The sequence below is a fragment of the Paenibacillus sp. J22R56 genome, from assembly GCF_056269375.1.
Window position 1 is genome coordinate 1 of record NZ_JBWDNV010000001.1, and the last position, 230,686, is coordinate 230,686.

Below are 230,686 nucleotides of genomic sequence, written 5' to 3' on the forward strand. Positions count from 1 at the left end.
CCGATTCGGCCATGCGACCAATTCGCGTATCCGGTATTAGCATTCGTTTCCGAATGTTATCCCAGTCTTATGGGCAGGTTACCCACGTGTTACTCACCCGTCCGCCGCTAATCTTTCCCCGAAGGAAAAGATCCGCTCGACTTGCATGTATTAGGCACGCCGCCAGCGTTCGTCCTGAGCCAGGATCAAACTCTCCATGAAATGGTGTTTTCATTGATCGACCGAAACCGTTCGACGAAAACTCCTTGGTTCCGTTTGACTTGCTCAAACTTGTTTACCGCACTGGAAAACAAGTTTTCCAGTCGGCGTTTTAATCAACCTCTAATCGCGGTCGCTCATCGCTGAGTTACTTCGATAAAGATCGATACATCGCTTTTTCCGTTATTTCTAACGGGGCAGTTTTGCTCGTTGTTCAGTTTTCAAAGAACAATTTTTTCAACAACGCGGTGTATCTTATCACGTTATCGACTTCAGAGTCAAGCTTTATTTTTCAACGATTTCAATTTCTATCAATCAATGATCTTCTGCTTTTCGCTCCAACCGCTTGTCTCTCTCGGCCAGAAATAGAATATACCATAGAAATTAATATGATTGCAAGCTTTTTCTTAAATACTTTTTAAAAAAACTACAAATGGTACAAAATAACGCCGTCGACCACTTAACACATGAAGGAGGTGATAACATGGCTAAGCAACAAGGACATGCGCGTAAAAACACAACATCTAAAACCTCTGATAAAAAAGGCAACTCCTCCGGCAACAACCACTAATGTAAGAAGCGACTGAAAAACGACGGTCTTCTCGCGAAGACCGTCGTTTTATTTTTACATATTACCTTACTGCATTACAGTACATGCTTCAAAACATACCATATTTCATATACATGGAAATAATATCGGCCATTACTCAACGTTAGTGATGCTATATAACGGGAGGCTCAAGCCAAGAATGCCATTTCCAAGCAATTCGCAATTCGTCCCTTTGCAACAAAATAATAGTAATGTCGTAGATCCCGTCCGCGACGTTAACCCCGATGAGGTTGATATTGTCGGCAATGCTCAGTTTCCCGCCGCTTATTATGCTTACGATGGAACAAACGTTTATTTTCGTATGCGCCTCAACACCGATCCAAGATTTAAAAATAATTTCCGCAACTTCGCTTGGGGCGTATTGTTCGATACCGATAATAACCCCTCTACTTATGAATGGGAACTAGTCGTCAATGGCCTGGATAACGAAGTTCAGCTGATCGCCAACACGGTCAAGCTGCCGAATATCGTGACTGATCAAGCTGAAGGAACGGATGGCAAAGGAAACCCGAATTTTAGTGTTACCATCTGTAACTTCGATATCGCCCGGGCCCAGCCAACGGATGACGACTCTCAGCTTGGCAGCACAACCAATTATTTTATCGATTTCTTTGTTCCTGCGAAAACCTTGTTTTCCCTACTCGGGATTACTGATCAATCTTCCCTGCGATTCTTATTTTTCACGGCAACCAACAATAACAACTTTAATAAGGACTTTATAGGTACGGGACAAACGTTAAGTACTTTATTTTGTGATCCGGTCACGATCGCCGGCGGTGATGTTCGAGCCAAGCTGTCTGTTACGCAGACTGTAGCTTCCTCTACCTCTCCAGTCATAGCGGGTCAATCATCTACTTTTACAGGTACAATTACAGTTACAAATACCGGACGCAGTCAAGCCTCAACACTTTTCCTCCAAGCCCCATTTGTATTTGATAAAACGATATCCTTCACCGTTACCCAAAAAACGCAAGGCACAACGGCTTTTAACAGCACAACGAACAACTTAACATGGAACGTTGGCAACCTGGCCGTTGGTGCGTCGGCCACATTATCTTATCAGGCTTTTGCTCAATTCAATACTGCGGGTACAAGGACTGTCGATACCAAAACGGTAACTGGTGTGGACAGTTTTACGGGAGGAATGATCAGTGCTCCTGCGTCCTCATCTACTGTTTCCGTTATTGCCCTTGGCGGTGTAACGGGAACAATCATCGACAAAGCTACAGGTCTCCCGCTTTCGGGAGTAACCGTACAGGCAACCGCTTTACCAGGCAACACCAATGCTGGGCAAACCACCTCGAATGGGGGCGGTGTGTACGGATTCCCACAGCTACCAGTTGGAAGCTATACTCTTACTTTTAGTCTGACCAACTATCAATCGACGTCCGCAGCCGTAACGGTCGTGGCTGGTGTGGTCAAAACGGTTAATGTCACCCTTACCCCGATACCAGCTATTGTCCAAGGTACAATTATTGCATCAGTCAACGGAAGTCCAATTGCCGGCGCGGTTGTACATGTTACAGACTCTATTGGTGTATTGGTTGCACAAGCTGAAACAAATGCAGCTGGTGGGTATGTTGTGAATGGACTAATCCCAGGTTATTACCGGGTAAGTTTCTCAGCTGATCAATTTCAGGCTCGTGATTTCCCCGTTACTTTGACCATCGCAGAGACACGCACACTTAATGCAGCATTATCACCAAATCCAGGTACAGTAACTGGTACTATAACAAATGCACAAACAGGTGCACCATTAGCCAATGTTTTTGTAGAGGTCTTAGATAACCGGAATAGCGTCCTCGCTTCTGCCACAACAAATGGAGCAGGAAGTTATATCATCGCTTCGCTTTCTCCTGCTACTAATGACCGGATCCGTATATCTGCCGATACCTTTGTCGCGCAAGTCATTGGGTTCTCCATAGCCGCAGGACAAACAAAAGTAGTTAATGCCGCTTTATCACCTGTTGCTGGGATGCTAAGCGGAATTATATCTGACGCGACAACGGGTTTACCTCTTGTTGGAGCTAGCTTACGAGTATTTACTGCCGAAGGTATTACCTTGCAAACGACTTCAACAGCAGCCGATGGAAGCTATACCATCCCTTCTCTTGCACCCGGTTCCTATTCTATAGTCATTGCAGAAGAAGGATATGCCGGGCAAACCATTGGAGCTATGATTAATGCGGCCTCCACAACAATTCTAAATGCAGCCTTACAACAGCTTGCCGGAGCCGTAACCGGTGTTGTAACCGACAATTCTGGTGTGCCGGTTCATGATGCAATCATCCGGATATTCCTCAACAACATTATAGTTGTGAGGGTCGCGACACTAGAAGACGGGACTTACAATATTGGCAACTTAGCACCCGGAAACTATTTTGTGACCATACGAGCAGAAGGGTTTGGCGGCCAATCCTTTAGCGTTACCATAAATCCTGGTGAAACCACTACGGAAAACTTTATCCTATTCCCGAATGTAGGATCATTAACGGGGGTTGTTACAGACACAAGCGGCAATCCGATCGTAGGCACAATTATCTCATTAAATGTAAACGTTGCAGGAGGCGGGCTGCTGCTTACCCGATTTGTGACACAAACGGATGGCAGCTACCTCATCGAAAATCTTTTACCCTTACAATACCTTGTAACAGCTTCCGCTAACCCCTACCAAAGCACCTTCCAAAGCGTTGCCGTCCTTCCAGACACGCGTTCTATTCTTAATTTCGTACTAAGTCCAAATCCAGGAACTATTAGTGGAACTGTAGTTGATACGAATGGAGTACCCGTAGCAGGTGCAGGTGTTGTCATCAAAATGCAGTCAGCGAACGGGGTTTCTATCGCAACCATTTTCTCCGATACAACGGGCCAATTCCAGGTTAGTAGTCTTGCTCCTAGCAGTTATACCGTATTAGCCTCGGCGAACAATTTCCAGACCGCATCGGCTACTATTAACATTGCATCGGATGTAACAACACCAATAACCCTTGTCCTTCTCCCGGATCCAGGCAGCATTGCTGGACAAATTCTGGATGTGAATACGGGAGCGATTATTTTAGGGGTTGCCGTGACGGTCACAGACAGCAATAACTTTTTAATAGCATCCTTAATTGCCGATACCAAAAGCGGTTTCCAATTCGACGGCTTGCCGCCCGGCAGCTATACAGTAGCTGTGCATGCCTTGAATTATAAAGGTGAGGTATTAGGGGCGATTGTTCAATCCAACTCGATTACCCCCGTTAACTTCACCCTCGAGCCAAATCCCGGAACATTGGTAGGTGAAGTCTCACCTCCTGTTGGAGGAGCACTTATTCAATTATTTAACAACAACAATATTCTCATCTCATCTGTTTTCACCAGACCTGACGGAACCTTTACTTTCATTGGGGAAAAAGTTGGCTCTTATTATGTGACAGCCATTGCGATGGGTTTCTCGTCTCAAGTAGCAGGTGCAACGATCCTCGCCGGACAAACGACGAATGTGACAATAAGTTTGTCACCTAATCCCGGCCAAATAATCGGTTCCGTTGTAGATACGGCCGGGAATCCGATAACGACAGCTGTCGTAAAAGTATTAAACAGTAATGAATCTATTCGCGGCATCGGACCTACGCAAGGAGACGGCACTTATGTTATCGATGCTATCCCTGTCGGACCAAAAACCGTCATTGCATCAGCCCCTAACTTTAGCAATCAGGTTAAAGGCACTTTTGTTGATCCAGGAGAAATCGTTACAGGCGTAAACTTCGTGCTTACTCCAGATCCAGGTACAATTAGTGGTCAAATTACGGATCAATCAACAGGACTCATTATCCCAGGAGCCAGCGTAGAAATTCGTCTTAATGAAGCAACGGGCTTATCAATTGCTTCTGCAACGAGCACACCGTTTGGCAACTACCAGATTAACGGATTGCTGCCCGGAACGTACACAGTTCTCGCAAAAGCGAATAATTACGCAACCGGTACGATTGGGACATCGGTTGAAAGTAATGGGTTCTCCATTGCCAACCTTGCGCTGAATCCATTATTTGGTGTAATCAGCGGCATTGTAACGGATAACAACGGTAATCCAATTGGAGCAAACGACACCAGAATCAAGCTTTATACGAAAGATGGCACCTTGCTTGAGACCGTCTTCGTTGAAGGGGATGGTACCTTCCACATTACTGGCGTTCCTTCCGGCGAGTATGTGATCTCCGTTTCCTCTCCATTCTTTGAAACGGAGATCGTCGGCATTACAGTTCAGGCAGGCAGTACAACAAATGTAACCCTGCAATTATCACCACAAACGGCTACCATACTTGGTACGGTAAAAAACAGCATAACTTCAGCACCTATTAGCGGTTGTTTAATCATCATCACTGATGTTGAGGGCCAACCTCTCGACACGGTCTACACAGATGATACCGGCAGTTTTGTGATTATTGGTATACCGGCAGGCAACTTCGCGATCTCCGCCATCACATCCGGCTTCGGCACCGGGATTGCCGCTGTTGTTACCCGCAGCGGTCAGACTTCCGTGACAGAACTGCTCCTTACTCCTCTGCCTGGTCTTGTAGAAGGATTCGTCAGTGATATTACAAATGGAGTGAATATTGCAGGAGCAGAGATCCGATTAATTGACGCTTCATCAGGGATAACAATCGGTACGGTGCTCAGCAATAATGGCGGTCAATATTCCTTCCCGTCATTAGCACCGGGCAGCTATAATACCATCGTGACTGCAGCTGGTTATGCTGCTGAGTTTGGCGGATTTACAATAATCGCAGGAGAAACAACTCGCTTCAGCTTCGCACTTCTGCCACTGCCTGGTCGATTGATCGGCAGTGTAACAAATAAAGTAACCGGAGCTGCATTATCTGGTGTCACCATTCAATTGCTGCAATATAACAATTTCGGCCCGGCGCTCTCCACTTTATTAACAGATAACAAGGGACAATTTGACCTTGGTGAAGTAGCTGCAACCAACTACGCTCTAACCGCATCACTAACAGGTTTTATTACGCAGCAATCTTCAACACTCGTTAATCGTGGAGAAACGACGATCGTTACCTTTGCACTTACTCAGATTAAAACATCAGTAGGCGGAGTAGTTACTACAGGTCCTGGAAAACAGCCACTGCCTAATACTTCCGTAACTATTATTGATTCCAACGGCGTAATTGGTGGAAACGGAATAACAGATCGAAATGGCGAATATATCTTACCGAGTATTCCTGCAGGCGAACAAACCATCGTTGCAAGCAAATCTTCCACTGGCACCTCTACGACCTTTATACCCGAGCAGATTGGCCAGACTCAAACGGCAAATGTGACGATAACAACCGCACAATCCTTCCCCATCGTCGGCAACGTCATCAGCAGCGTTGATGCAGCACCAATCCCAGGCTCCGTCGTTCATGTTCTAGACTCGACAACCAAAGTGTCATTACTAACCGCCATCACCGATTTAAATGGTGCATTTACTACAGACCCTGTAGCTCCAGGATTGTATACCGTTACAGGTTCAGCGCCTTCCTATGGTTCAGCAGCCCGGTCATTAACAACAAGCGCGATTGCCGCTTCGCGCGCTGATCTAACGCTAAGTGCTCAATTCGGGACACTGCGTGGAACGATTCGCGACTCTTCGGGTAATCCGCTGGATATGGCTCTTGCTGAGATCGTAACGACTGATCGCAATCTTATCCGTCAAATCATTAGCAATACGAATGGTCAATATGCTTTTACAAACATTGCGGCAGGTCTCCCGACAGCGGAGTTCTCCTTCCCTGGCAAACAAACCGCCATTCGTATGCCAACGATCTTCGACGGTCAAACCACGATTCTAGATATCGTTCTCCTCGACGACGAAGAGGAATAAGGATTAACCGAGGGTGACATCGCATTTGAATATTCTTCCGATCGCTGTTGCCCCCGAATTTCTTCATTACAAACCGCTTTAGCGGTTGAAATTCAGGGGCAAAGGCGAACGGTTAAAAGCTTTCTGAAAGAAAGCTACTTCGTAAGCATAATCTACTTCTCCAGAATCATTCAAAATGCTCCGTCACTCGGTTAATTGAGAGGGGCAAAAAAGAAAAGAAGGACCACGCTTTTTCGTGGTCCTTCTTACTTTTTAAGGATGGAGTAAACGTGTGTATCATGTGGTTTGCCATTCTGATACATATAATCTCTGAGGATCCCTTCTCTTTGAAATCCCATCTTCGTTAGCAGATGATTAGATGCTTCATTTTCTATAAATACAACGGCACCAATACGAGTTAGGCCAAATTCATCAAATCCATATTCAATAACCTTCGTTAGTGCTTCGGAGGCATAACCCTTTCGCCATTGTTCCGGATGAATTTCATAACCTATTTCAGCCCGTTTATGTTTAGACGACCAGACATTAAAGCCAATCGTTCCAATTAAGCCTGGTGTTCCTTTTCGTTCCATCCCCCAGCGTATGCCTCTTCTTTCTGTGTAAATCTTTGCAAAAAAATCAATAATCGCTTTCGCTTGATCTATATTTCCCAATGTTTCTTGCCCATAGAAACGAGTAACATCCTCATTTGAAAAACAAGCAAAAATGTCCTGTACATCCTCATTTGTAATTTCTCTCAGCATTAATCTTTCTGTTTCTAATCCAGGAAACATGCCATTCCCTCCTCTTATAAAAAAAGAAGGACCAAATTAAATGGTCCTTCTAGTGCTGCTCACACCTATAATCGAAAGAGTAGGTATCTAATAAGGGGTAGTATCGATAGAGGTGATGTATCTCCTGGAGGAGCGAAGCGCTCGCCTTTGCCAATGTGAAATCTCGTTAAAAACGAGTAAATTCAAAATTTCACATTGGCAGCAGCGGCCGGAAGGAGATACATTCCTCATGAGATACATCTCCCTCTATTACATACTCTCCTCTTTAGATACCCTCCCCTAACGATTATCCACTTTTTCCGGGTACATATCATGATTAAACAACCGCTCTTCGGCCATCTGCTCGAATTTGGTGCCTGGCTTGCCGTAGTTGCAATACGGATCGATGGAGATCCCGCCGCGTGGCGTGAATTTGCCCCATACTTCGATATAACGAGGCTGCATCAGCTCGATTAAGTCATTCATAATAATGTTCATGCAGTCCTCATGGAAGTCACCATGGTTGCGGAAGCTGAACAGATACAGCTTAAGCGACTTGCTTTCCACCATTTTAATATCCGGAATGTACGAAATATAGATCGTTGCAAAATCTGGCTGGCCCGTCATTGGGCACAAGCTTGTGAATTCCGGGCAGTTAAACTTAACGAAATAATCCCGGTAGGGATGTTTATTATCAAAAGCCTCCAGTACGGCAGGCGAATATTCCATTGGGTAACGTGTACCTTGATTGCCAAGCAAGCTAATTCCTTGTAATTCTTCATCTTTTCTTCCAGACATAGATGAAACTCTCCCTTCCTTTTACACGCCCCGCTTATTACCCCATACAAGCGCATGGAGCTGCGGCAGCACTCTAACATTCGTCATATCTTCACGATCCATCACTTGATCAATCAGCCATTCATACTTCTCAATAAGCTTTGCTGCCATCTTCCCGTTATCAGCCTCAAGCAAATCATCATTACCTGCCTGAATGAAAAAGGGAACATCGGAATAACGAGCATGCACCTGCGCCGCATAAGCGAGATCCTGCTCATCAAAAACAACAACTTTCAAACTAAACGGATTACTGCCGCTTGTCAGCTTCACTACAATCTCATCCAGCACAGCCCAATCTGTGTTCATGCCTGAACTTGGCGGCTTCGGCGACAAGGTCAGCTCGTCAATAGCAAGAAGCCAATCCTGCCAGCGGCTGCCTTGCGTTTCTACCGCAACACGCATACCTTCACGATGGAGTGTATCAACAAGCTCATCTGCATTTTTCAGCAAAGCTGGATTACCGCCGGATAACGTTACATGAGAGAAGGTATTACCTCCTAATGCACGCAGCTCAGCCATAATCTCTTCAGCCGTCAGCATCCGGATATCCTCTTTCCCGGTACCGTCCCAAGTGAAAGCAGAATCGCACCACGAACAGGAATAGTCACAACCAGCTGTGCGGACAAACATCGTTTTTTGTCCAATGACCATCCCTTCGCCCTGTACCGTTGGTCCAAATACTTCCATGACCGGAATTCGTTTCTCAGCCATGATTCAGAACCTTCTTAGGTCTATAAATACAGTAGCTGGTTGGCGTCTCGCGCAAAAACACTTGTACACAAGTTGCCTTATTAGGTGTCTCGTCGAGGAAAGCTTGCACGATCTCGTAAATCGTACGGGCGACAACCTCTGTCGTTGGAAAACGATTCGGGTCGTTGTTATCAAACACATCATGATGATCATTCAAATACGTATGATCGAAGCGATTATGAACAAGCTTCTTAATCGCTGCAAAATTCACTAGAAATCCTGAAGAATCCAGTTCATCGCCGGCAATCGTCACATTAGCAAAGTACGTATGCCCATGCACACGTGCACAATGTCCCGCTTCCTCGGAAGGAATGGAATGTGCTGCCGCAAACTGCATATCTTTATTTAATTCATATTGGAAGGCATGCTGGACGCTTGGATAAATTTGCTGAATCATTCCGCTTTGCCCTCCTCCTTGGAAGCCAAATAACGGTTCAGCCCCTGACTCCGCAGCTTGCAGGCCGGACATTCTCCGCAGCCATCCGCAATAACGCCGTTATAACAGGTTAAGGTCTTGGTCCGCACATACTCGAAGGCACCAAGCTTGTCAGCAAGCTCCCAAGTCTCGGCTTTGTCCAGCCACATCAGAGGAGTCTCGATAACAAATGGATAATCCATCGATAGATTAAGCGTCACGTTTAGCGATTTGATAAAAATATCCCGGCAATCCGGGTAACCGCTGAAATCCGTCTCGCATACGCCGGTTACTATTGCTCTAGCTCCAATCTGCTTCGCAAGTACCCCCGCAAAGGACAGGAACAATAAGTTACGGCCGTCTACAAAAGTAGAAGGCAATCCGCCCTCCTGCTGCTCGATCGCAATATCCGATCTGGTGAGAGCATTTGGTGCCAACTGGTTTAACAGCGACATATCGAGCACATGATGCCTTACTCCTAGCTCGGTGGCAATCTGTGCGGCACATTCTAGCTCAAGCGAATGACGCTGCCCATAATTGAAGGTGACCGCTTCCACCTCTTCGTACCGTTCAAGCGCCCAGAATAGACATGTCGTGCTGTCTTGTCCGCCGCTGAATACAACAACTGCTTTACCTTTTTTCATGTTTCTTTCTCCTCCCTTAGATGAGGGAGAGACCCTTCGAACAACACCCTGTACATCTGTCTCAAAACGAAAAAAATGGAATCAGAATAGATTCCAGTTCTTAGTTTTTTATAGAGGGAGTTCGCGAACCTCTCCTGAAGCATCTGCTTCAGCATTTATTCGAATGTACCTACGTACTATACCATATCTCTAGTTATCCGGCTATATACCAATTAATCGAAATCCTTGTGATACCATTCATCTTCCGGCAGTCCCAAATCCTCACCAGAGAAGCGTTGTTCACGGAATGGATCGGCATAGTTATGGAAACCATTTCTTTCCCAAAAGCCCGGACGATCTTCCTTCATAAATTCAATGCCCCGAATCCACTTCGCACTCTTCCAGAAATAAAGATGCGGGACAAGCAGACGAAGCGGCCAGCCATGCTTGGCTGTCAAAGGCTCTCCATCAAAGCTATGAGCAAGAAGAATATTCTCATGCATCAGATCCTCAAGCGGCAGATTCGTCTCGTAATCCTGGTCGGCATGGATCATGACATATCTAGCATCAGCTTTCACACCAATCAGCGACAGCAAATCAATAAACCGCACACCTTCCCACTCCGTATCCAGCTTCGACCAACGGGTCACGCAGTGAATATCATTCCTCTGCTTAATCTGCGGGAGTGCCATAATCTGCTCGTATGTAAAAGTCTTTTCCTCTTCTACCTCGCCAAATACGCGCAATGTCCATTGTGACATATCGTACTCTGGAACATCTCCTTCATGCAGAATCGGAAAACGGTCTGTCGTGGTTTGACCAGGTGGTACCCGGTGTGCCAGCTCAGGAGCGACATTCGCCTTGAGCGCCGGAGCTTTCTTCAAACGTTCTGCTTTCTTACTTGTATTATTCATGTTGTTCCTGACCTCCTGAAAAGAATGATCACACAAACAGCTAAGATTAGACGGTTCGTGATGATTCTTACTTCGTAAGCATAAGCTAATGTTCTTCTATTCTACTATAGGTTATAAGATAAGACTTGCGGCGTTAAGCTATTGACACCATTTTGTAACAATGATAATATTTCCATACAATTCCGACAGGATTAATTGTATTAAACATTTATATTACACTATTGGAGGTTTTGAATCATGAAATTAAACAAAAAATGGCTCCTCTCAGGCTCACTGGCATTATCCCTTCTTTTCTCTTCTGCTCTACCCCTGTCAGCGGCAAACGCTGCTGCGGTAAAATCGACGGCCATTAAGCAATCCTCCCAATCATCCCCAGCAGAATATGAGCTGTTCCTGAAAGAAAAGTTCGGCATCACCTTCCAAGCTGGATCGACTATTACTAAAGGACAATTCATTCAGCAAATCGCCGATATTCTAGGCCTTGAAGCAAGTGAGGCAAAACCAGCATTCACCGACCTCAGCACTTCCAGTCCTTATTATTCATCCGCTGCAGCATTATATGAGCAAGGAATAATTACCTCATTAAAGGTTGAACCTGATCAGCCACTCCAAGCAACAAGTGCCATCTATATTGCCGTGAAGGCTGCCGGACTTCTAGAACTTGCCCATTCTTACCCACAAAATAAAACAACCGATGCTCTGAAACAAATTGGCTATTCGCCAGCTGGACTTAGTCTGTCAGCTTCACAAGAGCTTGCAGCTGCTGTACATAGCGGTTTACTACCTGCCTCCCTTTACAAAGAAGTAAAAGGAAAAGCAGCTTCTCCTCAACTAGCAGAAACGCTGCTCGTTCAAATTCTTTCTATTAAAGGAGACTATAAGCATTATATCGGTTATACAACCGATGCCGATATTTACGGGAAGCTTGCCGATGCTTATGATACTTCTGACCTCATCCAATCGCCTGAGCTGCAAACAGTCGTGGACACCGCACTGAAACAAAGTCTCGTTACCGGCTACAACCTAAAGGATGAACGGTATGATGCTAACTTCGTTGAAACTTTATCCCTTACCTACGGACACGATAATCTGAAGCACGCCGTTCAATTAATCGGACTGCTTAGGAGCGAAGGGATTAGTGCCAAAGTACAGTTGGAGCCTAAAACTTCCGCGTTCATCTATTTGAAAGAATGGGGCGAGCCCGTTCAATCGGACAATTATAAGGTCGTACAAATTGAGAATGGCAATTATATCGCCTATGCGAAGGAATATGATCTGAAATTCGAATTCAACAACACAGCCGACAAAGCCCGCTTCCAGCCGATTATTTTACAATATGCGAAAAAGAACAGCGAAGATCAAACCGGACTCATCGCTAGTTCCTGGTGGCAGCCTCTTTATTATTCCTTAACCAACTTGGATGGTTATGTACAAATTACGAATAACAAAATTACTGGCCAAGGCCACTATTATGCGCAATCCTTCTCGTTAAACGAGCAGTCCGCCGCAATTGTAGAAGGCTTCAAAAAACTTGGTAATGATTTAACCATACAATCCTATACGTTCTGGGTCGACAAGCCATTCTTCAACTACTTAAATGGTGAATCATTATAAAAAAATCCGAACTAATAAAGTGGCCGTGCAGTTTTGAACCTGCACAGCCACTTTTCTGTTCTATTCTTGTGTTACATCACTCTTCGGATCTAAATTATTCGACATCCGGACGAAAATATCGATAGCTTTCTCCATATCATTAAACTCAAAGCCGTCAAATAACTTAAACATAATGCGCTCACGCATTTCCATTACCTGATTTTCCAGCTTGCGGCCTTCATCAGTGACACTCAGCATAACAATACGGCGATCGAACTCACTCCGAGAACGTTCCACATATCCGAGCTCAATAAGCCGGTCGGATATCCCGGTAACCGCACCACTTGTAATCCGCAGCCATTCCGCCATCGCTGAAGCTTTCTGAGGACCATGCTGGGCTAGAATAATAACCATCTTGCCCTCTGTCATCCCTAGGCCGTGAACGTTAAAGCGGTTATATTCCGCATTAATCAGTCTACGCAGCTTACGGAATACATCATCCATCTCTCTTAGTTTCTCGAGTTTCACCTGATCCTGGTCCATCCATCCACCCTCGCTAATACGTTCATATCTATAAATATACCGTTTTTTAAACGCATAGCCAAGTACAGCCTATGAATAAAGCAGCGTCACGGGCTCTTTATGAAGTAAAATGCTTCTTGCGCCATCCCAAATGGATCGCATTGCTTCCTGAAGCGGCCACGCAGCAGTCGATGCGGCGGCTGCAACAAGGCCGTAACGCTGTGTCTCGGACACACCTATGACAACTTGATGTACTCCATACATCGATGGCTGTTCCTCCACAAGCTGCTTCATAGACTGAATATGCGATGGTGTTAGTCGATCGGTAAATAAACAAAACGTTGCAATATGGGTCATCTCATCCCAACTGCCAGGTGAGGCAAGCTTCTGGCTTTCTGGTACAATCCGTTGACGCTGTGCATAAATCAGTTCATGGCCATAATAGACAGATAACGCATTTCGGAACTCTGTATATTGAAACAGCTCTTTGCGTAAAGTACGGCCCGGGCATAATATATCTGCTTGCATCCAAACTGCACCTTGTCCAAGATAAACATTCGTATCATTATGAAACCTAGCCTCTTTATACAGCATCACAGGCTCCGGCATATGCTCTACAATAGCATGATCAGCAAGGTGGAAAGTCTGCTTGATAGAGGATCCGACCGTTAGGCTAGGGTGAACCTTCATATAGGATTGGGTAGTAATGAAGCTATGTGTGGAGCTGCCTGCCTTCCACTCAAGCTCGTAACAATCCCCTTCAAGTAGTCCCGGCGAAGCATCCATGATGATCACGCCAAGCTGCTCTTTAAGTGGAAAAGTCTTAGCAATTTTAATCGGCGAGGTATGGTACTTATCGGCGAGGGTAGTGACACCATCCGTATAGCGAAACGAAGCGCGCAGCACCGTTGCTGCGCGCCTTTCGTTTGATGTCTCCATCATCCTTAATGATTATGAGGCATTGCGCCAAGCTGAACGATATGCGTATGCGCTTCGCCACGTGCATGCGATATCTCATGCTCAAGCCAACCAACTATTTCAGCTACGCCATCGCCGCCAAACATATTGGAGAAAACAAACGGACGATCGCCGCGCATCCGCTTCGAATCGGTATCCATGACTTCGAGGCTTGCCCCTACATAAGGAGCCAAGTCGATCTTGTTAATAACAAGTAAGTCCGAGCGCATAATACCAGGTCCGCCTTTACGCGGAATTTTCTCACCTTGGGCCACGTCGATAATATAGATGAAAAGATCAACCAGCTCCGGACTAAAAGCAGCTGCCAGATTATCGCCGCCGCTTTCAATAAAGATCAGATCCAGCTTCTCGAACCTGCGCTGCAGCTCTTCAATTGCTTCGAAGTTCATCGACGCATCCTCTCGAATCGCCGTATGCGGACAGCCGCCAGTCTCTACCCCAAGAATTCGCTCTTCCGGCAGGACACCTGTATTGACCAGGATTCGTGCATCTTCCTTTGTATAGATATCATTCGTGATAACCGCAACACTGTATTTTTCATGCAGCTCTCGTGATAACCGCTCAACAAGCGCAGTTTTGCCTGAACCAACTGGACCTCCGATTCCAATCCTAATCGGACGCGACGCGTCGATAACTGGTTTTTCCCATTCCTTATGTGTATGACCTTGACCTTGGCACATAATGATACCTCCCCTAATTGGTTAAGACATAAATAAGCGGGAATACAGCTGTTCATGCCTGATCATGGCGAGCTCGGCCATCGGCATATTCGAATAAGCCTCTTCCGGCTCTAAAGACATTGCTATTCCTGACGCTTCGTCTGTTAACAACGACAGCTTTGCAATAAGCGATTGCCCTTCTGTCTGTCCGATGGACATCAGACGCAGGGCGCTGTTCACACAGGTTACAATACAGGTGTACAAATACCCCTGAATAGCCTGCTCCTCCTCTACGCCCAGCCGCCAGCACACAAACCCGTGAACGAGCGGATGTGTAGCCTGGCAGTCTCCACGCCGCAAAGCTTCATTTAATATCGACCAGTCAAGCTGAGGATGAATGGCAGTTGCAAGCTGCAGCAGCCGGCGGCCCATCTTTTCCATACCAACCCTTGTTTCTACGGCGATTCTCTGGACATGCACAAGCCGTTCGACAGCAAACAATCTGTCCCATTCTTCGAGCGGAGCATCACGGTAAACCGCGCGAATGATCATGGCATCTGCGGTAGCCCAGCTTTGCCGCATCATAACTGCCGCATAATCATACAGCTGCCCGCTGTGGCGGATACGTTCTTCCTGCACCATTGTCTCGAGACCAAATGAATGGGAAAAACCGCCGATCGGCAGGGCAGAATCTAATAACTGCTGCATCGCGAGCCAAGCTCCATAACTCCCCACCCTAGCAACCGCTCCTTCCTAGAACAAAAAGTAGCGCTGTGCCATCGGCAGCGATTTCGCCGGTTCGCAGGTCACATGCTCCCCGTCCACCGTTACCTTGTAGGTCTCTGGATCAACTTCAATAACCGGCGTGGCATCATTATGAATCATGTCCTTCTTCGTGACCGACCGACAGCCCCGTACGGGTTCGATTCGTTTCTGCAATCCCAGCTGTTGATCGATACCGCGGTCAAATGCAGCCTGAGAGACAAACGTAATCGCACTGTTATAGACCGCCTTACCGAAGGAGGCAAACATATGCCGCCCAAACACTGGCTGAGGAGTCGGTATGGATGCATTTGGATCACCCATTTGTGCGTAGGCGATGCTGCCGCCCTTAAGCACTATGTCCGGCTTCACTCCAAAAAACATCGGCTGCCACAATACGAGATCCGCATATTTTCCCGCTTCAATCGAGCCAACGATATGCGAAATCCCATGCGTAATGGCCGGATTAATCGTGTACTTCGCTATATAACGCTTGATGCGGAAATTATCACTCGTTGTATCAGGTGCTAATGGTCCGCGCTGCTGTTTCATTTTATCCGCCGTCTGCCAGGTTCGAATAATGACTTCGCCTACCCGCCCCATTGCCTGGGAATCCGAGCTGATCATACTGAAGACACCAATATCATGTAAAATATCTTCCGCTGCAATCGTCTCAGGACGTATACGAGAGTCGGCAAAAGCAACATCCTCAGGAATCCGGCTGTCGAGATGATGGCAGACCATCAGCATATCCAGATGCTCTTCTATTGTATTAATCGTAAAAGGACGTGTTGGATTAGTGGAGGAGGGAAGCACGTTAAGCTCACCTGCCGCAACAATAATATCCGGGGCATGACCACCGCCCGCCCCTTCGGTATGATAAGTATGTATGGTCCGTCCGCCGATGGCTCTTAACGTGTCCTCCACAAAACCCGCTTCATTAAGCGTATCCGTATGAATGGCAACCTGCACATCATATTGATCTGCAGCAGTTAAGCAGGCATCAATGGCAGCGGGAGTAGTCCCCCAATCTTCATGAAGCTTTAGCCCGATGGCACCTGCTTCGATCTGCTCGATGAGTGGTGCTGTGAACGATGCATTTCCTTTGCCCGTGAAACCGAGATTCATTGGAAAATGCTCCGCCGCCTCCAGCATTCGCCGCATATGCCAAGCCCCAGGAGTTACGGTCGTAGCGTTAGTTCCTGTAGCCGGACCGGTACCTCCACCAATCATCGTGGTCACTCCGGAAGAAAGCGCTGTCTCGATCTGCTGTGGACATATAAAATGAATATGGGCATCGATGCCGCCAGCCGTAATGATCTTCCCTTCACCAGCAATGATCTCCGTACTAACCCCAGCTATCATGCCAGGGGTGACCCCGTCCATAATATCCGGGTTGCCTGCCTTGCCAATCCCAACAATGTAGCCATCCTTGATACCGATATCTGCCTTCACTATACCCCAATGATCAATAATGACTGCATTCGTGATAAGTGTATCAAGCACACCTTCATCCCGTGTTGCCCCGCTGGACTGCCCCATACCGTCGCGGATCACTTTACCTCCGCCAAATTTGCATTCATCGCCATATACGGTATAGTCAATTTCAATCTCGGCCCAAAGCTCGGTATCTGCCAGCCTTATCGCATCTCCTGTTGTTGGTCCGAACATAGCCGCATAACGCTCTCTGTCGATGATACTCATCCGTCTTCCCCTTCCCATGAAATGAGACGTGAACGGACTTCTTCCGGCATCACACCAGCTTCCGCCTTTCCTTGCGACAGCCCGTTTAACCCATAGGACAGCTTGGCACCTCCAAGCTCAACAAGCGTTACCGGCTTTTCTTCCCCGGGCTCGAACCTTATAGCCGTACCTGCTGGTATATGAAGTCGCATGCCAAAGGCAGCTTCGCGATCAAAGGATAATGCCCGGTTTACTTCAAAAAAATGAAAATGAGAGCCAACCTGAATCGGACGGTCACCGGTATTGACGACAATCGTTTTCGCCGTCCGGCGTCCGGCATTCAGCACAATTGAACCAGGTGTAACCCTGTATTCCCCAGGTATCATGCAAGATCCCCTTTCGTAAGCATCAGGCTTAAAGAATTGCGAAGCAATTCTTACTTCGTAAGCATAGCCTAGCTGGAGATCGGATGATGAATCGTAATAAGCTTCGTTCCATCCGGGAATGTCGCTTCTACTTGAACTTCGCGGATCATTTCCGGTATTCCACCCATTACATCCTCACGCTTTAACACGGTTGTTCCAAATTGCATTAATTCCGCTACAGTCTTACCGTCACGAGCGCCTTCCATGATCTCGGAGGTAATAAGCGCTACACTCTCAGGATAGTTCAGCTTTACACCACGCTTCATCCGTTTTCTTGCCAAATCTGCAGCAATCGTAATCATGAGTTTTTCCTTCTCGCGTTCTGTTAATTGCATGCTTCCACCTCTCCCAAGTGTATTAGTTCTATTATAGACAGCTGCCAGTATGAAGTAAATGAATTTGTGTTAGGTAATATGACATATTGTTGGATAGATACCTTGGTTCATATGACAATCTGGTGAATCCCTCACTTATATATGACATTATTATGTCGCTTTTGATGGGATTTTGTCAAAACATGAAAAAACCCGCGAGTTTGACCTCGCGGGTTTCGTTTGTATGTTATTAGACTATTTCTTAGCTACATATTTACGGATATCGAAGGCTACTGCAACAACGATAATTGCACCTTTGATAATCAACTGCCAGTAAGGGCTGATACCGATGAAAGTCAGACCGTAGTTGATAACGGTAAAGATCAATACACCAGCGATAACGCCTTTCACTCGGCCTACGCCGCCTGTTGTCGATACGCCGCCAACTACGCAGGCTGCGATCGCATCAAGCTCATACATGTTACCATAGTTGTTTGTCGCACCGCCTGTACGAGCTGCTTCCAGAACACCAGCCAGACCATACAAAGCGCCAGCAATACCATAGATCCACATCAAGCATTTTGCTACATTAATACCGGATACGTGAGCAGCATGAATGTTGCCGCCAATCGCATACATGTTTTTACCAAGAGTTGTTTTGTTGAAAGCAACCCATACGATGAACGCAACGAAGATTGCAATTAGTACGATGTAAGGCAAAGACCAGTCGCCGTTACCGATTGCACCAGTACCTAAATCACTGAAGTCACTGCGAAGACCGCCGATAGGCTGCGATTGGTTAGGCTTCATATCGAAGTACAGCGAGTTCGCGCCGTACACGGCAACCATCGTACCAAGTGTCGCAATGAACGGAGGTACATTAAACTTCGCAACGATAACACCATTAATCAAACCAACAATCAGACCTACAACGATTGCAACCAGGATCGGAAGAAACATCGGCAGATACGGCAGATCAGGGAAAAACTTATTCGCATATTCCGGGTTTTGAAGCATCGATGCGGATACAACTGCAGTCAGACCCACAACGCGGCCGGCTGACAAGTCAGTCCCTGCAGTAATCAGGATGAACGCTGCCCCAAGTGCGATAATCAATCGTGTCGACGATTGGACGAGCATATCTCTAAATACGGTAACGGACAAGAAACTCGTGTCCATAATAGTAATGACAGCGATCAAAGCGATCAGCACGATCCAAATCGCGTTTTGTGAAAACATACTTTTAGCTCTTGAACCTCTTGTTGCTTCCATGAGTGTTAGTCCTCCTTCAAATCCTCATCATTAGCCTGTCTGTGCGGCCAATCTCATAATACTTTGTTCTGTCGCATCCTTGCTGTCGAGGATACCGGTTGCACGGCCCTCGGACATAACCATAATCCGGTCCGACATACCAATGAGCTCAGGCATTTCAGACGAAATCATAATGATGCTCTTACCTTGCTTCGCCAGATCAATAATGATCTGATAAATCTCATATTTGGCACCGATGTCGATACCACGAGTCGGTTCGTCCAACAGCAGAATGTCCGGATTCGTCAACAGCCAGCGTGCAAGAAGCACCTTCTGCTGGTTACCGCCCGACAGATTACGGATAAGTTGATTAACAGACGGCGTCTTCGTTCTGAACTTCTCAACGCCTTTCTTCGCTTCATCGCGCATCTTCGCTTCATTCAAGAAGCCCATCGGTCCTTTGTAAAGGCCGAGGTTGGCAATCGCTGTATTTTCCGTAATCGACAAGACTGGGAAAATACCGGTTACACGACGTTCTTCCGTCAGAAGGGCAATCTTATGCTTCTTAGCATCGATTGGATTTTTCACTTTAATTACCTTGCCGTCTTTGTGAATGGCACCGGATTTCACCGAACGAAGCCCAAACAGCGCTTCAATCAATTCTGTACGCTGCGCACCTACAAGACCGCCTACGCCAAGAATCTCACCTTTGCGAAGCTCGAAGGAAACGTCTTTGAACGATTTAGGATTCGTTGAAGTGAGGCCCTCTACTTTGAGCATTACTTCTCCTGGCACATTAGTACGCTCAGGGTAACGATCGGACAAATCACGGCCAACCATACGCTGAATGATCATGTCGATCGTCAGTTCAGGAGACGGCCAAGTCCCGATGTATTTACCATCACGCATGATCGTTACATCATCGGAAATACGCAAAATCTCTTCCATTTTGTGCGAAATATAAATGATGGCTACGCCGCGTGCACGCAGCTTGTTAATAATCGCAAACAAATGTTCAACCTCATTGCCTGTCAGCGATGAAGTAGGCTCATCCATGACGATTATATTCGAGTTGAACGATACCGCCTTTGCAATTTCAAGGGATTGAATTTTGGACACCGACAATTCGCCGACCAGTTGGTTCGGATCAATGTCCATGTTCAAATCTTCAAACAATGCGATGGTGTCTTTATACATCTTTTTATGGTCTATGAACCGAAACGGGGCTACGCCCATCATCGGAAATCTGCCAAGCCAAATGTTCTCCATCACGCTGCGCTGAGGCACTGGATGAAGCTCCTGATGAATCATTGATACGCCGCTGTTAAGAGCGTCTTTTGAGTTTTTTATGTCTGCCTTTTGTCCATTTAAGTAAATCTCGCCTGCATCCGGATGATAAATCCCGAACAAGCATTTCATCAGTGTTGATTTGCCGGCACCATTCTCACCCATCAAGGCGTGTACCGTACCCGGACGAACTTTAAGCGTTACATCATCAAGTGCTTTAACACCAGGGAAAGTCTTAGTAATATTGTTCATCTCAAGCAAATAAGGATGCTGCTCTGCCATTAATATAGCCTCCTTTAATCCGGCTCCCATCCAAGAAGCAAGGTACAAAAAAACAGGGGGACAACGGAAGTGCTGTCGTCGCTCCCTGTTCTTCGTTATTTTTTATTTTTAAGTTGCTTAATTAAGTTGCGCGAATTACTTCGCTTATTTTGCGCTTTCTTGCGTTACCTTTTGGTATGGAATCCAAACATATTTGCCGTCTGTGATGTCATAGCCAGTGTTTTCTTTTGTAGGAGTCTCGCCAGCTGCCAGAACTTTCATCAGCATAACGGTTGCTTTACCTTGGTTGTCAGCATCGTTCAGAACAGTACCAAGCATTGTGCCGTCTTTCAGAGCTTGCATAGCAGGGTCAGTTGCATCAACGCCTACAACCGGCATTTTCTTGTCGCCTTTGAAGTAGCCTTGTGCTTTCAGAGCTTCGATAGCGCCGAGTGCCATGTCATCATTGTTTGCGAGAACGGCTTCGATTTTATCACCATGGGAACCAAGGAAGGCAGCCATTTTCTCTTGGCCTTTTACGCGATCCCACATAGCTGTATCTTCAGCCAGTTTTTGAACTTTAATGCCAGCGTCTTCGATCGCTTGAACGGAGAACTTCGTGCGAAGCTCAGCATCTTGGTGACCTGGCTCGCCTTTCAACATTACGTATTGCAGTACGCCGTCGCCGTTTTTGTCAGCTTCAGGATGAGCTTTCCAGTAGTCAGCTACGATTTCGCCTTCCATTGTGCCGGATTCTTCTGCTTTCGCACCTACGAAGAATGCTTTATCCCATTTCGCAAGGTCATCAGCCAGAGGCTCACGGTTGATGAATACAACAGGAATGTCAGCTTTTTGGGCTTTATCGATAATAACGCCTGCTGCCGTACGGTCAACTGGGTTAATCGCCATCGCTTTAACTTTTTTCGTAATAAACAAGTCAACTTTATCGTTTTGTGTCGGTTGGGAGTTTTGGCTGTCCACGATATCAACCTTAACATTGCCTTCAGCCGCTTTGCTGATGGAGTTCCGTACGCCGCTCATAAACGTATCGTCGAATTTGTAAATTGCTACGCCAGTTTTAGGAAGGCTTCCACCTGTGGAACCGCCGTTATCCGAGTTCGAGCATCCTGCTGCTGTAAGTGCTACTGCTCCCGCAACGAGAGCTACTGTCCATTTTTTCATCTCTGTATTACCCCCCGAGTGAATTAAGTAATGCGAGCTTGCGTATGACTTGCTTGCTGCATCCTTATTATGTCGAAATTTGAAATGGATTCGAATCTAATATTCTCATCTTTTTTATTAATATTCTCATCAATTTCATATTACTGAACGACAGGGAATAGCAGCTTCTGGTTATCCTTCCAGAACATGTTTTTCTTATCGATCAGCTTCCGCTCAATTTCAACCCGGGTAGGGACTTTATGCCCAAGCGCTGCTTCCATTGCGTATTTGATACCTAGATAACCCATGCTGAAAGGGTTTTGAACAATTAGCTTTTGCAGTTGGTTGTCCTGCATCATCTCGAGCAGTTCCGGCGAGCTGTCAAAACCAATCAGCTTGATCCGTTCTCCAGCCTGCTCTTTCTTAAGCTCCATTGCCGCCCCAATCGAAGATACGATGTTAATGGCCACAATGCCGTCAAGCTTTTGCTCTTGAAGCTCCTTGCTGACTGAAGCACTGCAGCTGTCATGATCACCCGAGCACATCAACCGGTCTGCGAGATGGATATCCGGATGGTTAGCCGCAGCGTCCCGGATGCCTTGTTCCCGGAGCCTGCCATTAATACCCGCAGCCGTATGTGTCACAATGGCTATATCCCCTTGCCCATCAAGCTGATTGGCCAGCTCGTCGAGTGCCTCTTTTCCCGCCGTGTAGTTATCCATTCCGATATAAGACTTTGTTTTCCCTGATGTGAGTATGCTGTCGATCGCAATAACTGGAATATGCCGATCCGCAGCTGCTTTCAAAAACGGACCAAACGCCTCATCATCACTCGCCGCAAGTACAATTGCATCCGGTTTTGTCTCCAAGGACTGCATCGCAGCTTGAAGCTGACCTTCTATATCGCCCTGATCGTAAGAATTGGTTACATACATCGTAATACCAAATTCCTTCACAGCCGCTTGCGCCCCCATGGCCACGTTCTGCCAATAATCACCTTCGTTAGACCGCAAAATAACTTGAATGGTCATATCCGAAGTTCTCGATTTCCGCTCCAGAAAACCTGGATTAAAGGCGGATACAAGCAGAACAGCAGCCGTAACAACAATCAGGATGCTTATAATAATCCTTTGTCTCCGGTTCATTCTGCCTGATCCCTCCCTTCAGCCTGCTCCATTTCCATAATCGGGAATCGGATCGTTACCGTTGTTCCTTCCTCAAGTTCGCTGTCAAAATGCAAGCCATACGTCTGTCCATAAAATAATCGGATCCGCTCCTGCACGTTTGTCACGCCTACTCCTGAACCTTTTGAACTAGTGACTTGGCCGGTTATTACCTGCTTAAGCCGTTCCTCACTCATCCCTAGTCCATCATCACTTACTTCAATAACAATGTCTTGACCATCAAGCTTGACCTTCACCTTAATATGGCCTTTATCAACAGAAGGCTCGATACCATGTACAAGAGCATTCTCAATTAAAGGCTGGATGATCAGCTTGAGGGTTGCATAATTCAGGACAGCCTCATCCGCCTCAATCGAATAATCAAATTTATTCTTAAACCTCATTTGCTGAATAACGAGGTAATTTCGTGCATGCTCAAGTTCATCAGCTATCGTAATAACGCTTTTGCCTTTGCCAAGGCTGATTCTGAACAGCCTTGACAACGAAGTAATCATCGTTGTGACTTCTTCGTTCTTGTTCATCCCGACCATTCGAACGACCGAATTGAGTGTGTTGTACAGAAAATGTGGATTGATTTGGGCCTGAAGCGCTTCAAGCTCATACTTCCGTTTGCTTTCCTGCTCTGTAACGATCTGCCTCATGAGCTTCTTAATTGTGCCAATCATAATATTAAAACGGTCAGCCAGCTGCCATACTTCTAATGGACCTTCGCCAATCGCTGTTTGTTCGAAATTGCCATGCTCCACATTTTTCATCGACAGCTCCAATTGTTTAATTGGCTTCGAAATACGCCGTGAAACTATGCTGGACAACAGCACAACGATAAGGATTAAAGCAAGAAGAAGCTGAAACATAGACCGGTTCAGCTCCGAAATAGACGTCATGGCTTCATTTTTGTAAGACACCCCTACAACCTTCCAGCCTACATTGCCAATCGTCTGCACACTTATGATTTTCGTATCATCAGCGGTTCGGTCGATAAAGCTGCCGTATGTATGCTTCAGGGCAAGCTCAACATTCTCATCCTTTAATCCCGCATAGATGAGCTGTAGCTGCGGGTGATAAACAATATTGCCTGCCGATTCATCCAGGATATAGACATAACCCTTTTCACCCAGGCTGACCCGATCCGATAATTCATCAATTGTGTTAAAGTTCACATCAAGAAGCAGTACCCCTTGGATGGACTTGCCATTATGGTTAATGGTAATACTCTTGCTCAGTGAGACGACCCAGCGGAATTGCTCATTATATAAATTCTGCACATGCGGCAGCGAGATCGACAGATGACCTGGGGTATCCAGCGCACTTTGGAACCAACCTTCAGATCTTACATCCAGCGCCTGCTTCATCGTGACATTCGGCAAATCCATCACAAGCTGCCCTTTCTCATCAAATAAGGCAAGTGATACCGTATCTGCACGGGTAGACATCATCGTCTCTAATTGATGTCGAATAGTCTCCGAATCCACATCTCCACTCAGGCTGATCGTATGGTACATCATGTTGAACAAATCTGCGGTTGCCTGCACATTATTTTCAAGACTATAACTAACTTGATCAACAATCTGCTGAGAGTTGCGGAAGGCATTCTCCTCAGCAGTTGCTGCAAAACGGCCGTATAACACAGTACTTACAACGATAATGATGAAGACCGAGAACAAGATGATGGAGACAGACAAAATATATTGAATACTCTTGCCGCGCATCATTTGGATGACTCCGAAAGGGCATTACGATACTCTTTGGCAGATACACCTTCATATTTCTTGAAACAGAGGCTGAAATAATTCGGATCGGCAAAGCCAACCTTATCCGCAATCTCGAAGGTCTTCATTTCCGTTGTCCGCAAATATTCTTTCGCTGCTTCCATCCGCAGCTGCAGCAGATAAGCACCGTAGGTCAACTTCACTTCTTTCTTGAATAAACTGCTGAAGTATCCCGTGCTAATGTGCAGATGTGCGCATACAACAGCAATCGACAGCTCCTGGTCGCCAAAATGGCTCTTCGTGAATTGAATCGCTTCTTCCACGATATGTTTGTACGAGCTTTGCCTGCGGCTTACAATCCGGCTACGCACTTTCCCGCATAAGTCATTAAACCATGCTTTGGTCTCATTCAGCGTATTCAGCTTTTGATACTGATTGAGTATACCGGCTCCTCCTGCAAAGATAGGATCAGTACCGTCATCTATCATCTTGGATAACTTAATGATGGCCGTTACCATCTCCAGTAAATAATGCTGAAAGTCATGTACGGGAGCCTGGACCCGTGAGATGTTGTCAAACAACTCATCAATAACTTCCGACAATTCTTGCTCTGTCCCAAGCTTGATGGAACGGACAAGATTCTGCTCCTTCCACTCATCGAAGATCAGCTTTTCCTGTACACGCTCTTCCATATCATCAATGCAAATTATTTGGTTCATGCCAAGAATACGCCGATAATCAAGGGCTGACTCAGCCGCTTCATACGAATATTTCAAGCTGCGGATATCCTGCGTAATCGTACCAACTCCAATCATGATCGGGAGCTTCAGAAACTTCTCTATACTTTGCAAAATTTCTTTCAAAGCATTCTGAGTCGTTTCCATGACCACTTCGGCATTCGCATCAGGGCTTACGGTAAACAGGACAACTTGATCCTGATGAATAAATACTTTACCAAGCTTATCCCTCACCCATATTTCACTAGCGATATTCGTAATGGAAAACAGCTTCAGATCCAGGTCCTTTATCGAGGAAACAACATGATGCGGATCCTGCCCCTCTTCAGGCTTGTCCGAATGAAGCACCGAAATAATGGATACAAGATAACCTTCGCCTTCCAGCTCCATACCGTATTTATCTGCTTTCTCACGAATCGCTGCAATTGATTGATGGCGAGTTATCAAAGAGGACAGAAATTTCTCGCGGACGATTGGCAGCGTTGTACGGTAATGCTCCTGCAAGAGCTCGATGTTATTACGCATCTTCCTCTCTTCATCCATTCTGCGTTTCACTTCCAGGACCGTCTCCGTTAATTGCTGACCCGAGAACGGCTTAAGCACATAAGCCTCTACCTGAAGATTAATGGCTTGCTTTGCATATTCAAACTCATCATGTCCCGTTAAAATAACAACTCGGGTGATTGGATACATTTTTTTCACCCAATCCGACAGCTCGAGTCCATTCATATAGGGCATGCTAATATCGGTTATGAGCACATCGGGCTCCATTTTTTCAACAAGCTCCATCGCTTCTTTGCCATTACTGGCTGTCTTTACTTCAGAAAAGCCGCAGCTTTCCCAATCGATCTCCATCATGAGACCTTCTGTTACTTCCGGTTCATCATCGACGAGCAGCAATTTATACATGATGTGTTGATTCCTCCTTCATAAAACCGCAGTACTCATTTTGCCACAAATAGCTAGCCGGTAATAAAAAAATGTCGAAAAATGTAGGCAACATGGGCGTAAAGACCATAATAAGCGCAATTTACGCTGTTTTACAAGCATTTACGGCACCTCCCACCTCCTGCTCCGGTAGCCAACGTTTGTCCGATATGTTAAACTCAAAGGTATGACATTACATGGGAGGGACTAGCATGGCGCCTAAGAAAATGAGATCTGATATGATTAAAAAAGGATTTGACCGCGCACCTCACCGCAGTCTTTTGCGGGCTGCAGGCGTAAAGGAAGAAGATTTTGGCAAACCATTTATCGCGGTTTGTAACTCTTATATTGATATTATTCCAGGTCATGTTCATCTTCAGGAATTCGGTAAGCTGGTTAAAGAAGCTATTCGTGAAGCAGGCGGCGTGCCGTTTGAATTCAACACAATTGGCGTTGATGACGGTATCGCGATGGGTCACATCGGCATGCGTTACTCGCTGGCAAGCCGCGAGATCATTGCTGACTCCATAGAAACAGTAGTTAACGCACACTGGTTCGACGGCATGGTTTGTATTCCGAACTGTGACAAAATTACACCAGGTATGATGATGGGTGCCCTTCGTGTTAACATCCCAACCATGCTCGTTAGTGGCGGACCAATGAAAGCAGGCAGAACTTCCGACGGCCGTGCCATCTCCCTGACCAGCGTATTTGAAGGCGTAGGCCAATATATCGCAGGTACGATTGATGAAGTAGGTCTTACTGAATTGGAACAATTCGGTTGTCCGACTTGCGGCTCTTGCTCCGGCATGTTCACTGCAAACTCGATGAACTGTCTGGCAGAAGGCCTTGGCCTTGCAATGCCAGGCAACGGTACGATTCTTGCTGTATCGCCTGAGCGTAAAGAGTTCGTTAAAGAATCGGCTCGCCAGCTGATGAAACTGATCGAACTTGGCATCAAACCACGTGATATCGTTACAAAAGAAACAATCGACAACGCATTTGCTCTTGATATGGCTTTGGGCGGTTCAACAAACACTGTTCTTCACACGCTTGCTATTGCGCATGAAGCTGGTATCGAATACCCAATCGAACGTATCAATGAAATCGCAGAACGCGTTCCGCATCTTGCGAAAATCGCTCCAGCATCTGATTACCACATCGAAGATGTTCATGTTGCAGGCGGCGTAAGTGCCGTTATTAATGAGCTGCTCAAAAAAGAAGGCGCAATGGATGGTACACGTATAACTGTTACTGGTAAAACACTTCGCGAGAATGTTGAAGGCTGTGAAATACTAGATACAGATGTTCTCCGTACAATCGACAACCCGCATAGCGAACGAGGCGGTCTGGCTGTATTGTTCGGTAACCTGGCTCCAGGCGGCTCGATCGTTAAAGTCGGCGCTATCGACAAAGTGGTTGGCGGCTACCATAAAGGACCTGCTATTTGCTTCGATTCCCAAGATGATGCTCTTGCAGGCATCTCGAGCGGCAAAGTAAAAGAAGGCCATGTTGTCGTTATTCGCTACGAAGGACCTAAAGGCGGTCCTGGTATGCCAGAAATGCTGGCTCCAACATCGCAAATCGTTGGTATGGGACTTGGCACAAAAGTCGGCCTCATCACTGACGGACGTTTCTCGGGCGCATCCCGCGGGATCAGTATCGGTCACGTATCTCCGGAAGCGGCTGAAGGCGGCCCAATCGCCTTTGTTCAAGACGGCGACATCATTGAGCTGGATATGAACAATCGTGGAATTACTCTGATGATCAGCGACGAAGAAATGGAAAAACGCCGCGCCGCATGGCCTGGCTTCGAACCAAAAATCAAACGCGGCTACTTGGCTCGTTACTCCCACCTGGTTACAAATGCAAGTATGGGCGGCGTAATGAAAATGTAGTTTGCAGAGTGAAGCAGCTTCCTTGGGGAGCTGCTTTTTTGTTTGGGTTGGTATTGGTATTGCAGCACTCCGCAGACGTCTATCTCTTCCGATCGCTGTTGGTTCCAGATTCCACTGAATCAACTTATAACAAGTTGGAATCTGGGAACCAAAGGCGAACGCTCCGCTTCTCCAGAGATAGACGTCTGCTCCGTTGGAGCACACACCAGCCAAAACAAACAACAGCTCCCCTTCCTGCTGCTGACTTCGTCTGCAACAGGAAAGAGGGAAGAAGGAAACAAAAAGCCGACAACTCCAATGGAATTGTCGGCTTTTTATGGACAGAACAATTTATATAACGGATGGATTGCTTTCTAGATCAGATGCCTCATCAACGGAAGGTGAAGATTTAGCAGCTGCGACTTCCTGATGTGGTTTTACGTCTATTGCTGCAGGAGCATTTACGGAATACATCATCAGCCGTTCAATCGGCATTAATAGCATATGAGGGTGAATCGTATCTCGTCTTGCCTTGCCTCTTGAGTTGCGCTGTTTATTGGTAAGTACTCGCGTTAGAATCCGCAAGTAAATTCGTGTTGTACGAGCGAATAGACCATCTGGCAGCGGCAAAACCTGGAACCCTAATCGATCGGCACCACGATGGATCATCGTTACGCCATATAAGGAGCGTGCTCCTGCTGCTTCCGGATCATTCGCCAGTTCACTTGCCAGAACTGGCAGTGCCTGCTCGACTTCCCGAAGCATCCGGATTCCCGTTGCGAGAGGTGAACTGGATGTGGCTGCAATCGTCGACAGCATTTTATTATCGAAATGCAATTCCACGACTTTATCCCCTTTGTTCAAATAGCCGTCAGCAAGGTTAATCGGATCCCCGTTATACTTGATGATTCGGTAATGGAAACAATGGTTATCTTCCCCAACATGCTTAAGCCGGAAAACAAGATGGAACAATTGCTCATACAGGAGCCATGCTCCAACGATTGTTTTTTTCCATACAGAACGTTCGGACGTTTTCTCTGACAATTTGATCATCTCCGCTATACCAACAAACCGGTATCCTCGTTTTGTCGCTTCTTCCATGTAGGCTTCCAGTGCAATCAGCATGTTCGCTGGTGCAGTTGGGTCAGCCCCTGGTGTGCGTCCGCAGTCATGAAGGAGAAGCACTTCTCCAGGACCAAGCTTTTTCATCATTTTCTGCTTGAGTTGTTCAGCTCCAAGCTTTACATTCCAGTCGCCAAATAAAGCCGACCATAAGATGATTTGCATCTTATTCCGATTGGTGAAATCAAAAATATTTATGATCCCCCAAGGCGGCCGATAATAAACGGAACGAATTCCGGTTGCTTCCCGTATTACGTCTGAGGTACGCGCAATCTGATTGCGCACCGTCTTAGGTCTCATAAACCAATTGGTCTTATGAACATAATTATGAATACCGATAATATGACCTTCCTCATGCATTCTGCGCAGCAATTCCGGATGCTTCTCCGCATGCGAGCCAACGACAAAAAAGGTTGCCTTCGCATTATACCGTGCAAGCAGATCAAGCAGCTGCGGTGTATATTCAGGATCCGGTCCATCATCAAAGGTGAGTGCGATTTCGCTCGCGACGCGACCTTTCTTGAACACGCGGAATCCGAAAACACGGCTGATTAGTGCAGGAATAAAGGCGTATAAGGACAAGAAGTAAAATGCCCAAAGCAGCAATTGTAACATTTTGTTTTCCCCACCGTTTATGAATGTAATAATAAACACGATACCTTTAATTGTACCATATGAGGATTAATAATAGGCATCGTTTTAGAAATTATAGTACAATCACTACAAGGATATGATTCCTTATTCGAGAGGAGATTATTGCATGCTTCCGTTTTATAAAAAATATTGGCGTACCGCATTCGACATAGCGCTTATTGCACTTACCGTATTCTTAGTGATGGCCGCTTTTAGTTATTTGTACAAAATCGCAACTCCAATCTTTTTTGCCTTTGTTATTTATTTGTTTATCGAGCCGCTGGCCAGACGCCTGAACAAAATAGGCATTAAGAAGTCTATTGCATCAGGCATATCCGTCCTTGTGTTCTCACTTATTATTTTGGGCATTTTTTCTGGACTAGCCTATGTGATTACGAGCCAAGGCACTGATTTCATCAAAGTCAAATTACCGTATTATCAGGAGCTCTTCAAGGAGCAGGTGCAGGATGATTCAAGCGTATTCCAGCAAAAGCTTCAGGCACTGCCGCCGGAATGGGTCGATAAGCTTACGGAATACATAAACGGAGCAACTGAGTATTTGCCGAAGCTCGCCAACATTATTTTTACTGGCCTCGTCGGATATATTTCATCGTTCTCCACGTTTATTTTCAATTTTGTAATCGGTATTATCCTGGCGTATTTCCTCAGCATTGAGATTAAGATGTGGAAAAAAACAGCCAATGAAAAAACGCCAAACACATTCAAAAAAGCCTTCTTTTTCCTTCGTGAAAATGTATTCAAGGGAATTGGCACTTACGTGAAAGCTCAGGCGAAAATGATGAGTATTACATTCCTCGTTATTTTCGCTGCGCTTCTTGTTTTACAGGTAGACAATGCTTTCGCGATTTCCGTAACGGCCGGAATCTTTGACGTACTGCCGCTGCTTGGCGTAAGTACCTTGTTTATCCCATGGATCATTTATCTGTTCCTTGTTGGTCAAACTTCACTTGCCGTTTGGCTCTCCGTCTTGCTGATCGTTGTTGTTGTCACACGGCATATTGTTGAGCCAAAGATTACCGGCGACTCACTTGGTGTATCCGCATTTACCATGCTTTCCTGCATGTTTATCTCTCTTCATCTGTTTGGAGTTGCTGGTGTTATCCTGTCGCCAATCATTATTATCGTCATTAAGTCGCTGTTAGAACAAGGCTTCTTCCACCGCTGGATTCGTACTCCACATGGGGAATATGATGAGCCTGCAGCGACAGTAGAAGAAGTTACAGATGGTAAGCAGCCATCAACGGGTGTATAAGGCGAGAATATCCATCACACCGCGAAAAAGCTCTGTCGCCTGGTTACTGCTTCCAGGCGGACGATTCTCTGCCAGCACAGCAACCGCATAGCGCGGCTTCTCGGCCGGACCGTATCCCGTGAACCATTGGTTCACGCGGGGCGCTCCGGCCTTTGTTATTTCGGCGGTGCCGGACTTGCCGGCCACCGCCCACAGCCCTTGGCGGATCGATCGACCAGTTCCATGGTCGACGACCGCCTCCATGCCGCGAAGCAGCTTACGCGCAGTGGCCGGACGAATCCGGCCACTTTCCGCAGGAGCGCTCTTCGCGGGCAGCGATACCATCCGCTGGCCGTTGGCATAGCGGATCTCTTGGACGAGGCGCGGCTCCATCACGCGCCCGCTGTTCAGCAGCGTGACGACCAGATTCGCCGCCTGCAGCGGCGACATCAATACATCACGCTGCCCAATGGCGGATTGCGCCATAACGCCTCCATCCGCCTTAGCCTTTTCCGCCGCGGTGAATAACCTCCCGGCTTCCTCCTCCACAAGCAGCCGAAGAGGGTTATGGAACGGGCCAAATGCCCGATTCGAATGCCAGCCGGCTTGCTTCCCAACACCTAATGCAGCAGCTGTTCGTTCCAGCTGCTCTGCGGTTAATCGTTCCGCAATGGTCGCAAATACGATATTACAGGATTGGGCAAGTCCCTCTCTCAGCGTTAAAGTGCCATGACCTCCCTCTTTCCAGCACGACAATCCATATTTACCGTATTCCCCATTACATGTGAATCTTTCCTTTTCGCTCGTTACTCCCGCTTCCAAAGCTGCAGCTTCGGTAACCAGTTTGAAGATGGACCCGGGAACTGCAGCTTGAATCGCATGATTGGCCCATTTCTTCTCATCACCTAACTCAAGCGGCTTCATCTGCGGCCTGGAGATCATCGCTATTATGTCCCCATTACGGGCATCAAGAACAACTACTGCGCCTTCCTTCAGAGACTTCGCATCCACATAAGCTTCAATCTGATTTTGCAGCTCCAGATCAAGTGTAGTCTGAACCTGCAGCGGATAATAAGGATTCCCTGGTTCCGTAATCCGGTAATCCAGCCCTAATAACGGTCCATTATTGCCATCTGTAAAATACGACACAGATGTCGCTCCTGCACCGTGGAGTAAATCATCTAACGATCTTTCTAGACCAGATCCGCCGATCTGATCATTTTTGTTCCGTTTACCTGTCTCTAACTCCTTCGAATAGACAAGCTCCAAATGCTCCGGATGCTGGCTGATATAACCAATTGCTTGCTTCGCAGCAAACGTCGTGAAATACCGATTACGATAAGGGAGTGCTCTCACTCCATTCAAATGCAGCTGCGCTAGCTCATTAAGCTCCTGATCTGTTAATCGGTAAGGCAGCTTGTCCTTTCCTTTATGCCAGAAGGTTGGCTCACGCAGCTGCTTCCACCAGCTGACGAGCTCCTGTTCCGGTACATGGAGCATCGTCGATAGCTTCCTAACAGATTGCTGCCACTTCTTCTCGACAACAGCATCCATGTTCACTGGAAATAAAGCAAGCGTATAATAGGTCTCCCCTGTAATCGGCTTGTTATTCCGATCTAGAAAGTCTCCTCTGCCCGTATCCAGTACGAGGTTTCGCTCACGCTGCAGAACAGACAAACGCTTCCAATTGCTGCGGCTCATTGCAGAAGTTGTGCTTTTATGCCCATAGCCAGGTGTTAGCTGCAGCCAGGCAAGCCTTGCAATATATCCTGAGAATAATAATAGAAATAATAAACCGATAGCAGCTGTCCGTCTCTTCATGCAAAATCCTCCAGTAATGGTCCGATAGCTACATTATCGCCTTACGAGAGCACAAAAAAACCGTCCAAATGGATCTTCATCCATTCGAACGGCTTTACGTTCATTCCATTAATCAATTTTGAAACGGGACAATGATTCCTTAAGTCCGCGGGATACAGCATCCAGCTTATCGGACAAGTTAACAAGGCCGTTGCTGATACTAAGCTGCTCTGAGCTAAGCGATGCAACTTCCTCGGACGTTGCCGAAGATTGCTGTGCTACTGCACTTACATTCCCCATCGCTTCTGTCAATACAACTTGAGATTGATCAAGCATATTGATGGAATTCGTAACCGAATCCAGCTTCTCCACGAATTGTCCCATTTGGTTTTGAACCGTCAGGAAGATTTGATTCGCTTCTTTAACGGATCCAATCTGCTCTTGGAATAATGGATAAGCATCAGATAATACGGTTACTGTCTCATCGATCTGTGTCATGATCGTTCCTGTAATTTGACCTACTACATCAATGGATTGACGGGACTGGTCAGCAAGCTTGCGGATCTCATCGGCAACAACCATAAAGCCTTTGCCCGCTGCTCCAGCACGAGCTGCTTCAATCGTTGCATTAAGTGATAAAATGTTGGTTTGCTTAGTCAAATTGTTCAGTACGTCCAAGATTTTCACAATGGAGCCTGTGCTCATCTTCAAGCTGTCCACTTTCTCTACCATGGAGCGAGTCATCTCTTCGGTCATGCCGGTCTTCTGAATAAGAAGCCCCATGTATGCCGTACCCTGCTGGCTCGCCTTCTCCACTTCACCCGCGGATTCAACCATATGACCGGTCGCTTCCATAACGGATTTCATCTGTTCATTAATGTTGCTCGTCAGATCACTGCCTCTTTCCGCCTCAACTGCAAGGCTTGAAGCACCACTTGCGATCTCTTCAGTAGCTACAGAAATCTCTCTTGCGGAGATCGCTGTTTTCTTCGATACATCTGTCAGTTCACCAGCAGTAGAAAGAACATCGTCTGCCGACTTCGTCGTTTGCTGTGCAAGTGCTGTAATTTGAATCATCATTTTATTAAAGCTGTCGCCAAGCTGACCAATCTCATCCTGACGCTTCTTCATATTCGAACGAACCGTCAAGTTGCCGCGTTCGCCCTCATTCATCAGGTTACGCATCGCCATAAGCGGCATCGCAATTGTCCGGATGACTAATATACCAATGGCAATTGCAATAAACATCGCTACAAGTGCAATAATCCATGTCATCTTATTAATAATAGCTGCGTCCTTAACAAGCTCATCAACCGGGATTGTACCTACCAGCTTCCAATCTACCGTATCCAGTGTCTTAAACACGGAGAGTACTTCTTCACCGTCAGCCGCCTTCTCTTTGAGCGAGCCTTCCGGATCAATATTCAGCTTCACGATATTGCCTTTGCCAATCAAGCTGTCATCCTGGGCTGCAACATACTTATTGTCGCTGTCTACAAGAGAGATCTTGCTGCCATCACCAAGTGAAACATCTTCGTATTGCTCACGGATATCCGACAAGCTGAGCTCGAGCAGCAGCATATAAGAAGCGGCATTCGTTGTTGTATTATTCATCTGTCTGCTAAGTCCAATAGACGGAAGCTTGTCTGTAGTACCAAAACCTGTGGGCTGCGTCTCAATCCAGTTTACACCGCCTTTTGACGTCTTGGTCTTCTCGAACCAATCCGATTTCATCAGATCAGGCGCTACTGCAACAGAAGCCGTTCCGTAGGTAATAATCGGAAGCTTATCATTTAGTGGAAGCAAGTAAGCACCGATGATTGTCTTATTGGCCATTACTGCATTTTGCAAGCGGTCACCTAAATTCTTCTCCGCCTCAAATAAATCAAAAGCTTCTGTGCTGTCTTCTAGCTTAGACACAAGAGTATGGAATTCCTTATCAATCATCATCTGCATCGACAGGTCTTCGTATGTTTTGAGGACAATATCAAGGTTAGCGGAGGCCTGAACAATCGTTTGGAAGCTGGCGCTTGATACCTTGTCTTCCACTATCGATTTCGTCTTCGAATAAGCCATCTGACCTACAACTAGTACACATGCGATGATGCTGATAAAAATAATTAAGAACAGTTTTGTACCTACTGATTTGAATGGATTCGAGAAGATCGAAGTGAACGTTTGTGTCACTTGTTTCGTTGTCTGTGCTGCTACCGCCTGCGCTTTTGGTTGCGCTTTCATTTTTTGCGGTTTATCTTTTGCTTTTTTAGGTTTGTCCGTTTTCGTCATACAAGACACCCGCCTCTTTATCATTATGTGGTTTGTAATCATGATGGTCTAATTACCCAGAACTAGTGCTATTACCCTATTACGTATGTACAGTCCTATTATTTTATATCGGCTTCAAAATGTCAATTGATTAGTAGATTTGTCTAAATTTTTTTCCAAAAAACAACAAGGGAGGACATATGTCCTCCCTTGTTGCTATTATTCGCCTTGTTTTGCAGCAGTTTGGTTGCTTTTCTCAATATTGTTCAGATGTTCTTTGTAGGTTTTTGCAAATAAATGCGTCTGGGTACCATCTTTTTTCGTAACGTAATAGAAGAATTCATTTTTCTCCGGATATAACGCCGCCTTAATCGATGCGATACTTGGACTTGCAATTGGCCCCGGAGGCAGTCCGTTAATTTTGTACGTATTGTACGGACTATCGATCTGCAGATCCTTCTCCATTAAGCGTTCCTTTGGCTTGTCCAGCAAATATTGTACGGTTGCGTCGATTTGGAGCGGCATCCCATCAGCTAGACGATTGTAGATTACACCCGCTACAACTGGTCTCTCTTCGTCAACAACAACTTCCCGCTCCACAAGTGAAGCAATAGTGAGCAGCTGATGAAGGTTCAGCTTCCGCTCAGCGAGAACATCCTGCCAATCCTCAGGCAAAGAATCCAGCTTCGTGTCCAGCTCTGCCATCATTCGCTTCAGGATATCTTCCTCCGTGCTTCCCTTCGTCAGCTCATAGGTTTCAGGGAATAGATAACCTTCCAGCCGGTGATGAAGCTTATCATCTGTCGGTATTGATTTGACAGCTGCTGCATCGCCCCAATTTGTTGTCGAATCCGCTAGAGTCAGGAATTTAGTCCGGTCAATCAGCTTCTCTTCGGCCAGCTTATCCGCAATTTGCAGCAAGGTATAGCCTTCCGGAATGGTAAACCGGATCATTTCCTCCGCTACCGTATCGCCACTGTTCAGCTTAGCGATAATTTCTTCGTTCTTCATACCTGGGGCTAGGTCATAGATACCCGCCTGAAAATGTGAGCCTTCTTTTTTAACTTTCAAATAATATTTAAACAAAAAGGAATTCTTAATTATGCCTTGCTCTTCCAAAGTATCTGAAACCTCAAAGGCAGATGCGCCTTTTGCGATTTCGACCCTTTTGATTTCGCCTGAAGCCGTCGGCTTTAACCCGTTCCATACATACAAAAAGACACTACCTGCCCCAATAATAAGGAGCGCTAGAAGTGATAGAACAACCCACAATGCAATGCGGCCTGCTCGGGGTCCAGATTTTGAATGCTGCTGTCTAGATTGCGCCAACCTATGTTCCTCCTCAAAAGAATTGCAAAGCAATTCTTACTTCGTAAGCATAAACCTAAAGAATTGCAAAGCAATAAATCATCATAATCATCCATTTTTCGCCAATAATTTCCTTTGAACACCGAGAAAAAGAGCGGTGTGAGCCGCTCTTTTCTTATTGCTTATGCAATTAAGGCATTTCGTCGTTTGCAAACAGAAGATCATCATAAGCTTCTGATGCAAGCTCCCACTCATCGTCGTCCTCAATCGTTTCAAGCTGAGGCTCGCCGTTATCCGTCAAGATAACACGGAACAGCTCGACCTCCTGCTCTTTCTTCATGGTTGACGACTGCAAAGCGGCATAGACGTATGGACCGAGCTGGAACTCTGCCTTGATCTCGAACTTGTCGAGACTTCCATGTTCAGAGACCAGCTCGATCACATCGCCGAACACTTCCCGCAGCCGCTCTTGCGGCACAGGAACGATGCGCTCATCCGACATTAATTATCCTCCATCTCACCCAGAAGCGTGTTGAAGGTTTCTTCAACCATGTTCCACTCTTCTTCGTCTTCAATCGTGTACAATTTAAGGTCGTCGCCTTCTTCTTCATAACGGAAAGCGTATACTTCATCTTCCTCGTCATTTTCGCTTGCAAGAGGAACAACCATCATATATTTCGAATCAGAGCCATCCACTTCAAACTTCATGATGACTTCGAATTCTTCTTCGTTGCCGTCTTCATCCGGAATATAAATAATTTCCGGTTCTTCGAACTGCAGGTCATCCTTTGTCATCGTAACCCTCACCTTTTCGTTTTAGAATCGAGATAATTTTGCAAAATTAGCGTTGCCGCCATTTTGTCGATTACTAGCTTTCGCTTCTTCCGGCTAACATCTGCCTCAAGTAATGTTCGTTCGGCAGATACCGTTGTCAGCCGTTCATCCCAAAGGTGAACAGGCAAGTTTAGTGTTTGCTGAAGCTGCTCTGCGAATGCCATACTAATCTCGCCGCGGGGGCCAATTGTATTATTCATATTCTTCGGCAGTCCCACAACGATTTCGGTTACTTCATGTTCTTTCACGATCTCGGCGATGCGAGTTAATTCGCCACCATCCCGACGCTTCTGGACAGTCTCTAGCCCCTGCGCAGTCCAGCCGAACGCGTCGCTGACCGCAACGCCGATGTTGCGGTCACCGTAATCCAAACCCATTGTCCTCATGATCTGTCCGGCTCCCAATATATTATTTCTTGTTGTTCAGATAAAACCGGACAAGCTCTTCAATGAGTTCATCACGTTCTTTCTTGCGAATCAAACTTCTTGCGTTGTTATGCCGCGGAATGTAGGCGGGATCTCCGGACAGCAAGTACCCAACAATCTGATTGATCGGATTATACTCTTTCTCCAGAAGCGCCTCATGCACCGTAAGCAAAATGTCTTGTGAGGAAGATTCCAACCCTTCCGCTTTCACATCAAACTTCATCGTGTTGTCCATGGAATTCATCGCCAGCACCTCGCTTTCCAACCGCATTTATTATCTAGTTTATTACATTTACACTGATATCATATCACATTTGATTGGTTAAGAACCAGTTCTTCAGCAAGTTTCAAAGCTTCCTCAAGCTTCGAAGCGTCTTTACCGCCAGCTTGGGCCATATCAGGACGTCCGCCGCCGCTGCCGCCGCAATGTGCTGCTGCTTCTTTAATGATTTTCCCTGCATGGAAGCCTTTCTTCACCAGATCTGCGGATACAGCAGCAACAAGGTTTACTTTGTCCTCCTGTACAGCGCCAAGAATGATAACAGCCGAAGGCAGCTTCAGCTTAAGTTCGTCTGCAATACCACGAAGCGCGTCCATCGTAGGTGCATTTACTTTTGCACTTAATACCGTTACGTCGCCAACTGTCTTCGCGTTTTGCTCGAGCGAGCCTGCTTCAATGCGGCTCAGCTTCGCCTGCAGCGATTCATTCTCACGACCCTGCTCTTTCACTTGTGCGAACAGAGCTTCGATACGTTTAGGCACATCATTGTTATTCGATTTGAGAAGCGCAGAAGCTTGCTTCAAGAGGTCCAGTTGACCTTCCATAAAGCTGTATGCATGGCGGCCAGTTACCGCTTCAATTCGGCGTACACCAGAACCGATACCGCTCTCGCTAATCAATTTGAACAAGCCAATCTGGGAAGTGTTCGCTACATGGCAGCCACCACAAAGTTCAATACTGTAGGAACCTACTTGAACGACACGTACAATGTCGCCGTATTTTTCGCCGAACAGGGCCATAGCACCCATTGCTTTTGCATCAGCGATTGCTTTGCTTTCAATAACAACTGGTGTTGCAAGCCAGATTTGCTCATTTACTTTACGCTCGATTTCCGTTAATTCTTCCGGAGTAATGCTGCCGAAATGCGAGAAGTCGAAACGGAGACGATCAGCCTGTACGAGCGAGCCTGCTTGGTTAACATGGTCGCCAAGCACTTCCTTCAATGCTTTATGAAGCAAATGAGTTGCCGTATGGTTCTTGATTACATCCTCACGAACAGATCGAGTAACAACAGCTTCTACTTTCTCACCAGAGCGAACCGTGCCGGATGAAACAACTGCGTGATGAACGCTTTGGCCATGCGGTGCTTTCGTTACATCTTCAACCTGCAGCGTAAAGCCATTGCCGATGATTGTTCCTTTGTCACCAATCTGGCCGCCGCTCTCTGCATAGAATGGCGTCCGGTCGAGCAATACGAGTACACGGCTGCCTTTACCCGCGAGGTCAACTAACGAATCTTCATGGACAATAGCTGTGATTTGGGCTTCTGTTACCAGTTCATTATAGCCAACAAATTCACTTTTAACCGTAAAGTCAGCAAGCGGTCCGCCTTGTACATTCATACCGCCAGTATCTTGACGTGCAGCACGCGCGCGTTCACGCTGTGCTTCCATCGCTGCATCAAAGCCTGCACGGTCAACGGTCATTCCGTTTTCGGAAGCAAAGTCTTCTGTTAAGTCAAACGGGAAGCCAAAAGTATCATAGAGTCGGAATGCATCTTCGCCGCCGATTTCGGTTGTACCTGTTTTACGTGCAGCAGCAACCAGATCAGACAACATTACCAGGCCATCAGACAATGTTTCGTGGAAACGCTCTTCTTCTGTACGGATAACACGCTCGATGAATTCGCGCTTGTCGACAACCTCTGGATAGTACACGCCCATTACTTCGCCAACAACGGAAGTGAGCTCGAACAGGAATGGACGATCGATTCCGATTGTTTTCCCGTAACGTACAGCACGGCGAAGCAAACGGCGGATAATATAGCCGCGGCCTTCATTCGAAGGCATAACGCCGTCACCTACTGCGAAAGCAACAGTACGGATATGGTCAGCAATTACTTTCAATGCAACGTCATGCTCTTCGTTCACATGATATTTAACGCCTGCAATCCCGCAAGTACGTTCAATGATTGGCATGAACAGGTCCGTATCGAAGTTCGAATCTACATCCTGCAGAATCGAAGCGAAACGTTCGAGACCAGCGCCTGTATCAATGTTTTTGTTAGGAAGCGGTGTGTAGCTGCCGTCCTTGTTATGGTTGAACTGCGAGAATACAAGGTTCCATACTTCTAGGAAACGTTCGTTCTCGCCGCCTGGCCAGCATTCTGGATCACTAAGGTCACCGTATTTGTCGCCGCGGTCATAGAAGATCTCTGTACAAGGTCCGCAAGGGCCTTCGCCAATATCCCAGAAGTTTTCCTCCAGCTTGTAGATCCGCTCAGCAGGAAGGCCGATTTTCTCATTCCAGAATTGGAACGCCTCTTCATCCTCCGGAAATACCGTTACGGACAAGCGATCAGGATCGAAGCCAATCCACTCTTTGCTCGTCAGGAACTCCCATGCCCATGTAATAACTTCTTCTTTGAAGTAGTCACCGATGGAGAAGTTGCCAAGCATCTCGAAGAATGTATGGTGACGGCGAGTTTTGCCGACATTCTCGATATCATTTGTACGAATACATTTCTGCGAGTTCGTAATACGTGGATTGTCAGGAATGATACGTCCGTCAAAATAAGGCTTAAGCGGAGCCATGCCTGCATTGATCCAGAGCAGAGACGGATCGTTATGCGGTACGAGCGATGCGCTTGGTTCGATGTGGTGTCCCTTGCTTTCGAAGAAGGAAAGCCATTTGGACCGGATTTCACTTGCTTTCATTGATTAAAACCTCCATTAAAATTCGAGTTGGGATTAGAACCTGATGAGCACGTACTATGAAAAAGGTTGGGCTTTTAGCCGCTGTTATTTTTGAATTTCTTCAATCTAAATTTTCAGTTGGGGAAATTCAAAAACAAAGGTGGGCGCTGTCGCTCCAAAAGCTCCAACCTTATTCTCCGTGCTGCCCGGTTCAATCCATTTTTGACTTTTAAAAATTTGTTTTAGAACATAAAAAAGTCCCTGTCATTAGACAGGGACGAATTCATAATCGCGGTACCACCCTGGTTATTGCCCGGCGTCACAACGAGTAATCCTCGGCTGCGCTTAAAGCAATCTCCTCAATAGACGATAACGGGTCTTCCCGGTGAAGTTCATTCACACTCCGAAAGTAGCTTTCGGCCATTCTTCGTCCTAAGAGCCTTTACACCCAACGCCTGCTTAAGGCGAAGAAGCTCTCTCTCTGATTGACGGGCTATGGCTTACTTCCTTCCATCAACGCTTTACATGTAATAGTTGCTGCAACTGTCTAAAGTATATCGGTCAAAGGGTTGTCTGTCAAATGGTCTTTCGCCTGACGTAATATGCAAAAATATGCTGAACGATGACTTTTAGTGCAGCGAAGATCGGAACCGCCAGAATCATACCTACAATACCAGCTACTTCTCCGCCTACGAGCAGCGCAAATATAATGGCCAGAGGATGAATATGTAGCGTTCGGCCAACAACCTGCGGAGAGACGACATTACCTTCAAGGACTTGGCACGACATATTGACGATCGCCACAAGCAGCACCATTTTCAGTGAAATGGTTGAGGCTACTAGCAGAGCCGGTGCAGCGCCAAAGAAAGGACCAAGATACGGGATAATGTTGGTAATGGCAACAACACTGGCAAGCAGCAATGGATACGGAACACCAATGATGATGTAGCCGATATAAGCGAGAATACCAACAATAATACAGACGATAAATTGTCCTCGAATGTAACTTCCCAGCGCTGAGTCAATATCCTTGAGAAGCCTAACCGTATGCTTCCTGTGAGACTTTGGCACATAGGTAATGACCGTCCGTTCGAACAGATCAAAGTCCTTCAAGATATAGAATGCAAGGAATGGAATGATAAAGGCAATAAACACCGCATTCACAACAGATCCGATGTTGTTAATGAAATGCGTTACGGTCTCCGAGAGCTTCTTCTCCATCTGGAAGATAGACTTATTTAATCCTTCCCGGATACTGTCCGGCAGAAAAGAATTATTCAAATCGGTAACAAGACTCTCTGCTCGAATGGTCAGGTCAGGAACATGACGGTTCAACTGATCCATCTGTTCTTTGAACATCGGAATCAGATTGACCAGGATAACGGCAAGCGCCGCACAAAATACCGCATAGATAAGCAACACCGCAGCCGTTCGCGGCACTTTGCGTTCATGTAATAAAGTAACGATCGGATTGAGGACATAAGAAACAATCATAGCAATAATGAATGGTGCAAGTATCGCCTTAAGAAACGCATACAAATGCATGAAAATCGGCTTCACAAGCAGCAGTAAGTACAAAGCTAAGAGCCCCATAATGATATAGACCAGCCATACAAACAGACGGCTCTTCATTAACCGTTCCACCGTCTTCACCCCCGCTTGTTTCATTACCATAAGCCATTGTTAACCAGAACAATCTGCTTAAGTATATGTACAAGCGGTCCATTTCATCCATGAATGAAAGAAACACGGCAAAAAGGACGGCATACGCCGTCCTGAAGTAATAACGTTATGAAGCCGCTAATTAATTTGAATTTGCGGCATTTCTTCTTCGAAGAATAAATCGTCGAGCGAACTAAGTGTTCCGTCCTCTTCTACTTGATAGACCGACATCTTCTCACCGTTCACTGTCAGCTCTATAAAGCAGCCCCAGCAGTAAAACTGATGGGAACCGATCTTTCCTATATCCTTCGAATTGCAATTGGGACATCTCATCATCTTTCATTTCTCCCTATATGTCGAATTGGAAGCTGCGACAGGCTCCAATTCCGCTTCACTGACAGCAGGAACGATAATCGCGTCTTCCCCGAGCAGCACGGCATCCGGATCCTCCGGGGCTTTGAGCCATTTTCGCCCTTCCATCAGATCCGATATAAAACCATCCGTAAGCTCATAGCCTACTATTTGTGTACCCTGAAATGGGTAAAAATAAACATCCGATACTCGACCAAGCTGTATTCCTTGCACAGTAACGACCGGCAATTCCTTCAGTTTGACCACACCGGTGTCAAAAGATCTCCCAATCTGCACGGGTTTAACCGATTGAATAGCAGATTCTCTGGAGATAAATACGGCATCCTCGCCGCAGGTTAATACTTCTGCCCACTCCACGATTTTCACAGATGACGAAAACCATTTTGCGCTCTCTACGATCAGACCAATCAATCGCCAATGTTCATCGAACCAAGCGTCTTTTACGTTGCCGACATGTTTGCCGGAATGAATAACAAGCACTGGCAGTCCGATTAATTGCTGGAGTTTGATCATGGCGCTTCAAGGGCCCCCTATTGGTTGGTACGGATACGCTCCACGATTGTCGCGATTTTACGTGCAGCGTCTTCCAGTTCCTCCACAGTATTCCCCAAACCGAAGCTGAATCGTACAGCAGAATTCAAACGTTCTTCCGAGAGAGCCATTGCCTTCAGCACATGCGATCGTTCCAATGAACCCGACGTACAAGCAGAACCACTGGATGAAGCAATCCCTTCCATGTCGAGGTTCATTAGCATCGTTTCGGTATCGATCCCCATAAAACTGATATTCACAATTTGCGGCAAATGATGTTCGGCATTCCCGTTCACAACGATTTCTGTTCCTTTAAGCCTATTCTTAAGCTGTTCTACCCACTCTTTACGCAGCTTGTCCAACAAAAGTTGCTTGTTTTCACGATTGTTCACACAAATTTCAACAGCTTTAGCGAAACCGATGATGCCAGCGACGTTCTCTGTCCCTGCTCTCCGCTTTCGCTCTTGTGATCCTCCGTGTGCAATTGGCTCAAATGGCGTTCCATTAGCGATATATAAAGCCCCTACGCCTTGAGGACCGTTAATCTTATGTGCGGAAAAGCTCATCAAATCAACCGGCATCTCATATAACCGGTATTGAGCCGTACCAAAAGCCTGCACGGCATCTACATGAAACAACACGCCATGGTCATGAGCAATTGCACCAATTTCTTCGATTGGCTGCAGTGTGCCTACTTCATTGTTGCCATGCATGATACTGATTAGTGCTGTATGAGGTCTAATAGCTGCAGCCACTTCTTCAACAGAAACGCGACCGGTGTGGTCTACTGGAAGATACGTAACTTCATAACCCGCTTCGGCTAACGCTTCACAAGTATGAAGCACGGCATGATGCTCGGCTTTAGATGTGATGATATGATTTTTGCCCTTTTTCTTCATCGCCGCTGCTACACCGATAATAGCTGCATTATCACTTTCCGTACCGCCAGAGGTGAAGACAATCTCGGATGGCTTGCAGCCAAGTGCAGCTGCGATCCCATCACGAGCCCGATTCACCTTATGCTTAGCCTCACGCCCAAAGGCATGCATACTAGACGGGTTGCCGCCGGCACCCGTCATCACTTCTAGCATGGCTGCCGCCACATCTGGATGCATCGGCGTTGTAGCTGCATGGTCAAAATAATATTTTTGCATACGAATCCCTCATTAAATATAGAACATATAACTGTCGTCAACACTTGCAGCCTGATAAGTCACCAGATCAGCGAGCGTTGTTGAATCAAGCACACTTGCGATACTATCACGAATCCGGAGCCACAAATCACGTTTAGCCGGATCATCCTCTTCCGTGAAATCAACCGGAGAGATTGGACCTTCCAATATACGAATCACGTCGCCGGCAGTAATGGTTTCCGGCTCTTTGGATAAAATATAGCCGCCGTAAGCGCCGCGAATACTTTTAACAAGTCCAGCATTACGAAGCGGTGCAACCAATTGCTCCAAGTAGTGCTCGGACAGTTGATTGCGTTCGGCAATACTCTTGAGTGAAATCGGGCCTTCGCCAAATTTCCCGGCAAGCTCCATCATAATGGTTAGGCCATAACGGCCTTTCGTCGATATTTTCATATTCGGGCACCTCTCTATTGTTAGTTGTTCCATTCGATTGTACGTATGTGTAGTATATCGTTTGTTTAATTACGGGTATTCCCATATTATATCTATGTTAACACATCATATTGCGACTTGCGAGAAAAGGATTGACTTCTCATGAAAAAGTTTTATGTCTATGTTACAATAGTACGAAGTATTTACGAGGGCAATTGCCCTTTCATTTTAGAAGCGTGAAGAACAAGGCGGTGCATGCAAATGGTCAAATCAATTCAAGAAACTCGCGTTGTAGTCGGAATGTCCGGCGGAGTTGATTCCTCCGTTACGGCTCTGCTGCTGAAGCAGCAAGGCTATGATGTGGTTGGCATATTTATGAAAAACTGGGATGATACCGATGAATTCGGGCATTGTACAGCGGAAGAGGACGCTGAGGATGTACGCCGGGTTTGTGATCAGATCGGCATCCCTTATTATACGGTAAACTTCGAAAAACAATATTTCGATAAAGTGTTTACTTATTTCCTCGACGAATACAAGCGCGGCCGGACACCTAATCCGGATGTCATGTGCAACCGGGAAATTAAATTCGGCGATTTCCTCAAGAAAGCAAATGAGCTTGGCGCAGATTACCTTGCAACCGGCCATTATGCCCGTGTTGAACGTACACCAGACGGCGAGACTAAACTTCTGCGCGGTGTGGACAGCAATAAAGATCAAACCTATTTCTTAAGTGCTTTGAATCAAAAGCAGCTTGAGAAAGCAATGTTCCCGATTGGGCATCTTCCGAAGCCGGAAGTTCGCCGAATCGCCGAGGAAGCTGGTCTTTATACCGCTAAGAAGAAAGACAGTACTGGTGTCTGCTTTATCGGTGAGCGTAATTTCAAGGAATTCCTCAGCAACTATTTACCTGCACGTCCAGGTGATATGGTCGACATCCGGAGCGGTGAAGTAAAAGGCCGCCATGATGGCTTAATGTATTACACACTTGGCCAGCGTCAAGGACTTGGTATTGGCGGCTCCGGCAATGGTGAACCATGGTTCGTAACAGACAAGGATCTGGAGCGTAATATTCTGTATGTCGTGCAAGGCGAGTCGCATCCAAGCATGTACTCGACTGGACTTACAGCAAGCGGAATTAACTGGATTGCTCCTGGCAAGCCGGATGCAACCTTCCGCTGTACAGCGAAATTCCGTTATCGCCAGCCGGATCAAGGCGTAAGTGTTACCCTCCATGCTGATGGTACAGCTGATATCGTCTTCGACAAACCTCAAAAGGCGATTACACCTGGTCAAGCAGTTGTTTTGTATGACGGAGAGCTTTGTCTCGGTGGTGGTACGATCGATATCGTCCACAAGATTGATGAAGCAGCCTTTGAAGCTTTAGCGAAATAAAAACAATAAATCCCCTTGCGCCAAACGCAAGGGGATTTATTTATGTTTTATGCTGCCGACCAGCAGACATCGAGCCAGTACCTGCCGTCCGTGTTTCTTTTCCCTGTTCGGGCTGTACTTGCAAATTTATCTTTTGTACGATAACACGGGAAATTCGCAGATGATCCGTCTCCTCAATGATGAAGACGTACCCTTCCCCATACTCAATCCGCTGCTGATTCTTTGGAGGAATCTCAATCTGTGAATAAATCCATCCGCCTATCGTATCATAATTATCGCTTTCAATATCAAGCCCGAAGTAGCTGTTTACTTCCTCAATCAGCACCATGCCACTTATCGAATAAGTTGTCTCATCCCGCTTCTCGATCTCTGCACGTTCTTCATCAAACTCATCCTGGATCTCGCCTACAATCTCCTCCATAATATCCTCGAGTGTCACAAGACCGGATGTTCCTCCGTATTCGTCGATAAGGATAGCAATTTGTGCTTTTTTCTTCTGCATAAGAATAAGCAGATTACTGATCTGCATGGAATCCGGAACGGTTGTGATCGGGCGAGTAATTTGCCGGATATCCGTAAGACTATGCATCGTATCCTTGAGTAAATCTTTTATATGAACGAAACCGATAATATTATCCTTATCATTATCACAAACCGGATATCTCGTATGCATTTCATTAAGCGCAATATCTTTGTTCTCATCCAAGGTCAAATTCACATATAAACAGACCATCTCTGTACGCGGAATCATGATTTCTCGGGCATTGGTCTCGGCAAATTCGAAAATATTATCAACCAACGTCAGCTCTGTATTATTGATCAGTCCATTCTTGTGGCTCTCTTTCATCAATATACGGATCTCCTGTTCCGTATGAGCCAAATGCTGCTCGGATGCCGGTTCAATGCCGAACCGCTTCAACAGTTGATTGGCAAGACCGTTTAATACCCATATGAAGGGATACATGAGTTTGCGGAACATAACGAGAGGCGCTGCTGTCAGCAAGGTAACCGCCTCCGCTTTACGGATGGCGATTGTTTTAGGAGCGAGTTCACCGAGGACGATATGGAGAATCGTGATAAAAACGAAGGCAATAACGAAGGAAATAGAATGGATCCATACCGGGCTGCCAAAGCCAAGCGCAAGAAACCAAGGTTCAATTAACCTTTTGACCACAGGCTCGCCAATCCAGCCCAAACCAAGCGAGGCCAGAGTAATTCCCAGTTGGCATGCCGATAAATAAGCATCGAGATTGCCCGTCAGGTGTGAAGCAAGCTTCGCCCGCAGGTGGCCTTCTGCAGCCAGCGTTTCGATTCGAGTTCCTCGAACCTTCACCATGGCGAATTCCGCCGCAACAAACAGACCATTCATGAGCACCAAAAACAAAATAAGCGCCAGTTGCAGCATTAACGGAAGCGGATCACTCAATAATGTCCCCTGCCAGCCGTGCGGTCTTGCCTTGCACAACGACAGGCGCACCTCCTTCGAAAAGGAAATTAACTTCTACTACAGGTTAATCCAAGCCGCTGCTTTAAATATTGTAATCTTTAGGCTGCGGTAATTCAGTCTATTCGGATTGAATGTCTCATTATGCAGAATTAATCAGATTAGAGCTTCTCATATTGTTCAAAAAGGCAAAGCCGCAAGCTGCAGACGATCTGTTATAATGACATCAATTAATCCAATAAATGAGGGTGATCTACATAATGAAACGAATTCTACTAATCTGTTTAGCTGCCCTATTCCTTCTGCCAAGCGTCGCTATGGCTCACTCGAGAATCAGTGAATCAACGCCTGCAAAGGATGCGACCGTTACAGCTTCTCCAACTGAAATTTCCATGACTTTTAACACGAATATTGAAAACTTGAGTAAATTCAAACTCGTCAATGAGACTGGCGAGCAAGTGAAGACAGGGGATATTACAGTTAACGAGGCAACAATGAGCAGCAGCGTTGCCGAACCGTTAAAAAATGGCGCTTATACGGTTAAATGGACCATTATTGGTGCTGACGGCCATGCGGTTGATGGTGAATATGCTTTTACCGTTAATGCGCTTGAAGCAACACCTTCTCCTACACCAGAAGCGACACCGGCGGTGACAGAATCGCCATCACCTGCGGCCGATGAGACTACAGCACCTGACGAGAATGCATCAGCATCACCAACTGTATCGGAAGACCCCGCTCCTTCTGCAACGGCGGAAGATGATACAGCCAGCAAGAATAGCGATTCAAATCCTGCTATTTGGATTATTGCTGGAGTCGTTGTTGTTGCAGCCGTATTCATCTTGATCCGCAGGCGCCGCAAATGAGTTATGTTAGCGAGGCTCTTCTGTACGTCTGCTTCGCCATTCTGACTGGAACATTTATTTTACGAGTTATTCCTGAGCATAGACGTCCGCTTGTTCAAGTTCCGTCCGGATTGCTGCTTGCTTGTATAATTGCCATTCCGATTCTGGAATTCGTTCCGATCCATCAATCTGCCGTATTGTTTGCCAAAGATGTGGAGATCCCTTATGGAGAAATGGTAAAAAACATCCTGCTAGAGCTGAACAATGGCAAAGCGTGGATCTGGTCGACAGTCGCATCGATTGGCTTAGCCTTCCTGCTTGGCCTTCGTTCCTTCCGTGACGATAAACATATGCCGAAGGTCGGCTTGTTCATTATGTTCCTCCTCATCTTATGGCTTGGCTATGCCAGCCACGCTACATCGCTTTATGGCACAAAGGGCTGGCTAGTACACTCTGCCCATTTCCTTGCTGTTACAGCATGGATTGGCGTATTATTGGCCGTAAGCTGGTTCTCAAAGGACAGCCGCAATTGGGATGCTTTCCTAGGCTGGTTCTCTCCGCTCGCGATAGGCTGCATGCTTATTACGTTTATCGCAGGCATCACGTTGATGACTTTTACAACACCGCAGTATGTCAACTCTTGGATGCTGCCATACGGACAGATGCTGCTGCTTAAACATTTGCTAATCGCACCACTATTGTTATTTGCTTATACAAACGGCTTTGGTTACCGGAAAAAGCTTAATGAGGATAGCAGCTTTAATCCCAAGCCTTGGCTGAAAGCTGAAAGCATCATCGCCATGCTGCTGTTTATCGTTACGGGTGCATTAGGTCAGCAGACTCCTCCGCATAATGTGAAGGAAACGCTGCAATCGGTCTCTCCATCAAAGCTGTTTACGACCATCTACAATGGACACTTCAGCCCTGATTTGACGTTAAAGCTTTCGATCGGCCTCGATAGTATTCTTATGCTCGCCGCCGCTATCATCATGATGGTGGGCCTCATTCGGATGTACAGGGATAACAAAGTGTATCCCGCATTCGCAATGGGACTGCTAACTTCGATATTTGGCTACTTTGCTCTTATGTTCAGTATTCAAGGATGAGACTGAAGTGAAGTCATAAAAAAGAAGCTCCTATTCCACTATATTAGTGGTTTAGGAGCTTCTTTTTCTTATGTGTAGCTTACCTTTAAGTCTATTACTTCGTAAGCTTGATTCCGTAAATTTCAGCAAGCTGATCAAGCATCAGGTTAGCTGCTTTAATACCCCCAGCTGTATTCCAGATCGCATCGTCCACACGGTAGATATGGCCTTCTTTTACCGCGCTTAGACCTTTCCAGATCGGATCATTTGTCCACTCTTGCTCTTGTGCTGTGCCTTTGCCGTCACCAGTATCATAAGTGAAGTAGAAGATACGGTCTGCATCAGCTTCTGGCAGGCGTTCCTTCGTAATTTCATCAGCAAATTGTTCTTTCGCATTTAGTGTCATCTCGTTACGAGTAAGTCCGATTTGGCCTGCGATAACACCCGAGAATGTATCTGTGTGATAAACCCGTGTTTTACCGCCCATAAAGCGAACGAAGGATACCGTTTCCTTCAATTTATCTCCAGCTTGTGCTTTAAAATCTTCAATACGTGCATCAAAATCAGCGATCAGTTTGTTGCCTTCTTCTGTTTTACCAAGTGCTTCAGCATAAAGCTTGAAATTATCCTTCCATGCGCCGCGTAGTGTTTCCGCTTCGACCGTTGGTGCAATAGCTTTCAGCTGCTCATAAATTTCTTCATGTCTCATTTTATTTGCGATAATAAGATCCGGCTGGAGGCCTGCAATCAACTCCAGGTTCGGCTGTCCTTCTTCGCCAACAATCTCAACACCTTCCATATCCGCTGCGATATGGTCATACCATGGATTACCTGTAAAGGATTTAACTGCGCCAACTGGCTTCACGCCAAGGGCTAGTACCGCTTCAGTGCCTTCGTTTGTAAGGACAACTACACGCTGTGGTGTACCTTTAATTTCGGTCTCGCCCATTGCATGTTTAACAACACGAGTTTCATTCGAAGCTGGTTGTTCTGCATTAGCACCAGACTTATTATTTGAAGCTTCAGAACCGGCATTATTATTAGAATTAGAGCCACAGCCTGCGGCCAGTACTGCAATAATAATCGTACAGAGCGCCAGCCAGATTGTTTTCTTTCTAGTCTTAAACATAAGTGTAGTGCCTCCCGTTGATAATATTTCTCACTTACTCACTTGCAACACTATAAAAGAAAATGATGCTATAGTCAATGAAAATTTTGAGAACGATTCTCATATTCATTGACATGACCTAACCACTCTATTAAACTTCACTAGGTACATATTATTAGTTAGCCGTTATCCGTGAAAAAGGAGTTTGCATACAGCTATGAGACTAACAGGTTTATTCCTATCCCTTCTGCTGCTTGGTGCAGCCATTATTTGCAGTATCGCATTCGGCGTCACTGATATTCCGATTACAACTGTATTCGACTCCATCTTCCATTATCAATCTTCTATACAAGAACAATTGATCATTCATACGGCAAGAGTTCCACGCGCACTTATTGCAGCGGCTGCTGGGGCCAGTCTCGCCGTTGCTGGTGCTCTCATGCAGGTTGTTACCCGCAATCCGATCGCTTCTCCAAGTGTATTTGGCGTCAACTCAGGAGCATCGTTTATGGTTGTTGTTGCTTCCGGCTGGCTGGGGATAAACGCTATGCAGCCACTAACCCTTATAGCCTTGCTTGGCGCAGCCATCAGCGGAGCAATCGTATTTGTACTTGGCAGTATGGGACGGGACGGCATGACACCTATCAAAATTACGCTAGCCGGCGCTTCCATTGCTGCTTTTTTTGCTTCTTTAACGCAAGGCTTTATGCTCTCCAGCGGCAAAATGTTCGACCAGGTGCTTGTCTGGCTCGTTGGCTCTGTCGCAGGACGTGACATGCATATGCTTGTTAGTGTATTGCCTTACATGGCAGTAGGACTTGTCATCGCGCTGGCACTCTCCCGCCATCTGAATGTCCTTGGAATGGGAGATGATATCGCCCAAACATTAGGTCAACGTACGGCTTATGTCAAATGGATGGCTTCTATTGCCGTTATTCTGCTTGCAGGAGCTTCGGTTGCCGTTGCTGGTCCAATTGCTTTCGTGGGTATCATTATTCCTCATATCGTCCGTTATTTGGTTGGTGCGGATTATCGTTGGGTCATTCCATATAGCGCGGTGCTTGGAGGAGTATTGCTTGTAGCGGCAGATATCGGTTCCCGTTACATCGCCATGCCTAGAGAGGTTCCGGTCGGGGTTATGACAGCCGTCATCGGAGTACCTTTCTTCGTCTATATCGCGCGGAAAGGAAGACAGACAACATGAGCAAATATAAAACTTTCCGATGGGACAAGCCTAAGCTATCCTATCTTCTGGAACATAAAACCTTGTGGACCGCTCTTATTCTGCTCTTGCTTTGTATAGCAGGCGCTATTCTCAGCACGGGGGTCGGCAGCCAGTTCATCGCTCCATTAGATGTTATTAAATCAATCATTGGCAAAGGCAGTGCTATGCACGATGTCATCGTGTTAAAACTGCGTCTTCCGCGTATTGTCATTGCTTTGCTTGTTGGCGCTGCCTTAGCTTCTGCAGGTGCTGTCCTTCAAGGACTGATCCGTAATCCCCTGGCCTCGCCGGATGTAACGGGAATTACGGAAGGTGCTTCTCTTGGCACCGTGCTGTTTCTCTTTTTCCTAGGCGGTCAAGTCTCCGTCCATTGGATGCCTGTTGCTGCCATTCTTGGCGCGTATGCTGTTACGGCTATTCTTTATTTATTATCATGGAAGAACGGCGCATCGCCGCTCAGGATGGTTCTCATCGGTACCGGATTATCCGCTGCCTTTAAATCCATCTCCTATATGTTTATTATCGCAAGCCCTTATTTTCTGGCGAACCGGGCGATGACCTTTATGACGGGAAGCATCTACGGCTCCTCTTGGGAAAAGGATGTATACACCTTACTCCCTTGGCTGATCGTATTACTCCCTGCAACCTGGCTGATGGCCCGCCATGTTAATGTGCAAGCACTTGGGGACGATGTCGCTGGAAGCGCTGGGGCGAATGTTCAAAAGCACCGGCTTATTTTACTCCTGCTAAGCGTATCTCTTGCAGGAGCAGCTATCGCTATTGGCGGTGCGATTGCTTTCATAGGGCTTATGGCTCCGCATATGGCACGGAAGCTTGTTGGCTCTTCCTTTGGCGGGTTACTACCGGTTAGTGCCTTAATTGGCGCCGTTATCTTGCTCGTATCCGATTTGGTGGCGCGGACCGTATTTGCTCCACTCGATATTCCGGCTGGCGTATTCACTGCAGCCATCGGTGCACCATTCTTTTTATATATGTTATACCGCCATCGCAACCAATAAATAAGCTGGAGGAAGACAACCATGAGCATGCTTGAAGCGAAAGGCATCGCCCTTTCTTATGGTGGAACAAACATTTTCGAAAATTTAAATATAGCAATTCCCGATGGGAAAATTACCGTTCTGATTGGAAGTAATGGCTGCGGCAAATCGACACTGCTTCGTGCTTTATCCAAATTACTCAAACCAACCAATGGCGAAGTGACCCTAAACAGTAAAGACTTATCAACGATTCCAGCCAAAACGGCTGCTAAGCAGTTATCCCTGCTGCCGCAAGGTCCTATCGCACCGGAAGGCTTAACCGTACTCCAGCTCGTCAAGCAGGGACGTTATCCTTATCAAAGCTGGCTGCAGCAATGGTCGAAGGAGGATGAAGAAGCCGTGCAATCCGCCTTGCGTGCAACAGGGATTGAAGAGCTTGCAGAACGCTCTGTCTCCTCCCTGTCAGGCGGCCAGCGCCAGCGGGCGTGGATCGCGATGACACTCGCGCAGCAGACGGGCATTATTTTACTCGATGAGCCAACGACCTACTTGGATCTTACGCATCAGATCGAGGTTCTGGACCTCCTGCAGGAGATGAATGAGCAGGAAGGGCGGACGATCGTTATGGTACTGCATGATATCAACCTAGCCTGCCGTTATGCCGATCATATTGCAGCTGTAAAAAATGGTGCTATCTACGCGCAAGGAGCGCCTTCGGATATTGTAGATGCTTCGATGATTGAAGAGGTGTTCCATTTGAAATGTGATGTGATACAGGATCCTTTGTATGGGACGCCTATGATTGTGCCCCACGGGCGGAAGAAAGCGAAGTAACGGCTACGGAAAACCATGATGCGAGGCAGTGAAGCCTACGTCATGGACAGGTATATCTCCTTACATCTGGGCGCTGCGCTCTTCCAGGAGATATACCTTTACCCTGCCGCTATTCACTTTTGAAAAAAGAAAAAAAAGAATGAACAAGAAAAAGGACTTCCATTGCGGAGTCCTTTTTTCTCGTTCTATATTTTTTCTAGAAATTAAGGGTTGATGTATATACTTATTTCATGAATAATGAAGATTTAACTGTTCCATAAATGAAAAATATGTAAATTCATGAAGCGTAAACTATCTCTGAAAAGGACTATTGAAATGAATTCTCGAAGGCAAATTATATTTTTGATTACTTCCTTTATTATAATAGCCATATTAACAGGCGCGAAGCTCGCTTTATCTTATTATTCAACGGAAAAGGCAACTCAGACTACATTAGCTAAACAATATATCGCGATTGCTAATACGATTGCCAAGGGATTGGATACGGATACTTATGAGAAGTTTCTAGAGAAGAAACAAGAAGACTCTAATTTTGAAAATATAAATCAGTATCTCGAAAGAAACCGCAAACGGATCAACGCTTTATATGTCTATACATTGTTATTAGATAACAGTGATGTGGCCAAAGTAATGGCGGCAGCAACTCCCGAGGATACAGGTTCGTTTACTATTGGATTACCTTGTACTGTCCCTCCCAAACAAGTACAGCAGGCCAAAGAAGGACGTGTCTATTATACAGACATCATAAAAGACGCGTCTCATGGGGTATATCTATCGGTTGGTGTTCCGCTCTACTATGACTCAGGCAAACAGCTTGGAGTTCTGGCCATTGATATTGATGCCAGCCAGTTGGAATCCATCAGTGAAGAAGTTATAAACAGCAACAAGGTTATATTCACAATAGATATCTTATTTGCTGTCATACTGCTGCTCGTCTTTTTCACCTTAAGAAAATGGCATAAAAACAGCGTGAAACAGGAACTGCATGAATCAGAATTCGTGTATATGTCAGAGATGAGCAAGGTAATGAGCTCCATCAAGTCGAGTAGGCATGATCTGATGAATCATTTCCAAGTGCTTCACGGCTTGTTAACACTGAAGAAATACGACAGAGCAGCAGACTATCTCAAGGAATTGGCAGCAGAATCTAGAGCCCTGGAGTTATCCCTCAGGATTAATAATCCGGTAGTCCTGATTCTGTTCCAGAGTAAGTGGGAGCTGGCGCAATCCAAAGGTATCGAACTTCATTTCGATACTGAACCCGAAGAGTACAGCCGAATCGAGTCGATGGATCTGGTGAAAATTTTGTCCAACCTGTTGGATAACGCGATAGAAGCAACTGAAGCCTATTCAGGAGAACAGGCTAGGAAGATCCATGTTACGGCCAAGACGGAAGGCTCGCAATATGTATTTACCGTGTACAATCCCGCTGTGCTGACGTCGAAGCAGCAAAAATGTCTGTTCCACAAAGACGGATATACGTCCAAAGAAAATCCGGATGCACTCCGCGGACATGGCCTTATGATTATTAGAAGAACGGTAAATAAGTATCACGGGGAAATTCAGTTTAAATATGAGAATGAAATAGTAAGCATTCAAATTACGCTCTAAGTCAACAAAGAGGACCTCTCAATAAGCGGAGGTCCTCTTTGTTATTTTTTCTGGCGCTTCCGAAGCTCCTGATTCTGGCGGATCTTGCCCTCCATCCCCTGCTCGGTCGCTTTGTAAATGGTTATGCCCTCTACTGTGTCCGGCAAATACTGCTGCTTCACATAATGGTCCGGGTAATCATGCGGGTACTTGTACCCTTCATGACCAAGCTGCTGAGCACCTTTGTAATGCGTATCACGCAGATGAAGCGGTACCTCTGCATTGCCTGCTCCTTCTATGGCCGCCATTGCTTTGCCGATTGCTATTGCTGCCGCATTAGACTTCGGACTTTCGACGGCAAACAAGATGGCCTGTGAGATATTATATTTGGCCTCTGGCCAGCCAATCTTATGATAAGCATCCATCGCCGTCACCGCCTGCACCATTGCCTGCGGATTAGCAAGGCCGATATCTTCGCTGCAAGCCACAATAAGCCTGCGCAAGAAGGTCATCGGATCCATCCCTAGCTTCTCTACCGCATACATGAACCAGAACAAAGCAGCGTCGCTTGAGCCACGAATGCTCTTATGGAAAGCGGACAGAACATCATATTGCGTAGACATGTCCGCACGGACGGTTGGTTTCCTGATCGATTCCTGTGCAACTTCCATCGTTATCCGGACTGAACCATCCGGCTCAGAGGGTGTCGTGACAGCTGCAAGCTCAAGCGCATTTAGCGCACGACGAATGTCGCCGCCTGCCATAGAAGCGATATGTTCAAGCGCCTCTTCCTCCGCGTGCAGCGTCATAAAGCCTAGACCGCGGCTTTTGTCTGTAAGTGCCCGCTTCATGGCCTCTAAAGCATGCTTTTCGTTCAGAGGTTCCAATTGGAACAAGGTAGAACGAGACAGGAGTGCTCCATTCACATGATGGAACGGATTTTCCGTTGTTGCTCCGATAAAAATAATAATGCCCTGCTCTACCGCTGGCAGAAGAGCATCTTGCCTTGAAGTATTAAATCGATGAACTTCATCGAGAAATAGAATCGTTTTTTTCCCATACATCAACTTATTCGTCTTGGCTGACTCAATAACTTCACGTACATCTTTTACCGAGGCGTCAACCGCGTTCAGCTTTACGAACTCTCCTGCCGTACGCTTCGAGATGATATTCGCAAGCGTCGTCTTCCCGCAGCCTGGAGGGCCGTACAGCAAGATCGACGATACTTGGTCCCCCTCAATCGCTCTTCGCAGCAGCTTGCCCGCTCCTACAATATGTTCTTGCCCAATATAATCATCCAGCGTCTCTGGCCGCATCCGGTCGGCAAGCAATCTTGCCCGAGGCGTCTCCGCTTCTTGATAAGAAAATAAGTCCATTCGTCGTCACAACCTTTTTAACTACATTACTACGATGATAGCATACTCGCACATACGTTCGCCACCATACGCAAATGGGACTGTTGCCATATTAACATATAAAAAATATAGTTATTTCGTACGTATTACTATAATAATTTACCAATAAACTGCCGATATAAAGTGCTAGGAATATTTTTCCTTTGTAATACCGTATATAACGAATTACAAGCATGGAGAGGGAACTTATAAATATATAAAAAAACATTAGACAGAGAAAGGGATAAGGAGAGTTGTATTTTGTTCAAATCTGTGAAGAGCGAGTGGGAATTAGCGATGTTCAACAGCATTTGGGTATCTGTATGGGAAGAGAAAGGCTATGAACTCGAGTATACCAATCAGGTAGTCGAAAGGTTTCTTGCTGTGTCCGATGATGGAGAATATGTCGGAACTTCGGAGATCAAGCCATACCTGCTTGGACATAACGAGATCGAATCCATCGCTCCTTTCCGCCATCATCCTAAAATTATCGACGATCCTACCCGCGTAGCGGAAATCGATAAAATCGCTATTTTACAACATTTTCGGGGACAACAGCCAATCTCGGATTTATTATCATCAGCCGTTTATTGTGCCGAGAAGTATAATTTCCGTTATTTTATCTCACTCTTGGAGCCTGTCTTTTACCGTGCCCTTCGTATTACGTTCCATATTCCAATGGAGAAGGTAGGCGGCAAGCAATTTTACAAAGGGGATGATGTTATTCCTGTCCTATTCGATATGGAGCACATCTACCGAAATAAAAAGCAATACGATTGGCTGACCTATCAGAACAGCTCTGATAACAGAGCCATGCCTGCATTATAAAACCAATAAGTAAAGGTAGAGATCAAGCATATGACCAGAGATCAGATCGTGCTCGACAAAAGGAATCGATTATTTGTAAAAATATTATGGGGACTGCTTGCGCTTGGTCTACTCGCCGATTTAGGAGCAGGACTTGGAACAGACATGATATTGCTCCTTGCTATCGTTGGTTTAATCAGCTGCGGCCTCGCTACCTTCATGACCTACAAAAAGATTTTGGTTGAATACATTATGTATGTCGTACCTATCATTCTAACCGCATTAACCGTGCTGCTGATTGTATCCGATCCGCATCCGATTATAAGTACCTATTTCCTAGTCTACGTTAATATTGCTGTAATGACCTTATACGCCGACTATAAGCCTATCATCTTTACCGGTGTTCTAAGTATGGGTGTCAGCACTTATATTTTCCTGGACCCTGATCTCCAGAAGCAGCTTTTCCCGAATGATTCCTTGTTGTACTTGTTCTTATATCTGATCTTTGCTACCGTCGCTCTTTCTTTCTCCGCCAAATTCAGCCAAAGCCTGCAGGCAGATGTTACGGCCGAACGACGTGATGCTCTCGAATCTAAGGAGCTAACAGATAAGGTTGTTGAGAAGCTGAAGTCGATGATTCTCATTCTTGGTGAATTCAGCAGCGAGCAAAAAGGTACCGTTGAATCCACCGGCCAGATCTCGCGTGAAGTCACAACTACCTTTGCTGAAATGTCCGCTTCCATAGAGAAACAAACCAGTATGGTTCTAAACGTGAGCGACTCCGCTCATACAATTGAAACAGCCGTTTCCCAGCTTCGTGAAGGTTCCGCACAATTACAGCAATACTCTGCTGATACGGCTGTGCTGACCGTAGAAGGTAATGATTTGATCCAAACCTTAACGACAGATGTACATAGTGTTCAAGCGATTATTTCGCAAACCGTAGCTTTAATGGAGCAATTAATCGATCAGAATGAGAAAGTAAGCTCGATTGTTGGTTCGATTAGGGAAATATCCGAGCAGACAAATCTCCTATCCCTTAATGCAGCGATTGAGGCTGCAAGAGCCGGCGAGCATGGCCGTGGCTTCGCGGTTGTAGCCGGCGAAGTCCGTAAGCTCGCGGATAACGCAAGCCTTGCAGCAGGCGAGATTACAAGCATCCTTGGTACCATCCATACTTCTATCTCAGCTGTAAGCGAGCAGGTCCATCTAGGCCAGCAAGCCGTAGATACAAGCTATCAGGCATCACAGAAGGTTGAAAGTATCATTAAACGAATTAACGGCAATACCGAGCAAGTGAAGCAGCAATCCGATACGGTCGGCAACTCTTCCAAGCAGCTGTATGAGCAATACTCTTCTATCTCGGATGAGATGACTGGAATGGCTGCTATTACCGAGCAGAATATGGCCTCGGTCGAAGAGGTATGTGCCAGCATGGAAAATCAGGACGTCAAGATCAGCCATCTCGTCGAAGGTTACGCCCAGCTCGATGTACTCATCTCTGAGCTCAAAGATCTCGTCGAGCCTAAACAGACGGCCAAATAGTCATATAACCTTATACCAACTCGCAAGTGACATCCTATGTCCGCTTGCGGGTTTTTCCATTTAACAAGGCTAATATAGAAGTCCCCTCCATTAATGACTTCACATAGCAATCTAACAAAAAAATGCAAAATTTTGATATAATGATTCAACATCATAGTTGTGGGTAAGCGAGGTATTCACATGAGTTTATTTAAATTGGATTTCTTGAAGAAAAGTAAAAATCAAGCACCGGTCATTTCCGATTTGTTTAATACATCCTTATTTGATCATCAATCAGACATTTTCCTATTGTTCGATCGTAATGGACGACTGATTGAGGCTAATCAGGCATTCACGAATACATTAGGTTACTCCCTTGATGAGTTCAAGCTATTAACCTATGCTTCCCTTTTACCTGACAACCAAAGGCAAAGAGCTAGAGAACATTTTAATAAATTATTAAATGGTGAAATTCAAATCTTCGAAATCTGTGTTCTTCACAGATCAGGCCATTTCATTGAGTTAACCTTGACCGCTTTTCCAAGAAGGAATTTCGATACAAATGACGGTTTCTATGCCATTGCTAAGAACCTCTCGGACATCAAATTAATCGAGCAGCGTTATATATCGTTGTTAAAAAATATGTTCAGCGCAGCATTTATTATTGATTTGCAGGGTAACATCCTCGATGTGAATGATGCGGCTGTCACCCTGACTGGCTATGAGAAGCACGAACATACCCATTTTAGTCAATTTATTAAGCCCGAAGAGCTCGATCAAGCTGCTGCCTATAATCAAAGAGTCCTTGCAGGTGAAACTCTATCTTTCCCAATCTCTATTGTACATAAAAACGGTCAAAGCATTGATGTGATCACTACCTTATTCCCCATCTTCATGCATGAGAAAATTACAGGCATCATTGGAATAAGCCATGACATATCCGACGAGACAAGAAACAGGCGGTTACTTCATATTAACCAACAAAGATATAAGTCACTCTTTGAACAAAACCCTGATGTGATCTCCTACTTTGATTTGCATGGCAATATTATCGATTGCAATTCGGCACTGGAGAGAATATTAGGCTATACCCGGGATGAATTAGTGGACTCGCATTATGAGCAGCTCATTTCCAAACAGGATCTGGATAAAGCCCATTATCATTTCAATCAAACCGTACTTGGCGAAGTTCAAAACTATGAACTCATTTGTCAGCATAAGCTTGGTCATTTCGTCTATTTGAGTATCACAAAGCTCCCTATTATGATTGATAACCTTACGGTCGGTGTCTATTCCATTGCAAAAGATATAACCACAAAAAAACAGGCTGAGCATGCTCTGGTTGAAGCAGAATCAAAATACCGCAGTCTGGTGGAGAAATCAATTGTAGGCGTGTACATCGTTCAGAACCATCTCATCGCCTATGCTAATCCTCATCTTATTGATTTGCTCGGGTACAAAGAGGCTATTATCGGAATGGATGTTCTGAGTGTCATTCATCCTGACGACAAAGAAATCGTTGAACAAAATATTCAAAAAATAATAAACGAAAATGAAGCCATTCATCATTTTATGCGAATAGTGAAGATGGATGGAGAAGTTATCGATGTTGAGCTGTACTCCAATCCCATTTTCTATCAAGGCACGTCTGCCATAATAGGTACATTACTTGATGTAACCGAGCGAAAAAAAGCTGAAGAAATGAATGCTTTTCTAGCCTATCACGATGCCTTAACTCGGCTCCCTAATCGAAGAAAATTTGAAGAGATGCTTAAAGAAACGCTTCAAACAGCCAAGTCCGCACATACAAAATTCGCTGTCATGTATCTGGATATGGACCGATTTAAATACATAAATGATTCATTAGGTCATGTTGTCGGAGATCAGCTGTTAGTCGCTATCTCCCATCGTTTACAGCAGCATGTCAGAGACAAAGATATCGTCGCAAGAATGGGCGGTGACGAGTTCACCATCATCCTCCCTCATATTGAGGATAACAACAATGCGATAGAGGTTGCCAAACGAATCATTGAAGCCATGAAGGAACCACTCAAGATCGATGAGTATGAGCTTTACATTACAACTAGTATCGGTATCGGTGTATACCCTAACGATGGGGATGATAGCCTGACCCTGATGAAAAATGCGGATTCGGCGCTTTATCGCGCTAAAGATCTGGGCAAAAACAATGTTCAAATCTTTACGTCATCGATGAATATACAGACATACAAAATATTCACCTTAGAGAGAGATCTCCGTAAGGCGATTCAGCGTAATGAACTAGAGCTCTACTATCAGCCCAAGGTAAATGTGTATTCTGGGGAGATTGTTGGTGCTGAGGCCTTGGTCAGGTGGAATCATCCCGAATGGGGGCTCGTCTCTCCTAATGAATTTATTCCTTTATCAGAGGAAACAGGATTAAGTGCAGCACTTAGCAGTTGGGTGAAGCTGACGGCATGCCAGCAAAATAAAGAGTGGCAGCAAGCCGGACTACCGGCTATTCCGATCTCGATTAATGTAACAGTCAAACGCTTTTTATTTAAGGATATGGTCGATTCCATTCAACTTGTTCTTCGTGAAACTGGCTTGGATCCTCAATATTTAGAAGTAGAAATAACGGAAAGTTCCCTATTGGAGAACGAAGATGCGGTTATGACAACACTTGATGCTCTTAATAAACTTGGTGTTAAAATCTCTCTTGATGATTTTGGCACAGGTTATTCCTCCCTCTCTTATTTGAAAAGATTTAGACAAAAAATTAACACACTGAAAATCGATAAGTCCTTCATTCACGACATGCATCCAGGCAATGATGACAACGCGATTATCCATATGATCATTCAGTTAGCCCAGCATATGAATATGTCGGTTATTGCGGAAGGCGTTGAAACAGAGGAACAGCTATATCTTCTTAAACAATTACAATGTGATGTTGTACAAGGTTACTTATTCAGTAAGCCTGTCCAGGCGGCAGAGTTTGCTGAAATTTTAAAGCAAGGTCATATACCTATCGTAAATAACGATGTTGCTGCAGATTTTGAAAATAGACGACAATATTATAGAGTGAATTTTCATTACCCTCTAAGCGCATTAATGACCGTAATCATGATAAACGGAAAACGTATTGAGCTTGGAAAAACGGAAATCGTCATTGAGAATATAGGCGCTGGAGGATTAAGATTCTTATCTTCCATCCAGCTTGCCGTCCACCCTGGCATACTCCTAGAATTAGAGACACAGATCATGCATCGAACCATTCGATTGTACGGTAAAGTCGTTTGGTTAAAAGAATTAGAGTCCGGTATTTTTCAGTACGGCGTAGAGTTCCAGATGAGCGAGCACGAAAGATCATCCTTAACTCGGACCCTTCACGAATTATCCAGCCGACTAAAAAAAGACCATCTTGTTCCCGGCTGCAACTTCATAAAAGAAGATAGCGTTCATTATTTAAAAACTTTTTCCGTCCACCGCAATTCCCCATAAACAGCAAAACCGCAAGCGCCATATCAGCTTGCGGTTTTTTCTGCTGCTTCCCCACCAAGAAGGATCTTTGGGCTTTGCCTTGATTTGGGGTTATGTATGGGGCTAAGGATTGGAAGGAAAGTATCGTCTGGAGGAGCGACAGCTGCCTTTGGAATCGTGAATTCACATTAGAATATTATTCAAAAAATCACGATTCCAACAGCAGCCGTAAGAGGATACTTTCCTGTAATGACATCATCCAATACAAAACAAAAAAAGGCCGCCCCAAAGGACGGCCCTCCCTTACACTACAATATCATGCGACGCCAAAAGATCCTTCACCACAACGCTTACCATAATCAGTCCCGCCACAGGCGGAACAAATGCATTACTGGCTGGCGGTTGCTGCGCTTTACGGATCTCCGGAGCGTTCTCCGGTACGATGCGCTGTGTAACGTCCTCACGTGGCTTGTTAGGCAGTTCGGATGAGAAGACAACCTTCACACCCTTCTTGATGCCTTCCTTGCGCAGCTTCGTACGTACGACGCGTGCAATTGGATCCGTATGCGTCTTCGAGATGTCCACAACAGCGAACTTCGTTGGATCCATCTTATTCGCTGCACCCATGCTGGAGATAATCGGAATCTTCCGCTCCAGGCATTGCTTGATCAGATGGATTTTGTACGAAATCGTATCTGATGCATCCACAACATAATCAAGCGGATAAGCAAACAGCTGCTCATACGTCTCTTCTGTATAAAACATCCGCAGCGAGATGACATCGCAATCCGGATTAATCAGTTTAATCCGGTCGCGCATCAGATCTGCTTTAGGCTCGCCAACAGTAGTGATGAGCGCATGAATCTGGCGGTTCACATTCGTAATATCTACAACATCCTTATCAATGAGGATGATGCGTCCTACGCCGGTCCGGGCAAGCGCCTCAGCAGCGATGGAGCCTACGCCGCCAATGCCAAGCACGGCGACGGTACTCCCTTTCATCGCTTCGAGCCCTTCCGGGCCGATCGCAAGCTCTGTACGAGAAAATTGATGCAGCATAGTTTATCGCCGCCTCCCTAATTAAGCTTGCTTGTTACCAGCAGCAGCTGCTTCTGGTTTCGGCTTCAGCACAGTACGGATATGAAGCTGCTCAAGCTGCGACAGCTCGACTGTGGATGGTGCATCGCACAGCAGGTCGGTTGCACTTGCTGTTTTCGGGAATGCAATCGTTTCACGCAGGTTCGTACGGCCAGTCAGCAGCATTACGAGACGGTCAAAGCCAAATGCTACACCGCCATGTGGAGGCGTACCATAGTCAAATGCATCCAGCAGGAAGCCAAACTTCTCATGTGCTTCTTCCATCGAGAAGCCAAGAGCTTTGAACATTTTCTCTTGTACATCACGTTTGTAGATACGCATCGAACCGCCGCCTACTTCGTAGCCGTTCAGAACGATATCGTATGCTTGTGCACGGATTTGGCCTGGATCTGTATCGAACAGGTGCAGGTCTTCGTCTTTCGGACGTGTGAACGGATGATGCACTGCTACATAACGTTTCGCTTCTTCGTCCCACTCCAGCATAGGGAAGTCAACTACCCATACGAATTTGAACTTTGAATCATCAATCAGACCAAGCTCACGGCCAACTTTCAGACGAAGGTTGCCAAGCACGTCTGCAACCACTTTGCTCTTATCAGCAGAGAATGTGAGCAAGTCGCCTTCTTCAACGTTCAGGCGCTCAGTCAGAGCTGCAATTTCTTCAGGCTTCAAGAATTTAACGATTGGACCTTTCCACTCGCCTTCTTTAACCGTGATCCAAGCCAGGCCTTTACCGCCATAACGAGCAGCAAACGGCTGCAGATCGTCAAGCTCTTTACGGCTCCAATGGCCGCAGCCTTTTGCGTTGAACGCCTTCACTACGCCGCCGCCAGCTGCAACACTTGCGAATACTTTAACATCGCTAGATGCAACGATATCCGTAATATCTTCAATTTCCATACCGAAACGAAGATCTGGTTTGTCAGAGCCGTATTTGTTCATTGCGTCAGCATAAGTGATACGTTGGATTGGAAGCTCGATTTCTACATTGATTGTTTCACGGAACAAGCGAACAATAAGCTGCTCCAGCATGGCAAGCAGTTGATCTTGAGTCAAGAACGAAGTCTCGATGTCGACTTGCGTGAATTCCGGTTGACGGTCTGCACGAAGGTCTTCGTCACGGAAGCAGCGTGCGATTTGGTAGTAACGTTCGATCCCGCCGACCATCAGCAATTGCTTGAAGATTTGCGGCGATTGCGGCAATGCGAAGAACTCACCTTCGTGAACGCGGCTTGGTACCAGGTAATCACGAGCGCCTTCTGGTGTGCTTTTCGTCAAGATTGGTGTTTCAACATCGATAAAGCCTTCACCATCAAGGAAGTCACGGAATATTTTTGCTGCTTTCGAACGAAGCAAGAGCGTTTTTTGCATTTCTGGACGACGCAGGTCAAGGTAACGGTATTTCAGACGAAGTGATTCGTCTACTTCAACGCCGTCTTCGATTGGGAATGGAGGCGTCTTAGCTGCGTTCATGACTTCGATTTCCGTCACACGGATCTCGATCTCGCCTGTTGCCAGGTTTTTGTTAACTGTTTCAGCATCACGCTCTACAACTGTACCTTTAACAGCAAGAACGTACTCGTTACGAGCGCGGTCAGCGATCGCAAGTGCTTCGCCGGAGAAATCAGGGTTAAATACGGTTTGAACAATACCTGTGCGGTCGCGAAGGTCGATGAACAATACACCGCCAAGGTCACGACGACGTTGTACCCAGCCGTTCAGTGTTACTTCTTCGCCAATGTTGGCTTTTGTTAATGTACCGCATTGATGTGTTTTCAGCATCATAATGGATGTAACTCCCCTTTTATAATTAGATAGATTTCAATTCGGAGGCCAGGCTTGCAAGTGATACAAAGCGCTGCTCACCAGTTGCCATTTCTTTCAGCGCGATTTCACCGCGAGACAGCTCATCATCACCGAGAATAGCCGTGAAGCGTGCTTGCAAACGGTCAGCCGATTTCATCTGAGCTTTCATCTTACGGCCCAAATAATCACGTTCCGCACGAATGCCGGATGTACGAAGCTCGTAGACAAGTCTTGTCACTTCCCGCTCAGCGGCTTCACCCAAAGCCACAACATACACATCAACCTGATGTGCGTTAGCAAGCTCCGTTTGTTGATGTTCGAGCAGCATAATCGTCCGCTCCAGACCAAGACCTAGGCCAACGCCCGGCTGATCCGGTCCTCCGATTTCGGATACAAGGCCGTTATAGCGGCCGCCGCCACCGATTGTATCGATCGCGCCAATCCCTTCCGCTTTGTATTCGAAAGCGGTATGGGTGTAATAATCCAGACCACGAACAAGTCTTGGATTAATGGAGAATGGAATGCCCATATCAGACAAATACGTTTTTACTTTGTCAAAGTGGGTATTACATTCCTCATCCAGGCTGTCCAGAATCGAAGGCGCGCCTTCAAAGTGTGCTTGGTCTACCTTGCAATCGAGTACCCGAAGTGGATTACGCTCCATACGGGACTGACAGTCCTTACAGAGCAGCTCACGCTTAGGCGTAAGGAAAGCAAGCAGCTTCTCACGGAAGGCTGCACGCACTTCCGGCGTACCTACCGAGTTAATGTCGACGCGCACACCCTTCAGCCCAACCTCTGTGTAGAAGGTATAACCGAGTGCAATCACTTCAGCATCAATAGCGGGATCGACAGAACCAAGCGCTTCAATCCCGAATTGATGGAACTGACGATAACGGCCGGCTTGCTGGCGCTCATAGCGGAACATAGGTCCGATATAATAAAGCTTAGATACGTCCGGCTCACCGTACAACTTGTTCTCTACATAAGAGCGGACAACACCCGCTGTACCTTCAGGACGTAGTGTAATACTGCGATTACCGCGGTCTGTGAAGGTGTACATTTCTTTCTCTACGATATCCGTTGTCTCGCCAACTCCACGTTGAAACAGCTCTGTGGATTCAAAGATCGGCGTTCTAATTTCACGGAAATTAAAGCGTCGGCATATATCACGTGCTTTTTGCTCCGCATACTGCCAACGTTCGACTGCTCCAGGCAATATATCTTGTGTGCCCGGTGGTTTCTGGAAAGCCATTTTAACCCCTCCTCCAAAGAATTATCGTGTCTTTTTGCGATAATTCTTACTTCGTAAGCATAAAGCTTAAAGAATTAACGCGTTCTTGGCGGTAATTCTTACTTCGTAAGCATAAAGCATTATCGCGTTCTTGCCGGTAATTCTTACTTCGTAAGCATAAATCTTAACCGCACTAACCAACCTAGATAAAACAAAAAAACTCCCGCCCCTAACGACATGCCGTTAAAGGCTAATCGTTAGGGACGAGAGTTGTTGATCTCCCGTGGTGCCACCCATATTCCGGACATATTGTCCGCTCATTAACGGTTAACGCCCGTTACACGCAGGTCGGCTAGTGCGATGATTAATCATCCATTCACCGTCTGTTCTCCGGAAGGTCTGTTCATCCTGTCACCATAAAGACGCTTGCAGCCTTGGCGTCTATCTCTGGGTACGTGCACAGGATTACTGTGTTCCATCAACGAATCAAATTTTGTATATTGAATTTTAATTTTATATGTGACGACAAGGAAAGTCAATAGTCGATCTCATTTCTTTAGTATAGCTCTATTTGGACAAAAAAAAACCTGCAGCCATCGTTGCAGGTCCATAAATTATATTTTTAAAAAGGGGGTCGAGATTTATTATAGGATAGCGATGTTAAAAAACCGTTATAATCTGATTACAGTAATATTACAAAATAGAAAGCGGTTCATTTACGAACATTCGTCTTTGCATACAAAAAGCTGTTCCAAATGGAACAGCTTCTGCATAACCGCTTTCCTAACGTCCCCCAGGCTCACGCCGGTTCGAAGGGAAAGCGAGGAATTCCTCTGCCGTTTCCACCTGCTCTTCTAGCCTGGACATCAGGAGCGCTTCACGGCGATCCGTATGGAGAAGCCTTCTTGAGGATCGCTCCATACCTTGTTCTTTGCGGGATTGATGCATGACTTAGGCTCCTTCTACCAACAGATACTCGAGATCGCTCTTAAGCCAAGCGACCTGCTTATCTCTATTGTTGCCAGCCATCACCAATAAAACACACCGTTTATTGTTTACTGTCGAGAATAAGTGTTACAGGACCTGAGTTCACAAGAGCCACATCCATCATAGCTCCGAAACGGCCAGTCTCAACAACAAGGCCTGCGTTGCGAAGTAGTTCGTTAAACCGGTCATACAACGGCTCCGCATGCTCAGGACGTGCCGCAGCCATAAAGTTCGGACGTCTGCCCTTCCGGCTGTCACCATATAAAGTAAACTGCGAAATGGATAGAATCTGACCGCCTACATCAACGACGGAGAAATTCATTTTCTCATTCTCATCTTCGAAGATGCGGAGACCCGCTACCTTATCCGCCATCCAGCGGATGTCTTCTTCTGTATCTTCATGCGTTATGCCGACGAGAAGCACCAGGCCGTGATCAATCGCACCAGCCACTTCTCCGTCAATCGTTACGCTTGCCTGCTTGCTTCGCTGTACAACAACCTTCACTGCTTGTAAACCTCCGCTAGCTATTCATAATACGCTGTACCGAATAAACATCCTGCACGCGCTTGATTCTCTCCACAACGGAAGATAAATGATCAATATTACGGATCAAAACCGTCATATGAATCATCGCCATTTTATTTTTCACCGAACGTCCGGTTACAGCCGAAATATTCGTCTTGCTCTCTGACACTGCCTGCAAAACTTCATTCAACAGACCTGTACGGTCATGGCCGGTAATTTCAATATCCACGCTGTAATTCGATTCGATCGAATCTTCCCATTCCACTTCAATAACGCGGTCTGCCTCTTCACCTTCCGCATTAAACGGTATGTTCTGGCAGTCCATTCGATGGACGGATACACCTCTGCCGCGTGTAATATAGCCGATAATGGTATCGCCTGGCACCGGATTACAACATCTTGCAAACCGGACGAGCAAATTATCAATCCCTTTCACGGTAACCCCGTGAGTTGGACGATTCTTGCGATGGCCTGGCGACTTCATCTCCTTCGGCTCACTAGTCAACTCGATGAGATTCGATTTCTCTGCTTCTCTGCGCAGCTTCTCGGTCAGGCGCGTACAAATCTGTGCCGCCGTAATACCGCCGAAGCCAATAGCAGACATCATATCTTCGATATCATTAAAGTTAAATTTACTTGCTACTTCCTGCAGCTTATCATCGCTCATCCAGGCGGATGGTTCTACTCCTAATCGCTTCAGCTCGCGCTCCAGCAGATCACGGCCTTTGGCTACATTCTCTTCCCGCTTCTCGCGCTTGAACCATTGACGGATCTTGGTGCGGGCATGGGAGGATTGTGCGATCTTCACCCAATCCTGGCTTGGGCCATAAGAATGCTTCGAGGTTAGAATCTCAATAATATCGCCTGTCTTGAGCTTATGATCAAGTGGAACAATTCGTCCATTGACCTTCGCGCCAATTGTCCGATTGCCGACTTCCGTATGAATACGGTAAGCGAAATCAAGCGGCACGGAGCCAGCTGGCAGCTCAATAACTTCCCCGCTAGGTGTAAACACAAAGACCAGGTCAGAGAAGAAGTCCATCTTGAGCGTTTCCATAAATTCCGAGGCGTCGCGCGCTTCGTTCTGAAGCTCCATAATTTCACGAAGCCAGGACATTTTGTCCTCGAAATTCGTATTTGGCACAACGGTGCCTTCCTTATAGGCCCAGTGAGCTGCGATACCGTACTCGGAAGTACGGTGCATATCCCAGGTGCGGATTTGCACTTCTGTTGGTTCACCGTTTGGACCAATAACTGTCGTATGCAAAGACTGGTACATGTTCGCCTTCGGCATTGCGATATAGTCCTTGAACCGTCCAGGCATAGGCTTCCAGAGTGTATGAATAATACCAAGCGTCGCATAACAATCTTTAATATTCTCTACGATGATCCGAATCGCCATCAAATCATAGATTTCATTAAATTGCTTGTTCTTGAACGTCATTTTCTTATAAATGCTGTATATATGTTTCGGACGACCCGAAATGTCGCCGTCAATTCCCATTTCCTCAAGCTTCTCTTTAATCCGGCCAATAACGTCAGAGATAAACATCTCACGTTCCGCCCGCTTCTTCTTCATCAGATTAGCGATGCGATAGTATTGCTGTGGATTCAAATATCGCAGAGCGATATCTTCCATCTCCCACTTGATGGCGGAAATACCAAGCCGATGCGCTATCGGACAAAAGATTTCAAGCGTTTCGTACGCAATACGACGCTGAGCTTCTTCCGATTGGAACTTCAGCGTACGCATATTATGAAGCCGATCTGCCAGCTTAATCAGAATGACACGGATATCCTGCGCCATGGCAAGGAACATTTTCCGATAGTTCTCATTCTGCTGCTCTTCCTTCGAGCGGAAACGGATCTTCTCCAGCTTCGTCAGCCCGTCGACAAGCATCGCACAGGTTTCGCCAAATTTCGCGCGAACGAGCTCGAGATCCACTGTCGTATCTTCAACGACATCATGAAGCAGCGCCGCAATAATCGACAGCACGTCCATCTGCATATCCACGATAATTTCCGCAACGGCAACAGGATGAAGAATATACGGTTCTCCTGACTTGCGCACTTGTCCGTGGTGGGCTTGGTCCGCAAACTCATAGGCTTCCCTGATGCGCACTAAATCCTGTTCTTTTATATAGGCCGACGCCTTTTCGATCAACTGCTCTATGCCCATGAATTGTCCTTTCCGAACGCTTGACTCCGATTCGCGCATTTTCCGAGTTTTCTTAATATTATGCTGGAAGTAGGCATCCGCGTCAACCTGCAGGCTTCACCAAATTCCGCATTTGGATACTAAATCGACTCAGTTGGAATGCGAATATGAACGCGCGTCCCTTCTCCTGGCTCACTCTCAATGTCAACGCCAAAATCTTTACCGTAATAAAGCTTAATGCGTTCATGAACATTACGTATGCCATACCCAACACGTTGCAAGCCTTCGCCATTAAATAGATTGTGAAGCGTCTCTTGAGACATCCCGTTGCCATCATCCTCCACAATTAGATGAACAACATCGTCTTCCCGATACCCAATGATTTGAATAGCAATCTGGTCACCACGCCATGCATGCTCCAATACATTTTCAACAAATGGCTGTACAATCAGCTTAACCGTTGTTAACTCGACAATTTCCGAGGAAATATTATAATCGATCCGGACCCGGTCGCCGTATTTGATTTGCTGAATGTCCATGTAAGCCTTAACCTGCTCGATCTCCTTGCCAATCGGGATAATCGTCTGTCCTTCATTCAAGGATAAGCGGTAGAACTTCGCCAGATTCATCACCATTTGATGCTGCTTCTCGACTTGTCCGAATTTAGCCAGTCTGCTTATAGAGGATAATGTATTATATAAAAAGTGCGGATTAATTTGGGCTTGCAGTGTTTCAAGCTCCGCTTCTTTCTTTTTCAGATTAGTGGTGTAGACTTCTTCAATCAAATTTTGTGTCTTCTGGCCGAGTTCATTAAGCGATAAAGCGATTGTCGTAAACTCATCGTTACCGCTGTAATGGATTCTGCGCTGGAAGTCTCCTTGCCCAAAGGATTGCAGAACGGACATGACCTTTAGAACACGGCGAGAAAAGGTTCTCGAGACGAAATACGCGACCAGCATGATCAGCACACAGCTGACACTACAAATGATAAGGGAGAGCATCTTGACCTTTTTCGTATCCTTCTCCAGAACCGATGAAGGCACCATAGCCATCAAGCTCCAGTTCAAACCCGGCAGCGGCTGCCGAATGACAAGATAACTTTCACCATTGGCGCTGTCCCATAGCTGTTCATTCGTTTGTTCCGTTGCCCCAGAGGCGTACAAAACATTTCGGTTCCCATCGGTTATAAACAGCGTACTGCCTGCACCAATTTTGCGATGATCAACACTTTGGAACAAATCAGACAAATAGACGCTAATTCGCATAAAGCCAATTTCATGCAAGTTTGCCGGATCATTCAGATCCACTAGCCGACGAAGAAGAGATATCCGGTCATAATGGCTGTCATCCTCCACCTGCTCCCATTGCTCAGTCTCTCCATACTTTTCAACTGGAAAGGATTTGTACCATGGTTTATCAGTAATACGGTTCAAATGAAGCAAATCAAAAAATTTGCCCTTCACCACTAGCGGGTCTATGTTCTTGCTATCGTAATAAACCTCTGGCAAAGTCTCGTTACGCAAATAAACCGAAAGCCAAAGGCTCCGGTTCGTCGATTCAATCGTCTGACGAAACTTCGGAAGCAGCAGCTTCGTAGTCGCTTCATAGCTGACCCAGCCTTCCTCGTAATGAAGCAGCTGCTTTGACAAGGTTGTATCGTAATAAAGCAGGTCGGATAGTCGAATCGTATCTTCTAATTTATAGGCAACGTTATCTTCGATTTGTCTTAGCGTACCTTTTATCGTATTTGTCGTATTCGAGCGAATTGACTCTGTCATAATAGCGCTGGCGAAATAGCCCAGGATAAAGATCGGTATAATGATAAGGAGCATATAAGAAATAAGCAGCTTGATCCCAAAAGGAATAAACTTACGTTGAGCTTTCGCACTGGTGAATGGCGTGTGCATATTTAGTGATGTCTCCTGAACTCGATTGGTGTCATTCCGAAGGTCTCTTTGAACTGACGACTAAAATAAGGCATGTACCGATAACCAACCTGGTCAGCTACCTCATAAATTTTCACCTTAGGATCTTTCAGCAACTCTCCCGCCTTCTCCATCCGCATCGCAATGACAAACTCACTAAAGCCTGAGCCCATCTCCTCTTTAAACATGGAGCCCAAATAATTCGGAGAAAAAGCGAAGCGATCAGCCACTTCCTTAAGCGTCAATGAACAACCCAAATGTTCCTTCATATAAACAATCATCTCTTGAATAAGCTTGGTATGCTTCTTGGTCGATGGGACTGCTGTTTGAATTAATCGATGAGGTGTACGTTTTGCAGCTTCTTCCCGCCACTTTCTCTCTTCCTCCAGCTTTCGGCTCTCCGCATCCAATTCCTTCGTTACTTTCACTAATGCTTCTACAAGTTCAGAATCATCCATTGGCTTAAGTACGTAGCTGTAAGCACGAAGGGATAGAGCCTGCTTGACGTAATGGAAATCCTGATAGCCGCTCACGAAAATAACCCGAAGATCGCCGCAGCCTTCCGTTTCCTGCACTTTACGTGCAAGCTCAAGTCCTGACATGCTTGGCATATGTACATCCGTCACGAGTATATCTACTGTCCCGTCCTTAAGTACCTCATAAGCATCAAACCCATTGTTTACAGCAGCTACAACTTCAAGACCTAGCTCCGTCCAAGGAATAAACATTCGCATGCCTTCCAGATCAAGTACCTCATCATCTGCAATTAACACCTTATACATGATGGCATCTTCTCCCGTTCAGCAGATTGGATAAGCCGGCTGCTCTTCCTTCATAGAAACGGCAGAGCCGCCCCTATAGAAGGGACGGCGACCGCTTGACTAAATTATACTCCAGAATTAGCCTGGTTGTTAATTGCCTTTCATGCTTTTTACATTTTCCTGCCATTTGATTGTCTTGAATGCAAGAAGTTTATCATAGCCGATCGCTTCCGCATCCTTTTGCGCTTTATCGAGGATAGAGAGAACTTCCTCATCGCTTTTCGCATACAAAGCTTTTGCTCTTGCTTCTTTGTAAAGCTCTTCGAAGCTTTGGGCTATAATTCCTTCTTCAGAATCTGGAGCAGGTGCAAGGTTAATATACTCGGTCGCGTTCTTTTGCGTTTTCCATGTAATGGAGTTTTGCCAGCGCGCTTCCCAAGATTGCTGCTCCTCAGGCAAGGTGAGCTCGAATTTCATTTTGGATGTATCAATAAAGACGGTATTGCCGTTCCATTGGAAGTTAACGGTTGCGTCCATCATTTTCGTACGGCCTTCAACATCGGATGTGTATGCATCCGTGAAGATTGGCGATCCATCAGCATCGGTGCCTTTCCAGTAAATACCTTCAGGTCCCCAGAACAACGTGCGTGTACCTTCAGGTCCAGTCAAATAATCGAGGAATGCGAAAATTTTCTCTGGATCTTTCGCCGATTTCGTAATGACGCTGACGTTCCAGCCCAGCTGCGTGTACGTACCTGCCCAAATTTTGTTTTTATCCAGACCTGCCTTATGAACCGGCCAGATCATCATATAGCCAGAATCCGGATCCTTCTTCTTCAGCTCAGCATCGCCTACCGCACCGTATTCTGTTGGGCTTGCGCCTGCAAATACAGCAGTTGTACCGTTATAGGCCTGCTCTTTCACTTGATCCTTCGTTTGTGTGAGTGCATCAGGTGTCATCAGCTTCTCACGGAACAGCTTGCTTTCAAACTGCATCGACTCGCGGAAAACAGGATCAAGGAAGATTGAGGTCAGCTTATCACCGCTAGGAACAGCACGGTTGCCTACATTAGCTGGCGAGTAATCTTCGCCGAAGGCACCATAGAGTACGTCAAGACCTTGCCCATCAATCGCCAGATCCGGGTTAAATGGCGTTACATTCGGATACTTCTCTTTAACCATCTTTAAGTAATTATAGAAATCATCGGTCGTTTCGATTGCAGGGGATCCAAGCTCTTTATAAATCTTTTTGTTGACGAGATAACCACCATTGCCGTTTGGCTGGGACGTATACCAGTTCGGAAACTGATAGATTTTGCCGTCCTTTGAACGAAGCATGTTGATAGCCTCTTCGCCTATCCACTTTTTGAAGTTCGGGTATTTATCGAGGTAATCGTCGAAAGGTACCAGCATACCCGCTTCACGCAGCTTCTCTACGTCTGCACCACGGTCCATCCAGATCACATCCGGAAGTTTGCCTGAAGCAATCATCGTGTTCAGCTTCTGAGCAGCATTGCCGCCGGATTGAACAGGAGTAATATCAACTTTCATATTATCCTTAATCCATTTGGTTGCTTCATCCCCGCCCCAAGCAGGCATCGAATACCAATCATAATGTCCATAGAAAGAGAAGTTAAGAGGCTCACTGCCTAGCTTAAAGACAGATGGTTCACTGCTTGCTGGCGCTTCGCTTGCCGCAGTTGTCTCGCTGTTTGTTGCAGCTGGTTCATTGGTTGCCTTATTCCCATTGCCCCCATTGTTCGAGCACCCTGTCAGAGCCATAACGCTGACCAACATAATTGCAAGTCCTGAATAAGCTGATTTTCTCCATCTACTCATCCTTCGTAAACCCCTCTCTCCCATAGCTTTAATTATGTTCAGCGGAAGCGAATTTGTCGACCAGCCTCTTCGCTTCGCGTTGAATACCGTTTGACTCCCCGCTGTGAATCGGACTACTCTTTCAAAGAGCCCACCAGAACACCTTTTACAAAATACTTCTGAACAAACGGGTAGACGAGAATAATGGGTATCGTTGCGACCATCATCGTTGCCATCGAGAGAGATTTGCTCGTGATGCTCTTCATCGAAGACAGCCGGCTTTGAGAAGCGGAATCCAGCTGCGAGAACTGTTCGGACATGATGTTGGAATTCAATATTTGCTGAAGCATCGTCTGAATCGGAATGAGCTTTTCTTTTGTAATATAAAGACTTGGGAAGAACCAATCATTCCAGTGCCCTACCGCCGTGAACAGTGCAAGTGTAGCAATGACTGGTCCAGACAGAGGCAGAACAATTCGGAAGAAGGTCGCCCAATAACCGCAGCCGTCAATCTGTGCTGACTCTTCAAGACCTTGAGGCAGCCCCATAAAGAAAGTGCGGAAGATGATCATATTCCACACGCTGATCAAGCCGGGAATTATAAAGACTAGGAAATTATCCATTAAGCCCAGCCCGCGGATAACGAGGAAGGTGGGAATAATGCCCCCGCTGAAGTAGAGGGTAATAATGCAAGCGATCATATAAAACTTCCGGCCCATCAGCTCCTTCTTCGTCATACCGTAAGCAAATATCGCCGTAAGCAGGATGGAAGCCACTGTACCAATTACCGTCCGCATGACCGAGATATAGAAGCCGTTTATGATGCGTTTGTCTTGGAATACGATTTCATAATTATCGAGGGTAAAAGCTCTTGGCCAGAAGGTCACACCGCCAAGCGCTGTGTCCATTCCTTTGTTAAACGAGATAACGGCGGCATTCCAGAACGGGTAAAAGGAAAAAAATGCGATGAGCACAAGGCAGATATACACGGCTACTGATAGACTTTTATCGCTTAAACTGGCTTTAATTCTCATCGTTTAACGGCCTCCTTCCTGCATATGTCTTGACTACCATAAGCTGTTCCCTGTTCTGCGTGCCAGCAGGTTCGCAAATGTAAGCAGGCCGACACTTATAATTGCTTTAAACAGTCCGACCGCTGTCGCATAAGAGAATCGCTGCCCCGTTATACCCGTTCGATATACGTAGGTATCAAGCACATCTGATACATCCCTAAGAACCGGATTCACTCCTAATAAGAGCAGATCTTCGAAGCCTGCGCTGAGCAGGTTTCCAATAGCAAGGATCATAAAAATAATGACGACCGGCATAATGCTCGGAATCGTAATGACAAAGATTTGCTTGAACCGGCTTGCCCCGTCAATGGACGCCGCTTCGTACATGCTCGGGTCAATTCCGGCAATAGCGGCTAGATATACGATAGAACTGAATCCAATCTCCTTCCACACGCCGGTTGTTACGATAATTGTCCAGAAATAATGAGGAATGGAGAGAAAGCTGATTGGTTCTTTAATAAGATGAAGCGATTGCAGAAGCATATTCAGGCTGCCGTTCTCTACCGCAAGGATCGACATCGCAAAGCCCGATACGATAACCCAGGATAAGAAATGCGGCAAATAACTAACGGTTTGTACAATCCGCTTAAAATACATATTTTTCACTTCATTCAGCATGAGTGCCAATACGACTGGTGCAGGAAAGCCTATAACCAGCTTCAGCACACTGATAATGATCGTATTGCGCATGACACGCTCAAACTCTGGAGCATGAAAGAACATTTCGAAATGCTTCCATCCGACCCAAGGACTGTCTAGAAACCCCTTGAAGATGTTGTAATCTTGAAAAGCAGTAAGGACACCGTACATCGGCACGTAGCTGAATACAAAAATGAGCAGCAGTGCCGGAATGACCATAAGCTGCAAATCCCATTGCTTCAAGAACCGGCGAAGCTTGGATTTCGGCTTAATCACTTGCTGTTGTGGCTCGACTGCGGTTACGATCATTTCTGCCATTGGTGTTCCTTCCTTCCTAAAAGAATGGCTATACGTTTTTTGCAGCAGCTTCTTGTCTTTATTGTAGAAGCTTGCCGGGTGCGATACTATTTGCCAGACCAACGAAAAATGATACTTTTCAATTAAATGATGTTATTATTCATAACACCTTATTCCGATGTATACGGTTCCATTTTGAACAGGAATAAATGAATCCGTTTCCAGCTAACATGTCTTGAAAGCTGTATGGAAACAAAAAAGGCTTTCCCTGATGGTAGAACCACCAGGGAAAGCCTTTTGAAATATCGGTAAAATGTTAATACGTAACGAGAGAGAAGACCTCTACGCCTTCCAGCTTCTCACGGCCAGTCAGGTAAGACAGCTCAATCAGAAACGCTGCGCCAACAACTTCGCCGCCAAGCTGGCGAACAAGATTCATCGAAGTAGCGATCGTTCCGCCTGTAGCAAGCAGATCATCTGCAATGAGTACACGTTGACCTGGCGAGATCGCATCTTTATGCATGGCCAGGCTGTCATTGCCGTATTCCAGGTCATAACTTGCCTGAATTGTCTCTCCAGGCAGCTTGCCGCTTTTACGGATTGGTGCAAAACCTACGCCAAGTGCTGTAGCCAGTGGAGCGCCAATAACAAAGCCCCGTGCTTCCGGACCAGCAATAATGTCGATTTGCAGATGCTCAATCGCTTTACGCATCTCTTCGATTGCTGCGCGGTATACCGCACCATCTTTCAGAAGTGTCGTAATATCCTTGAAACGGATGCCTGGCTGCGGGAAGTCTGGAATCACCCGGATGTAATCTTTAAAGTTAATGTCGCTCATTATTATTTCAATCCTTTCTCTACTTACCATATCAATTATGCCAATTCTTCTTATCCAACATACGGCATGCGCAGCCGTTCAGCTTCAAGCTTTGCTGCCTGGTATTTCTCCGATGTAGCGAGATCACGCTTCTCAGGCGTCTCGACCACAACAAGATGGGTTCCATCAATCTCGATAAACCCAAGCTCACGGAAAACTTCAATCATTACTTTAACGGTTTGTTCGTGCCATCCGCTTTGCTGCGATAATTGGGACTCAAGACCATTCATCGGCATGCGTCGCATCCGACGGAGCATTTGGTATACCTGTCCAAAATGCTCACGCTCAGGGAACCTCATCAATTCCCCGCCAAAATGTATATCATGAATTTGCAGCTGTGCCTTACGCTGGCCGTTCCACTCATTAATAGATAACTCACCGACCAGATTAACTGGAAGACCACTTCGCAGCTGCTCCGACAGCTCACCCATACCGAAACCAACGGCATCCAGCGCAGCCCGGCCCTTACGAAGTGACAACTTCAGATGTCTGGATTCCTTACCCATGGTCCTGTAATCCGCCAGTTCAGCAGATTGAAGCAGAAGCCTTGGTGAAGGGTTCCCAGCACCAAATGGCTCAAGCTGGGCAAGCTGGCTGATCGTATGAACGCTGGCATCCTCTAACGAGCAAATAAGATCAATCGCGGTTTTAGGAATCCAATCCTGCTCTGTCAGCCATTCCATTGCAAGCTCTCCAAGTTTCTGCTCGAAAGCAGGCAGCTGATCCCGATGCAGACTCATGCCGGCAGCCGCTTGATGGCCGCCATAATGATCCAGCAACGAATCGCATTCGGTCAAGGCCACATGAAGATCATAACCTTCAATTGACCTTGCTGAACCTTTGCACATTCCGCTCTCTGCATCAATGCCAAGAACAATAACCGGCTTATAATACCGTTCTAACATTTTTGAAGCAACGATCCCGATAACACCAACATTCCAGCCTTCTCCTGCCAACACAATAACGGCGGGCTCCGGCACTGACGATGCTTGTGCTGCTTCTCGTTTTCCCTGCCACTGCTGCTCTGCTTCCTTCACGATGCCTTCCACAATCCGCTGCCGCTCCTTGTTCAATACATCAAGGGAAGACGCCGAACGAATCGCTTCATCATAATCACCGGTCGTAAGCAGCTCTACAGCACGTTTCGCATGATCTAGACGGCCCGCCGCATTAATACGTGGTGCCATACCAAATGCAACCGTAGTGGACGTGACTTGATCAAGCTCGATCCCACAAGCTTCGGACAACGCCCGAAACCCTGTATTACTCGTATCCTGCAATTGCTGCAGACCTGCCCGGACAAGCACTCGATTCTCATCTGTAAGTGGCATGATGTCCGCAATGGTACCTAGACAGACAATATCCGTCCATTCCATTGGCGGACGCTCCATAAGCGCATGTGCTAATTTGAAAGCCACGCCTACACCTGCGAGACCTTTGAATGGATACGGACAATCCTCTTGCTTCGGATTCACAACCGCGACAGCATCCGGAAGCTGTTCTGGCGGTTCATGATGGTCAGTTACAACTACATCAATGCCAAGCTCCTTCGCATACTCGATCTGTTCGTAAGCACTAATACCCGTATCCACCGTCACAATAAGACGGACACCGGCTGCTGCAGCCAAATCTATTGCACCACGGTTCATACCGTAGCCCTCTAAAGCACGATGCGGAATATAATAATCGAAATGATAGCCTAGCTCTCGAAAAACGTGAATCAGTAACGAGGTGCTGGACACCCCGTCGGCATCATAGTCGCCGTAGATTCGAATGAATTCCTTATTGTCCGCAGCTTGTTTAATGCGGGCAACAGCTTCCTTCATTCCTTTCAACAAATACGGATCATGGAGCTGATCGGCTCCTCCCCGCAGAAACGTCTCTGCCGCTTCCTTCTCTTTGTAGCCTCTCTGAACGAGCAGCTTGGCTACAAGAGGAGGAATATCCAGTTGATCCGACAGCAGCTTCGCCTGTTGATCATCGTCTTTCCCCCAAGGCGCCAAATTCCAGCGTGTTTTTGCTTGTATCACGCCGAGCTCAACCCCTTTCCCATTCTATTGCAGAAGCGTTGGCATATGCTCCTGATTCGGGTCATGATTCGACTTATATGGATAACCAGGATCATAAGGCTCTACATGAATCGTGACATCTGTTACATGGCCGAATCGAGTTAACAGCAGCTGCTTTACCCGCTTTGCAATGTCGTGGCCTTCCAAAACGGTGATTCTTGGATTTACGCTTATAACGATGTCTGCTACGACATAATGTCCTTGTTCCTTCGCCTGCAGAGACTCGACGGTAACTACACCTTCTACTCGCTGAACAAGCTGCATCAGCACTTCAGCATCTTCGCTTCGTGCATCTTCACTAGTATCTCTGCGCATAAAGCCTGTAATCGTCCGGTATCCATTAAGCATAACAATAACGGCTATGACAATAGCAGCGGCAGGATCCAAGTAATAAAGTGCTGGAAGAGAAACGGCTTTACCAAGTAACGCTCCGCCTGAGCCAACAAGTGCAGCCAGCGAACAGTATAAGCTGGCCCCTCTCTCCTTGTTGGAGAAGAATAACTCCCTCACAATTAAACAGCCCAGAACCGCGACAAGTGCACTCCAATGAGGCGGCTGATCTACACCTAACGAAATCGAACGAATTGCCGATATTCCGATTTCTAGACTTGTGATAAGAAAAAATACAGCTAGAAAAACATTTGTTAGTGTTTCCGTCCGAAGTGTATTTGTCTTCTTGTGCCCGCTGTGCTTAGTGGATGACAAAGCAAAAGCGGCGGCACATTCTGCCGCCGTACGGAAGGCATCAGCGAGCAGCGACTTGCTGCCCGCTAATCCGCCTACTATGCCTTTAAACAACGCCAGCGCCGCAGTTCCCCATAAGCCCGCCTTGTCGGCCGGCTTTGCCTCCGCAAATCGTTGTTCAGTTGACATTTATGCCTCCAGCGTGGAATGTCCGCTGGCAATGGAATAAGCTGCAACGTCCATTCCACTTTCATTAATAATGGTTATCTCTTTTCGAATCTACTTGTCTTAGACTGCTTTTTTTGCTGCTTGCTTAGTAGATGGCTTCTGCTTGCTCTTCATAACCATCCACAGCGGGCTCGCAATACAGATCGACGAGTAAGCACCACTTGCCAGACCGATCATTTTCGCTAGTGCGAACAGCTTGATCGACTCACTGCCGAAGATGAACAGACATACTGCGATAAGAAGTACAGCGAGTACCGTATAAACGTTACGCGCCATCGTCTGCCACAAGCTTTGGTTAACAAGATCGCCAATTTGATCTGGGCTTTTCGTTTTTGCGAAACGAAGATTTTCACGGATCCGGTCGAAGATAACGATCTTATCGTTAATCGAGTAACCAATCGTCGTCAGAACGGCTGCGATAAACGGCAGATCGACCTGTAGACGGAAGATCGAGAAGATGGTTACAACGACAAACGCGTCATACAAGATTGCAATGTTAGCAGCAACTGCCATTCGCCATTCGAAGCGGATCATCACATACAGCATAATCGCCACACTCGCGATAATAACCGCATAGATTGCTTTGACACCAAGCTCCTGCGCCATATCCGGGGATACAACGTTAACTTCCGAAGATACTTTATCGCCATATTTCGCTTTAAATGCGTCTTCAACGGCTTGTACCTTTGTCTGATCGAGAACTTCATCGAACCGAGCAGACACGCGGTCGCCATTAGAGCCGCCTACAGTTGTTTTAATATCAGTATAGCCTTGTCCTGCAAGAATCTCCTTCGCTTCCACTTGGGTAATCTTCTTGCCCACAAGAATATCCATATTCGTGCCGGCTTTAAAGTCTACCCCAAAGTTCATATGGAAGATGCTCACCGACAGAATCCCGATCAACGTCAAGATCATAGAGAACATGAAAAACTTCTTGCGGTGTTTAATGAAATCAAAACGAACCTTCGTATTATAGAGCACGGATTTCTGCCTCCTTCACGCCGTAGTAGCCAGGTTTAGTAAAGAGGTTACTGCGAATCAGCAAGTGAATCAGCAGACGTGCCAAGAAGATGTTGGTCACGATACTTACGAGAATACTGAAGATCATCGTCAAGGCGAAGCCGCGAATCGCGCCATTACCGATATAATAAAGCACGGCACATGAGATGATATTCGTTACGTTCGCATCCATAATAGTACGGAACGAGTTTTTCGAGCCGGCTTTAAGGGAAGACAGCAGACTCTTGCCGCTGCGAATCTCTTCTTTGATCCGCTCGTACATAATGATATTGGCGTCAACCGCCATACCTATTCCTAGTACAAATGCTGCGATACCCGGCAGTGTAAGTGTTGCGTCCATCAGCTCAAATACGAGTACGAGCAGCCACGTGTAAGAAATAACAGTAATACCTGCTACCACACCTGGAATTCGGAACAGGATGATCAGGAACAGCAGGACAATAACAGTACCAATAATACCTGCGCCTACTGTATCTTCAAGCGATTTCTGGCCAAGCGTTGCGCCAACACTTTGCGTATAGATCTCAGTGAGCTTCAAAGGAAGTGCACCAAGGTTAATGGTATCACGCAGGTTGTTCGCTTCATCAAGCGTATAATCGCCTGAGATTTGCGCTGAACCGCCGGTAATTGGATAGTTTACAGAAGGAGCAGACAGCAATTCGTCATCCAAATAAATAGATAAGGTTTTGCCAGTCAACTTCGTAGTTACATCTTCGAACTTTTTGGCATCTTTCAATTTGATGGTGATCATCGGTTTGCCCAGTTGGTCAAATTCCACTTTCGCGCCGTTTTGCACGAAATCATCACCTTGCAGCTCAATTGCGCCATCTGGTCCACGGAAGGTCAGATTGACCGGCTTCGAGAGCATCTCTCGAACCTCTTTGCTATCCGTTACTCCCGGAAGCTTTACGCGGATTCGGTTGCTGCCTTCACGAGTAATCTCAGGCTCGGTTGTACCTGTGGAGTCAATCCGCTGCTCCAAGCTATGAGCTGTTTCCTTGAGTGACTCTGGTGTTACCTGCTCGCCGCCTTCAAGCGGTGTAGCTTCGTATAATACCTCGAACCCACCCTTTAAATCAAGACCGAGCCGGATGCCTTTGACCAGGTCCGGGCTCGTCCAAGCGATTGCGCCAAACATAATGACAACGACCGCAAGGAAGGCGGTTAATCTCTTCCAGTTCATACGTACATAGTCCCCCTTATGATCTCAATATTCCTATTATACTTAGGTTGTAGTTGCGTGTAAAACTTAAGCGCAAAAAAAAGAAACCCCTTCCATTAGAAATGGTTTCCCCGAAAAGCGCTAAGCGTCATAAAATTCATAAATTTTGTCACTTTTAATGACAAGATATCGTTTACGATTTGATGAAGCTCCGGCTGACCGGTCTTATTATATTTCTCGCTTACGCACTGCCAAACTTCATTTGCTGTTACATGTTCATATCCGATGAGATGAAATTCTTCCGCTTTGCTGTTGCATAGCTGCTCGATCACGTCGTTCAGATCCTCATCTCTCACGGCTGTCTCCTCCTTTTGGAACAACAAATCCTGCTTCTAGTTGACTATCCTCTAACCCTATTCGATATGTCCTTTCACTTTTCCTGCTGAATCTTTAGAATTGATAAATTTGGATGAGTCATATTGACTCATTATTCGGACATGCCGCGCATAAAGATGTACGGAAAGCAGTAGAAGAGATGAGGGCGACTAATGACGAAGCAAACTTTTATAAAAGGTGCAATGATCCTGCTGGCCGCCGGCATTATTAACAGGCTGCTCGGGTTTGTACCGCGTATAGCGCTCCCGAGAATTATAGGCGCAGAAGGCGTCGGGTTATATCAGCTGAGCTATCCATTCCTGACGGTTATGCTGACGATTATTACGGGCGGCATCCCGCTTGCGGTAGCGAAATGGATTGCTGAAGCAGAATCACGCGGGGACTCTGCCCGGGTCAAACAAATTTTCCGTACAGCTATGGGCTTAACAGTTGTACTAGCTGTCGTTATGACCGTTGCCCTCCTCGTATTCGCACCATGGATTACTTCTCATCTGCTAACCGATGCCAGGGTCTATCAAACGTTTCTCATGATGACTCCGCTTCTGCTTATCATAAGCATCTCATCGGTATATCGGGGATATTTCCAAGGTAAGCAAAATATGATTCCGTCAGCCACATCGCAAACGATCGAAACGATCATCCGGATTATTGGCTCGCTTGCCTTCGCCTCCATGCTCCTGCCGAAAGGACTAGCATGGGCTGCAGCCGGCGCTATGCTTGGTGTCGTTGTGGGGGAGGTTGGCGCTCTTATTGTCCTGCAATGGACTTACTCACGGGAACGCAAAAGAGAAAGACAATCCGAAGCAAACACACCTGTTCATAATGAGAATAATACGCCTCAAAAGGTCAAAGAGAAAAATCCGCCTGTCTTGCGACGTCTTCTTGACTTATCCATCCCGGTCACAGCCAGTCGAATGGTTGGTTCCTTATCTTATTTGCTTGAATCGATATTAACTGCCCGAAGTCTTGCCTTAGCCGGAATAGCAACAGGGGCAGCTACATCCCAATATGGCGCGCTTCAAGGGATGATTATCCCCCTCCTGCTCCTGCCTACCGCATTAACTTACTCCTTGGCTTCTTCTCTTATCCCATCATTATCCGAGGCAGCCGCGAAAGGGGATAAAGCGGCGATTCACAAAAGAATGCATCAATCGATGCGAATGGCACTGGTTGCTGGTGCTCCATTTGTGGTTGTGATGTCGTTGTTCGCTGAACCCATCTGCCGTCTGCTCTATAACGATGCAGATATCGCTCCAATGCTGCAGCTAATGGCACCTGTTGGTTTGTTCATCTATTTGCAAGCCCCGCTTCAAGCGGCTCTTCAAGCGTTAAACAAGCCTGGAACAGCATTGATGAACACTTTTATCGGAGCTGTCTTCAAGCTGGTGCTCATTATTATGCTGGCAACAAAGCCTGAGCTTGGTATATATGGTGCGCTCATTGCGATTAATGTGAATATTGTGCTTGTAACCGTCCTTCATGGTTTCAGCGTCTTGCGCTTTATCGGCTTCCATATGCAATTCATGGATTTTGTCAAAGTGGGGGCGGCCATGGTCATCATGGGGGCAGTCGCCCGCTGGATGATGAACAGTCAGCCGTTAACGCTTGAATGGATTAACCTTATACTGGCTTGCATGATAAGCGTTGTCATCTATCTGCTTCTTATGATTTGGATGAAAATTATCGACCGTTACGACATTGCCCGTATTCCGCTCTTTGGTCAATGGTTCAAGTAATATAAAGTTTAAGTAAAAAAGCCGTGCTTCTGTTGCCGGAGCTAACCCCTGTCTTGGAGACAGGGGTTAGTGTCCAGTTAGTAGCGCGGCTTTTTATCGGAATCAACAAACAACTTACCTTTATGGTCAATGGTGCAAAGGAATACCTCTTTGAAATCATGTACGCCTTGCTCCTGCAATACATTTTTCAGCCAAAATCTTGTTTTATCAAGCTTCGTCAAATTCTCATCCTGTACCTTGCCATCCATAATAAGTGGGATTGGAAGCATCTCAAACCGGAAGCGTGCCGGCGGTGATTGTTCGGGAGGTTTCACCTTCTCATCGTTAGAACGATTAGTGAAGCCGTTCTGACTTGCATCCCCATCATCCCCGCGCTCCCCCATTCCTTCTTTTGGTACAACAGATAATTTCCCTGTCGTCTCCAAAATCGCAAACTCTACATCTGCTACCGTTGGGATTTTATTCTCTCTTAGCTGCAAAAGCAGATCATCCAGGTTATAACGCTGTTTCCGCATCACATCACGGTTAAGCTTGCCTTTTGCAATAATAACGCTTGGTTTGCCGTCGAACAGTAATCGCAGTTTGCGGTTCTTTAATGCAATAAATGCGATTCCAATCTGGATTAGGAGTAGCACAATCATCGGCAGCACGCCTTCCCACATCGATCGATCAACATCTTCAATGACAATTACCGCAATCTCTGCAATCATAACCGAGATAACCAAATCAAAGACAGATAACTTACCAATTTCCCTTTTCCCCATAAAACGCATGATCAGAAACACGACGAAGTAAATTAATACGGTTCGGAGCAGCATGCTCCCGTATTCCATCCTAACCGCCTCCTCGCTGATGTGATGATGGTCATGCCTGCCTGAACAGCCCGTACAGCTATTCTGACCGTTGACCTGACACATCATGCGATGGGAGAAGTAACGAATTATGGGTTAGGAGCCTATGGTAACACAATAAAATAAATGTATATGGTTGAAATGACCAAAGCGATTAACGTCAATGGCGCTCCAACTTTCAGATATTCCATATAGCTGAACCCTTTGCCTTCACGCATGGCAAGTCCAGCTACCACGACATTCGCAGACGCCCCAATAAGTGTGCCATTACCGCCAAGGCAAGCGCCAAGTGAAAGCGACCACCATAATGGGTTAAGGTCATCAGGATTCGTTATATTCATCTGCACACCTACATCTTGAATAAGTGGAATCATCGTAGCTACAAACGGGATATTATCAATGGTTGCTGAAGCAATGCCGGATACCCACAAGATAAGCATAGAGGTCTTGGTCATATCACCGGATGTCAGCTGCAGCGTTACGTTCGCGAGGTCCGATATGATATTAGTCTCAATTAAACCCCCAACGAGCATAAATAACCCAATAAAGAAGAAGATTGTTTCCCACTCCACCATATCAAATACAGCTTCTGCATCTTCGCGTTTCACCCCAATCAGCATGAGGAGTGTAGCCCCGCCTAGTGCAATAGCTGCCGCTTCAACATCGATAACAGAGTGTAGAATAAAGCCAAGAATGGTTAAAAGCAGAATCGATAATGATTTGATCATCAGTTTCTTGTCTTTAATGTTATCTTCTGCCTTCAGCTCCATCAGTTTCCGTTTTGATTCCTCTGTAACAATCAGCTTCTTGCGGTAAAACCAAACAAGCAGCGCAATCGTAACAATAAGAATAACGATGATAACCGGAGCGAGATTAATGAGAAAATCATTAAACGTCAAATTCTCGTTAGCCGAGCCGATCATGATATTAGGCGGATCGCCAATTAATGTCGCTGTCCCCCCGATATTGCATGCCAAAATCTCAGCAAAGAGGAAAGGAATTGGCGTTATCTTCAAAATTCGAGTGATCGAAAATGTAATCGGAACAATTAGAAGTACAGTGGTAACATTATCAAGGAAAGCCGATCCAACACCCGTAAGTACGGATAAAATAATAAAAATTCGGATCGGATCGCCTTTAGCCAATTGAGCAGCTTTAATTGCTGCATATTGAAATACTCCGGTTTTATTCGTAATACCAACCAGAATCATCATTCCAATTAATAAGAAAATGGTTTCCCATTCAATATGCTCTGCAAAAGCAAGCTTCATATCCAATACACCGAGTATGATCATCACGACAGCACCAAATAAAGCAATTACCGTGCGATTAATCTTTTCCGTGATAATAATGGCATAAGTGATTAAAAAAATAACTACCGCTGCAACCACTTGCCAGGATGCAGGATGATAGATGTGATCCAAATGAACAACTCCTTGGTCTATTCCGCCCTGCTTGACCATAAGGTGTACTAATAGTCTTGTACAAGGGGGGATAAGATGAATTCGGTTAAACAAATCGTAAGGCCGCCTCGTATCGCTTCTCCACTAATAGCAGGAGTTATATATTCGATCATTTGGCTGGCCCTTGGCGCGCTCCTGCTCTCATTTCTACTCTATTTCAGTGGAATGAAGGAAAATAACCTGCCTCAATCTGCGCTTGCCATACATGGCTTCTCCGCACTTGCAGGAGGATTTGTATCCGGCAAACGCTCAGGGATGAAAGGCTGGTATTATGGCGCTTTGCTTGGTTTAATTTATGGGATTACGGTGCTGACCATCGGCTTTCTTGCCGCAAACAGCGGGCTTTCGCTCAGCAGTGCTCTCATGCTGCTTGCCGCCATGCTAGCTGGTGCTTTTGGCGGTATGGTAGGCGTCAACCTGAAGAAATAAACTTCTATGTAACTGCACATACTACATACAAGAAAAAAGAAGCTGACCTTAAAGAAGTCAGCTTCTTTCTATTTTGCGATTATTCCGTAGGTGCAGGTGCACTGTTCAGTACAGAACTGATTGCGCTGCGATCGAATGTCATCTTCGTCGTATCGTTTACACGAAGGACTACTGTGTCATCAGACAATTCAACGATTGTGCCTTGAAGACCGCCAATCGTCTGAATTTTATCGCCCTTCTTCAGTTGGCTAAGGAGCGAGTTGCGCTGCTTCGATTTCTTTTGTTGCGGACGAATAAGCAAGAAATAAAAGACAGCGAACATCAGAATGAAAGGCCAGATCATTTGAAAAATATTCGTACTGCCTGCTTCACCAGCTGCTAATAATGTCGACATGGAAATTCCCCCCTTTCCCTAAAATCTAATCTTAAAAGCCCTTGTCATTATCAAACAGTCCATACTTGGTGAAAAAGTCGTCGCGGAAATCAAGAAGCCGGTCTTCCATAATTGCCTGACGTACATCACGCATGAGCTGTAATAGGAAATGTAGGTTGTGATAAGTCGTCAATCGGATGCCAAACGTTTCATCTGCCTTGAGCAAATGACGGATATAGGCACGCGAGTAATTCTGGCAGGTATAGCATGAGCATTCCGGATCAAGCGGACCAAAGTCTTCGGCGTACTTTGCATTACGCACTACAAGACGGCCTTGGCTTGTCATGGTTGTCCCGTTACGCGCGATACGAGTAGGCAATACGCAGTCGAACATATCCACTCCGCGAATTGACCCCTCAATCAGTGCGTCAGGGGAACCTACGCCCATCAAATATCTAGGCTTGCCTGCCGGCAGTTCAGGAACCGTATAATCGAGCACATCATACATTAGATGCTTAGGCTCGCCTACACTTAATCCACCAATAGCATACCCCGGGAAATCCATGGAAGTCAAATCCTTCGCACTTTGAATACGAAGGTCTTTATGCATGCCGCCTTGAACAATTGCAAACAATCCTTGATCATGCGGACGGGCATGTGAATTCAGGCAACGCTCGGCCCAACGTGTTGTACGCTCAAGTGATTTTTTCACATAATCATACTCTGCCGGGTATGGCGGACATTCGTCAAATGCCATCATAATATCAGAACCAAGAGCATTCTGAATTTCCATCGCTTTCTCTGGTGAGAGGAACAGCTTGTCCCCATTGAGATGTGAACGGAATTGTACGCCTTCTTCGGTAATCTTCCGCATGTCGCTTAGGCTGAATACCTGGAAGCCGCCGCTGTCGGTCAGAATCGGACGATCCCAGTTCATGAACTTATGAAGTCCTCCTGCGCGGCCAATAATATCATGACCTGGACGAAGGAACAAATGGTACGTGTTACTCAAAATAATATGAGCATCCATCGTCTTTAACTCTTCCGGGCTCATCGTCTTAACGGTAGCTTGTGTACCTACTGGCATAAACGCAGGCGTCTCGATGACACCATGCGGGGTGTGAACGCGTCCAAGACGTGCGCCAGACTGTTTGCACACCTTAATTAATTCATATTTTACTGCTGTCACTAGTCATTCTTCCTGTCTACATGGAATTATTGTACTTCTATTCTTGATGTTAATAGATAAACATAGCATCGCCAAAGCTAAAGAACCGGTATTCCTCACGGACGGCTTCAGCATAGGCTTTAATAATCGCATCCCGGCCAGCCAGCGCACTTACAAGCATAACAAGCGTCGACTTCGGCAAATGGAAGTTCGTCAGCAGCGCATCGACCAGCTTAAAGGTATAACCCGGGAAGATAAAAATATCCGTCCAGCCGCTGCACGCCTCAATAGGTCCGCCCTCGAATCTCCCTGCAACTGTCTCAAGTGTTCTCGAGGAGGTTGTCCCTACTGCTACTATACGTGCTCCAGACGATTTGGCTTCATTAATTATTTCGGCATTTTGTTCATCCAGCTCGTAATATTCTGAATGCATTTCATGCTCTTCTACTTTATCGACGGACATCGGCCGGAACGTACCTAGTCCAACGTGCAGCGTCACATAAGCGAGCTTAACGCCTTTGTCTACCAGTTGCTGTAGAAACTCCTTCGTAAAATGCAGCCCTGCTGTAGGGGCTGCAGCCGACCCTTCATGCTTCGCATAGACGGTCTGGTAACGTTCCCGCTCTTCCAGCCTCTCCTTAATATACGGAGGCAGAGGCATTTCTCCCAAGCGATCCAGGAGCTCCTGGAAAATCCCCTCATACTGAAAACGGATCGTCCGTGAGCCCATTTCACCTTCATCCTCAACAACTGCACGAAGCAGCGGTTCACCGCTGCCATTATCGCCAAACCATAGCTCAGCGCCAACCTTCATACGCTTGGCCGGTTTAGCAAGTGCTTCCCAGCGATCCCCTTCCAGCTGCTTGAGGAGCAGCAGCTCGATCTTGGCACCGGTATCCCGTTTCATACCTGTCAAGCGCGCCGGAATGACACGAGTATTATTAAGGACAAGCACATCTCCGGCTTTCAAATATTCAGCAAGGTCGGTAAATGAACGATGAGCAATCTCACCAGTTTGCTTATTCAGCGCGAGCAGCCTGGAAGCCGTACGTTCCACAAGTGGTGTCTGAGCAATCAGATGCTCTGGCAATTCGAAATCAAACAAATCTACATTCATTGAATCAATCATTCCTTAGCGATGGTTACATCTTTATAGTAGTATTGCAAGATATAAGAGTAGTCATACCCTTGCTGAGCAAGGCTAAGCGCTCCATATTGCGATAATCCAATTCCGTGGCCATTCCCCGATCCTACAAAACGATAAGAAGGATCTTTGGTCGTCGCCCGAATTTGGCTGTCGCCATTCATTACGATGAGGTTTCCATCAGCTTGCGAGACTTTGCCGCCTGCCTGGATCATATAGACCGGCTGTGAAGCAGTTGTCTTCGTTCGTGTGGAACCACCTGCACCAAGCATCGTTACCTTAGCCGTTTCGTCCACCTTAAACAACGTACTTGGCAAACCTCCAAGCGCAGAACGAAGCACATCTGGATATTTTACATTGTAAGGCTGTCCATTGACAAGCAATTGTGTAACACGGCCGGATGGCCCTGTTGTCCCAACCTGCAAGGAAGTAATTGGACCTGTAACACTCGCCTGCTTGGTCATCGTAGCAAGGAGCTCCGAGGATGTGAATGGCCCCTTGACCCAAGACATGGTATTATTCTCGATCGCCTTGTCCAGCACAGCCACAACCGTACCTTTGTTCACTTGTCCAATCAGCGGAACTGAATCCTGTACGACCGGATTTTTCCTCACCTTGGAGCCATCCGTGTTTACCGTCATCAGCTTCACGCCTGCAGCATTGGTCTCACCAGAATCCGTTAGCAGATCCTCGCGGATATATCCTGTCAGACTGTTAGAAAGCACGACACGGTACCACGTGTAAAGCCCCTTCTCCGAGGATGTATCCGGGCTGGATACACTCTTCAGATAAGCAACCGAATTGCCCCAAATTTCTGCAGCATCGGCGGATTTGCCGCCCGCATTCGATGAGAACAATGCTTCAATTAATTTACCGTTATAAAGCACCACTTCACCCGCTGTCTCATCAACAGCTTGGATAGTGGAAGGCTTCTCTCTTACCGTTCCTTCATATTCCTGACTATACACACTATCTACAACATTAGCGATTTGGAAGCCGGCGCCTTGATAGAGCGCATATGTACGTGCGGCTACTGCCTGCGCTTTCAGCGCTTCAAGCGGCCAAGAGGCTATCATTTCCCCGCCAACTACCGAATACAGATATTGTTCAAACGGAAGCTCATTAATGACAGCCAGCTTGCCGTTAAATTCACTTACTTCAAATTGTCCGCGGTATGTCCGATTAGAACGCTCTGTCAGCTTGATCGAGCTGTCTCCTGCAGGCATAATTCGAACTTTTGCATTATTGATTGGAAAAGCATACAGCTTAACCGGACTAGCGGCTTTGGCTGTTAAGGTATGATCATTACGTTCCAGCAGATAAGCCGCATCATCCGCAGTCTTCAGCCCGCTGCCTGCAGCGCCTGCTGCTGTTTTCAATACACTCAGCTCCGCTGAGCTTGCTGCCGCACCTACGAATACGGAATAACGGGCGTTGCTGCTGCCAGCAGCCTTACGAACGGCCACATAAGTATCCACTCCTGCTGCGCTGAATGCTTCGGAAGCCTGAACGGCTTCCGCCTCCGACGCGTAAGAAGTTGCACTTTCCAAGTGGAAAGGTCCTTGAATAACTCCCTTGGCACTGCCCGTCAGGGTATTTATTGTGCTGTCCGTATTCCACTTGGTCAATGCGGCCGAAGCGTCAGCTGCATTGCCATACGTTCCTTCAGCGACTTGATAAACCGTCTTGCCTTTCTTCTGCAGAGAAGTAATAAAGCCGCTGCCCGAAGCAGCTTGAAGTCGTTTGTAGACTGCCAAAGCTGTATCGAAGCTTGCTGTCTCAACAACCCGGACCTTATAATCATCCTTCGCAACACGAGACTGTTCATTGGCCCCTACATTAATCCAAGGAACGATTCCCGTCGGGTCGCTCATTCCTATCGTTAATCCGTCAGCAGATGCAAAAGTAGCTGCTGGTGTATTTACTGTATATTTCCCCGGCAATTGCAGAAAGATGGCGACTCGTATCGAATCGAGCTGTGGAACTGCGCCAAGCGAAGGCTTGGCCCACCAAGTCGAAACAAATAACAAACCGGCGATCGTCAGAAGCGATAAGCGCTTGAACGACCATCGTTGAAACCTCATGAATGATTCCCCTTTCCCCTCTCATCTTGCGGCAGCTTGCAGCCATTAACAGAACAGCTTTGTTCCGTTTGTCCGAACCAGTCATATCTGCGTTTCGCAATATAGCGATAAAGAAAATCACCCAGCTTGCTCATGCCAGGCAGCCGATAAAGCGCTGCAAGCAGGCCAAAGCCGCCTATCGTACGCAGGATTCGGACTACACCATCCGCCCCGGCGTATAACCGGCCTTTTTCGTCCGTAACATGCATCTTCTCATATAATTCTGTTTCCGCAGCCTGCTCGATCCCAGGAACGTCATTGCCAGCATCCTGAAGCGATTGAAGCGGTACAAAGATCAATTCCGCATTCGAGCGAAGCTCCTTCAGCTTGGTTACTGTTCCAATACATAGATTGCAGGTTCCGTCATATACAACATACAGCTTCTCCCGCTCGCTCTTCATGCTTCTCACCTCTCTGGCACAGGCATCCCTAGATGCCGATAGGCTTGATCCGTTGCGATCCGACCACGTGGTGTTCGCTGCAGGAAACCGATCTGCATCAAATAAGGCTCATACACATCTTCAATGGTTTGGCTTTCTTCCCCTATAGAAGCTGCGATCGTATCGAGGCCAACAGGCCTACCTGCAAATGTCGTCATCATCGTTAGCAGCATCTTATGGTCAATATTATCGAGTCCCATCGGATCGACCTGCTGCAACTCAAGTGCCTGTTGCGCAATCTCATACGTAATAATACCGTCACCACGCACCTGCGCATAATCACGCACCCGCTTCAGGAGGCGATTCGCAATACGAGGAGTCCCTCTTGAGCGCATCGCAATCTCTTGTGAAGCTTCTCCGATAATTGCAATATCGAAGATTTCTGCAGAACGGGAAACGATATAAGCAAGCTCATCTACTGTATAAAATTCCAAGCGGCTGATAACGCCAAACCGGTCCCGCAAAGGCGCAGACAATAGACCGGCCCTCGTTGTAGCCCCTATGAGTGTAAATGGCGGCAGATCAAGACGCACGGAACGGGCACTTGGCCCTTTGCCGATCATAATATCAAGTGCGAAGTCTTCCATCGCAGGATACAGAACTTCCTCAACGGTTCGATGCAGGCGGTGGATCTCATCGATGAATAATACATCGCCTTCCTGCAGATTCGTAAGTAAAGCTGCCAGGTCACCGGGACGCTCGATAGCAGGACCGGAAGTTGTACGCAGATTAACGCCAAGCTCGTTGGCGATAATGTTCGACAGTGTTGTTTTGCCAAGGCCTGGAGGCCCGTACAGCAGCACATGGTCAAGTGCTTCCTTCCGCATCTTGGCTGCATCAATATATATTTTTAAATTTTCCTTCGCTTTGGACTGCCCAATATATTCAGCCAAATAACGTGGGCGCAGGCTTAACTCTAAAGCCTGCTCATCCATCATCAGGTTAGCGGATATAATCCGATCTTCCACCCTTGCTCAGCTCCTTTATGTTAGCCTTTAAACAGCTGCTGCAGGGCACGTTTCATTAAGGAATCTACTGTTTCCTCAGCCGTTACCGAAGGTGCCAGCTCGCTCCATGCTTTATCCAGCTCGGCAGCGGTATAACCAAGTCCAGCAAGTGCCTCGCGAGCTTCTTCCCATGCTGTTCCGACACCTTGCTGTGCACTATTGGTTGTTACAGGCTGATGAGGCGCCAGCCCAGCTGCAGCCAACAAGCCAGCATCCGTTGCAAAGCCTGCCAGCTTATCCTTCAGATCAAGAATCATACGTTGAGCTGTCTTCTTGCCAATGCCGGGAAGTCTCGTCAGAAAGGCGATATTCTCCTGCTGAATAGCACCAATCACTGCATCCGGGCGTCCTCCTGCCAAGATGCCAAGTGCCACTCTTGGACCAATGCCTGATACTTCAAGAAGCTTGCGGAACAAGGTCTGTTCCTCCCGTGATTCAAATCCATATAGTAAGATCGCATCTTCACGTACATGATGGTGAATATAAATGGTCACGGTGTCCTCTTTTCCCGCAAATGAATAAGGATTAGGAGTAAACACACGATAGCCGATATCTCTAACATCTAATACGACATATTCCGATTCCACATGAGCAATAAGTCCGCGTAAAAAATCAATCATCGAAGCACCTCGTTAATTTTTTGCGACAAGCCCGAAGAATGGGCATGACAGATCGCTACAGCAAGCGCATCGGCCACGTCATCCGGCTTCGGAATAGCCGATAATTTCAGAAACATCTTGACCATCTCCTGCACTTGGCGCTTCTCTGCTTTGCCGTAGCCAACAACAGCCTGCTTCACCTGCAGCGGAGTGTACTCTGCCACTGGCAGCCCACGCTGGGCCGCTGCCAAGATAATAACTCCTCTTGCCTGCCCTACGGCAAATGCCGTTGTCACGTTGCGATTGAAGAACAGCTTCTCTACCGCAACCGTATCCGGTTTATACTTATCAATCAGCGCTACAGCCGAATCATAAATTTGCACAAGCCGCTCTTCCGCAGGGGTATGTGCAGCTGTCTGAATGCAGCCATATTGAACCGGCTTCAGCTTATGTCCATCTTTGTCAATGAATCCAAAACCCGCGATCGCAATGCCGGGGTCTATACCAAGAACGCGCAATCCGCCAACTCCTTTGCGGCAGTCTTTACCGCTTCTTATCCGTCCATTATAGCAAAAGTTGGTCCGAATGAGAACACGCGTTTGAGATTGCCGCGCCGACAAAACTTCCCCAGTCTATAAAAAAGCCTTCCGCGGTAAAGGCGGAAGGCTGGCATCGCATCAATAAGTCGGCTTCATCACTTTTTGGTTAGCTGGCATAGCGAAATCACTGTAAGTCGACAAGACACTATTGTATTCATCCATATCTGAGATTTTGATTCCTCTCGTCAAGCTATCAACCTTGTCCTGTGGAAGGCTGCTCTCCATATATCTGACATCAAGCTGGAAGAAAGTTTTGACGACCTTCTCCTTCTTAGGCGCACCTTCAAAAAGGGACAAATAGCCAAGCTTGTCTAATCCAATATAAACATTGCCTCTGCAGGATTGAGAGAAATCTTCAATCGACTGCTCCAGCACCACTGTTTGACCATCCTGTGACAGCATCGCTGTCCATTCCGGATGGGACATTAAAATCCGAATAACCTCAGCTGACGTCATTTGACCAAAAGGCTGCGTTTCTTCCCCGCAAATGTATTGACGGTGCAGCCTAACTGCAAGCGGCTCTTCATGCTCTTGCAAAATCCGGATCAAACCAGGGTTCCCTTCTCCTGGTTCTATCTTACCTGCAGTATTAGCCGATGCAGTCCCTGGCAGACCATAAATAACCTGAATGGCCGCAGTCATTCCGAGCAAGAACGAGCCTAGCGTCCACATTGGACGCCGCCCCCTTCGCAGCCGTTTTTTTAATTGCTTCCATAAGCTGAACTTCATCATAATAAAGGCCCCTTGTATTCATGTTTGACCTAGTGTAACTCTAAACTTCCATAAATATGTATGGATAGGAAAAATGAAACAGAAAAATGCCTCCTGTCTTTGGGGGAAGGCAGGAGGCATTAGTGTGAAGAGCTCTAATTAACGGTTAATCCAAGGTTTGCTGTTCCGTTTTGTTTTGGTCGTTTTTGCAGCGACACTACGAATTTTGGCCGTTTTGCGCTGTTTTGTTTTTTTGCTTACAATCGCAGCAGCTTCAGGCTCTTCCTCTACGCGCTTGCCATTACAGCCGCAAGGATCATCCTGTGCACCAGCTGTTTGACCTGGCCAGTAAGAATAAGGAGAGAAGCCTTGTGCACCAGCTACCGGATGTCCATAGCCGTAGCCATAACCTCCAGGAGCAAAGCTTGCCGGGGAAACGTTCGGGCCAAGTGCCATCGGTGATACATTGGAACCAAGCGCAGTTGGTGCCATGTTCGAGCCAAGCGCCATCGGTGATACGTTAGAGCCAAGTGCCATAGGTGATACGTTAGAGCCAAGTGCTGTTGGCGCTGTGTTTGAGCTAAGCGGTGACACATTTGAGCCAAGCGCTGTTGGTGACATGTTGGAACCAAGCGCCATTGGCGATACGTTCGAACCAAGAGCAGTTGGTGCTGTGTTAGAACCAAGTGCCAACGGTCCTACGTTGGAACCTAAGGCTGCAGGGGATACGTTTGGCCCCATCATCTCTGGAGATACCATTCCCGGATGACCATAGCCGTAACCATACTCTGGGCCTACATTTGCTGGCGATACGTGTCCGCCATATCCATAGCCATATCCAAAGTCTGGACCTGTTTCTGCCGGAGATACCCATCCTGGGCTATAACCATAACCTCCGCCAGGACCCATCATCTCTGGACTAACATTTGTTGGAGCGGAGTTTTCCCCTAGTGCAGCTGGGGAAACATTGTCTGGGCCAAAGCTCGCAGGAGATACGGCTCCCGGACCCCATCCATAACCAGGACCCATTTCAACAGGGGATACGGCTCCTGGACCCCATCCATAGCCGTAATCTGGACCAACATTAGCTGGCGATACAGACGATGGACCATATCCATAACCATGCTCTGGGCCAACGTTAGCTGGCGATACAGCTGACGGACCATAGCCATAGCCGTAGTCTGGGCCAACGTTAGCTGGCGATACAGCCGATGGGCCATATCCATAACCGTAGTCTGGACCTACGTTAGCTGGCGATACAGCTGATGGGCCATATCCATAGCCGTAGTCCGGGCCAACGTTAGCTGGCGATACAGCTGATGGGCCATATCCATAGCCGTAGTCTGGGCCAACATTAGCCGGAGACACAGCAGACGGACCGTAACCATAACCATGCTCTGGACCAACATTAGCTGGCGATACAAAGCCATAGCCTCCACCTGGGCCGACTGCAGCCGGACTTACATTTGGTGCAGCATTCTCGCCACCTAATGCGGTTGGGCCAACATTTTCAGCTCCAAGTACTGGTGATGCATTTTCCGAACCAAATACCGCTGGAGAGACTGCGCCATAGCCGTAACCTGGCCCTGCCGCGATTGGCATTGTACCAGGCGGGCACCAAGGACCTTCGTTTGCCGGGCTTACATTTGAGCCAGGCCAGCCGCCATAACCATAACCTGGGCCGACTTGCATCGGAGATACCATTGGCTGATTATTGCCATATCCGCCATGATGATGCTGAGAAGCAGCTTCAACCGCAGGTACGCCAAATTGCTTAAATAGATCAACACTAGGCTGCAGGTTTGGCTGTGCATTTGATTGCGTGATTGGTGCTACATTTGGTTTCATTTTTGGTGCGATATTTGCTTCCATTGCAGGCTTCATATTTGGCTTCACATTCGCGTCTTCTGCCTTAGCTTTTTTGTCCGGCGATTTTTGAATCGGCAGAGCTTTCTTAGCTGGCTCTTTCGCAACAGGAGCAACCGGCGTTACGATTGGTGCTGTAGGTGTTTTTCCTGCTGGTGCAATCGGCGTAATAGGAGCTGTAGGCGTTTTTCCTGCTGGTGCTAGCGCAGCTGGCATTTGGCCAGTTGGCTTTTTGCCTACCCAGTTTTGTACACCATGCATAAGCGACATCGGATGAAGAGGATGAGCACTGCCAGTTCCTTGTGCTGCTGGCCCCTCGGATGTAGGTGTCGCTGTCTTAGGAATGTTGACAATTTCGCCGGTCAAAAGCACATTCGGATTTTTAAGCTGCGGATTCGCTTTAATCATGTCCGCGAGCGGTACGCCCCAAGCTTTCGACAGCTTCCAAAGCGTATCCCCTTGTTTTACCACATGCTGATGCATAATCTCCATCCCTCCTGTCCCGCCGCCAACCTCATTAGCCGATGGGACCTTCAGCTTCATTCCGACATCCAGCAGATCCGGGTTCGTAATGGAAGGGTTCAGCTTTAAGATGTCTTCAATCGACACATTATGTTTCTGTGCAATGAAATACAATGTATCGCCTTTCTTTACAACATGAATTTTCACTAGCAAAAAACCTCCTGTCACGGACTTTGTATAACGGCACGGCGAATGCCTGCTATCAATCATTACATCCTATGCAGAACGTAGGCAGGTGTCTCCACCTTCAAGCAAAAAAATTAGCGGCACCCGTTATGGGCACCGCTAATCTCATTTATTCCTATATTTTCTTACAAGAGCTGTTCATAAGTAAAGCTTGGATAACTCCCCAGGATACGAACCTGGCAGCCAAGCGCCTCAATCTCTTCAAGCGCCGAAGGCAGGAGTACTGTATCCAGCGCCATTTCGATATCGATATAAAAATAATAATTGCCCAGCTTTTTCTTCGTCGGGCGTGATTCAATCTTCGACAAGTTGATCTTCCGCCATGCGAAAGCGGCGAGTACTTGATGAAGAGCACCAGGATAATCTTCAGGCAGCGTAATCAAAATACTTGTTTTCTGCTTGTCCGATTGGCGCACCGTGAATGGCTCGCTGCCTACCAGTAGAAACCGGGTGTAATTGTTATCGTGGTCTGTGATACCCTGACTCAATACATCCAGGCCGTTATTGCTCGCAGCTGTCATCGTACCGATAGCCGCCCAGCCTGCATCCGGATTGTCCTTGACGATCTTGACACCCTCAGAGGTGCTTCCTACAGTTTCAATCTCTGCATGCGGCAGCCTACTACGAAGGAATTGCAAGCATTGTGCGATAGCTACGGGATGACTCATCACTTTCTTGATCTTGCTGAAATCAATTCCGCCTTCTTCACTAGCTGCTTCCGAACGGCGACCGATCAAATTTTGAATCGAAGGATAGACCCATTCCGCCTGAATTGGCAGATCTACTTCATGAACCAGCCAATCCACGTGCAGATTGACGGAGCCTTCAATTGTATTCTCAATAGGTACAACGCTATAATCGCTGACACCGTTTACCGTCGACATAAATACATCGGCGATTAAGCGGTGGTGTTCCCACTTCATTTCTTCTCCGGCAAACAGCCGCTTGACTGCTTCATCCGACACGGATCCGGCAGGCAGTACTGCAATTGTCTTCATCGTACAACTTCTCCTTTTATCCGCTCCATGAGATCAGGAGCAGAGCTTGCTGAGTCTTCCACAATGATGACCGGACCCTCCGAGCTTGGCTTCAGCCACATTGTCTCTGCTACGATGCCTTCCTGCTTCAATGTTCCAAGCAGGAATTGCTCCAGCTCCGATTTGCTCTTGCTGGTCTCGTCTACGAATGCGATCAGCGTAGGACCCGCTCCACTGAGAGCCGCACCAAGCGCACCATAATCTGCCGCGCTCTCCAATATAGCTGTCATACCTGGAATCAGTGCTGCCCGGTAAGGCTGGTGCAGCCGGTCACGCATCGCATGACGGATAAGACCCAGCTCGCCGCTAGCTAATGCCGCTACGAGCAGTGAACTCCGGCCCACATTAAAGACCGCGTCGGCCATACTGATCTGCGTTGGCAAACAATGGCGCGCCTTTTCTGTCGACAGCTGGAAAGCTGGTATCGCGACCAAAGTCTCGAGCTTCACATGTGGTTCAAGTCTAACATAATCAGCACGTTCGCCGTCCCATGCCGAGACGACAATTCCGCCGAATAAGGAAGCACCAACATTGTCAGGATGCCCCTCTAATTTGGTAGCGAGCTGGAATAGCCTATCATCCGTAAGTGGACTGCCAATCAGTGCATTCGCTGCTACTAGAGCGCCAATAATGGCAGATGCGCTGCTGCCCAAGCCTCTTGTTAATGGAATATCACTGTACATAGCAACATCCAGCTCTGGAACAACAACTCCCGCTTCTTCGAAGACGAGTTGAGCCACTTTATAGATCAAATTCGATTTATCTGTTGGAATGCCTTGCATCTGGTCACCGTACAGACGAAATGTTGTTTTCTCTGCGGCAGACATTTCAATCCAGGAATACAACGAAAGCGCCATGCCCAGCGTATCAAATCCAGGTCCTAAGTTAGCCGTGCTGGCCGGCACTTTCACAATTACTCGACGATTATTCATGACGGATAAAGCTCCTTTATTCGCTTTTGCAATCAATCAAATTGAAGTAGGATTAGCCTTCTACGCGATAAACGCTCTTCACCTTGCGAATAACGTCCAGCGACTCAAATTTCTGCAGCACTTTTTTGATTGCAGCTTTATTCGCATCATGTGTAATCACGATAATTTCTGCTTCTGGGTTGGAGGCGTTAGGCTGCTGCAGCACCGACTCCAGGCTTACTTCAAACTCCGCGAATACTTGCGTAATTTGAGCCAGTACGCCTGCACGGTCATCTACATGAAGCAGCAGGAAATATTTCGAAGAAATCTGCTCATCGGTTTTGAGCTTTTTCTCTTTGTATGTCAGTAATCCTTGCTTGCCGTTTACACCCAGCTTCAGGTTCTTCACGACAGCTACAAGGTCAGATACGATCGACGTAGCCGTTGGCAGTTCTCCTGCGCCCGGACCGTAGAACATTGTCTCACCAACAGCTTCGCCATATACATAAACTGCATTGTAAACACCATTCACGGACGCAATTGGATGTGAGTTTTTCACCATTGTTGGTTGAACACTGATGCTGAATTGATCATCTTGACGTTCTGCGATGCCAAGCAGTTTCACTGTGTAGCCGAGACGCTTCGCGTAAAGGATATCTTCGCGTGTAACCTTGGACATCCCTTGAACGGAGACATCTTCAAGAGCTACTTTCGCACGGAAACCAAGCGTTGATAGAATAGTCATTTTGCGTGCAGCATCAAGACCCTCTACGTCAGAAGTTGGATCTGCTTCTGCATATCCAAGATCCTGTGCTTCCTTCAGCACATCGCCATACGACGCGCCTTCCATACTCATCTTGGACAAGATGTAATTTGTCGTACCATTCACGATACCCATGATCTTCGTAATGCGGTCGGAAGAGAAGCCCTCCACCAGTGTACGGATAATAGGGATGCCGCCTGCAACGCTTGCTTCATAATACACATCACAGCCATGCTCCTGCGCTTTAGCCAGAATCTCCGGGCCATGCAGAGCCATCAAATCCTTGTTCGCTGTAACGACATGCTTGCCGCGGGAGAGTGCTTCCATAATATATTCCTTCGTCGAACCGATTCCGCCCATTACCTCAACGATCACATCGATGTCAGGATTGCTGATGATTTCCCATGGATCTTCCGTCAGCTTGGACGAGTCGATCGAAATACTGCGGGATTTCGCTTTGTTTTGAACAAGAATTTTCTCAATAACAATCGGAGATCCCACCTGGCTTTGCAAATCTTCCTGATGACCTTCTACGATGCGCACTACACCAGTCCCGACAGTACCGAGACCAAGCAAACCTACCTTCACTGGCTTCATACAATTCCCTCCATCTAATCAACCTTGTCCGATAACGGCAGCTTTACGCACGCCTTCCTGGCTGCGTATCACTTCAATAAGTGTTGTAAGTTCTTCATTAAGCTTTGAAATATCAACGGATATAACCACATTAGCGAAGCCTTGCAGCGGAATACTCTGATTCATCGTCAGGACATTCCCTTCCAGACCAGCCACGAGGCTCAATACCTTCGATAATACACCGGATCGATGCTCCAAATCCATCGAGATGGTCACAATCCGCTCGCGTTCCAGTTCATGCAGCCCGTAAACGCCATCTTTATACTTATAAAAAGCGCTGCGACTAAGTCCAACCTTCTCAACCGCTTCGTGCACCGTGGACGCTTCGCCTCGACCAAGCATTTCTTTCACTTGAATCGTCTTCAAGATCGCCTCAGGGAGCATATCCTCACGAACGACATAATAACGTTGCGTCACTATTTCGTCCTCCCTACAAAGACAATTGTTCTTCTATAATGGACATTATAGCGGAATATGGCGAAAGCGGCAATAGGTAAGTGCGATGCTTTCTATGAAAAAAGACGACCAGCGGCCGTCTTGTGTTTCATTTGATATTGTTCTATTTTCCGGTATAATCGGTGCCTTCGAAGAACTCGAATGTAAAGTCGGCGATTTGAACTGTATCTCCGTCTCTTGCGCCTTCACGACGAAGAGCGGCATCAACGCCCCACTTCCGCATGAGTTGTGCGAACCGCATAATCGCGTCATACGAGTTCATATTCATACGCTTCAAGTAGTTCTCAATGCTTGCGCCTTGCACGACATAGATCTCATCTTCCTTATGAATCGTGAAGTTGTTATCTTCGCGTTTCTCGAACGTAAATACTTTACGCTCCGCAACATCCTTCACTTCTTCAATCATCAGCTCATCAGGAACAGCGTCTAGTGTATCAGCTGCTTTGTACAGCAGCTCTTGAATTCCCTGCTTAGTCAGCGACGAGATCGGAAGGATCAGATATTCACGGTCACCGCGAACCGCATCAAGCTGCTCTTTGAACAGCTCCAAGTTATCATCAGCACCAGGCATATCCATTTTGTTCGCCGCAATAATTTGCGGACGATCAGCAAGCTTCTCGTTATATTTCACGAGTTCATCATTAATCTTGACCCAATCCTCGAAAGGATCGCGCTCTTCCGTACCCGCCATATCAATGACATGTACGATAACTCTTGTCCGCTCGACATGACGCAGGAATTCATGGCCTAGGCCGATGCCCTCATGAGCTCCTTCAATCAATCCCGGCAGATCGGCCATTACAAAGCTGCGGCCGTCACCTACATCAACAACACCAAGGTTTGGTGTAATCGTTGTAAAGTGGTATGCACCAATCTTCGGCTTCGCACCGGATACAACCGACAGAAGTGTGGACTTGCCTACGCTTGGGAATCCAACGAGGCCAACGTCAGCCATAACCTTGAGCTCAAGTGTTACCCAGCGCTCTTGGCCTTCTTCCCCATTCTCACAAATGTCAGGAGCTGGATTATTAATTGTTGCAAATCGAGTGTTACCACGTCCACCGCGTCCGCCGCGTGCAACAACAACTTCCTGTCCATGACGCGTCATATCGGCAATGATCTGTTCCGTATCATCATCCACAATAACTGTGCCTGGCGGAATACGGACAATCATATCGTCTGCACTTGCACCATGCATGGATTTGACTTTGCCGCGTTCGCCGGCTGGACCTTTAAAGTGCTTCTGATAACGGAAATCCATCAGTGTACGCAAACCTTCGTCTACACGGAAAATGACGTCGCCGCCATTACCACCGTCACCACCTGCTGGTCCACCTTCCGGCACGTATTTCTCACGACGGTAGGAAACGATACCGTTACCTCCATTACCGCCTTTTACAAATATCTTCGCTTTATCGACAAACATGTTTTGCCTCCGTTTAAGCGCGCCGCTCCGCTTTTAAAACCATGTTCCTTTGCGGGTTATCAAACTTGACCGCAAGCAGAGACGCGCCTTCCAACTGCTGTTTTATTTTATCCGTGAGCTGTTGCTCACTGGTTAATTCGCCCTCATACTGAAAAGTTACCACCAGCGTCCCCTCTTCTTTGGAGAGCTTTAGGGTAAGTGTTGCAGGATCACCATATCCTGTCTTCACCTGGAATCGATAAGCATTGATTAAACTAATCAATGTCTCAGCGAAGTCCCGGCCTTCGTTTGGCAGTTCATTCAGATGGATATCCTCATCCATCTTCACCTGAAGCTGCATGGCATTCGTAAGTGTACGGAAAGATTGTATATAGCTAATCAGCGAAGGAACACCCAGCTTTGCAATCTGGCTCTCCTCCGTCATTCTAACCCTTATTTTCTCCACGTATTCCACGGTTTTATCCAGCTTATTCATTCGTATGTAACCGAACAAAACCTGGAGATCGTTCATCCAATCATGCCGATGATGATTCAGCGTCTTAATACTTGCCGTTTGCAGCATATGCACAGTACGTGCTAACCGCTTTTCCTGCTCATTGCGCTCTGTCTTAATCCAGAACCCAGCAGCTGCCATTGTCCATAGAAGAAAAAGTACAACCAGCCATACCGAAGAAGGCCAAATGAGCACAGCCGCACAAGGCAGCACAACGGAAGCCGCTGCCGACTGTCTCGCCATTCTAATGCGATCCATCGTAATCGATCCCACTTTCTGCTTGTTTGCTAGCTAAATCAGTATAGCATGCGAATGAAGCGCCCGAAAGGTCTAAAACAAACAAAAACCCCGGCCTGTTCATGAGGCCGGGGCACTTGTTGCTATTAAGCTTCTACTGCTGCGGCTACCGGAGCCAGATCAACTGGGTATACGCTAACTTTCTTGCGATCGCGTCCCCAACGTTCAAACTTAACGACGCCTTCTACCAAAGCGAAGAGCGTGTCGTCTTTACCGATGCCCACGTTATTACCTGGGTGAATCTTAGTGCCGCGTTGGCGGAACAAGATGCTACCAGCGGATACGACCTGACCGTCAGCGCGTTTAGCGCCAAGACGTTTCGAATGGCTGTCGCGACCGTTCTTTGTAGAACCTACGCCTTTTTTCGATGCGAAAAGCTGAAGATCTAATTTCAACATGGTGATTTCCTCCTTCTCTAAAGAAGTTGTTCGTGCATTATGACATATTTGTCGTATGATTGTGCGATATTGCCGAGCATAACGACCATCGATTCGAGCAACAGCTGTACTTTGTCGTCCGTGTCCTTATCCGACTGCTCCGGAATGTCTGACGAGAGCCAGCCATTCTTCATCGAAGCCGGAAGCTCCACTTTCGCCAAAGCCTCGATAGCATTGACAGTACCGACCGATACGGCCGAGACTCCGGCGCAGATAATATCCTTGCCGCGGTTTGCATATTTAGCGTGTCCTGAGATCGCAAATGATACAATCCGTCTGTCAGCGGCTCTCCGTACGAATGTAACAGATATCATAAGAAAGTCCTCTTACGCTTGGATTTTCTCGATTGTTACTTTCGTGAACGGTTGACGATGACCTTGCTTGCGGCGGTAGTTCTTTTTGGCTTTGTATTTGTAAACGATGATCTTTTGGCCTTTACCTTGTTTCTCGATTTTGCCAGAAACAGTAGCACCGGAAAGAACTGGAGTACCAGTTACCAGACCTTCGCTGTTAGATACTGCCAAGACACGATCAAACGTTACGCTTTCGCCTTCGTTTGCGTTCAGTTTTTCGATGTAGATTACATCGCCCTCTTGAACTTTGTATTGCTTGCCGCCAGTTTCGATAATTGCGAACATGTGTTGCACCTCCTTATTGTCGAAGACTCGCCTAATCCAGGTGGCAGGAGCAAAATGCATCCCACGCTTAAACCCAATTGGAGCGGTATCTGCATGTCCAAATATGAATATAAATGAGACATACCAGAACATTCTATCACAGATTACTTAATCGATCAACTATTGCCTATGAATTAACAGTAGTCTTTTTGCCGGTGCCGCCGCATGCCGGGCAGCGCTCGTTTAGCTGCCTTGCAGCATTGTCCCGCGCCTTACGTCTGGTCAGCTCCAGCAGACCAAGCCTTGTCCAGCCAAACACGGTGCATTTGGTCCGGTCCCTCTTCGCCCAATCCGACAGTCTTGCCATTACTTTCTCGCGATTGGATTCATTCTCCATATCAATAAAATCAATAACTATAATACCGCCGACATCTCGTATTCGAAGCAGTCTGGCAATCTCGTCAGCCGCTTCCATGTTCGTCTTGAACACAGTGTCTTCCAGATCGGTTGCACCTGTATACTTAGCTGTATTGACATCAATAACCGTCAGTGCTTCCGTCTCATCCCATACGAGAGAGCCGCCGCTCTCCAATCGGATTCGGTTTTGGAAGGCTGCCTCAAGCTGCTCTGTCACTCTAAACCGATCAAATAACGAAGACTTTTCTTTTCGTGCATCAAATACCTTTAACCGGTCTGCCAGATGCGGTGTCATTTCCTGAATCAACGCTGCTGCCTCACTGTAACGGGAAGCATCATCAAGCCATACCTCGTCCATATCATCAGTCAGTGTATCTCTCACCGCACGCCTAAGCAGACCCGCTTCGCGATGCAGCTCAGCCGGAGCCTTCGCAGCTGCCGCCCGCTGCTCTACACTTTTCCATAACTGTCGAAGCTGCTCCACATCAGCACCAAGCGATTCTTCACATTCGCCTTCGGCTGCTGTACGCATGATGATGCCTTCTTCTTCCAGTCGAAGCCGTTCACCAATCATCCGGATTCGCGAGCGTTCGCTTTCCGTCAGTATTTTTTTCGACACACCGACATAACCGGCTATCGGCATATAAACCAGCCAACGGCCCGGCAAAGTAAAGTGCGTCGTCACACGCGCTCCCTTACTTCCCATCGGTTCTTTCATTACTTGTACAACTAGCTCTTGCCCCGGTTTGACAAGCTCCGTAATGGAAGGCTTTTGCTCCGGTTGTTTCTCCAAATGCGGATGCAGCAGATCATCTATGTATAGAAAAGCGTTTTTCCCAAGACCAATATCAACAAAAGCGGCCTGCATGCCTGGCAGCACATTGACTACTCGTCCCTTATATACATTGCCGACCAATCCGCTGCTCTCCGACTGTTCCATATAAAAATCAATAAGCCGCCCGTTCAACAGCACGGCAGTCTGCAGCAGTTCTCTGTGTCCGTGCATCAACATCCGCTTCATTCCCGAACATCAACCGCCTTACGTTTTGTTTCTCGTCATCTACTCTATTCTACCACCAAGTTACCTTAACGAAAAAGTGGTCTATTTTACCTCTATCGAAAAAGCTCGATAACGGCACGATTGGGATCACGTTCAATCAAGAAACGATCCACTACCTCTTTTTCAGGAACAACCTTGACGATACGGCCTTCCAGCTCCATCAAATAAATAAGATGGTACTGTTCACGCCATAATAGACGCACGACGCCAATAATTGGTTGCTTAATATTTACAATTATTGGTCGAGCCAAAGAGCCGCGGGCAATCGTTCGAACGGCAACTCGGTCGCGATGCATAAGAAATCGAACGAAGAGATAAGGAATATTCCGGTAATAGGTCCAATTCGTCAGCCATAAGAACAAACCTACAACAAGCAGATTGAGCTGAATCCCGTTACTCGGCCAAAAAGCAGTGGAGATTGCAAATCCTATCATCAGCGTGCTAAGGACGATACTGATGCGGGAAGTCCATTTCATCATGGAATAATAATTGAAACCATAGCTGAAAGCAGCCTGCAGCAGCTTGCCGCCGTCAAGCGGATAAATGGGGAGAAGGTTAAATAAGCCAATCATTAGATTAGCCTTCCATACATATGCCGCCCATTCCGGGTCCCACCAGCCAAGCTGGCCGCATCCCCAAGCAGCAAATCCCATCCAGACGTTCTGAAGGGGTCCAGCTATGGCAATAAGGGCATCCTGCCTGGCAGGGATACTACCGGCATCGTCGATCTCCGCAACCCCGCCAAAGGGCAGGAGCTTCACTTCCCTGACACGGATGTCGAAGCTCCTTGCCACAACAACATGTCCAATCTCATGCACAAGAACGATTAGAAATAACGTGAAGAGCTCGGCGAAATAGCCCGTCATAACAGATCCAATCATGACGAGTACGAATAGCGGATGAACGGACCAGCGAATGCCCTTCCATTTAATCAATCGGAATCACGCCCACGGGATCGACGTATTGATCATTTTGCCTCACTGCAAAATAAAGCATGCTCGGCTCCTCGAGTGCAGACTCATGAAGGGTGCCTATCGTATCGCCAGCCTCTACCCAGTCATTTGGCTTAACCGTGGCCGCGCCAAGTTTGCCATAGACCGAGGAGCGGTCATTTGCATGTTCAATGAGAACAGTAAAACCTGTTCCATTCTCTGCTTCCGATACAACCAATACCCTTCCCGTTTCGATCGCGGATACTTCTTCTTTCGAAGTACCCGCAAGCTCGATCCCGTTAAGCATCTCCGCAAAAGTACGTACGATCGCGCCATCCGGCAGTGGAGAGACAATAGGCAGTTCAACCGCACCATTCGCAGATTCTGCCTCCTTCTGCTTCTGGTTAAAAATCGGTATAAAAGATGGAGCACCAGCGAACGTTTCCTTGTACCAGGTTGCGACTGCAGTAAAATCCATCTCATCCGTCAGCGCTTTTTTTACAATGGTTTGTCCCTTTTGTGCGTATGGCGAATCATTATGAAATACACCCCATATCGCCGCGAAAAGAACAACAGCGATAATGGCTTTCCATTTCAGTTCATTACGCAAAATTGGCCTGCGGTCATTGCCGTCATCATCCGAATCGTATGCTGGATATTCTGGTACAAAACGTCCGTTCTTGCCATCGCCAGACTCCCAGCCAAGCCAAGGATTCGGATTGGTCTTCCACAGCTTCTCCGGATCCAGCTCACCTCCGCCTGCTTCCATATGGTAAGGTGCAGGAAAAAGCTCCTCCTCATACCGGCGGTTTGGTTTGTCCTTAATAGGACGGGCTTTCCCCTGAAGCTTATTCTCCTGCTGCTGCCATATCTTGGCCTGTTTCTCCTGCAACTCCAGCAGCTGTTTAATTTTCTCCTGCCGCCGCTCTCGAACACTATCTTTTTTACTCATCGATTAGCCTCCTCTCACGCAAGGCAAGCCGGACGCCCTAACGCTGACCAAGCTCCTTTCTACATAAGTATGTGTACAGGCTGACAAGTATGCGGGGGACGGCATAATACAAAACGGACCGAGCAGATAATGGACTGAGCTGTGACATTCCACATTCGAATGTTCTTCCGATCGCTGTTGTTCCCGGATTCCTTGAATGTAGTAGGTTAGGGTTGGAATCCGGTGAACAAAGGCGAACGCAAGCTTATGCTTTCGAGGTAGCTTTCTTTCAGAAAGCTTTTAGCTTCTCCAGAATCATTCGAGCTGCTCCATTTCGGCTTAGCCTAAAGGGGCAGAAAAAAATGGCCGCGGGTTTATATAATCGCGGCCATTTTTGCTATAGAAAAAACGGCTGTGCCAGCGAAGCTAGCACAGCCGTTTTTTATTGAAATTTAGTTAATGGCAAGCTGAGCATTTTGAATGATTCTGGAGAAACGGAGTGGTCGCTTTTGTGAGGGGATTCCAATCCTATTGGAATTGTTAGAAAGGAATCCCCGAGCAATGGCGATCGGAAGAACATTCAAATGCGCAGTTTGTACATTAACCCCAGCCTACTCGGCCAGCTCGTATTTCTCTTGGTGGGCATTGATACTAAACAAAATACCAATACACAGCATGTTCAGCATGAGGGATGTACCGCCGTAGCTGATGAATGGGAGCGTAATACCGGTGATTGGCATAAGGCCGATCATCATCCCGATATTTTGGAAGATCTGAAACACGTACATAGATGCTATACCGATGACAATAAACGAGGCTCGATTATCGTAACATCGGAAGGCGATTAAAATCATCCTGTATATCAGGAGGAAATATAAGAGCAGCAGGACCGCTGAGCCCTGGAAGCCAAATTCCTCCCCGATAACAACAAAGATCGAATCAGAATAAGGATACGGGATAAACTTCCCGTTAATCATATCGCCCTTCAAGTATCCGTCGCCGCTTAGACCGCCGGAACCAATCGCAATCTTCGCATTTTCCGATTGATGCTTATCATCGCTTGATGCCTGACTTGGATCAAGGAACGTATTAATCCGCTTGTACCAGTGCTCTTTGTTATGATCCTTTAAATAATTCTCGATATCGGAATTGAACATCGTGAACAAGGATACAAACAAGACCACAGCTGCGATAACGGTCGTTAAGCCAACAAGCACATGCACATACTTGACGTTGCCGATCCACAGCATTCCAAGCACGATTACCAAATATATAATCGCGTTGCCAAGGTCAGGCTGAATCATTACGAGCAGAAACGGCAAAAAGGCAAAAGCCGCAATCGGAAGCAAATCCTCCGTAAAGGTTAAGCGATCACCTTGACGCCTGCCCATAATATAAGCAATACCAATAATGATAATAATCTTCATAATCTCAGCAGGCTGAAATAAGAAGCCGCCCGGCAACTTGAACCAACCGGACGCACCATTAATGTTAGCTCCAAAGAAAAAGACCGCTATAAGCAGCGCTATACCAATACCGTATAATATATACCAGCTTTTAAGCAAAATGCGATAATCGAATACCGTTGCCATTATAGCTATAATAAAACCAATTATATAATAGACGACTGTTTTCAGATCATAGTTGTGATAAATCGGGTTATTATGAGTGGCGCTTCTGATCAGAACGGTACTAATGCCCATTAAGCAAAGCAGAATCGCTATAATTCCCCAGTCTATTTTTTTTAGTTTGTTAAGCACAAGGCAATCATCCTATTCCAAGAAACTTGCGGAAGCGTTTGAAGGCCCCAGCCTTCTCATCAAGCAGCATAAGAGGAACCATATCACCAAGAATACGGCGAGCGATGTTTCGATAAGCAATCGCAGCACGCGAAGAAGGATCCATCACGGTTGGTTCGCCTGAGTTTGCTGCTTTGATGACCTTCTCGTCATCCGGTACGATTCCAAGCAAGTCGACAGCAAGCACCTGACAAATCTCATCAATATCCAGCATTTCGCCGTTTTTCACCATATTTTGACGAATACGGTTAATAATAATTTTGGATGGAATCTGGTCTTTCTCGAGTAGTCCAATAACGCGGTCAGCATCACGCACTGCTGCATTTTCCGGTGTCGTAACAACAATCGCCCGATCTGCGCCTGCAATTGCATTACGGAAACCATGTTCAATACCTGCTGGGCAATCAATAATGACGTAATCGAAATCTTTCTTGAGTTCGAGCACCATATCCTTGACTTGCTCCGGTGACACATCCTGCTTATCCTTCGTTTGCGCAGCAGGAAGCATGTACAATTCTTCAAAACGCTTGTCCTTAATCAGAGCCTGATTAAGACGACAACGTCCTTCCGCTACATCAATCAAGTCATAAATGATTCGATTCTCAAGTCCCATTACAACATCCAAATTACGCAATCCGATGTCGGTATCAACCATACAAACCTTTTTACCAAGCAAAGCAAGTGCTGTACCTAAATTAGCTGAGGTCGTCGTCTTGCCGACTCCGCCTTTGCCTGATGTAACAACAATCGCCTCTCCCATGCATGAACACCCCTTATACCTTAATCGGATTATTACGTAAACGGAATAATTGCGTTATCTTGTCAATCTGCATGCTTCCCTCATACAAATAAGCGAATTCCATGGCTGCGTCTCCGGACATCCATTCCTCCGGCGGGCGACTGATGACATCGGCAATTCGAAGCTGGGTTGGACGCATTAGCGAGGCGGCAATAATAACGTCCGTACGGCCGTTTACGCCCGCATGGGCGACACCTCTCAGTGCGCCCATCACGTAAATATCACCGCTGCATAAAATTGTGCCGCCTGGATTCAAATCGCCTGCAAGCAGCAGATCACCATCATGCTCTATCGTTTGACCGGATCGAACAATACCCGTGATAACATGTGGGCCTGTCGGAATTTGGTTTGCCATGTCCTGCGCGTCAAGCGCTGACTCAATCGACTGCACCATCAAATTCCCCTGCGAGCGGATAACCGATTTGATCCGTTCTTTATCATCTTCACCGAGCTGCCTTGCCCCAAGCTTCACATGTACGTGAACTAATGGGCCGGTAAGCAGCTGCTGATGCGTTTTCTCCAACTTATACTGCAGCTCCTCGAGCAAAACTGCGAATTCGCACTTATCGTCGAGAAGGAACACGAGACCTTCCTTGACACCTTTAATCATGATATGCTGCTTCTCGGTCACGTCTGCCCCTCCCCAACGTAATCCATTCTTTTCGCGATGAGCAAATTCCTGCTTTCTGCCAAGAAATTATTCTTCTTCTGTCTCCGGATTGAGCTTTGAGTGACTCTCATAGAGACGCCTTGCCGGAACATAAACCGCCAGCGCAAATACTAGCTGAAGGAATAAACTCGGTAGAATATGATCCATCAGTGCAAAAGCATAGGATTCATTCGTAATTCGGAACACCATGTTCACGAAGTAAACGATTGTATCATACAGAATACTGCCTAGCCCTATGATCGATAAAGCCGTCAATAGCGTACTGCGACGCCGCTCCAGCAATACTCCTGTATAATATCCAATAAGCCCCATAGCAAAAGCATTAACGCCCATCAAATGTCCGAAGTACACGACATCCTGCAGAAATCCAAATCCAATTCCAAAGAGCAAAGCCCGGTGCCGACCACTATATAAAGCAGCAAACATAACAAACACGAATAAGAAATGAGGAACAATTCTTCCGGTCAGCTCTGACGGAATAAGCCACGGCATAATGGTGCCTTCAACGATAAACAGCAGCAGCATGACAAGGATGAGACGGTTAATGCCTCTGTCACCCATTGTTATTCATCTCCCGAATTCGCAGGTTGGACGACGAATACTTCTGTCAAATGATCGAATTTGGCCGCCATCTTAAGCGTAGCTGTATGTGTTAAGCCAAAATCGCCGACCTGTCTTGTCTCTACCGTACCAATAACGAGTCCACGCGGATAAACATTCCCTAAGCCAGAAGTAATAACGACATCATCTACGATCATTTTGTCGTTCTCTGCAATCTTTGTCATTACCAGGCGGTCTGTTTCTTGGTCATAGCTGCTTACAATACCAAAAGATTCAGTCTCTCTGCCGAGAATGGTTGCTGCAATGGAATTCGATGTCGGCGAAGTTTCATCAAGTTCTGTAATTGGCGTTACCGTTGACGTGTAAGGACGTACATTACTTACAAGACCTACTAGCCCGTCAATCGTTGTAACCGCCATATTAGGTTTAATGCCGTTTTTGGAGCCTAAGTTAATGACCATCGTATGATTGTAAGGATCATTATCGATTGCTGTGACTTGCGCTATTAAGTATTTATAATCATACATCGATTTCTGTTGTTCCGTGAAATGAAGATCTTTTTGCAGCCGCTCATTCTCTTTCTTAACAAAATTATAATTAATTTTGTCGCGTGCGTAAGCAGCAGCTGTCAGACGGAGCTGTTCATTCTCTTCATGCAGCGTTTTAAGTTCACGAATGTCCTCAAAGAAGCCCGCTACTAATCCAGCGGGCTTGTAGAACCATTGCTGCGCGAATCCAACAGAATCACCGAGAAACTTCTCGGGGTAGGTTAGCTCCTTGCGGTCGCTTAGTGAGAAACCAATAACCGCAATGAACAGGATTAATCCGATCATAAGCATAAATAACCGCTTATTTCTTAGCAGCTTAAACAGTTCAATTCACCTGCCCGTTCCATATCCAATTCCGTTACCGCTCAGGTTCTATTAACGTTTCGAGCGGGAAGATCCGCCTTTTTTGAACAAATGAATGTGGTCAAGCGAGCGACCAGTACCAATTGCTACACAATCAAGCGGGTTGTCTGCCACAATAACCGGCATACCAGTCTCGCGAGCCAGCAGCTTGTCCAGGTTGCGAAGCAATGCGCCGCCGCCAGTCAATACAATACCACGGTCCATAATGTCTGCAGACAATTCCGGTGGACATTTCTCAAGCGTAATTTTTACCGCGTCAACGATTGAATTCACTGTATCCATCAGCGCTTCAGTAACTTCTTCCGATGTAATAGGCAACGTCTTCGGCAGACCTGTTACGAGGTCACGACCACGAATTTCAATCGATTCCATAGGTTCCAATGGAAGTGCTGTACCAATCTCCATCTTGAGCTGTTCGGATGTTCTTTCACCAATCATCAGATTGTAGAAACGCTTGATATATTGGATAATCGCTTCATCCATTTCATCGCCTGCAACACGGATCGAACGGCTCGTTACGATACCGCCTAGCGAAATGACAGCTACCTCCGTTGTACCGCCGCCAATATCAACAACCATGCTGCCTGTTGGCTCCCATACAGGAAGATCAGCTCCAATTGCTGCTGCAAACGGTTCTTCGATCGTATAAGCCTCACGAGCACCTGCTTGTTTAGCAGCGTCTTCAACCGCACGTTTTTCTACCGCTGTAATACCAGACGGCACACAAATCATCACATTCGGATGCTTTGGAAACAGCGATTTTTGTTTTTGTGCAGAACGAATAAAATATTTTATCATTGTTGCGGTTGTTTCGAAGTCAGCGATAACGCCGTCTTTCATCGGACGAACTGCACGGATGTTGCCAGGCGTTCTGCCGATCATTTTCTTCGCTTGCTCGCCAACCGCTTCAATTGTTTTAGTGTCAGTCCGCAGAGCCACAACTGACGGCTCTCTTACAACAATCCCTTTACCTTTTACAAATACAAGCGTGTTTGCAGTACCCAAATCAATTCCCAAATCTTTCGAAAAACCACCAAACATGTTAATGCTCCCTTCTAATTGCGACAATCCTACTTATTATATTACATGTAACCATGTTCCTTCAAACTGATAAACCTTCCATCCCCGATGACAAGATGATCCAGCACTTCAATACCCATGAGTTCACCTGCCTCGACCAATCGCTTCGTAAGAGCAATGTCCTCCGGACTTGGCATTGGGTCTCCGCTCGGATGATTATGTACACATATAATCGACGCGCTGCCAGCTTTCACAGCCGCACGAAAAACTTCTCTTGGATGAACAAGCGAAGCATTAAGTGTACCGATCGATAATGTTTCCCGGGCAATAATATGGTTCTTCGTATTCAGAAACAAACAGATGAAGTGCTCCTTTTTCAAATACCGAAGCTCTTCCATCACATAGTTCGCAGCATCCTGCGGTTTACGTACCGTCACTACCTCGCCATTCCCGCTCCGGACAATGCGACGGCCTAGTTCTATTCCAGCACGCAACTGGACTGCTTTCGCAGGTCCAATGCCTTTTATCGCAGTCAACTCACTCATGCTCATATCGAGCAAATTTCGCAAGTTTCCGCATTCTTTCAATATTTTACCAGCCAAATGTACAGCGGATTCCCGTTTCGTACCTGTACGAAGCAGGATCGCAAGCAATTCAGTATGACTAAGCGCTTCAGCCCCATATTGTATCATGCGTTCTCTTGGTCGCTCTTCATGGGGGACATTTCGTAATAAGTTGCCTTGCTCCATGTCCGTCCCTGCCTTCTCTTCCAAATGAATGATATGGCATTACTTGGTGTTATGTCCAAATTAAGATCACTTCATGAAAAGTAAATTAGAAAACATGAATCTCATAATGAGCCAGCATGTCCGACAGCAGCGATAACGGTAAGCCAACAACATTGAAATAACAGCCCTCGATCTTATCGACAAGTGTTGCTCCTAGTCCTTGAATACCGTATGCACCTGCTTTATCATCGGGTTCACCTGTTGCAATATATCCTTTGAGTCCTTCATCCGACATCGGTTTCATATAAACCTTAGTCATCCTGTGTGCGACAGTCGCAATTCCGGTATCAGCAATGACACAAGCTACACCTGTATAAACTTCATGCTCCCGTCCTTGCAGGCTGCGGAGCATCGATAATGCATCATCCCGGTCCTTCGGCTTGCCAAGCACCTGGCCGTCAACAACGACAATTGTATCTGCGCCAACGACAAGAGACGCCTCTGCTTCTTGGCGTTCTCTAAGCAGTGACGCTGTTGCATTAGCTTTACGCAAGCTCAATTGCTCGACAATATGTGCAGGCGACCATTCGGCAGGAACCGACTCATCAGCATCCGAAGACAAAATATAAACCGGCAAGGATAGGCCCAGGGATGCGACCAGTTCCTTCCGGCGCGGTGACGACGATGCCAGCACAAGCTGGCTGATCGGACGGATATTTACAGATTCATTCTTGCTCAAGTGTCTCATTTACTCCTTCATTTCCGGTTACACCGGGTAAGTACGGATTTACATTTTACGATACAACCATATAGCGGCTAAAGCGCCAATAATGCTGAATAAACTAATTTGAACATGCACATTCAGATCAAGGCTGAGTACATAGAGATCCACGGCGGGAGACCAAGTTGAATCAATTGTTTTGGTCAAAAAAGAGATTCCGGATACCGGCTCCAGCCAACGTGCAACGAGTGCACCCGCTAATAAGCCAAGCACGAGGAAAAGCAGTAAAATCCAGCCGTTTTTCTTCATTTTTCAACGCCTCTCGCCATTAATTGACACCTGTCTCCTATTATACTTAGGATCGATTTCGTTTACAATGCGTTGATTGGTTCATACCATTCTTTTTGTGTCACGATAGCTTCCATCAAAGCACCTTGAACAGCCCACAAATGCGATTCTGACGGCTTTTTATCGTATTCTTCGAGTGATTTGGCAGCTGTATTCATAGATTGAATTAATTTTATGAGAAATGCCTTTCCTGCCTCATCCTGAACGCCTGCCTGCATTGCTTTTACGCTTTCTGTCCATTTCTGATGCTCGGCCTGCCAGGAATCGGCAGCTGCAGAGCCAAGAGGTGATAGACTTGGCTGCTCAAGCTGTGTCAAAGATAGCTCATCAAGCATACTAATCAGACTGATTGTGTTGTTTAGAAAGGTATCTGCCGCCTTCGCATCTCCGGCAAACGGAAACTGCTGCGGCACCTGAACATCAACTTGCTTAATATATACAGGCAGTTCTTCCCCAATATCTTTGGTGAGCGTAATTGCACGGGCACGATCGATGGCCATCCCCGCATAAACCCGGTAATCAGTAGCTGTCTTCATCCCTGCTGCCGCCAGGCCCTTATCTGTCAATTCCTTAATGGCAGCATCTCTGCCCTCCGTATTGCTGAATACCCCATACTGCAGCAATTGATAGGACTGTCTTGGGATCGTCAGCTTCACGGTTTTCTGTCCAGACGTATCATTAACTGCCGAACCTGAAATTCCACCATTCGTGTTTGTTGTTGTATCACCGCTTGGCGCTGCACTTGGATTGTTGCTCACGGAGCCGTTTACGGGATTGGCCAGGTTATTCGTTCCAGAAGTTTGATCAGGCGAATTTGTAAACAACGAGAGCAGCAGATAGCCGAATAAAGCACCAGTTGCTAATGCGCCAGCTACCGAGAGGAACACTTTAATCCAAGACGGTGGTGTAGAATATCGTTGTACAGGTCTTGACCAGCGCTTGGCAGACTTGTTGTCCAGTTCAAGCTCAGGGTAAAAGGAATCGTCGTCTAGCTCCTCCCACTGGTTCATCATCGGATGTACGTCTGTTGCCAGCACTTCCGCCGGCGGCTTCATCTCTGATTGCGGCTTAGACTCAGACTCAACACGCTGCCGTGGATGCCACTGTCCCTTTTTCTTCGGCTGGCTGATAGGCTCCTGCACATGCTCGGCAGCTGGATAGACCTCTTGAGCAGGGCTCTCTGTTTGTTTCTTCGCTGAAGCAGGAACAGACTTACGGTCTGTATCACGAATCAGATCTTCTAGGGCAATAATATCTTCTTGAAACGGGCTAATCCAAGGACTAAACGGACTTTCTCCGCTCTCATATTCGGTATTGGAATATAACGGTACAACTTTGGAAGGCGTGCTGCTTTTGCTTTGATCCCGAGCAGGGACTTGCTGCGGCACCGAGTTACTGTCCTTACGGCTGTTTTCTTCTACGGTCTGGCCAGTACGATCAAATCGGTAGGTAATTCGGTTATTCTTGTTCATGTCATTCTCTCCTTGTCCCATTCTTCTATTCCTACTCTATGAGACTTTTAAGAGATTTATGATAGATTTGGTCCGAACAAAAAAACGCCCCGAAAAGCCTCCTTCGAGGTTTTCAGGGCGTTCTTCGCCTAGTTTTATACTTTTGCCTTCAACGTTTTCGCAAGCGCATCCGCTGTCTTCCAGATATCGCCCGCTCCCATTGTAATGACGAGATCACCTGGAGCAACTTTAGCAGTCAAATGCTCCAACACCTCTTCTTTTGTAGGGATATATAACGTATTGGCATTACTGTTTGTCTTAATCATATCAACAAGCTTCCGTGAATGGACGCCTTCGATTTGCTGTTCGCCTGCTGGCGAGTAGATATCCGTAATAATAACCTCATCTGCTTCCGGGAATGCCCGGCTGAATTGTTCAAGCAGGAAGAAGGTCCGCGTATAACGTTGCGGCTGGAACACGGCGATAATCCGTTTTCCTGTTGCTTTAGCCGCGCTGATTGTAGCTTGTATTTCTGTTGGATGATGCGCATAATCATCAATAACCAAGATATCATTCACTTCGCCCAGCACCTGGAACCGGCGTTTCGCACCGATGAACTCATGAATGGCCTCCGCAATGTTTGCGAAAGTCAATCCTGCTTCAAGGCAAGTAATAACCGTAGCCATCGCATTATAAACGTTGTGAAGTCCTGGGACTGATAATTGAATTGTACCAAGCGCTGTACCACGCTTACTCATCTCAAACGCTACTTTGCGATCACCAAGACGGATATTTTCCGCTTTGTACTCCGCATCGCTGTTAACGCCATACGTAATCAGCTTGGATGTTGTATCGCTGTCAAGCTTAGGCAGCAGCTCGGTAATCGTTTCGTCGTCTGCACACACTATCGCTTTACCGCCAGACTTCACCTGAGACAGGAATGTAACATACGCTGCCTTCAGCTTGCCAAAGTCACCATCATAATTCTCCAGATGATCAGGCTCAATGTTTGTCACGATTGCAATGCTTGGGTGATACTGCAAGAATGATCCGTCGCTTTCATCTGCTTCCGCCACGACATACTCGCCTTTACCTGCTTTAGCGTTCGTTCCCACATTAACAATCTCGCCGCCGATAATATACGTTGGATCAGCTTCGCATTTCTCCATGACGAGTGCAATCATAGAAGATGTTGTTGTTTTCCCATGCGCTCCGGCTACAGCAACGCCTTTGCCAGCATTCATAAGCCTCGCAAGCATCTGAGCACGATGCAGCACAGGAATGTTAAGATCTTCCGCTGCTTTCCGTTCTACATTGTCCTTGGAGAGTGCTGTCGAGTAAACGACAAGATCGGCACCCTTTACATGATCCGCCTCATGGCCGATATAGATTTGCGCGCCTTTAGCCGCAAGCTTCTCCGTCAACTCCTGACGGGCCACATCGGAACCGGTAATTTTATAACCCATTTCAAGCATAACGCGGGCGATCGCGCTCATGCCGTAACCGCCGATTCCGATGAAATGAACATGTTCTGCCGTATTCAAAGACGGTTCACCAACCTTTTTCAGAATCCGAGTTGTACAATATGCGGGAGCGAACGTCACCTATTAAATAAAGCGTACCAGTGACCACCCCAAGGTCTGTTTCCCCGGTCATTTGTTGCAATTTGCGGAGGCCTTCGCGCCAATCCTTCTCCACGATAAGCTCAAAGGAATGCTCCTCCGATTTCTCTTCGCGGACAAGATCGGCAAGAAGTTCCGCATCAAGTTTGTTGCGGAAATCAGGCTCGGTCACGATAAGCGTATCCACTATTGGTAGTATATGCTTTAGAACATCACGATGATTCTTATTCTCCACCATCGCCATCATGACATGAAGCTGATCATATTGATACGTCGAGCGAAGCGTCTCAACAAGGGCTGCAGCGCCCTCGGGATTATGCGCGCCGTCGATAAGAATACGCGGCGTTTGCGATACAATCTCCAGTCGTCCCGGCCATGCAGCCGCGCGGAGTCCCTCTGCGAGTGCGTCATCTTCTAGGATTAAAGCGTAATATTGACGAAGCACTTCAAGAGTCATTACCGCCACAGCAGCATTAGTCCGTTGATGAGCACCATTTAGTGTTATCGTTAATGGATCAATCGCTCTGAACATGCCTTCAAAGCGGAAGACCTGTTCATCTTCCTTACTCGACAGCTCCTTGATATTAAACTGCTCTCCAAGCAGATAAAGCGTGCTTTTCTTTTCTTTCGCCGTCTGTTTTACAACTTCAATCACTTCTGGCTGATCAACTGCACTCACAACGGGAACACCGGCTTTAATAATACCTGCTTTCTCGCTAGCGACTGCTTCCAGTGTATTGCCGAGACGATCCATATGGTCATGGCCAACATTTGTAATAACCGAAACAATAGGAGTTACAATGTTCGTAACATCCATTCTGCCGCCAAGACCGGTCTCCCATACTACAAAGTCTGGATAAGTAACCGTAGCATAGAAAAGAATAGCCAGTGCTGTCGACACTTCAAACATCGTTGGGGAGCCAAGCTCAGTCGCTGCAATTTCTTCAACATGAGGCTTAAGCGTGTTCGCAAGATTAAGAAGAGTCTCTTCCTCGATATCTTGGCCGTTATATTGGAAACGGTTCGTGAACTTCGTAATGTATGGCGAAGTAAATGTCCCCACATCATAACCGCACTTTAACAATACACTCGTTAAGTATGCACAAGTCGAGCCCTTGCCGTTAGTACCGGCAATATGAATAAATTTGAGTCTGCGCTGCGGATTATGAAGCCGCTCCAGCAGAAGCTCGATACGATCAAGACCCGGACGGATTCCGAAAGGGATGAGCCCGTTGATCCAATCGACCGCTTCTTTATAGGAACGAAGCGCGCCGCTTCGTTCCATTTCAATCCCGTTATCGATCATAAATAAACGTCCTTCTTCCATCAGATCATTAGCTGCGTAATTCGGCGATTCTCGCAAGCACCTTGTCACGTTTGTCAGCATAGTCCATCATTTTAGCACGTTCTTCTTCAATTACTTTAGCAGGCGCTTTCGCTACAAAACCTTCGTTATTAAGCTTCTTCTCGACACGCTCTACTTCGGAGTTAAGTGTAGCAACCTCTTTCTCGAGGCGTGTGATCTCTTGCGAAATATCGATCAAGCCGGCAAGCGGAAGATAAAGCTCAGCACCAGTAACGATCGCGGTCATCGCTTTGTCAGGAGCAGCAATTGCAACACCTGTCTCCAGCAATGAAGTGCCGCAGAAGCGTCTTACGAATTCTTCATTGCGGCTGACGATAGCAGCTTCCGCTTCTCCTGAAGGCTTGATCAGCAGTTCTACCTTTTTGCTCATCGGCACATTTACTTCTGCACGAACGTTACGCACCGCACGGATGATATCCATCAGCAACTCCATCTCTTTCACTGCTTCAGGAGCTTCAAGCGCTTCGTCATACACCGGCCATGCTGCAACCGTAATAGATTCGCCTTCATGCGGCAGATGCTGCCAAATCTCTTCACTGATATACGGCATAAACGGATGAATCAGGCGCTGTGTACGGTCAAGGACATAAGCGAGTACCGATTGTGTCGCACGTTTTGCCTGCTCATCTGTACCATAAAGGTTCAGCTTCGCAAACTCAATGTACCAGTCACAAAGATCATCCCAAATGAAGTTATAGAGAATTCGGCCTGTTTCGCCAAATTCATAGCTGTCAATCAGACGAGTTACTTCACGTACCGTTTCATTCAAACGATGGAGAATCCAGCGCTCTGCCGTTCCAAGATTGCTCTTGATATCAATATCCGCAGCCGAGAAATCTTCCAAGTTCATTAACGCAAAGCGTGAGGCATTCCAAATCTTGTTTGCAAAGTTGCGTGCTTGCTCGACCTTCTCAAGACGGAAACGCAAATCCTGCCCTGGCGTACTGCTAGTCGAGATCATGTAACGCATGGCATCTGCACCATAATTCTCGATAACATCAAGCGGGTCAATACCGTTGCCAAGCGACTTGGACATTTTGCGGCCTTCAGCATCACGAACAAGACCATGCATTAATACATCCTTGAATGGAATTTGATCCGTGAACTCAAGGGCTGTAAAGATCATACGCGCTACCCAGAAATAGACGATATCATAACCCGTTACGAGAACATTGGTCGGGTAATAACGTTTGAAGTCTTCCGTTTCTTCCGGCCAGCCAAGTGTCGAGAACGGCCACAGACCAGAGCTGAACCATGTATCCAGAACATCTTCATCCTGACGGAGCGATGTGCTTCCACAAGCCGAGCAGGCAGTTACATCTTCAAGGGCAACATGCATTTCACCACAAGACTCGCAGTACCAAGCCGGAATACGGTGACCCCACCATAATTGACGGGAAATACACCAATCGCGGACATTCTCGATCCAGTTCAAATAAATTTTTTCGAAGCGATCTGGTACAAAGTTAACACCATTGCCAGCCTTCTGAGCTTCAATAGCACGCTCAGCAAGTGGCTTCATGGCCACGAACCATTGTGTCGACAAGTAAGGCTCAACTACTGCGCCGCTGCGCTCGCTATGGCCGACTTGATGGACATGATCCTCAATTCGGATACAAACGCCTTGCTCCTGCAGATCTTTCACAAGCTGTTTACGGCAGTCTGCACGATCCAAGCCTTGATAAGGACCGGCATGCTCATTCATTGTGCCTGTCTCATCCATAACAATAATTTGCGGCAGGTCATGACGAAGTCCAACCTCGAAGTCATTAGGATCATGTGCAGGCGTAATCTTAACCGCGCCAGATCCAAAGTCACTCTCTACGTATTCATCAGCAATGATCGGAATTTCACGGTTAACAACCGGCAATACGATCATTTGGCCAATCAGATGCTTGTAACGCTCGTCTTCCGGATGAACAGCTACAGCTGTATCGCCAAGCATCGTCTCCGGACGAGTTGTTGCAACGGTAATATGCCCGCTGCCGTCTTTGAGTGGATATTGCAGATGATACAGATGACCGTTCAGCTCTTTATGCTCAACTTCAATATCGGACAAAGCTGTCCGTGCAGCTGGATCCCAGTTGATGATTTTTTTGCCGCGGTAGATCAAGCCTTTCTCATGCAAACGAACAAATACTTCACGAACTGCCTTGGACAAACCTTCATCCAATGTAAAACGTTCGCGAGAGTAGTCCAGAGACAGTCCCATCTTGCCCCATTGTTCACGGATTGTGTTCGCATAAAGCTCTTTCCAGTCCCATACTTGCTCAAGGAACTTCTCACGGCCAAGGTCATAACGGCTCAGTCCCTGCTCGCGCAGCTTCTGTTCTACCTTGGTTTGAGTTGCGATACCCGCATGATCGGTACCAGGCAGCCAGAGTGTATCAAAGCCCTGCATCCTTTTCGTACGAATAATAATATCCTGAAGGGTAAAATCGAGCGCATGCCCGATATGCAGCATCCCTGTTACGTTCGGCGGCGGAATTACAATTGTAAAAGGTTCTGCTTCCGGGCGCTGGCCCGCCTTGAAAAATTGACCCTGCTGCCAGAAATCATACCATTTCTGCTCGGCAGCCTTCGGATCATAAGTCGTCGGCATAGTCGTCGTCTTGTCTGACATCTTTACATCCTCCTAAAATGAATTGCCAAACTAGGTTGTTCATCAACCGTTTGTGGTGATTCATACTTCGTAAGCATAAACCAAATGAATTGCCATACCAAAGGTAAACCATTAACCATTGTGGTAATTCATGCTTCGTAAGCATTTGTACTAAAAAAATTGTGCATACAATTTCACTTCGTAAGCATTACCACTCTTGTCATTGCTTGGATAGAAATACAAAAAAACCTTCCGCCCTTATAGCAAAGGACGAAAGGTTATCTTCCGTGGTACCACCTTTGTTCCGCGCTCAAAAAATAAGCACGGCACTCAAACAGATAACGGCTGTGGCCGGCTCGAAATAACGGAAACCGCTTCATTCAAGCAACTCCGGGGCGACAAGCATAGCAGTAAATTCCTGCGGCACCTTTCAGCGTTACAGTCCCGCTCTCTGAAGGCTTGGCTGCTAACTCTTCCCCTTCAACGTCAACATATGTTGAAAAAAATCAGATATAGCATATTTTATCCAAGATGTCCTCGAAAGTCAACTTGTGACTATGCCTATTAGTGACCCATCATCATTGGCATTTCTGCTTTTTCTGCATCTTTGCCAACCGCACGCTTAGGCTTCGACAGAAGGAAACCTACCAAAGTACCCACAACACCAACGATCGTTAAGATCAGGAACGTGTCGCCATAAGAAGCAGAAGCAATATGCGACGCAATAGCTGGTGTAATGTCAGCAGGATTCGTAATGCCTTCCGACGCCATATAATGCTCCGTGCGTCGAGCCAGAATCGTTGCAAGGCCTGCTACCGCAAAGGAAGTCATAACCTGCTGGGCAGCACTTGTAAGGGATGTAACACGGCCAACCAGTTCAGGAGGTGCTGCTTGAATAATATGCGTATTAAGCGGCATCATCGAAAGGCCCATACCCGCTCCAAGCAAAATCAAAGGAAGAATATAAGTGCCTACTGTTGCATCGGCCGAAATATTAGAAAGCAGGAATGCGCCAATCGTAACAATCGCAAGACCACTCATAACAAGCGGACGAGCACCAATTTTATCAAACAGTTTCCCGCCAATAGGCATAAAGATCGCAGCTGCTAGTGCTTGCGGAAGCAAGATCAAGCCCGTATCAAGAGCGGAGTAACCTTTCGCTGTTTGCAAGAACAATGGGAACAAGAACAAGGTACCAAAGAGGGCAATTTGCGAAACCCATTGAACAACGATACCTTTGGAGAAATCCGGGGATTTGAATACACGAAGTTCCAGCAAAGGCTGCTTACGGTTCAATTCAACGATAATAAAGATAATAAGGGACACACCGCCAACAATTAGACCGGTCAACGTTTTCGTAGAGCCCCAGTCTGTACCGCCTTCACTTACACCGTATGCGAGACCTGCAAAGGCAAGTGGTGCAAAGATCATACCAAGAAGATCAAGCTGTGGAACGGATTGGCGTGCCAAAGCCGGCAATGTACGAAGACCAAGGAAGACCGCTACCGCACCAACAGGGATATTAATAATAAAAATCCAGTGCCAAGTTACGTAGTCAACAAGCCAGCCGGCAAGTACTGGTCCAAGTGCAGGAGCAAGCAGCATAGGAATACCGATCATGCCCATTACCGCACCTTGTTTGCCCGGAGGGCTTAAGCGATAAGTAAATGCCATTGCGATTGGAGCAACCATACCACCGCCAAGGCCTTGAATAATACGATAAATAATCAATTGCTCAGCATTAGTCGCAAGCGCACACAACGCAGAACCAATTGTAAATAAAACGATTGAGGTCAAATAAATCTGCTTCGCTCCAAAACGGTCGGATAACCAACCAGCCAGTGGAATGACGGCTGCTTGTGCAAGTGCATAGCCCGTAACGGTCCATTGCACGAGCGACAGAGACGCTCCTCCAAAATCGTCACGCAGCTTAGGAATCGCTACGTTCATTGCCGTACCATCAAGAATAACCATGAACATACCCACAATGATAGCCAGAAGCGGCACCATAATGGATTTGATAGACATAGAGCTGTTTGTTGCATTTACTTCAGTCATTAATTTCTCTCCTCCTAAATTATACTTCTATCTGTATCTAGCCTTACGGCGTCTTGACCTATTTATGAAGCAGCAGTAAAATGGGTTAGGTGCAAGCCGACTGCGGACAATTGTCCGCTAACGTATGATACCGGACAATTGTCCGGTTGTCAATACAGCCTTGCTCTGTTTATTTTTTCTTAATAATTTGCATGAAATGGAGGGTGCGCGCATGACCGATAAAAAGAAGGACTCGCAAGAGGTTAGCAAAATGATTTTGCAAACCGCCAGGTCCCTTTTTGCCGAACACGGCGTCGAAGCAGTCAGCATGCACCAAATTGCTAAATCTACTCAGATTGGACAAGGTACGCTGTATCGGCGTTATGCGAATAAATCCGACTTATGTATGGATCTAATGAATGATATATTCGAGAGCTTGATAGAGGAAATCACTATAATGCTCGAATCCATGAAGGATCTGACGGTTCAGCAAAGACTGACCTCCGTTTTTCGGCGTCTCCTGTATTTTTCTAATGAACAGCTGGTTTGGCTTAATGTCATTAAGATCAGCAAGCCCTGCAAGCCGGATGATATGAACTTTTTTGAAAGTCCAAACTATTTACAATTGAACAGCATCTATATCGCCCTACTAGAAGAAGCTCTGAGCAAAAATGAGATTATCCCACTCACTCCTGAATTTACGGCACATACGCTGATCAGTGCGATGGCTCCGGAATCACTGATCTACTACTCCAGGGTTCTGGGCTACTCGATCGAACAAATCGCTGACAATTATTGCGGAACATTCATTAACCCGCTGTTCGCGCGGTAATACAAACTGCATATCAACTAGAGGAATGATTACGGAAGAGGTGGCAAACTTGTCACCTCTTTTACTTGTATTGGAGGGGAAAATCCATTCGCTTCACGGCTAACGAATCAACATCAATCTAACTAGACAGATAGCGATATCAGGATTCGTTAGATTCTTGAAGATGCTGTTTTTAGCCAAATAAGCATTCTATGGCTCGTTAGAATAGTGACGACAAGTTATCCCTCTTCCCAAATCCACACAAAAATAAGAGGCTGTCTCAAAGTCATCAAGATGACGATGGGACAGCCTCTTATTTTCAATTAGGTTAAAACTTATGGGATATACAGCAGTTGTCCCTCTGCAACGGAAGACTCATTCAAGCCGTTGTAGAGCAGAATCTCACGTGGATTTAAGCTGTACCTTACCGCGATCGATTCCAGTGTCTCGTCTCTTTGCACAATGCAGACCCGGATTTTGCGGAATTCATTTTCATCCGACTGCTTATTCAGGAAGAGAGTTTTCCACTCAATCTCATCGCCGGATGAGCGGCTTTTCTCTTGCTCGGCCTGCTTTGCCGCTACCTGCTCCGCCACTTGGCGGGCTGCCTGCTCACGTCTGCTCGTCTGAAGCAGCGTCATCAGTCCGACATTAGGTGCCTGTTCCGGATCAGCCTCCGGCTGCTTGCTGCCTACTCCAATTCGAATCTCTTGCTTGTCGTTATCTGGTATACGAGACGACTCCGATTGAACATTCCAATCGGGCTCGCTTGAAGTATTTTGAACAAAGGATGCAAAGGATTGATCAGGACTTTGTGCTGCTTCCTCCTCAAATGGCTCCTGCCATTCATCCTCATCTTGATCTTCCTGCTCTGAAGCGTAAGTATTGTCCCGCTGCTCCACTTGTGGAGGTTGGGCTGGCGCAGCCGACTGGAATGGCTGTTCAATAGGCTGATTAGCAGCAGGCTGATTGGATTGGAACCATTGCGATGCTGACCAGCCGCCATCCCTCGGGGATGCCGAAATCGTCACAGAAGCTTCTGCTTCCTCAGCGGAATCATCAGCCTCTTCTTCATCCTGCTCTGCTTCCTCAAAGGCTTCGAAGTTCTCATCTTCCTCTTCCGCCTCTTCTTCATCCTCAAACGACGTCTCTTCTGCACGCTGAGCATTCGGCAACTGACCTGCAAAGCCCGTAAAATAAGGCTGCTGCGTTACGGACTGCCAATCATCCTGTCCAGGGTTCGCAGCTTCAATCGAAAATTCATCGTCTGAAGCCTCGCGTTCATGCAGAGCTGTAATCGGCTCCTCACGCCAGGCTTCCTCAGCATCCGGAAGCGGTTCTACAAGAATGCCCCTGAGCGACAAGACGCCAGTCACATTTAATGTCCGAGCGGACAATAAATCGACGTCAAAGTTATCGATCTCTACCGAAATATCATCGAGCCTGGATACACGGTTAAGCGGCAGTGTAATCTCAACTGGAATCCAATGCTCCAGCGTCTGCAGGCTGCCTCCATCGGTTTGGCCGCGATACACTCCATTTAAGAGCAGTTGTCCTCTTAGTACCGCATGATCCCCCTGCTCGACCACCTGAATACGCGGAGTAAGCTCAATCTCCTCCAGTTCGTCAATCGCCGCTACTTCATCCGGCAAGTGAATACGCTCATACAAATCAAATCGCAGTCCCTTGGATTGATCCGTCACGCGATGTCCTCCCTCCCTATTACCTGAATAATAGATAGCAAATGCATAAAGCTTGGGCTAAAGTTACATTCACTACTATCTATATGGCGAGGAAATAAGGAGCATGACTATCAATTTGTCCGGCCGGACAGCTTGTCAAGCAGCGACATCAGCCAAACAGGCTCCGGTGCTTGTACCTGAAACATTTCTCCAGTCCATGGATGAGGGAAAATCAGCCGTTCTCCATGCAAAGCTTGATGTGGCAGCAGCCTTGAATCACCTCCGTAAAGCTTGTCTCCAACAAGGGGATGACCGATATGGCTCATATGCACCCGAATTTGATGGGTCCTGCCTGTCTCCAGCTGTAATCGAACAAAAGAGGCCAGTGGATACGTCTGAACCGTCTCAAAATGCGTGACTGCTGTATCCCCATTTGGCGTCACCATACGCCTGGAAGAATGATGGCGGTCCTTGCCGATCGATGCTCGAATCGTACCGGAAGATTTCGTAAGTTTGCCATGTACAATGGCCAGATAACGTCGATCAATCCGCTTCTCTCGCATCGCTTCATCGAGTACCCATTGTGCTAGATCATTCTTTGCATATAGCACCGGACCTGAAGTATCGTCATCAAGACGATGAATATGCCGGACAAGCACTGGATCACCTGCCTTCAGCAACCAGTGTGCGGCCGCCTGGTCCAGCGTACCGGTCTGCCCGGAGTAAGATTCATGAACGGGCATTCCTGCAGGTTTATTCATCACAAGACAAAAATCATCTTCATATAACACTTGAACATCGCCTTTATTATTTTGAGCTTTGCAGTACAATGGATCAGCGGCAGGATCTACAGCAGGAAATGCAAGAAGGCGGATTGCCTCCCCTGCCCATCGAATACCACCAACGGAGAACAAACGATTAATCCATTTTGCCGGAAATACAGAACGGGCCAGCAGCCATTGCCGCAGAAGATGCGGGTGACTGCCGGCCTCCGGTATGGAGATCAGCTCCGTTTGCTGTGTGGAATCCGAATCCTTGCCTTGCTTACCCAGCAGATCTGCCGGGTGAAGCTCCAGCCATTGCCCTACGCGCCGGTAAGGATGCTTTTGCATGGATTATAAGATCTCCTATCGTTTTTATAAGCTGCCAAACGCCTCGTCATGCGCTGCGATGGTCGCTTTAATATCTTCGTCCGAATGGACGGCAGACACAAACATTCCCTCAAATTGTGAAGGAGCGATGCTTACACCAAGATCAAGCATTGCCGAGAAATATTTTTTGAACTGTTCAAGATTTGATGTCTTCGCAGTCTCGAAGTTAATGACATGAGTATCCGTAAAGAATGGACATACCATTGAACCGACACGGTTAATCGTGCTGGCAATGCCATGCTTCTCCGCATTGCTCTCGAAGCCAAGCTGAAGCTTAACGGCTTGACGCTCCAGAAGCTCATATGTTTCTTTCGTCAGCAGCTTAAGCGTTGTATAGCCTGCTGCCATAGCAAGCGGGTTACCGGAAAGCGTACCAGCTTGGTAGATCGGACCGCTTGGAGCGATCATTTCCATAATCTCACGTTTGCCGCCATAAGCGCCTACCGGAAGACCGCCACCAATGACTTTACCAAAGCAGGTAAGGTCAGGCGTTACACCATAAAGTCCTTGAGCACAGTTGTAATGGACACGGAAGCCGGTCATTACTTCATCGAATATCAACATGCTGCCGTATTGCTCCGTCAGCTCACGTAGTCCTTGCAGGAAGCCAGGCAGCGGAGGTACAACACCCATATTACCCGCTATTGGCTCAACGATAATACAAGCAATTTCCTCGCCAAACTTCTCGAAGGCAAGTTTAGCAGATTCCAGATCATTATAAGGAACCGTAATCGTTTGGGAGGCGACACTTTCCGGTACACCAGGGCTGTCCGGCAAGCCTAATGTCGCCACGCCTGAACCTGCTTTAATCAGCAAGCTGTCAGCATGTCCATGATAGGAGCCTTCAAATTTCAGAATTTTGCTTCGTTTCGTGTAACCACGAGCGAGACGAAGCGCACTCATTGTCGCTTCCGTACCCGAGTTAACCATACGGACAATATCAACCGAAGGAACACGTTCTACAACCAGCTCAGCCATCAACGTTTCCAGCTCAGTTGGTGCGCCAAAACTTGTTCCCTTCTCAGCCGTTTTCTTAATCGCTTCGATTACTTCCGGATGAGCATGACCCATAATAAGCGGTCCCCATGAACCGACATAATCAAGATAACTATTGCCATCTATGTCATATACACGGCTTCCCTTGCCATGATCCATATAAACCGGGTTAAGACCAACTGATTTGAAAGCACGTACCGGGCTGTTCACACCGCCAGGAAGTACTTGTTTTGCGCGGGCAAATGCCTCTCTCGAACGATCATCACGTCTATTGCCTATACTCATCCGCTTATTCTCCTCTCAGCCAGCGCGAAGCATCCTTCGCATGGTAGGTAATAATGAGATCCGCACCAGCACGCTTCATGCTGATCAGCTTCTCGAGAACGATAGCACGTTCATCAATCCAGCCATTAGCAGCAGCAGCTTTGACCATCGCGTATTCTCCACTTACGTTGTAAGCAACAATCGGAAGATCGAAGTTCTCTCTCAGTTGGCGAACGATATCAAGATATGACAGCGCAGGCTTCACCATAAGCATGTCCGCACCTTCAGTAACATCAGAATCTGCTTCCCGAAGTGCTTCACGGGCATTAGCTGGGTCCATCTGATACGTTTTGCGGTCACCGAACTGCGGCGCTGATTTGGCTGCATCGCGGAATGGTCCGTAGAAGGCAGAAGCATATTTTACCGAGTACGACAAAATTGGAACATGACTAAAGCCCGCTTCATCAAGACCTTCGCGAATGGCTGCAACAAAGCCGTCCATCATGTTGGATGGAGCAATAACGTCAGCCCCAGCCTCTGCTTGTGACACAGCCGTGCGAACAAGCAGCGAAAGCGATGGATCATTATCCACGACAGCCGCTCCTGTCACTTCATCCTGATGTACCATTCCGCAATGGCCATGGTCGGTAAATTGGCACAGACAGGTATCCGCCATTACCACAAGCTCAGGTGCCCATTTCTTAATCAGACGAGTTGCTTCTTGAACAATGCCGTTAGGATCATAAGCCGAAGTACCTTCTGCATCTTTATGATCCGGCAGGCCAAACAGCATAATCGATGGAATGCCAAGTGATGTAATCTCACGAATTTCTTGTTCCAGAAGATCAAGAGAGAACCGGTATACACCCGGCATCGAGCTGATCTCTTCTTTGATATTCGTCCCGTATTTCACATAGATCGGATAAATAAAATCATTAGCTGTCAGCACAGTCTCACGGACCATGCTGCGCATAGCGGCCGACTGGCGCAATCTGCGGTGTCTTACAATTGGGAATGCCATATCAAATTCCTCCTCAATCTCGGTCCTAAGGTCCTGATGGATATGAAAAATAATTTCTAAATAATTGTTCTGCTATGATTAAACATTCGTGCGAATAGTTACTTGATGTTGAACGAGAGCCTCAACTAGCGCATCTATCGTTGCCTCTTCTGGCTCAATAGTAACCGTAAGCCCTGCCTCCACCGCCGTCTGCGTGGTAAGCGGGCCAATACTAGCGATAGCGATGCCTGCAAGGTGTCCAGCAGGGTCTTCAATACCTTTGCGTTTCAGCAGCTCAAGCAGATTGGTTACCGTTGAAGAGCTGGTGAACGTAATCGCATGGATCTCCCGATTGCGGATCCAGTCCAGCGCCTGTTCATCTTGATCATCTGCCAATACGGTCTCATACACATCCAGCTCGACTGGCAGAAGACCTCTCTCTGCAAGTTCCCGAGGCAAAATTTCACGAGCTAGATCACCGCGTGGCAACAGAACTTTTTCACCCGCTTTAAGCTCCGAGTCCAGTTGCTCCAGCATACCTTCTGCCTGGAACTTGGCTGGCAGTTGGACAACGCCAAGCCCCCGTTTCCGAAGTGCTTCAGCTGTCTTTGGACCTACAGCTGCAATTCGAGCGGTATGGAAACGACGAATATCTACATCAAATCGAGCAAGCCAGTTAAAGAAATATTCAACCCCATTCACGCTAGTAAACATGATCCAGTCATATTGCTCCGCTTCAGCTAGAGCTGTACGAATCGATGCAACTACAGCCTCATTCTTTGGCTCACGCGTTTCAATAACAGGCAGCTCACAAGGCTCACCACCAAGCTCCTCAATCCTGTCAGCCAGATCACTGGCCTGCGCTCTGGCACGGGTAACAAGCACACGAACGCCAAACAATGGCTTTTGCTCATACCATTTCAGCTTTTCACGCTGCAGCACAACCTCGCCAACGACGATAACCGCAGGAGGCAGGAAATTCGCTTCTTTTACGATTCGCTCAATCGACTCCAACGTGCCAACAATCGTTTCCTGCTCAACACGTGTACCCCATCGAATCAAGGCAACTGGTGTATGAGCGGGTTTGCCATGGCGGATCAGCTGCTCGGCGATATAGCCGATCTTGGCAACGCCCATAAGGAATATAAGCGTCCCTGTTGCATTCGTTACTTTGTCCCAATGAATAGAGCGGTCAAGCTTATCCGGGCTTTCGTGGCCCGTTATAATCGATAAGGAAGAAGCAAGATCCCGATGGGTAACCGGTATGCCTGCATAAGCTGGCACCGCAATAGCTGATGTAATGCCTGGCACAATCTCAAAAGTGATGCCATTGTCCTGCAGCAATTCCGCTTCCTCGCCAACACGCCCGAATATCGTCGGATCGCCGCCTTTCAGCCTTGTAACCGTATGACCCTCAAGCGCCAAATCAACAAGCAGCTGGTTGATTTCTTCCTGCTTCATCGTATGACGGTCTGGCAGCTTGCCCACATAGATTTTGCGGGCGCCTTCCTTCATATGACGGAGAAGCCTAGGACTAGCCAGACGATCGTAGACAACAACATCACTTCTTTTCAAACACTCCAGTCCACGAACTGTAATCAGCTTCGGATCACCTGGTCCTGCGCCAACTAAATAGACGATCCCTTTATTCATATATTTTCCCCGATTTCTGCCAAAATGCGATCTGCACCTCTGGCTACCAGAGCATCTGCAACGTCGCGGCCAAGCTGCTCAGGGTCCGTTCCTTTCCGGATTTCCTTCAGCATAACCTCTCCATCCGGGGACCCTACCATACCCGTCAGCTCCAGCTCTGCATTCTCGAAGCTGTCTTCCGTCTTTTTCTGAACCACTGCAAAAGCACCAATCGGAATTTGGCAGCCGCCGTTTAATGCTCCAAGGAAGCTTCTCTCTGCTCTTACGGCAAGTGAGGTTTCTGTATCATTGAAAAAATCAAGTAATTCACGAACCGCCTTATCTTGAACGCGGCACTCAATGCCAAGTGCACCTTGTCCAACAGCTGGTATAGAAAGATCAACCGGAATATAAGCGGAGATCCGGTCCTGCCATCCCATACGTGTAAGACCAGCAGCAGCAAGCACAACGGCGTCAAAGCCATCGGTTTCCAGCTTACGGATCCGGGAATCAATATTGCCGCGTATCGAATCAAGCTGAAGATCCGGACGCATATTTTTAAGCTGGCTGGAGCGGCGAAGGCTGCTCGTTCCTACACGTGCTCCCTCCGGCAAATCATCAAGCGAAGCACCTTGCTTCATAATGAGACAATCGCGTGGGTCAACACGCTTCGGTATTGCGCCGTTAGTTAGTCCTTCCGGCAGCTCGTATGGCATATCCTTCATACTGTGCACAGCCATATCAATCTCACCATCAAGCAAGGCCTGTTCAATCTCTTTAACGAACAAGCCTTTACCGCCAACCTTGGATAAAGTAACGTCTAGAATGCGGTCACCTTTCGTCACAATTTTCCGAATTTCAAATTTATAATCGAACCCATGCTTTTCGCTGATACGCTTAAGTTCATCAATAACTTGCCCGGTTTGAGTCAAAGCTAATGCGCTTTGGCGTGTCCCAACCACGATTGTGCGTGGTTCGTTATTCGCTTTTTCCATTATGATTATCCTCCCGTTGTCCATCTTCAAGCCTCTTCGCTCGAAGGCTGTCTGTCCAAGCTTTCATATCCTTCTCGGTTTCATTTCCGAACGGTACCTCTTCAGCAGCTAGCCGCAGCAAAATTTCACGTTCCAACACATCCGAGACTGAAGTTTTCACATAGTCACGCAGCTTTCTAAGCTGCACCAGACTATCCGTGTATTCGCTGCCGTATTGCTGCTCCAGCTCCCGCTTCAATCGGATAGATAAAGATGGGCTTGCTCCTGAAGCCGAGACGGCGATAAGCAAATCCCCGCGCCGTACAACCGCCGGATTAACAAAGCCTCTGCCTTCCGCCTCATCAACGGTATTCACTAGTACCCCGGCCCGTCTGCTATCTTCCGCAATACGACGGTTGAGTTCTGAATCATCTGTCGCAGCAAACAGCAGCCTTGCACCTTCGACATCAGAAGATTGATAAGGACGACCTTGCCATTCAATGGATCCACATGCAGCAAGCTCCTGCAAGCGCGGTGTAAGCTGTGGGCTAATGAGAACCACGCCATCTGCCCCCGCCTCTAGCAGGCCTTTTACCTTTCGTTCTGCGATACGGCCGCCGCCGATCATAACGACACGTTCGCCTCGAAGCTGAAGCATTATTGGATACATGCGCATCCCCTTTTTCAATGAAAGGTCGATAAGTAACTGGATAAAAGATTAATAATCAACATAACAAATGCAATGAGATGAAGTCTTGCGAGCTGAGTGCCCGGACGTCTAAGCATCGCCCTTTGAATAATATAATTCACATAAAAAATCAAAGTCGCAAACGAAGTAAGGACCTTCCAGTCGAGCAGCAGCTGCGGCCTTCCTTCTGCCAAAAGCACGGTAACCGCAACGGATAACGACAGGGCCAGAAGCGGTACGCCGATAATAATAGCACGGTCCGAGAACCGCTCAATCCTATCAAGGCTTGGCAGCCTTCGAGTAAAGGGAGTCCATCTCTTCCCTTTAAGCTGACGGTGCAAAAACAAGTACATCCCTGCGAATATAGAACCAATTGTAAGTGATGCATAAGCGCATAATACCAGACTAATATGTACAAGAAGCAAGTCGCGCATCGCCTGGGATACACCAAACTGCTCATCCATTCCTGGCCGGCTGTAGAGATTAAGGGCCAGCACGGAGAAGCTTACGATATTTACAAGAAAGACCAGAAATTCAATTTTGAAAAATTGACTGATCACAAGTGAGATCGTAACAAGAAGCCAAGAGAAGCCTAGCCAATACTCAAAGGATGAGATCGCTGAGGTCTCAAAATGAGTCACAAGACGACTTACAAGTATGATCGTTTGTAATATCCATACAAAAATAAGGAGCCCTGTTCCAATCCGCTTTGCTCTCCGGTTCGCATCCATGAAATCGGAGAAGTAAAACAGAAGGCTCAGGGCGTATATATAAAGTATCGCGTCGTATATCCATTTTGAAGTTAAGAACATAGCTTCCACCTTGCCGCCCTTCGCGATTATTCGGGTAGCGCGCTGTTATCGAAGGATGGACGCCAGTGCCGAAGCAGCAGAACGCGCAGGCATGTTTTTCTTTTTCTCCGCAGCCGCCGTGTTTGCTTCCTCTTGTTTCGACTGGGCCAGTTCATCTTCAAGCGCAAACAACTTCACGAACATATCCATTGCTTCTTCCGAATGTTTGTCCCCAGCCATCTCTTTAATCCGCAGGATAGGATCTTGAAGCATCTGGTTCACAATGCTCTTCGTCAGCTTGCGGATAACTTTCAACTCATGCTCCTCTAGATCAGGCAGCTTGTTCGTCAGACTATTAAGCGTCTCTTCATGAATATCAGCAGCCTTGGTCTGCAAGGCACGGATCAGCGGCACAACGCCTAGGGTCTTGTACCATAGTTCGAACTGTTCGCGTTCTAGTTCAATCATCGCTTCGATCTTCTCCGCTTCCTTCCGACGTTGTTCGAGATTGCTCGCTACAATGCCTTCCAAATCGTCGATATCGTATAAGAACACATTCTCGACTGCAGCAATACCGGGATCGAGGTCACGCGGAACAGCGATATCAATCATAAAGAGCGGCTTCGACTTACGGCGCTTCATGGCAGCTGCAACAGCCTGGCGTGTTAATACATATCCATCAGCACCTGTCGAGCTAATCACAATATCTGCTTCATGGAGCTTGTTAACCGCATCCTCCATGGAGCTCGCGATACCGTTGAACTTCTCGGCTAGCTGCGCTGCCCGTTCATAAGTCCGGTTCACGACGATAACTCGATCAGCACCGTTCGCATACAGATGCTTGGCCGTCAATTCGCCGGTCTCACCTGCTCCAATGACCATAACCGTCTTCTTACTAAATTGGCCAAAAATCCGTTTGCCTAGTTCAACTGCTGCATAGCTGACCGAAACCGCCGATTCTCCAATCGTAGTTTCCGAATGGGCACGCTTAGCCATCGTAACAGCTTGCTTGAACAGCATGTTAAATAATGTCCCTGTCGTCTTCTGCTGCTGCGCCAGCGCAAATGCGTCCTTCACTTGTCCGAGTATTTGCGTCTCGCCAATGACCATAGAATCAAGACCACTTGTCACCCGGAATAAGTGCTCAATGGCCTTGTTATCTTCATACATATATAAATGACTCGTGAACTGCTGTCTAGGCAGCTTGAACCATTGTTCCATAAAACTGCGAATATAATGTCCGCACAAATGGTGTCTGTCCACTACCGCATACAGCTCAGTACGATTGCAGGTCGCAACAATGACACACTCCATAATACTGCTTGTGTTCATTAGTTGTTTGAGCGCTTCTGACAATTCTTTCTCCGCTATAGCAAACCGTTCTCTTACTTCTACAGGAGCTGTACGATAGTTCAAACCGACTACGATAATGTGCATGCGCGATCACCTGCCTTTCCTTAAATTTACGTTAGAATGATTATAACATAGTTCGACATACGAAAATGCCTTCATAATGTCTTCATTTATGAATAATGTTTGAAAACCCTCTTTGCCATTATTCCCTGTTTATACAAAGAAAATAACCATGGACCGGAGTCTATGGTTATCTCTATATCTTTTCAATTTAATAGCTTAGACAAGCTCAATTTGTTTCATAACTGGTTCTTCGACCTTCAACTCACCCATACCGCGAACAAGTTTCTTCGCATGAGTCGTTGTTGGCTTCAATACAGAGATCATGTAGTCAATTGCAAGCTGTGGATCCACGGTTTCACCGCATGTGTAGCAATCGAGAGCGGCAAATCCCTTCTCAGGATACGTGTGAATCGAGAGGTGACTCTCCGACAGCAGTACAAGCACTGTTGCTCCTTGAGGCTCAAATTGTTTCGATTGTACCGATAGTACAGACGCGCCGCATGCTTCAGCAGCCTCCACCATTTGGGCTTGCAAAAATTCCGCATTGTTCAGTAGATCAAAGTCTACCCCCCAAGTATCAACAGCAACGTGTCTTCCGAAAGTTGAATATTCCATCTTCCGGTTCCCCCTTCCTAGGAATAAAATGTTTAAAAAAATTTCATCCGCTAGGACCTACGTCATTCACTTCCCGAGGGAATAATCTCTCGCAACATAACCATGTCCTGAGTGAATCCTGGTTCCTATTTTGTTTAGACCAATGTTTTCAACGAGATTAAAAATAACATCTATTGGGGAGAATTGCAACTGTTTTTTTCGGGACATACGAAAACTTTTTGGTATGCCAATCCCGTATTCAAGGTATGTATCGGAAGTGAGATAGGTACCATCCACAGCGTTCATCCCGTTGTTATTTTTTTCTTGAACAAATGTAAAAAAAAGAAGCCGCATTAAGCGGCTCCATGGCTTGATAATAGGACGGTCAGGCTTCTAAAACAAACAGCTTCCGGGTCAGCATCGATAACCTTTCATCGATACCGGCAATTTGCAACCGATCCTTGGTTTGATTTCGAAGATCAAGCAGTTCGTTAATTGCGTTGTTTACCAGCTCAATCTCACGTTCGATCAAGCGGCTGCGGAACACACGCTCTAATTGGCCAAGTGTATCCTTGTATTCGAATACAACCCGTGTGCCAGAAGCTGTGCTTTCAACGATTTTGCGGACGCTGCCGTTTGTATAATGATAGATCATCGTATAATGGCTGTAGATCCGATTGACAACTGCGTCTCCATGGAAAGCAGTTACCGCTTTACGCATAGCGTTAGTCAGTTTGGGGTGAATCAGGCGGCAAGAGAGTTCACATACATAGTGGTTCTGCTGACGTTCAAACGTCAGTGTAACCTCTTCCTTCCCTGCTACGTCTTCGAGAACCAGCTCCTGGTTTCCGTTATCGAGTACCTTCACATTCATACAAACTTGTTGGTCATCGAAAAAACGGATAAATTGCTTCATCTCTTCGCTCGTCAATTGCAGTTTGGCACTTACATACTCTGTGGCTAGCCGCTGAGCCATAAAAATCTCCTCAATTCTATAAACTTGCGCTTGTGTTCTTAATTCCTAAGTATATTATACGTGATCAGAGCTTTTTATTCCTGCCGTCCAGCTTCGATATTCTCGCATATTTCTGAAAAATCCCGTAGAATTCACGACGAACACAACATTTCTTACAGAATCCTCGCCATTATAGAGGAAGTTATTGATCTATCTCCGTTATGTGCCAATTATCTCGGTAATGACCTCCCACAGTCTGTCGCGTCCTAGCCCTGTCTCCGAGGAAAACATGACGACAGAATCGCGGGGATCCGCCTCCAAAGTCTCTTTAATAACCTTAATATGCTTGTCCCATTTGCTTTTCGGAATTTTGTCTGCCTTGGTGCAAACAATACATGTTGGCACGTTATAATGCTTCAGCCAGTGATACATGAGTACGTCATCCTTCGATGGCGCATGCCGCATATCGATAACAAGAAGCTGCAGCTTTAATTCCTCGCGGTCACGAATATAAGTCTCGATCATCTGACCGAACAACTCACGCTTCGTCTTTGATACTTTTGCATAACCATAGCCTGGAAAATCGACAAAATAAACCATATCATTCACACGATAATAGTTAAGCTGCTGCGTCTTGCCGGGCTGCGAACTAGTTCTTGCTAAGTTTTTACGCAAAATCAATTTGTTAATCAGTGACGATTTTCCGACATTGGAACGCCCTGCCAGAGCGATCTCTGGCAAGGCGTCAATTGGATATTGCTCTGGTCTTACTGCACTTATTATAAAATCTGACTGTGTAATTTTCATCCGATTACTGTTCCTGCTTTCTCTTCGGTGTTGACCGGCAGCAGCGCGTGCTGCAGTACTTCATCCATATGGCTGACAGGTACAAAGGTCATTTCACTGCGAATACTGTCTGGGATATCACTTAAGTCACGTTCATTATCTTTTGGCAGAAGCACCTTCTTGATGCCTGCACGATGGGCAGCAAGTGACTTCTCCTTCAATCCGCCGATTGGAAGCACCCGTCCACGGAGCGTAATCTCACCGGTCATTGCAACTTCCTTCGATACGTACCGATTCGTCAGCGCTGAGATAAGCGCTGTTGCCATCGTAATACCAGCCGATGGGCCATCCTTCGGTATCGCCCCTTCGGGGATATGAATATGGATATCCCTGTTCTCGTGGAAGTTAGGATCGATATTCAGCTCAATCGCTTTGGAACGCGTATAGCTGAATGCAGCCTGAGCTGACTCCTTCATAACATCACCAAGCTTACCGGTTAGTGTTAGTTTACCGCTTCCCGGCATAACTGTCACTTCAATGACAAGTGTATCGCCGCCTACCTCGGTCCAGGCAAGGCCCGTTACTGCGCCAATCTGATTCTCAGCTTCAGCAGTGCCGTGACGGAACTTCGCAGGACCAAGCCACTCCTTCAGAAGCTCTGGCGTAACCGTTAATGGAGCAGGTGTTGCTGCTTCCACAGGCTGCTTATCGTCAGCGGCATCAGAATCAGTATCAGAGCCAAAGGCCGCTTCAAGGGTATTAAGCTCTGGCGCTTCATAAGAGGCCCCCTCCGCTTCACTGGTGGTCCGCGGTACAAAACCTGAAGCTACGATATGCTTCGCAGCCTTACGGCATAGAGCAGCCACTTGCTGCTCCAGATTACGTACACCAGACTCACGTGTATACTCCCGGATAAGCTGAAGGACTACCTCGTCCTCTAGGATTAGCTGGTCTTCTGTCAGCCCATGCTCCTTACGCTGCTTCGGCAGCAAATAACGCTCGGCAATCTGCTGCTTCTCCAGTTCCGTATATCCTGGGATATACAGCACTTCCATCCGATCCAGCAGCGGACGAGGAATGTTATGCATCGAGTTAGCCGTTGTAACGAACATCACATTCGATAAGTCAAACGGTACTTCGATAAAATGATCGCTAAACGTATTGTTCTGCTCCGGATCAAGCACCTCAAGCAGGGCAGATGAAGGATCTCCACGGAAATCACTTGCCATCTTATCAATTTCGTCTAGCAGGAAGACTGGATTATACGAACCTGCAGTCTTCATCCCCTGGATGATCCGGCCAGGCATTGCACCGACATAAGTCCGGCGATGACCACGGATTTCCGCTTCATCACGTACGCCGCCAAGCGAAATCCGCACAAATTTGCGGTCAAGAGATTTGGCGATGGAGCGAGCGAGAGAAGTTTTGCCGACACCTGGAGGCCCTACAAGGCAAAGGATCGGCCCTTTCATCTTCTTCACAAGCTGCTGTACCGCCAAATATTCAAGCACACGTTCCTTCGGCTTCTCAAGACCGTAATGGTCATTGTTCAAGATGTCCTCCGCTTTGCTTAAGGAAAGATCATCTTCCGTATGCTTGCTCCATGGAAGAGCTAATAACCAATCGATATAATTGCGAATAACGCCGCCCTCGGCGGAGGATGCAGGCATTTTCTCCAGACGGTCGATTTCCTTCTCAACCTTTTCTCTTACGAGATCAGGCACTCCTGCTTCAGCCAATTGGTTACGAAGTTCTTCAACTTCACCCGCACGGCCTTCTTTCTCGCCAAGCTCCTTCTGAATCGCCTTCATCTGCTCGCGCAAATAATATTCCTTCTGCGTCTTCTCCATCTGCTTCTTAACACGTTGGTTAATCTTGCGCTCGAGCTCCAGCACTTCACGTTCGTTATTCAGAATATCAAGCAGCCGCTCCAACCGTTCACGCACATCAATGGTCTCAAGGATATCCTGCTTATCTTTGATCTTTAGCGACAGATGGCTTGTAATGACATCGGCAAGCCTACCAGGTTCATCGATGTCAGATACAGCTGCCAGGGTCTCTGGCGTAACCTTCTTCGACAGTGTGATGTAATGCTCAAATTGACTGAGCACCGACCGCATGAGCGCATCCACTTCTGGATCATCTGTCTCAGGTTCTGGAAGCTCAAATACTGAAACCTCATAGAACTGTTCGTTAGGCACGTAATCCACAATCTCGGCTCTTACAACACCTTCAACAAGAACTCGAATCGTACCGTTTGGCAGCTTGAGCATTTGTCTGACTTTCGCAATGGTGCCGACGCGATAAATATCGTCCTCAGTAGGCTCTTCAATATTGACTTCGGATTGGGAGCACAAGAGAATCATATGATCATCGATCATTGCTTTCTCCAGTGCTCTTACCGATTTGTCCCTTCCCACATCAAGGTGGAGCACCATGCTGGGATATACAAGCAGCCCCCTTAACGGAAGCAGGGGAAGCCGCCGGCCTTTCGTTTTTCCGGATCCCACACCAGCACCTCCAATTGTTTCGAATACCTTATTTTATCATTCTACGGAATCCGCCTGCAAATAGGGAACGCCTGAAGAGATAAAAAGATCTGTACCGACATGGTTTTCAACCTCTGCAACGATAGTTTCACCAATTGGAAATACGTATCTAAACACTTCATCTACTCGGTCTACCGGTATAACTTTAAGCCCTTCTAATCCTGCAAAAATCGCCTGCCAGTTCTCACGCGGGATAATAACCGTATCTGCACCAGCTTGGAAAGCCGCTTCTACCTTGGCAAGTACGCCGCCAACCGGCTTCACATTGCCATGAATACCAACTTCGCCTGTCATCGCCAGCTTGTTGTCAATCGGGATCTCCTTAATAGCAGATGCGATAGCTGTCGCCATAGCCACACCAGCCGACGGACCATCAATTGGCGTACCACCCGGGAAGTTAATATGCAGATCATAGTCCTGCGGGTTAAGACCGTAACGGCGGAGCATGGTCAATACATTTTCAACCGAGCCCTTCGCCATACTTTTTCTTCTGAGAGTACGGGAGCCGCCTCCCAGCTCTTCCTCGTCCACTACACCAGTAATGGTATACTGTCCTTTGCCTGTAGCGACTGGAATAGCACTGACTTCGATTTCAAGCAAGGTACCCATGTTAGGACCGTATACCGCAAGCCCATTCACAAAGCCAACCTGAGGGGCCTCTGGTATTTTACGGTCAGGACGCGGTGGAATTTGACTGCTGTTAACTACCCATTCCACATCTGCACCTGTAATCGTGTCACGTTTCTCCGATAAAGCAATACCTGCTGCCAATTGGATAACATTAACTGCTTCCCGTCCGTTGGTCGCATATTTTTTCACCACATCAACTGCATCCGGGCAAGGGCCAAAACCAATCTTTTTAATCGCATTTTCTGCAATGGAAGCAATTTCGCTCGCCAGGAGCGGCCGGAAATAAATCTCCATACAGCGGGAACGAATGGCTGGCGGCAGATCCTGAGGTGAACGTGTTGTCGCACCAACAAGCCGGAAGTCAGCCGGAAGTCCGTTCTGGAATATATCATGAATATAGACCGGAATGTTCGCATCTTCCGAATTGTAATACGCGCTCTCCAGAAACACTTTACGATCTTCCAGTACTTTTAACAGCTTATTCATTTGAATTGGATGCAATTCACCGATTTCATCGATAAAGAGAATCCCGCCATGCGCCTTCGTTACCGCACCTGGCTTCGGCTGAGGAATACCAGCTACCCCCATGGCGCCTGCACCTTGATAAATAGGATCATGAACGGAACCAATCAAAGGATCAGCAATTCCGCGCTCATCAAACCGAGCTGTAGTTGCATCAATCTCAGTAAATTTGGCTTCCGTTAGAAAAGGTGAGGATGGGTTCTTCTTCGCCTCTTCCAATACAACACGTGCAGCTGCCGTCTTCCCAACACCTGGTGGTCCATAAATAATAACATGCTGTGGATTAGCACTACAGAGCGCCGCCTTGAGCGCACGAAGGCCGTCTATTTGGCCTACAATGTCCTGCATTGCCTGCGGACGTGTTTTCTCCGCTAGAGGCTTTGTAAGCGAAATGGAGCGCAGCTTACGAAGCTTATCCATCTCCTTGCGTGATTCCCGATCGACCGCCGAGCGGTTCGTCTTCTGATTACGCAGTAAATTCCAGAAATATAAACCAATAACCACAGCAAAAAAGACTTGAATCAGCATTAATACCATACTTAAACTCATCAATATCTTCTCCTCTCAAAAGCAAATCATCCGGCAAAAGAGTACGTAATTGGTAGTATTGCCCCTTGCCGCAGGGAATAATCGCTTTAAGAAGAAAAAAGAGGTATTCCTATACCCTGCCTATAAAGGCAGCTAAGGAATACCTCTTCGTTAAGTTATTGAGAGTCGTTATGCATGAGCATGATTCTTGCGTCCAGGAATTTCTCCTGTCTCTTCAAAGGCGCGAACAATCACGTCGATTTCTTTCTTCAGCTCGTTAAGCAGCTCCGCTTCCGGCACCTTACGAATCATTTCTCCATAGCGGAACAACATGCCTTCGCCGCGGGCACCAGCAATGCCGATATCCGCTTCACGAGCCTCACCAGGACCATTTACGGCACAGCCAAGAACAGACACCTTAATTGGCACCTTCAGCTTCGAGATATACTCTTCCACTTCGTTAGCGATAGAGAAGAGATCAATATCAAGACGACCACATGTCGGACACGAAATCAGAGTTGCTGCATTCGTAATAAGGCCAAACGTTTTGAGCAGCTCGCGTGCTACCTTCACTTCTTCAACCGGATCTGCACTTAAGCTGATGCGCACCGTATTACCGATGCCCATTGCCAGCAAAGCACCGATGCCTGCCGAGCTCTTGATCGTTCCCGTATGAAGCGTTCCAGCCTCAGTAATACCAAGGTGAAGTGGATACTTGATTTTCTCCGCTGCCATGCTGTAAGCCGCAATAGCCATCGGCACGTCTGAAGCCTTCAAAGACACGATAATGTCGTGGAAATCCAGTTCTTCCAGGATCCCGATATGGAATAGCGCGCTCTCCACCATCGCTTCCGGTGTTGGATAGCCGTATTTCTCGAGCAGATGATTCTCGAGCGAGCCGGCGTTAACGCCGATCCGGATCGGAATACCACGTTCCTTACAAGCTTTAACAACAGCTTCTACTTTCTCGCGGCGGCCGATATTACCCGGATTAATCCTGACTTTATCAATGCCGTTCTCAATAGCTTGCAGCGCAAGACGATAATCGAAATGAATATCCGCAACGAGCGGAATATGAATCCGTTTCTTAATTTCCTTGATCGCTTCAGCAGCTTCTTTATTGTTAACCGTTACCCGGACAATCTGGCAGCCGGCTTCTTCCAGACGCAAGATCTCGGCTACTGTAGCCTCTACATCAGCCGTCTTCGTTGTACACATACTCTGAATGATGACTTCATTGCTGCCGCCAATCGTTAAGTTGCCGACTTTGACCGGCACAGTATCCTTGCGCAAATACATAAAATGATCTCTCCCATGAACGTCAAAGTCCACCCTTTGACGAGCGGAAAAATCCGCGGTCTACGGGTGGAAGCAATGACGGTAATGAACTTAGGCGCTCTCTTCTTTTTTCTTGTTGCCCTTCTTGGCTGTAAGCTCCGGCATGATTTTGTCTTTTACGGTTTTCTCCGTGATGAGACAAGTATTCACATCATCACGCGAAGGGACTTCGTACATAACTTCCAGCATGATGCCTTCGATAATAGCACGCAAGCCACGAGCACCAGTGTTCCGCTTAATCGCTTCTTTCGCGATTTCTTCAAGAGCAGCAGGTTCAAAGTCGAGCTTCACGTTATCCATCTCAAGCAGCTTCTGGTATTGCTTCACCAAAGCATTCTTAGGCTCAGACAAAATACGCATCAAAGCATCTTCATCAAGCGGCTCCAAAGTCGAAATAACCGGCAAACGGCCTACGAACTCTGGGATCAGACCAAATTTAAGCAAGTCTTCAGGCAGAACCATCGACAAATACTCGCCTGGTTTCAGATCCTTTTGAAGTTCCCCCGTCGAGCTGAAACCAATCACTTTTTTGCCGATCCGGCGTTTAATGAGGGATTCCAGACCGTCAAATGCGCCGCCGCAGATGAACAGAATGTTAGTTGTATCAATTTGAATAAACTCTTGGTGCGGGTGCTTACGTCCGCCTTGCGGTGGAACAGAGGCAACCGTGCCTTCGAGAATTTTGAGCAACGCTTGCTGAACGCCTTCGCCCGATACATCTCTTGTAATGGACGGGTTTTCAGACTTACGAGCTACTTTATCAATCTCATCGATATAGATAATGCCGCGCTCGGCCTTCTCCACATCGTAGTCTGCAGCTTGAATAAGCTTGAGCAAAATATTTTCAACGTCTTCACCGACATAACCGGCTTCCGTCAGCGATGTTGCATCCGCAATTGCAAACGGTACGTTCAAAATTTTAGCCATTGTTTGAGCAAGCAGCGTTTTACCCGAGCCAGTAGGGCCTACGAGCAGGATGTTACTTTTTTGAAGCTCAACGTCTTCGATTTTGCTTTGCGAGTTAATCCGTTTGTAGTGGTTATATACCGCAACAGAAAGGGATTTCTTCGCAAATTCTTGTCCGATGACATACGAGTCAAGAATCGCACGGATATCTTTTGGTTTCGGGATATCCTTCAGATCAAGCTCTTCCTCATGGCCGAGCTCCTCTTCTACGATTTCGGTGCAAAGCTCGATACATTCATCGCATATATATACGCCGGGACCGGCTACCAATTTACGTACTTGTTCTTGCGATTTTCCACAGAACGAGCATTTCAATTGACCTTTTTCATCATTGAATTTAAACATACTTTTTCACCCCTTCGATTAAATCCTTACGATACCGGAGTTGTTATTACTCTGTCAATCAAACCATAATTCAGCGCATCTTCCGCGCTCATGAAATTATCGCGGTCAGTATCGCGGTCGATCTTCTCATAAGGCTGACCGGTACGTTCCACATAGATTTGATTCAGCTTTTGCTTCGTCTTAAGGATCCAATCTGCATGGATCTTAATATCCGATGCCTGACCCCGAACGCCGCCAAGCGGCTGATGGATCATGACTTCTGCATTAGGAAGGGCAAAACGCTTGCCTTTCGCGCCAGCCGTAAGGAGGAGCGAACCCATGCTTGCTGCCATGCCCATACAAATCGTGGACACATCAGGTTTAATATATTGCATCGTATCATAAATAGCCATACCGGCAGTTACCGAGCCGCCTGGGGAATTTATGTACAAGTGGATGTCTTTCTCCGGATCGTCGGCCGCCAGAAAAAGCAGCTGTGCGATAACTGAATTTGCTACGTCATCATCAATAGCGCTCCCGAGAAAAATGATTCTGTCCTTCAATAAGCGCGAGTAAATATCGTAAGACCGTTCTCCGCGATTCGTTTGTTCAACTACGATAGGTACCAGATTCATGCGACCAACCTCTTTTCTTTTTGGGACTTTTATGTTTCATGTTTTCTATTGTATCACGTCAAATGAGCAATGTCATTTTTCCAAGTAATACAGTAATACAGTATACGGTGAGCTTCGCTCGATATGTACGGAGATTCATTCTCCATTGTAAAGCACTTCGGTTATGTAGGGTGAAAAGAAGGCACGTATCTGACGATGACGTGCCTTTTCTTCGTATTTATTTAATTGAAAGTTTGAGACGATTACGCTCCAGCTACTTCAGCTGTTTTGCTGTTTTCAACGAGGAATTCAATCGTTTTACGAAGCTCGATATCTTCTTTCAAGCTGTCGATTTGACCATTTTGCTCGAAGATGCCGCGAAGTTCAGCCGCTGGGCGGTTGTAAGCTTTCGACAGCGATTCGAGTTCTTCGTTCACGTCTTCTTCGGATACTTGAACGCCTTCTGCTTTCGCAATTGCATTCAGAACCAGGTTGTTGCGAACGCGTTTCTCAGCATCGCTCTTCATTTGGTCGCGCAGAACTGCTTCGCTTTGACCGGAGAATTGATAGTACAGGTCGATGTTCATGCCTTGCATGCGAAGACGGTTCTCGAAGTCGCGAAGCATGAAGTCAACTTCTGTATTGATCATTGGCTCTGGAACTTCTACTTCAGAAGCTTCAGCCGCTTTCTCGATTACAGCATTTTGCAGGTTACGTTCTGCTTCGTTCTCTTTGCTTTCTTTCAGCTTGGAGACAAGATCCTGCTTGTACTCTTCAAGCGTGTCGAATTCGCTCACATCTTTAGCGAACTCATCGTCAAGAGCTGGCAGGTTTTTACGTTTGATTTCATGCAGTTTCACTTTGAATACAGCTTGTTTACCAGCCAGGTTTTCTGCATGGTACGATTCAGGGAATGTTACTTCAATATCCTTGAAGTCGCCAGTTTGCATGCCAACTACTTGATCTTCGAAGCCAGGGATGAACGAACCTGAACCAATTTCAAGCGAGTAAGCTTCAGCTTTACCGCCGTCGAATGCTTCGCCGTCTACATAGCCGTCAAAGTCAATTACAGTGATGTCGCCTTGCTCAGCAGCGCCTTCTTCAAGGACAGTCAGCTCAGCATGACGTTGTTGCAGACGCTCAAGTTCAGCGTTTACTTCTTCGTCGCTAACTTCAGCTTCAAAGGATGGAATTTCCAGACCTTTGTATTCGCCAAGCGTTACTTCTGGACGAACGATAACTTTTGCTTTGAATTTGAACGTTTCGCCTTTAGCGAATTGTTCAACATCAATCTCAGGACGGTCAACAGGACGTTGTTCCGTCACTTTAACTGCTTCTTCATAAGCTGTAGGCAACAGGATGTCAATTGCATCCTGGTACAGGCTTTCCACGCCGAATCGGGATTCGAACATTGCCCGTGGCACTTTACCTTTACGGAAGCCAGGTACGTTTACCTTTTGTACGACTTTCTTAAATGCTTGATCAAGCGCTGCAGCGACTTTCTCAGCTTCAACCTCAACATCAATCGATACGAGGTTCTTGTCTATTTTTTCCCAAGTTGCTTTCATTTTATGCTTTCCCCTCCAAAATACGCATCACGCCAATTAGTATTCGCTTCATAAACCACTCTATTATAATCAACCTGCGCCATCATTTCAAGGCTGATGATCATCTTCTGTAGATTGCTGCATCGCAGCGACCTGCCGAAGTGTCCTGCAAGCCTGCTCATATCTGAATCTTAATGGCTCGGTTATGCCGTAGGCTTCCCGGACATCATCATCATTGGCAGAGCCGTAAACCGTCAGTAACAGCGTGAGATGGAGCGCCGCTGCATAGCTGTCGACCGTCTCCTCATCCTCTCGGAGCATCCATTGATAGGATGTAGTTCCATACAGAAATTGGAGACTTTCTTTCCACAATTCTTTGGCAAAATGAGGCAGTGTTGGATCATCTGCTTCTGTCACAGCTTCCACTCGTTCAAGAATCCGGATGACCGGTCTTGGAAAATCATCAAGTGCAAGCGGTGTAGATTCAATGTCGAGCTCTACCCTCTCGCCCATCCGATCCAGCGTCAGCTGACCGGATATTTCCCGCTTACGCAGGCATTGCAGCGCCTTAAACTGTACAACAGGATGAATGGCCTTGCCGCTAGTCAGCCATTCTACCATTACCTGATCAATCTCAGGTGAGTGTATGTATGCTGCTCGTTCCAATGCCAATATTTGCTGGTCAATCATTGGATGATGCTCCATGATATAGAGCACCTGCTTAATGTATGCCTCATCCTGCTCTGGCGGATTCAGCAGCTGCTCGCGAAAGCTCTCCTCACTGACGCCTTCCTCATCCTGGCCTCCGGGCACAACGGCTCCTTCGGAATCTGAACCGGGAAACGCCATGTCAAGCCAAGTTAGAAGGCTTTTCCACTCTTCATAATGCCGTTCATCCTCACCGCGGCATTGCAGGAGAAAGCGGAGTAAATTTTTGGCTTCGCTATATTGCTCGGATTCCAGCATCCGGGTGAGCTGAATTTGATAATGATCCAGCATCTTTGGAAATAAATAAACGTTATCTGGTGTAGTTATGGTATCACCGCCTTGTCGGTCAAACCGCTTCATTCGTGACTATTGCTTGCGTTAGATTATATCACGTTACATGCTAATATAAAAACAATGCATTCACGAGTCTTGATTTTTTGATCAGGCCTATGCTATATTTACCAAGCGAATTTTTTTCACAGGCTTTTAGAAGACAAAGGCCAAGATTCGATTCTCTTCACCCGCTCCAAACTTTTTGAAATTAGGTATTGCTAACTCATGTGATTGCATGATATACTACTTCCTACGTGTCCCAGTAGCTCAGCCGGATAGAGCACACGCCTTCTAAGCGTGCGGTCGGGGGTTCGAATCCCTCCTGGGACGCCATTTTCCCAAACATAATGACAATTAATAAAACCCGCAAAACCTTGATACCCAAGGCTTTGCGGGTTTTTTGCTGTTTTTTAACGTTTTATTAACAATCTGGAAGGTAGCATCCTGTTTCTCTGTGTCGGTACTTATCAGGTCCAGGTTGCATCTTTAGGTCCTGGTACCTTCTTGAATGTTGCATCAGCCTTGAACACTGCTGTTCCATCATCCTTAGCCAGTACAAAGTCATAGTTGTAGATATCATTCGTAATAAGCGCGTGTCCAAGCGCATCAGTGAACGGTTCAGCTGTAAACATATTTCAACCTCCTTCCAACTGGGTGTCGGGCAGGTAAGCAGGATTAATATAGCACCTTCCAAGAAGGATTTATTTAGAATAAATGGTTCATTTCATTTGTTTTTTTGTTCATCTATATAAAAAAGACGAAGCCTCTATTCAAGGCCTCGTCCTATATAATTATACCTTTGTTACTGCTTTGTCTGTCACGAATTGATAAAGCGTCTCCACTTGCTCGCCGCTCATCTCACCGCTGTTATCATATACAAGAATGGAAGATTGCGGGATATCCCAATTAATCTCAGGAACAAAAGCTACACGTTTCTCAAAATGCGACCAATGGTCCAATTTCCATTGATCACGCACCGTTTGACGCCCGATAATGCGGTTTTTCTGCAGTTCAATATTCTCAAGGGTGACTACGATTACCTTAACGTCCACCTGATCTTTGGTCAAACCTGCAGCTGTAATGACTTCTTCGATCCATACTCTATTCTTAAGCTCGGCTGTGAACGGAGAAATCATAAATACGTTCTGGCCTGCAGCCAAGTTCTCAATACAAATATCCTTAGTCGTATCATATTCCAAATCACGAAGGTTTTGTTTATAGAAGTCCGAATCACGGTCGTTCTTGTCGAGGCCGTTAATTTCCAGCATCGCCTCTACGAATCGTCCGCCTACCGTATCACGATCAAGAAAAGCAGCCGGAATACGTTCCGATAATTTTCTTGCAACGGTTGTCTTGCCTGTACCTGCTACACCAACGAAAAACACTAACTTTTGCAATGCCTGATGCCTCCACTATGAAACTAGTTTATCCTCCCATTGTACCACTCCTCGCCCAATAAAGGTATCACAAAGGTTACAAATTCCGTTAGATTCCGACATTCCACTTACAAAAAAAGGATAATGTCCGCATAGCGCTCAACCACGCTTTCGGTGCTCATTATCCTTGTGTCCCATTCTTATAATCTGCCCGGATCCAATAATCCCATAGATTCAACATGCTTCTGAGTGGATGCAGTCCCATGCTCGTGAATAAATAAATAGATATCGTGCAGGATCGCATCGTATCCACCATTCATCTGGCTGTCACTGGTTTGCGATAAATGGGTGCCAAATTCGTAATTGAAATGACCCGTAATGGCATTATCCATGCTGGACAAATCCTCGAACATCACTTGAAGCTGGTTGAACTCCTCGTTGTTTGCCATGATCTCCAGCTCATAAGAAGCTGCACCTTGATCCTCCAAAATTTGTCCAGCCTGGACCGAGACATAATATTTTTTTCGTTCATCGACTGACATACGTTATTTTCAGCTCCTTTTTAAGACATGCTCTCTTAGCATCCCCTAGCGGACAGACATTTTATGCCTTTTTTCAGCATATAACGGATATTATTGCTACTGGAGTCCAGCAGAAGAGAGGAATGAGATTATGTGTGGAATAACCGGCTGGATCGATTGGACCCGAGATCTAACCCATGACAGCAACAGCCTAGTTAAAATGACGGAGACGTTATCACTGCGCGGTCCTGATGCGTCAGGTACTTGGATCTCATCGCATTGTGCGCTAGGCCACCGCCGGCTCAGCGTGATCGATCCGGAAAATGGCGCTCAGCCGATGATTCGGCGCTCGGGCGATGACACATATGTCGTTGTCTATAATGGTGAACTTTATAACGCACTTGAACTAAGGAAAGAGCTGGAGGACCGAGGCAGAACGTTTACAACCCATTGCGATACAGAAGTACTGCTTGTGTCTTATATCGAATGGGGCAAAGCCTGTGTTGAACGCTTCAACGGCATTTTCGCCTTTGCCATCTGGGATGTAACTGAACAGGAGCTGTTCCTTGCCCGCGACAGATTAGGTGTAAAACCACTGTTCATCAGCTTTGCAGATGGGCTGTTTATTTTTGGTTCGGAGCCAAAAGCTATTCTTGCTCATCCGGCTGTTAAAGCTGAGGTAGGTGCAGAAGGATTAGCTGAAATCTTCATTATTGGTCCCGCCAGAACACCTGGCCAAGGCGTTTACAAGGATATTACCGAGCTGCTGCCAGGACAATGTGCAACTGTTAATCGTTCAGGTATCCGCAAGACAAAATATTGGAGTCTCGAGACGATTCCGCATGAAGAAGATGTCGATACGACGGCTGAACATGTCCGGGAGCTGCTGAAGGATACAACGGAGCGCCAGCTTGTTTCGGACGTGCCAGTTGGCACCTTACTCTCCGGAGGCCTTGACTCCAGCGCTTTAACCACGCTGGCTGTTCGTTACTACGAGCAAACCGGTCAAGGTAATGTGCATACGTATTCCGTCGACTACGCGGATAACGATAAGCATTTCAAGGCTCATGCCTTTCAGCCAAACAGCGACGCACCTTGGATCGAACGGATGACTTCCCATCTGGACACCATCCATCATCCAATCCAATTTGATACACCTGAGCTCGTAGCTGCTCTTAGAGACGCTACATTGGCACGCGATTTGCCAGGTATGGCCGATGTGGATGCCTCGCTCCTGCTATTCTGCCGGGAGATAAAGAAAGGTGCTACCGTCGCAATTTCTGGTGAAGCAGCGGATGAAATCTTTGGCGGCTATCCTTGGTTCCACCGTGAAGAAGCATTGAGTGCAAACACCTTCCCATGGTCTCTCGCCTCCTCTATGCGGGCAGATCTGCTTGCGCCGGATGTAGCTGCATGGATTAAACCTCTTGATTACATCGGTGACCGTTATGCCTCTGCGATCGCGGAGGTGCCGCACTTGGATGGTGAATCCGAGACGGTACGGAAAATGCGCAAGATGTCTTATCTTAACATTACCCGCTTCATGCCAACACTGCTTGACCGGAAGGACCGGATGAGTATGGCAGCTGGCCTCGAGGTTCGTGTCCCGTTCTGCGATCACCGCCTCGTGCAGTATGTCTGGAATATCCCTTGGGAGATCAAGACAGCTGGGGACCGGGAGAAAGGCATCCTTCGCCGTGCTTTGAAGGGCGTACTTCCTGAAGATGTGCTGACCCGCAAAAAAAGCCCTTATCCAAAAACGCATAATCCAAATTACTTGGCAGCAGTCAAAGGACTTCTTCTTGATGTTCTGAACGATCCGTCTTCCCCGCTCCTGCCGCTGATTAACGTGAATAAAGTAAGAGAGCTTGCTGAATCCGATTCGGCAAAATCGAATATTCCGTGGTTCGGACAATTAATGTCTGGTCCTCAGCTGTTTGCTTATTTGTATCAGGTGAACGTGTGGCTGAAGGAATATGGGGTTAGTGTGAAGTAAGGGTTAAAAGAGAACTACGCAGTCGAATGTTCTTCCGGTCGCTGTTGCTCAGGGATTCCTTGAATAAGGTTAGTATGGCGGGAATCCCTGAGCAAAGGCGAGCGCTAACGCTCCTCCAGAATCATTCGAGCAGCTACGTTCTAATTAACCCCATATTTGTGGGGGGGGGAAAAGGCGTCACAGGAATTTCTCCTGTGACGCCTTTTGCTTAATATTACTTAACTTCCAGCTTCGCAATGAGCTTCTCGAGAGCGTTGCCGCGATGGCTTATCGCCTGCTTCTCTTCCTTCGACAGCTCTGCCATGGAACGTCCGAGCTGTGGGAGCCAGAACAATGGATCATAACCAAAGCCGCCTTCGCCACGAGGCCGGTCGGCGATGAAGCCGTCGACTGTACCTTCCGTCTCGATAAATTCCCCTGTCGCAGGGTCATATAAAGCGAGTACGCAGACGAATTGCGCTTTGCTGAGCAGCCGCGTGCCGTCCGTAAGTGGTTCTGCTGCGTCCACATTCAACTTGCCAAGCTCGTGAAGCAGCTTTGCATTGTTATCGGCATCTGCTGCTCCTTCACCGGCATAACGGGCTGAATATACACCTGGAGCACCGTCAAGGGAAGCTACACGCAGTCCAGAATCATCAGCGAGCACCGTTACTTGAAAAGCATCGCCTGCCGCTTTTGCCTTAATACGAGCATTTGCAGAGAACGTATCTCCTTCTTCTACAATATCCGGGAAAGCTGGATAATCATTTAGGCTGACGACGGTTCTGCCAAGCTTCTCAAAGGCATGTGCAAATTCCTTCACCTTGCCTTGATTTTTGGTTGCAATCAATATAGGCTGAGTCAACGTGTTAACCCCCGATCCGGTCTGCCAGCTCACCCAAAGCAGCGCGTTGCTTCTCGATTAATTCCTCGATACCGCCTTCTGCTAGTTCCAGCAGCTTGTTGAGCTCTTCGCGCGAGAACGGGGAATCCTCGCCTGTTCCTTGCAGCTCAACAAATTTACCATTGCCTGTCATGACGACATTCATATCCACTTTGGCCTTGGAGTCCTCATCGTAATTCAAATCAAGCAGTTCACGTTCTTGAATAACCCCTACACTTACCGAAGCAAGAAAATCCGTAATCGGATATTTGGCAAATTGTGTTGTTTTCGAGATTTTGTTAACCGCAAGGCAAAGTGCCACAAATGCACCTGTAATCGAAGTGGTACGCGTACCGCCGTCAGCTTGAATAACATCGCAGTCAAGCGTAATTGTACGCTCGCCTAGCGCCTGCAAATCAACAATAGATCTGAGGGCACGTCCGATTAAGCGTTGAATTTCCATTGTTCGGCCTGAAAGTTTGCCTTTGGCCGCCTCCCGGTGGTTACGGGAATGGGTTGCGCGTGGCAGCATCGCATATTCAGCCGTAATCCAGCCTTTACCTTGACCCTTCATGAAAGGGGGTACCCGTTCTTCCACACTGGCTGTACAAATAACCTTAGTCTCGCCTACCTCAATGAGTACCGAGCCTTCCGCATATTTATTAACGCCTGTCGTTATCGTAACCGGCCGAAGCTGGTTCGGTTGCCGACCGTCTGTTCGCATGCTTATGTTCCTCCTGAATCAATCGTTATCGCTTATGTGTAGATCGCGTTGCAATCTTTCCTATTTTACCAAAGTGGCATGTGAAAAGCATCTTTAATTCATTTCTGACAAAAAGGCTGCCTCACCTGGTCCCGAAACGGGCCTGGTAAGGCAGCCTTTCTCTAGTTATGGCTTTTTTTCGCTTACCCTTTAATCGCATTCACATGATGCGGACGAGATACTGGCTCGCTGTAAGAAACATTGTTCTCATCCGTGACTTTCTGACCGTTCAGTGTAATCTGAACTTTGTCAGCGCCCGTATTTTCAGTAACCGACAGAACGATGGCTTCAAGCATCTCTGCTGGAGCAGGCAGTCCTTCTTCATATGCTTGGTCTTTCAAGTCCACCATTACCGTGTCATCCTGCTGCTTGATGTTTGTTACTTCCACATCATTCGTAAGGACACTGATCAAATCCTTCGTGTTAAGCGGACCTGTGATCAGCTGTTCAAGAGCAGCTTGTGCAGCTGTTTCCTCTGTGCGGTTAATTAACCTTGTAACCGGCACATAATATTGTTCATCATTGGTTGTTTGCGAAGAGAAGTACAGAGTAACCGGTGTCGAGTTCGAATAGTTCACACCATCGGCAGCTTCAAGGTTAATCCCTACCGAACGTGTAAGCGGCTCATCGAGCGGGAAGCCGTCCTGCGGCATCTCCGACAGCTTGGCCCCTTCATACCACAGTTCTACTCCTTTTGCTCCCATAGCCGTCAAAGTCCAAGTAATCGCCTCTACAATTGTACGCTCGTCTGTCGCAGGATAATCATTGAAGGTTCCGCCAAATTCAACGGTAGCCAGTTGAGTTTTCGGATCGATATGAAGCGACTTGACCTCAGTGCCTTTCGGAATGACTGCACGGAAGTCTTCTGGCAGCTGGCTTGCCAAGCTTCCGCCGTCAACCATAATTTCCAAAGCTTTTTTGCCGGCTTCGTCAACTGCATTCTCGGTCAGTGTTGTCTTTAGAGATACCGGGGCAAGATAGCCATTGCGGTCCTCTAAGTAAACCGTAAGATTGGAATCATCATCTTGTCCTGTCACGACAGCCTGTCCGGTATTGGTACCGTCTACGGCACCTGTTGCATCAGATTGCTGCGGTGGGTCAATCTCCCCTTTTGTGTCCTGCGAAATCAAGCCGCATCCTGTTGCAAGGATGGGAAATACCATCACACCGCAGATTGCTGCACGGCGAATCCATCTTGTTTGAGCCATTGACTTTTTCCTCCCCAAATTGTAATTGCCTGTTCGGCGACTTTGTACATTTGTTGATTTGTAGTACTATGTATACGAGCCCTTCCCTGTTTTAGACCAGTTTTGTCCACAAAATCTGAGGGGGTAATCAATTTGTTCAATCAAGTCACCTACAGCTTAAACAGCCGCGAGGTTGCGGAAGCAACCAATACATGGCTCGACAAACGAGGCGTATCCAGAACATCCATTGCACAGCTCGTACATTTTCTGCAAAAGGATTATTATCCAGAGCTTACGCTGGATGAATGCATCTCTCATGTTGAAGCTGTGCTGCAAAAAAGAGAGGTGCAAAATGCCGTATTAACTGGCATACAGCTCGATTTGCTGGCGGAGGAAGGCAAGCTGATGGCGCCGCTTCAAAATATGGTTCGTAATGACGAAGGCCTGTACGGCTGCGATGAAATATTGGCTCTATCCATTGTTAATGTATACGGCAGTATCGGATTTACCAATTTTGGCTATATCGACAAGCTTAAGCCCGGCATCTTAAAGAAATTAAACGATAAAAACGATGGGCAGATCCATACCTTCCTGGATGACATCGTTGGCGCAATCGCTGCAGCAGCTGCAAGCCGCTTGGCGCATCGCAAGCAAGCAAGTCGTGAAGAAGCCGCAGAGAATGTAAAGGAATAGAAACTGGTCAAAAGACTGTCCTACAAAAGTAGGGCAGTCTTTTTTTTGCCCTCTAACTCTAGCTGCACCTTTTCAATTTAATGGAATATTTTAGTAATCCCATAGTGTGGCAAAACTCCCGCATCACCAAACAAGATCGGCAGTTCCTAAACGGCCATCGTAGTTATGTTCTTTGGTTTACTGGCCTTTCGGGATCAGGGAAATCAACGCTTAGTACAGCCCTGGAACATGAACTTTATAAACTGCAATGCCGCAGTTATGTACTCGATGGCGATAATCTTCGTTACGGCTTAAATCAGGACTTGGGCTTTCAGCAAAAAGATCGTTCTGAGAATATCCGAAGAATCGGAGAGGTCGCCAAGCTAATGGCCGATGGAGGCATGATTGTCATTGTAGCTGCTATTTCGCCTTATCGGCAGGATCGTGATGGGGTACGTTCTCTATGCTGCCTGGTGAGTATATAGGAATTTATGTGAAATGTTCGATTGAAGAATGCGAGCGAAGAGATCCAAAAGGAATGTACAAGAAGGCAAGAGCTGGAGAGATTACACATTTTACGGGTATTTCCGCGCCTTACGAGCATCCTCTTAAGGCCAAGGAGAAAGAAGGTGGGGCGTTTGAAGGATAAGCTGTTACTATACTTGCATCTTCCTAAGACCGGAGGCTCTTCTTTTACACAAGCCATTATCGAGAATTGCCCAAATATTATTCATTATCATACAATCGAGACCACTCCGCAATTAAGTCAAGAACTCGTCAAAGCCGATGCCTTATGCGGACATTTCAGATATGGCGTACATGTGCTGACCAATCGGCCATTTCAATATGTGACCATGCTCCGTCATCCCTTTGATCGGATCCTTTCCTTCTTTTATTTCAAATACAAGAACCCTGAATATGTCATTTCCTACGATAAAGAACTCACCTTTGAAGACTATATTATGGACCCTTTTTATGACTTCGAATACAGAAATTTGCAAGCTAGAATGATAGCTGGTGATTTGGAAAATCTATCGCCAAATTTCAAAAAAATCAAGAAAGTCTGGATAATCATTTTGCCTTTGTTGGTATTACGGAACAATATGACATCTCCCAATTTCTTTTTATGCAAATGATGAACTTGGCGCCAAAGCATTATCCCAAAGTGAACGTCACCGCAAATCGCCCGGTTAATATTCCTCCTTTAACCCCACCTGCACTTCAACATATCATCCAGAAAAATGAGATTGATATCAAGCTTTATGAATATGCCTGTCGGGAGTTTATACGTAAAGTATCCGACCTGTCCGTTGATCACACCAACCTGCTAAAAGCTTATTTAAAAGCATCTAGAAATTAAAAAAAGGCATCACAAATGTGAAGCCTTCTTTGCTATTTATTCAGCTGTACGAAACATAACCGTATCCATTGTTCCGGTTCGGATAATTTTACCCCGCTTCTCCAAATAATGTAAGTGAGCAATGGTCTCCGACATCGCAAACCGCAGATTATGAGGATTCGTCCGCAGATGACCGCCAAAAGATTGCTCGCAAAGCTCAAAAGCGCTGCTTGGCACTCTCAAGATTTCCCACATTTTATTCAAACGTCGTCCATGATGCTGCTTGATCTCAATAATCCGGTTTGAAAAATCGGTGAATGGCTCACGATGGCCAGGAAACGCCAGTTTCACTTCGTACTCATACAGCTCATCCAAGCTACGAAGGAAACATCCAAGCGGATCTTCCTCTTCCCCAGGATTAAAGCTGATGTTAGGTGTAATATGAGGCAGCACTTGATCACCGCACAGCATATAGCCCTTAGATGGCTCGTAGAAGCATAACTGACCAAAGGCATGCCCCGGCGCATCAATTAGCTGCCATTCCAATCCGCCAAGCTGAATCGTTTCTCCTGCCTCCAAATACGTGACGTTGGGCTGAGGAGATACTCTTCTGACAAAGCCATCAAGGTTGTTCTTAATATCAAGTGTCAGCTCATCAGGCATGCCGTGGATGGCGAAATGCGCCCGAAGTTCTTCAGAGTACGTACTGTTGTCTCCCCATAATCGCTGTGTATACGCATGAGATCTTTCTGATATATATACCGGAGCTCCGGTCCGTTCTTGAAAATAACCTGCCAGCCCATAATGATCCGGGTGCTGGTGAGTAAGAACGATTCGTTTAATCTGCTCTATGGTTATGCCGTGCTTCAGGAAAGCCTCATCCCAAGCTGCCAGCGCTTCATCGGTATGCAGGCCGGGATCAATAACCGTATAACCTGTCCCATCCTCTGGTATCAAGTAACTGTTTACCCACTTTAATGAGAAAGGAAGCGGAATCTTTACTTGAATCCACCCGCTGTCCCAGACCTTCGTCTCCACTAGCCCAGTCATGGATGCTGTGCCCTCCCTATCCTGATAAGCCAACCCTTCGACCATCACAAAATTCTCGAGCAGTCTAGTATTTGCTAAGTTGGCCTGTCTTAGTTGTTTAACGGACTGGAATAAGTCGGTTTGTATGTTTGAGTTCGGCAACAGATGCTGCCCCGATCCCGAACATCGCCGCACGAAGCTCAAATTCAATCCGTTCGAATTGCTCATTTAACTGGTCGACCGATACTTTTGTCTCACCTTCTGCAGCACGTGGGAGAAGGGCACGTCCAAACCCAGCAATATCGGCCCCTAATGCAATGGATTTCGCTGCGTCTACACCATGCTGCAGACCACCACTCGCGACAACCGACATATGCGGCAGACGACTTTTCACTTCCTGAATGCTTTGAGCAGTTGGGATCCCCCAGCCAGCGAAAGCTTCTGCAGCCAATCGGCGCATCGGATCATTTTGCCGGTATTTCTCAACCTGACTCCAGGATGTGCCTCCGGCTCCCGCAACATCAATAAATGCTGCTCCCACCGAAGCGAGCGCTGCAGCCGTATCGGCATCAACACCCCAGCCTACCTCTTTGATACCGACCGGCACCTCAAGTGCCCGGCATACTTCTTCTATCTTTGGCAGCAAGCCGCGGAAGTCCGTATTCCCCTCAGGCTGGAATACTTCCTGCATGCTATTCAAATGAAGCACTAGAGCATCCGCCTCGGCAATGTCTACCGCTCTGCGGCATGCTTCCACACCAAACCCATAATTTAACTGCACCGCACCAAGATTCGCAATAACGGGTACAGAAGGAGCAAGATCACGGATATAAAAAGAAGCAGCAAGTTCTTCCTGTTCGATCGCCGCACGCATTGAGCCTAGTCCAATAGCCCAGCCGCGGTGCTCTGCCGCCTCTGCTAACCGCCGATTAATGGCACCAGCCTCACTTGTGCCTCCTGTCATGGAACTGACCAAGAGCGGTGTTCGCATGCGCCGTCCCAGCCATTCTGTATCCAGCAGGATATCTTCAAATGCGATTTCAGGTAAGGCATTATGGCGGAAGCGAAGACTCTCCAGCCCCGTATCAATGCCCTCTCCAGCCACATTCTCCTGCAGGCATATGCGAATATGCTCACTCTTACGTTTCGATGTGGAAGCGCCCTCATTAGCCTCCGTATTTTGCATTACTGTCATAGGGCAATCCTCCTATTTAAATAGCCAATCATCCGGCTTATGTAGGAATGCCAGTGACATCAGTACATAAGCTTCATGCTTTGCGAGAATACTTTTGTTCATCATAACTCAGTGATTAGGACTGGAGCAAGGATGGAACTAGGTCCACCCATAATTTTGACGTTTACAATCATAATAATGAATTTTACAATCATTTTTGTTGTGAAAATGAATAATATAAATTAGAATAGAGTCAAAAGTAAATGAGGGGGACATCTTCCGATGAACGTGCACATTTTTGATACCCAATTAGAACTGGACGCCTTTGCAGCCAATCTTATTACCGATATCGTGACATCCAAACCAAACGCCGTATTAGGGCTTGCTACAGGATCGACACCTATAGGCATTTATGCCAAAATAGTAGAGAAATACCGTAAAGGTGAAGTATCCTTTGCAGATGTAACTTCCTTTAACCTGGATGAATATGTCGGGTTAAAGCCCTATAACGATCAAAGTTATGCTTATTATATGAATAAGCATTTATTTGCACACATCGATATTCCAGACACACAAACCTTCCTGCCGAACGGAATGGCTGATGATCTGGAAGCCGAATGTGCGAATTATGACCGTATGCTGCTGGAACGGCAAATTGATATTCAACTGCTTGGTCTTGGTCATAACGGCCATATCGGCTTTAATGAACCAGATCATGCCCTGTCAGGCGGTACTCATGTGGTGAAGCTGAAGCAGGCCACTCTGGAGGCGAATGCTAGATTTTTCGCTACGATGGAAGAGGTGCCCGAATATGCCATTACAATGGGTGTGGGCTCCATACTGAAAGCAAATTCGATTGTGCTTGCGGTGCGAGGCGCGGATAAAGCGGACATCGTCAAGCAAGCGTTGACCGGCCCTATTACAACAGAGGTACCGGCTTCCCTCTTGCAGACGCATCCCCGCGTAACTGTGCTTCTTGACCGCGAGGCGGGAAGGATGTTGGGGTAATGGAACAACAAGGCAGATCTCTGCTTATCAACCACATAAAGATCGTGCTGGAGGATCGTATTGTAGAAGGCAGCATCCTCGTCAGAGACGGAATCATTGCACAAATTATCGAAGACAGCGAGCAACCGGAAGCTGATCATATCGTAGACGGCCAAGGCAAATGGCTTCTGCCAGGCTTTATAGATGTTCATGTTCATGGCGGATTTGGCGGAGACTTCATGGATGCAACCGCTGAGACCTACGATACGATCACAAAGTTTCATGCTTCACAAGGAACGACCGGGATGCTTGCTACAACCGTGACTGCATCCCAGGAAGCCATTGAGACCGTGTTCCAGGCAACCAGCGAATATATGAAGAACGATATGCCATACACAGCACTTCTTGGCGTTCATCTGGAAGGACCGTTTCTCAGCATCAAGTGGATAGGTGCTCAAAACCCTGCTTTCCTCTCCCCTCCTCGGCTCGATTGGCTGCAAGATTGGACAGAGCGTTATCCGGGAATTTTGAAGCTGCTGACTCTTGCACCTGAGAATGAGGGTGCAATTGAAGCTATCAAATGGCTTGCTGATCATAACGTTGTTGTTGCATGTGGCCATACCGATGCCACGTACAAAGTCATGAAAGAAGCAGCTGATGCTGGCCTCACTCATGCCGTTCATACTTATAACGCGATGCGTCCGCTTCATCATCGTGAGCCTGGTACAGTTGGTGCTGTTCTGACCGATGACCGGATTTACGCCGAACTGATTGCTGACGGGCATCATGTCAGCCCAGGAGCGATAAAGCTGCTTGCGTCCTCCAAGCCGGCAGACAAGCTTATTCTGATCACAGACGCCATCTCTGCCGCTGGTAGACCTGATGGTCTGTATGACCTTGGCGGCCTCCCTGTCATCGTACAGGATGGTGTAGCAAGACTCCAGGAAGGCAATCTGGCAGGAAGCAGCCTGACGATGATAAATGCTTTCCGTTATATGCTTGAACACACCGATTATAATGTTATGGACATTAGCCGCTATGCAAGCGGGAACCCAGCCAAGCAGCTTGGCATGTTCGAACATACTGGTTCTATTGCGATCGGTAAGCAGGCTGATCTTGTTCTTGCAGAGCCTGACTTCAGCAGCGTGAGTCATACTTGGGTAAACGGCAAGCAAGTTTATAAAGCGAAGTAATTTAGAAACGAAAGAGCGGTTGAACAGGAGATGATCTCCGTTCAACCGCTCTTTTGTTATACTCATTCGGGCTTGTCCGCGACATGGACGACAATATGATGCTGCTCAGCCATCTCCGCCAGATCTCCCGTTAGAGGCAAATCGGTTATAAAAGCCTGCAGTTCGGATAACGCAGCTATGGAGAATAACGACGTTTTCCCAACCTTGGTTTGATCGAAAACGGCAAAAGTCGTGTGCGATCGCTTAATAAGTGCTTTTGCAATTTGGGCTTCTTGCTCGGAGTAGGTTGTAATGCCGCCTGCTGCTGAAAGGCCGTCAACACCTATGAACATCTTCCCGATATTCAAATGAGCAACCATCCCTTCTCCAAGCGGACCGCAAAGCTCAAAGCTGTTATGTCTCATGATGCCGCCTGTTACAACGACCTGTACGCTGCTTCCGGCAAGCTCCATGGCAATGTTTACCGCATTCGTCACAACGGTAATACCGCTGCGCAGCTTAAGCAGCTTCGCCAGTAAGTAATTCGTTGTTCCGCCCGATAAGCCTATTACATCGCCTTCCTCAATAAGTGAAGCTGCTTTAGCCGCGATACGCTCTTTCTCCAAATACGACAGGCCTTCCCGCTCCGCAAATGCAACATCACGGACCGTATTCATGCCGTCATACATCGCACCGCCAATGGTACGGATAATGGGATAAGCCGCCTCCATTTGCTCCAGATCACGCCTTGCGGTCGCTTCTGAACAATCAAAGCGCTCAACGAGCTCTTGAATGGTAATGCGTCCTTGCTGCTTGAGCAGCTGCAAAATCGCTTCGCGCCGGCGCTGCCCTTTGGATCCAGAAACGTTCGATTCAGCCATTATTATCGCTCCACCCATACTTTAGCGGACATGCGCTGCTCAACGGCGTTCCACTCTGGAAGCGCCTCCCAATCACCGCGCATTTGTACCACCAGCGATCCGTTAATGCTTGCTAGTCTAACTGCTTCTACCGGGGACATGCCTTTCATTAAGCCAGCTAGGAAACCAGCACAGAAGCCATCTCCTGCACCAACTGTATCAACCACATTCTCTGCTGGATAGAAAGGAACGGATACTTCTTCCCCTTTTTCCAGCACGACAGTTGTATCACCTAGCCCTTTGATAATGGTTACGGCTTTAAGCTGCTGGAGTTTTGCCTTCACAACTTCGTAATCCTCGGTTTGATACAGAAGCTTGAGCTCATCCCAGCCAGGCAGGAAGTAGTCTGCCGCTTCTGCAATTGGCAGAAGCACCTCGCGCGCTTCTTCGATAGACCATAGCTTCAATCTCAAATTCGGATCAAAACAAATGGTTACACCCGCCTCTTTGGCAATCTCAACTGCCCGAATCACCGTACGTTTGGCACTATCGCTGAGCGCTGTAGTAATACCCGTTATATGAAGCAGCTTCGCTCCACGAATATAATCCTCATCCAGCTCCTCAGGAGCCATACGACTTGCTGCGGAATGCTTGCGATAATAGTGAACAGCAAGACGCCCCGCAACCTGCTCACGGAACATCATCCCTGTAGGAGCTTCGTCGCTAAATTTAACACGCGATACATCAACGCCCTCTCCACGAAGCGTCTTCACGATCATACGGCCAAACGGATCATTACCAAGTGCTCCGAACCAGCCTACCGAACAGCCTAGTCTTGCCAGCCCGATTGCTACATTGCTTTCTGCACCGCCGAAGCCTTGCTCGAGCGTAGCCGCCCGTTCAAGAGATTTATGCTCCTGCGGCATAAATAAAGCCATAGATTCCCCGAAAGTCACTATATCCGGTGATGACTGATGCACGTTTTCTCCCCCTAAAAAGAATTACCACATAAGTGGCGTTTCTTTGCCTACTGTGGTAATTCTTACCTCGTAAGCATTAGCTTAAAGAATTTTAAGCGTACATTGGAAATGCCATGAAATAGATAACAACTACATAAAGAACCAATACGATCAAGCTGAATGTACGTGCTTTAGCGATATGGCCAGTTGCGCTTTGTCCATCTTGAATCGAAGACACAATCCGTTTCAGCGGCTTCGACATAATGCCGGAGATCGCTGCGATCGCAAGGAACAGCAGCGTTACGATAATCATCCAGGCAACAGTGTAATCAGCCTGTGACATCATGTAACCACCTGTAAGCAGTTGGATGACAAGCGCATACTGTACAACACGGTTTGCAGATGTAAGACCATCAGCTAGTCCACCTTGTCCAAGACCTGCGAGCTTCGTTGCTTTACCGATCATAATCGGCAGAACGATATAAAAGCCCATCCCGACTGCTCCTAACAAGTGTAAAAAGAAAAATACATCATTCATTAAAAAACCCTCCTGCATATGCGTAATCTACCAATAAGTATACTAAATGCCTGTCTGAAACACAAAGTATCACCCTTGGTTATCCGGCTTTTCGGAAGCATTTCCGGTAATGTTCAAGATTTTGTCTTAAAGCCGTATTTAGCGATTACACCATGAATGGAAAAGTAATCCACTTCTTCCGGTAAAGCATCTTTGATCGGCCTTAATTTATCCGGACCAAGTTCCTGCACAACATGAACAATCTGCTCCTCATATTGCTCCGGAATAACACGGCCCCAATCGAGCTCATGTCCCTCATCGGCACAACGAATCAGATGTCCCTCAATCGTCACCCGGCTAAGTCCACGTTCATCAGCAATCTCCTGAGTGGATAAACCGGTGTTAAACCGCTCCAGTGTCATAACATGGCTAGGTGTATCCTCTGAAGAGGCAGGGGGACGCGCGGCAGGGCGCTTCTGCGTATTACTAATGCTAGCAGACGGCGCGTTACTCGCACTTCCCGCATGCTCATGAATAATAGCAAGCACTTCTGCTCCATACTTGTTTGCTTTCGCCGCGCCAATACCTTTCGTCTGCAGCAGCTGCTCTTCCGTCAGCGGCCTTGCATCCGCAAGCTCCTTCAGCGTAGCATCAAAGAACAGCATAAACGGAGGAACGTTTTCCCGTGCTGCCGCTTCTTTGCGCCATTGCTTGAGTGCATCAAATAATGGCGACGAAGCCCCAGCTCCATCTCCCGAAGCACTTCTCCTAACACTAGTCCGCAGCCTCTGCTTAACTATCTCGTTGCCTTCCAGCACTGGTAAAGCAGCAGTTGTTAGAGATACTGTAGGATACTGCCCTTCGCTCATACGTAAGTAACCTTCTGCTACAAGCCAGTACAACCAATCGGCGATTTCTTTTTCCGGCCAATTATTGAACAGTCCGTATGTCGTTAATCGGTCCAGCCCAAACTCCAATAACCGTTTGTCGCGTGATCCTTTTAATACTTTAGCCGCCATTGTTACACCAAAGCGTCCCTTCATACGGCCAACGCATGAGAGTGCCTTCTGTGCTTCCGGCGTACGGTCAACCAGCTCGCTCTTGTCGAGGCAGTTACTGCATTTGCCGCAAGGCTCAACACCCTTCTCGCCGAAATAATCGACGATATATTGCTGTAGACAGCGCTGGGTGCGGCTGTAATTCATCATGTTATGAAGCTTGGACAACTGAACCGATTTGCGGTATTCATCACCCATACCCTGCTCAATCAGGAAACGCTGTACCTGTACATCCTGCGGTTCGAAGAGCAGCACACATTCGCTCTCCTCCCCATCCCGGCCGGCACGTCCTGCTTCCTGATAGTAGGACTCGATATCGCCAGGCATCTGCCAATGGATGACATATCGCACGTTAGGCTTATCGATGCCCATTCCGAAAGCATTCGTCGCTACCATGATGCGAAGCTCATCAAACCGGAACTTCTCCTGCGTGTCCGCACGTTCGGTATCAGACAACCCGCCATGATACTTGCCAGCCGCAATCCCTTTTCGGACCAACAGCTCGTGTACCTGCTCGGTTTCTTTCCGTGTGGCTGTATAGATAATGCCAGATTGATCCTCCCGCTCGCGCAAAAATTGCTGAAGGAAGTTTTTCTTGTCACCACCACTTACAACGGATAAGGACAGATTGGGTCTAGCAAACCCGGTTACAAACACATTAGGCTGCCGTAAACCCAGCATGGCCGTAATATCCTCTGCCACCTCTTGTGTTGCTGTTGCTGTAAACGCAGAGACTAGCGGTCGATTTGGCATTTTGCCGATCCATCCCGCGAGCTGCCGGTAGCTCGGACGGAAATCATGCCCCCACTGCGAGACGCAGTGTGCCTCATCAATCGCAATCATTGGGATATGGAGCTGCTCGGACAAGGTTGTAAACATAGGTGCATCAAGCCGTTCCGGAGCCACATACAGCATCTTGTATTCGCCTCTCAGTGCATTTCGCAGCACTGTCCGGTATTCCTCCGCTCCGAGAGAGCTGTTCAGAAAGGCCGCTGAGACGCCAAGCCGGTTCAGTGTATCAACCTGATCCTTCATAAGCGATATTAATGGCGATATTACTATTGAAGTACCTGGCATAATGAGAGATGGAACTTGAAAGCAGATTGACTTCCCTCCGCCAGTCGGCAGAATGGCGAGCGTATCACGCCCCTCCAATATTCCCTCTATAATATCTTCTTGTCCGGGACGAAACGTATCATACCCGTATACTCTTTTCAGCTCGCTTCGTGCTTGCTGCAGCACGTTTATTCCCCCTTCCTTAAATCAAAATGAGGACCCTGGCAGCTAAGTGTCAGGGTCCTCCCAAACGAATCTTTATAAGGCTCATGGCCATTTACGCTTGGCCTGTAACTACTTTAATAACATTTTGAACGGATTCAGCGGATTTGTCCAGAGCCGCTTTTTCTTCCGCGGTTAGATCCAGCTCAATCACTTTCTCAATGCCGTCGCCGCCGATAATCGTAGGTACGCCCATGAACAGGTTATTATACCCGTACTCGCCTTCAAGCAGAGCAATGACCGGCAGAATCCGTTTCTTGTCCTTCAGAATTGCCTCTGTCATTTGAACAAGTGATGCTGCAGGTGCATAGTAAGCTGAGCCATTGCCTAGGAGGTTCACGATCTCACCGCCGCCAACTCTGGAACGCTGTACGATAGCTTCGATACGGTCAGCTGGGATCAGCTTCTCAATCGGAATACCGCCAACATTCGAGTAACGTACGAGTGGGACCATATCGTCACCATGTCCGCCAAGCACAAAGCCGCGAACATCTTCCACCGACACATTCAGCTCTTGCGCAATAAATGTGCAATAACGGGCTGTATCAAGCACACCGGATTGACCGATGACACGATTTTTAGGAAAACCTAGCGCTTGGTAGGCCACATAAGTCATAGCATCCACCGGATTGGAGAGGATGATGACATAAGCGTTCGGGCTTGTTGCCTTTACTTGCTCACATACCGACCTTACGATACCTGCGTTTGTATTGACGAGGTCATCACGGCTCATCCCTGGCTTGCGGGCAATACCTGCAGTGATAATAACAACGTCGGAGTCCTTAGTATCTTCATAACTGGCCGTACCAGTGATGTTCACGTCCAGACCTTGAACAGGAGTTGATTCGAGCATATCAAGCGCTTTACCTTTTGTCGGGTTTTCCAGCTGGGGAATGTCGACAAGAACAATGTCACCCAGTTCCTTCTGTGCTGCCATCAGAGCCGTAGTAGCCCCGGTGAAGCCGGCACCTACAACCGTAATTTTTCTGCGTTTAATAGCCATTTGATAACTACCTCCTTAAAAGAATTACTACACAAGTGGGCTGATTCGAGGCCATTTGTGGTGATTCTTACTTCGTAAGCAAGATGACCACACAAAGGGCCGCTTCGAGGCCATTTGTGGTGATTCTTACTTCGTAAGCCTTAGTTGTATTAACCTCTGCATTATTGCCATAAATAAGTATTCCTATCTAAAAAAGAGGGGGCATAAGCCCCCACTTTTTATTAACTACATGTTTTTAATTACTTGGTTAGCAAACTCCGAACATTTCACTTCAGTAGCGCCATCCATCAGGCGTGCGAAGTCATAAGTAACGGTTTTGTTGTTGATCGAAGCTTCCATACCTTTATAGATCAGGTCAGCCGCTTCTTGCCAGCCCAGATGCTCAAGCATCATAACGCCGGACAGGATTACGGAACCTGGGTTAACAACGTCTTTGTCTGCATATTTAGGAGCAGTACCATGAGTTGCTTCGAAGATTGCATGTCCAGTCAGGTAGTTGATGTTCGCGCCCGGTGCAATACCGATACCGCCAACTTGTGCAGCCAGAGCGTCGGACAGGTAGTCGCCGTTCAGGTTCAAAGTTGCGATTACGTCGAAGTCAGTAGGACGAGTCAGAACTTGTTGCAGAGCGATGTCAGCAATCGCATCTTTTACGACGATTTTGCCAGCTGCTTCAGCTTCTGCTTGTGCTTTGTTAGCAGCGTCTGTGCCTTCTGCTTCTTTAATGCGGTCGTATTGACCCCAAGTGAAGGTTTCGTTAGCGAACTCTTGCTCAGCCACTTCGTAGCCCCAGTTCTTGAACGCGCCTTCTGTATATTTCATGATGTTGCCTTTATGAACGAGTGTAACAGTTTTCTTGCCATGTTTGATCGCGTATTCGATTGCAGCACGAGCAAGACGTTGTGAGCCTTCTTTGGATACTGGCTTGATGCCGATACCCGAAGTTTCAGGGAAACGGATTTTGTTAACGCCCATTTCGTTTTGCAGGAACGCGATTACTTTCTTCACTTCCTCAGAACCTTCTTGGTACTCGATACCAGCATAGATGTCTTCTGTGTTCTCACGGAAGATAACCATGTCAACCAGCTCAGGACGTTTTACCGGGGAAGGTACGCCAGCGAAGTAACGAACTGGACGAAGGCAAGTGTACAGGTCAAGCTCTTGGCGCAGCGCAACGTTCAGGGAACGGATACCGCCGCCGATTGGCGTAGTCAAAGGACCTTTAATAGCAACGATGTATTCACGGATTGCAGTCAGCGTGTCAGCTGGCAGCCACTCGCCATATTCGTTGAAAGCTTTTTCGCCAGCGAATACTTCGTACCAAGCGATTTTTTTGCTGCCGTCGTATGCTTTCTCAACAGCTGCGTCAAGTACGCGTTTCGATGCTGCCCAGATGTCGCGGCCTGTGCCGTCGCCTTCGATGAAAGGAATGATTGGGTTGTTAGGTACTTGCAGTACACCGTTATCAATTGTAATTTGTTCGCCTTCTGTAGGAAGTGCGTATTTTTCGAATTGCGCCATTAGAATAAATCCTCCTTAGAATATGTAAGCACGCGCTTAATTAGCGCTGCTCGATTGGAATGTATTTCGCGTTAACTGGGCCAACATAGTCCGCACGTGGACGAATGAGGCGGTTATCTTGATATTGCTCAAGAATGTGTGCACTCCATCCGGATACACGGCTGATTGCAAAGATTGGCGTAAACAGATCGCGTGGGATACCAAGCGTAGTATACACGGAAGCCGAGTAGAAGTCGACATTTGGCTTCAGACCTTTTTGGCCAGTAACCATATCTTCAATCTTGATCGACATTTCGTACAGTTCCATATTGCCAGTCAATTTGCCCAGCTCGCGGGACATTTGCTGCAGGTGCTTCGCACGAGGGTCGCCATCTTTGTATACACGGTGACCAAAGCCCATAATTTTTTGTTTGTTCGCAAGCGCGTTGTTGATGTAGCCTTCAACGTTAGCCATCGAGCCGATCTCTTCAAGCATCACCATAACGGCTTCATTCGCACCGCCATGCAGAGGGCCTTTCAAAGCGCCAATCGCGGAAGTTACGCCCGAATAAATATCAGACAATGTTGCAACTGTTACACGAGCTGCGAATGTCGAAGCGTTAAGCTCATGGTCAGCATGGAGAACCAATGCTTGATCAAGTGCTTTAACCGCAACTTCAGCAGGCTCTTCACCTGTAAGCATGTATAGGAAATTGTAAGCAATGGATACGCCTTGTTTTGGAGCAACCGGCTCATTGCCTTCGCGAATACGAGCGAATGCCGCAACAACTGTAGGCAATTGAGCTTGCAGCTTGATTGCTTTACGTTGGTTAGCATCTGTCGACATGTCATTAGCGGATTCGTCATACAGCGCCAGGCTCGAAATAGCCGTACGGAGCGCTGCCATCGAATTTGTGCCGGCAGGATAAAGTTTAATTTGTTCGATTACTTGGCTTGGGATAGCCGCGTATTGATCTAATTGCTTTTGAAGTCCGTCAAGCTCGGAACGATTAGGCAGCTTGCCGTACCAAAGCAGGTAGGCAACCTCTTCAAATGTTGCGTTTTCTGCAAGATCATCAATATTTATACCGCGATACGTCAATACTCCATCGATAATGGAGCTGATCGACGATGATGCGGCCACAATTCCTTCCAGACCTTTTGTAGCTGTCATCGTTCTCTCTCCTCTAACTCGAAAATTTTTCGGTGAAAATAGTATTCGAATCTTTCTCGTCGCTATTAATCATAAATGATTTTTAGAGCGAAGTGAACAAAACCAGACATAGAAATGCTTTATCGGCGCTATAAAGTTTTTTTTCAATCCCTTTCTTCCGCAATTTTCGCACATTTGCTCCAGCTGCATTTTTCCCTAAACTGCACAAAAATAGTCGCTTACCGAAATCATATTTCAATGTGATAGAATAGAAGTTATAACATGCACGGAGGAACTTGCGATGACTGAACAACGAATCGGCATCATCGATATCGGCTCTAACTCGGTTCGCCTTGTCGTCTATGAACGGACGGCAAACGGCGCACACCGGGTCATTGACGGAGGCAAGCGCCCAGCCCGCCTGGCCGAGCGCGTCGATGACAACGGCTGCTTATCTGAAGAAGCCATTACGGAACTGCTTGGTACATTAAATCATTTTACCATGATTTGCGCTCATAACCGAACCGGACATATTCGCGCAGTTGCAACAGCTGCTATCCGCAATGCTGCCAATCAATCGGAAATTCTTGATGCCATTAAGTCGGAGACAGGACTTACCATCGAATTATTGAGCGGTGGAGATGAAGCGACTTACGGCTTCCTTGGCATGATTAACGCGATGGACGTACAAGACGGCTTCCTCGTCGACATAGGCGGAGGCAGCACGGAGGTATCTCTGTTCCGCAATAAGGAGTTAGTTCAATCCGTATCCTTTCCTTTCGGTTGTGTCAGCTTGAATCGGAAATACGCGGTTAAAGGTCTGTTAAGCGAAGAAGGGTTAAAAGGCATTGAGGCACTCGTCACTGAATCCGTCAAGAATGAGCCTTGGCTGTTGAAGTCACCGTCACTGCCACTGATCGGGGTAGGTGGAACCGCCCGTGCGATGGGTAAAATTCATCAAGCGGTGACCAAATATCCATTCACCCAGACTCATAACTATCCAATGACCGGTATGGATGCAGACTTCTTGTTCCAGGATTTGTTCCAAACCCCGCTCGATAAGCGGCGCAAATTCCCGGGGTTGTCCAAAGACCGGGTTGATGTCATCGTGCCTGGTATTGCTGTGCTGCGCACGCTTTTCCGCCTGCTCAAGGCGTCTCATTACCGTATATGCGCTTCAGGACTGCGAGACGGATTGTTCTACGCTACCCGGTTCCCAGGCCGTTCTCTGCATCAGGATGTGCTTGCTTTCAGCCTTAGTAATTTAAGCGCCCTCCATCCGGCTGCCCCCAAGCAGCATGTGATGCAGGTTAACCGGCTGGCGCTTCAGCTGTATGATGAGCTGCGGCCTGTCCATCTGCTGCCGAATCGAGGCAAAATGATGCTTGATGCAGCCTCAACCTTATTCCGAATTGGAGCATCTATTGATTACTATGACTATGCGAAGCATACATTTTATCTGATCGTCAATTCCCATTTGAATGGCCTTGCTCATCGCGAAATTCTAATGATAGCAGCCATAGCTTCCTACAAAAGCAAAAATCGGACCCGCCAGCAGCTCCTCGATTATAGGGAACTGTTAAACGAATCCGACTATGATACGATTCATAAACTTGGTGTTCTGCTCCAGCTTGCAGCAGCACTTGACCGCAGTGAGACACAAGCCATTGGCAGGCTGGAAGCTTCCCAATCGGCAAATCAACTGCTTCTTGATCCCGTACGTTCCGAAGGAACATTAGCTCTTGAAGCACGAGAAGTCGATGAATTAGCTTCCGACTTCAAAAAACTGTGGGGACTTATTCCTGTTCTGAATCTGCCCGACTATACGTAATATTTCCACTGCGGAATCGATCTCGCCTCAAATTGGCTGCGGAACGGCATCATTTCATTTTTAACATGAGTATAGGTGCCGTTCGACTGCAGTTCTCTCGACTTTACATTATCGTCAAGATTCAGCTGCAGCATGTTAATCAGCGTCTTGCGAAGGTTCTTGTCAAACACCGGTGACATTAACTCAATACGTCTCGTTAAATTCCGTGTCATCCAATCCGCGCTCGACAGGTACACCTCTTCATCCCCACCATTATGGAAGTACATTACCCTTGCATGCTCCAAGAAACGATCCACAATACTGATCACGCGAATATTCTCGCTGCGCCCTGCTACTCCTGGTCTGAGACAGCATACACCACGAACGATTAATTCGATCTGAACCCCGGCTCGTGATGCTTCATACAGCTTATCGATCATTTCCTGATTCGAAAGTGAGTTCATCTTCGCGATAATACGTGCTGGAATGCCCTGCTCAGCATTCGTAATCTCACGATCGATCAACCGGAATAACTTCTCCTTCAAATCCGTAGGTGCTACGCCAAAAGCCTTCCACTCATACGGTGATGAATAACCAGTCACTTCATTAAAGAGCGCCGAGGCATCACTGCCGATGATCGGATGTGAGGTGAAAAGACCAATATCGGTATATAACGTTGCTGTACTGTCATTATAATTACCCGTACCGACATGTACATAGCGGCGGAGCGTGCCTTGCTCTCTGCGGACAACTAACAGAATTTTGGCATGCGTCTTTAATCCAACTAGCCCATAGACAACATGACAGCCCGACTTTTCCAACTGACGAGCCCAGGCAATATTCCGTTCCTCATCGAATCTGGCTTTGAGCTCAACAACTACCGTCACCTGCTTACCAGACTCCGCTGCTTTCGATAAGGCTTGCACAAGCGCAGACTGTCCGCTTACACGATATAAGGTCATCTTAATCGCCAGAACATCTGGATCCTCTGCTGCCTGCTCGATGAAATCAGTCACCGCATCAAACGATTCATAAGGGTGGTACATAAGTACATCACGTTGACGGATTACCTCAAACATGTCATCCGTCTCGTCAAACTCATGCGGATAGACCGGATCAAGCCGGCTATATCGAAGATTATCATGGCCTGGAAGAGAATGAACAAATTTCATCAAAAAGCTAAGATCAAGAGGTCCATCGATCTCGATTAGATTATCCTCAATTTCCAGCTCTTCCTTCAGAATTTCAAGAGCCATCGGATGCATACCGCGGGCTACTTCCAGCCGAACCGGAATACCCCAACGCCTTCTGCGAAGCTCCTTCTCAATCTCCTCCAAGAGGTCCTCTGCACCATCTTCATTCAACGTAAGGTCGGCATTACGAGTAAGACGGAAAGGATGAACGGCCGTAGGAGTGTAACCGTTAAATAAGGATGTAATATTATGCTCAATAAGATCTTCCAGCAGGATAAATTCCATCTTCTTGCTGTTAGTTCTGCCGGGAACCGGTACAAACCGAGGCAGGATCGAAGGAACTTGAACGATAGCAAAGAGCGGACCATCCTCGTGGATTGCATGATCCTGCTCCTGTTGAAGCAATATCGCCAGATACAGCTCCTTGTTATGTACAAGGGGAAATGGCCTGCTCTGGTCTACTGCCATCGGTGTCAGTACTGGGAACACAATTTCTTGAAAATATTGCGTTACCGCTTTGAGCTGATTGGCATTCAGCTCCTCAACGGATGTAATCAATATGCCTTCCCGACCAAGACAACGGAATACTTCCCGATAAGTTCTGTATTGATCATAAACCATCGTCGTGGTTCGTTTAATTAGTCTTTTCCAAAGACCTTGAGGCGTGTAGCCTGTAAAATCCATCTTCGTATATCCAGCCCGTATCTGATCTTGAATACCGGCAACCCGTACACTCATAAACTCGTCTAAATTACTTGTTACAATAGACAAAAATTTGGCGCGTTCAAGCAAAGGATTGCTCGTATCCTGTGCTTCCTGGAGCACTCTGCGATTAAATTCGATCCAGCTTAGATCCCGATTCACATAGTGGGACAATTGTCTTGTCATTTCCTTACGCCTCCCCAATTATGTCCCTATTATGACAGAAGACTATTATTGGAATATTAACGAATTGTAAAGATAAAGTTAACACGAGCTCCGGTTAGAGCTCCGGTTAATTCGGTCGATTGCTCCTTGCGGTTTGTTTCTTGATCAACCTTAAATAGGTTGAAACAAACGCGCAATAGTCGCACTCGACTCGAATTAACCTTCGCTTACAATAGAGAATAAAGAAATGAAGATCTACTATGCCATGGACTGGAGCAAAGCATATAATTCCGGCAGGCCTTTATCCAGCCTTGACGGCCGCCATTCCTCATTTACCCAGACATGCTTTGTACCGCCTGTAACGAGTCTTTCACCAGGCAGTTTCTCATCATTTTCAACAATAGCTGGGTGAAAATCATCCAAACTTACTCGCCGAATCTCGGACTCAAAGGATAAACGAACAGGTGAGAAATCCGCAATACGTGTACAAATAAGCAAGGTATCGTCATAACGTGCCGGCAGCTCGTAACGGCATTGCAGATCTACAACGGGCAGCAATAAGCCTTGTTGTTCAATGGATTTGTAATCATAACCTGCAGAGCGGATCAGCTCCGTTCGGCCAATTTCAAACCAAGTTATGTAATTGCCATGAAAAACTACCCCCATTTGATCCGTTTCCTGATAGCGCACGCGCAGCGGATGCAGGAACCATTTCTGTGACGGCATAATTGAAGCTACCCCCTATATTATTACGAACCTCATTTACAAATAATTAACCTTTAGTTGAAACAAAAGCGAAGGTGAATAACTCACCCTCGCTTCTGCTCCTCTCTACGCTGTAGAGAAATATGAAATTATCAGATTACAGGACTTTAGCTTGTCCGGAGTATATAACACCAGTCTCGCCGTAGACCGTAACTTCAGTACCGTCCATCAACACTTCAGTTGCGTTCGAGATACCCAGAATAACTGGAATACCAAGGTTGATGCCACATACTGCAGCATGGCTAGTGATACCGCCTTGCTCAGTAATAACGGCTGCTGCTTTTTCAAAAGCAGGCATATATTCTTTATCTGTCGATACCGTTACAAGGATCGAACCAGCTGTTACTCTTGCATTTGCTTCTTCAGGAGTGCGTGCTACAACGATGCGGCCGGTAGCTGTTTGGCTGCCGATACCTTGTCCTTGTGCCAGAAGTTCGCCTACATGGTGGATCTTGATCAGGTTTGTTGTGCCAGCGCGGCCAACAGGTACACCTGCAGTAATAACAATTGTATCGCCAAGGCTGATCAGGCCAGTGCTTCTTGCACCTGCAACAGCATTTTCGAACATTGCATCCGTTGTTTCAGCAATCTCACCAAGAACCGGTTTAACGCCCCAGATCAGAGCCAGACGACGCATTACTCTCTCGTCGTTTGTTACTGCGATGATTGGTGCTTTAGGACGATATTTGGCAACCATACGAGCTGTGAAGCCGCTTTGCGTCGAAGTTACGATCGCTGCAGCGTTCAGGTCAAGAGCGGATACTGCAACCGCTTGGCTGATCGCTTCTGTTACGGATGTTTGTTGAGCACTTGCTTGTTTGTTAAAGATTTCACGGTATTCCAAAGCCGCTTCTGCACGCTCAGCAATACGGGACATTGTTGTTACCGCTTCAACCGGGTATTTACCAGCAGCTGTCTCGCCGGAGAGCATGATTGCATCTGTACCGTCGAAGATCGCGTTCGCTACGTCACTCGCTTCTGCACGAGTAGGACGCGGGTTGCGCTGCATCGAATCCAGCATTTGAGTAGCTGTAATAACTGGTTTACCAACGCGGTTACATTTTTCGATCATCGTTTTTTGTACCAGTGGTACTTCTTCAGCCGGGATCTCAACGCCAAGGTCACCACGAGCAACCATCAGACCGTCGGAAACTTCCAGAATCTCATCGAGGTTGTCAACGCCTTGTTGGTTCTCGATTTTGGAGATGATTTGGATATGGCTTGCATTGTGACGCTCAAGCAGCTCGCGGATTTCAAGCACGTCGCTTGCTTTACGTACGAACGAAGCTGCGACGAAATCGATGCCCATCTCGATACCGAAGATGATATCGTTAGCGTCTTTTTCTGTAATACCAGGAAGGGAAATAGCAACGCCAGGAACGTTAACGCCCTTCTTGCTCTTAATTTGACCGCTATTTACGATGCGGCAAATAATTTCAGTTCCTTGCACTTCTTCAACTGTCAAACCAATCAAGCCGTCATCGATCAGAATTGTCGAACCAACGGATACGTCGTTTGGCAGGTTGTTGTAAGTGATAGGCACGCGGTTAATGTCGCCCAGAATTTCTTCTGTTGTCAGCGTTACTTGCTCGCCTTGAATCAGCTCGATAGGCTCTTCTTTCAGTTTGCCAAGACGAATCTCAGGGCCTTTCGTATCAAGCAGAACCGCTACCGATGTTCCCATCTCTTTGTTAGCGATCCTGATGTTCTTGATCCGATTGCCATGCTCTTCAAAGTCGCCGTGAGAGAAGTTCAGACGGGCTACGTTCATACCCGCTTTAATCAATTTCTTCGTGTTTTCCAACGATTCGCTGGAAGGTCCAATCGTACAAACAATTTTAGCTTTACGCATGTTTAATTTTCCTCCGTTTAGTGCCTGCTATAGTCATTATTATCAATAATCTAATACTTGAGCCGCAGCTTGTACAAGAATCAAAAATTTTTATACTTTTGCGGATTCCGTCATCTCAGGAGCTTCCGTAACCTCTTCAGCTTCCTGCGAAGCAGTCTGAGCAATTTGGAATTGTCCAATCTTCCGGAATTTATGGTAACGGTCTTCAATGAGTTGCTCAGCTGTCATCGGCAGAAGTTCCGCCAAATGCTTCCACAACTTCTCCTTCAGCCGTTCAGCCGTGAACGCCAAATCTCGGTGTGCGCCGCCTTGCGGCTCCTCAACGATATCCTCGATCACTTCGAATTCGAGCAAATCCTTAGCCGTAATTTTCATTGCCTCAGCTGCAATATCTGCTTTTGTTGCATCCTTCCACAGGATGGAAGCTGCACCATTTGGCGAAATTGCAGAATAAATCGCATTCTCGAGCATAAGAACCCGGTTGCCGACGCCAAGAGCAAGAGCTCCTCCACTTCCGCCTTCACCAATTACGATGCAGACGATCGGCACACCAAATCCGGCCATTTCCCTTAAGTTACGGGCAATCGCTTCGGACTGACCACGCTCTTCAGCCGTGTTGCCAGGATAAGCACCCTTAGTATCAATGAGAGTAATAATCGGGCGATTAAACTTATTGGCTTGCTGCATAAGACGCAGTGCTTTCCGGAAACCTTCCGGGTGAGGACTGCCAAAGAAACGGGCAATATTATCCTTCGTATCCTTGCCGCGCTGATGGCCGATTACCGTAACCGGTAATCCGTTCAGCTTAGCGAGGCCGCCGACAATAGCCAAATCATCAGCATATAGACGGTCGCCATGCAGTTCGATGAAATCCGTAAACACCGCTTGAATGAAATCAAGCGATGTTGGGCGCTGATGAAGACGCGCGATATGCATCTTCTGCGCAGGAGTCATTTCGTTGTACAGCTCTTCCTCCATATTCTTGCACTTCTCTTCAAGACGTGCAATTTCTTCGGAAAAGTCCATACCGTTGCTCTCAGCCAGCGTCTTCAGTGTTGCAATTTTTTCGCGCAAATCACTGATTGGCTTCTCAAACGGAAGCATTTGTTCACCCGCCATGGGACAATCCCTCCCTTACGGTATGCATATCCAGCAGCTTGCCAAGCGTTGTCTTCATATCCTTACGGTGAACGACCAGGTCAAGCTGTCCATGCTGCATGTTGAACTCTGCTGTCTGGAAGTTGTCCGGCAGCTTCTGACGAATCGTCTGCTCGATTACAATCCGGCCGGCAAAACCAACAAGCGCGCCGGGCTCGGCCAAATTGTAGTCACCAAGACTCGCAAAGCTGGCGGAAACTCCGCCCATCGTTGGATCTGTAAACACCGAAATGAACAAGCCTCCAGCCCCTTGAAACATGGAAAGAGCAGCGCTTGTCTTCGCCATTTGCATTAAGCTAAGTATACTTTCCTGCATACGAGCACCGCCGGAAGTGGAGAAAATAAGCAGCGGCAGTTTCTTCTCATGTGCCGCTTCGATTGCTCTTGTTATTTTCTCACCAACTACAGACCCCATGCTTCCACTGAAAAAGTCAAAGCTCATCACTGCAACTACGACCGGATGCCCGCCAATCGTGCCTTCACCTGTTACAACAGCTTCACGAAGATTTGGGTTCTTCTGACGCTGCTGCTCCAGCTTCCCTTTGTACCCCGGGAACTCCAAAGGATCGACCGATTCCATATCAGCATCGTATTCATACAAACGCCCGTCATCAAGCGTCATCCCAATCCGTTCGAAAGCACTCAGACGGTAATGATGCCCGCACGACGAGCATACCTTCAAGTTTTTATCCAATTCTTTGCTGTACTGAATGGTGCCGCATTTGGAGCACTTATTCATTAGACCTTCCGGTATGTCGCGCTTAGGGCGTTCAGAAGGGATGGTCGCATACTTCTTCTTTGAAAATAAGTCCTTAATTTGCAATGTGTGACACCTCTCAAGGCGCAATAGTATAAGGTTCTACGGCTGCATAATGGAGTTAAATACTTCCTGTACTTCCTCCAATTCACCCGATGGAACCAAGATCTCATATTGCTGTTTAGACAGATTAACTGGACGGACTTTTACGAGAAAGCCTTCTTCCGTAAGCCGCTTCTTGATGTTGTCCGCGATTCTAGCGGTTGGAGCGATGTAAATGACCGTCCACATTATGGTACCTCCTGAAAACTTTACCTTAGGCAAAGTTCGCATCTTCAAACAAGTCAATCCCGTTTAAGGCCATATGATGTCATAATGATACCACAGTCATGGCGAATCGGGCAAATGGTATCGGATGGCTTTTGGGTCCTGGTGCGCGATCCTAGCTGATGCTGCCGCAGCCAATCCCGCTACAAGGTCATCGAGAAACACATGAATTTTCTCGCCTTTCAGGTTGAGCTGACGAATAATGCCGGGCTTTACTTTATCCAAATATCCGAAACTCGTCAAGCCAATCATGCCATAAACATTCGTAATCCCTAGAGCTAAAGTCTCATCTACCCCATATAAAGACTCATCCGTCTCCATGATCGCCTGCAGCGGTTCCGGCAGCAGTCTGCGTTCTGCCAGCTCATCCAGCGCAATACCCGTATAAAGCACGTATTGCACTTCACGTTTTTCCAGTACAGCCCTTACGCTCTCTTCGCATTCAGCAATAGTCAAATCTGCATTATAGGGGCGCTGCAGTGTATATACAATTTCTGCAATATCATCAACACTTACTCCACGTTTCAACAACCAATTTTCGATTCCGGACGTCATGTCCATCCCTCCCGCAAATGCTTGTACGTCTTCATGCAACGTAAGCTGGGAAAAAACAGCGGCAACGATGCCGCTTAATCCCACTTGTATCACTAAATGTATGCGGGAGATCTTAAGGTTGTGCATAAATTATCTGACAATTACAGCTCCTTGCCCAAGCAATTGCTCAATGGCGCTGAACAACTGTGGTGAAGGCTTCGTGCGGTACGTCTCGCTAAGGGCAATTGAGCGCTGTTCCCGTTCATAGAAAAGCACCGTATCAAGCTGTCCATGATGGGATGCAAGCAGCTCCTTCAGCTTTTCGAGTACATCGGGATGTTCATTTGATGTGGTAATTTTGATATAGATGCGCTGACGCTTGCGTTCAGAGTGCGCTGCAGTTTGACGTTCAGCCTGTTCGACTGGCCTTGCCGGCGACTGCGGTTGCGGCTGTGGTTGCCGTGAAGTTGTCACCGGCTGAACGGCTTGCTTAGCAGCAGGCTTTTGCGCTGAGGACTGCGGCTGATAACCGGATCCTGCCGACCTGGCAGCACGATTACTCGCCTGTTTCCTCATCCGGCTAACCTGCTCGGTAAGTTGAGCGGTGGAAGCTGAGCCTTCCTGGATCGGCAGAACGTCCTCGACAATAAGCTTAAAATCTTCATCCTGCTGCTGGACGGTAGCTTGCACAATAGCAAGACCACCTTTCTCCAGCTTATCGCCGCACCGCTTCCATACAGCCGGGAATACGACAGCCTCGGCTCGCATGACTCTATCTTCCAGTTCTAGAAAGCCCATCGCATTTCCTTTTTTATTCGTGAAAGGTTTTAGAGATACAATTCTGGCGCCAATTACAGCAGGTGCACCTTCTGCGGCTTCAGCAAGCTCGACGAAACGGTCGAGCCCAAGCGGCTCAAGCTCTTCCTGAACGGCATCAAGCGGATGGCCGGACAAATAAAGGCCCAGCAGCTCCCGCTCCAGCTCCAATTGTTCGCCCGTTGAATAAGGACGGATATCTGGCAGCTCGACATCCCAGTTCTGCACCTCATCAAATCCAAACAGCTCAATTTGCAGCTCTTCGCGTTCTTTCCGCCATTTGAGCGCAGCTTCCACTGTCTCTTCTAGTGCAGCAAGCTGCTGAGCACGATGGCCGGGCAGCGTTTCAAGCGCACCAGCCTGTATAAGGGATTCTAATACACGCTTGTTCACTACACGCAGATCAACACGTCGGCATAGATCAAGCAAGCTGTCGAACGGACGCTCCCTGCGTTCCTTCTCGAGCGCTTCAATCGCCTGCGTACCCACGTTCTTAATAGCCGCAAGGCCGAAACGGACTGCACCTTCAACCGGAGTAAAGGTAACCCCACTTTCGTTCACATCAGGCGGCAGAACCTCAATTCCCATCCGCTTGCACTCATCTACGTATTCTGCCGTCTTGCGCTGGTTACCTGTTACAGAGGCGAGCATCGACGCCATAAAAGGCACCGGATAATTAGCCTTTAGCCAGGCGGTCTGGAAGGCGAGTACACCATATGCCGCAGCATGAGCACGAGGGAAGCCATAGTCGGCGAAACGGACGATCATATCATATACGAGATTCGCTTCTTCGCTCGTATACCCTTCACCTAAGCTGCCCTTCACGAAATGCTCACGCTGCTCATCAAGCACTTCCCGCTTTTTCTTCGATACGGCACGACGAAGTAAATCCGCTTCACCCAACGAGAAGCCTGCCATCGTGGAAGCGATCTGCATGATCTGCTCCTGGTAGACGATAATACCGTACGTATCTTCCAGAATCGGCTCAAGTGAAGGATGCGGATATTCAACCGGGGCAAGTCCATGCTTACCCTGAATATATTTCGGGATAAACTCCATTGGACCCGGACGGTACAAAGCGAGTACCGATACGATATCTTCAAATTCCGATGGCTTCATCTCACGCAGGACACGTCTAACGCCTGATGACTCCAATTGAAAAATACCCATTGTCTCACCACGGCCCAGCATCGCATAAGTTGCCGGATCGTTATCTAACACTTTGCGGAAATCAATCTCCTTACCATATTGACCCTTTATCCAGGCGAGCGATCTCTCCAAGATCGAGAGTGTCCTTAAACCTAGAAAATCCATCTTCAACAGGCCGATAGCTTCAAGATGCTCCATGGAGTATTGGGTAAGCGCCGTTCGTTCACTTCCGGCCTGCAGCGGAACATAGTCGGTCAACGGCCCGCCGGAAATGACAACACCCGCCGCATGGGTGGAGGCATGACGCGGCATGCCTTCAACCTTCAGCGCCATTTGGACCATCGCATTTGTCTTCGGCTGGCGCTCGCAAGCTTCGCGAAGACCTTCGCTGATTCGAAGCGCATCCTCGAGCGTAATGCCAAGCTGATTCGGAATAAGCTTGGCCGCCCGATCAACTTCAGCGAACGGTACATTCATGGCACGTCCTACGTCGCGGACGGCTGCTTTGGCTGCCATCGTACCAAACGTAATGATTTGCGCGACATGCTCATCACCATATTTGGCTGATACATAAGCAATAACCTCATCACGCCGTTCATCATTAAAGTCGATATCGATATCCGGCATTGTAATCCGCTCCGGATTCAGGAACCGCTCGAAGAGCAGCTTGTATTTCAACGGATCAACATCCGTGATGCGCAATACATAAGCTACAAGACTGCCCGCCGAGGAGCCCCTTCCCGGGCCGGTACGGATGCCTTGCTCATGCGCAAAACGGACAAAGTCCCACACGATCAGGAAGTAATCGCTAAACCCCATATTTTCGATAACGGACAATTCATAGTTGAGCCTTGCTTCAGCACGCTCACGGTAAGCCGGATCCTCTGCCCATTGCGGCAATCCTGCGTACCTTGCAGCAAGCCCATCCCGGCATAGTTCTGCCAAATAAACAGCCGAAGTCATCCCATCAGGTACCGGCCGGAACACCGGCAGCGCGGCACGGCCAAACGTAAGCTCAAGCGAGCATTTGTCCGCAATTTCGGCTGTGTTCTGAATCGCTTCCGGCACATGACGGAACAGGAGCGCCATCTCATCCTCGCTCTTCATGAACAGCTGATCCGTCTGCATCCGCATCCGGTCCGTATCGTCCACCGACTTGCCGGTACCGATACAAAGCAGAACATCCTGCACAGCAGCATCAGCAGCATTTAGATAGTGAACATCATTTGTAGCTGCCAGCTGAATGCCAGTCTCTCTAGACAGCTCAATCATCGCGGCTGCTACTTTCTTTTGATCAAGCATGCCATGATCTTGCAGCTCCAAATAGAAGTCATCACCAAAAATGTTCTTATACCGTAATGCTGCTGCCAGCGCTTCTTCCCGGCGATCGTGAAGAAGATGCTGCGAGATTTCCCCATTCAGGCAGGAGCTTAAGCAGATCAGCCCTTCCGAATGAGCTTCCAATACTTCAAGATCAATACGCGGCTTATAATGAAAGCCCTCCAAATGGCCAATGGAACATAATTTCATCAGGTTACGGTAACCTGTCTCATTTTTGACCAGAAGAATCAAATGGTAGATTGGGTTCTCTTTGCGTGTTCCCTTCTCGAAACGGGATCCCGCTGTAAAATACATCTCACACCCGATAATCGGCTTGATGCCTTGCGCTAGACATGCTCTATAAAAAGGAATAGCTCCGTACATGACTCCATGATCCGTAAGGGCGAGCGCCTTCATCCCAAGACCAGCCGCTCTAGCTACTAAGTCGCGGATTCGGGCAGCGCCGTCAAGCAGACTGTATTCGCTATGTACGTGCAAATGCACGAAGTTGGATTCTACGCTGTTCATCCACATCTCCCTTTCCGGTTCTTATTCCTTCTATTTTATCATAATAGGCCATACACCGCCCATAGAATGGTAGTAAAGCAGCCGGACAGGCTGGATTATATGCTAGAAGGCAGGTGTACCTTAATGAATATTATTCTCATGAAAGCCGGGCTCGACTTCTTTATCGCCTTTGGCGTTGTCGTTGGAGGATCAATGCTGGCTGGAATCGGTTCGGTCTTTCTCCTTCTGCCGCCCACTTCCATGATGCTGAGTACCGCGGAGAATTTGAAAATATGGGCAATTGTTGCCGCAGTAGGCGGCTCAATTGATCCGATGCGGGTTATTGAAAGCAATATCGCAAAAGGCCAGCTATCGCCTGCCGTTCTTCAAATCGGCTATATTGCGATTGCTTTTCTTGGAGCCCATATGGGGACTGAATTGGTCAAATTGGTATGCAAAGGAGCTGCCTGATGCATGCGGGTACCACCGTTCGAACGGTATATGAAATGGTTGCAAATGTTCGGTGTGCTATTGCTTGGTATGCTGCTAGGCGCTATCGTCTATAATTCCATCTACCACACTCAGTTCGAGGCACTTGTCAATCTTAAGAGTGATCTTGAAGTTAAGCTGGAGCAATATGAGACCGATATAAAAAGCTTAACTGATTTCAAAAACCAGCATACGGTCATCAAAAGCGTAGTGCCTCATATCGAAGAGGAAGCTGGGCAAAAAACAGATAAACCAAAGCTCGATAAAGTAACCGAGGCGCAATTAATCAAGCGGATTAAAGCAGATCTGTCGGTCTTTCTTGGGCAGAGCATCTATGAAATCGACTCCGATGCTGAACTTGCCAGAAAGCTGCTTAGCCGTAAAATCTATACCAATGTCCTCGAAAAAGATTACACCGTTGACATTACAACGATGCTCCTCGTCGATAATGTCCTGCAGGTCTGGGTAAAAGTGAGGCTGTATGAGCGTCCTCCTTCTTAATTCGCATTTATTTCCGGTTCTGGGCGGTTTCATGCTACAATAATGGCAATCAAATCGTAAACTTTAACTTACTTATTTAACAAAAGGAGCTGTCGCTTTACCATGGATTCACTCATGCAATGGGTGTTTGCGCCGTGCATCATATTCACTTTGGCGCTAACTGTGTTTTTCAGCTTTAAATCACGCCGTTCAACAGATACACGCATTCGTGGTCTGAACGCATCCCGAATGAATATCAGCATGGGCTTTATGCTTATGTTTATCGCAGGCGTTCAGCTGTTCCTCTCCGGTACATCCACCGCACGTATCGTGATCGGGTCGATCTTCCTTGTCATCGGATTTTTCAATCTGTTTGCGGGATTGCGTAACCATAGTATTTTTCGGACTATGCAGCAGTAAGGTAGTTGTGAAAATGGATGCTGGCACTGCGTGAACGAATGTTTCTTCCGATCGCTGTTGGTTTTGGATTCCTTTCATTAGATGTTGGACAAGGTAGGAATCCAAAACCAAAGGCGAACGCTCCGCTTCTCCAGAATCATTCGTCCACTGCGTTCTTCTTTTTCACAAAAACCTTGCTGCTGCCTGTCCTTTTGGGCAGTCAAAAGAGCCAACCGGTGCATTTCGCCGGTCGGCTCTTTTCTTATTCTCTGGTGTCGTAGCCTACGATGGTTTGGGTTACGGGATTGAAATACATCCCGATTGGGCCTAGAAGGCCGTCTAGATTGGTATGGAATGTAACTTTATAAATGGACAGGGTATCGGGTTTGACGATTGTTTTCTTAAGGGGAACATCCTCCCACTTCACGATGGTAACTTTCGCGTCTTTCCAATCCTCTGTAATCGTCGTTTGCTCTGCTTCGGAAAGGTGGTTCCAAGCAACTTCTCTAAGCGAAGCTGCTGTTTCGAAGAAAATGGTATCTGCATCTGGCATAGACTTCGCAGCAAGCTTATTATTTGTCTTGTTTTCACTGCATCCTAATAATGACGCGATCATTAGAATCAGAGTAAAGACATACCCCGAACTTTTTCTTGTACCACTCATAATAACCTCCGTACCCACCGTATTGCTGTTATATGTTTCTCTAACGCATTTTCTTGGAATAATGTTACAAGAGATGACTAGGTCGTCTAACGCGGAATTTTTTCTTTTAATTAAACGTTCCATGGACATTAATGTCATCTACTACCTATAATTAGCACATCTTACTACAGGAGGCTGATGTGAAATGAAAAACCTATCGATTGTTACGACGTCCCTTAACTTTCATTATTCTCGGCCTATACGGACCGCTTTCTAACTCTTAGAGAAGCGCCGCTGGACCGAGAGGTCCTTGCGGCTTTTTTTGTACCTGCCGCAGGGATTCCCTGCGGTTTTTTTGTTATCCAAAAATTCAACCAAAACGTAAAAAGAGGAGCATTCTAATTTGAAAAATACCGAAACAAAGCAACAACACTTAGCTTATGGCTGGAATCCCGACTGGGAAAATAAACTGGCGCAAATACCAGCTAGCTCACGCTCGCTTTCTCCCGCACGGGTTATCGCTCAGCATTCCCACTCTTATCAGATCATGACGCCGGATGGTGAACATACAGCTACCGTCACAGGCAAATATGAATTTAATGCGGTGCTAAAAAGCGATTTTCCCGCCGTCGGTGATTGGGTCATGGCGGAGAAGCTGGCGGGAGAAACCCGTTCCGTCATTCACTCTCTCCTGCCTCGCCAAAGCGTGATGATCCGCAAAGCGGCAGGAGGTGCGGTAGACGACCAGGTTATCGGTGCCAATATGGATTATTTATTCATTACGAACGCCCTTAACCAGGATTTCAATGTTCGTAAAATGGAGCGCTACTTAATCGCGGCATGGGAAAGTGGTGCTGTTCCAGTTATCTTGCTGACGAAAGCCGACTTAAGCGAGGAGCCCGAGACTTTCGCAGCTCTCATGGAAAGCGCCGCACCAGGCGTACCCATCCACTTGATCAGCGCCATACAAAACCAAGGGAAAGAACAGCTTCTCCCTTATTTACAAGCGGGCAAAACAATTGCCGTCACTGGCTCGTCCGGTGTTGGAAAGTCAACTTTGCTGAATTGGCTCGCAGGCGACAACATCATGGAGACACAAGATATCCGCGAGAACGATGCGCGCGGACGCCATACCACGACGCACCGGGAACTGTTCCTGCTGCCAAGTGGTGCACTCGTCATGGATACGCCAGGTATGCGCGAGCTTCAGCTATGGGATGCGCATGACGGATTAGAGCAGGCTTTTGCCGATATTGAAGAGCTGTCTGCCGGATGCCGTTACCGGGATTGCCGTCACGAATCGGATCCCGGCTGCGCTGTTCTGCAAGCGATCGAAGACGGAACACTCGAAGCAAAGCGGCTGCACAATTACAAAAAGACAGCCAAAGAGCTGTCTCATCTCGCCCGTAAAGAAAACAGCCTCGCGAAAAAAGCAAAAAAGGCAGCCGGCTCTTCACCACGTAAAAACGAACACCGAGCAAAAACGGACGCATGGGACTACTATTAAGCCTTTAGCAGGCAAAGCCTTCGCCGATCTATCTGTGAATTCTGGCGAAGGCCGCCTTCTGCATAATCACATAATGGAATAAGTGATAATTTTCCATGCGGTTAGTATCATATGTCCATTAACAATCTGACTCGAAATGATTATATTCCTAGTGAATCCATTATTAGCTGAGAAGAGGGATATATTGAGTGAGGGATGGAAAAAAAGACAGGTTTGGAGCAATAGAACGCGGAGAGAATCCGATGGTCTTAGCCAAAATGAAAAGCGGTTATGCCGTAATCGGAGATACCCAATTCTTGCCCGGGTATTGTGTGCTTCTTGCTTACCCAAAGATTAACTCTCTAAATGATCTAACCCTGCAGCAGCGTACTGATTACCTGCTCGATATGAGCTTAATCGGGGATGCGATTCAGTTCGCATGTAATCCGCGGCGGATTAATTATTCGATTTATGGCAACTCAGATGCTTTCCTACATGCCCATATTTTCCCCAGGTATGATTGGGAGCCAGAGGACAAGCAGCCTTATCCTGTTTGGCAATATGAAGCTCTGTGGCATTGGCAAGAGCTTCAATACACCGATGAGAAGCATGGACAACTTCACAAAGACATCACAGATAAACTAAATAATCTCATAAACGAAGCTTACAAAAATTAGCTGCACCCTTCACTCATTACTGCTTTCTCCGTATCATCCTTAATGCCAACATATACAGCAAAAAGGTGATCACAGCTCCTGCTAAATAAGCCTGCCACGTAAAATGAACAACGACAAAAGAACTATCATGATATTGAAAATCTTCAAAGTCCTCAGCAGGCTTAGAATTTATATAACCAGAAACCAAAAAAACAATGTACGGTATCAATAAACTAAGCACAGCCCCTAACATGGTTTGCTTCTTCGTAACCTTCAAGACTAATCCTCCATTCAAACTAAAGGGCTGCCAAACAAATGGCAGCCCTCTTTCTATCCTTTTTGAATGATTGATTCATTTATGGGTAGTGGGGGTGAAAGAAATGTATCTCCTGCAGGAGCGAAGCATTCGCCTTTGTATTCGTGAAATCTCGCATAAGCGAGTTAATTCAAAATTTCACGATTACAACAGCGGCCGTAAGGAGATACCTTTCTGCAACCCCCATGCCCTCTAATATGAGTCAATCATTTGCGCCGTCATCATAACCTTCGCAGCCAACCCCGTCTGATCAATCAACTCGATCTCAAGTTTGGTTGATTTGCGGCTCATTTCAAGAGCGCGCGGCACGATCTTAATCTGGCTGTCGATTTGAACCGGCTTAATAAAGAGCGCCGTCATCCCATCGATTAAATAATCCCGCTTCCCGGCGTCACGAATCATTCGCCTGCCGGCAAGCGTCATCAGCGTCACTAATATCCCTTCCGATACCATACCTAATGAGCCGGACATCTGAGGCGTTATCGCGCCTTTGTAGATCGGTGTTCCTTCTGCCTCATCCGCATCAAAACCAGCCCAGATCAGATCGTCAAACGTCTCGCCAATCTCCTGCTGTTTGCCAGCAAATCGCAGCGCTTCAAGCAGCTGCTGGCGTGTAACAACACCTAACAGCTTCCGATGACGGTCAACAATTGGCAGCAAGTCAATGCCTTCTGCCGCCATTGTATGCGCTGCTGATGTAACCGCAATATTAGGTGCAGCGGTGATGGGATGCTTTGTCATCAGCTTATCAATTGTACAATCATCAGGCGCGCCGCCGGTATCCTTCGAGGTCATCATCCCAACAACTCTGCCTCGGTCATCAATAACCGGGAAGCGCCAGCTGCCCGTCTCACGGCATAGCTTAAGAAAGTCGAGCAGCGTATTGCCGGTTCGCAGCACATCAGCGGGTCTGCTGAAGGTCATTAAATCTTCAATCAGCATGATTTTACGCTTAATAAGACGGTCGTACATCGCCCGGTTAATCATCGAGGCTACGGTAAACGTATCATGCCGGGAAGAAATGATCGGCAGGCCATTCTCGTTCGCAAGTGCCTTTACTTCTTCACTTGGCTCGAATCCACCAGTGATGAGAACTCCCGCTCCCTGTTCTAGTGCACAACGATGTGCCCCAGCCCTGTTACCTACAATGAGCAAGCTGCCTTCATCAATATAGCGGAGCATGGCATCAATCTCCATAGCGCCAATGACCAATTTATGAAGCGACTTGTCGAGACCCGAAGCCCCTCCGAATAAATGTCCTTCCACAATCTCTGCCACTTCTCCGAAGGTCAGCTGATCAAGTGCTTCACGTCTTCTCCGGTCGATCCGAACCGTTCCGATTCGTTCTTTGGTGCTGACAAGACCAGAAGCCTCAGCTTCCTTAATCGCCTTATAAGCTGTTCCTTCACTGACGCCAAGTGCTTTGGCAATTGCCCGCACGGAGATTTTCTCTCCGATGTTCAGCGTCTCTATATATTGCAAAATTATCTCACGTTTCGTAGTACTAGTGTCCATGCCGGAAACGGTTGCCACACTCCTCTTTAAGCCTTCGTTCGCCTCATACCATTATACCAGTCGATGGACACGCTCGCGACCTTTAGTCCTGCGTCTACCTCTTGGCCGTCTGCGCCGGTAAAGCGATATTTGTCGAATACTTGTTGGAGGGACTGCACGGTAAATGCTTCTTGTGTTCCTTTAAATATAAAGGCATACCAGTCATAATTGATAGGCACAGGATACCGCAGCTTCAAAATCGGGTACTGATCGATTACAACGGCCTGCGAAGGAATCTCTGCATATTGACTGGAAAACAACAAAGAGCCTTTCTCACTAAATGGCCTTGCGATCATTTCCGAGGTTAAGCTCATTTGATATTCCACATGCTGCGTACGGGGGTTCACTCTGCAGCTGAAACTGCCGCATGCTTTTGCTGATTTATTAGTCTTATGTAAAATGCGGTACGAAAACTGCACCTGAAACCGCATATGCTGATAGTAAGCTTGTACGTTCCGAAAAAACTCAAACTCATCAACCATAAGCGTTGCTCCTTGTTAAAAAGTTCCTATTTAGGAAATCATGTTAATAGGTAGAACCTTTTTACACAATTATAATAAAAAGCATAACTTTTGGTCAATGACTATAAGCACTATTTTTAATGATGACTATAAGACGTTGTTGCTGGAATAGGAAACCTCTATCTTAAGGCTGAGGTGACGAATGTGAACGAAATCAGCCGAAATATCGGTGATAATATACGTGCTATACGCAAGCAAAAAGGCTTCAGCCAAGAGCAATTGGCTCTTAGGGCCGAGATTAACGGCTCTTATATGGGTCAGGTGGAACGCGGCGAGAAAAGTCCTACGATTGATGTCCTGGGAAAAATCGCCCAAGCGCTTAAGTGTCCGCTTGAAGAGCTGGTTCATTTGTCCTCGACAGCTCGAGAGGAACAAAGCAGCAGCTATGCCGATAAGATTGCCAATCAGCTTCAGGGCTTGTCTGTGAAAGAACAAGAGGCCGTCTACAAATTTGTAAAGCAGCTTGTTCAATTTAAAGATATACAACCCTAAACAACAAGCGTAAACGGCTGCGCCGTCCATAGGAGGTGCAGCCGTTTCGCAGATGAAATATAAGCACTGTAAAGAGAAAACTTATACTTTCTTATATTTAGAAAAAGCCCCTCACGGGGCACAGGCTGCGCATTATGGTTAACCTCTTGCTTTTCGTTTGGAACCTCTGTTCACAGTCTGATGCAGCCTGCGCTCCCAGCTTCTTCTCTTCGCCCGCTTGATACGGTCGAGCTCCTTCTTCTTCTCTTCGTTCATCCACAATAATGCGTTTAAGTGAGCTGCTATAACGAGCAGCGCAAACAAAGTCCACACCACTCCGAAAATCGTCGCCGCATTCCATGGACCATTAAGCTCCACCTTCGTTACCCCGTAGAACAGCATTCCTACAGCCGCCAGCAAATAAATAACATGCTTAGCTTTACCCTTCATCTTCGCCTCAACTCCCGCTCTATCAGCAATGGCTAAACGGACAAGAACTGCAAATCATTTGCTTGTCCGCATCACTATCCTATGATGACAACCTTACAGATATGACCCGGTATTTCAATCACCAAGGGATAGATGTCCTCATATGATGAAGTAATTCGTGTAAAACACCTATGGGCCTTTATCCGCTTTTCGTCATCCTCCTGCTTGGAAGGAGATTTACACAATGCTCAAATCGAAAGTAGCCGTTCAGCTAATAAGCTCCGGCATGCTTCCGGAAGATACGATTATGCTTGGTGAGGTCTACTTGAAACAGTGGCATATTTCGCACAGCATGTCGATCACGCTCAGATTCGGGACATTCCGGAAGACGGTTAAAATTATTCCGGTACCAAAGTACGATGGTATGCGTATGAATCAATCTCTTGGCAGACAGCTGGGCATTCTCACCAATACCGCCCTTCGTTTGCAATACGAAGCGTCTTCCACGACCCTTCGGCTTGGACCGCTGATTGGCGTACTTATCAGCCGCGATTATCCAAGCACACCTGACAAACCATTTGGTACCATTACGATGTTTTGCAAGGAACTAGTCGATGGCAGCGCCTCACAGGGAGCACATGTTTACTTCTTCACTCCAAACCATATCGCTGGGAGCAGCGACAAACAAATCGAGGGCTGGACCTTCGCAAACGGTTGGAAAAAGACGAAGCTGCCGATGCCGGATGTTGTCAACAACCGGTTAACCTCCAGAAAGCTGGAGAGCAAGGCAAGTGTACAGTCGTTTTTTAAAGAGATGAAGAATACACATCATGCAAGTGTGTTCAACGAAAAGTTCCTAGACAAAATGGAAGTATTCGATGCGCTGAAGAAAGATCAGACCGTTGCACGCTATTTGCCGGAGTCCCATTTCCTGCGTAATTACACCACACTTAAATCCATGTGCGCCCGTTATAGCAATGTATTTCTTAAGCCTTCCAAAGGCAGCCTCGGCAAAGGCATCATTCGTATCTCTAAGCACGAAGGTGATACCTATCAAGCTCTGTTTACGACCGGCACGGGAACAAGACGGCAGGTGTACCCTAACCTCGTGAAGCTGTTCTCGAATATCTCAACCAAGATGAAGACGATCCGCTATCAGATTCAGCAAGGGCTCACCTTGATTGAAATTCAGAAACGCCCTGTTGACTTTCGCGCCGTCGTCCAGAAGAACGCAACGGGCAAATGGACACTCACTTCGGTCGTAGCACGTACAGCCAGCAGCCAGCACTTTGTCTCCAATCTTGCTCGCGGCGGAACTCTCAGCACGGTTAGTGAAGCCGTTGCACGCTCTAATATATTCGCCGGCAAAGAAGGAGCCGCCAAACGTCTGCGTACCGCTGCACTAACTATTGCCGAAGGCATTGATAAGCAGATTCCGGCACATTTTGGCGAGCTTGGCATTGATTTGGCGCTGGATACGAATGGACGCGTATGGCTGCTGGAGGTCAACTCCAAACCGTCGAAAAGCGATAATACACCTCTCAATCAGGAAAACGACAACAAGATCCGGCCATCGGTTCGAAATGTTATCCAATACTCCCGGTTCTTATCGGGATTCTAGTCGGAGGGCCTTATGAAGGCTGCGCTTATAAGAGTGGGAGTGTTCGTTGCTTCAATTGAAACAGTCCCGGCGGACAAAACGGCCGGAGAAACTGAACGGATCAAGCTGCCTGAACCGTTGTTCTATCAGAAGCTGAGCGAAGCGGCTGAGCGGCTTGGCATTGACTTGTTCGTATTTTCACCTAGTCAATACAACAAGCACACCAAGCAGTTAACCGGCTTCCGCTTCCGAAGCGGAAGCTGGACCGAGGAGCAATGTTTGCTGCCGGATATCCTCTATGACCGCTGCTTCTATAAGCAGGCTGCGGAGAGATCTGCCTGCCAAGAGGTACTCGCTGCTATAAGGGAACAACATCCCATTCGATCATTAAGCGGCAGCCTTCCAGCCAAATGGGAAGTTTATAACACACTTCGCCAATTCCCCCAATTGCTGCCTCTTCTCCCACAGACGGCTAAGGTGGATCAAAAGGGAAGCCTCGCAAGGCTAATCACACACCATGGCAAAGACATCTTCCTGAAACCATCAGCTGGGATGCAAGGGAGAGGTGCGATGCGAATTAGATTCCTTCCCTTATCGCTGCAATGGGAAGCGACTGGCCGAACGAGAAAAAACCTCCCTTTCCGTCGTTATTTCGAAGATTACTCTGCGCTTACGCAATGGATCACAACATTCATTGGGCATGCGTCTTATATAGCTCAGCCTTATTTGCATCTGATTGACCAAAGCGGTAATCCATTTGACTTAAGAGTACTCGTACAGAAGGATGGCCATGGACGCTGGGGCATTACGGGCACAGCTGTCCGCATCGGCCTTCCTGATTCCGTGACTTCGAATCTTCATGGTGGTGGAACAGCATCAGGAGCATCCGAGCAGCTCTCTCAACTGTTTGGATCTGCTAAAGCCCAGAGAATCATTAACAAAATACAAGACATCAGCATATACACAGCAGAGAGGCTCGAGAACAGCTTCGGCCGATTAGCCGAGCTTGGCCTTGATTTCGGAATTGAGCCTGATGGCCGAAGCTGGCTGCTTGAGGTAAACGCCAAGCCAGGAAGATCATCCTTCCAGCAGTTTGGCGATCATCTGGCGGATCAGCTGTCGGTAGAGATGCCTCTGCGTTATGCACGGATGCTCACGCAGAGGTCTAATAAGCCTTTTGTAACAAATGACTCCGCAACAGCCCCAATCCTTGTCTATCCATCAGACAAAAGGATCCGGTCTGACAACGTTCAGGAGGTTCACCCATGAGCTTGACAACTTGTAACGTCCATTTCTCTCAACAATCGGATAAAGTCATTTACTTATCCAATACACTTCTGAAGGAGCTGAAGCTGGCCGGCAAAAAAACCGTCCACCTCAAGCTTGGCAAAGAAGTGATTACAACAGCCGTAAGGCCCGTCCGGCGGCAAGGCAATCATCTCTATCTGTCCGCCGGAGTCAGACAATACATCCGGGTTCCCAAAACCGGCAGCATCTTCGTTCATACGTCCGGCGACAATGAGGTACAAATTGGTCCGCTCATCGGCGTTCTAAGTGATTCATATGCCCATTCCGAGAACCTGCCCTTTGGCATGAGAACCAACTTCATCAAGCAAATCGTCCGTTCAGGGGACCGGAAGGCTTTTCTATTTGGCTTTACTCCCCAAGATATTAATTGGCAGCAAGAAACGGTAAACGGGTATTTTCTGAACTCGCATGGCGGCTGGTACCGTAAAACCGTTCCTCTCCCTGATGTCATCTACAACCGGCTGCCAAGCCGCAAAGCAGAAACGTCAAACTACATCGGTTCATTACGCGAGAGACTGCTTCGCAAGAAGATTCCTTTCTTCAACTGGGGCTTCTTTAATAAATCCGATGTATATAAATTATTGGATAACGATCCGGAGGCGCTGCACCATCTGCCGGAATCCGTATCCGGTCCAACTAGTGAGAAGATGAAGCAGCTGCTCGAAAAGCATCATTTCCTCTATTTCAAACCAACGGCGGGCAGCCTTGGGGTAGGCATTTACCGGCTGACCTACCATCCTAAACGCGGCTACTTTGCGCGCTATCGGAAAGGCTCACGCAATGTACTGCTTCGTTTCTCTACCTTCAACAGCTTATACCGCATGCTTCAATCCCGACATGGAGCAACACTAAGCAATTATGTCGTGCAGCAAGGCATTCGGCTTGTAGAGATTGACGGCTGTCCGCTCGACTTCCGTTTCCATATGCATAAGAATGGCAAAAACGAATGGGTACCTGCTGGAATTGGTGCAAAAAAAGCTGGCAAAGGCAGCGTTACAACCCATGTCAAAAACGGCGGTGCCCTGATGACACCGGAGCAGGCGCTTAACCGCGTATTCGGCGCACAAGGCAAAGAGGTGCTGGAGAAAGCAAAAAAAGTGTCCATCAAGATGGCCGAGGCCATTGAGCGGAATTATCCGCATCGGCTTGGCGAGCTTGGCCTTGATATTGGCATTGATAAAGATAACGAAATATGGATGTTCGAAGCAAACGCGAAGCCGGGACGCTCGATCTTCAAGCATCCTTCCCTGGAAGCGGAAGGAAAAGCTTCCGTCGAATGCATTATTGATCATTGCTTGTACCTCAGCAAGTTTCAAGGAGGGAACAGCTAATGGAGACTCGAGCCGCTAAGAAAGAAGAGGTGTATGAACGGCCGGCGGGGCGCCCGGTACTTGCGATACTGACAATTGAAAATGATGAACAGTTATTCCGGGGCAACCGCCACAACTTTGCGGACATTATACGAACGGGTCAAGAAAAGGGATTTCTTGTCTATGTGCTTACGGTTAAAAACCTAATTTTAGGGCGTAACAATCTACGGGGCTTCATCTACAGTGAGAATTCGGATTCGTGGCAGCAGCGTTTGCTGCCTTTCCCGGATATTATTTATAACCGTATTCCGCTTCGCGAGGATGAGATGCTTCCTGCCGTTCAGAACAAAATCGCCGCTTGTATGCGGGACCCGCGGATTAAGCTGTTTAACCCTTCCTTTTTCAACAAGTGGTATTTATTCGAATGGCTGCGCGGGAACAAATCCACCAAGCCGTTTATTCCAACTACGCGTAAGCTGGTAACAGCGGTGAGGCTGGAGAGAATGCTGCAGAAGCATCCTTTCCTTTATCTGAAGCCAGAAAGCGGCAAAGCCGGTAAAGGCATCATGACCGTCAAATTGCAGCCCGACAAACCGCTCCCTTATCTGCTTAAAGTACAGGAGAACAAGAAAAGCTCCACCTTCGGCTGCACGGATATTCAGAAGCTGTGGAATCGGATCAAGAAGGAAAGCGCCGGGGAGCCTTATATCGCCCAGCAAGGCATCCAGCTTGCTTCCTTTAACGAGAGAAGATTTGATCTCCGGGCGCTCGTGCAGAAGAATGAACGGGGCAAATGGGATTTAACCGGTATAGGTGCACGCGTTGCGGGTTCCTCGAGTATTACAACCCATGTTCCCAGAGGTGGATCAATAGAAGACCCTGAGAAGCTGTTGAAGAGCTCCTTTAATGCCGATCAAGCGCGTAGAATTCTTATTAAGGCGAAAAAAACGTCGATCATGATTGCAAGGCAAATTGAAAAAGGATCCGGCTTTATGCTCGGCGAAATGTCTATGGACCTTGGTATAGACAGTGCCGGCAACATCTGGTTCTTCGAAGCTAATTCCAAGCCAATGAAGTTTGATGAGCCGCATATCCGGCAGAAATCGCTCGATCGGATTTTTCAATACAGCACTTATCTTGCAAGAATGAGGAACGAGAGAATGAAGCAGGAGGCGATGAGATAATGGAACTGCAGCTGCTTACCCCCGAGCAATGGGTCTTAGAAAGAAAGAGACTGATTGAATTTGCTGTCCGATTCGGGGAGAAGCGGCTGACAGTTGCAGCTATCCATTCCCTTCGGCGACTGTCGCCGGATTTACTGACTAGTGATGGCGCTGTAATCGCCGTCGCAAAGGTCGGCAGCCGGATCATTGGACTTGGTTTTGCAGCTGAAGCCGGAGAACAAAGCTGTATCATCGTCACTCATCCCGAAGCCCGTGGCATCGGGATCGGATTCGCCGTCATGAATGCGATGATGCAGAAGCTTGGGAAGCTGACCTGCCAGGTCGCGCTCGACAACGTGCCGAGCCTAACTCTCTTTTTCCGCCTCGGCATGAAAGCCGTCGCAATATCGACCGGCCCAACCGGTAAGCCTACGCTGCGGTTCGAATGGTCGAAGGAAGAGGCCGTGAGGCTTGCTGAGCAGCAATTATAGAAAAAAGGAAATCCGCCAGCTCAAAGCTGACGGATTTCCCTGTTTTAAGTATCTTATATCGATTAAACAACTGTCCGTTTCTTCTGCGCCAGATAAGTCAGCAGAACTGCAGCTGCACAGAGGATAAGACTGACTACCAGAGCGGCCATTGCATAGGAGAGCGGCATTCCAAACAGATTGTAAATCTTAGATTGACCAAAGATAACGTTAAACATCGCTAGCGAGCCGAAGTTAAAATCTACGACCGGCCAGATCAGTTCTTTGATCTCGTTACTGAAGTAGTTGGACAAGGAGCCTGCAAGAAGAATCACCATGCCTAGTCCAAATGCGGCACTTTGACTTTTCATCTTGGAAGAGATATAGGCAAGTGCAAGACTAAACGTGACAGCTGCGAAAATAAGCCATAGTGACCCCAGTAACGCAGTACCTCCTGCCGATAACTGAAGCATAGAGGACTCGAAACCGTCCATACTTCGGAGTGTCGCATTCATGCCGCTTAGATCACTGTAACCAATAAAGGTACCAATAAACGACCCAACAAGATACACTGCTGTAACGACTGCACCCGAGACCGCGGCGGTTAAGAGTTTGGCCGTAACAACCTCTTTCCTTCCCTTGACGGTACTAAGCACAATACTGTCCATCTCTGTTCTGACCTCCTGGGTAAACAACGGCGATATAAAGTAGGTCAGTACAAGCAAGAGTAGAAACACAACCATAAATCCGTCAAATCGGATAAAAAAGCAGTTCCAGAAAACAGCATTCTCGAAGACTGGTTCTCCTATAGCCAGCTCGGTATCTAATCGACTGGAATACTTTTTGTATTCAAAGCTATCCGTCTGACCGGAAGCCTTAAGTTCCGTCAGCTTCTCCTGAAGGGGATATACGCCTCTTAGATCTGCCTTGTTCTGCTCTGCTGGACCATTCCAATATTCATTCACCTTCTGTCCAAACTGGGCATACCTCATGTTAAATTTCAACTCAGGATCACGGTTAATCTTCATGTTAAGCTCTTCTCCAGTGCCATGCTCAGCGATTGCTTTATCACGAGCTTCCTGTGACTTGGCTAGCTGCTCTTGATCCAGCTTGCCAGTATGCTCAGACATTAAGCTGGTATATTCACTGATCGCTTGTTTCCCTTCATTGCCGCTTAATTCAAATTGTCCCTTAGAGGAAAGCCACGCCACGAGGACATAAATCAGGAACAGAACAACAAGCAAAATAAGCCGGTTTTTATTAAGGAGCAGCTTTTTCATTTCATACTGGAATATTTTCATTACAGAGTACCTTCTTCGTTATGGAATTCATAGAGGTATGCATCTTCAAGCGTTGGCACTGCGGCAACCGCATCCGGGAAAGGTTTATCATCCGTTACGACACGCACCTCCATGCGATCGCCAATCGGGAGGACATTGCTGATAATATGGTTATTCTGGTACTCGACCAGCTTGTCTACTGTCATCATGACAAGCCAAACCTTACCATCCATTGCACGTACAAAGCTCTCATTGGTCTGCATTTTGCCAATCTTGCCGGCTTTGATCATGACCGTCTGCTTCGCAATCGAATCGATATCAGACACGATATGAGTAGATAGAAGGACCGTTCTGTCACGGGAGATAAGTGAAATGAGATTTCGGAACTTGATACGCTCATACGGGTCAAGCCCTGCGGTAGGCTCATCGAGGATAAGGATTTCTGGATCGTTAAGCAGGCTTTGAGCAATGCCTAGACGACGTTTCATCCCACCGGAGTAGTTCACGCTTTTTCGATGCAAATCATCCGTTAATCGAACCTGCTCAGCCAGCTCCATCACTTTCCGCTCTGCCGCTGCGCCATTCAAACCTTTGAGGGCAGCAATATAGAGCAAATAATCCCGTCCAGTAAACTCGGGGTAAAAATCTAAGGACTGCGGCAAATACCCCAGCTTGGAGCGATACTCACGTTCGCATTTTTTTCTATTCCTTCCATTGATCAGAATCTCTCCGCTGCTAGCCTCCATAACCCCTGCTAATATACGGATAAGACTTGATTTACCTGCTCCGTTAGGTCCAAGAAGGCCGTATACGCCATTGTCCATTTCAAAGCTGACGTCGGTGAGGGCTTGCTTCTTGCCATAGTTTTTACTTATATTCTGGGCTGTTAGTTTCACTGCTGGGCCTCCACTCTAGATGAATTGAATACTTTCATTCTAAACAGGAGTGCTAAATAGCCAGATGAGAATACATAAACAATTTCTAAACAAAAAAACCATGTGGATTAATGGTCCACATGGTTTTCGTATAAATCAGTCTTATTTCGAGCTTAGCTTCACGTTGTTCGCAGTAGTCCAGCTGCCTACAGGAACAATATCATATTGAACACCAGCTTGCAGCTTGCCGTTGTTTTGAAGCTCAAATACTCCAACTGCGCCTATACGGGTTTGCACTTTATATTGTGCCGTTAACGTTGTACCATCAGAACCGTTTAGCTGAATCGAGCGGTAAGCAAATAGTTCATCTCCAGGATCCGCTGTCAATATGACATTCAGCGTTGTCTCATTCACTTGATCAACAGCCCCGATCTCAAGTGATTCCATGCTTTGTGCGGTAAATGTCGGGTTATTGAGTACAAACCAGTCAGACGTTACCGTATACTTCTTACCAGGCTGTAAGGTCTTGCCTGCCGGAAGTCGGAACTTAGGCTCTTGCTTGCCGTCTGTAGATTGCGTAAAGCCAACATAGTTGACCGTCGTTTGCTCTCCATCTTCTGCTGTAAGAACAGCTTGTCTAGAAGCAAGGGACGAAATGATTTGCATCGCTTGTCCATTAAGCTTGTTGTTCTCATCCAGAACAACCGCATTAGCACCACGACCACCAGCGTAAGCCGAGATCAAATAGCCATAGTCGATGACACCATCCGTGCGGAACGACTCAACCTCAAACGTATCGGATGTTACTTGACGTACATTTTGAAGCTTGATCATCTCATCACTTGCCGCAACCTCAAACTGCTGCTTTCCTTTATAGTTCAAGGAATAGCTTGTACCTGGCTTCATGGTTTGCACTGGGATGATATAAGTTGCAATAGCTCCTGTTTTGAGGCGGGGCTGGTTAACCAGCTTCAGTCCCTCACTGAAAGTAAAATTGGCGTTAGCTTGATCGGTTGTCTCATCTTCTAAGGTCAGAGGCGCCGAGAAAGTAACTTCAAATGTGATTTTATTGAGTGCCTTAATGGATACGATCTCAGCTGCTGAAGTGCGGATCGCTTGTTCTGAATAGACAAGAAGTCTCGCTGCTTCACCGCGGCTTAGTTGTTTGCCGTCGATCTTCATACCTGCCATCCAATATTGGACGGATTTCACATCACGCTGCAGTGCTTTGGCGATCAGCTCAGCAGCTTCACTGCTAGTAGCCGGTTTATTAGGCTGGAAGCTTTGTGCATTATCGAGCAGTCCAGCAGCAACCGCTGTATTGACATAAGGGGTATACCATTTTTCTTTACCTGTCGGCGGGGTTATATTTAAATCAAGCGCGAGTACAATCATCTTGATAAGCTCGGCGCTTGTTACTTTATTCTCAGTGCGCATCGCACCATCTTGATAGCCGTTAAGCACTTTCTGACTAACAAGCTGCTGAATAACTTGTTCCAATGGCTGATCAAAGCTGGCTGCCTTAGCAGATTGAACTGGAAGCAATGCTCCTCCTCCAATAAGTACGGCTAGTGCTGCGATAGCTGCCTTTTGCTGCATCTTCTTCATCTTTCATCTTTCCTTCCCGATAGTAGAGTGATTACCTGTTCCTGAATCTATCTTAGGCGACCGCTCTAAACACGCTGAAAAGAAAGTATAAACAAACTATTAAAAGGACGATAACTTTTTGCAAAATGAACTTAGACGGTAAAGCGGTAGCCCGCTCCCCAAACCGTTTCAATAAACTGCGGATTAGAAGGATCTGCCTCCAGCTTTTCCCGAATGCGGGAAATATGAACGGTCACGGTAGCGATATCACCATTAGAGTCCAGCCCCCATATTTTTTCAAACAGCTGGTCTTTACTGAATACCCGGTTAGGATTGGACGCCATAAATACAAGCACCTCAAATTCCTTGGCTGTGAGGAATACTTCCTGATCGTGCACAAATACGCGATGAGAGGAAGGATTAATCGTCAGTTCTCGAATGTGCAGGCTCTCATCCGGCTTCATTTTCTGACCGTTCTTAAATCGTTCGTACCTCGCCAAATGAGCTTTTGCTCTTGCAACCAGCTCATTAGGACTGAACGGTTTGGTTACAAAGTCGTCTGCCCCAAAGCCAAAGCCGCGGATTTTATCCAGCTCTTCATTTTTCGCTGAAACAATAAGAATCGGCACATCCAGCCGCTCCCTGATTGTTTTGCAAATTTCAAAGCCACTTATACCTGGAAGCTGAATGTCCAGAATAATTAAATCATAGTCCCCACTTAAAGCCAGGCTAAGCCCTGCCTGCCCATCATCGCTTAATTCAGCCTCATACCCGTGCAGCGCAAAATAGTCCTTTTGTAACTCTGCAATATAAGGATCATCTTCAACAATTAATATCCTTGTCATGTCCATCACCATCGATCTTCAAATATTTTGAGTGTAAATGAAATGCTGGTGCCTGAGCCAAGCTCGCTGCTTGCCGAAATCATGCCTCCATGTCCTTCTATAATCTGCTGAGCAATCGCAAGGCCAAGCCCGCTTCCGCCAGCCTTCGATTGATTTCGTGAAGGCTCCACCCGGTAAAATCGTTCGAAAATATGAGGCAGATCTCCTTCAGGTATGCCAGGGCCATTATCCTTCATGGTAATGACCACATCCTCCGCTTGGTACTCAATGGCTATTGTGATTTGCTTAGGCTGCTGATTCATATATTTCAGACAGTTATCAAACAAATTCAAGATGACCCGCTTCAGCTTCTCACGATCGGCAAGAACGAACAAAGGCTGCTCGGGCATTTTCTCCCATACCAATTCGACATCCTGATCATGAAACTCAATGGACATCTCATCCGCAACATTGTATAGAAATGGACCTAGCTCTAATTTGTGAAAGGAGAACGGTTCTTTCTTCAAATCTAATTTGGAATAGAAAAGCAGCTCGTTAACGAGACGTTCCATATCCGAAGCACGAGTATAAATGGCATGTACATATTTGTTCAGCTTTTCTTCCGTATTCGTAACCCCGTCCCTAATTCCTTCCGCATAGCCTTTAATCGTTGTAATCGGCGTTCTTAGATCATGCGAAATGTTCGACAGCAGCTGCTTACGATTTTCCTCATAATGAAGCTGGAGCTGGATCGAATCGTACAATCTTTGGCGCATTTGATCAAAGGTTTGAACCAATTGCCCAACCTCATCCTTCGAATCCGCCTTAAGCTCAAAGGTTAAGTTCCCTTCCTTAATATGCTCGGCAGACCGTCTGAGCTGATCCAGCGGCTTAATAATTTTCCTCGTTACATAACGATATAACAAAAATCCGGTTAACAATAAAATAATAATGAACAAAGCAATAAGAAGCGGAAGCAGCCTTCGTATAACCTGGGCAAACGGGCTCCTCTCGTGAAGAACAAAGATACTTCCCTTCTCATTCTTGCTGGAGGAGTAATAGAAATCAAATTTGGAATAGGAGAAAAACCGGCTTCCAGCATTAAGCGTATTGCGAATCATATTGTTACCCATATCATAGCTAGGTAAAATAGCTAAAAGATCAACTCCACTAAGCGATGGAGCAGTATAGAGGATCGTATCATTATCTCGGATAACTAAAGCGGCCTTCTCCATTTTCAACTGCGTGTTGTATTGCGCAAGCAGCTGCTTGTCTTTTAATTGTTCCGGGTCATTTTTCGCCAAATACTTAAGGTCAAGGAAGAGGCTTTCCTCTTCTTCGGACAACGGATGAAGCGAATAATGAATTTTATAGAAGTTGTGCAGGCTACGAACATCACCGGTTACAGCAACGGACAGCAGATAAGACAATAATACAAATAAAATGACCGACACAATAACGACAGAGGTAAAAGAAAGTAAAAGTCTAAATCGTAAGGACAAGCCTATCACCGCACTTCTATGATTTTCTTAAAGTGTAAGCTATTTCGGATTAACCTAAACATTTTAGCAGAAAGGTGTAACAAGTCCGCAAACAACATATTAACAATTTATAAATTCGTGCAAATTCGTGCAAAAAAACCATGCGTCGCCGCATGGCTCATTCATTCGTATCCAATCAGCGATTCAGCCTGTACCCTGCTCCCCAGATCGTCTCAATCATCTCCGGCTTTGCCGGATCATTCTCAATCTTCTCGCGGATCCGGTTAATATGAACCGTTACCGTCGCGCTGTCGCCTGCATAGTCATAACCCCAGATTTTTTCAAACAGCGCATCTTTGGAAAACACGATATTCGGATGTTCTGCCAAAAACAATAGAAGCTCAAACTCGCGGTTTGGGAACCGGATTTCCTGCCCAGCCTTGTACACCTTCCAGCTTCTCCGCAATATCTTTAACTCACCAACGATGATCTGTTCCTCATTCTCAGCCTTTCTTGTCGTACCAACAAGCCGTTCATAACGGCTTATATGTGATTTGACCCTTGCAACAAGCTCCGCAGGATCAAACGGCTTAGCGATATAATCATCGGCCCCTAGCCCAAGCCCACGAATCTTATCCATCGACTCCGTCCTAGCCGTAACCATCAGAATCGGAATATCAGTCTTGTTTCTTACTTCACGGCAAATATCATATCCATTCTGCCCCGGAAGCATCAGATCAAGCAGGATCAAATCATAGGAATTATCCAGGATGGCAGTGACCGCCTGTTTCCCATCTGCAATGATCTCTGTCTCAAAACCGTTAATCTCCAAATAATCCTTCTCCAGCATTGCAATTTCGGTATCATCTTCGATGATTAATATTTTGCTCATGTTCCCTCTCCATCTGGCTCGGCAGTATCATTTCGATATGAAGTCCGTTATCATTTGTCGCCGCCACTGTGCCGCCATGCCTGTCCACAATATATTTCACGATATAGAGACCTAGTCCGTTACTCTCACCGTTCTTCTGAGATCTTGCGCTGTCGCCCCGCCAGAACTGATCAAATAAATAAGGCAGATGATCATCTGGCACTCCTCCGCCATTGTCGGCGAATATCAAATGTACCTCATCATGCTCACACCATACGTATATAGTCAGATGAATCGGCTTTACATTAGCGTATTTGATCGCATTCTCTATGAGGTTAGCCATCACACGATTCATCTGCTCCTCATCGATTCGAACAGGATAAGAACCAGGCTTCATTTCGACTGAAATGGTCACCATACTTTGTACAAGCTCCTCTTTACGAGCTTGTACATATTCACGAACAAAATCAACTAAATCCCTGTCTGCAAGCAACAATGGCAGATTGCCCGTCTCCATGCTTGAGAAATAGAACAGCTTCCGAAGCAGCGCGTCCATGTCACAAGATTTTTGATAAGCAATTTGTAGATATCGCTCTCTCTTCTCCGGTGTATTCGCTACTCCGTCTTGAAGGCCCTTTAGATAACCTTTTATGGAAGTAAGCGGAGTTCGCAGGTCATGAGAAATGCCAGCAACCAAATCAACACGGGCTTTCTCGTAAGCCTTATTTTTCTGCTGTTCATCTAAAAGATGCTCCTGCATGTGGTTAAAAGCAGCACTCACGGGAGCAAATTCATCATTCCCCTTATAGATGACCGGCTTTGATAGATCACCACTTTGAATCCGCTTAGCCCCTTCTGATAAAGCCTCCAGCGGTTGGAGGATCCGATGGGCCATCTTACGAGTAAACAGCTGGCTGAGCAGCACAATGACGACGATAACAGCGAGGCTGATGAGGACAAATGGCAGCCAGAAATCAAGTAAGCCGCTGTCTCCGCTGCTATCTACGTCCTTCTTTACGGCGTACAGGGCATAACCCTCATATGACTTGGCAACAAAGGTGGTGTGTTGTAACCGTCCTGCCAATGCATCATTCTGCAAATTTATATTTGTAAAACTTTTAATCATTTCATTCACTTCACTCTTTGGATCAGTTAGTGAATTATAAAGGATTCGCTTATCCTGTAGAACAAGCAGGTTATAGCCATATTTAGAAAGACGGCCATTCAACAGCTCCCAACTCTTTTTGGAGGCATCTATGCTGCTAAGCTGCTTCTCAGCCTGAAAAACTTTGCTGTCGAGCATCTCCTTGCCCCCGTCACCACTTACGGAATCCATTAATAGAAAGATCCCAAACACAGCAAGCAGGGAGACAAGTGAAAGAACCACTAACAAAGCACTCGAAACCATTATGCGATTGATGACTTTCATATCGACACTTCTTTCAGAAGACATATTCATTAGTTAGTGTATAGTAACAGATAGGTGTAAACAACAAAGTGAGAAGAGATAAACATTTCTTAAACAAGTTACTTCGCATCCTGCGCATTCGAATGTTCTTCCGACCGCTGTTGTTCGAGAATTCTTTTAACTAAATAGGTATAGGTTAGAATTCTCGAACAAAGGCGGACATTACATTTCTCCAGAATCATTCGAAGTGCTCCGTCAAACGCTACGTAAAAATTTTAGAAAATGTTTGAAAGAGGGAACAGCAAAAGGCGTCACAGGACAATTTACCTGTGACGCCTTTCTTTATCAAATCTTATTTGAGTAAGGTGAGAAGCTCCGGCATTTCTTGGATACATACATCTGCGCTGGCAAGCTCGGAGTCGCGTCCATAGCCGGCATAAGCACAACCAATAGCGATAAGATTATTACCTTTAGCTGCTTCTACGTCGGAAGAACGGTCGCCTACCATCCAGGCTGTCTTAATCTGATGATCGGCGAGAAGCTTCGCAACAAGATCAACCTTGCTTGCTGTCTGGAATTCTCCCGCGCTGTACAAGCCGTCGAATAGATCCGCTATACCTTTGTAGCGAGCAACCTCTTTCACGTAAACTTCCAGGCCGTTACTTGCCACAAACAACTTAATCCCCTGTTCCTTCAAGCGACGCAGCGTTTCAGCCGTTTGTGGGTACAGCACTCCTTTACCCGCTTCCAGCTCTTCAAGCTCATATTGCACCATAAGCTCATCTGCTCGTAGGCGTGCTTCTTCTGAGCTCCCAGGCATCAGCTTCCGCCAAATATCCTCCAGCAGCATGCCTAGGCAGCCAAGGAGATCATCCAGCGGAGGTGTCTGATCATAAAGCCCTTCCTCACGCAAGGTGCGGAATAAGCGCTCGTGCACCGTCGCAAGCAAGGTAGCTGTTTCAAATAAGGTTCCGTCCATATCAAAGATTACGGCTTCTGGCCGTTCGAAAGTTGTCGTCATGGCATTTCCCCCTTTAAAGTCTGCCATTATCATACTGGATAGGGGGATATGCCGCAACCTCAGAGAGCAGCTCTTCCACTCGAATTCTCCTTATTTATTGGATTCCATCCAGCCACTTCTCAACCTGCTCCGGATGGCCTTCTGCCCAGGCTTTAGCCGCTTCTTCCGGCGATTGGCCCTCTTGAATGGCAACCATCACTTGAGCCATATCGTCAGGTGTCCATGTAAATTGATCAAGCAGCTTGTAGGCATCTGCCTTATCGGACTTCAGATCTTTACGTGCTATCGTATGAATACTTTCAGCTCCGCCATAAACACCTTTTGGATCGTCCAAATACTTCAAGTCCATCTTGGCGAACATCCAATGCGGCGTCCAGCCTGTCACAATGATGGGCTCTTTCGCCTCATAGGCCTTCTGCAGCTCCTGAGCCATCGCAGCTGATGAGCTTTCAATCAGCTTCCACTTGCTCTCCAGTCCATAATCCTTCAGCACCTTGTCGGTTGACTGCATAATACCTGCTCCAGGCTCAATGCCGATAATCTCATAGTCCACCAATTTACCTGTAGCTTCGTTATTCAGATCTTCGATCGAGCTTTCCTTCATATAAGACGGAACAACAAGACCCGTCTTTGTTCCTTCCAGATTAGGACCTAGATCCTCAACGCTGCTGCCGTATTTCTCCAAATAGGAAGCATGCGTTGTAGGCAGCCATGCAGCTACCATGGCATCCGCACTGCCGTCTGCCATTCCGGCCCACATTGGACCTGCATCAACCTGCAAAAGATCAACGGAATAGTTCAATTTTGATACCAACACATATTTAACAACATTCGTGCTTGCAATTTCCGAATCCCAAGCGACGTATGCGAGTTTTATCTCTTTCGAGTCATTTGTTTTCGAATTCGAACAGCCTGCAAGTGCTGCTGCCAATACAACAGCTGATAATGTAAATCCCCATTTTTTATTCAAAATGTTTCACCTCTAGCGTTTATTTTTTTTCACGATATGGTTAGACATCCGGTCTAATAAAATAGCCAACACGACTATGGAAATACCAGCCTCAAAGCCAATGCCCGTCTTGGTCTGAGTAACCGCCCGATAGACATCCGCGCCAAGTCCTTGAGCACCAATCATCGAGGAAATAACAACCATAGACAACGACAGCATGATCGTTTGGTTAATACCCGCCATCATCGTAGGCAGCGCCATAGGAAGCTGCAGCTTGAACAGCTTCTGATTTGGCGTTGAGCCAAAGGCATCGGCAGCTTCAACCAGTTCCGAAGGAACCTGCCTGATCCCTAAATTCGTCAGACGAATGGTAGGCGGCACCGCAAATATGATGGATGCAATAACACCTGGTACAACACCAAGTGAGAAGAAAGATACCGCTGGTAATAAATAAACAAATGCGGGCATGGTCTGCATCAAATCAAGCAAAGGAGTAATGATTCCTTGTAATAAGGAACTTCTAGCACACAAAATGCCAGTTGGTACGCCAATGATGATGGATAATAGGGATGCTGCAAGCACGATGGCTAAGGTTTCCATGGCATGTTCCCAATAGCCTAGATTCTCAATAAGCAAAAGCCCTATGAACGCAAAGGCAGCAACCTTCCATTTCCCAAGATACCAGGCTATAGCCGTTATAATCAGAATCATGATGATCGAAGGACTGAAGAGAAGAACATTATGTAGAAAATCAACGATGGAGCCTATAATCAGGCGTATGAAATCAAACAACGGGGAGAAATGATTTTCTAACCAGCTTTCTAACGATTCGATCCAATTACCAAGTGGAAGCTTCGGAATATTCACTTTACACCCCCTGCCTCAGGTATGGTGTTTCCGGCCAGTGCGGCAAAGACAGCTCCACGAATAACGATACCTAACAGCCGATTCGTGTCATCGGTTACAGCCAGTGGGATCTTAGAATCCGCCATAGGCTCAAATAATTCGTTTAACGGGGTTGCAGGAGAAATAACCGGTAAATTCTTGATTAATATATCCTCTAACGGCAAGCCTTCTTTTAAGGCAGCAGAGGCAAGCTCGGCGGTTATTACACCTAGAAGCTTCTTTCCCTTATCGGTCACGTACAAGCTCGATACCCCTTGATCCTTCATCATTTGAAGAGCTACACGAGGACCACGCTCGAGCATAATCGTTCCAGGCTTCCGCATAACATGAGCTGCGGTCAGCACCTTGGAAAGATCAACATCCTCTATAAATTTCTCAACGTACGGGTTAGCCGGATTTATCAATATTTCGTCAGGAGTGCCAATTTGTACAATAACGCCATCTTTCATTAATGCAATCTTGTCCCCGATGCGCAGCGCCTCGTCCAGATCATGTGTGATGAAGATGATCGTCTTCTTCATATTAGATTGCAGCTGCAAGAGCTCATCCTGCATATCCTTTCGAATAAGTGGATCAAGCGCGCTAAACGCTTCGTCCATAAGAAGAATATCAGGATCATTAGCTAAGCCCCTAGCCAGACCTACACGCTGCTGCATTCCTCCGCTCAATTGATCAGGATAGCTGTTTTCCCATCCGCCGAGGCCAACCAGCTGTAAGGACTGCTCAGCCATTTGCCTGCGGGCTTGCTTCTCCACTCCTTGAATTTCCAGACCATATTCAACATTTTGCAGTACCGTCCGGTGAGGAAATAGAGCAAACTTTTGAAACACCATCCCCATCTTTTTACGTCGGAGCTCTCTTAGTTCTGACGAACTCATTTGCACGATATCCCGTCCCTCGAATAAGAGCTGACCAGATGATGGCTCAATCAAACGATTCAGCAGGCGGATTAAGGTGGATTTGCCGCTGCCGGATAAACCCATGATGACGAATATTTGTCCTGCTTCAATACTGAAACTAGCCTGGTTTACCCCTACAGTCATTCTTGTTTCTTTAAAAATCCTTTCTTTCGTCCATCCTTGCTTTAGGAACTGCATCGCTTGTTCCGGATGGTTACCGAATATTTTAGTCAGTTGTTTGGCTTCGATGATGGACACGTCTTCCCTCCTCAAAAAAATTGCGAAGCAATTTTCACTTCGTAAGCATGTGCTTAGAGAATTGTCACCACAAGTGGTCACTTGTGATAATTCTGCTTCGTAAGCATGTGCTTAGAGAATATTCTTCGTACTGACGACAGTTTAGGCCTTTTTACCTTAATTAGTCAACACTAATATCCGTACGTAATGTACGTACAGTTTAAACTTTACAATAGGAATACTCCAGATCCCTCCTTTTTCCTCCTAAATGCATATGGAAATGAGCCCTTTACTTTTAATTTCAGATAAGCTTACAATGTCTATGAAGTGTAGCAAGGTGACCCAGGAGGCAATTATGGACGATAATTTAGGCGGCTTAACGCCCGAGCAATCGCGCGCGCTGCACACATCGCGACAGCGTGTGATTGACTCGATAGGAAAAAACATGGATCTTTACGGCATAACATTATCAATTGGTCATCTTTACGGCTCTATGTATTTTCAGAATGAACCCATCACTTTGGACCAAATGAGCCAAACGATGGGGATGAGCAAAACATCCATGAGTACGGGCATGCGGACGTTAATGGATTTGAAAATGATTGAGAAGGTTTGGGGTAAAGGGTCGAGGAAGGACTTTTACGAGGTTGTACCGGACTGGTATCAGAACTTTACTGATTTCTTCTCTATTAAATGGCGGAAAGCTGTGGAGAGTAATATGACTTCGCTCGAGAAGTCATTAAAGGAGATTCGTATGCTTCAAGCATCCGATCCTGATAACAGCGACCTGCAGGAAATCACAACAATCGACGAGCAGAAAATTAATGATGCACTTAACTATTATCACTGGCTGCATCGTTTGATCGATGCCTTTGAGTCAGGAAAAATATTTGATTTTATACCAAAGGAAGAATAGCGCTCCTACAAAACACCCCTTAGCCTGCATCGGATTAGTAATCCGATGTAAGCTAAGGGGTGTTCCTCATTTTTAATCTAATCAATAGAGTTGTTTCGCTTAGCAAGAATCCAGCCCGAGAGAATAGCGCCTCCCGCAGGATGGTTGCTCGCAGCTAACTCCCCACCATGCTGCCTGATGATTCGCCGTGATATGGTAAGCCCGAGTCCAGAACCCCCGGTTGCGCGGTTTCTCGATTTCTCACCCCGGTAGAGAGGTTCAAATACCTGCTCTTGCTCTTCTGACGCAAAGCCTTGTCCAGAATCGTGAATACTAAAGGACAATCGGTCTCTCTCCCTCCAGTATTGAATCACAATATGACCGTGCTCAGGGGTATGTCGAACAGCATTATCGAGCAAATTGCTAATCGCGCGTTCTAACAAGTGCGAATCCGCTCGAATTAAATAGTCGTCCGGTGTGGAATGAACGAGAATCGAGATTTGCTTGGACTCTGCCTGAGGCTTCAAGCTGTCTGTCGATTTCTGAATAATACCACCAAAGTCGGCCGTACTCTCACTTAACTCGGCTTCCTGATACTCCATCTTCGTAAAGGTGAAGAGATCCTCAACCAACCGGTCCAACTGTGCGGACTTCTGCTTGCACACAGCTACATATTTCGAGATTTGATCCGGTGTTTGCGCTATTCCTAGCTCTAGGCCATCCAAGTACCCGCGTAATGCAAATAACGGTGTCCGCAAGTCATGGGCTACGGCGGCGATAATGAAACGTCGCTCCTCCTCCAGCTTTGCTTGCTTCAATTGTGAATCTTGAAGCCCGTTCACCATGACTTCGAACCCTTCTCGAACCTCGGCAATTTCTCGAATAGTCGATTGGGGAAGCTCAACGTCCCAATCGCTTTCTGCGATTTTCCGAGCTGCAAGACCTAGCCCCTCAAGGGGCTTAAGAAGAAGCCTCCGCATTCGCAAGCCAACAATTACGAAAGCAAGCACCAGCCCCGCGAAGGCTGCAATCATGAGAACAGCATAGGAATCCGGCTTGTCCTCTTTAATGTGAAGCGAATGAGTGGTCATGAAAAATACAACGACAAAGAAAACCCAAGGCAGCAGCAGAAGCAGCCCTAAGCTGAGCAAGGAATGCGTGCGAAGGCGAAGTTTTTGCATGTTATACCCCCTCGAAGCGATAACCGATGCCCCATATATTAATAAGATGCTGCGACTGTTCGGGATCAAGCTCAATCTTCTCACGAAGACGACTCAAATGGACGCGGATCGTATGTTTATCTCCGACACCATCCCAGAATTTCTCCAGCAGCTGATCATAAGTAAACACCTGTTTCGGGTGCTCCATAAACAATCTAAGCAGCTCATATTCCTTTGGCGTCAGGGAGACATTCATTTGATCCACAACTAATTCTCTCGTGGCCAAATCAAGCTTAATACGACCGTAATCGAGCACCTGGCTCGTGCTGGATTGTGGAGTTCCCGTGCGCCGTAGAACAGCCTTGACCCGGGCAACAATCTCGCCTGGCGAAGCGGTTTTGACGATATAGTCATCTCCCCCAAGAGTGAGGCCACGAATCTTGTCCACATCTTCGCTGCGAGCACTCAAGAACAGAATAGGAACGCTGCTCTCTGCTCGTATGCGTCGGCAGAGCTCAAATCCATTTTGCCCCGGCATCATGATGTCCAAGATGATGCAATGAATCGTATTCTGCTGAAACTTGTCCCATGCTTCATTCGCATCATTTGCCGTCACGACCTGGAAGCGATCATTCTCCAAAAAGTCTCTCAATAATTCAACGATGCTCTGGTCATCGTCCACGACCAAGATTACCGATTGTTCATTCATGTCGATCCCGCCTTCATTCCAAGTGTACCCATGATCAAAGTGTATCATCTTCATAACCGGAAAAACGATCACTTCGCATATTGTGACGGTTTGTTTATAGTTTTGTGATCATTTGTGCACCTGATTCGAGAGGCTCTCCTGTTACCCTTCGGATAGTAGATTAATACAAGGAGGTTATGACTACATGAGGGGTAAGCATCTGTCCTTTTATAAGTTGGTTTCGTACGTTTGCATCATTTATATCCTACATTTATATCCTATATGCGGTGGTCAACAATTACATGGTTGATCCGAGGGCTGAGACCTTTCTTAGTCACAAGACCGATCTAGCACATGAGCTTAAAACTCAAAGCTGGTTAATAGTCCTATACATTCATATCGCATTCGCCTGCGTCGCAATGGCATCAGGTCTCCTCAACTTCTTGACCCGCAGCTATGAGAAGCACCGTCGGCTGCATCGCTTGAACGGCTACGTTTATGTATCATCCGTGCTGCTAGTCGTACTGACATCCGGATACATGGCTCCTTATGCCACAGGAGGAAAAATAAGCAGCATGGGCTTTAATCTGCTTAATCTCGTCTGGCTGGCCATAACGACAACAGCGATTGTCCACATCCGGAAGAAACGTGTGCTAAAGCATCGCCGGTGGATGATCCGGAGCTACGCCTTCTGCTTTACGAATATGCTGATTCATCTGCTCACCTTCGTATTGCACGAAATGATCGGAATAACCTATGTAACCAGCTATATCATTGGACTTTACGGGGCGATTGCACTGCTCCTCCTTGCTCCGGAAGTGATTTTTCGATTTGAGAGAAACCGTAACCCTATTTAAGGAGGATGTAATATGGGCACTGCGTATACAGAATTAACCTTTCATGAATTGCAAGCAAAGATAAATAAAAGAGAGAACGTAAAGATCATCGATGTTCGAACACCTAAAAGCTTTGAACGGGGTCATATAAAAGGAGCGATTAATATTCCTTACCCATCCTGGTCAATGCTGCCGAAGGTTTCGGCTGATGAAGAGGTAGTGATTATCTGTTATGTCGGCATGGTAGGCCGAAAGGCGTCAGAGCGATTATCCCAAACGCATGATAAAGTGTTTCACTTCAAAGGCGGAATGGCACAATGGCAAGGAGAAATAGAGACGGAGAAGATTGGCAGTACATGGAGTGCGGAGAGAATTTATAATTTCGTCTTAGGATTCATACTGCTGTTGACATTGCCCATATCATTCCTAAGTCCTTCGTGGGGAATTGGCTATTCTACGTTTATTGCATTAGGAGTCATTCTCTTTGGTGTTACGAACTACAGCATAATTACAAAAATCATTCGATCCTATGGTTTTAAGTAAGGGGTGCATGATGAGACATTTCCTAGCAAACCGTACACTATCCAAACAGCAAAATAAGCTGAGAGACTTAATCGTTGGAGTAGATGAAAAGATTCCTTTAGAGGATGGGCGTTTTATAAAGGCGATTCATTTTGACAATGCGGCTACTACACCGCCATTTAAGAGTGTTCTGAAGGCGATCGAGCAATTTGCACCATGGTATTCATCTGTTGGCCGGGGGAAAGGCTACAAGTCCGTGCATTCGACCGAAATCATTGAACAAACACGACTGAATATATTGCATTTTGTAGGTGGAAAAGAAGCCAAACACAACGTTATTTTCACGAAAAATAGTACGGAGTCGATAAATCTGCTCTCCCATATTTTGCATCAAACCACTGCTAAACGTTATATTCTAGCATCAGAAATGGAACATATTTCGAATGACTTGCCTTGGAGGAATTCCTTTGAGGTTGTCTACATTGAAGTTAATAAGGATGGCCAGATTAGTTTAAAGGATTTAAGAGCAAAGCTTCTGGCCTTACAGGGACAGGTTGCATTAGTCACGTTAACAGGGGCATCAAATGTAACAGGCTGCATTAACCCCATTTATGAGGCGGCTGAGCTAGCCCATCAGTATGGAGCAAAAATACATATCGATGCTGCTCAGCTAATCCCACATGAATCGATCGAAATGACGCGGCTTAACCCGGAAGAGAATATTGATTTCCTGTCCTTTACAGGACATAAATTGTATGCCCCATTTGGAACAGCCGTTTTAATTGGAGGGAAAGAAGATTTTCAAGATGCAGAGCCGCTGATTAAAGGAGGAGGAACGGCTCGGATTGCTTTGAGATCCTTAGTGCAATGGAATGAGGCACCTGAAAGGTTCGAAGGTGGAACGCCTAATGTGATGGGAATTGTAGCCTTACATGCAGCGATTCGAACCTTGCAGCAGTCTAATATGGAAACAATTATTGAATATGAGAAGCAGATTATGAATTATACACTTGAAAAACTGCGGACAATTGAGGGTTTACGCTTATTTCGTGCATTGAGTGATAATCTGCCGCAAGTGAGTGTGTTGTCTTTTACAATGGATGGGCTGCATCACCAGGATATTGCGCAGATCTTAGCGAGTGAGTATGGTATTTCCGTTAGAGCTGGCTTTTTCTGCGCCTATTCCTTTGTTCAGAAGCTCTTGCAGCTGAGTGATGAGAGAATAGATGAAATCAGACAGGATGCCAGTATTCCTTCCCCAGGCTTAGTTCGAATTAGTTTAAGCTTCTATAATACATGTGCTGAAGTCGATCAATTTATAGAAGCGTTACAGCAGATAACTCGCAGGAAGGAATACTATACGAAGAAGTATGAGGATGTACCAAAAGGAATTTGCGGGAGATAGCGATTATACCCTCTTTTTATATGCCTTCATTGCAAATACATAAGCCACGAGCATAATGCCGACGCACCAAGCAAGTGCGATCCAGATGTCGTTGCCCACCGGTTGACCCGACAGCAATGCGCGGATGGTTTCTACGATAGAGGTTACTGGTTGGTTTTCGGCGAAAACGCGAACGGCGGTAGGCATCGAATCAGTTGGCACAAATGCGGAGCTGATAAATGGCAGGAAGATTAAAGGGTAGGAAAAAGCGCTCGCACCATCGACCGTTTTTGCGGTAAGTCCAGCTATAGCTGCGACCCATGTTAAGGAAAGAGTAAACAGAGCAAGTATACCAGCTACCGCAAGCCAAGGCAGAATTCCTGCGGATGAACGGAAACCCATGAGGAGCGCTACAAGGATAATGACGAGAACCGATATGGCGTTAGATACTAGTGAAGTCAATACATGCCCCCAAAGCAAAGCGGAACGTGAAATCGGCATCGTTTGAAAACGTTCAAATATCCCTTTTTGTACATCCGTAAACAAACGGAAAGCGGTGTAAGATATTCCGCTAGCGATAGCCATGAGGAGTATGCCTGGCAGCAGGTAATTCACATAGCTATCTGTTCCGGTTTCAATGGCACCACCTAATACATAGACAAACAGCAGCATCATTGCAATTGGCGTTATGGTGACCGTGATGATGGTATCCATACTCCTCATAATGTGACGCATGGAACGTCCAAGCATTACGCTAATATCAATAAGAAAATGCTTCTTTACTATTTCTGTTTCCATTTATATGGCCTCCTTTTTACCGACGATGGCGAGGAAGATCTCCTCTAACGACGGTTGTTTCTCCACATACTCTACCTTTGTGGTCGGGAACATCTTCTTAAGCTCCTGAAGTGTGCCGCTTGCGATAATTCTGCCTTCGTGCAAAATGGCAATCCGGTCAGCAAGCTGCTCAGCTTCCTCCAAATATTGTGTCGTGAGAAGTACTGTCGTGCCGCCGTCCGCCAGCTCCTTGACGATCTTCCACACCTCGATCCTCGCCTCGGGATCAAGCCCGGTGGTCGGCTCATCTAGAAAAATAATCTGTGGTTTTCCAACAATGCTTAAAGCAATGTCGAGCCTGCGGCGCATCCCACCGGAGTAAGTAGACACTCTGCGGTCTGCAGCCTCAGTCAAGCCGAAACGTTGTAACATATCGTCCGCAACCTGACGTGGGTTTTTGAGGTATCTCAGCTTGGCGATCATGATCAGATTTTCGCGGCCAGTCAAAATTTCATCCACGGCGGCAAATTGTCCGGTTAGACTGATCGTCTGCCGTACTTGATCAGGTTTGGACGCGACATCAAATCCGTTGACAGCTGCGGTTCCGCCATCCGGTTGGAGCAGCGTGGTCAGGATTCTGACTACCGTTGTTTTACCTGCCCCATTTGAGCCGAGGAGAGCGAAAATACTGCCCTTTTCAACCTCGAAATCTACGCCTTTCAGCACTTCGAGCTGCTTGTAGGATTTTTGCAATCCTTTTACTTGAATGGACTTGGTTTGCATCGGATTCCCTCCTAAAAAGAGTTATCAGTTAAATTAAACGACCGTAACTTTTGACAAATCGACTTCCATGCCTTTGAGGTGCGCAAAGGTCAGTTTATCCATCGTTGCACCGTCAAAGCAGATGGTTTTGAGCATGCGATAGTATTTCTTCGTCAACGTAAACCCAGGCTGGAAGGAAACATTTTTTAATGTTGCGCCCTTGAACGAAGCTTCAGTTAAAGCCGCTTTGTCGAACTTAACGCCAATAAACGTCTGTCCGTCAAAACGCTGTCCGCTCAGGTCGGAGAGCTTAAAGTCAACTCCATCAAATAAACAGCCTTCGAAAATCGTTTTTCTAAGATCCGTCAGTGTTAACGACACATCCGTTAGTCTTACTCCTGTGAATTTGGCTCCATCAAGCCCCGACTTGCTGAAATTGGTACGTACAAGGATCGACTTATTGAAGCTTGCGTTTGACAGGTCAAGCGTGGATAGGCTGCAGTCCGTCAGATTCGCACCGTCAAAATTAGCTTCACGTACATCGCTGCTCTTAAACGTACTGCCGGTCAAGTCTGCGCCTGAAAAGTCCGAACCGTGCAGCGCACTGCTATTAAATTGTCCTTTATGAGCGGTAACGCCTGCAAAGTCGCTTTTCACCAGATTGCTTGCGCTAAAGTTTGTCACGACTTGCCGCTCCAGCGAGCGGGAGAGGTTGGCTACTTCCATGATAGTTTGTTCAATGTCGCCTATCCCCTCAATTGTCATCTTAAACGCCGTTTCATCGTCCTTGCCATCAGCTTTGAGTTCAAGATATCGCTCCTGCAAATCGGAAAGCAGGTCAGCCTTTAATTCAGTAACGCTTTTCACCCCATCGTATGGCGTAAATACACTGTTCAGGTAATCAGTCAATTTTGGATTCATCATAATCAAATCGCTCCTTATAATAGGTTTTCTAACACGCGTTTTGCATACTCCCAATTGCTTTTGTTGCGGTCGTAAGTTTCCTTACCCTTTGCGGTAATCCTAAAATATTTGCGACGTCCGCCCTGTGATTCATCGCCCCAATACCACTCGATGTCGCCGTCAGCTTCTAGCCGCCGGAAGCTGGAGTACATGGTAGCCTCCTTTAGTTCATGCTCGCCGTCCGAACGTTCGGCAATCAGCTTGACAATCTCGTATCCGTAACGATCCGCTTCGGACAAGAGTCTTAAAATCATCGTATCCGTATGTCCTCTCAGCAGGTCGGATGTGATCTTGTTCTCGCTCATGCAATCACCTCCATATCTGTATAATAAGGCATACTACCTCGACTGTCAAGGTACTATTTTAATTATAATACTCTGTCTCGAATAATTTGTTCATACATAACAAAAAAAACCGCGCAGAGCACGGTTTCTTGGGGTTATGCCTATATGCCAATGTCATAGGTGTAGGCAACAACTTATCCTTATATCTAATTCACCAAGCACGGCTGCAACATTCGATCCCAGTGTCTATGCTAGACGATTGAAGTTGTTGTTACTGGACTTGTCCAATCACCCACAGGATGGTAATTTTCTCATGGTCCAGGCTGCAGTGCAAAAGTGAAGGAAACGGTTGTATTTATTTGCAATTTAGCATCAAGGGCATCATAAGAGACGACAACCATACCCGTTTCAAGATCATTAAGGAACCGTACCCGACTAGGAGACTTGAAACCGGCTGCTTTCAACAAAGCTCTCATTCTAATTACTTTTTGATTTTTAGTTAACTCATTGTCTCCGATAAGATCTTCAACTTTCTTTCGAAATGGTACGTCCTTTGCTAATTTTCTCGAAAGTCTGGCAATCTGTCGTAATGCACACTCTACAGTTAGAGCCATATCATCACTCCTTAAAATAAGATAAAATAATCTATGCAAAATAGGTCCAATGTGCTTGTACAAATACAAAATTGAAAGACTACCCCTTTAGATCAACAAAAAGAGCAGCCGATTTCTAACAATCGGCTGCTCCTCTTATAAGTTACCTTACACTTTGAATACTTTTTTCGTTCCCCAGTCTGACTTTATCATCTCCACCGCTTCCCTAAACCTTAAGGAATGGACGATCTCATGCTCACGCAAAAACTTCAGACTATCCTGTAAATCCACATCATCAGTCATATCTATCAACCTTTTTATTCAACTAACGTTTCCCATCCATGCAGCGCAGCCATAACGAATTCATTAACGGCTTGCGTAAATTGCTCGGTATGCTCAACGTGCTCCATATGTCCGCCCCGCTCGAACACAACGAGGTGAGATCCTGGTATCTTTTCTGCCAACTCATTGGACCACCTTGGCCCGCAGTTGACGTCATATTCACCGACTAGAATGAGCGTTGGCGTGGTGATCGTATTTAGGATATCTCGTACATCCCACTCATATGGCTGCCGGTTAGGGTCGCCGAAGAAATCGAGAACAACCTTCCATTTGTCTACTTTCTCCTTAACGCTCCAGTAGTTACCGAAGTATGCAGGCAATAAGCGGTGGAGAACTGCCAGAGCCGACTCCTTGTCTCTTACGTTTTTCGAATCCATCATAGCCTGCTTTGCATCTTGAGCTTCCGCGTTATCCGGCCAACGCTCTGCAAAGTTCTCAATTTGTTTGAATTGCTCGATATATAGATCTGGTCCCATGGAAGGAGCACTGGATTGAAGGATCAGACCACCAAGTTTGTTCGGGTAATCCAAAGCGTATTGAATGCCAACGCCACCGCCATGAGCATGACCCAGGAAGTAATACTTTTGAGCTCCGATATGCTCGGCTACTTTATGTGCGAAATGCGCATACCGAGACATACTATAGTCTCCGTCTGGCAGCGTATCTGATTTACCTGTTCCTACAGGTTCTAAATACACCATTGTCATTGTTTTCTCCAGCTCTGGCATCTGCAGATACTTCCAGTGAAATCCAGGTCCGCCCGAATGAACCAAACAAACTGGGCCGTTGCCAGCTACGTGATAAACTTGTCGCACACCGTCGATGTAAATTTCATGTTCTCCAACTGCCAGTGGGTGTTTGATCTCATGATTAGATTGATTCATTCTTACATTCCTTCTTTCTTGGTTAATTATTAAATATAAGTTCACCTTTACTTGCCATAATTCCTCGGGCTTCCAATCGGCTGCACCAGTAAATGAAACAAATGCGGCGCCTGTCTTTTCGAAAGCTACTATAGATCCTGTAATAGTAGTCACCTCGTGACCGCGGCGAAATAGATTTTTTGCTATGGCAGCATGGGAGCGACGTGTCCATATACAGGTGTCATAGGAATGATAACTTTTGTTATAATTAAGCCTCTTTCTTTTGTCGTTTTTTTACCTGCGCAGTAATGAGATCGATCATTCTCATAATGGAACTCCATCAACGTTTTGTCAACGTATCTAGCGCAAACTTAATATTTCATAAATTCTTCCGGTTAGTAATTTATGTTTCGTCATCTCTTCCTCAAATCCATGTTTGCGGTAAATGGTCTGTCCCATGGAACTAGCTTGTAAAATGGCTAACCATGCTTAATATCGCAACCATATATATGCCTGTCACTTCCTCTGTGCTGAACGTCATGGTCGTTCCTACCGGTACGTCAACGCCAACACTCACAAGCACCAAAATTCTCTCAATATGATAGGAAAGTACCGCTAACTTCTTGCAGGATTTATTTTTAAATTTTTGACATTGTTCAGCGGATAGAGAAATAAAGGTTACCCTTTGCCGTATATGGCAAAGGGTAACCTTTATTTTACGATTTGATTACTTTATCGGTTGAATCGGATTGCTCTTCAAGATGTCTTCTACTTCTTGGTACCCATCAGGGTAGGCAAAATTATAGCGCGCCGGTAGTGCGAACACGTATTTTTGATTACGCGTCAGTTCCTTTGGACCGGTAGGCGCTGCGCCGATGAAAAATTTCTCCTGCTGAAGCTCGTTCCATTGGTGGACAGTAAAGACAAGAATAGGGATATCTTGTCTAGGCTGTTCAGCGGTCCATTTGGGATGGCGGATGCTAAGTGCCGCACCACTTTCTACGACCTTAGCTCCTTGCGTATTGCCTGCAGAAAGACCCTCCCATTTGTCCGTTACGATCGTGTACCCTTTCCAACTATCCGGCAGCGTGAAACGGAAGCCATATTGAGTATTCTCATAGACCGTATGGTCTACTTGACCAGTTTGTCCACTGACTGGGCTCATCGGTTGATTGCTTCCATCCTTTGGAGTGTCGTTGGATAAAGGCACTGAATGGTGATGCGGAGCAAGGTGGACGTATTGGAACGCGTTAAAAATCATCTCAGCGGCATGCGAGCGAGTAATCGCCGCCGTTCCGTTAACCTTTACAGCATGATTCGCTCCGTTTGCGGCCACTACAGCTGGCACAGATACGGCGACCACCGCTACCATTAGCAGCGATGCAGCTCGTTTGTTCATTCTTTTCATCAACAATTCCTCCTCAAAAAATTATAGACCTTATGATTCACTGCCTTGAGTGACTGAGAGACGACATCGCTCACGACTTTCGTAAATTCCTGCTGATTCTCGACATTGTTCTGGCATGGATATAGAAGGCGAAAAAGATCCGCTAAAATTCAAAGTAAAATTATAGACCCGGATACGTAATATTATATTTTTCGGATACTTGTATGAGCTTCTGGAGAAACTCAGGAGTAGGGGGATCCATTTGAGCCATCCCCTCCACATAAGGTGTGCCTAATTCCTTTACAAAAGAATCAAACCCTGCGGGGTAGGCCGTAACTAAAAAACGAGCTTTTTTGGACTTCACCTTAAAGGTGTGTGGAATGCCGCGAGGGGCGAAGACATATTCTCCGCTTTGCACAAAAAACGTGTCATTCCCAAGTGTCATCTCTAACTCTCCATCGAGCACGTAAAAAGATTCATCTTCGTTTCCGTGGATATGAAGCGGCGGGCCATCATTCTCATTAACCGAACAATGCACGACGCAAAATTCCCCGTTTGTGTCTTCCCCGCTTACCAAGATGGAATTAATGTCGGTAAGGAATAAAAACGTATTATCATTTTCGGACTTCCGGTGCATCTTTCCAGCTTTGCTTTGATTACTCATGGTTCCTCCCGGTCTCCTCTTGTTGTCGATTTTTCTTACCTGCGCAGTAATGAGATCGATCATTCTCATAATAGAAACTCCATCAACTATTGTCAATGTATCTAGCGTAAACTTAATATTTCATAAATTCTTCCGGTTAGTAATTTTGAACGTACAGACATCTATAATACCCATTGCTCGAACGAGTTGGAAGTCATTGGTACTTTTCTATCATATTGAGGAATTTGCTGCCTGTGAGTGTTGGGGTTCCTGCATTAAGACGGAAAATTTCATCTGCCCCCTGTTTGTTAATGCCAGGATTTGTTGTGAAGAATAGAGTAACACCTGCATTTTTCTCAATCTGCTTAACTGTCGGGTTATAGATTCCATACGGAAACGCGATCATCTGGAGGGTGTTACCAAGCTCTTCCTTTAATCGTTTTTCTATCAATTGTGCATCCTCTTCAATACGAGCTTTGTATTCTGCATTAGTCTCAACACGGCCCTTTTCAGGCAGATAGATCAGATTGCTTAGCATAGGTCCCGTTTTATGACCATTTTGATCAAAGGGAGCATAGTTATGTTGGTTATAGGTATGGCTATAGAAGCTGAAGCCTTCTGCTTTAAGCTTGCGCATCGTATCCCAGGTTAGATGCTTCGTGTGTACGTTTTGCTGGTCACTGCTCGCTCCAATAATAAAGTGAGTAGCGGTAAAATTATATTTTTTTAGAATCGGAACCGCATATTGGTCAAAACTTTCGTACCCATCATCGAAAGTAATAACTACCGCATTGTTCGGCACCTTAATTCTGTTCTGCATAAAGTCCGCGAATTGCTCTACGCTAATTACCTTATAACCATTATCCTTCAAAACCTTCATATGATCATTGAAACGGCTCGGAGAAATGGTTGCACCGCTTTCCTTCACATCAATATGATGATACATGAGTACAATAACTTTATTCTTGTAATGAACCGGTTGGTTACTAGTTGTTTGTACGGGTTGGTTAGTATCCTTCACAGGAGCAGCTGCCTCGAGTTGATATTGGTGCACCGACCAGGTAATCACGATGGCAATCACGAACAGCGCACTTATAATTTTCATGTTCAAAACTTATTCCTCCTAGATGAACTCAATGAATGCAGTGCGTTTCTTACTGTATTAGATGTTACTCATCGTTACTCCCGGCCTCCTCTTTGTTGTCGATTTTTTAGCTGCGCCGTAATGAGATCGATCATTCCCATAATAGAAACTCCTTCAACATGTTGTCAACGCATCTAATGCAAAATTAATATTTCATAAATTATTCCAGTCAGTATTTGTATATTAAAAAATTTAGTATTTTCAGCTTATTTAAACCTGAGATTATTTGGATTAAAAGGTCTAATAAGGAGTTAATAGGTTATTATTATCTTTACTTTAAATTGTTCATGATCGATCTTTTACCGATTGTTCTAATATGATAAAATCGTTCTAAAGAGGTGTAGACGATGACAAGAAGCAAAGAGTTCGATGAGAGAGATGTACTTTTAAAGGCAATGTATTTATTCTGGGAAAAGGGTTATGAGAAAACCTCGTTGCAGGACCTTGTAACGCATATGGGGATACATCGCAGAAGCCTGTATGATACTTTTGGCGATAAGCATAGCCTCTTTGTAAAGACGCTGGAACTGTACGATAAACACAAAACAGCAACTATAAAGGCAGAAGTAACACGCGGTCGTTCGGCGAAACAGGCCATTCGCTTCATCTTTGATTTTCTGATTGAAGTGAACGACGATCGACCGTTAGGTTGCTTATTTGTGAATTCTGCGACCGAACTGGCTTTGAGGGATCCGGAAGTACGCGAAATAACAACCGAGGGTTTTAATAACGGGGAGAAAGTTCTGGTAGACATCATTCAAAAAGGCCAGCAGTCGGGCGAGATTCCTATTGATAAGGATGCAAAAATACTTGCGGCTAGTTTGCAGACTACACTGATTGGATTAAGAGTATTAGTTCGAACATCCACTGATAAAAAGAGGCTGCATCAAATAGCAGATACTTCCATAGCGATGCTTGACGCTTAAAGAATCCTATACGGCGATTCTTACGTCTACACAATAACTTGATGATAATAAATAAAGAAAAATAGGAACTATAGTCCTGTTACGCGTTTGTTACCGATGATTGCTGAGGATGTTTTTCAATAGCTCTTCACAATGGTGCTGAAGGGATTAAACAAGAGAATCAAGTCAAAATTAAAAGGCATGAGCCCGGTACAATACCGAGCTCATGCCCAACAGGTTGCTTAATCATATTGTCTAACTTTTAGGGGTCACTTCATCTCCGGCTGCTGTTGTGTCGTATTACACTTTGAAGACTTTTTTCGTTCCCCAGTCTGACTTTATCATCTCCACCGCTTCCCTAAACCTTAAGGAATGGACGATCTCACGCTCACGCAGAAACTTCAAACTGTCCTGCAAATCTACATCATCGGTCATATCAATCAACCATTGGTAAGTAGCACGAGCCTTCTCCTCCGCCGCAATATCCTCGTACAAATCCGCAATTGGATCACCCTTGGTACCGATATAGGCGGCCGTCCACGGAACACCAGAAGCATTCACATACATCATTCCATTGTCATGATTGACAAAGTTCTCTCCAAGCCCCGCTTCCTTCAGCTGTCTTGGCGTCGCATCCTTCGTCAATTTATACACCATCGTTGCAATCATTTCGAGATGGGCAAATTCCTCCGTGCCTATATCCGTAAGTAGACCAATTACCTGATCTGGGATGGAATACCGTTGATTCAAATAACGCAGCGCAGCAGACAACTCACCATCGGCACCACCGTATTGCTCAATTAAGAATCTGGCCATCATCGGGTCGCATTTCCCTACCCGTACCGGGTATTGCAGCCTTTTCTCATATAACCACATCCTTATGACACTCCCCTTTTCCCTATTGAAAGTTCAACTACCGCAATACCTGGCTTAGACCTGCCAAGGCCATGGGCTTTCTGACCACTGCCATGGGTATTTAGAAAAACTGTTGCCGTATTGTAACGTTGGTCCGTACAAGCTTTCAAATTGCTGCCTGCACTGATGCAGTTGCATGCCAAGCTGATTAAACTGCTGAATCGCCTGCGCATCATGCGGATGGGTATCCAAATATAAGGTCAATTCGACAAGAGCAAATCCAACCGCCTGCAGCTCCTCCAATTTACGATAATATTGTTCATCTAGAACAATGCTCAAAAGATTCGACCTCCTCAAAAGAATTCTCACCCAAGTGGCCTTTCTGGCCAGTTGTGTGAATTCTTACTTCGTAAGCATTAACTAAAAAGAATTCTCACCCAAGTGGCCTTTCTGGCCAGTTGTGTGAATTCTTACTTCGTAAGCATTAACTTAAAGAATTCTCACCCAAGTGGCCTTTCTGGCCAGTTGTGTGAATTCTTACTTCGTAAGCATGATTGTTACACTGATAATTCTTACTTCGAAAGCATCACAAGTAATACCTAGATTGATAGGAGCTGTATAAAGCAGGCCAAAGCGTTCCTCTTCTTAACGCCTCATGAATCGAATATTGGGGCAGTCCCTGCGGCTGATAATTAATGAACTGATTGGGCGGTACAACGTAGGTTTTTAATTTCATCGGCGGACATGGATCACATGGGCCAATAAAAGGCACATAGGTATGAACTTGATTTAACGGATTCACATTATTTGCGGTTTTGTACTCCGCATTCTCCTTGCCGTATGACATGTTCTCCACCGCTGCTGTATTTTCGACGGGAGCATTATTGGCGGCATCGATGGCATTTGCAACATTGGCATTATTAGCAGCATTAGCGCTGTTCTCTGCTTGGACCGCCGCATTTGCATTGTTCTCGGCACGGGCATTTCTCTCGGTGATCATCCAGCTATCCCTCCCTGACATTCAGGCTTCTCCTATTCACTTTATGCCTGGTAGGGCTTATCTCATCATTACAATTTGACAAAAAAAAGGTCCGGCAGCGAAAAAATCCACTGCCGGACCAAAAGTATTATAATTTAATGTTAATCTTGAACAATCCTGCCTTGCGGATCGCCATGTAGATAATAACAACAAGAGGTCCCAAGAACACCCCTATAACACCTACAAGCTTAAATCCGACATACAAGCTGATGAGAGCAGATAATGAACCGATACCAACAGCATCGCCTAATATTTTCGGCTCAACAATCCGGCGGAATACGGTCATGAACAAGAACATGACGTACAGTCCGATTCCGGCATATAAGTTACCTGCGACAATTAAATAAGTCCCCCAAGGCACAAGTACCGTACCCGTTCCTAGGATTGGCATAATATCAACGATAACAATGAGCAAAGCAATAGCGAGCGGATACTTGATATCCAGGATCAACAATCCAATAAACGAAATGATGTAGGTCAATGCGCTAAGTATAATTTGCGAGCGTAGAAATCCAAAGATCGATTTCTTCAAATTATCCAATACTTCATTCACCTGAGGCCGTGATTTCTCTTCGAATAAGGTCAGGAATGTTGCTTTCATCGTATTCAAGCTGTATCCGAACATATAGACAGCCACGAGGAAGACGATGAAGAAAATGAACATGCTCGGAATACCTGAAGCGAAGGAAATAACGGAGGAAGATACGGTCCCAACCATACCCGTGAGCGACTTACTCATATCGGTCAGCCAATCTTCGATCTGGCTTACCGTATCCGGTGAGAAGTTAGCGTACAGCGATCTAGCGTTCTCAATAAGGTCAGTCACATAATCACTGGCATCCCCAACGTAATTAGGCACCTTTTGTGAAAATGCGATAAGCTCTGCGACAACCTTTACCCCAAGCAAAGCCATAAGCCCAATTAATATTACCGTGAATACGCTGCTTGAAATGGTCGAAGCGACTAGACGGTTTGTTTTCAATCTGCGGCTAATAAACTGTGTAAGCGGTTCTAGAAAGATAGCTACTACAAGTGCCAGAAGAAACGGTGCCCCTACTGTAAACAGCATATACAGCAGGAAAAGCCCAACCCCAAGCATGACTAACGTTTTAATCGACACTTTTGCCTAGTCCTCCTTTCTCATAGAGATATGAGGTAAACCTATGTATGAGGGGCCATCACTTTCGAAAGTTAGCGTCCACTATCAGCATACGCCCGTTCGAGAAAGTAATGTCCCCTTTTCCATCATAAATCGTTAAAGAATTGCCTTTTTTTGGTGAAAATCAACTTCATTGTAATACATGTCTTTCACCAGCAGATTTGGACCACAGCATGCAGCCGCTGGACAATGACAATTCACACTACGAGCCAGCGAGTGATCAAGCCAGCGATCGAACAAATCATCCAGCTTCTCGCCCTCGATATTGCCGAAAGCGGGTACATCCGAGAAGTCAGTCACGAACACTTCTCCGGTAAACAAGTTCACATTAAGGCGATTACGGCCGTCCGGATCATTGCGGACCGTCACATTTGGTTCAACAGCAAGACGTTTGAGCAAATCTCTCTCTTCTGGATTTTCACTGCAATGATAGAACGGAAGGGTCCCAAACAGCATCCAGATGTTCTTATCTCTTGTATCAAGAAGCCGCTCGATGGCTTTCCGCATATCCTCTCTCGATAACACGGGAAGATCCTTCGCGAACGAGCTTGGATACATCGGATGCACTTCATGACGCTGACAGCCCATCTCGATAATCAGCTTATGGATCTCAGCAATTTGACTATGAGTCCGATAGTTGATCATCGATTCAGCTGAGACAAGTACTCCCGCATCACTTAAACGCCGTGCATTGTCGATCATCCGATCATACAGCTTAGCAGCTGCATCACGAGAGACATGATGGCCAGCCTTCGCAAACCCGATTTGATGGAAATCATCAGCGTTCGTATAGTTGAACGAGATATGCATGACATCCAGATAAGGAGCAAGCTGCTCATATCTGCTGTAGGGTAAAGTAACATTCGAATTAATCTGCGAACGAATGCCCCGGCTTCTTGCGTATTGAAGGAGCGGAACCATATATTCCTTGACTGTCCGATCCGAGAACGACGGCTCTCCGCCTGTAATACTAATCGTCTCCAAATATTTCACTTCATCAAGACGCTTGATCATAAGCTCCAAAGGAAGCTTCGCTGGTTCCGTCATCACAAGCGTATCGCCCACGGCGCAATGCTCACATCGCATATTGCAAAGATTGGATACGGTCATCTCGACACTTGTCAACGTATGCCGGCCATATTGCTGCAAGGAACGAATCGGATCCCACGGATCATTATGAGGAGATAACGGATTAGATGGTTGTTGTAAAGCAAAGTCTATTGTATTCATTAATATCAGCACCTGACTTACATGGTTAGAATGGGTATAGCTTATACCATTGTAATGTTCGAAGGGTAAGGAAGCAAATGAAAATAGGTATAAAAACCGAAAAAGGAGGCACAATAGCCCCCTTTTTCATCAATTCTGTCTATCATATTCCTGATGCAAGCCCTACACTGGACTTCTCACCATTTACACCAATAATCATGGTGCTTAGCTGCTTCGACATATCGATCTCATAAGGTGAAGCTAACGCCTCGCCAGCTTCATTATATAGCATACGGACAATTGGACGATGCGGATATGAATGGTTAAAGTCAACCACAACGCCTGTCTCTCCCGTGTGAATTTGTACAGTAATCCCGATTGGATAGATGGCCACCTTATCTCTGAACAGCTGTACCATGTGCTGTTCATACAACGTCCCCGTTCCTGCATACAGCAATTCAATCGCTTGATGCGGAAGCATTGGCGACCGATAGATCCGGTTTGTCGTCATCGCATCATAGGAATCAACAAGACCAATCCACTTGGCAAAATCATGTATCTCATTTCCTTTGATGCCACGTGGATAACCACTTCCATCAACCCGTTCATGATGCTGGAAGGCGCAATGGGCCACGATAAGCGGCATATTGGGCTCATCTTTCAGCAGTTCAAAGCCGATCTTCGCATGATTCCTCATCATTTGAAATTCATGATCGGATAATGATCCGGGTTTCTTGAGAACATCCATCGGAATTTGCGTCTTCCCTATATCATGCAGCAATGCCCCCATGCCCAGCTTCAACAGTTCATCTCTGGAATAACCAAAGGCTGAACCCAGCAGAGTCGTATAGACGCATACATTAAGCGAGTGTTGATAGAGATAGTCATCAACAATCCCCATGTTCATCAGCATAATCATCGCATCTTTATGATTGGACAGGTCATCAATAATCATATTCATCATCTGCTTGAAAGGCTGTGCGATGTACGGATAAGGAGCGCCCTTCTTCTGCTTGGGCAAATCCATCATCGCTCGGAAATTGGTCTTAATCTCCTTCAAGGCCAGACTAATCGTATTCTCGCTAATAATCTCCGGTATTACGATGTCATCGGTCCTCGGATCCTTAATAAACACAAAGTGAATACCATATTGCTCCAGACGGACAATATGGCGACTGGTTAATTCGATGTTTTCTCCTAAGAGGACTAAACCGTCGCCCGAGAAAATTTTTTTGGCAAGTCTCATGCCAGGCTGGCATTGCGATATAGGTACCAAGCGCATGTTCTCGATCCTTCCCCTTAATACTATGTCTATAATTAACATCGGACAAAACTAGCCGTATTGTTAATGTAAGGGATAAATTAACGCTTGGCAACCATTTTATACTAAATTTTCGACAATATTCTCCATCTTTCTTGGTGGCAGCGTGGAATTTCATGACCTTGCTTCAGTTCATTTGCCAGCAGATCACGGATAAACTCAGGTAAATAGTAGGAGACTCCCGCCGCTTGCCCTAGCGATAAATACCCGATATGGAAGGTAAACATATCGATGCAGCCAACAACATATTCTCGGTCGTTTGCAAGCGGCTCACCATTAACAACAATCGACACGATTCGTTGCAGCTCCGGAAGCGCAGGATCGTACTCTACAACCATACCATCTAGCGCAAGCGTACCAAGCACTTCACCACGGAAGCCGTAGCCTTTTATCCTCATGCTGGTAAAAGACGGCAGCAGCGCCTCTTCGAGCGCTGCTCGTATATTCGCGCCGCTGAGCAGCATGCGGCACGGGTTGATCGGCGACGGACAGAGGGCATGTAACTGCCCCTCTGTCACGTCGCCCTGCTGCAGGCCGCCAAGCAGCTGCCCCGTATTCACGATGCCGATCTCGGCATCGGTATGGCGGCGCAGGCCGGCGGCCAGCAGGTTCCCGAGCGGTGATTCCCGCTCGGGCAGGGCGGGCAGCGGCGCATCCAGCCGGGCAATCACCCGGCTGAGGCGCCGCTGGCCCGCCTCGCGCCAGCCGCCGATAATAGCGGCGGCCGCTGGCTGCTCCGCATATGCGGCCATGGGCACGCATGATGCGCGAATAATCGGCCGCGTGTCCATCCTAATTTCCACGCGGCCGATCTGCTCACCATATTTCCCCGCAGCACAAATGTAGGTGTCGCCGATAATAACCGGCTCCTCCAATAAATGATGGGTATGTCCGCCCATGATCAGATCAATACCGGCAATTTTCTCCGCCATTTGCTTGTCAACGTTAATCCCCAGATGCGACATCACGACTATGACGTCAACGCTGTCTCTCAGCTTTGTGACTTCGGCTTCGATCGCCTCAAGCGGATCGGTCACATCCCAGCCCAGCAGCTCGTAAAAATCCGTATAGCGTGCTGTAGCCGCAATAAGACCGATCTTGATGCCGCCCTTCTCGATCACCGTACTGGGCAGCAGCCACTCGGGCAGCCTCCCAGTCTCACGCTCCAGCATATTTGCACCAAGCACCGTAAACTTTGCCTCGCGATACACTCGCTCAAGCGTTGCCTTGTCATACGTTAGTCCTTCATTGTTACCAAGCGTTACAGCATCATATCCAGCTGCGTTAAGCAGTTCAATATTCACCATGCCGTCGCTGCCTTCCGTCTCCAGCCGTATACGGTCCATATGATCACCGA

General features: G+C 46.8%; 206 protein-coding genes, 1 tRNA gene, 1 rRNA gene, 2 pseudogenes, 1 riboswitch and 1 other annotated feature (1 of these 212 cut by a window edge). Of the genes and pseudogenes, 41 read left to right on the forward strand and 169 right to left on the reverse strand.

The window, feature by feature from the left end:
* Positions 1-201, reverse strand: a 16S ribosomal RNA gene (locus AC0YNT_RS00005); the annotation flags it as partial.
* Positions 202-947: 746 nt separating this feature from the next.
* On the opposite strand from AC0YNT_RS00005, the gene AC0YNT_RS00010 reads away from it, so the two are divergent.
* The gene (locus tag AC0YNT_RS00010) at positions 948-6,668 is read left to right on the forward strand and encodes a beta strand repeat-containing protein (protein WP_475802801.1); all 5,721 of its coding nucleotides are present in this window, start codon (positions 948-950) and stop codon (positions 6,666-6,668) included.
* A 245-nt stretch (positions 6,669-6,913) separates the two neighbouring features.
* Here the strand turns inward: AC0YNT_RS00010 and AC0YNT_RS00015 are convergent, their stop codons facing one another.
* The 6 genes from AC0YNT_RS00015 to AC0YNT_RS00040 form a co-directional block, all read right to left on the reverse strand.
* Positions 6,914-7,441 carry a GNAT family N-acetyltransferase gene (locus tag AC0YNT_RS00015; protein ID WP_475802802.1) on the reverse strand — a complete coding sequence of 176 codons (528 nt, stop codon included), beginning with the start codon at positions 7,439-7,441 and terminating at the stop codon, positions 6,914-6,916.
* 279 nt (positions 7,442-7,720) lie between these two features.
* On the reverse strand, positions 7,721-8,218 hold the full coding sequence (gene queF, locus AC0YNT_RS00020) for a preQ(1) synthase (RefSeq protein WP_475802803.1): 498 nt from the start codon (positions 8,216-8,218) through the stop codon (positions 7,721-7,723).
* Positions 8,219-8,239: 21 nt separating this feature from the next.
* Positions 8,240-8,968, reverse strand: a complete 729-nt coding sequence (gene queE, locus AC0YNT_RS00025; protein WP_475802804.1) for a 7-carboxy-7-deazaguanine synthase QueE — start codon at positions 8,966-8,968, stop codon at positions 8,240-8,242.
* On the reverse strand, positions 8,961-9,404 hold the full coding sequence (queD, locus tag AC0YNT_RS00030) for a 6-carboxytetrahydropterin synthase QueD (protein ID WP_167280096.1): 444 nt from the start codon (positions 9,402-9,404) through the stop codon (positions 8,961-8,963). Before queD ends, queE begins: the two co-directional genes overlap by 8 nt.
* Positions 9,401-10,066: a 7-cyano-7-deazaguanine synthase QueC gene (gene queC / locus AC0YNT_RS00035; RefSeq protein ID WP_475802805.1), complete on the reverse strand. Its 666-nt coding sequence runs from the start codon at positions 10,064-10,066 to the stop codon at positions 9,401-9,403. Before queC ends, queD begins: the two co-directional genes overlap by 4 nt.
* Positions 10,067-10,160: 94 nt before the next feature.
* A riboswitch (PreQ1 riboswitch) is annotated at positions 10,161-10,204 on the reverse strand.
* Positions 10,205-10,278: 74 nt separating this feature from the next.
* A complete protein-coding gene (locus tag AC0YNT_RS00040) occupies positions 10,279-10,959 on the reverse strand; it encodes a sulfite oxidase-like oxidoreductase (protein ID WP_475802806.1) in 681 nt (226 codons plus the stop codon).
* A gap of 237 nt (positions 10,960-11,196) precedes the next feature.
* Here AC0YNT_RS00040 and AC0YNT_RS00045 point away from each other — a divergent pair, with 237 nt between their 5' ends.
* Entirely contained in the window at positions 11,197-12,573 is a 1,377-nt protein-coding gene (locus AC0YNT_RS00045) for a hypothetical protein (protein WP_475802807.1), read from the forward strand.
* A 60-nt stretch (positions 12,574-12,633) separates the two neighbouring features.
* Here AC0YNT_RS00045 and AC0YNT_RS00050 read toward each other — a convergent pair whose 3' ends face one another.
* The 13 genes from AC0YNT_RS00050 to AC0YNT_RS00110 all read right to left on the reverse strand — a co-directional run bounded on the left by AC0YNT_RS00050 (position 12,634) and on the right by AC0YNT_RS00110 (position 26,394).
* Positions 12,634-13,095: a MarR family winged helix-turn-helix transcriptional regulator gene (locus AC0YNT_RS00050; protein ID WP_167280100.1), complete on the reverse strand. Its 462-nt coding sequence runs from the start codon at positions 13,093-13,095 to the stop codon at positions 12,634-12,636.
* Between the two features lie 69 nt (positions 13,096-13,164).
* Positions 13,165-14,013, reverse strand: coding sequence for an urease accessory protein UreD (locus AC0YNT_RS00055; protein ID WP_475802808.1), 849 nt, complete (start codon positions 14,011-14,013; stop codon positions 13,165-13,167).
* Between the two features lie 5 nt (positions 14,014-14,018).
* A complete protein-coding gene (gene ureG / locus AC0YNT_RS00060; RefSeq protein WP_167280101.1) occupies positions 14,019-14,732 on the reverse strand; it encodes an urease accessory protein UreG in 714 nt (237 codons plus the stop codon).
* Positions 14,733-14,753: 21 nt separating this feature from the next.
* Positions 14,754-15,446 carry an urease accessory protein UreF gene (locus AC0YNT_RS00065; RefSeq protein WP_475802809.1) on the reverse strand — a complete coding sequence of 231 codons (693 nt, stop codon included), beginning with the start codon at positions 15,444-15,446 and terminating at the stop codon, positions 14,754-14,756.
* Positions 15,447-15,464: 18 nt separating this feature from the next.
* Positions 15,465-17,177, reverse strand: a complete 1,713-nt coding sequence (ureC, locus tag AC0YNT_RS00070; protein WP_475802810.1) for an urease subunit alpha — start codon at positions 17,175-17,177, stop codon at positions 15,465-15,467.
* Positions 17,174-17,542 (reverse strand): urease subunit beta, encoded by a 369-nt coding sequence (locus AC0YNT_RS00075; RefSeq protein ID WP_475802811.1) that lies wholly within the window; start codon positions 17,540-17,542, stop codon positions 17,174-17,176. Before AC0YNT_RS00075 ends, ureC begins: the two co-directional genes overlap by 4 nt.
* Before the next feature lie 68 nt (positions 17,543-17,610).
* Positions 17,611-17,916, reverse strand: a complete 306-nt coding sequence (locus tag AC0YNT_RS00080; RefSeq protein WP_475802812.1) for an urease subunit gamma — start codon at positions 17,914-17,916, stop codon at positions 17,611-17,613.
* 234 nt (positions 17,917-18,150) lie between these two features.
* Positions 18,151-19,167, reverse strand: a complete 1,017-nt coding sequence (mglC, locus tag AC0YNT_RS00085) for a galactose/methyl galactoside ABC transporter permease MglC (protein WP_167280105.1) — start codon at positions 19,165-19,167, stop codon at positions 18,151-18,153.
* Between the two features lie 30 nt (positions 19,168-19,197).
* Positions 19,198-20,715, reverse strand: a complete 1,518-nt coding sequence (locus tag AC0YNT_RS00090; protein WP_475802813.1) for a sugar ABC transporter ATP-binding protein — start codon at positions 20,713-20,715, stop codon at positions 19,198-19,200.
* A 144-nt stretch (positions 20,716-20,859) separates the two neighbouring features.
* On the reverse strand, positions 20,860-21,876 hold the full coding sequence (locus AC0YNT_RS00095; RefSeq protein WP_167280107.1) for a galactose ABC transporter substrate-binding protein: 1,017 nt from the start codon (positions 21,874-21,876) through the stop codon (positions 20,860-20,862).
* 140 nt (positions 21,877-22,016) lie between these two features.
* Positions 22,017-23,000 (reverse strand): substrate-binding domain-containing protein, encoded by a 984-nt coding sequence (locus AC0YNT_RS00100; protein ID WP_475802814.1) that lies wholly within the window; start codon positions 22,998-23,000, stop codon positions 22,017-22,019.
* The gene (locus AC0YNT_RS00105; protein ID WP_475802815.1) at positions 22,997-24,751 is read right to left on the reverse strand and encodes a cache domain-containing sensor histidine kinase; all 1,755 of its coding nucleotides are present in this window, start codon (positions 24,749-24,751) and stop codon (positions 22,997-22,999) included. Before AC0YNT_RS00105 ends, AC0YNT_RS00100 begins: the two co-directional genes overlap by 4 nt.
* A complete protein-coding gene (locus AC0YNT_RS00110) occupies positions 24,748-26,394 on the reverse strand; it encodes a response regulator (RefSeq protein ID WP_475802816.1) in 1,647 nt (548 codons plus the stop codon). Before AC0YNT_RS00110 ends, AC0YNT_RS00105 begins: the two co-directional genes overlap by 4 nt.
* Before the next feature lie 230 nt (positions 26,395-26,624).
* On the opposite strand from AC0YNT_RS00110, the gene ilvD reads away from it, so the two are divergent.
* Positions 26,625-28,310 carry a dihydroxy-acid dehydratase gene (gene ilvD / locus AC0YNT_RS00115; protein WP_243865454.1) on the forward strand — a complete coding sequence of 562 codons (1,686 nt, stop codon included), beginning with the start codon at positions 26,625-26,627 and terminating at the stop codon, positions 28,308-28,310.
* 330 nt (positions 28,311-28,640) lie between these two features.
* Here ilvD and AC0YNT_RS00120 read toward each other — a convergent pair whose 3' ends face one another.
* Complete coding sequence (locus AC0YNT_RS00120; RefSeq protein WP_475802817.1) at positions 28,641-30,026, reverse strand: polysaccharide deacetylase family protein; 1,386 nt, start codon at positions 30,024-30,026, stop codon at positions 28,641-28,643.
* Between the two features lie 145 nt (positions 30,027-30,171).
* Between AC0YNT_RS00120 and ytvI (AC0YNT_RS00125) the strand changes: the two genes are divergently transcribed.
* Positions 30,172-31,317 (forward strand): sporulation integral membrane protein YtvI, encoded by a 1,146-nt coding sequence (ytvI, locus tag AC0YNT_RS00125; protein WP_475802818.1) that lies wholly within the window; start codon positions 30,172-30,174, stop codon positions 31,315-31,317.
* On the opposite strand, the gene AC0YNT_RS00130 is transcribed toward ytvI (AC0YNT_RS00125), so the two are convergent.
* The 13 genes from AC0YNT_RS00130 to cymR all read right to left on the reverse strand — a co-directional run bounded on the left by AC0YNT_RS00130 (position 31,303) and on the right by cymR (position 44,995).
* Positions 31,303-33,117: a peptidoglycan D,D-transpeptidase FtsI family protein gene (locus AC0YNT_RS00130; protein ID WP_475802819.1), complete on the reverse strand. Its 1,815-nt coding sequence runs from the start codon at positions 33,115-33,117 to the stop codon at positions 31,303-31,305. The genes ytvI (AC0YNT_RS00125) and AC0YNT_RS00130 overlap by 15 nt on opposite strands.
* Before the next feature lie 108 nt (positions 33,118-33,225).
* Positions 33,226-35,382 carry a methyl-accepting chemotaxis protein gene (locus AC0YNT_RS00135; protein WP_475802820.1) on the reverse strand — a complete coding sequence of 719 codons (2,157 nt, stop codon included), beginning with the start codon at positions 35,380-35,382 and terminating at the stop codon, positions 33,226-33,228.
* A gap of 198 nt (positions 35,383-35,580) precedes the next feature.
* Entirely contained in the window at positions 35,581-36,690 is a 1,110-nt protein-coding gene (gene mltG, locus AC0YNT_RS00140; protein WP_475802821.1) for an endolytic transglycosylase MltG, read from the reverse strand.
* A 169-nt stretch (positions 36,691-36,859) separates the two neighbouring features.
* Positions 36,860-37,171, reverse strand: a complete 312-nt coding sequence (locus AC0YNT_RS00145; RefSeq protein ID WP_167280115.1) for a DUF1292 domain-containing protein — start codon at positions 37,169-37,171, stop codon at positions 36,860-36,862.
* Positions 37,171-37,464, reverse strand: coding sequence for a DUF1292 domain-containing protein (locus tag AC0YNT_RS00150; protein WP_167280116.1), 294 nt, complete (start codon positions 37,462-37,464; stop codon positions 37,171-37,173). The genes AC0YNT_RS00145 and AC0YNT_RS00150 overlap by 1 nt, the downstream gene beginning before the upstream one ends.
* An 8-nt stretch (positions 37,465-37,472) precedes the next feature.
* On the reverse strand, positions 37,473-37,889 hold the full coding sequence (gene ruvX, locus AC0YNT_RS00155; protein WP_208420473.1) for a Holliday junction resolvase RuvX: 417 nt from the start codon (positions 37,887-37,889) through the stop codon (positions 37,473-37,475).
* A gap of 22 nt (positions 37,890-37,911) precedes the next feature.
* Positions 37,912-38,172, reverse strand: coding sequence for an IreB family regulatory phosphoprotein (locus AC0YNT_RS00160; protein ID WP_167280117.1), 261 nt, complete (start codon positions 38,170-38,172; stop codon positions 37,912-37,914).
* A 59-nt stretch (positions 38,173-38,231) separates the two neighbouring features.
* A complete protein-coding gene (gene alaS, locus AC0YNT_RS00165) occupies positions 38,232-40,865 on the reverse strand; it encodes an alanine--tRNA ligase (protein WP_475802822.1) in 2,634 nt (877 codons plus the stop codon).
* A gap of 555 nt (positions 40,866-41,420) precedes the next feature.
* Positions 41,421-42,488: an AI-2E family transporter gene (locus tag AC0YNT_RS00170; protein WP_167280119.1), complete on the reverse strand. Its 1,068-nt coding sequence runs from the start codon at positions 42,486-42,488 to the stop codon at positions 41,421-41,423.
* 156 nt (positions 42,489-42,644) lie between these two features.
* The gene (locus AC0YNT_RS00175) at positions 42,645-42,842 is read right to left on the reverse strand and encodes a hypothetical protein (protein WP_015845916.1); all 198 of its coding nucleotides are present in this window, start codon (positions 42,840-42,842) and stop codon (positions 42,645-42,647) included.
* A gap of 3 nt (positions 42,843-42,845) precedes the next feature.
* Positions 42,846-43,391 carry a PRC-barrel domain-containing protein gene (locus tag AC0YNT_RS00180; protein ID WP_167280120.1) on the reverse strand — a complete coding sequence of 182 codons (546 nt, stop codon included), beginning with the start codon at positions 43,389-43,391 and terminating at the stop codon, positions 42,846-42,848.
* Between the two features lie 17 nt (positions 43,392-43,408).
* The gene (locus AC0YNT_RS00185; RefSeq protein WP_475802823.1) at positions 43,409-44,563 is read right to left on the reverse strand and encodes a cysteine desulfurase family protein; all 1,155 of its coding nucleotides are present in this window, start codon (positions 44,561-44,563) and stop codon (positions 43,409-43,411) included.
* A 12-nt stretch (positions 44,564-44,575) separates the two neighbouring features.
* Positions 44,576-44,995: a cysteine metabolism transcriptional regulator CymR gene (cymR, locus tag AC0YNT_RS00190; RefSeq protein WP_167280122.1), complete on the reverse strand. Its 420-nt coding sequence runs from the start codon at positions 44,993-44,995 to the stop codon at positions 44,576-44,578.
* A gap of 240 nt (positions 44,996-45,235) precedes the next feature.
* Between cymR and mnmA the strand changes: the two genes are divergently transcribed.
* Positions 45,236-46,369: a tRNA 2-thiouridine(34) synthase MnmA gene (gene mnmA, locus AC0YNT_RS00195; protein ID WP_475802824.1), complete on the forward strand. Its 1,134-nt coding sequence runs from the start codon at positions 45,236-45,238 to the stop codon at positions 46,367-46,369.
* Between the two features lie 40 nt (positions 46,370-46,409).
* Here mnmA and AC0YNT_RS00200 read toward each other — a convergent pair whose 3' ends face one another.
* Positions 46,410-47,774 carry a hemolysin family protein gene (locus AC0YNT_RS00200; RefSeq protein ID WP_475803394.1) on the reverse strand — a complete coding sequence of 455 codons (1,365 nt, stop codon included), beginning with the start codon at positions 47,772-47,774 and terminating at the stop codon, positions 46,410-46,412.
* Positions 47,775-48,073: 299 nt separating this feature from the next.
* Here AC0YNT_RS00200 and AC0YNT_RS00205 point away from each other — a divergent pair, with 299 nt between their 5' ends.
* Positions 48,074-48,679: a copper resistance CopC family protein gene (locus AC0YNT_RS00205; RefSeq protein ID WP_475802825.1), complete on the forward strand. Its 606-nt coding sequence runs from the start codon at positions 48,074-48,076 to the stop codon at positions 48,677-48,679.
* Positions 48,676-49,764: a copper resistance D family protein gene (locus AC0YNT_RS00210; protein WP_475802826.1), complete on the forward strand. Its 1,089-nt coding sequence runs from the start codon at positions 48,676-48,678 to the stop codon at positions 49,762-49,764. Before AC0YNT_RS00205 ends, AC0YNT_RS00210 begins: the two co-directional genes overlap by 4 nt.
* Before the next feature lie 94 nt (positions 49,765-49,858).
* Here the strand turns inward: AC0YNT_RS00210 and AC0YNT_RS00215 are convergent, their stop codons facing one another.
* On the reverse strand, positions 49,859-50,872 hold the full coding sequence (locus tag AC0YNT_RS00215) for an ABC transporter substrate-binding protein (RefSeq protein ID WP_475802827.1): 1,014 nt from the start codon (positions 50,870-50,872) through the stop codon (positions 49,859-49,861).
* Between the two features lie 196 nt (positions 50,873-51,068).
* On the opposite strand from AC0YNT_RS00215, the gene AC0YNT_RS00220 reads away from it, so the two are divergent.
* From AC0YNT_RS00220 to AC0YNT_RS00235, 4 genes are all read left to right on the forward strand, one after another.
* A complete protein-coding gene (locus AC0YNT_RS00220; protein WP_475802828.1) occupies positions 51,069-52,055 on the forward strand; it encodes a FecCD family ABC transporter permease in 987 nt (328 codons plus the stop codon).
* Positions 52,052-53,095, forward strand: a complete 1,044-nt coding sequence (locus AC0YNT_RS00225; RefSeq protein WP_167280128.1) for a FecCD family ABC transporter permease — start codon at positions 52,052-52,054, stop codon at positions 53,093-53,095. Before AC0YNT_RS00220 ends, AC0YNT_RS00225 begins: the two co-directional genes overlap by 4 nt.
* Positions 53,096-53,116: 21 nt before the next feature.
* A complete protein-coding gene (locus AC0YNT_RS00230) occupies positions 53,117-53,908 on the forward strand; it encodes an ABC transporter ATP-binding protein (protein ID WP_475802829.1) in 792 nt (263 codons plus the stop codon).
* Positions 53,909-54,223: 315 nt separating this feature from the next.
* Entirely contained in the window at positions 54,224-55,519 is a 1,296-nt protein-coding gene (locus AC0YNT_RS00235; protein WP_475802830.1) for a sensor histidine kinase, read from the forward strand.
* 41 nt (positions 55,520-55,560) lie between these two features.
* Here the strand turns inward: AC0YNT_RS00235 and AC0YNT_RS00240 are convergent, their stop codons facing one another.
* Entirely contained in the window at positions 55,561-56,874 is a 1,314-nt protein-coding gene (locus AC0YNT_RS00240; protein WP_475802831.1) for a replication-associated recombination protein A, read from the reverse strand.
* Between the two features lie 279 nt (positions 56,875-57,153).
* On the opposite strand from AC0YNT_RS00240, the gene AC0YNT_RS00245 reads away from it, so the two are divergent.
* The 3 genes from AC0YNT_RS00245 to AC0YNT_RS00255 all read left to right on the forward strand — a co-directional run bounded on the left by AC0YNT_RS00245 (position 57,154) and on the right by AC0YNT_RS00255 (position 62,706).
* The gene (locus AC0YNT_RS00245; RefSeq protein WP_475802832.1) at positions 57,154-57,720 is read left to right on the forward strand and encodes a GNAT family N-acetyltransferase; all 567 of its coding nucleotides are present in this window, start codon (positions 57,154-57,156) and stop codon (positions 57,718-57,720) included.
* A 30-nt stretch (positions 57,721-57,750) separates the two neighbouring features.
* Positions 57,751-59,244: a methyl-accepting chemotaxis protein gene (locus AC0YNT_RS00250; RefSeq protein ID WP_475802833.1), complete on the forward strand. Its 1,494-nt coding sequence runs from the start codon at positions 57,751-57,753 to the stop codon at positions 59,242-59,244.
* A gap of 180 nt (positions 59,245-59,424) precedes the next feature.
* Entirely contained in the window at positions 59,425-62,706 is a 3,282-nt protein-coding gene (locus AC0YNT_RS00255) for an EAL domain-containing protein (protein WP_475802834.1), read from the forward strand.
* Positions 62,707-62,988: 282 nt separating this feature from the next.
* On the opposite strand, the gene AC0YNT_RS00260 is transcribed toward AC0YNT_RS00255, so the two are convergent.
* From AC0YNT_RS00260 to AC0YNT_RS00340, 17 genes are all read right to left on the reverse strand, one after another.
* Entirely contained in the window at positions 62,989-63,744 is a 756-nt protein-coding gene (locus AC0YNT_RS00260) for a tRNA threonylcarbamoyladenosine dehydratase (RefSeq protein ID WP_167280135.1), read from the reverse strand.
* A 21-nt stretch (positions 63,745-63,765) separates the two neighbouring features.
* Positions 63,766-65,568 (reverse strand): aspartate--tRNA ligase, encoded by a 1,803-nt coding sequence (aspS, locus tag AC0YNT_RS00265; protein ID WP_475802835.1) that lies wholly within the window; start codon positions 65,566-65,568, stop codon positions 63,766-63,768.
* 25 nt (positions 65,569-65,593) lie between these two features.
* Positions 65,594-66,844: a histidine--tRNA ligase gene (hisS, locus tag AC0YNT_RS00270; RefSeq protein ID WP_475802836.1), complete on the reverse strand. Its 1,251-nt coding sequence runs from the start codon at positions 66,842-66,844 to the stop codon at positions 65,594-65,596.
* A gap of 762 nt (positions 66,845-67,606) precedes the next feature.
* Entirely contained in the window at positions 67,607-67,771 is a 165-nt protein-coding gene (locus tag AC0YNT_RS00275; RefSeq protein ID WP_475802837.1) for a hypothetical protein, read from the reverse strand.
* 100 nt (positions 67,772-67,871) lie between these two features.
* Positions 67,872-68,315 carry a D-aminoacyl-tRNA deacylase gene (gene dtd / locus AC0YNT_RS00280; protein WP_475802838.1) on the reverse strand — a complete coding sequence of 148 codons (444 nt, stop codon included), beginning with the start codon at positions 68,313-68,315 and terminating at the stop codon, positions 67,872-67,874.
* A gap of 16 nt (positions 68,316-68,331) precedes the next feature.
* A complete protein-coding gene (locus AC0YNT_RS00285) occupies positions 68,332-70,515 on the reverse strand; it encodes a RelA/SpoT family protein (RefSeq protein ID WP_475802839.1) in 2,184 nt (727 codons plus the stop codon).
* A gap of 119 nt (positions 70,516-70,634) precedes the next feature.
* Positions 70,635-72,401, reverse strand: a complete 1,767-nt coding sequence (locus AC0YNT_RS00290) for a cache domain-containing sensor histidine kinase (RefSeq protein WP_475802840.1) — start codon at positions 72,399-72,401, stop codon at positions 70,635-70,637.
* Positions 72,402-72,403: 2 nt separating this feature from the next.
* Positions 72,404-73,201: a response regulator transcription factor gene (locus AC0YNT_RS00295; protein WP_475802841.1), complete on the reverse strand. Its 798-nt coding sequence runs from the start codon at positions 73,199-73,201 to the stop codon at positions 72,404-72,406.
* 129 nt (positions 73,202-73,330) lie between these two features.
* Entirely contained in the window at positions 73,331-75,019 is a 1,689-nt protein-coding gene (locus AC0YNT_RS00300) for an extracellular solute-binding protein (RefSeq protein ID WP_475802842.1), read from the reverse strand.
* A 113-nt stretch (positions 75,020-75,132) separates the two neighbouring features.
* Positions 75,133-76,032, reverse strand: a complete 900-nt coding sequence (locus AC0YNT_RS00305; RefSeq protein WP_475802843.1) for a carbohydrate ABC transporter permease — start codon at positions 76,030-76,032, stop codon at positions 75,133-75,135.
* 33 nt (positions 76,033-76,065) lie between these two features.
* The gene (locus AC0YNT_RS00310; protein ID WP_167280551.1) at positions 76,066-77,019 is read right to left on the reverse strand and encodes an ABC transporter permease; all 954 of its coding nucleotides are present in this window, start codon (positions 77,017-77,019) and stop codon (positions 76,066-76,068) included.
* 304 nt (positions 77,020-77,323) lie between these two features.
* Positions 77,324-77,836 (reverse strand): adenine phosphoribosyltransferase, encoded by a 513-nt coding sequence (locus AC0YNT_RS00315; RefSeq protein WP_475803395.1) that lies wholly within the window; start codon positions 77,834-77,836, stop codon positions 77,324-77,326.
* Positions 77,837-77,895: 59 nt separating this feature from the next.
* The gene (recJ, locus tag AC0YNT_RS00320; RefSeq protein ID WP_475802844.1) at positions 77,896-79,914 is read right to left on the reverse strand and encodes a single-stranded-DNA-specific exonuclease RecJ; all 2,019 of its coding nucleotides are present in this window, start codon (positions 79,912-79,914) and stop codon (positions 77,896-77,898) included.
* 24 nt (positions 79,915-79,938) lie between these two features.
* Positions 79,939-80,826: a cation diffusion facilitator family transporter gene (locus AC0YNT_RS00325; protein WP_475802845.1), complete on the reverse strand. Its 888-nt coding sequence runs from the start codon at positions 80,824-80,826 to the stop codon at positions 79,939-79,941.
* Between the two features lie 99 nt (positions 80,827-80,925).
* Complete coding sequence (gene secF, locus AC0YNT_RS00330; protein ID WP_475802846.1) at positions 80,926-81,846, reverse strand: protein translocase subunit SecF; 921 nt, start codon at positions 81,844-81,846, stop codon at positions 80,926-80,928.
* Positions 81,836-83,068 carry a protein translocase subunit SecD gene (secD, locus tag AC0YNT_RS00335; protein WP_475802847.1) on the reverse strand — a complete coding sequence of 411 codons (1,233 nt, stop codon included), beginning with the start codon at positions 83,066-83,068 and terminating at the stop codon, positions 81,836-81,838. The genes secF and secD overlap by 11 nt, the downstream gene beginning before the upstream one ends.
* 95 nt (positions 83,069-83,163) lie before the next feature.
* Positions 83,164-83,403, reverse strand: coding sequence for a post-transcriptional regulator (locus AC0YNT_RS00340; RefSeq protein WP_167280148.1), 240 nt, complete (start codon positions 83,401-83,403; stop codon positions 83,164-83,166).
* A gap of 192 nt (positions 83,404-83,595) precedes the next feature.
* On the opposite strand from AC0YNT_RS00340, the gene spoVB reads away from it, so the two are divergent.
* Positions 83,596-85,179, forward strand: a complete 1,584-nt coding sequence (spoVB, locus tag AC0YNT_RS00345) for a stage V sporulation protein B (protein ID WP_475802848.1) — start codon at positions 83,596-83,598, stop codon at positions 85,177-85,179.
* Positions 85,180-85,256: 77 nt separating this feature from the next.
* Here the strand turns inward: spoVB and AC0YNT_RS00350 are convergent, their stop codons facing one another.
* Positions 85,257-86,012: a YetF domain-containing protein gene (locus tag AC0YNT_RS00350; RefSeq protein WP_475802849.1), complete on the reverse strand. Its 756-nt coding sequence runs from the start codon at positions 86,010-86,012 to the stop codon at positions 85,257-85,259.
* 122 nt (positions 86,013-86,134) lie between these two features.
* Entirely contained in the window at positions 86,135-87,454 is a 1,320-nt protein-coding gene (locus AC0YNT_RS00355) for an ArsB/NhaD family transporter (protein WP_475802850.1), read from the reverse strand.
* A 75-nt stretch (positions 87,455-87,529) separates the two neighbouring features.
* On the opposite strand from AC0YNT_RS00355, the gene AC0YNT_RS00360 reads away from it, so the two are divergent.
* Entirely contained in the window at positions 87,530-87,922 is a 393-nt protein-coding gene (locus AC0YNT_RS00360; protein WP_475802851.1) for a TIGR04086 family membrane protein, read from the forward strand.
* Positions 87,923-88,001: 79 nt separating this feature from the next.
* On the opposite strand, the gene yajC is transcribed toward AC0YNT_RS00360, so the two are convergent.
* The 36 genes from yajC to AC0YNT_RS00540 form a co-directional block, all read right to left on the reverse strand.
* Positions 88,002-88,316 carry a preprotein translocase subunit YajC gene (yajC, locus tag AC0YNT_RS00365; protein WP_167280152.1) on the reverse strand — a complete coding sequence of 105 codons (315 nt, stop codon included), beginning with the start codon at positions 88,314-88,316 and terminating at the stop codon, positions 88,002-88,004.
* Positions 88,317-88,347: 31 nt separating this feature from the next.
* Positions 88,348-89,484, reverse strand: coding sequence for a tRNA guanosine(34) transglycosylase Tgt (gene tgt / locus AC0YNT_RS00370; RefSeq protein WP_167280153.1), 1,137 nt, complete (start codon positions 89,482-89,484; stop codon positions 88,348-88,350).
* A gap of 49 nt (positions 89,485-89,533) precedes the next feature.
* The gene (gene queA, locus AC0YNT_RS00375) at positions 89,534-90,580 is read right to left on the reverse strand and encodes a tRNA preQ1(34) S-adenosylmethionine ribosyltransferase-isomerase QueA (protein WP_475802852.1); all 1,047 of its coding nucleotides are present in this window, start codon (positions 90,578-90,580) and stop codon (positions 89,534-89,536) included.
* Between the two features lie 8 nt (positions 90,581-90,588).
* Positions 90,589-92,691, reverse strand: coding sequence for a SpoIID/LytB domain-containing protein (locus tag AC0YNT_RS00380; RefSeq protein WP_475802853.1), 2,103 nt, complete (start codon positions 92,689-92,691; stop codon positions 90,589-90,591).
* Positions 92,688-93,131, reverse strand: coding sequence for a thiol-disulfide oxidoreductase DCC family protein (locus tag AC0YNT_RS00385; protein WP_475802854.1), 444 nt, complete (start codon positions 93,129-93,131; stop codon positions 92,688-92,690). Before AC0YNT_RS00385 ends, AC0YNT_RS00380 begins: the two co-directional genes overlap by 4 nt.
* Positions 93,132-93,136: 5 nt before the next feature.
* Positions 93,137-94,138 carry a Holliday junction branch migration DNA helicase RuvB gene (gene ruvB, locus AC0YNT_RS00390; protein WP_167280157.1) on the reverse strand — a complete coding sequence of 334 codons (1,002 nt, stop codon included), beginning with the start codon at positions 94,136-94,138 and terminating at the stop codon, positions 93,137-93,139.
* 20 nt (positions 94,139-94,158) lie between these two features.
* Positions 94,159-94,797, reverse strand: a complete 639-nt coding sequence (gene ruvA / locus AC0YNT_RS00395) for a Holliday junction branch migration protein RuvA (protein ID WP_475802855.1) — start codon at positions 94,795-94,797, stop codon at positions 94,159-94,161.
* Positions 94,794-95,294, reverse strand: a complete 501-nt coding sequence (gene ruvC / locus AC0YNT_RS00400) for a crossover junction endodeoxyribonuclease RuvC (protein WP_167280159.1) — start codon at positions 95,292-95,294, stop codon at positions 94,794-94,796. Before ruvC ends, ruvA begins: the two co-directional genes overlap by 4 nt.
* 159 nt (positions 95,295-95,453) lie before the next feature.
* Positions 95,454-96,107 (reverse strand): BofC C-terminal domain-containing protein, encoded by a 654-nt coding sequence (locus AC0YNT_RS00405; protein WP_475802856.1) that lies wholly within the window; start codon positions 96,105-96,107, stop codon positions 95,454-95,456.
* 138 nt (positions 96,108-96,245) lie between these two features.
* Positions 96,246-98,621 (reverse strand): LysM peptidoglycan-binding domain-containing protein, encoded by a 2,376-nt coding sequence (locus tag AC0YNT_RS00410; protein WP_475802857.1) that lies wholly within the window; start codon positions 98,619-98,621, stop codon positions 96,246-96,248.
* Between the two features lie 164 nt (positions 98,622-98,785).
* Positions 98,786-99,658 carry a prephenate dehydratase gene (gene pheA, locus AC0YNT_RS00415; RefSeq protein ID WP_475802858.1) on the reverse strand — a complete coding sequence of 291 codons (873 nt, stop codon included), beginning with the start codon at positions 99,656-99,658 and terminating at the stop codon, positions 98,786-98,788.
* Entirely contained in the window at positions 99,655-100,629 is a 975-nt protein-coding gene (gene thrB, locus AC0YNT_RS00420) for a homoserine kinase (RefSeq protein WP_475802859.1), read from the reverse strand. Before thrB ends, pheA begins: the two co-directional genes overlap by 4 nt.
* A 52-nt stretch (positions 100,630-100,681) precedes the next feature.
* Positions 100,682-101,968 carry a homoserine dehydrogenase gene (locus AC0YNT_RS00425; RefSeq protein ID WP_475802860.1) on the reverse strand — a complete coding sequence of 429 codons (1,287 nt, stop codon included), beginning with the start codon at positions 101,966-101,968 and terminating at the stop codon, positions 100,682-100,684.
* An 18-nt stretch (positions 101,969-101,986) separates the two neighbouring features.
* Complete coding sequence (locus AC0YNT_RS00430) at positions 101,987-102,424, reverse strand: ACT domain-containing protein (RefSeq protein ID WP_167280165.1); 438 nt, start codon at positions 102,422-102,424, stop codon at positions 101,987-101,989.
* A gap of 142 nt (positions 102,425-102,566) precedes the next feature.
* Complete coding sequence (gene obgE, locus AC0YNT_RS00435; protein ID WP_475802861.1) at positions 102,567-103,889, reverse strand: GTPase ObgE; 1,323 nt, start codon at positions 103,887-103,889, stop codon at positions 102,567-102,569.
* A gap of 13 nt (positions 103,890-103,902) precedes the next feature.
* The gene (locus tag AC0YNT_RS00440; RefSeq protein ID WP_475802862.1) at positions 103,903-104,640 is read right to left on the reverse strand and encodes a Spo0B domain-containing protein; all 738 of its coding nucleotides are present in this window, start codon (positions 104,638-104,640) and stop codon (positions 103,903-103,905) included.
* Positions 104,641-104,765: 125 nt separating this feature from the next.
* A complete protein-coding gene (rpmA, locus tag AC0YNT_RS00445; protein ID WP_167280168.1) occupies positions 104,766-105,077 on the reverse strand; it encodes a 50S ribosomal protein L27 in 312 nt (103 codons plus the stop codon).
* A gap of 17 nt (positions 105,078-105,094) precedes the next feature.
* On the reverse strand, positions 105,095-105,430 hold the full coding sequence (locus AC0YNT_RS00450) for a ribosomal-processing cysteine protease Prp (protein WP_475802863.1): 336 nt from the start codon (positions 105,428-105,430) through the stop codon (positions 105,095-105,097).
* A 12-nt stretch (positions 105,431-105,442) separates the two neighbouring features.
* On the reverse strand, positions 105,443-105,754 hold the full coding sequence (rplU, locus tag AC0YNT_RS00455) for a 50S ribosomal protein L21 (RefSeq protein ID WP_167280170.1): 312 nt from the start codon (positions 105,752-105,754) through the stop codon (positions 105,443-105,445).
* 166 nt (positions 105,755-105,920) lie between these two features.
* Positions 105,921-107,171 (reverse strand): Rne/Rng family ribonuclease, encoded by a 1,251-nt coding sequence (locus AC0YNT_RS00460; RefSeq protein WP_475802864.1) that lies wholly within the window; start codon positions 107,169-107,171, stop codon positions 105,921-105,923.
* Positions 107,172-107,263: 92 nt separating this feature from the next.
* Positions 107,264-108,145 (reverse strand): M50 family metallopeptidase, encoded by an 882-nt coding sequence (locus AC0YNT_RS00465; protein ID WP_475802865.1) that lies wholly within the window; start codon positions 108,143-108,145, stop codon positions 107,264-107,266.
* On the reverse strand, positions 108,138-109,094 hold the full coding sequence (locus tag AC0YNT_RS00470) for a peptidoglycan DD-metalloendopeptidase family protein (protein WP_475802866.1): 957 nt from the start codon (positions 109,092-109,094) through the stop codon (positions 108,138-108,140). The genes AC0YNT_RS00465 and AC0YNT_RS00470 overlap by 8 nt, the downstream gene beginning before the upstream one ends.
* 590 nt (positions 109,095-109,684) lie before the next feature.
* Positions 109,685-110,833, reverse strand: a complete 1,149-nt coding sequence (locus tag AC0YNT_RS00475) for an FtsW/RodA/SpoVE family cell cycle protein (protein ID WP_167280173.1) — start codon at positions 110,831-110,833, stop codon at positions 109,685-109,687.
* A 7-nt stretch (positions 110,834-110,840) separates the two neighbouring features.
* Entirely contained in the window at positions 110,841-111,632 is a 792-nt protein-coding gene (gene minD, locus AC0YNT_RS00480) for a septum site-determining protein MinD (RefSeq protein ID WP_167280174.1), read from the reverse strand.
* Positions 111,633-111,645: 13 nt separating this feature from the next.
* Positions 111,646-112,302, reverse strand: coding sequence for a septum site-determining protein MinC (locus AC0YNT_RS00485; protein WP_475802867.1), 657 nt, complete (start codon positions 112,300-112,302; stop codon positions 111,646-111,648).
* A gap of 66 nt (positions 112,303-112,368) precedes the next feature.
* The gene (mreD, locus tag AC0YNT_RS00490) at positions 112,369-112,902 is read right to left on the reverse strand and encodes a rod shape-determining protein MreD (protein WP_475802868.1); all 534 of its coding nucleotides are present in this window, start codon (positions 112,900-112,902) and stop codon (positions 112,369-112,371) included.
* A 2-nt stretch (positions 112,903-112,904) separates the two neighbouring features.
* Positions 112,905-113,741 carry a rod shape-determining protein MreC gene (gene mreC / locus AC0YNT_RS00495; RefSeq protein WP_475802869.1) on the reverse strand — a complete coding sequence of 279 codons (837 nt, stop codon included), beginning with the start codon at positions 113,739-113,741 and terminating at the stop codon, positions 112,905-112,907.
* A gap of 84 nt (positions 113,742-113,825) precedes the next feature.
* Entirely contained in the window at positions 113,826-114,854 is a 1,029-nt protein-coding gene (locus AC0YNT_RS00500) for a rod shape-determining protein (RefSeq protein ID WP_441891419.1), read from the reverse strand.
* A 41-nt stretch (positions 114,855-114,895) separates the two neighbouring features.
* The gene (gene radC / locus AC0YNT_RS00505) at positions 114,896-115,582 is read right to left on the reverse strand and encodes a RadC family protein (protein ID WP_167280178.1); all 687 of its coding nucleotides are present in this window, start codon (positions 115,580-115,582) and stop codon (positions 114,896-114,898) included.
* A gap of 85 nt (positions 115,583-115,667) precedes the next feature.
* Positions 115,668-116,300 (reverse strand): Maf family protein, encoded by a 633-nt coding sequence (locus tag AC0YNT_RS00510; protein WP_475802870.1) that lies wholly within the window; start codon positions 116,298-116,300, stop codon positions 115,668-115,670.
* A 48-nt stretch (positions 116,301-116,348) separates the two neighbouring features.
* A complete protein-coding gene (locus tag AC0YNT_RS00515; protein WP_167280180.1) occupies positions 116,349-116,591 on the reverse strand; it encodes a DUF4321 domain-containing protein in 243 nt (80 codons plus the stop codon).
* A gap of 62 nt (positions 116,592-116,653) precedes the next feature.
* Entirely contained in the window at positions 116,654-118,102 is a 1,449-nt protein-coding gene (locus AC0YNT_RS00520; protein ID WP_475802871.1) for a hypothetical protein, read from the reverse strand.
* Positions 118,103-118,236: 134 nt separating this feature from the next.
* Positions 118,237-119,625 (reverse strand): UDP-N-acetylmuramate--L-alanine ligase, encoded by a 1,389-nt coding sequence (murC, locus tag AC0YNT_RS00525; protein ID WP_475802872.1) that lies wholly within the window; start codon positions 119,623-119,625, stop codon positions 118,237-118,239.
* A 7-nt stretch (positions 119,626-119,632) separates the two neighbouring features.
* Positions 119,633-121,009 (reverse strand): bifunctional folylpolyglutamate synthase/dihydrofolate synthase, encoded by a 1,377-nt coding sequence (locus AC0YNT_RS00530; protein WP_475803396.1) that lies wholly within the window; start codon positions 121,007-121,009, stop codon positions 119,633-119,635.
* A gap of 28 nt (positions 121,010-121,037) precedes the next feature.
* Entirely contained in the window at positions 121,038-123,692 is a 2,655-nt protein-coding gene (locus AC0YNT_RS00535) for a valine--tRNA ligase (RefSeq protein ID WP_475802873.1), read from the reverse strand.
* A 242-nt stretch (positions 123,693-123,934) separates the two neighbouring features.
* Positions 123,935-124,164 (reverse strand) — a binding site (T-box leader).
* A 71-nt stretch (positions 124,165-124,235) separates the two neighbouring features.
* Positions 124,236-125,729: an MDR family MFS transporter gene (locus tag AC0YNT_RS00540; RefSeq protein WP_475802874.1), complete on the reverse strand. Its 1,494-nt coding sequence runs from the start codon at positions 125,727-125,729 to the stop codon at positions 124,236-124,238.
* Between the two features lie 211 nt (positions 125,730-125,940).
* Here AC0YNT_RS00540 and AC0YNT_RS00545 point away from each other — a divergent pair, with 211 nt between their 5' ends.
* On the forward strand, positions 125,941-126,540 hold the full coding sequence (locus AC0YNT_RS00545; protein ID WP_475802875.1) for a TetR/AcrR family transcriptional regulator: 600 nt from the start codon (positions 125,941-125,943) through the stop codon (positions 126,538-126,540).
* Between the two features lie 314 nt (positions 126,541-126,854).
* On the opposite strand, the gene AC0YNT_RS00550 is transcribed toward AC0YNT_RS00545, so the two are convergent.
* The 19 genes from AC0YNT_RS00550 to AC0YNT_RS00640 all read right to left on the reverse strand — a co-directional run bounded on the left by AC0YNT_RS00550 (position 126,855) and on the right by AC0YNT_RS00640 (position 149,534).
* On the reverse strand, positions 126,855-128,222 hold the full coding sequence (locus AC0YNT_RS00550; protein WP_475802876.1) for a LysM peptidoglycan-binding domain-containing protein: 1,368 nt from the start codon (positions 128,220-128,222) through the stop codon (positions 126,855-126,857).
* A 110-nt stretch (positions 128,223-128,332) separates the two neighbouring features.
* Entirely contained in the window at positions 128,333-129,313 is a 981-nt protein-coding gene (locus AC0YNT_RS00555; RefSeq protein WP_475802877.1) for an RluA family pseudouridine synthase, read from the reverse strand.
* 24 nt (positions 129,314-129,337) lie between these two features.
* The gene (gene hemL, locus AC0YNT_RS00560) at positions 129,338-130,633 is read right to left on the reverse strand and encodes a glutamate-1-semialdehyde 2,1-aminomutase (RefSeq protein WP_475802878.1); all 1,296 of its coding nucleotides are present in this window, start codon (positions 130,631-130,633) and stop codon (positions 129,338-129,340) included.
* 4 nt (positions 130,634-130,637) lie between these two features.
* A complete protein-coding gene (gene hemB, locus AC0YNT_RS00565) occupies positions 130,638-131,633 on the reverse strand; it encodes a porphobilinogen synthase (protein ID WP_475802879.1) in 996 nt (331 codons plus the stop codon).
* Between the two features lie 78 nt (positions 131,634-131,711).
* On the reverse strand, positions 131,712-133,265 hold the full coding sequence (cobA, locus tag AC0YNT_RS00570; protein WP_475802880.1) for a uroporphyrinogen-III C-methyltransferase: 1,554 nt from the start codon (positions 133,263-133,265) through the stop codon (positions 131,712-131,714).
* A complete protein-coding gene (gene hemC, locus AC0YNT_RS00575; RefSeq protein WP_475802881.1) occupies positions 133,262-134,239 on the reverse strand; it encodes a hydroxymethylbilane synthase in 978 nt (325 codons plus the stop codon). The genes cobA and hemC overlap by 4 nt, the downstream gene beginning before the upstream one ends.
* On the reverse strand, positions 134,223-134,888 hold the full coding sequence (locus AC0YNT_RS00580; RefSeq protein ID WP_475802882.1) for a precorrin-2 dehydrogenase/sirohydrochlorin ferrochelatase family protein: 666 nt from the start codon (positions 134,886-134,888) through the stop codon (positions 134,223-134,225). The genes hemC and AC0YNT_RS00580 overlap by 17 nt, the downstream gene beginning before the upstream one ends.
* A gap of 14 nt (positions 134,889-134,902) precedes the next feature.
* Positions 134,903-135,718 carry a cytochrome c biogenesis protein CcsA gene (gene ccsA / locus AC0YNT_RS00585; RefSeq protein ID WP_475802883.1) on the reverse strand — a complete coding sequence of 272 codons (816 nt, stop codon included), beginning with the start codon at positions 135,716-135,718 and terminating at the stop codon, positions 134,903-134,905.
* A gap of 45 nt (positions 135,719-135,763) precedes the next feature.
* Positions 135,764-137,134, reverse strand: a complete 1,371-nt coding sequence (hemA, locus tag AC0YNT_RS00590) for a glutamyl-tRNA reductase (RefSeq protein ID WP_475802884.1) — start codon at positions 137,132-137,134, stop codon at positions 135,764-135,766.
* Between the two features lie 195 nt (positions 137,135-137,329).
* The gene (gene speD, locus AC0YNT_RS00595; protein WP_475802885.1) at positions 137,330-137,728 is read right to left on the reverse strand and encodes an adenosylmethionine decarboxylase; all 399 of its coding nucleotides are present in this window, start codon (positions 137,726-137,728) and stop codon (positions 137,330-137,332) included.
* A 364-nt stretch (positions 137,729-138,092) separates the two neighbouring features.
* On the reverse strand, positions 138,093-138,683 hold the full coding sequence (locus AC0YNT_RS00600) for a non-ribosomal peptide synthetase module (protein ID WP_475802886.1): 591 nt from the start codon (positions 138,681-138,683) through the stop codon (positions 138,093-138,095).
* A 198-nt stretch (positions 138,684-138,881) separates the two neighbouring features.
* Positions 138,882-139,469 carry a ribosome biogenesis GTP-binding protein YihA/YsxC gene (gene yihA / locus AC0YNT_RS00605; RefSeq protein WP_475802887.1) on the reverse strand — a complete coding sequence of 196 codons (588 nt, stop codon included), beginning with the start codon at positions 139,467-139,469 and terminating at the stop codon, positions 138,882-138,884.
* Positions 139,466-141,958 carry an endopeptidase La gene (gene lon / locus AC0YNT_RS00610; RefSeq protein ID WP_475802888.1) on the reverse strand — a complete coding sequence of 831 codons (2,493 nt, stop codon included), beginning with the start codon at positions 141,956-141,958 and terminating at the stop codon, positions 139,466-139,468. Before lon ends, yihA begins: the two co-directional genes overlap by 4 nt.
* A gap of 36 nt (positions 141,959-141,994) precedes the next feature.
* Positions 141,995-143,698, reverse strand: coding sequence for an ATP-dependent protease LonB (gene lonB, locus AC0YNT_RS00615; RefSeq protein ID WP_475802889.1), 1,704 nt, complete (start codon positions 143,696-143,698; stop codon positions 141,995-141,997).
* A 168-nt stretch (positions 143,699-143,866) separates the two neighbouring features.
* The gene (gene ispG, locus AC0YNT_RS00620; protein ID WP_167280199.1) at positions 143,867-144,976 is read right to left on the reverse strand and encodes a flavodoxin-dependent (E)-4-hydroxy-3-methylbut-2-enyl-diphosphate synthase; all 1,110 of its coding nucleotides are present in this window, start codon (positions 144,974-144,976) and stop codon (positions 143,867-143,869) included.
* Positions 144,977-145,066: 90 nt separating this feature from the next.
* On the reverse strand, positions 145,067-146,326 hold the full coding sequence (gene clpX / locus AC0YNT_RS00625) for an ATP-dependent protease ATP-binding subunit ClpX (protein ID WP_167280200.1): 1,260 nt from the start codon (positions 146,324-146,326) through the stop codon (positions 145,067-145,069).
* Positions 146,327-146,352: 26 nt separating this feature from the next.
* On the reverse strand, positions 146,353-146,940 hold the full coding sequence (gene clpP / locus AC0YNT_RS00630; protein WP_251656292.1) for an ATP-dependent Clp endopeptidase proteolytic subunit ClpP: 588 nt from the start codon (positions 146,938-146,940) through the stop codon (positions 146,353-146,355).
* Between the two features lie 242 nt (positions 146,941-147,182).
* Positions 147,183-148,487, reverse strand: coding sequence for a trigger factor (gene tig, locus AC0YNT_RS00635; protein WP_441891372.1), 1,305 nt, complete (start codon positions 148,485-148,487; stop codon positions 147,183-147,185).
* A gap of 87 nt (positions 148,488-148,574) precedes the next feature.
* Positions 148,575-149,534, reverse strand: a complete 960-nt coding sequence (locus AC0YNT_RS00640; protein ID WP_475802890.1) for a hypothetical protein — start codon at positions 149,532-149,534, stop codon at positions 148,575-148,577.
* 229 nt (positions 149,535-149,763) lie between these two features.
* On the opposite strand from AC0YNT_RS00640, the gene AC0YNT_RS00645 reads away from it, so the two are divergent.
* Positions 149,764-149,840, forward strand: a tRNA-Arg gene (locus AC0YNT_RS00645).
* A gap of 134 nt (positions 149,841-149,974) precedes the next feature.
* Here AC0YNT_RS00645 and AC0YNT_RS00650 read toward each other — a convergent pair.
* The 3 genes from AC0YNT_RS00650 to AC0YNT_RS00660 all read right to left on the reverse strand — a co-directional run bounded on the left by AC0YNT_RS00650 (position 149,975) and on the right by AC0YNT_RS00660 (position 151,425).
* Positions 149,975-150,139 (reverse strand): AbfB domain-containing protein, encoded by a 165-nt coding sequence (locus tag AC0YNT_RS00650; protein ID WP_475802891.1) that lies wholly within the window; start codon positions 150,137-150,139, stop codon positions 149,975-149,977.
* Positions 150,140-150,298: 159 nt separating this feature from the next.
* The gene (locus tag AC0YNT_RS00655; RefSeq protein WP_475802892.1) at positions 150,299-150,904 is read right to left on the reverse strand and encodes a P-loop nucleotide/nucleoside kinase family protein; all 606 of its coding nucleotides are present in this window, start codon (positions 150,902-150,904) and stop codon (positions 150,299-150,301) included.
* Positions 150,905-151,083: 179 nt separating this feature from the next.
* Positions 151,084-151,425 (reverse strand): hypothetical protein, encoded by a 342-nt coding sequence (locus AC0YNT_RS00660; RefSeq protein ID WP_167280204.1) that lies wholly within the window; start codon positions 151,423-151,425, stop codon positions 151,084-151,086.
* Between the two features lie 130 nt (positions 151,426-151,555).
* Here AC0YNT_RS00660 and asnB point away from each other — a divergent pair, with 130 nt between their 5' ends.
* Positions 151,556-153,400, forward strand: a complete 1,845-nt coding sequence (gene asnB, locus AC0YNT_RS00665; RefSeq protein ID WP_441891362.1) for an asparagine synthase (glutamine-hydrolyzing) — start codon at positions 151,556-151,558, stop codon at positions 153,398-153,400.
* A 214-nt stretch (positions 153,401-153,614) separates the two neighbouring features.
* Here the strand turns inward: asnB and AC0YNT_RS00670 are convergent, their stop codons facing one another.
* From AC0YNT_RS00670 to AC0YNT_RS00680, 3 genes are all read right to left on the reverse strand, one after another.
* On the reverse strand, positions 153,615-154,244 hold the full coding sequence (locus tag AC0YNT_RS00670; RefSeq protein WP_475802893.1) for an XTP/dITP diphosphatase: 630 nt from the start codon (positions 154,242-154,244) through the stop codon (positions 153,615-153,617).
* A gap of 4 nt (positions 154,245-154,248) precedes the next feature.
* Positions 154,249-154,986 carry a ribonuclease PH gene (gene rph / locus AC0YNT_RS00675; RefSeq protein WP_475802894.1) on the reverse strand — a complete coding sequence of 246 codons (738 nt, stop codon included), beginning with the start codon at positions 154,984-154,986 and terminating at the stop codon, positions 154,249-154,251.
* A gap of 182 nt (positions 154,987-155,168) precedes the next feature.
* Positions 155,169-156,233 carry a GerMN domain-containing protein gene (locus AC0YNT_RS00680; RefSeq protein ID WP_475802895.1) on the reverse strand — a complete coding sequence of 355 codons (1,065 nt, stop codon included), beginning with the start codon at positions 156,231-156,233 and terminating at the stop codon, positions 155,169-155,171.
* Between the two features lie 132 nt (positions 156,234-156,365).
* On the opposite strand from AC0YNT_RS00680, the gene AC0YNT_RS00685 reads away from it, so the two are divergent.
* From AC0YNT_RS00685 to AC0YNT_RS00695, 3 genes and pseudogenes are all read left to right on the forward strand, one after another.
* Positions 156,366-156,905 (forward strand): phosphatidylglycerophosphatase A family protein, encoded by a 540-nt coding sequence (locus AC0YNT_RS00685; protein WP_475802896.1) that lies wholly within the window; start codon positions 156,366-156,368, stop codon positions 156,903-156,905.
* A gap of 80 nt (positions 156,906-156,985) precedes the next feature.
* A pseudogene (gene cysC, locus AC0YNT_RS00690) lies at positions 156,986-157,491 on the forward strand (adenylyl-sulfate kinase); the annotation flags it as partial.
* Positions 157,492-157,513: 22 nt separating this feature from the next.
* On the forward strand, positions 157,514-158,020 hold the full coding sequence (locus tag AC0YNT_RS00695; protein WP_475802897.1) for a sulfotransferase family 2 domain-containing protein: 507 nt from the start codon (positions 157,514-157,516) through the stop codon (positions 158,018-158,020).
* Between the two features lie 260 nt (positions 158,021-158,280).
* Here AC0YNT_RS00695 and AC0YNT_RS00700 read toward each other — a convergent pair whose 3' ends face one another.
* Both AC0YNT_RS00700 and fni read right to left on the reverse strand, forming a co-directional pair.
* The gene (locus tag AC0YNT_RS00700; protein WP_475802898.1) at positions 158,281-159,273 is read right to left on the reverse strand and encodes an MBL fold metallo-hydrolase; all 993 of its coding nucleotides are present in this window, start codon (positions 159,271-159,273) and stop codon (positions 158,281-158,283) included.
* 97 nt (positions 159,274-159,370) lie between these two features.
* Positions 159,371-160,438: a type 2 isopentenyl-diphosphate Delta-isomerase gene (gene fni, locus AC0YNT_RS00705; protein ID WP_475803397.1), complete on the reverse strand. Its 1,068-nt coding sequence runs from the start codon at positions 160,436-160,438 to the stop codon at positions 159,371-159,373.
* Positions 160,439-160,708: 270 nt separating this feature from the next.
* On the opposite strand from fni, the gene nagB reads away from it, so the two are divergent.
* Both nagB and nagA read left to right on the forward strand, forming a co-directional pair.
* On the forward strand, positions 160,709-161,434 hold the full coding sequence (gene nagB, locus AC0YNT_RS00710; RefSeq protein WP_167280214.1) for a glucosamine-6-phosphate deaminase: 726 nt from the start codon (positions 160,709-160,711) through the stop codon (positions 161,432-161,434).
* Positions 161,434-162,606, forward strand: a complete 1,173-nt coding sequence (gene nagA / locus AC0YNT_RS00715) for an N-acetylglucosamine-6-phosphate deacetylase (protein WP_475802899.1) — start codon at positions 161,434-161,436, stop codon at positions 162,604-162,606. The genes nagB and nagA overlap by 1 nt, the downstream gene beginning before the upstream one ends.
* Positions 162,607-162,668: 62 nt before the next feature.
* On the opposite strand, the gene AC0YNT_RS00720 is transcribed toward nagA, so the two are convergent.
* The 7 genes from AC0YNT_RS00720 to citZ form a co-directional block, all read right to left on the reverse strand.
* Complete coding sequence (locus tag AC0YNT_RS00720) at positions 162,669-163,466, reverse strand: DeoR/GlpR family DNA-binding transcription regulator (protein ID WP_475802900.1); 798 nt, start codon at positions 163,464-163,466, stop codon at positions 162,669-162,671.
* Positions 163,467-163,468: 2 nt separating this feature from the next.
* Positions 163,469-164,425, reverse strand: coding sequence for a sugar kinase (locus AC0YNT_RS00725; protein WP_475802901.1), 957 nt, complete (start codon positions 164,423-164,425; stop codon positions 163,469-163,471).
* Between the two features lie 91 nt (positions 164,426-164,516).
* Positions 164,517-164,942 carry a hypothetical protein gene (locus AC0YNT_RS00730; RefSeq protein WP_475802902.1) on the reverse strand — a complete coding sequence of 142 codons (426 nt, stop codon included), beginning with the start codon at positions 164,940-164,942 and terminating at the stop codon, positions 164,517-164,519.
* 113 nt (positions 164,943-165,055) lie between these two features.
* Positions 165,056-167,221, reverse strand: coding sequence for a DNA helicase RecQ (recQ, locus tag AC0YNT_RS00735; protein WP_475802903.1), 2,166 nt, complete (start codon positions 167,219-167,221; stop codon positions 165,056-165,058).
* A gap of 91 nt (positions 167,222-167,312) precedes the next feature.
* Positions 167,313-168,260 (reverse strand): malate dehydrogenase, encoded by a 948-nt coding sequence (mdh, locus tag AC0YNT_RS00740; RefSeq protein ID WP_167280220.1) that lies wholly within the window; start codon positions 168,258-168,260, stop codon positions 167,313-167,315.
* 225 nt (positions 168,261-168,485) lie between these two features.
* Positions 168,486-169,781 (reverse strand): NADP-dependent isocitrate dehydrogenase, encoded by a 1,296-nt coding sequence (gene icd, locus AC0YNT_RS00745; RefSeq protein WP_475802904.1) that lies wholly within the window; start codon positions 169,779-169,781, stop codon positions 168,486-168,488.
* Between the two features lie 40 nt (positions 169,782-169,821).
* Positions 169,822-170,934: a citrate synthase gene (gene citZ, locus AC0YNT_RS00750; protein ID WP_475802905.1), complete on the reverse strand. Its 1,113-nt coding sequence runs from the start codon at positions 170,932-170,934 to the stop codon at positions 169,822-169,824.
* Positions 170,935-171,214: 280 nt separating this feature from the next.
* Here citZ and AC0YNT_RS00755 point away from each other — a divergent pair, with 280 nt between their 5' ends.
* The gene (locus AC0YNT_RS00755) at positions 171,215-172,744 is read left to right on the forward strand and encodes a Ppx/GppA phosphatase family protein (protein WP_475802906.1); all 1,530 of its coding nucleotides are present in this window, start codon (positions 171,215-171,217) and stop codon (positions 172,742-172,744) included.
* Here the strand turns inward: AC0YNT_RS00755 and AC0YNT_RS00760 are convergent.
* The 8 genes from AC0YNT_RS00760 to AC0YNT_RS00795 form a co-directional block, all read right to left on the reverse strand.
* Positions 172,735-174,804 carry an RNA degradosome polyphosphate kinase gene (locus AC0YNT_RS00760; RefSeq protein ID WP_167280224.1) on the reverse strand — a complete coding sequence of 690 codons (2,070 nt, stop codon included), beginning with the start codon at positions 174,802-174,804 and terminating at the stop codon, positions 172,735-172,737. The genes AC0YNT_RS00755 and AC0YNT_RS00760 overlap by 10 nt on opposite strands.
* 237 nt (positions 174,805-175,041) lie before the next feature.
* A complete protein-coding gene (locus AC0YNT_RS00765; RefSeq protein ID WP_475802907.1) occupies positions 175,042-175,509 on the reverse strand; it encodes an acyl-CoA thioesterase in 468 nt (155 codons plus the stop codon).
* Between the two features lie 136 nt (positions 175,510-175,645).
* On the reverse strand, positions 175,646-177,400 hold the full coding sequence (gene pyk / locus AC0YNT_RS00770) for a pyruvate kinase (RefSeq protein ID WP_475802908.1): 1,755 nt from the start codon (positions 177,398-177,400) through the stop codon (positions 175,646-175,648).
* Positions 177,401-177,490: 90 nt separating this feature from the next.
* On the reverse strand, positions 177,491-178,519 hold the full coding sequence (locus AC0YNT_RS00775) for an acetyl-CoA carboxylase carboxyltransferase subunit alpha (protein ID WP_167280227.1): 1,029 nt from the start codon (positions 178,517-178,519) through the stop codon (positions 177,491-177,493).
* Entirely contained in the window at positions 178,509-179,381 is an 873-nt protein-coding gene (accD, locus tag AC0YNT_RS00780) for an acetyl-CoA carboxylase, carboxyltransferase subunit beta (protein ID WP_167280228.1), read from the reverse strand. The genes AC0YNT_RS00775 and accD overlap by 11 nt, the downstream gene beginning before the upstream one ends.
* Before the next feature lie 36 nt (positions 179,382-179,417).
* Positions 179,418-179,606, reverse strand: coding sequence for a hypothetical protein (locus AC0YNT_RS00785; RefSeq protein ID WP_015846041.1), 189 nt, complete (start codon positions 179,604-179,606; stop codon positions 179,418-179,420).
* Between the two features lie 96 nt (positions 179,607-179,702).
* Positions 179,703-180,197 carry a phosphatidylglycerophosphatase A family protein gene (locus AC0YNT_RS00790; protein WP_475802909.1) on the reverse strand — a complete coding sequence of 165 codons (495 nt, stop codon included), beginning with the start codon at positions 180,195-180,197 and terminating at the stop codon, positions 179,703-179,705.
* A gap of 129 nt (positions 180,198-180,326) precedes the next feature.
* The gene (locus AC0YNT_RS00795) at positions 180,327-183,989 is read right to left on the reverse strand and encodes a DNA polymerase III subunit alpha (RefSeq protein WP_475802910.1); all 3,663 of its coding nucleotides are present in this window, start codon (positions 183,987-183,989) and stop codon (positions 180,327-180,329) included.
* A 123-nt stretch (positions 183,990-184,112) separates the two neighbouring features.
* On the opposite strand from AC0YNT_RS00795, the gene AC0YNT_RS00800 reads away from it, so the two are divergent.
* The 3 genes from AC0YNT_RS00800 to AC0YNT_RS00810 all read left to right on the forward strand — a co-directional run bounded on the left by AC0YNT_RS00800 (position 184,113) and on the right by AC0YNT_RS00810 (position 185,357).
* On the forward strand, positions 184,113-184,439 hold the full coding sequence (locus AC0YNT_RS00800; protein ID WP_441891313.1) for a YtrH family sporulation protein: 327 nt from the start codon (positions 184,113-184,115) through the stop codon (positions 184,437-184,439).
* A 3-nt stretch (positions 184,440-184,442) separates the two neighbouring features.
* Entirely contained in the window at positions 184,443-184,958 is a 516-nt protein-coding gene (locus AC0YNT_RS00805; RefSeq protein WP_475802911.1) for a sporulation membrane protein YtrI, read from the forward strand.
* 102 nt (positions 184,959-185,060) lie between these two features.
* Complete coding sequence (locus tag AC0YNT_RS00810; protein ID WP_167280233.1) at positions 185,061-185,357, forward strand: YtpI family protein; 297 nt, start codon at positions 185,061-185,063, stop codon at positions 185,355-185,357.
* Between the two features lie 241 nt (positions 185,358-185,598).
* On the opposite strand, the gene AC0YNT_RS00815 is transcribed toward AC0YNT_RS00810, so the two are convergent.
* Complete coding sequence (locus AC0YNT_RS00815) at positions 185,599-186,000, reverse strand: hypothetical protein (protein WP_475802912.1); 402 nt, start codon at positions 185,998-186,000, stop codon at positions 185,599-185,601.
* A gap of 382 nt (positions 186,001-186,382) precedes the next feature.
* Here AC0YNT_RS00815 and rsgA point away from each other — a divergent pair, with 382 nt between their 5' ends.
* Positions 186,383-187,486: a ribosome small subunit-dependent GTPase A gene (rsgA, locus tag AC0YNT_RS00820; protein ID WP_475802913.1), complete on the forward strand. Its 1,104-nt coding sequence runs from the start codon at positions 186,383-186,385 to the stop codon at positions 187,484-187,486.
* A gap of 188 nt (positions 187,487-187,674) precedes the next feature.
* The gene (locus AC0YNT_RS00825) at positions 187,675-188,142 is read left to right on the forward strand and encodes an HIT family protein (protein ID WP_475802914.1); all 468 of its coding nucleotides are present in this window, start codon (positions 187,675-187,677) and stop codon (positions 188,140-188,142) included.
* A gap of 16 nt (positions 188,143-188,158) precedes the next feature.
* On the opposite strand, the gene AC0YNT_RS00830 is transcribed toward AC0YNT_RS00825, so the two are convergent.
* The 3 genes from AC0YNT_RS00830 to AC0YNT_RS00840 all read right to left on the reverse strand — a co-directional run bounded on the left by AC0YNT_RS00830 (position 188,159) and on the right by AC0YNT_RS00840 (position 190,473).
* Positions 188,159-188,398 carry a hypothetical protein gene (locus tag AC0YNT_RS00830; protein WP_475802915.1) on the reverse strand — a complete coding sequence of 80 codons (240 nt, stop codon included), beginning with the start codon at positions 188,396-188,398 and terminating at the stop codon, positions 188,159-188,161.
* 231 nt (positions 188,399-188,629) lie between these two features.
* Positions 188,630-189,952 (reverse strand): DRTGG domain-containing protein, encoded by a 1,323-nt coding sequence (locus tag AC0YNT_RS00835; protein ID WP_475803398.1) that lies wholly within the window; start codon positions 189,950-189,952, stop codon positions 188,630-188,632.
* A gap of 26 nt (positions 189,953-189,978) precedes the next feature.
* The gene (locus AC0YNT_RS00840; protein WP_475802916.1) at positions 189,979-190,473 is read right to left on the reverse strand and encodes a hypothetical protein; all 495 of its coding nucleotides are present in this window, start codon (positions 190,471-190,473) and stop codon (positions 189,979-189,981) included.
* Between the two features lie 183 nt (positions 190,474-190,656).
* Between AC0YNT_RS00840 and AC0YNT_RS00845 the strand changes: the two genes are divergently transcribed.
* Positions 190,657-191,004, forward strand: coding sequence for a helix-turn-helix domain-containing protein (locus AC0YNT_RS00845; RefSeq protein WP_167280237.1), 348 nt, complete (start codon positions 190,657-190,659; stop codon positions 191,002-191,004).
* A 138-nt stretch (positions 191,005-191,142) separates the two neighbouring features.
* On the opposite strand, the gene AC0YNT_RS00850 is transcribed toward AC0YNT_RS00845, so the two are convergent.
* The gene (locus AC0YNT_RS00850; RefSeq protein ID WP_167280238.1) at positions 191,143-191,433 is read right to left on the reverse strand and encodes a hypothetical protein; all 291 of its coding nucleotides are present in this window, start codon (positions 191,431-191,433) and stop codon (positions 191,143-191,145) included.
* Between the two features lie 223 nt (positions 191,434-191,656).
* Here AC0YNT_RS00850 and AC0YNT_RS00855 point away from each other — a divergent pair, with 223 nt between their 5' ends.
* The 5 genes from AC0YNT_RS00855 to AC0YNT_RS00875 are packed head-to-tail and all read left to right on the forward strand — an operon-like array spanning position 191,657 to position 197,284.
* A complete protein-coding gene (locus AC0YNT_RS00855; RefSeq protein WP_475802917.1) occupies positions 191,657-193,033 on the forward strand; it encodes a YheC/YheD family endospore coat-associated protein in 1,377 nt (458 codons plus the stop codon).
* 12 nt (positions 193,034-193,045) lie between these two features.
* Positions 193,046-194,281, forward strand: a complete 1,236-nt coding sequence (locus AC0YNT_RS00860) for a YheC/YheD family endospore coat-associated protein (RefSeq protein WP_475802918.1) — start codon at positions 193,046-193,048, stop codon at positions 194,279-194,281.
* The gene (locus AC0YNT_RS00865; RefSeq protein WP_167280241.1) at positions 194,278-195,651 is read left to right on the forward strand and encodes a YheC/YheD family endospore coat-associated protein; all 1,374 of its coding nucleotides are present in this window, start codon (positions 194,278-194,280) and stop codon (positions 195,649-195,651) included. Before AC0YNT_RS00860 ends, AC0YNT_RS00865 begins: the two co-directional genes overlap by 4 nt.
* Positions 195,651-196,814, forward strand: coding sequence for a YheC/YheD family endospore coat-associated protein (locus AC0YNT_RS00870; protein WP_475802919.1), 1,164 nt, complete (start codon positions 195,651-195,653; stop codon positions 196,812-196,814). The genes AC0YNT_RS00865 and AC0YNT_RS00870 overlap by 1 nt, the downstream gene beginning before the upstream one ends.
* Entirely contained in the window at positions 196,814-197,284 is a 471-nt protein-coding gene (locus tag AC0YNT_RS00875) for a GNAT family N-acetyltransferase (protein ID WP_475802920.1), read from the forward strand. The genes AC0YNT_RS00870 and AC0YNT_RS00875 overlap by 1 nt, the downstream gene beginning before the upstream one ends.
* A gap of 62 nt (positions 197,285-197,346) precedes the next feature.
* On the opposite strand, the gene AC0YNT_RS00880 is transcribed toward AC0YNT_RS00875, so the two are convergent.
* The 11 genes from AC0YNT_RS00880 to AC0YNT_RS00930 form a co-directional block, all read right to left on the reverse strand.
* Entirely contained in the window at positions 197,347-198,561 is a 1,215-nt protein-coding gene (locus tag AC0YNT_RS00880) for a hypothetical protein (protein ID WP_475802921.1), read from the reverse strand.
* The gene (locus AC0YNT_RS00885) at positions 198,561-199,436 is read right to left on the reverse strand and encodes an ABC transporter ATP-binding protein (protein ID WP_475802922.1); all 876 of its coding nucleotides are present in this window, start codon (positions 199,434-199,436) and stop codon (positions 198,561-198,563) included. Before AC0YNT_RS00885 ends, AC0YNT_RS00880 begins: the two co-directional genes overlap by 1 nt.
* 141 nt (positions 199,437-199,577) lie before the next feature.
* Complete coding sequence (locus AC0YNT_RS00890; protein WP_475802923.1) at positions 199,578-201,023, reverse strand: S-layer homology domain-containing protein; 1,446 nt, start codon at positions 201,021-201,023, stop codon at positions 199,578-199,580.
* A 131-nt stretch (positions 201,024-201,154) separates the two neighbouring features.
* Positions 201,155-201,847: a response regulator transcription factor gene (locus AC0YNT_RS00895; protein WP_167280247.1), complete on the reverse strand. Its 693-nt coding sequence runs from the start codon at positions 201,845-201,847 to the stop codon at positions 201,155-201,157.
* A 5-nt stretch (positions 201,848-201,852) separates the two neighbouring features.
* Positions 201,853-203,328 (reverse strand): ATP-binding protein, encoded by a 1,476-nt coding sequence (locus tag AC0YNT_RS00900; protein WP_475802924.1) that lies wholly within the window; start codon positions 203,326-203,328, stop codon positions 201,853-201,855.
* 175 nt (positions 203,329-203,503) lie between these two features.
* Positions 203,504-204,199, reverse strand: coding sequence for a response regulator (locus tag AC0YNT_RS00905; protein ID WP_475802925.1), 696 nt, complete (start codon positions 204,197-204,199; stop codon positions 203,504-203,506).
* Entirely contained in the window at positions 204,171-205,607 is a 1,437-nt protein-coding gene (locus AC0YNT_RS00910) for a sensor histidine kinase (protein WP_475802926.1), read from the reverse strand. The genes AC0YNT_RS00905 and AC0YNT_RS00910 overlap by 29 nt, the downstream gene beginning before the upstream one ends.
* A gap of 331 nt (positions 205,608-205,938) precedes the next feature.
* Positions 205,939-206,607, reverse strand: a complete 669-nt coding sequence (locus AC0YNT_RS00915) for an HAD family hydrolase (protein WP_475802927.1) — start codon at positions 206,605-206,607, stop codon at positions 205,939-205,941.
* 94 nt (positions 206,608-206,701) lie between these two features.
* Entirely contained in the window at positions 206,702-207,580 is an 879-nt protein-coding gene (locus tag AC0YNT_RS00920; RefSeq protein WP_475803399.1) for a glycine betaine ABC transporter substrate-binding protein, read from the reverse strand.
* A 9-nt stretch (positions 207,581-207,589) separates the two neighbouring features.
* Positions 207,590-208,423 (reverse strand): ABC transporter permease subunit, encoded by an 834-nt coding sequence (locus tag AC0YNT_RS00925; RefSeq protein ID WP_167280252.1) that lies wholly within the window; start codon positions 208,421-208,423, stop codon positions 207,590-207,592.
* Positions 208,420-209,619: a quaternary amine ABC transporter ATP-binding protein gene (locus AC0YNT_RS00930; RefSeq protein ID WP_475802928.1), complete on the reverse strand. Its 1,200-nt coding sequence runs from the start codon at positions 209,617-209,619 to the stop codon at positions 208,420-208,422. Before AC0YNT_RS00930 ends, AC0YNT_RS00925 begins: the two co-directional genes overlap by 4 nt.
* A 334-nt stretch (positions 209,620-209,953) precedes the next feature.
* On the opposite strand from AC0YNT_RS00930, the gene AC0YNT_RS00935 reads away from it, so the two are divergent.
* Positions 209,954-210,514 (forward strand): GbsR/MarR family transcriptional regulator, encoded by a 561-nt coding sequence (locus AC0YNT_RS00935; protein ID WP_167280254.1) that lies wholly within the window; start codon positions 209,954-209,956, stop codon positions 210,512-210,514.
* A gap of 77 nt (positions 210,515-210,591) precedes the next feature.
* Here AC0YNT_RS00935 and AC0YNT_RS00940 read toward each other — a convergent pair whose 3' ends face one another.
* Together AC0YNT_RS00940 and AC0YNT_RS00945 are read right to left on the reverse strand one after the other, a co-directional pair.
* Positions 210,592-211,674: a sensor histidine kinase gene (locus AC0YNT_RS00940; RefSeq protein ID WP_475802929.1), complete on the reverse strand. Its 1,083-nt coding sequence runs from the start codon at positions 211,672-211,674 to the stop codon at positions 210,592-210,594.
* Between the two features lies 1 nt (position 211,675).
* On the reverse strand, positions 211,676-212,362 hold the full coding sequence (locus AC0YNT_RS00945) for a response regulator transcription factor (RefSeq protein ID WP_475802930.1): 687 nt from the start codon (positions 212,360-212,362) through the stop codon (positions 211,676-211,678).
* A 281-nt stretch (positions 212,363-212,643) separates the two neighbouring features.
* Here AC0YNT_RS00945 and AC0YNT_RS00950 point away from each other — a divergent pair, with 281 nt between their 5' ends.
* Genes AC0YNT_RS00950 through AC0YNT_RS00960 form a run of 3 tightly spaced genes read left to right on the forward strand, consistent with a single transcriptional unit; the run spans position 212,644 to position 215,104 of the window.
* A complete protein-coding gene (locus tag AC0YNT_RS00950) occupies positions 212,644-213,198 on the forward strand; it encodes a DUF2306 domain-containing protein (RefSeq protein WP_475802931.1) in 555 nt (184 codons plus the stop codon).
* Between the two features lie 12 nt (positions 213,199-213,210).
* Positions 213,211-213,720: a rhodanese-like domain-containing protein gene (locus tag AC0YNT_RS00955; RefSeq protein WP_475802932.1), complete on the forward strand. Its 510-nt coding sequence runs from the start codon at positions 213,211-213,213 to the stop codon at positions 213,718-213,720.
* A 7-nt stretch (positions 213,721-213,727) separates the two neighbouring features.
* The gene (locus AC0YNT_RS00960; RefSeq protein ID WP_475802933.1) at positions 213,728-215,104 is read left to right on the forward strand and encodes an aminotransferase class V-fold PLP-dependent enzyme; all 1,377 of its coding nucleotides are present in this window, start codon (positions 213,728-213,730) and stop codon (positions 215,102-215,104) included.
* Between the two features lie 3 nt (positions 215,105-215,107).
* Here AC0YNT_RS00960 and AC0YNT_RS00965 read toward each other — a convergent pair whose 3' ends face one another.
* The 10 genes and pseudogenes from AC0YNT_RS00965 to AC0YNT_RS01010 all read right to left on the reverse strand — a co-directional run bounded on the left by AC0YNT_RS00965 (position 215,108) and on the right by AC0YNT_RS01010 (position 222,802).
* A complete protein-coding gene (locus AC0YNT_RS00965) occupies positions 215,108-215,881 on the reverse strand; it encodes an ABC transporter permease (RefSeq protein ID WP_475802934.1) in 774 nt (257 codons plus the stop codon).
* A complete protein-coding gene (locus tag AC0YNT_RS00970) occupies positions 215,882-216,643 on the reverse strand; it encodes an ABC transporter ATP-binding protein (protein ID WP_475802935.1) in 762 nt (253 codons plus the stop codon). It lies immediately after the preceding gene.
* A 33-nt stretch (positions 216,644-216,676) separates the two neighbouring features.
* The gene (locus AC0YNT_RS00975; protein ID WP_475803400.1) at positions 216,677-217,543 is read right to left on the reverse strand and encodes a pentapeptide repeat-containing protein; all 867 of its coding nucleotides are present in this window, start codon (positions 217,541-217,543) and stop codon (positions 216,677-216,679) included.
* 17 nt (positions 217,544-217,560) lie between these two features.
* Entirely contained in the window at positions 217,561-217,890 is a 330-nt protein-coding gene (locus AC0YNT_RS00980) for a PadR family transcriptional regulator (RefSeq protein ID WP_167280257.1), read from the reverse strand.
* 290 nt (positions 217,891-218,180) lie between these two features.
* Positions 218,181-218,483 carry a hypothetical protein gene (locus AC0YNT_RS00985; RefSeq protein ID WP_167280258.1) on the reverse strand — a complete coding sequence of 101 codons (303 nt, stop codon included), beginning with the start codon at positions 218,481-218,483 and terminating at the stop codon, positions 218,181-218,183.
* A gap of 147 nt (positions 218,484-218,630) precedes the next feature.
* Positions 218,631-218,774: pseudogene (locus tag AC0YNT_RS00990) on the reverse strand (manganese catalase family protein); the annotation flags it as partial.
* 5 nt (positions 218,775-218,779) lie between these two features.
* Positions 218,780-219,688: an alpha/beta fold hydrolase gene (locus AC0YNT_RS00995; RefSeq protein WP_475802936.1), complete on the reverse strand. Its 909-nt coding sequence runs from the start codon at positions 219,686-219,688 to the stop codon at positions 218,780-218,782.
* Between the two features lie 706 nt (positions 219,689-220,394).
* Complete coding sequence (locus AC0YNT_RS01000; RefSeq protein ID WP_475802937.1) at positions 220,395-221,075, reverse strand: hypothetical protein; 681 nt, start codon at positions 221,073-221,075, stop codon at positions 220,395-220,397.
* Positions 221,076-221,235: 160 nt separating this feature from the next.
* On the reverse strand, positions 221,236-221,781 hold the full coding sequence (locus AC0YNT_RS01005; protein WP_475802938.1) for a quercetin 2,3-dioxygenase: 546 nt from the start codon (positions 221,779-221,781) through the stop codon (positions 221,236-221,238).
* A 130-nt stretch (positions 221,782-221,911) separates the two neighbouring features.
* Positions 221,912-222,802 carry a polysaccharide deacetylase family protein gene (locus AC0YNT_RS01010; RefSeq protein WP_475803401.1) on the reverse strand — a complete coding sequence of 297 codons (891 nt, stop codon included), beginning with the start codon at positions 222,800-222,802 and terminating at the stop codon, positions 221,912-221,914.
* Positions 222,803-223,188: 386 nt separating this feature from the next.
* Here AC0YNT_RS01010 and AC0YNT_RS01015 point away from each other — a divergent pair, with 386 nt between their 5' ends.
* Positions 223,189-223,767 carry a TetR/AcrR family transcriptional regulator gene (locus AC0YNT_RS01015; protein ID WP_475802939.1) on the forward strand — a complete coding sequence of 193 codons (579 nt, stop codon included), beginning with the start codon at positions 223,189-223,191 and terminating at the stop codon, positions 223,765-223,767.
* A 279-nt stretch (positions 223,768-224,046) separates the two neighbouring features.
* Here the strand turns inward: AC0YNT_RS01015 and AC0YNT_RS01020 are convergent, their stop codons facing one another.
* From AC0YNT_RS01020 to AC0YNT_RS01050, 7 genes are all read right to left on the reverse strand, one after another.
* Positions 224,047-224,622: a manganese catalase family protein gene (locus AC0YNT_RS01020; RefSeq protein WP_475802940.1), complete on the reverse strand. Its 576-nt coding sequence runs from the start codon at positions 224,620-224,622 to the stop codon at positions 224,047-224,049.
* Positions 224,623-224,676: 54 nt separating this feature from the next.
* On the reverse strand, positions 224,677-224,940 hold the full coding sequence (locus AC0YNT_RS01025; protein WP_243865462.1) for a spore coat protein CotJB: 264 nt from the start codon (positions 224,938-224,940) through the stop codon (positions 224,677-224,679).
* Between the two features lie 247 nt (positions 224,941-225,187).
* Entirely contained in the window at positions 225,188-225,337 is a 150-nt protein-coding gene (locus AC0YNT_RS01030; RefSeq protein WP_167280564.1) for a spore coat associated protein CotJA, read from the reverse strand.
* A gap of 391 nt (positions 225,338-225,728) precedes the next feature.
* The gene (gene ytvI, locus AC0YNT_RS01035; protein ID WP_475802941.1) at positions 225,729-226,760 is read right to left on the reverse strand and encodes a sporulation integral membrane protein YtvI; all 1,032 of its coding nucleotides are present in this window, start codon (positions 226,758-226,760) and stop codon (positions 225,729-225,731) included.
* Between the two features lie 135 nt (positions 226,761-226,895).
* Positions 226,896-228,029: a radical SAM/CxCxxxxC motif protein YfkAB gene (gene yfkAB, locus AC0YNT_RS01040; RefSeq protein WP_475802942.1), complete on the reverse strand. Its 1,134-nt coding sequence runs from the start codon at positions 228,027-228,029 to the stop codon at positions 226,896-226,898.
* A 142-nt stretch (positions 228,030-228,171) separates the two neighbouring features.
* A complete protein-coding gene (locus tag AC0YNT_RS01045; protein WP_475802943.1) occupies positions 228,172-229,290 on the reverse strand; it encodes an HD-GYP domain-containing protein in 1,119 nt (372 codons plus the stop codon).
* 104 nt (positions 229,291-229,394) lie between these two features.
* Positions 229,395-230,686: the 3' portion of a bifunctional metallophosphatase/5'-nucleotidase gene (locus AC0YNT_RS01050; RefSeq protein ID WP_475802944.1), read on the reverse strand. Its footprint extends 139 nt past the window's final position; 1,292 of the gene's 1,431 nt are visible here — the last part of the coding sequence; the start codon falls outside the window, past its right edge — the gene reads right to left on this strand; it ends in the stop codon at positions 229,395-229,397.

Bases quoted from the DNA above. Each gene is read 5' to 3' on its own strand.
- AC0YNT_RS00010 (WP_475802801.1), top strand. From the start codon at position 948: ATGCCATTTCCAAGCAATTCGCAATTCGTCCCTTTGCAACAAAATAAT.
- AC0YNT_RS00015 (WP_475802802.1), bottom strand. From the start codon at position 7,441: ATGTTTCCTGGATTAGAAACAGAAAGATTAATGCTGAGAGAAATTACA.
- queF (WP_475802803.1), bottom strand. From the start codon at position 8,218: ATGTCTGGAAGAAAAGATGAAGAATTACAAGGAATTAGCTTGCTTGGC.
- queE (WP_475802804.1), bottom strand. From the start codon at position 8,968: ATGGCTGAGAAACGAATTCCGGTCATGGAAGTATTTGGACCAACGGTA.
- queD (WP_167280096.1), bottom strand. From the start codon at position 9,404: ATGATTCAGCAAATTTATCCAAGCGTCCAGCATGCCTTCCAATATGAA.
- queC (WP_475802805.1), bottom strand. From the start codon at position 10,066: ATGAAAAAAGGTAAAGCAGTTGTTGTATTCAGCGGCGGACAAGACAGC.
- AC0YNT_RS00040 (WP_475802806.1), bottom strand. From the start codon at position 10,959: ATGAATAATACAAGTAAGAAAGCAGAACGTTTGAAGAAAGCTCCGGCG.
- AC0YNT_RS00045 (WP_475802807.1), top strand. From the start codon at position 11,197: ATGAAATTAAACAAAAAATGGCTCCTCTCAGGCTCACTGGCATTATCC.
- AC0YNT_RS00050 (WP_167280100.1), bottom strand. From the start codon at position 13,095: ATGGACCAGGATCAGGTGAAACTCGAGAAACTAAGAGAGATGGATGAT.
- AC0YNT_RS00055 (WP_475802808.1), bottom strand. From the start codon at position 14,013: ATGGAGACATCAAACGAAAGGCGCGCAGCAACGGTGCTGCGCGCTTCG.
- ureG (WP_167280101.1), bottom strand. From the start codon at position 14,732: ATGTGCCAAGGTCAAGGTCATACACATAAGGAATGGGAAAAACCAGTT.
- ureC (WP_475802810.1), bottom strand. From the start codon at position 17,177: ATGAGTATCATCGACAGAGAGCGTTATGCGGCTATGTTCGGACCAACA.
- AC0YNT_RS00075 (WP_475802811.1), bottom strand. From the start codon at position 17,542: ATGATACCTGGGGAATACAGGGTTACACCTGGTTCAATTGTGCTGAAT.
- AC0YNT_RS00080 (WP_475802812.1), bottom strand. From the start codon at position 17,916: ATGCAATTAACAGAACGCGAGAAGGAAAAACTCATGATTACGATTGCT.
- mglC (WP_167280105.1), bottom strand. From the start codon at position 19,167: ATGGAAGCAACAAGAGGTTCAAGAGCTAAAAGTATGTTTTCACAAAAC.
- AC0YNT_RS00090 (WP_475802813.1), bottom strand. From the start codon at position 20,715: ATGGCAGAGCAGCATCCTTATTTGCTTGAGATGAACAATATTACTAAG.
- AC0YNT_RS00095 (WP_167280107.1), bottom strand. From the start codon at position 21,876: ATGAAAAAATGGACAGTAGCTCTCGTTGCGGGAGCAGTAGCACTTACA.
- AC0YNT_RS00100 (WP_475802814.1), bottom strand. From the start codon at position 23,000: ATGAACCGGAGACAAAGGATTATTATAAGCATCCTGATTGTTGTTACG.
- AC0YNT_RS00105 (WP_475802815.1), bottom strand. From the start codon at position 24,751: ATGATGCGCGGCAAGAGTATTCAATATATTTTGTCTGTCTCCATCATC.
- AC0YNT_RS00110 (WP_475802816.1), bottom strand. From the start codon at position 26,394: ATGTATAAATTGCTGCTCGTCGATGATGAACCGGAAGTAACAGAAGGT.
- ilvD (WP_243865454.1), top strand. From the start codon at position 26,625: ATGGCGCCTAAGAAAATGAGATCTGATATGATTAAAAAAGGATTTGAC.
- AC0YNT_RS00120 (WP_475802817.1), bottom strand. From the start codon at position 30,026: ATGTTACAATTGCTGCTTTGGGCATTTTACTTCTTGTCCTTATACGCC.
- ytvI (WP_475802818.1), top strand. From the start codon at position 30,172: ATGCTTCCGTTTTATAAAAAATATTGGCGTACCGCATTCGACATAGCG.
- AC0YNT_RS00130 (WP_475802819.1), bottom strand. From the start codon at position 33,117: ATGAAGAGACGGACAGCTGCTATCGGTTTATTATTTCTATTATTATTC.
- AC0YNT_RS00135 (WP_475802820.1), bottom strand. From the start codon at position 35,382: ATGACGAAAACGGACAAACCTAAAAAAGCAAAAGATAAACCGCAAAAA.
- AC0YNT_RS00145 (WP_167280115.1), bottom strand. From the start codon at position 37,171: ATGTCGGATGAGCGCATCGTTCCTGTGCCGCAAGAGCGGCTGCGGGAA.
- AC0YNT_RS00150 (WP_167280116.1), bottom strand. From the start codon at position 37,464: ATGACAAAGGATGACCTGCAGTTCGAAGAACCGGAAATTATTTATATT.
- ruvX (WP_208420473.1), bottom strand. From the start codon at position 37,889: ATGAGGACAATGGGTTTGGATTACGGTGACCGCAACATCGGCGTTGCG.
- AC0YNT_RS00160 (WP_167280117.1), bottom strand. From the start codon at position 38,172: ATGAATTCCATGGACAACACGATGAAGTTTGATGTGAAAGCGGAAGGG.
- alaS (WP_475802822.1), bottom strand. From the start codon at position 40,865: ATGAAAGCAAGTGAAATCCGGTCCAAATGGCTTTCCTTCTTCGAAAGC.
- AC0YNT_RS00175 (WP_015845916.1), bottom strand. From the start codon at position 42,842: ATGATGAGATGTCCCAATTGCAATTCGAAGGATATAGGAAAGATCGGT.
- AC0YNT_RS00180 (WP_167280120.1), bottom strand. From the start codon at position 43,391: ATGATCAAACTCCAGCAATTAATCGGACTGCCAGTGCTTGTTATTCAT.
- AC0YNT_RS00185 (WP_475802823.1), bottom strand. From the start codon at position 44,563: ATGCAAAAATATTATTTTGACCATGCAGCTACAACGCCGATGCATCCA.
- cymR (WP_167280122.1), bottom strand. From the start codon at position 44,995: ATGAAAATATCGACGAAAGGCCGTTATGGCCTAACCATTATGATGGAG.
- mnmA (WP_475802824.1), top strand. From the start codon at position 45,236: ATGGTCAAATCAATTCAAGAAACTCGCGTTGTAGTCGGAATGTCCGGC.
- AC0YNT_RS00200 (WP_475803394.1), bottom strand. From the start codon at position 47,774: ATGCTGCAACTGGCGCTTATTTTGTTTTTGGTGCTCATGAATGGTCTG.
- AC0YNT_RS00205 (WP_475802825.1), top strand. From the start codon at position 48,074: ATGAAACGAATTCTACTAATCTGTTTAGCTGCCCTATTCCTTCTGCCA.
- AC0YNT_RS00210 (WP_475802826.1), top strand. From the start codon at position 48,676: ATGAGTTATGTTAGCGAGGCTCTTCTGTACGTCTGCTTCGCCATTCTG.
- AC0YNT_RS00215 (WP_475802827.1), bottom strand. From the start codon at position 50,872: ATGTTTAAGACTAGAAAGAAAACAATCTGGCTGGCGCTCTGTACGATT.
- AC0YNT_RS00220 (WP_475802828.1), top strand. From the start codon at position 51,069: ATGAGACTAACAGGTTTATTCCTATCCCTTCTGCTGCTTGGTGCAGCC.
- AC0YNT_RS00225 (WP_167280128.1), top strand. From the start codon at position 52,052: ATGAGCAAATATAAAACTTTCCGATGGGACAAGCCTAAGCTATCCTAT.
- AC0YNT_RS00230 (WP_475802829.1), top strand. From the start codon at position 53,117: ATGAGCATGCTTGAAGCGAAAGGCATCGCCCTTTCTTATGGTGGAACA.
- AC0YNT_RS00235 (WP_475802830.1), top strand. From the start codon at position 54,224: ATGAATTCTCGAAGGCAAATTATATTTTTGATTACTTCCTTTATTATA.
- AC0YNT_RS00240 (WP_475802831.1), bottom strand. From the start codon at position 56,874: ATGGACTTATTTTCTTATCAAGAAGCGGAGACGCCTCGGGCAAGATTG.
- AC0YNT_RS00250 (WP_475802833.1), top strand. From the start codon at position 57,751: ATGACCAGAGATCAGATCGTGCTCGACAAAAGGAATCGATTATTTGTA.
- AC0YNT_RS00255 (WP_475802834.1), top strand. From the start codon at position 59,425: ATGAGTTTATTTAAATTGGATTTCTTGAAGAAAAGTAAAAATCAAGCA.
- AC0YNT_RS00260 (WP_167280135.1), bottom strand. From the start codon at position 63,744: ATGCTGCATCAATTTTCTCGTACAGAGCTTGCGATCGGCCCGGAAGGG.
- aspS (WP_475802835.1), bottom strand. From the start codon at position 65,568: ATGATGCTGAAAACACATCAATGCGGTACATTAACAAAAGCCAACATT.
- hisS (WP_475802836.1), bottom strand. From the start codon at position 66,844: ATGGCTTTCCAGAAACCACCGGGCACACAAGATATATTGCCTGGAGCA.
- AC0YNT_RS00275 (WP_475802837.1), bottom strand. From the start codon at position 67,771: ATGCATCAATCCCGCAAAGAACAAGGTATGGAGCGATCCTCAAGAAGG.
- AC0YNT_RS00285 (WP_475802839.1), bottom strand. From the start codon at position 70,515: ATGGGCATAGAGCAGTTGATCGAAAAGGCGTCGGCCTATATAAAAGAA.
- AC0YNT_RS00290 (WP_475802840.1), bottom strand. From the start codon at position 72,401: ATGCACACGCCATTCACCAGTGCGAAAGCTCAACGTAAGTTTATTCCT.
- AC0YNT_RS00295 (WP_475802841.1), bottom strand. From the start codon at position 73,201: ATGTATAAGGTGTTAATTGCAGATGATGAGGTACTTGATCTGGAAGGC.
- AC0YNT_RS00300 (WP_475802842.1), bottom strand. From the start codon at position 75,019: ATGAGTAGATGGAGAAAATCAGCTTATTCAGGACTTGCAATTATGTTG.
- AC0YNT_RS00305 (WP_475802843.1), bottom strand. From the start codon at position 76,032: ATGAGAATTAAAGCCAGTTTAAGCGATAAAAGTCTATCAGTAGCCGTG.
- AC0YNT_RS00310 (WP_167280551.1), bottom strand. From the start codon at position 77,019: ATGATCGTAACCGCAGTCGAGCCACAACAGCAAGTGATTAAGCCGAAA.
- AC0YNT_RS00325 (WP_475802845.1), bottom strand. From the start codon at position 80,826: ATGTCAACTGAACAACGATTTGCGGAGGCAAAGCCGGCCGACAAGGCG.
- secD (WP_475802847.1), bottom strand. From the start codon at position 83,068: ATGAACTGGAAGAGATTAACCGCCTTCCTTGCGGTCGTTGTCATTATG.
- spoVB (WP_475802848.1), top strand. From the start codon at position 83,596: ATGACGAAGCAAACTTTTATAAAAGGTGCAATGATCCTGCTGGCCGCC.
- AC0YNT_RS00350 (WP_475802849.1), bottom strand. From the start codon at position 86,012: ATGGAATACGGGAGCATGCTGCTCCGAACCGTATTAATTTACTTCGTC.
- AC0YNT_RS00360 (WP_475802851.1), top strand. From the start codon at position 87,530: ATGAATTCGGTTAAACAAATCGTAAGGCCGCCTCGTATCGCTTCTCCA.
- yajC (WP_167280152.1), bottom strand. From the start codon at position 88,316: ATGTCGACATTATTAGCAGCTGGTGAAGCAGGCAGTACGAATATTTTT.
- queA (WP_475802852.1), bottom strand. From the start codon at position 90,580: ATGAATGTAGATTTGTTTGATTTCGAATTGCCAGAGCATCTGATTGCT.
- AC0YNT_RS00380 (WP_475802853.1), bottom strand. From the start codon at position 92,691: ATGAGGTTTCAACGATGGTCGTTCAAGCGCTTATCGCTTCTGACGATC.
- AC0YNT_RS00385 (WP_475802854.1), bottom strand. From the start codon at position 93,131: ATGAAGAGCGAGCGGGAGAAGCTGTATGTTGTATATGACGGAACCTGC.
- ruvA (WP_475802855.1), bottom strand. From the start codon at position 94,797: ATGATTGATTTTTTACGCGGACTTATTGCTCATGTGGAATCGGAATAT.
- AC0YNT_RS00405 (WP_475802856.1), bottom strand. From the start codon at position 96,107: ATGATGAAGTTCAGCTTATGGAAGCAATTAAAAAAACGGCTGCGAAGG.
- pheA (WP_475802858.1), bottom strand. From the start codon at position 99,658: ATGAAGACAATTGCAGTACTGCCTGCCGGATCCGTGTCGGATGAAGCA.
- thrB (WP_475802859.1), bottom strand. From the start codon at position 100,629: ATGAATAATCGTCGAGTAATTGTGAAAGTGCCGGCCAGCACGGCTAAC.
- AC0YNT_RS00425 (WP_475802860.1), bottom strand. From the start codon at position 101,968: ATGAAGCCAGTGAAGGTAGGTTTGCTTGGTCTCGGTACTGTCGGGACT.
- obgE (WP_475802861.1), bottom strand. From the start codon at position 103,889: ATGTTTGTCGATAAAGCGAAGATATTTGTAAAAGGCGGTAATGGAGGT.
- AC0YNT_RS00440 (WP_475802862.1), bottom strand. From the start codon at position 104,640: ATGGATCGCATTAGAATGGCGAGACAGTCGGCAGCGGCTTCCGTTGTG.
- rpmA (WP_167280168.1), bottom strand. From the start codon at position 105,077: ATGTTGAAATTAGATCTTCAGCTTTTCGCATCGAAAAAAGGCGTAGGT.
- AC0YNT_RS00450 (WP_475802863.1), bottom strand. From the start codon at position 105,430: ATGATATCTGTTACATTCGTACGGAGAGCCGCTGACAGACGGATTGTA.
- rplU (WP_167280170.1), bottom strand. From the start codon at position 105,754: ATGTTCGCAATTATCGAAACTGGCGGCAAGCAATACAAAGTTCAAGAG.
- AC0YNT_RS00460 (WP_475802864.1), bottom strand. From the start codon at position 107,171: ATGAAGCGGATGTTGATGCACGGACACAGAGAACTGCTGCAGACTGCC.
- AC0YNT_RS00470 (WP_475802866.1), bottom strand. From the start codon at position 109,094: ATGAGTAAAAAAGATAGTGTTCGAGAGCGGCGGCAGGAGAAAATTAAA.
- minD (WP_167280174.1), bottom strand. From the start codon at position 111,632: ATGGGAGAGGCGATTGTTGTTACATCAGGCAAAGGCGGAGTCGGCAAG.
- mreD (WP_475802868.1), bottom strand. From the start codon at position 112,902: ATGGGTGACAGAGGCATTAACCGTCTCATCCTTGTCATGCTGCTGCTG.
- mreC (WP_475802869.1), bottom strand. From the start codon at position 113,741: ATGCTTATGATCGGATTAATCCTGTTCATTGCGGTTATTGGTTTCTCA.
- AC0YNT_RS00500 (WP_441891419.1), bottom strand. From the start codon at position 114,854: ATGTTTGGTGGTTTTTCGAAAGATTTGGGAATTGATTTGGGTACTGCA.
- radC (WP_167280178.1), bottom strand. From the start codon at position 115,582: ATGGAGCAAGGCAACTTATTACGAAATGTCCCCCATGAAGAGCGACCA.
- AC0YNT_RS00515 (WP_167280180.1), bottom strand. From the start codon at position 116,591: ATGAAGAAAAACGGCTGGATTTTACTGCTTTTCCTCGTGCTTGGCTTA.
- AC0YNT_RS00520 (WP_475802871.1), bottom strand. From the start codon at position 118,102: ATGAACAAGAATAACCGAATTACCTACCGATTTGATCGTACTGGCCAG.
- AC0YNT_RS00530 (WP_475803396.1), bottom strand. From the start codon at position 121,009: ATGATCGATAACGGGATTGAAATGGAACGAAGCGGCGCGCTTCGTTCC.
- AC0YNT_RS00535 (WP_475802873.1), bottom strand. From the start codon at position 123,692: ATGTCAGACAAGACGACGACTATGCCGACGACTTATGATCCGAAGGCT.
- AC0YNT_RS00540 (WP_475802874.1), bottom strand. From the start codon at position 125,729: ATGACTGAAGTAAATGCAACAAACAGCTCTATGTCTATCAAATCCATT.
- AC0YNT_RS00545 (WP_475802875.1), top strand. From the start codon at position 125,941: ATGACCGATAAAAAGAAGGACTCGCAAGAGGTTAGCAAAATGATTTTG.
- AC0YNT_RS00555 (WP_475802877.1), bottom strand. From the start codon at position 129,313: ATGCAAAAGCATCCTTACCGGCGCGTAGGGCAATGGCTGGAGCTTCAC.
- hemL (WP_475802878.1), bottom strand. From the start codon at position 130,633: ATGAGTATAGGCAATAGACGTGATGATCGTTCGAGAGAGGCATTTGCC.
- hemB (WP_475802879.1), bottom strand. From the start codon at position 131,633: ATGGCATTCCCAATTGTAAGACACCGCAGATTGCGCCAGTCGGCCGCT.
- cobA (WP_475802880.1), bottom strand. From the start codon at position 133,265: ATGAATAAAGGGATCGTCTATTTAGTTGGCGCAGGACCAGGTGATCCG.
- hemC (WP_475802881.1), bottom strand. From the start codon at position 134,239: ATGGAAAAAGCGAATAACGAACCACGCACAATCGTGGTTGGGACACGC.
- AC0YNT_RS00580 (WP_475802882.1), bottom strand. From the start codon at position 134,888: ATGTATCCAATAATGCTTCAGCTTCGAGGCGAACGTGTCGTTATGATC.
- ccsA (WP_475802883.1), bottom strand. From the start codon at position 135,718: ATGTTCTTAACTTCAAAATGGATATACGACGCGATACTTTATATATAC.
- hemA (WP_475802884.1), bottom strand. From the start codon at position 137,134: ATGCACATTATCGTAGTCGGTTTGAACTATCGTACAGCTCCTGTAGAA.
- speD (WP_475802885.1), bottom strand. From the start codon at position 137,728: ATGGAATATTCAACTTTCGGAAGACACGTTGCTGTTGATACTTGGGGG.
- AC0YNT_RS00600 (WP_475802886.1), bottom strand. From the start codon at position 138,683: ATGGCTCAGCGGCTAGCCACAGAGTATGTAAGTGCCAAACTGCAATTG.
- yihA (WP_475802887.1), bottom strand. From the start codon at position 139,469: ATGAAAATTACACAGTCAGATTTTATAATAAGTGCAGTAAGACCAGAG.
- lonB (WP_475802889.1), bottom strand. From the start codon at position 143,698: ATGAGTTTAAGTATGGTATTAATGCTGATTCAAGTCTTTTTTGCTGTG.
- ispG (WP_167280199.1), bottom strand. From the start codon at position 144,976: ATGTATTTGCGCAAGGATACTGTGCCGGTCAAAGTCGGCAACTTAACG.
- clpX (WP_167280200.1), bottom strand. From the start codon at position 146,326: ATGTTTAAATTCAATGATGAAAAAGGTCAATTGAAATGCTCGTTCTGT.
- clpP (WP_251656292.1), bottom strand. From the start codon at position 146,940: ATGAATCTGGTACCTATCGTAGTTGAACAAACGAATCGCGGAGAACGG.
- tig (WP_441891372.1), bottom strand. From the start codon at position 148,487: ATGAAAGCAACTTGGGAAAAAATAGACAAGAACCTCGTATCGATTGAT.
- AC0YNT_RS00640 (WP_475802890.1), bottom strand. From the start codon at position 149,534: ATGAAGCGGTTTGACCGACAAGGCGGTGATACCATAACTACACCAGAT.
- AC0YNT_RS00650 (WP_475802891.1), bottom strand. From the start codon at position 150,139: ATGTTTACAGCTGAACCGTTCACTGATGCGCTTGGACACGCGCTTATT.
- AC0YNT_RS00660 (WP_167280204.1), bottom strand. From the start codon at position 151,425: ATGTCAGTCGATGAACGAAAAAAATATTATGTCTCGGTCCAGGCTGGA.
- asnB (WP_441891362.1), top strand. From the start codon at position 151,556: ATGTGTGGAATAACCGGCTGGATCGATTGGACCCGAGATCTAACCCAT.
- rph (WP_475802894.1), bottom strand. From the start codon at position 154,986: ATGCGAACAGACGGTCGGCAACCGAACCAGCTTCGGCCGGTTACGATA.
- AC0YNT_RS00680 (WP_475802895.1), bottom strand. From the start codon at position 156,233: ATGGCTCAAACAAGATGGATTCGCCGTGCAGCAATCTGCGGTGTGATG.
- AC0YNT_RS00700 (WP_475802898.1), bottom strand. From the start codon at position 159,273: ATGACTGGGCTAGTGGAGACGAAGGTCTGGGACAGCGGGTGGATTCAA.
- fni (WP_475803397.1), bottom strand. From the start codon at position 160,438: ATGCAAAATACGGAGGCTAATGAGGGCGCTTCCACATCGAAACGTAAG.
- nagB (WP_167280214.1), top strand. From the start codon at position 160,709: ATGAACGTGCACATTTTTGATACCCAATTAGAACTGGACGCCTTTGCA.
- nagA (WP_475802899.1), top strand. From the start codon at position 161,434: ATGGAACAACAAGGCAGATCTCTGCTTATCAACCACATAAAGATCGTG.
- AC0YNT_RS00720 (WP_475802900.1), bottom strand. From the start codon at position 163,466: ATGGCTGAATCGAACGTTTCTGGATCCAAAGGGCAGCGCCGGCGCGAA.
- AC0YNT_RS00730 (WP_475802902.1), bottom strand. From the start codon at position 164,942: ATGAATGATGTATTTTTCTTTTTACACTTGTTAGGAGCAGTCGGGATG.
- mdh (WP_167280220.1), bottom strand. From the start codon at position 168,260: ATGGCTATTAAACGCAGAAAAATTACGGTTGTAGGTGCCGGCTTCACC.
- icd (WP_475802904.1), bottom strand. From the start codon at position 169,781: ATGGCGCAATTCGAAAAATACGCACTTCCTACAGAAGGCGAACAAATT.
- citZ (WP_475802905.1), bottom strand. From the start codon at position 170,934: ATGACAGCTACAAAAGGTCTGGAAGGAATTGTGGCCGCATCATCGTCG.
- AC0YNT_RS00755 (WP_475802906.1), top strand. From the start codon at position 171,215: ATGACTGAACAACGAATCGGCATCATCGATATCGGCTCTAACTCGGTT.
- AC0YNT_RS00760 (WP_167280224.1), bottom strand. From the start codon at position 174,804: ATGACAAGACAATTGTCCCACTATGTGAATCGGGATCTAAGCTGGATC.
- AC0YNT_RS00765 (WP_475802907.1), bottom strand. From the start codon at position 175,509: ATGCCGTCACAGAAATGGTTCCTGCATCCGCTGCGCGTGCGCTATCAG.
- pyk (WP_475802908.1), bottom strand. From the start codon at position 177,400: ATGCGTAAAGCTAAAATTGTTTGTACGATTGGACCTTCCAGCGAATCG.
- AC0YNT_RS00775 (WP_167280227.1), bottom strand. From the start codon at position 178,519: ATGGCGGGTGAACAAATGCTTCCGTTTGAGAAGCCAATCAGTGATTTG.
- AC0YNT_RS00785 (WP_015846041.1), bottom strand. From the start codon at position 179,606: ATGTGGACGGTCATTTACATCGCTCCAACCGCTAGAATCGCGGACAAC.
- AC0YNT_RS00790 (WP_475802909.1), bottom strand. From the start codon at position 180,197: ATGACGTCCGGAATCGAAAATTGGTTGTTGAAACGTGGAGTAAGTGTT.
- AC0YNT_RS00795 (WP_475802910.1), bottom strand. From the start codon at position 183,989: ATGAACAGCGTAGAATCCAACTTCGTGCATTTGCACGTACATAGCGAA.
- AC0YNT_RS00800 (WP_441891313.1), top strand. From the start codon at position 184,113: ATGAATATTATTCTCATGAAAGCCGGGCTCGACTTCTTTATCGCCTTT.
- AC0YNT_RS00805 (WP_475802911.1), top strand. From the start codon at position 184,443: ATGCGGGTACCACCGTTCGAACGGTATATGAAATGGTTGCAAATGTTC.
- AC0YNT_RS00810 (WP_167280233.1), top strand. From the start codon at position 185,061: ATGGATTCACTCATGCAATGGGTGTTTGCGCCGTGCATCATATTCACT.
- AC0YNT_RS00815 (WP_475802912.1), bottom strand. From the start codon at position 186,000: ATGAGTGGTACAAGAAAAAGTTCGGGGTATGTCTTTACTCTGATTCTA.
- AC0YNT_RS00835 (WP_475803398.1), bottom strand. From the start codon at position 189,952: ATGGACACTAGTACTACGAAACGTGAGATAATTTTGCAATATATAGAG.
- AC0YNT_RS00840 (WP_475802916.1), bottom strand. From the start codon at position 190,473: ATGGTTGATGAGTTTGAGTTTTTTCGGAACGTACAAGCTTACTATCAG.
- AC0YNT_RS00850 (WP_167280238.1), bottom strand. From the start codon at position 191,433: ATGAAGGGTAAAGCTAAGCATGTTATTTATTTGCTGGCGGCTGTAGGA.
- AC0YNT_RS00855 (WP_475802917.1), top strand. From the start codon at position 191,657: ATGCTCAAATCGAAAGTAGCCGTTCAGCTAATAAGCTCCGGCATGCTT.
- AC0YNT_RS00860 (WP_475802918.1), top strand. From the start codon at position 193,046: ATGAAGGCTGCGCTTATAAGAGTGGGAGTGTTCGTTGCTTCAATTGAA.
- AC0YNT_RS00865 (WP_167280241.1), top strand. From the start codon at position 194,278: ATGAGCTTGACAACTTGTAACGTCCATTTCTCTCAACAATCGGATAAA.
- AC0YNT_RS00870 (WP_475802919.1), top strand. From the start codon at position 195,651: ATGGAGACTCGAGCCGCTAAGAAAGAAGAGGTGTATGAACGGCCGGCG.
- AC0YNT_RS00875 (WP_475802920.1), top strand. From the start codon at position 196,814: ATGGAACTGCAGCTGCTTACCCCCGAGCAATGGGTCTTAGAAAGAAAG.
- AC0YNT_RS00880 (WP_475802921.1), bottom strand. From the start codon at position 198,561: ATGAAAATATTCCAGTATGAAATGAAAAAGCTGCTCCTTAATAAAAAC.
- AC0YNT_RS00890 (WP_475802923.1), bottom strand. From the start codon at position 201,023: ATGAAGAAGATGCAGCAAAAGGCAGCTATCGCAGCACTAGCCGTACTT.
- AC0YNT_RS00895 (WP_167280247.1), bottom strand. From the start codon at position 201,847: ATGACAAGGATATTAATTGTTGAAGATGATCCTTATATTGCAGAGTTA.
- AC0YNT_RS00905 (WP_475802925.1), bottom strand. From the start codon at position 204,199: ATGAGCAAAATATTAATCATCGAAGATGATACCGAAATTGCAATGCTG.
- AC0YNT_RS00910 (WP_475802926.1), bottom strand. From the start codon at position 205,607: ATGAAAGTCATCAATCGCATAATGGTTTCGAGTGCTTTGTTAGTGGTT.
- AC0YNT_RS00915 (WP_475802927.1), bottom strand. From the start codon at position 206,607: ATGACGACAACTTTCGAACGGCCAGAAGCCGTAATCTTTGATATGGAC.
- AC0YNT_RS00935 (WP_167280254.1), top strand. From the start codon at position 209,954: ATGGACGATAATTTAGGCGGCTTAACGCCCGAGCAATCGCGCGCGCTG.
- AC0YNT_RS00940 (WP_475802929.1), bottom strand. From the start codon at position 211,674: ATGCAAAAACTTCGCCTTCGCACGCATTCCTTGCTCAGCTTAGGGCTG.
- AC0YNT_RS00945 (WP_475802930.1), bottom strand. From the start codon at position 212,362: ATGAATGAACAATCGGTAATCTTGGTCGTGGACGATGACCAGAGCATC.
- AC0YNT_RS00950 (WP_475802931.1), top strand. From the start codon at position 212,644: ATGGTTGATCCGAGGGCTGAGACCTTTCTTAGTCACAAGACCGATCTA.
- AC0YNT_RS00955 (WP_475802932.1), top strand. From the start codon at position 213,211: ATGGGCACTGCGTATACAGAATTAACCTTTCATGAATTGCAAGCAAAG.
- AC0YNT_RS00960 (WP_475802933.1), top strand. From the start codon at position 213,728: ATGATGAGACATTTCCTAGCAAACCGTACACTATCCAAACAGCAAAAT.
- AC0YNT_RS00965 (WP_475802934.1), bottom strand. From the start codon at position 215,881: ATGGAAACAGAAATAGTAAAGAAGCATTTTCTTATTGATATTAGCGTA.
- AC0YNT_RS00970 (WP_475802935.1), bottom strand. From the start codon at position 216,643: ATGCAAACCAAGTCCATTCAAGTAAAAGGATTGCAAAAATCCTACAAG.
- AC0YNT_RS00975 (WP_475803400.1), bottom strand. From the start codon at position 217,543: ATGAATCCAAAATTGACTGATTACCTGAACAGTGTATTTACGCCATAC.
- AC0YNT_RS00980 (WP_167280257.1), bottom strand. From the start codon at position 217,890: ATGAGCGAGAACAAGATCACATCCGACCTGCTGAGAGGACATACGGAT.
- AC0YNT_RS00985 (WP_167280258.1), bottom strand. From the start codon at position 218,483: ATGGCTCTAACTGTAGAGTGTGCATTACGACAGATTGCCAGACTTTCG.
- AC0YNT_RS00995 (WP_475802936.1), bottom strand. From the start codon at position 219,688: ATGAATCAATCTAATCATGAGATCAAACACCCACTGGCAGTTGGAGAA.
- AC0YNT_RS01000 (WP_475802937.1), bottom strand. From the start codon at position 221,075: ATGAAAAGAATGAACAAACGAGCTGCATCGCTGCTAATGGTAGCGGTG.
- AC0YNT_RS01005 (WP_475802938.1), bottom strand. From the start codon at position 221,781: ATGATCGATCTCATTACTGCGCAGGTAAGAAAAATCGACAACAAGAGG.
- AC0YNT_RS01010 (WP_475803401.1), bottom strand. From the start codon at position 222,802: ATGAAAATTATAAGTGCGCTGTTCGTGATTGCCATCGTGATTACCTGG.
- AC0YNT_RS01015 (WP_475802939.1), top strand. From the start codon at position 223,189: ATGACAAGAAGCAAAGAGTTCGATGAGAGAGATGTACTTTTAAAGGCA.
- AC0YNT_RS01020 (WP_475802940.1), bottom strand. From the start codon at position 224,622: ATGTGGTTATATGAGAAAAGGCTGCAATACCCGGTACGGGTAGGGAAA.
- AC0YNT_RS01030 (WP_167280564.1), bottom strand. From the start codon at position 225,337: ATGAAATTAAAAACCTACGTTGTACCGCCCAATCAGTTCATTAATTAT.
- yfkAB (WP_475802942.1), bottom strand. From the start codon at position 228,029: ATGAATACAATAGACTTTGCTTTACAACAACCATCTAATCCGTTATCT.
- AC0YNT_RS01045 (WP_475802943.1), bottom strand. From the start codon at position 229,290: ATGCGCTTGGTACCTATATCGCAATGCCAGCCTGGCATGAGACTTGCC.